The sequence below is a fragment of the Mesorhizobium sp. 01N446 genome, assembly GCF_056399285.1.
This window is the reverse complement of record NZ_JBFTRA010000003.1, coordinates 281907-511237: the sequence shown is the minus strand read 5'-3', so window position 1 is coordinate 511237 and position 229331 is coordinate 281907. Positions and strand designations below refer to the sequence as shown.

At 64.3% G+C, this 229331-nt stretch carries 211 protein-coding genes and 2 pseudogenes (2 of these 213 cut by a window edge); 118 read left to right on the top strand and 95 right to left on the bottom strand.

Annotated features, from left to right (window positions below):
• The 3 genes from AC1DPX_RS16675 to AC1DPX_RS16665 form a co-directional block, all read right to left on the bottom strand.
• On the bottom strand, window positions 1-213 hold the start of the coding sequence (locus tag AC1DPX_RS16675) for a helix-turn-helix domain-containing protein (RefSeq protein WP_202355643.1). It extends 735 nt beyond the left edge of the window; the window shows 213 of its 948 coding nt (coding positions 1-213); its start codon is at window positions 211-213; its stop codon lies off the left edge, out of view.
• 349 nt (window positions 214-562) lie between these two features.
• The gene (locus AC1DPX_RS16670; RefSeq protein WP_477238182.1) at window positions 563-1102 is read right to left on the bottom strand and encodes a DJ-1/PfpI family protein; all 540 of its coding nucleotides are present in this window, start codon (window positions 1100-1102) and stop codon (window positions 563-565) included.
• A gap of 118 nt (window positions 1103-1220) precedes the next feature.
• Window positions 1221-1439: a hypothetical protein gene (locus AC1DPX_RS16665; protein ID WP_477238180.1), complete on the bottom strand. Its 219-nt coding sequence runs from the start codon at window positions 1437-1439 to the stop codon at window positions 1221-1223.
• Between AC1DPX_RS16665 and AC1DPX_RS16660 the strand changes: the two genes are divergently transcribed.
• Entirely contained in the window at window positions 1433-1600 is a 168-nt protein-coding gene (locus AC1DPX_RS16660; RefSeq protein WP_477238178.1) for a hypothetical protein, read from the top strand. The genes AC1DPX_RS16665 and AC1DPX_RS16660 overlap by 7 nt on opposite strands.
• A gap of 46 nt (window positions 1601-1646) precedes the next feature.
• Here AC1DPX_RS16660 and AC1DPX_RS16655 read toward each other — a convergent pair whose 3' ends face one another.
• The gene (locus tag AC1DPX_RS16655; RefSeq protein ID WP_477238176.1) at window positions 1647-2063 is read right to left on the bottom strand and encodes a hypothetical protein; all 417 of its coding nucleotides are present in this window, start codon (window positions 2061-2063) and stop codon (window positions 1647-1649) included.
• Between the two features lie 472 nt (window positions 2064-2535).
• Between AC1DPX_RS16655 and AC1DPX_RS16650 the strand changes: the two are divergent.
• Window positions 2536-2694 (top strand): annotated as a pseudogene (locus AC1DPX_RS16650) (protease); the annotation flags it as partial.
• Between the two features lie 13 nt (window positions 2695-2707).
• Here the strand turns inward: AC1DPX_RS16650 and AC1DPX_RS16645 are convergent.
• From AC1DPX_RS16645 to AC1DPX_RS16620, 6 genes are all read right to left on the bottom strand, one after another.
• A complete protein-coding gene (locus AC1DPX_RS16645) occupies window positions 2708-3763 on the bottom strand; it encodes an ABC transporter ATP-binding protein (protein ID WP_477238174.1) in 1056 nt (351 codons plus the stop codon).
• 3 nt (window positions 3764-3766) lie between these two features.
• Entirely contained in the window at window positions 3767-4546 is a 780-nt protein-coding gene (locus AC1DPX_RS16640; RefSeq protein WP_477238172.1) for a carbohydrate ABC transporter permease, read from the bottom strand.
• 61 nt (window positions 4547-4607) lie between these two features.
• A complete protein-coding gene (locus tag AC1DPX_RS16635) occupies window positions 4608-5276 on the bottom strand; it encodes a carbohydrate ABC transporter permease (RefSeq protein ID WP_477238171.1) in 669 nt (222 codons plus the stop codon).
• Window positions 5277-5312: 36 nt separating this feature from the next.
• A complete protein-coding gene (locus tag AC1DPX_RS16630; protein ID WP_477238169.1) occupies window positions 5313-5534 on the bottom strand; it encodes a hypothetical protein in 222 nt (73 codons plus the stop codon).
• A gap of 63 nt (window positions 5535-5597) precedes the next feature.
• Window positions 5598-6863, bottom strand: coding sequence for an ABC transporter substrate-binding protein (locus AC1DPX_RS16625; RefSeq protein WP_244730474.1), 1266 nt, complete (start codon window positions 6861-6863; stop codon window positions 5598-5600).
• Window positions 6864-6901: 38 nt separating this feature from the next.
• A complete protein-coding gene (locus AC1DPX_RS16620) occupies window positions 6902-8062 on the bottom strand; it encodes a mandelate racemase/muconate lactonizing enzyme family protein (RefSeq protein ID WP_477238167.1) in 1161 nt (386 codons plus the stop codon).
• 353 nt (window positions 8063-8415) lie between these two features.
• Here AC1DPX_RS16620 and AC1DPX_RS16615 point away from each other — a divergent pair, with 353 nt between their 5' ends.
• Entirely contained in the window at window positions 8416-9117 is a 702-nt protein-coding gene (locus tag AC1DPX_RS16615; protein WP_477238165.1) for a GntR family transcriptional regulator, read from the top strand.
• Window positions 9118-9200: 83 nt separating this feature from the next.
• Here AC1DPX_RS16615 and AC1DPX_RS16610 read toward each other — a convergent pair whose 3' ends face one another.
• The gene (locus AC1DPX_RS16610; RefSeq protein ID WP_477238278.1) at window positions 9201-10097 is read right to left on the bottom strand and encodes a GntR family transcriptional regulator; all 897 of its coding nucleotides are present in this window, start codon (window positions 10095-10097) and stop codon (window positions 9201-9203) included.
• Window positions 10098-10262: 165 nt separating this feature from the next.
• On the opposite strand from AC1DPX_RS16610, the gene AC1DPX_RS16605 reads away from it, so the two are divergent.
• The 13 genes from AC1DPX_RS16605 (at window position 10263) to AC1DPX_RS16545 (ending at window position 25934) form a co-directional block, all read left to right on the top strand.
• Window positions 10263-11315, top strand: coding sequence for an ABC transporter permease (locus AC1DPX_RS16605; RefSeq protein WP_477238163.1), 1053 nt, complete (start codon window positions 10263-10265; stop codon window positions 11313-11315).
• Window positions 11312-12097 (top strand): ATP-binding cassette domain-containing protein, encoded by a 786-nt coding sequence (locus tag AC1DPX_RS16600; protein ID WP_477238161.1) that lies wholly within the window; start codon window positions 11312-11314, stop codon window positions 12095-12097. The genes AC1DPX_RS16605 and AC1DPX_RS16600 overlap by 4 nt, the downstream gene beginning before the upstream one ends.
• Window positions 12098-12238: 141 nt before the next feature.
• Window positions 12239-13105: a sugar ABC transporter substrate-binding protein gene (locus AC1DPX_RS16595; protein WP_446721220.1), complete on the top strand. Its 867-nt coding sequence runs from the start codon at window positions 12239-12241 to the stop codon at window positions 13103-13105.
• A gap of 99 nt (window positions 13106-13204) precedes the next feature.
• Complete coding sequence (locus AC1DPX_RS16590; protein WP_477238276.1) at window positions 13205-14227, top strand: zinc-binding alcohol dehydrogenase family protein; 1023 nt, start codon at window positions 13205-13207, stop codon at window positions 14225-14227.
• A 345-nt stretch (window positions 14228-14572) separates the two neighbouring features.
• The gene (locus AC1DPX_RS16585; protein ID WP_477238159.1) at window positions 14573-15604 is read left to right on the top strand and encodes a substrate-binding domain-containing protein; all 1032 of its coding nucleotides are present in this window, start codon (window positions 14573-14575) and stop codon (window positions 15602-15604) included.
• Window positions 15605-15696: 92 nt separating this feature from the next.
• The gene (locus tag AC1DPX_RS16580) at window positions 15697-17232 is read left to right on the top strand and encodes a sugar ABC transporter ATP-binding protein (RefSeq protein ID WP_202355637.1); all 1536 of its coding nucleotides are present in this window, start codon (window positions 15697-15699) and stop codon (window positions 17230-17232) included.
• Window positions 17233-17251: 19 nt separating this feature from the next.
• Complete coding sequence (locus AC1DPX_RS16575) at window positions 17252-18238, top strand: ABC transporter permease (protein ID WP_477238157.1); 987 nt, start codon at window positions 17252-17254, stop codon at window positions 18236-18238.
• 24 nt (window positions 18239-18262) lie between these two features.
• The gene (locus tag AC1DPX_RS16570; protein ID WP_202355635.1) at window positions 18263-19243 is read left to right on the top strand and encodes a sugar-binding transcriptional regulator; all 981 of its coding nucleotides are present in this window, start codon (window positions 18263-18265) and stop codon (window positions 19241-19243) included.
• Window positions 19240-20235: an aldo/keto reductase gene (locus AC1DPX_RS16565; RefSeq protein ID WP_477238155.1), complete on the top strand. Its 996-nt coding sequence runs from the start codon at window positions 19240-19242 to the stop codon at window positions 20233-20235. Before AC1DPX_RS16570 ends, AC1DPX_RS16565 begins: the two co-directional genes overlap by 4 nt.
• 20 nt (window positions 20236-20255) lie before the next feature.
• Window positions 20256-21947 (top strand): glycerol-3-phosphate dehydrogenase/oxidase, encoded by a 1692-nt coding sequence (locus tag AC1DPX_RS16560; protein WP_477238153.1) that lies wholly within the window; start codon window positions 20256-20258, stop codon window positions 21945-21947.
• Window positions 21938-22780 carry a class I fructose-bisphosphate aldolase gene (locus tag AC1DPX_RS16555; protein WP_477238151.1) on the top strand — a complete coding sequence of 281 codons (843 nt, stop codon included), beginning with the start codon at window positions 21938-21940 and terminating at the stop codon, window positions 22778-22780. The genes AC1DPX_RS16560 and AC1DPX_RS16555 overlap by 10 nt, the downstream gene beginning before the upstream one ends.
• Before the next feature lie 23 nt (window positions 22781-22803).
• Entirely contained in the window at window positions 22804-24318 is a 1515-nt protein-coding gene (locus tag AC1DPX_RS16550; RefSeq protein ID WP_477238149.1) for an FGGY-family carbohydrate kinase, read from the top strand.
• On the top strand, window positions 24315-25934 hold the full coding sequence (locus AC1DPX_RS16545) for a GMC family oxidoreductase (RefSeq protein WP_477238147.1): 1620 nt from the start codon (window positions 24315-24317) through the stop codon (window positions 25932-25934). The genes AC1DPX_RS16550 and AC1DPX_RS16545 overlap by 4 nt, the downstream gene beginning before the upstream one ends.
• A 107-nt stretch (window positions 25935-26041) precedes the next feature.
• On the opposite strand, the gene AC1DPX_RS16540 is transcribed toward AC1DPX_RS16545, so the two are convergent.
• Entirely contained in the window at window positions 26042-26566 is a 525-nt protein-coding gene (locus AC1DPX_RS16540) for a peptide deformylase (protein ID WP_477238146.1), read from the bottom strand.
• A 340-nt stretch (window positions 26567-26906) separates the two neighbouring features.
• Here AC1DPX_RS16540 and AC1DPX_RS16535 point away from each other — a divergent pair, with 340 nt between their 5' ends.
• The 9 genes from AC1DPX_RS16535 (at window position 26907) to AC1DPX_RS16495 (ending at window position 36506) form a co-directional block, all read left to right on the top strand.
• Window positions 26907-27896, top strand: coding sequence for an ABC transporter substrate-binding protein (locus AC1DPX_RS16535; RefSeq protein WP_477238144.1), 990 nt, complete (start codon window positions 26907-26909; stop codon window positions 27894-27896).
• A 151-nt stretch (window positions 27897-28047) separates the two neighbouring features.
• Window positions 28048-28860 (top strand): ABC transporter permease, encoded by an 813-nt coding sequence (locus tag AC1DPX_RS16530; RefSeq protein ID WP_244730469.1) that lies wholly within the window; start codon window positions 28048-28050, stop codon window positions 28858-28860.
• A gap of 13 nt (window positions 28861-28873) precedes the next feature.
• A complete protein-coding gene (locus AC1DPX_RS16525) occupies window positions 28874-29677 on the top strand; it encodes an ABC transporter ATP-binding protein (RefSeq protein WP_477238142.1) in 804 nt (267 codons plus the stop codon).
• Window positions 29678-29739: 62 nt separating this feature from the next.
• Window positions 29740-31344, top strand: a complete 1605-nt coding sequence (locus tag AC1DPX_RS16520; RefSeq protein WP_477238274.1) for a GMC family oxidoreductase — start codon at window positions 29740-29742, stop codon at window positions 31342-31344.
• A gap of 147 nt (window positions 31345-31491) precedes the next feature.
• Entirely contained in the window at window positions 31492-32766 is a 1275-nt protein-coding gene (locus AC1DPX_RS16515) for a flavin-containing monooxygenase (protein ID WP_477238140.1), read from the top strand.
• Window positions 32767-32908: 142 nt separating this feature from the next.
• A complete protein-coding gene (locus AC1DPX_RS16510; protein ID WP_477238138.1) occupies window positions 32909-33325 on the top strand; it encodes a RidA family protein in 417 nt (138 codons plus the stop codon).
• Between the two features lie 4 nt (window positions 33326-33329).
• The gene (locus AC1DPX_RS16505; RefSeq protein WP_477238136.1) at window positions 33330-34004 is read left to right on the top strand and encodes a DUF1028 domain-containing protein; all 675 of its coding nucleotides are present in this window, start codon (window positions 33330-33332) and stop codon (window positions 34002-34004) included.
• 25 nt (window positions 34005-34029) lie between these two features.
• A complete protein-coding gene (locus AC1DPX_RS16500; RefSeq protein WP_477238134.1) occupies window positions 34030-35520 on the top strand; it encodes an aldehyde dehydrogenase in 1491 nt (496 codons plus the stop codon).
• 50 nt (window positions 35521-35570) lie between these two features.
• A complete protein-coding gene (locus AC1DPX_RS16495) occupies window positions 35571-36506 on the top strand; it encodes a LysR family transcriptional regulator (RefSeq protein WP_027045706.1) in 936 nt (311 codons plus the stop codon).
• Between the two features lie 10 nt (window positions 36507-36516).
• On the opposite strand, the gene argE is transcribed toward AC1DPX_RS16495, so the two are convergent.
• A complete protein-coding gene (gene argE / locus AC1DPX_RS16490) occupies window positions 36517-37683 on the bottom strand; it encodes an acetylornithine deacetylase (RefSeq protein WP_477238132.1) in 1167 nt (388 codons plus the stop codon).
• 273 nt (window positions 37684-37956) lie between these two features.
• Here argE and AC1DPX_RS16485 point away from each other — a divergent pair, with 273 nt between their 5' ends.
• Both AC1DPX_RS16485 and fghA read left to right on the top strand, forming a co-directional pair.
• Window positions 37957-40026 carry an oxidoreductase gene (locus AC1DPX_RS16485; RefSeq protein WP_477238130.1) on the top strand — a complete coding sequence of 690 codons (2070 nt, stop codon included), beginning with the start codon at window positions 37957-37959 and terminating at the stop codon, window positions 40024-40026.
• 69 nt (window positions 40027-40095) lie between these two features.
• Entirely contained in the window at window positions 40096-40950 is an 855-nt protein-coding gene (gene fghA, locus AC1DPX_RS16480; protein WP_477238128.1) for an S-formylglutathione hydrolase, read from the top strand.
• 24 nt (window positions 40951-40974) lie between these two features.
• Here fghA and AC1DPX_RS16475 read toward each other — a convergent pair whose 3' ends face one another.
• From AC1DPX_RS16475 to AC1DPX_RS16450, 6 genes are all read right to left on the bottom strand, one after another.
• Window positions 40975-41907 (bottom strand): nucleoside hydrolase, encoded by a 933-nt coding sequence (locus tag AC1DPX_RS16475; protein ID WP_477238126.1) that lies wholly within the window; start codon window positions 41905-41907, stop codon window positions 40975-40977.
• Between the two features lie 11 nt (window positions 41908-41918).
• Window positions 41919-42932, bottom strand: coding sequence for a nucleoside hydrolase (locus AC1DPX_RS16470; RefSeq protein WP_477238124.1), 1014 nt, complete (start codon window positions 42930-42932; stop codon window positions 41919-41921).
• Between the two features lie 13 nt (window positions 42933-42945).
• Window positions 42946-43923, bottom strand: a complete 978-nt coding sequence (locus AC1DPX_RS16465; protein ID WP_477238122.1) for an ABC transporter permease — start codon at window positions 43921-43923, stop codon at window positions 42946-42948.
• On the bottom strand, window positions 43911-44951 hold the full coding sequence (locus AC1DPX_RS16460; RefSeq protein ID WP_202355615.1) for an ABC transporter permease: 1041 nt from the start codon (window positions 44949-44951) through the stop codon (window positions 43911-43913). The genes AC1DPX_RS16465 and AC1DPX_RS16460 overlap by 13 nt, the downstream gene beginning before the upstream one ends.
• Entirely contained in the window at window positions 44948-46468 is a 1521-nt protein-coding gene (locus AC1DPX_RS16455) for an ABC transporter ATP-binding protein (RefSeq protein WP_477238120.1), read from the bottom strand. The genes AC1DPX_RS16460 and AC1DPX_RS16455 overlap by 4 nt, the downstream gene beginning before the upstream one ends.
• Window positions 46469-46608: 140 nt before the next feature.
• Window positions 46609-47613: a BMP family lipoprotein gene (locus tag AC1DPX_RS16450; RefSeq protein ID WP_202355613.1), complete on the bottom strand. Its 1005-nt coding sequence runs from the start codon at window positions 47611-47613 to the stop codon at window positions 46609-46611.
• Window positions 47614-47868: 255 nt separating this feature from the next.
• On the opposite strand from AC1DPX_RS16450, the gene AC1DPX_RS16445 reads away from it, so the two are divergent.
• Both AC1DPX_RS16445 and AC1DPX_RS16440 read left to right on the top strand, forming a co-directional pair.
• Entirely contained in the window at window positions 47869-48453 is a 585-nt protein-coding gene (locus tag AC1DPX_RS16445; RefSeq protein ID WP_202355612.1) for an amino acid synthesis family protein, read from the top strand.
• Window positions 48450-49034, top strand: coding sequence for an amino acid synthesis family protein (locus tag AC1DPX_RS16440; RefSeq protein WP_477238118.1), 585 nt, complete (start codon window positions 48450-48452; stop codon window positions 49032-49034). Before AC1DPX_RS16445 ends, AC1DPX_RS16440 begins: the two co-directional genes overlap by 4 nt.
• A 15-nt stretch (window positions 49035-49049) precedes the next feature.
• Here AC1DPX_RS16440 and AC1DPX_RS16435 read toward each other — a convergent pair whose 3' ends face one another.
• From AC1DPX_RS16435 to AC1DPX_RS16425, 3 genes are read right to left on the bottom strand one after another with little or no spacing between them, the layout of a single operon-like run.
• Window positions 49050-50243, bottom strand: a complete 1194-nt coding sequence (locus AC1DPX_RS16435) for an amidohydrolase family protein (RefSeq protein ID WP_477238116.1) — start codon at window positions 50241-50243, stop codon at window positions 49050-49052.
• 40 nt (window positions 50244-50283) lie between these two features.
• On the bottom strand, window positions 50284-50832 hold the full coding sequence (locus AC1DPX_RS16430; RefSeq protein ID WP_477238114.1) for a MarR family winged helix-turn-helix transcriptional regulator: 549 nt from the start codon (window positions 50830-50832) through the stop codon (window positions 50284-50286).
• Window positions 50833-50876: 44 nt separating this feature from the next.
• Window positions 50877-51521, bottom strand: a complete 645-nt coding sequence (locus AC1DPX_RS16425; RefSeq protein WP_477238112.1) for a cysteine hydrolase family protein — start codon at window positions 51519-51521, stop codon at window positions 50877-50879.
• A 235-nt stretch (window positions 51522-51756) separates the two neighbouring features.
• Between AC1DPX_RS16425 and AC1DPX_RS16420 the strand changes: the two genes are divergently transcribed.
• Window positions 51757-52611 (top strand): NAD-dependent epimerase/dehydratase family protein, encoded by an 855-nt coding sequence (locus tag AC1DPX_RS16420; protein WP_477238110.1) that lies wholly within the window; start codon window positions 51757-51759, stop codon window positions 52609-52611.
• On the top strand, window positions 52608-53414 hold the full coding sequence (locus AC1DPX_RS16415) for an SDR family NAD(P)-dependent oxidoreductase (RefSeq protein ID WP_477238107.1): 807 nt from the start codon (window positions 52608-52610) through the stop codon (window positions 53412-53414). Before AC1DPX_RS16420 ends, AC1DPX_RS16415 begins: the two co-directional genes overlap by 4 nt.
• Window positions 53415-53439: 25 nt before the next feature.
• Here the strand turns inward: AC1DPX_RS16415 and AC1DPX_RS16410 are convergent, their stop codons facing one another.
• Window positions 53440-54723, bottom strand: a complete 1284-nt coding sequence (locus AC1DPX_RS16410) for an NAD(P)/FAD-dependent oxidoreductase (RefSeq protein WP_477238105.1) — start codon at window positions 54721-54723, stop codon at window positions 53440-53442.
• Window positions 54724-54887: 164 nt separating this feature from the next.
• Window positions 54888-55991, bottom strand: a complete 1104-nt coding sequence (locus tag AC1DPX_RS16405) for a histidinol-phosphate transaminase (protein ID WP_477238103.1) — start codon at window positions 55989-55991, stop codon at window positions 54888-54890.
• A 227-nt stretch (window positions 55992-56218) separates the two neighbouring features.
• Between AC1DPX_RS16405 and AC1DPX_RS16400 the strand changes: the two genes are divergently transcribed.
• The 8 genes from AC1DPX_RS16400 (at window position 56219) to AC1DPX_RS16365 (ending at window position 64513) form a co-directional block, all read left to right on the top strand.
• The gene (locus AC1DPX_RS16400; protein ID WP_477238101.1) at window positions 56219-56992 is read left to right on the top strand and encodes an SDR family NAD(P)-dependent oxidoreductase; all 774 of its coding nucleotides are present in this window, start codon (window positions 56219-56221) and stop codon (window positions 56990-56992) included.
• A 79-nt stretch (window positions 56993-57071) separates the two neighbouring features.
• Complete coding sequence (gene hisD / locus AC1DPX_RS16395; protein ID WP_477238099.1) at window positions 57072-58394, top strand: histidinol dehydrogenase; 1323 nt, start codon at window positions 57072-57074, stop codon at window positions 58392-58394.
• 15 nt (window positions 58395-58409) lie between these two features.
• On the top strand, window positions 58410-59435 hold the full coding sequence (locus AC1DPX_RS16390) for a zinc-dependent alcohol dehydrogenase (protein ID WP_477238272.1): 1026 nt from the start codon (window positions 58410-58412) through the stop codon (window positions 59433-59435).
• A gap of 31 nt (window positions 59436-59466) precedes the next feature.
• Window positions 59467-60198 (top strand): histidine utilization repressor, encoded by a 732-nt coding sequence (gene hutC / locus AC1DPX_RS16385; RefSeq protein ID WP_202355602.1) that lies wholly within the window; start codon window positions 59467-59469, stop codon window positions 60196-60198.
• A 109-nt stretch (window positions 60199-60307) separates the two neighbouring features.
• Window positions 60308-61606: a hypothetical protein gene (locus AC1DPX_RS16380; RefSeq protein WP_477238097.1), complete on the top strand. Its 1299-nt coding sequence runs from the start codon at window positions 60308-60310 to the stop codon at window positions 61604-61606.
• 214 nt (window positions 61607-61820) lie between these two features.
• Window positions 61821-62828, top strand: coding sequence for an ABC transporter substrate-binding protein (locus AC1DPX_RS16375; protein WP_477238271.1), 1008 nt, complete (start codon window positions 61821-61823; stop codon window positions 62826-62828).
• 85 nt (window positions 62829-62913) lie between these two features.
• Window positions 62914-63720, top strand: coding sequence for an ABC transporter permease (locus AC1DPX_RS16370; protein WP_477238095.1), 807 nt, complete (start codon window positions 62914-62916; stop codon window positions 63718-63720).
• Window positions 63721-63730: 10 nt separating this feature from the next.
• Window positions 63731-64513 carry an ABC transporter ATP-binding protein gene (locus tag AC1DPX_RS16365; RefSeq protein ID WP_477238093.1) on the top strand — a complete coding sequence of 261 codons (783 nt, stop codon included), beginning with the start codon at window positions 63731-63733 and terminating at the stop codon, window positions 64511-64513.
• Window positions 64514-64701: 188 nt separating this feature from the next.
• On the opposite strand, the gene AC1DPX_RS16360 is transcribed toward AC1DPX_RS16365, so the two are convergent.
• Together AC1DPX_RS16360 and AC1DPX_RS16355 are read right to left on the bottom strand one after the other, a co-directional pair.
• Window positions 64702-66594, bottom strand: coding sequence for an ABC transporter ATP-binding protein (locus tag AC1DPX_RS16360; RefSeq protein ID WP_477238091.1), 1893 nt, complete (start codon window positions 66592-66594; stop codon window positions 64702-64704).
• Window positions 66594-68477, bottom strand: coding sequence for an ABC transporter ATP-binding protein (locus AC1DPX_RS16355; protein WP_477238089.1), 1884 nt, complete (start codon window positions 68475-68477; stop codon window positions 66594-66596). The genes AC1DPX_RS16360 and AC1DPX_RS16355 overlap by 1 nt, the downstream gene beginning before the upstream one ends.
• 320 nt (window positions 68478-68797) lie before the next feature.
• Between AC1DPX_RS16355 and AC1DPX_RS16350 the strand changes: the two genes are divergently transcribed.
• Together AC1DPX_RS16350 and AC1DPX_RS16345 are read left to right on the top strand one after the other, a co-directional pair.
• The gene (locus AC1DPX_RS16350) at window positions 68798-70144 is read left to right on the top strand and encodes an NAD(P)/FAD-dependent oxidoreductase (RefSeq protein ID WP_477238087.1); all 1347 of its coding nucleotides are present in this window, start codon (window positions 68798-68800) and stop codon (window positions 70142-70144) included.
• A gap of 215 nt (window positions 70145-70359) precedes the next feature.
• Window positions 70360-71799, top strand: a complete 1440-nt coding sequence (locus AC1DPX_RS16345) for an NAD(P)-dependent oxidoreductase (RefSeq protein WP_477238086.1) — start codon at window positions 70360-70362, stop codon at window positions 71797-71799.
• Window positions 71800-71838: 39 nt separating this feature from the next.
• Here AC1DPX_RS16345 and AC1DPX_RS16340 read toward each other — a convergent pair whose 3' ends face one another.
• The 5 genes from AC1DPX_RS16340 to AC1DPX_RS16320 all read right to left on the bottom strand — a co-directional run bounded on the left by AC1DPX_RS16340 (window position 71839) and on the right by AC1DPX_RS16320 (window position 78114).
• Window positions 71839-73335: an HAL/PAL/TAL family ammonia-lyase gene (locus AC1DPX_RS16340; RefSeq protein ID WP_477238084.1), complete on the bottom strand. Its 1497-nt coding sequence runs from the start codon at window positions 73333-73335 to the stop codon at window positions 71839-71841.
• A 139-nt stretch (window positions 73336-73474) separates the two neighbouring features.
• A complete protein-coding gene (locus AC1DPX_RS16335; RefSeq protein WP_477238082.1) occupies window positions 73475-74578 on the bottom strand; it encodes an alcohol dehydrogenase family protein in 1104 nt (367 codons plus the stop codon).
• An 8-nt stretch (window positions 74579-74586) separates the two neighbouring features.
• The gene (locus AC1DPX_RS16330; RefSeq protein WP_477238080.1) at window positions 74587-75966 is read right to left on the bottom strand and encodes an aminotransferase; all 1380 of its coding nucleotides are present in this window, start codon (window positions 75964-75966) and stop codon (window positions 74587-74589) included.
• A gap of 33 nt (window positions 75967-75999) precedes the next feature.
• Window positions 76000-77493, bottom strand: coding sequence for an NAD-dependent succinate-semialdehyde dehydrogenase (locus tag AC1DPX_RS16325; RefSeq protein ID WP_477238078.1), 1494 nt, complete (start codon window positions 77491-77493; stop codon window positions 76000-76002).
• Window positions 77494-77622: 129 nt separating this feature from the next.
• Window positions 77623-78114: an Lrp/AsnC family transcriptional regulator gene (locus tag AC1DPX_RS16320; RefSeq protein ID WP_202355591.1), complete on the bottom strand. Its 492-nt coding sequence runs from the start codon at window positions 78112-78114 to the stop codon at window positions 77623-77625.
• Between the two features lie 83 nt (window positions 78115-78197).
• Here AC1DPX_RS16320 and ehuR point away from each other — a divergent pair, with 83 nt between their 5' ends.
• From ehuR to AC1DPX_RS16255, 13 genes are all read left to right on the top strand, one after another.
• Window positions 78198-79583: a MocR-like ectoine utilization transcription factor EhuR gene (gene ehuR, locus AC1DPX_RS16315; RefSeq protein WP_477238076.1), complete on the top strand. Its 1386-nt coding sequence runs from the start codon at window positions 78198-78200 to the stop codon at window positions 79581-79583.
• A gap of 139 nt (window positions 79584-79722) precedes the next feature.
• Entirely contained in the window at window positions 79723-80508 is a 786-nt protein-coding gene (ehuA, locus tag AC1DPX_RS16310; RefSeq protein ID WP_274609310.1) for an ectoine/hydroxyectoine ABC transporter ATP-binding protein EhuA, read from the top strand.
• 82 nt (window positions 80509-80590) lie between these two features.
• A complete protein-coding gene (gene ehuB, locus AC1DPX_RS16305; RefSeq protein ID WP_477238074.1) occupies window positions 80591-81442 on the top strand; it encodes an ectoine/hydroxyectoine ABC transporter substrate-binding protein EhuB in 852 nt (283 codons plus the stop codon).
• A gap of 213 nt (window positions 81443-81655) precedes the next feature.
• Window positions 81656-82315 carry an ectoine/hydroxyectoine ABC transporter permease subunit EhuC gene (ehuC, locus tag AC1DPX_RS16300; RefSeq protein WP_477238072.1) on the top strand — a complete coding sequence of 220 codons (660 nt, stop codon included), beginning with the start codon at window positions 81656-81658 and terminating at the stop codon, window positions 82313-82315.
• Window positions 82315-82974 (top strand): ectoine/hydroxyectoine ABC transporter permease subunit EhuD, encoded by a 660-nt coding sequence (gene ehuD, locus AC1DPX_RS16295; protein ID WP_477238070.1) that lies wholly within the window; start codon window positions 82315-82317, stop codon window positions 82972-82974. Before ehuC ends, ehuD begins: the two co-directional genes overlap by 1 nt.
• 3 nt (window positions 82975-82977) lie before the next feature.
• Window positions 82978-83757, top strand: coding sequence for an ectoine utilization protein EutA (gene eutA, locus AC1DPX_RS16290; protein WP_477238068.1), 780 nt, complete (start codon window positions 82978-82980; stop codon window positions 83755-83757).
• Window positions 83758-83762: 5 nt separating this feature from the next.
• Window positions 83763-84749 (top strand): hydroxyectoine utilization dehydratase EutB, encoded by a 987-nt coding sequence (gene eutB, locus AC1DPX_RS16285; RefSeq protein WP_477238066.1) that lies wholly within the window; start codon window positions 83763-83765, stop codon window positions 84747-84749.
• Window positions 84746-85738, top strand: coding sequence for a cyclodeaminase (locus AC1DPX_RS16280; RefSeq protein ID WP_477238064.1), 993 nt, complete (start codon window positions 84746-84748; stop codon window positions 85736-85738). Before eutB ends, AC1DPX_RS16280 begins: the two co-directional genes overlap by 4 nt.
• Before the next feature lie 38 nt (window positions 85739-85776).
• Window positions 85777-86955 (top strand): ectoine hydrolase DoeA, encoded by a 1179-nt coding sequence (gene doeA, locus AC1DPX_RS16275; protein ID WP_477238062.1) that lies wholly within the window; start codon window positions 85777-85779, stop codon window positions 86953-86955.
• Between the two features lie 5 nt (window positions 86956-86960).
• Window positions 86961-87962 (top strand): N(2)-acetyl-L-2,4-diaminobutanoate deacetylase DoeB, encoded by a 1002-nt coding sequence (gene doeB, locus AC1DPX_RS16270; RefSeq protein ID WP_477238060.1) that lies wholly within the window; start codon window positions 86961-86963, stop codon window positions 87960-87962.
• Between the two features lie 211 nt (window positions 87963-88173).
• Window positions 88174-89295 carry an acyltransferase family protein gene (locus tag AC1DPX_RS16265; RefSeq protein WP_477238058.1) on the top strand — a complete coding sequence of 374 codons (1122 nt, stop codon included), beginning with the start codon at window positions 88174-88176 and terminating at the stop codon, window positions 89293-89295.
• 68 nt (window positions 89296-89363) lie between these two features.
• Window positions 89364-90152 (top strand): DeoR/GlpR family DNA-binding transcription regulator, encoded by a 789-nt coding sequence (locus AC1DPX_RS16260; protein WP_477238056.1) that lies wholly within the window; start codon window positions 89364-89366, stop codon window positions 90150-90152.
• An 81-nt stretch (window positions 90153-90233) separates the two neighbouring features.
• Window positions 90234-92708 (top strand): GcvT family protein, encoded by a 2475-nt coding sequence (locus tag AC1DPX_RS16255; protein WP_477238054.1) that lies wholly within the window; start codon window positions 90234-90236, stop codon window positions 92706-92708.
• A 6-nt stretch (window positions 92709-92714) separates the two neighbouring features.
• Here AC1DPX_RS16255 and AC1DPX_RS16250 read toward each other — a convergent pair whose 3' ends face one another.
• A complete protein-coding gene (locus AC1DPX_RS16250) occupies window positions 92715-93584 on the bottom strand; it encodes a LysR substrate-binding domain-containing protein (protein ID WP_202355578.1) in 870 nt (289 codons plus the stop codon).
• Between the two features lie 268 nt (window positions 93585-93852).
• Here AC1DPX_RS16250 and AC1DPX_RS16245 point away from each other — a divergent pair, with 268 nt between their 5' ends.
• The 9 genes from AC1DPX_RS16245 (at window position 93853) to AC1DPX_RS16205 (ending at window position 104585) form a co-directional block, all read left to right on the top strand.
• Window positions 93853-95052 carry a 2-aminoethylphosphonate--pyruvate transaminase gene (locus AC1DPX_RS16245; RefSeq protein ID WP_477238052.1) on the top strand — a complete coding sequence of 400 codons (1200 nt, stop codon included), beginning with the start codon at window positions 93853-93855 and terminating at the stop codon, window positions 95050-95052.
• Window positions 95053-95078: 26 nt separating this feature from the next.
• Window positions 95079-96335, top strand: a complete 1257-nt coding sequence (gene phnA, locus AC1DPX_RS16240) for a phosphonoacetate hydrolase (protein ID WP_202355576.1) — start codon at window positions 95079-95081, stop codon at window positions 96333-96335.
• 235 nt (window positions 96336-96570) lie between these two features.
• Window positions 96571-98028, top strand: a complete 1458-nt coding sequence (gene phnY / locus AC1DPX_RS16235; RefSeq protein ID WP_477238050.1) for a phosphonoacetaldehyde dehydrogenase — start codon at window positions 96571-96573, stop codon at window positions 98026-98028.
• Between the two features lie 71 nt (window positions 98029-98099).
• Window positions 98100-99458 carry a (R)-1-hydroxy-2-aminoethylphosphonate ammonia-lyase gene (gene pbfA / locus AC1DPX_RS16230; RefSeq protein ID WP_477238048.1) on the top strand — a complete coding sequence of 453 codons (1359 nt, stop codon included), beginning with the start codon at window positions 98100-98102 and terminating at the stop codon, window positions 99456-99458.
• Entirely contained in the window at window positions 99458-100471 is a 1014-nt protein-coding gene (locus AC1DPX_RS16225) for an NAD(P)-dependent oxidoreductase (protein WP_477238046.1), read from the top strand. Before pbfA ends, AC1DPX_RS16225 begins: the two co-directional genes overlap by 1 nt.
• 254 nt (window positions 100472-100725) lie before the next feature.
• Window positions 100726-101757, top strand: a complete 1032-nt coding sequence (locus AC1DPX_RS16220) for a 2-aminoethylphosphonate ABC transporter substrate-binding protein (protein WP_477238044.1) — start codon at window positions 100726-100728, stop codon at window positions 101755-101757.
• A 32-nt stretch (window positions 101758-101789) separates the two neighbouring features.
• Entirely contained in the window at window positions 101790-102935 is a 1146-nt protein-coding gene (locus AC1DPX_RS16215) for an ABC transporter ATP-binding protein (RefSeq protein WP_477238042.1), read from the top strand.
• Complete coding sequence (locus AC1DPX_RS16210; protein WP_477238040.1) at window positions 102928-103785, top strand: 2-aminoethylphosphonate ABC transporter permease subunit; 858 nt, start codon at window positions 102928-102930, stop codon at window positions 103783-103785. The genes AC1DPX_RS16215 and AC1DPX_RS16210 overlap by 8 nt, the downstream gene beginning before the upstream one ends.
• 2 nt (window positions 103786-103787) lie before the next feature.
• Window positions 103788-104585: an ABC transporter permease subunit gene (locus AC1DPX_RS16205; protein WP_477238038.1), complete on the top strand. Its 798-nt coding sequence runs from the start codon at window positions 103788-103790 to the stop codon at window positions 104583-104585.
• Between the two features lie 11 nt (window positions 104586-104596).
• On the opposite strand, the gene AC1DPX_RS16200 is transcribed toward AC1DPX_RS16205, so the two are convergent.
• From AC1DPX_RS16200 to AC1DPX_RS16165, 8 genes are all read right to left on the bottom strand, one after another.
• Window positions 104597-105046, bottom strand: coding sequence for a MaoC/PaaZ C-terminal domain-containing protein (locus AC1DPX_RS16200; RefSeq protein ID WP_477238269.1), 450 nt, complete (start codon window positions 105044-105046; stop codon window positions 104597-104599).
• Entirely contained in the window at window positions 105043-106119 is a 1077-nt protein-coding gene (locus tag AC1DPX_RS16195) for a Gfo/Idh/MocA family protein (protein ID WP_477238036.1), read from the bottom strand. Before AC1DPX_RS16195 ends, AC1DPX_RS16200 begins: the two co-directional genes overlap by 4 nt.
• Window positions 106112-106441, bottom strand: coding sequence for an L-rhamnose mutarotase (locus tag AC1DPX_RS16190; protein ID WP_202355568.1), 330 nt, complete (start codon window positions 106439-106441; stop codon window positions 106112-106114). The genes AC1DPX_RS16195 and AC1DPX_RS16190 overlap by 8 nt, the downstream gene beginning before the upstream one ends.
• Before the next feature lie 9 nt (window positions 106442-106450).
• Window positions 106451-107563: a mandelate racemase/muconate lactonizing enzyme family protein gene (locus tag AC1DPX_RS16185; protein ID WP_477238034.1), complete on the bottom strand. Its 1113-nt coding sequence runs from the start codon at window positions 107561-107563 to the stop codon at window positions 106451-106453.
• 3 nt (window positions 107564-107566) lie between these two features.
• Window positions 107567-108664, bottom strand: coding sequence for an ABC transporter ATP-binding protein (locus tag AC1DPX_RS16180; RefSeq protein WP_477238032.1), 1098 nt, complete (start codon window positions 108662-108664; stop codon window positions 107567-107569).
• 4 nt (window positions 108665-108668) lie between these two features.
• Window positions 108669-109535 (bottom strand): carbohydrate ABC transporter permease, encoded by an 867-nt coding sequence (locus AC1DPX_RS16175; RefSeq protein WP_477238030.1) that lies wholly within the window; start codon window positions 109533-109535, stop codon window positions 108669-108671.
• Window positions 109535-110431, bottom strand: coding sequence for a carbohydrate ABC transporter permease (locus AC1DPX_RS16170; protein WP_477238028.1), 897 nt, complete (start codon window positions 110429-110431; stop codon window positions 109535-109537). Before AC1DPX_RS16170 ends, AC1DPX_RS16175 begins: the two co-directional genes overlap by 1 nt.
• An 84-nt stretch (window positions 110432-110515) precedes the next feature.
• Window positions 110516-111835, bottom strand: coding sequence for an ABC transporter substrate-binding protein (locus tag AC1DPX_RS16165; RefSeq protein ID WP_202355563.1), 1320 nt, complete (start codon window positions 111833-111835; stop codon window positions 110516-110518).
• A gap of 169 nt (window positions 111836-112004) precedes the next feature.
• Here AC1DPX_RS16165 and AC1DPX_RS16160 point away from each other — a divergent pair, with 169 nt between their 5' ends.
• Both AC1DPX_RS16160 and AC1DPX_RS16155 read left to right on the top strand, forming a co-directional pair.
• Window positions 112005-112790, top strand: coding sequence for an IclR family transcriptional regulator (locus tag AC1DPX_RS16160; protein ID WP_095771266.1), 786 nt, complete (start codon window positions 112005-112007; stop codon window positions 112788-112790).
• 64 nt (window positions 112791-112854) lie between these two features.
• A complete protein-coding gene (locus tag AC1DPX_RS16155) occupies window positions 112855-113694 on the top strand; it encodes an amidohydrolase family protein (RefSeq protein WP_477238026.1) in 840 nt (279 codons plus the stop codon).
• 62 nt (window positions 113695-113756) lie between these two features.
• Here AC1DPX_RS16155 and AC1DPX_RS16150 read toward each other — a convergent pair whose 3' ends face one another.
• The 6 genes from AC1DPX_RS16150 to AC1DPX_RS16125 form a co-directional block, all read right to left on the bottom strand.
• On the bottom strand, window positions 113757-114899 hold the full coding sequence (locus AC1DPX_RS16150) for an extracellular solute-binding protein (RefSeq protein ID WP_477238267.1): 1143 nt from the start codon (window positions 114897-114899) through the stop codon (window positions 113757-113759).
• A gap of 14 nt (window positions 114900-114913) precedes the next feature.
• Entirely contained in the window at window positions 114914-116074 is a 1161-nt protein-coding gene (locus AC1DPX_RS16145; protein ID WP_477238023.1) for a CaiB/BaiF CoA transferase family protein, read from the bottom strand.
• Window positions 116075-116076: 2 nt separating this feature from the next.
• Entirely contained in the window at window positions 116077-116628 is a 552-nt protein-coding gene (locus tag AC1DPX_RS16140; RefSeq protein WP_477238021.1) for a MaoC family dehydratase, read from the bottom strand.
• A gap of 346 nt (window positions 116629-116974) precedes the next feature.
• Window positions 116975-117961 carry a Tim44 domain-containing protein gene (locus AC1DPX_RS16135; protein WP_477238019.1) on the bottom strand — a complete coding sequence of 329 codons (987 nt, stop codon included), beginning with the start codon at window positions 117959-117961 and terminating at the stop codon, window positions 116975-116977.
• Between the two features lie 73 nt (window positions 117962-118034).
• Window positions 118035-118334 carry a TFIIB-type zinc ribbon-containing protein gene (locus tag AC1DPX_RS16130; RefSeq protein ID WP_477238018.1) on the bottom strand — a complete coding sequence of 100 codons (300 nt, stop codon included), beginning with the start codon at window positions 118332-118334 and terminating at the stop codon, window positions 118035-118037.
• A 253-nt stretch (window positions 118335-118587) separates the two neighbouring features.
• Window positions 118588-119577, bottom strand: coding sequence for a zinc-dependent alcohol dehydrogenase family protein (locus tag AC1DPX_RS16125; RefSeq protein ID WP_477238016.1), 990 nt, complete (start codon window positions 119575-119577; stop codon window positions 118588-118590).
• Window positions 119578-119679: 102 nt separating this feature from the next.
• Here AC1DPX_RS16125 and AC1DPX_RS16120 point away from each other — a divergent pair, with 102 nt between their 5' ends.
• A complete protein-coding gene (locus tag AC1DPX_RS16120; RefSeq protein WP_477238014.1) occupies window positions 119680-120582 on the top strand; it encodes a LysR family transcriptional regulator in 903 nt (300 codons plus the stop codon).
• An 89-nt stretch (window positions 120583-120671) separates the two neighbouring features.
• Window positions 120672-122318 carry an acetolactate synthase large subunit gene (locus tag AC1DPX_RS16115; protein ID WP_477238012.1) on the top strand — a complete coding sequence of 549 codons (1647 nt, stop codon included), beginning with the start codon at window positions 120672-120674 and terminating at the stop codon, window positions 122316-122318.
• 44 nt (window positions 122319-122362) lie between these two features.
• On the opposite strand, the gene AC1DPX_RS16110 is transcribed toward AC1DPX_RS16115, so the two are convergent.
• The 8 genes from AC1DPX_RS16110 to AC1DPX_RS16075 all read right to left on the bottom strand — a co-directional run bounded on the left by AC1DPX_RS16110 (window position 122363) and on the right by AC1DPX_RS16075 (window position 131427).
• The gene (locus tag AC1DPX_RS16110; RefSeq protein WP_477238010.1) at window positions 122363-123532 is read right to left on the bottom strand and encodes a substrate-binding protein; all 1170 of its coding nucleotides are present in this window, start codon (window positions 123530-123532) and stop codon (window positions 122363-122365) included.
• Window positions 123533-123612: 80 nt separating this feature from the next.
• Complete coding sequence (locus AC1DPX_RS16105) at window positions 123613-124314, bottom strand: ABC transporter ATP-binding protein (RefSeq protein ID WP_477238008.1); 702 nt, start codon at window positions 124312-124314, stop codon at window positions 123613-123615.
• Window positions 124315-124316: 2 nt separating this feature from the next.
• Window positions 124317-125021 (bottom strand): ATP-binding cassette domain-containing protein, encoded by a 705-nt coding sequence (locus tag AC1DPX_RS16100; protein WP_477238006.1) that lies wholly within the window; start codon window positions 125019-125021, stop codon window positions 124317-124319.
• Window positions 125018-126004 (bottom strand): branched-chain amino acid ABC transporter permease, encoded by a 987-nt coding sequence (locus tag AC1DPX_RS16095; protein WP_477238004.1) that lies wholly within the window; start codon window positions 126002-126004, stop codon window positions 125018-125020. Before AC1DPX_RS16095 ends, AC1DPX_RS16100 begins: the two co-directional genes overlap by 4 nt.
• Window positions 126001-126873, bottom strand: a complete 873-nt coding sequence (gene urtB, locus AC1DPX_RS16090; protein ID WP_477238002.1) for an urea ABC transporter permease subunit UrtB — start codon at window positions 126871-126873, stop codon at window positions 126001-126003. The genes AC1DPX_RS16095 and urtB overlap by 4 nt, the downstream gene beginning before the upstream one ends.
• A complete protein-coding gene (locus AC1DPX_RS16085) occupies window positions 126863-127984 on the bottom strand; it encodes a class II histone deacetylase (protein WP_477238000.1) in 1122 nt (373 codons plus the stop codon). Before AC1DPX_RS16085 ends, urtB begins: the two co-directional genes overlap by 11 nt.
• A gap of 84 nt (window positions 127985-128068) precedes the next feature.
• Window positions 128069-130783 (bottom strand): winged helix-turn-helix domain-containing protein, encoded by a 2715-nt coding sequence (locus AC1DPX_RS16080; protein WP_477237998.1) that lies wholly within the window; start codon window positions 130781-130783, stop codon window positions 128069-128071.
• Window positions 130780-131427, bottom strand: coding sequence for a GNAT family N-acetyltransferase (locus AC1DPX_RS16075; RefSeq protein WP_477237996.1), 648 nt, complete (start codon window positions 131425-131427; stop codon window positions 130780-130782). The genes AC1DPX_RS16080 and AC1DPX_RS16075 overlap by 4 nt, the downstream gene beginning before the upstream one ends.
• Before the next feature lie 177 nt (window positions 131428-131604).
• On the opposite strand from AC1DPX_RS16075, the gene AC1DPX_RS16070 reads away from it, so the two are divergent.
• Genes AC1DPX_RS16070 through AC1DPX_RS16055 form a run of 4 tightly spaced genes read left to right on the top strand, consistent with a single transcriptional unit; the run spans window position 131605 to window position 135941 of the window.
• Window positions 131605-132906 (top strand): ArgE/DapE family deacylase, encoded by a 1302-nt coding sequence (locus tag AC1DPX_RS16070; RefSeq protein WP_477237994.1) that lies wholly within the window; start codon window positions 131605-131607, stop codon window positions 132904-132906.
• The gene (locus AC1DPX_RS16065) at window positions 132903-133961 is read left to right on the top strand and encodes a phosphotransferase (protein ID WP_477237992.1); all 1059 of its coding nucleotides are present in this window, start codon (window positions 132903-132905) and stop codon (window positions 133959-133961) included. Before AC1DPX_RS16070 ends, AC1DPX_RS16065 begins: the two co-directional genes overlap by 4 nt.
• Window positions 133962-135272: an aspartate aminotransferase family protein gene (locus AC1DPX_RS16060; protein ID WP_477237990.1), complete on the top strand. Its 1311-nt coding sequence runs from the start codon at window positions 133962-133964 to the stop codon at window positions 135270-135272.
• Window positions 135273-135284: 12 nt separating this feature from the next.
• Entirely contained in the window at window positions 135285-135941 is a 657-nt protein-coding gene (locus tag AC1DPX_RS16055) for a GntR family transcriptional regulator (RefSeq protein WP_477237988.1), read from the top strand.
• A gap of 24 nt (window positions 135942-135965) precedes the next feature.
• On the opposite strand, the gene AC1DPX_RS16050 is transcribed toward AC1DPX_RS16055, so the two are convergent.
• Genes AC1DPX_RS16050 through AC1DPX_RS16030 form a run of 5 tightly spaced genes read right to left on the bottom strand, consistent with a single transcriptional unit; the run spans window position 135966 to window position 140695 of the window.
• Window positions 135966-137270 carry an NAD(P)/FAD-dependent oxidoreductase gene (locus tag AC1DPX_RS16050; protein WP_477237986.1) on the bottom strand — a complete coding sequence of 435 codons (1305 nt, stop codon included), beginning with the start codon at window positions 137268-137270 and terminating at the stop codon, window positions 135966-135968.
• Window positions 137267-138247, bottom strand: a complete 981-nt coding sequence (locus AC1DPX_RS16045; RefSeq protein ID WP_477237984.1) for a branched-chain amino acid ABC transporter permease — start codon at window positions 138245-138247, stop codon at window positions 137267-137269. The genes AC1DPX_RS16050 and AC1DPX_RS16045 overlap by 4 nt, the downstream gene beginning before the upstream one ends.
• Window positions 138244-139152, bottom strand: a complete 909-nt coding sequence (locus AC1DPX_RS16040; RefSeq protein WP_477237983.1) for a branched-chain amino acid ABC transporter permease — start codon at window positions 139150-139152, stop codon at window positions 138244-138246. The genes AC1DPX_RS16045 and AC1DPX_RS16040 overlap by 4 nt, the downstream gene beginning before the upstream one ends.
• On the bottom strand, window positions 139149-139898 hold the full coding sequence (locus AC1DPX_RS16035; protein WP_202355539.1) for a branched-chain amino acid ABC transporter ATP-binding protein: 750 nt from the start codon (window positions 139896-139898) through the stop codon (window positions 139149-139151). The genes AC1DPX_RS16040 and AC1DPX_RS16035 overlap by 4 nt, the downstream gene beginning before the upstream one ends.
• Window positions 139895-140695 carry an ABC transporter ATP-binding protein gene (locus AC1DPX_RS16030; protein WP_477237981.1) on the bottom strand — a complete coding sequence of 267 codons (801 nt, stop codon included), beginning with the start codon at window positions 140693-140695 and terminating at the stop codon, window positions 139895-139897. Before AC1DPX_RS16030 ends, AC1DPX_RS16035 begins: the two co-directional genes overlap by 4 nt.
• A gap of 124 nt (window positions 140696-140819) precedes the next feature.
• On the opposite strand from AC1DPX_RS16030, the gene AC1DPX_RS16025 reads away from it, so the two are divergent.
• The 7 genes from AC1DPX_RS16025 to AC1DPX_RS15995 all read left to right on the top strand — a co-directional run bounded on the left by AC1DPX_RS16025 (window position 140820) and on the right by AC1DPX_RS15995 (window position 146788).
• Complete coding sequence (locus AC1DPX_RS16025) at window positions 140820-141548, top strand: GntR family transcriptional regulator (protein WP_477237979.1); 729 nt, start codon at window positions 140820-140822, stop codon at window positions 141546-141548.
• Window positions 141545-142033 carry a DUF3830 family protein gene (locus AC1DPX_RS16020; protein WP_477237977.1) on the top strand — a complete coding sequence of 163 codons (489 nt, stop codon included), beginning with the start codon at window positions 141545-141547 and terminating at the stop codon, window positions 142031-142033. Before AC1DPX_RS16025 ends, AC1DPX_RS16020 begins: the two co-directional genes overlap by 4 nt.
• Window position 142034: 1 nt before the next feature.
• Window positions 142035-142388 carry a TIGR04076 family protein gene (locus tag AC1DPX_RS16015; protein ID WP_477237975.1) on the top strand — a complete coding sequence of 118 codons (354 nt, stop codon included), beginning with the start codon at window positions 142035-142037 and terminating at the stop codon, window positions 142386-142388.
• Window positions 142385-143440, top strand: coding sequence for an aldo/keto reductase (locus AC1DPX_RS16010; protein ID WP_202355534.1), 1056 nt, complete (start codon window positions 142385-142387; stop codon window positions 143438-143440). Before AC1DPX_RS16015 ends, AC1DPX_RS16010 begins: the two co-directional genes overlap by 4 nt.
• Complete coding sequence (locus AC1DPX_RS16005) at window positions 143437-143868, top strand: hypothetical protein (RefSeq protein WP_477237973.1); 432 nt, start codon at window positions 143437-143439, stop codon at window positions 143866-143868. Before AC1DPX_RS16010 ends, AC1DPX_RS16005 begins: the two co-directional genes overlap by 4 nt.
• Before the next feature lie 49 nt (window positions 143869-143917).
• On the top strand, window positions 143918-145177 hold the full coding sequence (locus AC1DPX_RS16000) for an ABC transporter substrate-binding protein (protein WP_202355532.1): 1260 nt from the start codon (window positions 143918-143920) through the stop codon (window positions 145175-145177).
• 213 nt (window positions 145178-145390) lie between these two features.
• Window positions 145391-146788 (top strand): FAD-binding oxidoreductase, encoded by a 1398-nt coding sequence (locus AC1DPX_RS15995; RefSeq protein ID WP_477237971.1) that lies wholly within the window; start codon window positions 145391-145393, stop codon window positions 146786-146788.
• A gap of 24 nt (window positions 146789-146812) precedes the next feature.
• Here AC1DPX_RS15995 and AC1DPX_RS15990 read toward each other — a convergent pair whose 3' ends face one another.
• The 8 genes from AC1DPX_RS15990 to AC1DPX_RS15955 form a co-directional block, all read right to left on the bottom strand.
• A complete protein-coding gene (locus tag AC1DPX_RS15990; RefSeq protein ID WP_477237969.1) occupies window positions 146813-147613 on the bottom strand; it encodes an ABC transporter permease in 801 nt (266 codons plus the stop codon).
• Window positions 147610-148482 (bottom strand): ABC transporter permease, encoded by an 873-nt coding sequence (locus AC1DPX_RS15985; RefSeq protein WP_477237967.1) that lies wholly within the window; start codon window positions 148480-148482, stop codon window positions 147610-147612. The genes AC1DPX_RS15990 and AC1DPX_RS15985 overlap by 4 nt, the downstream gene beginning before the upstream one ends.
• The gene (locus AC1DPX_RS15980; protein WP_477237965.1) at window positions 148479-149582 is read right to left on the bottom strand and encodes an ABC transporter ATP-binding protein; all 1104 of its coding nucleotides are present in this window, start codon (window positions 149580-149582) and stop codon (window positions 148479-148481) included. The genes AC1DPX_RS15985 and AC1DPX_RS15980 overlap by 4 nt, the downstream gene beginning before the upstream one ends.
• 77 nt (window positions 149583-149659) lie before the next feature.
• Complete coding sequence (locus AC1DPX_RS15975) at window positions 149660-150685, bottom strand: ABC transporter substrate-binding protein (protein WP_202355527.1); 1026 nt, start codon at window positions 150683-150685, stop codon at window positions 149660-149662.
• A 52-nt stretch (window positions 150686-150737) separates the two neighbouring features.
• Window positions 150738-151736 carry an AraD1 family protein gene (araD1, locus tag AC1DPX_RS15970; RefSeq protein ID WP_477237963.1) on the bottom strand — a complete coding sequence of 333 codons (999 nt, stop codon included), beginning with the start codon at window positions 151734-151736 and terminating at the stop codon, window positions 150738-150740.
• 29 nt (window positions 151737-151765) lie between these two features.
• Window positions 151766-152545 carry an SDR family NAD(P)-dependent oxidoreductase gene (locus tag AC1DPX_RS15965; protein WP_202355525.1) on the bottom strand — a complete coding sequence of 260 codons (780 nt, stop codon included), beginning with the start codon at window positions 152543-152545 and terminating at the stop codon, window positions 151766-151768.
• A gap of 11 nt (window positions 152546-152556) precedes the next feature.
• Window positions 152557-154284 carry an IlvD/Edd family dehydratase gene (locus AC1DPX_RS15960; RefSeq protein WP_477237961.1) on the bottom strand — a complete coding sequence of 576 codons (1728 nt, stop codon included), beginning with the start codon at window positions 154282-154284 and terminating at the stop codon, window positions 152557-152559.
• Window positions 154281-155024 carry a FadR/GntR family transcriptional regulator gene (locus tag AC1DPX_RS15955; protein ID WP_477237959.1) on the bottom strand — a complete coding sequence of 248 codons (744 nt, stop codon included), beginning with the start codon at window positions 155022-155024 and terminating at the stop codon, window positions 154281-154283. The genes AC1DPX_RS15960 and AC1DPX_RS15955 overlap by 4 nt, the downstream gene beginning before the upstream one ends.
• A 109-nt stretch (window positions 155025-155133) precedes the next feature.
• Between AC1DPX_RS15955 and AC1DPX_RS15950 the strand changes: the two genes are divergently transcribed.
• Window positions 155134-156060, top strand: a complete 927-nt coding sequence (locus tag AC1DPX_RS15950; protein ID WP_477237957.1) for an aldose 1-epimerase — start codon at window positions 155134-155136, stop codon at window positions 156058-156060.
• Window positions 156061-156093: 33 nt separating this feature from the next.
• On the opposite strand, the gene AC1DPX_RS15945 is transcribed toward AC1DPX_RS15950, so the two are convergent.
• From AC1DPX_RS15945 to pcaQ, 8 genes are all read right to left on the bottom strand, one after another.
• Window positions 156094-157539: an aldehyde dehydrogenase gene (locus AC1DPX_RS15945; protein ID WP_477237955.1), complete on the bottom strand. Its 1446-nt coding sequence runs from the start codon at window positions 157537-157539 to the stop codon at window positions 156094-156096.
• Between the two features lie 33 nt (window positions 157540-157572).
• A complete protein-coding gene (locus AC1DPX_RS15940) occupies window positions 157573-158358 on the bottom strand; it encodes a coniferyl-alcohol dehydrogenase (RefSeq protein ID WP_202359481.1) in 786 nt (261 codons plus the stop codon).
• A 2-nt stretch (window positions 158359-158360) separates the two neighbouring features.
• Entirely contained in the window at window positions 158361-159425 is a 1065-nt protein-coding gene (locus AC1DPX_RS15935) for a branched-chain amino acid ABC transporter permease (protein ID WP_477237953.1), read from the bottom strand.
• The gene (locus AC1DPX_RS15930; protein WP_477237951.1) at window positions 159422-160318 is read right to left on the bottom strand and encodes a branched-chain amino acid ABC transporter permease; all 897 of its coding nucleotides are present in this window, start codon (window positions 160316-160318) and stop codon (window positions 159422-159424) included. The genes AC1DPX_RS15935 and AC1DPX_RS15930 overlap by 4 nt, the downstream gene beginning before the upstream one ends.
• Window positions 160315-161043 (bottom strand): ABC transporter ATP-binding protein, encoded by a 729-nt coding sequence (locus AC1DPX_RS15925; RefSeq protein WP_477237949.1) that lies wholly within the window; start codon window positions 161041-161043, stop codon window positions 160315-160317. Before AC1DPX_RS15925 ends, AC1DPX_RS15930 begins: the two co-directional genes overlap by 4 nt.
• Window positions 161040-161783 carry an ABC transporter ATP-binding protein gene (locus tag AC1DPX_RS15920; protein WP_477238265.1) on the bottom strand — a complete coding sequence of 248 codons (744 nt, stop codon included), beginning with the start codon at window positions 161781-161783 and terminating at the stop codon, window positions 161040-161042. Before AC1DPX_RS15920 ends, AC1DPX_RS15925 begins: the two co-directional genes overlap by 4 nt.
• A 21-nt stretch (window positions 161784-161804) precedes the next feature.
• A complete protein-coding gene (locus AC1DPX_RS15915; RefSeq protein ID WP_202355517.1) occupies window positions 161805-163121 on the bottom strand; it encodes an ABC transporter substrate-binding protein in 1317 nt (438 codons plus the stop codon).
• A gap of 141 nt (window positions 163122-163262) precedes the next feature.
• Window positions 163263-164180 carry a pca operon transcription factor PcaQ gene (pcaQ, locus tag AC1DPX_RS15910; RefSeq protein ID WP_477237947.1) on the bottom strand — a complete coding sequence of 306 codons (918 nt, stop codon included), beginning with the start codon at window positions 164178-164180 and terminating at the stop codon, window positions 163263-163265.
• 93 nt (window positions 164181-164273) lie between these two features.
• On the opposite strand from pcaQ, the gene pcaD reads away from it, so the two are divergent.
• The 6 genes from pcaD to pobA are packed head-to-tail and all read left to right on the top strand — an operon-like array spanning window position 164274 to window position 169086.
• Window positions 164274-165083 carry a 3-oxoadipate enol-lactonase gene (gene pcaD / locus AC1DPX_RS15905; RefSeq protein WP_477237945.1) on the top strand — a complete coding sequence of 270 codons (810 nt, stop codon included), beginning with the start codon at window positions 164274-164276 and terminating at the stop codon, window positions 165081-165083.
• Complete coding sequence (gene pcaC, locus AC1DPX_RS15900) at window positions 165076-165483, top strand: 4-carboxymuconolactone decarboxylase (RefSeq protein ID WP_477237943.1); 408 nt, start codon at window positions 165076-165078, stop codon at window positions 165481-165483. The genes pcaD and pcaC overlap by 8 nt, the downstream gene beginning before the upstream one ends.
• Window positions 165473-166228: a protocatechuate 3,4-dioxygenase subunit beta gene (gene pcaH / locus AC1DPX_RS15895; protein ID WP_202355513.1), complete on the top strand. Its 756-nt coding sequence runs from the start codon at window positions 165473-165475 to the stop codon at window positions 166226-166228. Before pcaC ends, pcaH begins: the two co-directional genes overlap by 11 nt.
• On the top strand, window positions 166228-166842 hold the full coding sequence (pcaG, locus tag AC1DPX_RS15890; RefSeq protein WP_202355512.1) for a protocatechuate 3,4-dioxygenase subunit alpha: 615 nt from the start codon (window positions 166228-166230) through the stop codon (window positions 166840-166842). The genes pcaH and pcaG overlap by 1 nt, the downstream gene beginning before the upstream one ends.
• Window positions 166843-166861: 19 nt before the next feature.
• The gene (locus AC1DPX_RS15885) at window positions 166862-167914 is read left to right on the top strand and encodes a 3-carboxy-cis,cis-muconate cycloisomerase (protein WP_477237941.1); all 1053 of its coding nucleotides are present in this window, start codon (window positions 166862-166864) and stop codon (window positions 167912-167914) included.
• Entirely contained in the window at window positions 167914-169086 is a 1173-nt protein-coding gene (pobA, locus tag AC1DPX_RS15880) for a 4-hydroxybenzoate 3-monooxygenase (protein ID WP_477237939.1), read from the top strand. The genes AC1DPX_RS15885 and pobA overlap by 1 nt, the downstream gene beginning before the upstream one ends.
• Before the next feature lie 5 nt (window positions 169087-169091).
• Here pobA and AC1DPX_RS15875 read toward each other — a convergent pair whose 3' ends face one another.
• From AC1DPX_RS15875 to AC1DPX_RS15865, 3 genes and pseudogenes are all read right to left on the bottom strand, one after another.
• Window positions 169092-169955, bottom strand: a complete 864-nt coding sequence (locus AC1DPX_RS15875; protein WP_477237937.1) for a carbohydrate ABC transporter permease — start codon at window positions 169953-169955, stop codon at window positions 169092-169094.
• Window positions 169952-170842: a carbohydrate ABC transporter permease gene (locus tag AC1DPX_RS15870; protein WP_202355508.1), complete on the bottom strand. Its 891-nt coding sequence runs from the start codon at window positions 170840-170842 to the stop codon at window positions 169952-169954. Before AC1DPX_RS15870 ends, AC1DPX_RS15875 begins: the two co-directional genes overlap by 4 nt.
• Window positions 170842-172133: pseudogene (locus AC1DPX_RS15865) on the bottom strand (ABC transporter substrate-binding protein). Before AC1DPX_RS15865 ends, AC1DPX_RS15870 begins: the two are co-directional and overlap by 1 nt.
• Window positions 172134-172456: 323 nt before the next feature.
• Here AC1DPX_RS15865 and AC1DPX_RS15860 point away from each other — a divergent pair.
• The 7 genes from AC1DPX_RS15860 to AC1DPX_RS15830 are packed head-to-tail and all read left to right on the top strand — an operon-like array spanning window position 172457 to window position 178770.
• Entirely contained in the window at window positions 172457-173728 is a 1272-nt protein-coding gene (locus AC1DPX_RS15860; protein WP_202355506.1) for an extracellular solute-binding protein, read from the top strand.
• A 52-nt stretch (window positions 173729-173780) separates the two neighbouring features.
• On the top strand, window positions 173781-174713 hold the full coding sequence (locus AC1DPX_RS15855; RefSeq protein ID WP_202355505.1) for a carbohydrate ABC transporter permease: 933 nt from the start codon (window positions 173781-173783) through the stop codon (window positions 174711-174713).
• Window positions 174710-175567, top strand: a complete 858-nt coding sequence (locus AC1DPX_RS15850; protein WP_477237935.1) for a carbohydrate ABC transporter permease — start codon at window positions 174710-174712, stop codon at window positions 175565-175567. Before AC1DPX_RS15855 ends, AC1DPX_RS15850 begins: the two co-directional genes overlap by 4 nt.
• On the top strand, window positions 175564-176304 hold the full coding sequence (locus AC1DPX_RS15845; protein ID WP_477237933.1) for a PIG-L deacetylase family protein: 741 nt from the start codon (window positions 175564-175566) through the stop codon (window positions 176302-176304). The genes AC1DPX_RS15850 and AC1DPX_RS15845 overlap by 4 nt, the downstream gene beginning before the upstream one ends.
• Complete coding sequence (locus AC1DPX_RS15840) at window positions 176301-177176, top strand: ROK family protein (RefSeq protein WP_477237931.1); 876 nt, start codon at window positions 176301-176303, stop codon at window positions 177174-177176. Before AC1DPX_RS15845 ends, AC1DPX_RS15840 begins: the two co-directional genes overlap by 4 nt.
• The gene (locus AC1DPX_RS15835) at window positions 177173-177943 is read left to right on the top strand and encodes a GntR family transcriptional regulator (protein ID WP_202355501.1); all 771 of its coding nucleotides are present in this window, start codon (window positions 177173-177175) and stop codon (window positions 177941-177943) included. The genes AC1DPX_RS15840 and AC1DPX_RS15835 overlap by 4 nt, the downstream gene beginning before the upstream one ends.
• Window positions 177944-177978: 35 nt before the next feature.
• A complete protein-coding gene (locus AC1DPX_RS15830; RefSeq protein WP_202355500.1) occupies window positions 177979-178770 on the top strand; it encodes a sugar isomerase domain-containing protein in 792 nt (263 codons plus the stop codon).
• A gap of 50 nt (window positions 178771-178820) precedes the next feature.
• Here the strand turns inward: AC1DPX_RS15830 and AC1DPX_RS15825 are convergent, their stop codons facing one another.
• Together AC1DPX_RS15825 and AC1DPX_RS15820 are read right to left on the bottom strand one after the other, a co-directional pair.
• On the bottom strand, window positions 178821-180104 hold the full coding sequence (locus AC1DPX_RS15825) for a D-tagatose-bisphosphate aldolase, class II, non-catalytic subunit (RefSeq protein ID WP_477237929.1): 1284 nt from the start codon (window positions 180102-180104) through the stop codon (window positions 178821-178823).
• A complete protein-coding gene (locus AC1DPX_RS15820) occupies window positions 180101-181054 on the bottom strand; it encodes a tagatose kinase (protein ID WP_202355498.1) in 954 nt (317 codons plus the stop codon). Before AC1DPX_RS15820 ends, AC1DPX_RS15825 begins: the two co-directional genes overlap by 4 nt.
• 257 nt (window positions 181055-181311) lie before the next feature.
• Here AC1DPX_RS15820 and AC1DPX_RS15815 point away from each other — a divergent pair, with 257 nt between their 5' ends.
• Window positions 181312-182346: a LacI family DNA-binding transcriptional regulator gene (locus AC1DPX_RS15815; protein ID WP_202355497.1), complete on the top strand. Its 1035-nt coding sequence runs from the start codon at window positions 181312-181314 to the stop codon at window positions 182344-182346.
• On the opposite strand, the gene AC1DPX_RS15810 is transcribed toward AC1DPX_RS15815, so the two are convergent.
• From AC1DPX_RS15810 to AC1DPX_RS15800, 3 genes are all read right to left on the bottom strand, one after another.
• Window positions 182334-183284: an alpha/beta hydrolase gene (locus AC1DPX_RS15810; RefSeq protein WP_477237927.1), complete on the bottom strand. Its 951-nt coding sequence runs from the start codon at window positions 183282-183284 to the stop codon at window positions 182334-182336. The two genes, AC1DPX_RS15815 and AC1DPX_RS15810, sit on opposite strands and share 13 nt — an antisense overlap.
• Window positions 183285-183384: 100 nt before the next feature.
• On the bottom strand, window positions 183385-184533 hold the full coding sequence (locus AC1DPX_RS15805; protein ID WP_477237925.1) for a Gfo/Idh/MocA family protein: 1149 nt from the start codon (window positions 184531-184533) through the stop codon (window positions 183385-183387).
• Between the two features lie 267 nt (window positions 184534-184800).
• Complete coding sequence (locus AC1DPX_RS15800) at window positions 184801-185562, bottom strand: DeoR/GlpR family DNA-binding transcription regulator (RefSeq protein WP_477237923.1); 762 nt, start codon at window positions 185560-185562, stop codon at window positions 184801-184803.
• Between the two features lie 162 nt (window positions 185563-185724).
• Here AC1DPX_RS15800 and AC1DPX_RS15795 point away from each other — a divergent pair, with 162 nt between their 5' ends.
• The 12 genes from AC1DPX_RS15795 to AC1DPX_RS15740 all read left to right on the top strand — a co-directional run bounded on the left by AC1DPX_RS15795 (window position 185725) and on the right by AC1DPX_RS15740 (window position 197320).
• A complete protein-coding gene (locus tag AC1DPX_RS15795; protein WP_023756676.1) occupies window positions 185725-186525 on the top strand; it encodes a beta/alpha barrel domain-containing protein in 801 nt (266 codons plus the stop codon).
• A gap of 3 nt (window positions 186526-186528) precedes the next feature.
• Window positions 186529-187479, top strand: a complete 951-nt coding sequence (locus AC1DPX_RS15790; RefSeq protein ID WP_477237921.1) for a PfkB family carbohydrate kinase — start codon at window positions 186529-186531, stop codon at window positions 187477-187479.
• Between the two features lie 89 nt (window positions 187480-187568).
• Window positions 187569-188714 (top strand): ABC transporter ATP-binding protein, encoded by a 1146-nt coding sequence (locus tag AC1DPX_RS15785; RefSeq protein ID WP_477237919.1) that lies wholly within the window; start codon window positions 187569-187571, stop codon window positions 188712-188714.
• Between the two features lie 125 nt (window positions 188715-188839).
• A complete protein-coding gene (locus AC1DPX_RS15780; RefSeq protein WP_202355491.1) occupies window positions 188840-190087 on the top strand; it encodes an ABC transporter substrate-binding protein in 1248 nt (415 codons plus the stop codon).
• Between the two features lie 139 nt (window positions 190088-190226).
• Window positions 190227-191123 (top strand): carbohydrate ABC transporter permease, encoded by an 897-nt coding sequence (locus tag AC1DPX_RS15775; protein WP_477237917.1) that lies wholly within the window; start codon window positions 190227-190229, stop codon window positions 191121-191123.
• A 5-nt stretch (window positions 191124-191128) separates the two neighbouring features.
• Window positions 191129-191971 (top strand): carbohydrate ABC transporter permease, encoded by an 843-nt coding sequence (locus AC1DPX_RS15770; RefSeq protein WP_202355489.1) that lies wholly within the window; start codon window positions 191129-191131, stop codon window positions 191969-191971.
• Window positions 191972-192024: 53 nt separating this feature from the next.
• On the top strand, window positions 192025-192846 hold the full coding sequence (locus AC1DPX_RS15765) for a sugar phosphate isomerase/epimerase family protein (protein WP_477237915.1): 822 nt from the start codon (window positions 192025-192027) through the stop codon (window positions 192844-192846).
• A gap of 11 nt (window positions 192847-192857) precedes the next feature.
• On the top strand, window positions 192858-193934 hold the full coding sequence (locus AC1DPX_RS15760; protein WP_477237913.1) for a Gfo/Idh/MocA family protein: 1077 nt from the start codon (window positions 192858-192860) through the stop codon (window positions 193932-193934).
• On the top strand, window positions 193934-194752 hold the full coding sequence (locus AC1DPX_RS15755) for a sugar phosphate isomerase/epimerase family protein (protein WP_477237911.1): 819 nt from the start codon (window positions 193934-193936) through the stop codon (window positions 194750-194752). Before AC1DPX_RS15760 ends, AC1DPX_RS15755 begins: the two co-directional genes overlap by 1 nt.
• The gene (locus AC1DPX_RS15750; protein ID WP_477237909.1) at window positions 194752-195585 is read left to right on the top strand and encodes an alpha/beta fold hydrolase; all 834 of its coding nucleotides are present in this window, start codon (window positions 194752-194754) and stop codon (window positions 195583-195585) included. The genes AC1DPX_RS15755 and AC1DPX_RS15750 overlap by 1 nt, the downstream gene beginning before the upstream one ends.
• Entirely contained in the window at window positions 195582-196304 is a 723-nt protein-coding gene (locus tag AC1DPX_RS15745; RefSeq protein WP_477237907.1) for a ribulose-phosphate 3-epimerase, read from the top strand. The genes AC1DPX_RS15750 and AC1DPX_RS15745 overlap by 4 nt, the downstream gene beginning before the upstream one ends.
• Complete coding sequence (locus AC1DPX_RS15740; protein ID WP_202355483.1) at window positions 196301-197320, top strand: ROK family protein; 1020 nt, start codon at window positions 196301-196303, stop codon at window positions 197318-197320. Before AC1DPX_RS15745 ends, AC1DPX_RS15740 begins: the two co-directional genes overlap by 4 nt.
• 65 nt (window positions 197321-197385) lie before the next feature.
• Here the strand turns inward: AC1DPX_RS15740 and AC1DPX_RS15735 are convergent, their stop codons facing one another.
• On the bottom strand, window positions 197386-198714 hold the full coding sequence (locus AC1DPX_RS15735; protein ID WP_477237905.1) for a dicarboxylate/amino acid:cation symporter: 1329 nt from the start codon (window positions 198712-198714) through the stop codon (window positions 197386-197388).
• A gap of 299 nt (window positions 198715-199013) precedes the next feature.
• Between AC1DPX_RS15735 and AC1DPX_RS15730 the strand changes: the two genes are divergently transcribed.
• The 3 genes from AC1DPX_RS15730 to AC1DPX_RS15720 all read left to right on the top strand — a co-directional run bounded on the left by AC1DPX_RS15730 (window position 199014) and on the right by AC1DPX_RS15720 (window position 202709).
• Entirely contained in the window at window positions 199014-200834 is a 1821-nt protein-coding gene (locus tag AC1DPX_RS15730) for a sensor histidine kinase (RefSeq protein ID WP_477237903.1), read from the top strand.
• Window positions 200831-202219, top strand: coding sequence for a sigma-54-dependent transcriptional regulator (locus tag AC1DPX_RS15725; protein ID WP_477237901.1), 1389 nt, complete (start codon window positions 200831-200833; stop codon window positions 202217-202219). Before AC1DPX_RS15730 ends, AC1DPX_RS15725 begins: the two co-directional genes overlap by 4 nt.
• 67 nt (window positions 202220-202286) lie before the next feature.
• Window positions 202287-202709: a GNAT family N-acetyltransferase gene (locus AC1DPX_RS15720; RefSeq protein ID WP_477237899.1), complete on the top strand. Its 423-nt coding sequence runs from the start codon at window positions 202287-202289 to the stop codon at window positions 202707-202709.
• Here AC1DPX_RS15720 and AC1DPX_RS15715 read toward each other — a convergent pair.
• The 9 genes from AC1DPX_RS15715 to murA all read right to left on the bottom strand — a co-directional run bounded on the left by AC1DPX_RS15715 (window position 202706) and on the right by murA (window position 213521).
• Window positions 202706-203821 (bottom strand): anhydro-N-acetylmuramic acid kinase, encoded by a 1116-nt coding sequence (locus tag AC1DPX_RS15715; RefSeq protein WP_477237897.1) that lies wholly within the window; start codon window positions 203819-203821, stop codon window positions 202706-202708. The genes AC1DPX_RS15720 and AC1DPX_RS15715 overlap by 4 nt on opposite strands.
• A gap of 10 nt (window positions 203822-203831) precedes the next feature.
• Entirely contained in the window at window positions 203832-204836 is a 1005-nt protein-coding gene (locus tag AC1DPX_RS15710) for a serine hydrolase domain-containing protein (RefSeq protein WP_477237895.1), read from the bottom strand.
• A gap of 220 nt (window positions 204837-205056) precedes the next feature.
• A complete protein-coding gene (locus AC1DPX_RS15705) occupies window positions 205057-206805 on the bottom strand; it encodes an ABC transporter ATP-binding protein (RefSeq protein WP_477237893.1) in 1749 nt (582 codons plus the stop codon).
• On the bottom strand, window positions 206802-207641 hold the full coding sequence (locus AC1DPX_RS15700) for an ABC transporter permease (RefSeq protein WP_477237891.1): 840 nt from the start codon (window positions 207639-207641) through the stop codon (window positions 206802-206804). Before AC1DPX_RS15700 ends, AC1DPX_RS15705 begins: the two co-directional genes overlap by 4 nt.
• The gene (locus AC1DPX_RS15695; RefSeq protein ID WP_477237889.1) at window positions 207641-208600 is read right to left on the bottom strand and encodes an ABC transporter permease; all 960 of its coding nucleotides are present in this window, start codon (window positions 208598-208600) and stop codon (window positions 207641-207643) included. The genes AC1DPX_RS15700 and AC1DPX_RS15695 overlap by 1 nt, the downstream gene beginning before the upstream one ends.
• A 33-nt stretch (window positions 208601-208633) precedes the next feature.
• Complete coding sequence (locus AC1DPX_RS15690) at window positions 208634-210151, bottom strand: ABC transporter substrate-binding protein (RefSeq protein ID WP_477237887.1); 1518 nt, start codon at window positions 210149-210151, stop codon at window positions 208634-208636.
• Window positions 210152-210299: 148 nt separating this feature from the next.
• Complete coding sequence (gene murQ, locus AC1DPX_RS15685) at window positions 210300-211223, bottom strand: N-acetylmuramic acid 6-phosphate etherase (RefSeq protein ID WP_477237885.1); 924 nt, start codon at window positions 211221-211223, stop codon at window positions 210300-210302.
• Window positions 211224-211383: 160 nt separating this feature from the next.
• The gene (locus AC1DPX_RS15680; RefSeq protein WP_477237883.1) at window positions 211384-212268 is read right to left on the bottom strand and encodes a glucosamine kinase nucleotide-binding domain-containing protein; all 885 of its coding nucleotides are present in this window, start codon (window positions 212266-212268) and stop codon (window positions 211384-211386) included.
• Window positions 212265-213521: a UDP-N-acetylglucosamine 1-carboxyvinyltransferase gene (gene murA / locus AC1DPX_RS15675; RefSeq protein ID WP_477237881.1), complete on the bottom strand. Its 1257-nt coding sequence runs from the start codon at window positions 213519-213521 to the stop codon at window positions 212265-212267. Before murA ends, AC1DPX_RS15680 begins: the two co-directional genes overlap by 4 nt.
• Window positions 213522-213685: 164 nt before the next feature.
• Between murA and AC1DPX_RS15670 the strand changes: the two genes are divergently transcribed.
• Window positions 213686-214546: a MurR/RpiR family transcriptional regulator gene (locus AC1DPX_RS15670; RefSeq protein ID WP_477237879.1), complete on the top strand. Its 861-nt coding sequence runs from the start codon at window positions 213686-213688 to the stop codon at window positions 214544-214546.
• Between the two features lie 5 nt (window positions 214547-214551).
• Here AC1DPX_RS15670 and AC1DPX_RS15665 read toward each other — a convergent pair whose 3' ends face one another.
• Both AC1DPX_RS15665 and AC1DPX_RS15660 read right to left on the bottom strand, forming a co-directional pair.
• Window positions 214552-215907 (bottom strand): glutamine synthetase family protein, encoded by a 1356-nt coding sequence (locus AC1DPX_RS15665; RefSeq protein ID WP_477237877.1) that lies wholly within the window; start codon window positions 215905-215907, stop codon window positions 214552-214554.
• Between the two features lie 748 nt (window positions 215908-216655).
• Window positions 216656-217354, bottom strand: coding sequence for a GntR family transcriptional regulator (locus AC1DPX_RS15660; RefSeq protein ID WP_477237875.1), 699 nt, complete (start codon window positions 217352-217354; stop codon window positions 216656-216658).
• Window positions 217355-217741: 387 nt separating this feature from the next.
• Here AC1DPX_RS15660 and ftsZ point away from each other — a divergent pair, with 387 nt between their 5' ends.
• The 9 genes from ftsZ to AC1DPX_RS15615 all read left to right on the top strand — a co-directional run.
• Entirely contained in the window at window positions 217742-218773 is a 1032-nt protein-coding gene (gene ftsZ, locus AC1DPX_RS15655) for a cell division protein FtsZ (protein ID WP_202355466.1), read from the top strand.
• A 205-nt stretch (window positions 218774-218978) separates the two neighbouring features.
• On the top strand, window positions 218979-220364 hold the full coding sequence (locus AC1DPX_RS15650; protein ID WP_477237873.1) for an SWIM zinc finger family protein: 1386 nt from the start codon (window positions 218979-218981) through the stop codon (window positions 220362-220364).
• Window positions 220361-221788: a DUF5691 domain-containing protein gene (locus tag AC1DPX_RS15645; protein ID WP_477237871.1), complete on the top strand. Its 1428-nt coding sequence runs from the start codon at window positions 220361-220363 to the stop codon at window positions 221786-221788. The genes AC1DPX_RS15650 and AC1DPX_RS15645 overlap by 4 nt, the downstream gene beginning before the upstream one ends.
• Before the next feature lie 31 nt (window positions 221789-221819).
• A complete protein-coding gene (locus tag AC1DPX_RS15640; protein WP_477237869.1) occupies window positions 221820-222899 on the top strand; it encodes an ATP-binding protein in 1080 nt (359 codons plus the stop codon).
• Between the two features lie 4 nt (window positions 222900-222903).
• Entirely contained in the window at window positions 222904-225147 is a 2244-nt protein-coding gene (locus tag AC1DPX_RS15635) for a DUF5682 family protein (protein ID WP_477237867.1), read from the top strand.
• The gene (locus AC1DPX_RS15630; protein ID WP_477237865.1) at window positions 225140-226375 is read left to right on the top strand and encodes a VWA domain-containing protein; all 1236 of its coding nucleotides are present in this window, start codon (window positions 225140-225142) and stop codon (window positions 226373-226375) included. The genes AC1DPX_RS15635 and AC1DPX_RS15630 overlap by 8 nt, the downstream gene beginning before the upstream one ends.
• Before the next feature lie 234 nt (window positions 226376-226609).
• Entirely contained in the window at window positions 226610-227584 is a 975-nt protein-coding gene (locus AC1DPX_RS15625; protein WP_095198847.1) for a sugar-binding transcriptional regulator, read from the top strand.
• Between the two features lie 45 nt (window positions 227585-227629).
• On the top strand, window positions 227630-229075 hold the full coding sequence (locus AC1DPX_RS15620) for an ABC transporter substrate-binding protein (RefSeq protein WP_096455654.1): 1446 nt from the start codon (window positions 227630-227632) through the stop codon (window positions 229073-229075).
• Between the two features lie 158 nt (window positions 229076-229233).
• On the top strand, window positions 229234-229331 hold the 5' end (the start) of the coding sequence (locus tag AC1DPX_RS15615; protein WP_023777019.1) for a carbohydrate ABC transporter permease. Its footprint extends 826 nt past the window's final position; only the first 98 of its 924 coding nucleotides appear in the window; it begins with the start codon at window positions 229234-229236; the stop codon falls past the right edge of the window.

Here is a 229331-nt window from a genome sequence, read left to right as displayed (position 1 = left end):
ATCGAAGCTGCGCCAGATGGTGCGATCGCTGATGACCAGATGCGACCTGGCCTTGATCTCGGATAGCCGGCAGGAGCCGAGATGCACCGAAACCAGCTTCGGCAGCGACGGCGCCTCACCGCGCGAGAAACGCTGGGTGATCGGGCCGAACAGCATCCGCGATGCGGACAGAAAAGCCTCGCCGTCAGCGACGCTCACGTGATGGGCTGTCATAGTCTCCTCCATTCTCGCTTCGCTCCCATCTTGTCGTGGGATTGAGGCGCACTGGCGCGCCCATGCAATTGCGAAAGAAGTTAACATGCTAATCATCGCGGCCGCAACGACGTTGACTCATCGGCCCAAACGAACAGATTTGTCCGCGTTGCTGCCTCCCCCTTATCAGGTACCTCAATGTCGGCCACCAGGCAGAGGTCTCCCGCCAACCTCCATTCGCCTCAGGAGAAAGGCGCGCCGATTTCCTTCCGGTCGAACTCGCGGTCGAGCTTCGAACAGGGCGCACGATCTTGGAACCGTTCGTTCGTCAGTCTGCTCGTCTGGCAGGATTCCAACGGCGAATGCCTGATCACCAGTGGACCATGCATGTCGGTGTCCTGGACGGAACTTTGCAGGCAACCGGAGGCACTGGAAAATACTGGGTCGTTGTCTGGACATCGGCAGCAGTCTTGTCGTCGAAAAGTCGGGCGATGAGGTGCAGCGCTTCGTCAAGGCCCGACGGTATGCCGCCTCCCGTCAGCCGGTTGCCTGACTCGACAAAACGCGGGTGACCCCTCGACACCTTGATTGCCGGAAAGCGGCTCAGGCAATCGACGAATGCCCAATGCGTCGTCGCCCTGTGACCGTCGAGCAGTCCGGCCCGGGCCAGCAACAGCGCACCCTCGCAGACCGAACAGACCCATTTGGCATGTTCCGCGACCTTGCGCAGGTAGGCGAGATAGGGCGATGCCGGGTCGCTCATGATCCTTGCGAGCGCATCGGGATCACCACCTGGCACCCACAATATGTCCAGCGCCGCGCCGGCAAGCATCGCGGCCGAACTGTCCGGCTGCTTGTAGAGCGGCGCGCGCTCCGGCTGCGATACGTAAAATGCCTTGCGCGGAGACAAGCTGCGCCCACGAGGTTGTCGCGGTGGCGTCGAGAAAGGCGGGATTGGTTGGCGAATCTTGCGCAGGCTGGATGCGATACGCCGGCTGGGCCGGCACGAACTCGAGTTTGTCCGGTGTCTAGCCGACATTGACGGTGATGAACTCGGTGCCGGTGACGCCGCACAGCATCTGCACGGTTTCTGATGTCGTGGCCTTGTTGATGCTGGTGTCGGGCGCCAGGCCGAACTGTCCCGCCGGCGTCAGATAGTAATAGAGCTGTTCGCTCGGCGACTGCTGCGGCCGGCCGGAAGATGAGACGGCTCGCCGTGACGATATCGCCGGTGTTGACGGTGGCAAGGGCGAACGGCTTTCCATTGGTGGTGACAAAAGTCGAGCCGACCAGCGGATCGGTGAACTGGAAGAAGCTGCGCGCCGCATCGAGCGGGCCGAGCACGTCGAGCGTCACGTTGAAGCCGAATGGCGTCGTCGAACCGCCGGCGCCGCGAAAAACCGGATAGCTCAAGGCATTGACCAGCCCGCCATCGACCGGCGGGCTGAAATACATCATGCCGGCTTCGAACTGGACGAGATCGGCGGTGGCCAGTTCAAACGCCGTGCTGGCGGTGCCGGCGAACGGCCCGGAAAGCGCCAGGCTCGTGAATGGCGCTTTCGACTGGAACGTGACGGTGGCGCCGGCGGGCTGTTGGCGATCTGCAGACTGTTGGACGCGTCCTCGAACAGCACCGTCGTCGACAGTTCGAACAAATCCGGCTGGACCTGGAACGTCACGCTTTGCCGGAATGTCAGCGAGAAGGATTCCGCAACGGTTGGTGACGACGTACCTTGTCCGGTGATCGAGACCAGGACCGGCGCGATGCTCAGCGGCTCGGGGAACCAGCCGATCTGCGTGCCGGCATTGGCAGCGAAGGCCTTGCGGACGCCGACCTCGAAAGCGGCCCAGTCGCGTGTTGCCGACGGCACGAAGAAGGCGATGTAGCCAAGCTGGCCAGGATCGATCCAGCCCTGGGCGGTCAGATCGAAGGTCGGGTCGGTGCGCGACTGATCCTGGGAACAGGAAGACGACGCGGGCGTTGGCAGGGATCTCAGCCAGATAAAGGCCGCTCGTATCGCGTTTGAAAGCGATCATCCCCCCACCCTCCGTTTTGGCCATGGCACAGCCACCCATGTCCTGAAGCCATCCATTTGCCTGCTCGGCTAACCTATTTGTCTGTGAATTGATTCTATTGTGGCAAAGACAAAAACCGAAAAGTAGAGATAATAAAATCAATGGCTTAGTACAGCCGTCTGGATGATCTGACTCCGATCGTCGTCCTGCAACATTCCCCGAACGCGGCCGGCCGCCGTTTTTCGCGCATGTGGAGGCCGATCATTTCGCCGGGCTTTGCCGCCAGCCGGGATCGTTCCCCTCAGTTCAGGTGTCATGGTCTTAGACCAAAAGCCGATCTTCACGATCCGCCATGGCGTCCAGACCCTGATCGCGGTCGACGGTGTCGTGCGCGGCAAGAGGGTCGGGGCCTTGGGAGCATGCGAGCCGGAAGTGACACCGGCCGGAGGCACCTATATCGACCTGTCGCCGACGGAAGCCTATGTCGGGGCGCGAACGCTCACCGGATGCGTTCTCCGTCGTCTCCGAAGAGCCGCGCCGAGGCAAGCGCGAAATGCAGGGTGATCTTGTCGCCGGCCCTTGGTTGCGAGGACCGCCGCTCCGCGATGATGGTCTCGCCGCTCGCCAGCGTGGCGTGGACGAAGGATGTGGAGCCCATCGATTCGACAAATTCCACGCTCGCCTCAAGGCCGATGCCCTCGTTCTGGTCGAGGTGCTCGGGCCTTAAGCCCAGCTGCAGTTTCCGTCCCGGCTCGAGCGTGGTCCGCACCGGGCTGTCCACCTCCCTGCCGCCAACCGCGAGACGGCCGCCCGCCTGCGCCGTCGCCTTTAGAAAGTTCATCCGGGGGGAGCCTATGAAGCCCGCGACGAACGCGTTGTCGGGATCTTGATAGAGGCTGTCGGGCGTGCCGATCTGCTCGATGCGCCCACTGCGCAAAACAACGATCCGGTCCGCCATGGTCAGCGCTTCAGTCTGGTCGTGCGTCACATAGATCATGGTGTTGCCAAGAACCCGGTGGAGCTTGGCAAGTTCCACGCGCATCTGCACCCGCAGCTCGGCGTCGAGGTTGCTGAGCGGCTCGTCGAAGAGGAACACCTTCGGGTCGCGCACGATCGCGCGTCCTATAGCCACCCGCTGGCGCTGTCCTCCCGAGAGCGGGGCGGGCTTGCGTTCCAGATACTCTTCGAGCTGCAGGATCTTGGCGGCGCGTCCAACCTTGTCTTTTATCTCCGCCTTCGGGCGGTGCGCCATCCGAAGGCCGAAGCTCATATTGTCCGCTACCGTCATGTGCGGATAGAGCGCGTAAGACTGGAACACCATCGACACACCCCGGTCGGCAGGCTCCTCGTCGGTCACGTCATCGCCGCCGATGAAGATTTCGCCCTCGCTCGTCTCTTCGAGCCCGGCAATCATCCTCAGCAGCGTCGACTTTCCGCAGCCCGAAGGCCCCACGAACACGGCGAACTCACCCTCTTCGATCGACATCGAGACATCGTGGATGACTTTCGTCGATCCAAAGCTCTTGCTGACATGTTTCAGTTCCACGCGCGCCATCGACTAACCTTTCACTGCGCCCACGGCGATGCCCGAAACAATTCGCCGCTGAAACAGGATGTATAGAACGACGATCGGGGCCGCCGCGATGACGATGCCCGCCGTAAACAGGGGTATCTGGTCCGAGTACTGGCCCTTGAGGGCCGAAATCCCCACCGTGAGGGTGCGGTGCTTCTGCATGACCAGAAGGGAAATCAGAATGTCGTTCCAGCAGCTGAGGGTGTTGAGGATGGCCAGCGTCACCAACGCCGGCATGCCCAGGGGCAGCATCACATGCCACCAGACCTGCAGCAGCTTGGCGCCGTCGATCCGTGCCGCCTCGATCAGCTCGCGCGGCAGCCCCGAATAGAACGCCGTCATCATGTAGACCGAGAAAGGCAGGAAAAATGCGGTGTATGACAGGATGAGTCCGATGTGCGTGTTGACGAGGTTCAGGGCAAGCATGGTGCGCATGAAGGGCACGAGAACGACTTGCACGGGGATCATCAGCGACGACAGGATCACCGCGAACAGGAAGCGCCGGTAGGGAAAGCGCAGCGACGCCAGGGCAAAGCCGGCCATGGATGACACGACCATCAACAGGATGACCGCCCCGAGCGTCGCAATCACGGAATTGAGAAAGTATTCGTTGAGGTGCGCGCGGGTCCAGGCCTGGACGAAATTGTCGAGCGTGGGCTGCGTGGCCAACCCGAAGCGGTCGCGCATGTAATCGTCACGGGTCTTGAACGCGTTGTTGACCGCGAAAAAGATCGGATAGAGGCAACTGAGCGCCAGTAGCCCCATCGGGACCGCCGCAATCCTCAGCGCCAGCCTCTGTCGTTTTCCTGCTCCTGACACCATGTCCTCAGATGTTTGCGTTGCGTGACAGGATGCGAATCTGCAACCAGGCCAGGATGCTGGTCATGAAGAACAGGACCATCGAGATGGCCGCGGCATAAGCGGGCCGGTTCAGCCTGCCTTGTGCGGCCCAGATGAGATATTCGGGCACCGTCGTCGACGTTCCGGGTCCCCCGCCCGTCAGCACGTAGATCAGGCCGAACATCGAGGTCAGCAGGCCGATGGTGGTAATCACCGTCGAGAACTCGATGATCGGGCGAAGCTCCGGGATGATGACATGCCACCAGATCTGCCACATCTTGGCGCCGTCGAGACGGGCCGCCTCGACCATGTCCTTGGAAACGGTCGACAGGCCGGCAAGGAAGATCAGCACCCCCATGCCGAAGGTCGACCAGCACTGGATCGCGAGTGTCACCGGAAGGGCGGTCGCGGAGTGCCCCAGCCAGTCCACGCCCCCAATGCCCGCGAGGTTCAGCAATGCGTTGAGATTGCCGTTGAAGCTCAGCACCACGCTGAAGATCGAACCGATGATGACGCTCGAGAGAATGGCCGGAAAGAAATAGACGGAGCGAAAAAACGTGCGTCCCGGCACGCCCTGGTGAATCAGGATGGCCAGCAGCATCGGAATGGTCACAAAGATCGGAACCGAAAGCAGCACCACGACGGCGTTCGCCATGGCGGAACGGAAATTTGGATCGTCCAGCGCCCGCAGTTAGTTGCCCGCGCCGATGAACTGGCCAGGGTCGGTCGACGTCGCGCTGGTCAGGGAGATGGCAAAACCCCAGAACAGCGGGAAAATGCGGAACACCAGAACAAGCAGGATTGCCGGAAGCAGGAACAGCAGTGCGACGCGCGCCTCTGCTCGGCGGCCCCGACCTCGGCGGGAACGGGTCGGCGCGGCTTGGCCCATCTGGCGTAACGAATTGGCGGTCATGCACTGGTCACTGAGCTTGGAGGTGGGGGCGCATGGTCGCGCTCCCACTCGTTCCTGAAAGGACTACTTCTGCGGCTTGGCTTCGGCCTGGACCTTGTCCAGCGCGGCCGCTGCCTGGTCCACGGAGGTTTCGCCGTTGTACAGAAGCTGGCTCTGGCGGTGCCATTCGTCGAGCTCCGCCGCCGAGGAATTCGCGTGCGTGGTCGGAACGGCCCTGGTCGCAAGCCAGCCCATGATCTGCTTGAGACCGGGGCTGTCGATACCGGAGGTATTGACTTCGGTGTTCGCCGGCACCGAACCGGTGTCGTTGACCAGGTAAGACAGGACCTCCGGCGAAGCGAGGATACGCACCGCGTCGACCGCGAGTTCGATGTTGGGGGAGTCCTTGTTGACGCCATAGCCGACGCCGCCATCAAGCGGCACGCCGGGAGCGCCTTCGTGCTGGTCTGCGGCAACGGTCGGCGAGGGCATAGGATAGACGCCGACCTTGTCGACACCCATGTTCTTTTCGAACTGCTTCCAGTGCGCGACGTTGGAGAGTAGCCCCATCACATTGGCCCCGACACCTTGCTCGAAGAGGGCGAACTCGTCCATGAACATGGTCTGCGAGTTACCGCCCTCCTGATACCAGCCGTTCTTGGCGGTATCGACCCAGGCCTGCAGGATCGCCTTGATCGGCGGATCCGACCAATGGAGTTTACCGGCCAGCCAATCGGCCTGCTGCTGCGCGGTCAACGACTGGTTCGCGGCTTCCGACAGGAAGAATTCAGCGTTGTAACCTTCCTTGTTGGCCATCATGAAGCAGGCGGGCTTGCCCTTCGCCTTGAAGGCGTCGCAGACCTTGGTCAGTTCGGCCCATGTCGTCGGCGGCTTCTCCGGATCGAGGCCGGCGGCCTTGTAGAGCGCCTTGTTGTAGTAGACGACGTGGCCCTGCAGCGTCGTCGGGATGAAGTACAGCTTGCCGTCAGGTCCAGTGAAGGCCGACTTGCCAACAAGCTTCGAGATCAGGTCCGGCAGCTTGTCGTTGAGCGGGATCAGCCCGCCGATCAAGGCCTTGGCCTGGGCGCCGCCATTGGCCCAGATGACGTCTGGGCCGGCTTTTGAAGCGAGCGCCGTACCCAGCAAGGTGTAATACTCGGCGTCCGGCTGCGACAGGAGGTTGAGAGTTGCTCCCGGGTGTGCGGCCTCGAATGCGGCCTTCGCATGATCGTAGTATGTCGCGTGGGCGGCATCGTCCACGTTGACGTCCCATACGGTGATCTCCTGCGCCAGCACGGGCGAGGCCATCATCATCGCCGCGATGGCGGTCACTATCTGCAGTTTCTGCACGTTGTTCCTCCCTTTTTGTCTACCAGGCTTTTGCTCAATCAGCGCGCGCCGCGATCTTTGAGGCCTCCACCAACCCGCGGGTTGGCGGGCGCGTCACCAAGCTGTTCGCGCGACAGGATTTCGGGGCGCGCCCAATCCCGGCGCGCGATCTCCGACAGGACCAGCCCATGACCCGGTCGATCCGGCGCATAAATCCAGCCGTCACGAATTTCGATTGGCTGCTCAACCAGGTGATCGAAGTTCTGGAACGAGTACTCGAGCCACTCCACTTCGGGCAGCGCGCACGCCATGTGCACGCCGATCTCCAGAAACGTGTTGCCAAGCGTCACCGGAACGCCGAGTTCAGCCGCCAGCCAGCCGATCCTCATCACGTCCGTCACCTGCCCATGAACATTCAGCATGTCGGTGGCGCCGGCCTGCATCAAAAGGCGTTTGCCGGCGGCATCGAGATATTCGCCTGAATTGATCATGGTCCAGGGCGTTGCCGCCTTGAGGCTGCGAAGGCCGTCGAAGTCGTGCCGCAGAATAGGATCCTCAACCCACAGGAGATCATAACCAAGGCTATGAATTTTATGCAGTTTTACCGACGCCTCCTTGGCCTCCCAGGCCTCGTTGGCATCAACCATGATCGACGAGCCGGGCCGCACTGTCTTTCTCAACAGCTCCAGCCGGGACAAATCCCAATCGAAATCGGGATGCCCCACCTTGATCTTGAACGCGCGGTAGCCGAGGGCATCGGCATGGGCAAAAAAGGCTTGGAACTCATCGTCGCGAAGGTGGAAATCGAGACCTGACGCATAGGCTCTTACGCGCTTGCGCCGGCTTCCCAGAAGGTCGTGCAACGGCAGGCCGGCCTGCTTGGCACTCAGATCCCACAACGCAACCTGGAGGGCTTCCTCGAAAGGCAGGCCGAAGGCGCGCCGGTTTCCGCCGCGAGGTCGCTGGACCCGATGCACCAGCGCCAAAGGCGATTGCCCGACAAGATTGGGCCAGGCCTCCTCTTCGAAAACCCGAACGATCTCTGCTTGCTCCGGCAGCGGGTGAAACAGGCTTTGGACAAAACCCAGCCCGACCTGGCCGTTCTCGCTTATCAGTTCAAGCGCGGCGACATGTGCGGTGTCGATGCGCACCTGGCTATCGCCTATGGTCCGGTCGCGAGCGAATTGAAAGCGGGTGATGCGATACTCTGCAATGCGCATATGAGATCTCTGATATGTCAGAATGCGCGTTAGATATTTCAGATATCGCAAAGAGGCAAGTGGCCAGGCGCAAAAGAGGCATGCGGCGGGCTCCCGTCAGCGGCGGGCAACGTCCTTGGCGCACACACTTGCGCGTGAATTCCCGATGTGTTGTGGAGCGTAGGGCAGCGCCTTTCCCTTAGCGAAYGTTCTTCAACCGCTCCAAATCCCGGGGTGCTGCACGATCCACTCCCGTCATCCATGGTTGGTCACAAGCGAATTGATAATGGGCAAGGCGATATTCTAAGATGGGCATCCTCTGTAATATTCCAGAGGTTGATTTAGATATTTCAGATGCGAGGAGACGAGGGAAGGTGGCTGAGCGCGAAGGGATGCCCGATGGGAACGACGGGGCGGCGTCGGGTCAGCGCCTTGGCGACCGCGCCTACACGCGAATCCTCGAAACGCTGTTTGAGCGGAAGATCCCCGCAGGAGCTTTCCTGTCGCAAGGCGATCTCGTCAAAATGCTCGATATCCCGGTAGCGCCGCTACGCGATGCGCTCAAGCTGCTCGAGGCGGAGGGGATCGTCATCATCCACTCACGGTCGGGCATCCAGTTCGTCAAACCCGGGTTCGAATTGACCAGGGCGACCTATCAGTTTCGCAGCATTCTAGAACGGGCGGCGACAGGTGTTTACGCGCAGACCGCCGAAGAGGCGGAACTGGCGGAACTGGAACGACGACATCTGGCAACCATCGAAGAGATCGAGCGCGGCGGGCTCACCGACCATGTCAGAGCCGACCTCGAGGAACTCGAGACCTTGCTGCACCACTCCATCATTGCCAGCTTGAACAACCCCCTGATCGAGAGTTCCTACAAACGGCTGCACAACTACGTTCGTTTGATACGGCTGGACAGAAAAGTCACCGTGCCTCTCGTGCTGCAATCCCTGCGCGAGCACATGCAGGTCATCCTGGCTTGCAAGGCACGCGACCCGGAGGCAGCCGCGGTGGCGATGCAGGCACATCTGGCTTCGGCCCTGCAGCGGGGTCTCGGCCTCTACTACGGGTATTGAGCCCGATGGCGCCGGGAACGGAAATCCGCCGCGCCTGAAGCCTTTGTCCCGGCGCACCCCTGCCTGCGGCGCGTCGATTTCCGTCATTCGTCAAACCCGATCAGCGAACGCATCAGCGTTGCTCTCGCCGAAGCCAGATGCGCGCGGCAGGCCCGCTCAATTCGGTCGGGATCGCGGCTCTCCAGCGCATCGATATAGGCGAGATGCTCAAGGATTGCCGCCTGGTTGCGCTGCTTTTCGTCCTGCTTGTTCCACTGATAGTGATAGTGAAAAATGAAGCTGATGATATCATAGAAATCGTCGATGAAGCGGTTCGGCGACGCCTCGTTTATGAGCCGGTGAAACCGGTTGTCGAGGCCGGAAAAGTCGTGGTAACGGCTTTCAATCTGTTTCAGCAATTCGGTATGCGCAACCTTGAGCGCGGCAAGTTTCTCCCACAGGGGAGAATTGTCGGGTTGCAGTGAAAACAGATGCGCCGAGCGCAGTTCGAACATAACCCGGATCTCGAACAGCTCAAGGGCGAAATCTTCCGTAAAGCCCTTGAAAAGCCAGCCGGTATTCGGCCTTTTCTCCAGCAGCCCAAAGCGGCTGAATCGAATGAGGAACTCGCGAATTCCGTTGGTCGCGACACCGAACTGCCGCGCGAGTTCGAGCTCGTTGATGCTGGTGCCAGGCCTTGTGTCACCCCGCAGCATCCACTCCATGAACTGCTGTTCGACATGCTTGGCTCGCGACGTGGTTTCGGCGTCGGGATAGTAGTCGCTGTCCTCGACCGCGCGGCCTGTCTTCCGGACGCCGCCGCGCTCGGCGATGAGGTCGCGCTGGACAAGTTCTCCAAGAACCTTTCGCACGGTCGTGCGGCTAACGCCCATCCTCCGTCTAAGTTCATTTTCGGAAGGGAGCTCGCCGGCCAATTGTCCTTCGCGCAGCATACTGGCGACGCGGTTGAAAGCCTTCTTGTAGACAGTGTCGGTTCGCATCGGATCGTCCTCAAAGCAACACCTTGTTCTTTTACCATGAACTTTATCCATAAAAAACAACTTGACCAAGTCACGGGGGTTGTTTTTATCGATAAGAGGAAGCTGAAATACAGAAGAAGTTTTTGACGACGAGGCTGACAAAAGCCCCGGCGGGGAGGGGAACTTTTGCCTGAAACGGGAAACACCGACGTCACTGTCGGCGAGGCCGCATTGCGAGCACCGAAGAAACAGGAAGGCGTTCCCGGCCTCGCGCTAGGCCTGGCCCTGCTGAGCGCCGGTCCGGTCGTCATACTGGTGATGCTGATTGCCGTTCTCAGTTTCCTGTCGCCCTATTTCCTGACGGGGCGCAACCTCAGCAACATCCTCGCCCAGACCGCCGTCATCTCGGTGGTGGCGATGGGACAGCATCTGGTCATCCTGACACGCGGGATCGATCTCTCCGTCGGCTCGAACGTTGCGCTGGCTTCCGTCGTCGGCGCGCTGAGCTTTCATGCCGGCGCTCCCGCCTTCGTGGTGATCGCGGTGATGGTTGGCTGCGGTGCCGCGATCGGCGCCATCAACGGGCTCTTCTACGTATTCGGCCGGCTGCCGCATCCCTTCATCATCACGCTGGCGACATTGAGCATCGCCAAGGGGCTGGCGCTGCAACTGGCTGACGGCCGCGCCATTCCTGGCATGCCGGATTCGATCGACGCGCTTGGTCGCGAGGCGGTCTGGGGTCTGCCGGGATCGGTCTTTGTCGTTGCCGGCGTCGCCGCGGTTCTTTTCGTCATGGCCAAGACGATGGTCTGGGGGCGCTGGATCTATGCCGTCGGCGGCCGACCCGACGCTGCCCTGCGCATGGGCATTCCCGTGTCCTGGGTCCTGGTTTCGGTCTACGTGATCTCGGGGCTGTGCGCCGGCATCGGCGCGGTCATCCTTGCCGGACGCACCGACGCCGGTTCGCCGCTCTTCGGCAATCTGCTCGAACTCGATACGATAGCGGCGGTGATCATCGGCGGTGCCAGCTTTCTCGGCGGCCGCGGCCATCTGGGCCATGCCTTGATCGGCGCCATCATGATCGGCGTCATCCGCAACGCGCTCAACCTGCTCAACGTCAATGTCTTCTTCCAGCTCATCGTCATCGGCGTGGTCATCGTCATCGCGGTCGAGTCCGACGTGCTGCGCAACTACCTCGAAGGGCGTGTGCGGGTCATGCAGGCCGGGAGGCAATCATGAGCGCCGCTCCGGCCAGCCTCGATCATGCAGCCGACGCGGAACATCCCGTACTGGCGGTGCGCGGCGCCACCAAGCGTTTCGGCTCGGTTGTGGCGCTCGACGATGTCAGCATCGAGGTTCGACGCGGCGAGATCCTCGGGCTCCTTGGTGACAACGGCGCTGGAAAGTCGACGCTCACCAAATGCATCAGCGGGGTGCACCAACTCGATGCCGGCGCGATCCTTCTGGACGGTGCGCTGACGCAGATACGCTCCCCTGCGGACGTGCGTTTCGCCGGCATCGAGACCGTCTACCAGGATCTGGCGCTGTTCGACAATCTGACGCCGGGACAGAACTTTTTCGCCGGTCGCGAGTTGGCCGCACCGCGATGGCTCCCGCGCGGCCTGCGATTTCTTCAACAGCGCAGAATGGACGCCGAGACCCGCGTTCTGCTGGCGAACCTCAAGGTCACCTTGCCGCGGCTGGACGCCGTCGTCGCCATGATGTCGGGTGGACAAAGGCAAGCCATTGCGGTGGCCCGGTCGACCGTATTCGCCCGCAAGGTCGTGATCCTGGACGAGCCCACCGCGGCACTTGGCCTGCGTGAATCGCGGCAAGTGCTCAACCTGGTCGCGACGCTGCGCGACCAGGGCAATGCCGTCATCCTGATCACCCACAACATGGAACATGTCACCGAACTTGCCGACCGCGCCGTGGTGCTTCGCCAAGGCCGCAAGGTCGGCGAACTGGTGCCGACCAAGGACAACAAGCAGGAGCTGGTCTCCATGATCGTTGGAGCCTGACTCGCTCGAAATTTGGGGACTTTTGCGGTCCGCAAATAGCTGAAGCGACTTCCGCCGGAAGACGCCTCAATCCAAGGGAGGAATGGAATGCCAATGAACCGAAAACTGTTCGCAGGGCTGGCGATCGCCGTTGCGTTTGCGATGCCGGCTTCGGCCGCAGACAAGATCAAGGTTGGCCTGATCACCAAATTCCCGGTGCCGTTCTACTCGACCATGGAGGATGCCGCCAAGAAATACGCGGCCGCTCATCCCGAAATCGAGCTGGTGACCGGCCAGGGCCAGGCTGCCACCGACATCGAAGGCCAGATCGCGCTGATCGAGTCCATGATTACGCAAGGCGTCAAGGGGCTGGCGATCACCCCGGTCGATCCGACCGTTGCGCCGGCGCTGGACAAGGCCGTCGCGGCCGGCATCAAGGTCGTTCTCGTCGACAACAGCATCCCCAACTGGAAAGGCCAGACGGCGCTGGTTTCGACCAACAACCTCAATGGCGGCAAGATCGCCGGAGAGTACCTGAAGACCGTGCTGAAGAGCGGCGACAAGATCGGAATCCTGCAAGGGGTGCCCGGTGTCCCGGCGCTGGATGACCGGGTGACCGGCATGATGGAGGGGCTCGGCGACGTCAAGGTCGACGTCGTCGGCAAGGGTGCCACCAACTGCACGCTCGAACTCGGCACCTCGGTAACGGAGGACATCCTGACCGCCAATCCCGATCTCAAGGCTATCTACTCGGCCTGCGGCCCGCCAATCCCGGGAGCCGTCAAGTCGATCAGCAATGCTGGCATTGCCAACGACAAGATCATCCTGGTCGGCTTCGACGCCTGCTGTGGTGAGATCGAAGCGATCAAGTCCGGTGCGGAAGACGCCAGCGTTGCACAGTTCCCCGCAAAAATGGGCGAGCTTGGCATCGACACTGTCGTCAAGGCGATCCACGGGGAAACCGTCGAAGCCAATGTCGACACCGGCGCCGGCCTGGTGACGCTGAAGAACGTCAAGGACTTCGAATGATCCACCAGCAGTCCGGAGGATCGCTCCGCCGGACTGCTTCCTGCTGCCGACTTCGAAAATCACGTTAGCAAAGGGGGGAACTGCACCATGGATCCCACCATCAAGATCGTCCGCTGCGCCGAGCCCGGCAGGCTGTTGTTCGAAGAGCGGCCGGCGCCAGGCAGTCCGCCGGAAGGCTGGGCACTGGTCAACGTCGCCCATGTCGGCATTTGCGGAACCGACTACCACATCTTCGAGGGCAAGCATCCTTTCCTCGTCTATCCCCGTGTCATGGGCCATGAGTTTTCAGGAACAATAGCGGCAATCAACGCGCCGGGGGACATGGCGGTCGGAGAGCAAGTTCTCATCAATCCCTATCTTGCCTGCGCAAAGTGTTCCGCTTGTCGCCAGGGCAAGCCGAACTGCTGCGTCGCCATCGAGGTGCTTGGCGTGCACCGCGACGGCGCCATGAGCGAGCAGATCCTCGTGCCGGCGCAGAACTTGATGCCAGCGACCGGCCTGTCGCTGGTCGAGGCGGCCACGGTCGAGTTTCTGGCCATCGGTGCTCACGCGGTCCGCAGGTCCATGGCGGGTCCGGGCAATCGCGCCCTGGTTGTCGGCGCCGGACCAATCGGCCTCGGCACAGCGCTTTTCGCGCGGATAGCGCGACAGAGCGTGACCGTCATGGACGTCGATAGCGAGCGGCTTGCCTTCGCGGCGCAACTGGGTTTCCTGGTAATCGATGGTTCGAAGGGATCGATCGTCGAGACGATAGCGGAGCGAACCGCCAAAACCGGCTTCGACGTCGTCTTCGACGCAACCGGGAACAGCCGTTCGATGCAGTCCGCCTTTGCCTATGTTGCCCATGGCGGCGTCATGGTGATGGTCAGCGTTGTGCAGGGCGACATCACCTTCTCCGATCCGGAATTCCACAAGCGGGAAATGATGCTGATCGGCAGCCGCAACGCGACGCACAGCGATTTCCAGCACGTCATTGCCTCGATCCGCGCTGGAAAAATACCAATTGATCAGCTCGTCACGCACCGCACGACCCTGCGTCACAGCCCCCGCGACATCGCGATATGGGCGCGACAGAAGTCGGGTCTCATCAAGGCCGTTATCGACGTAGCGGGATCGAGCTGACTTTCGCAGACACGATCATGTCTTGCCACTGCCCCTGGGGGCCATCATGAGCGGGGAAGATCGATGACCAGGGAAGCCACCCCTTCACCTTGCCACGAGCCGCCTCTTCAGGCGCGCACCTCTGGTCGTGTACGATGCGCTGGACGCCGCGGGCCTGATCCTGGTCGTTGCTGCTCACGACTGAAATATATTTCATTATGTGAATTATATTGACAGATCACGCCGGGCCTGTAATGTCCCGTTCGTCGGCTTTCGGAGGAAGGTCGGCTTCATCAAATCCATACGGCAGCGCTCGCAGAGCGCCTGCGACGGTCATTGAGGATGGCTTCGGCCAAGGGAGGAAACTTGCGCAAATTTCTGAGCACGCTCGCAATCGCGGCGGCTGCATCGACCTGCTTTGGGCCGATGCTGGCACGCGCCGAAACCCCCAACCCGTTCAAATGCGAGCCGGGTGAAAAATACGTCATGAACGTCATGGTCTCGGGCGTCGAATACTGGTTCCCGGTCTATGAAATGTTCAAGCAGGCCGGCCAGCAGTTCGGCTGCGAGACCGCTTATACGGGTACGCCGGAATACGACGTCAACAAGCAGATCGCCACCTTCGACCAGGCGCTGGCGCAGAAGCCGGCCGGCATATTGGTGCACCCGATGAACTCCGACCCGTTCATCGAGCCAATCAACCGCGCCATCGAGCAGGGCACCGCCGTGGTGACCYTTGCCGCCGACTCGCCGAATTCCAAGCGCGTCTCCTACATCACCTCCGACAACATCGCCGAAGGCACCTATGCCGCCGACGCCGTTGCCAAGGCGATGGACGGCAAGGGCGAGTATGCCGTGCTGGAGAATCCGGGCCAGGACAATCACGACAAGCGCGTCAACGCCTTCGTCGCCCGCATGGAAGCCAAATGGCCCGATATGAAGCTCGTCGGCCGCGCCGCTTCGAACCAGGATCCGACCAAGGCCTACCAGGCGGTGCTGAGCCTGGCGCAGGCGCATCCCGACCTCGGTGCGGTGTTCATGCCGGAGGCCAACTCCGCCATCGGCGCCGCCCAGGCCGCCAAGGAAGGCGGCGGCAAGATCCGCGTCATGCTCGCCGACGTCAACGCCAAGATACTCGACATGATCAAGGCCGGCGAGATCTTCGGCTCGGTCAATCCGAACCAGGGCATGCAGGGCTATATGGGCTTCATGCTGTTGTGGATGGCCAAGCATCCCGGCCTGATCGACCCGATGAACGACGCCAAGCGCTCGGGCTTCAACCCGATGAGCGTGCCCTTCGTCGACAATGGCTTCTCCATCGTCTCCAAGGACAATGCCGACGACTTCTACTGGGACAAGTACCTCAAGCGTCGCGGCACCAAGGGCATCGAGGAATAATCTCGATCCCTGATCTCCGGCTCCGGCCGGACCAATCGGGAAGGAGGCTTCGGCCTCCTTCCTCCCCTCCAGGTTCATCGCAGGAGCATGGCGTGACCCAGGCGCCCATCCTTGAAATCCGCGGCCTGTCCAAGGCGTTCGGCCCGGTCAAGGCGCTGAGCGACGTGCAGTTCGAGCTGCGGCGCGGCGAGATCCACGCGCTGTGCGGAGAGAACGGTGCCGGCAAGTCGACGCTGATGAACATGATCGCCGGTGTGCTGCAGCCTGACGAGGGCGACATTCTGATCGATGGCGAGCGGGTTTCGATCCCGTCGCCCGCGGCCGCCCAACGCCTCGGCATCGCACTCGTCCATCAGGAGATCGCGCTCTGTCAGGACGCGACGGTCGCCGAAAATATCTACATGGCCGCGATCAACAGCCGGCGCGCGCCGCTGATGAATTTCCAGAAGCTCTACGCCGATGCCCAGAAGGTCATGGACCTGCTTGCGCCCATTCCGGTGCGCACCAAGGTCGCCGACCTCTCCATTTCCAATCAGCAGCTCGTCGAGATCGCCAAGGCGCTGACGCTTGACTGCAAGGTGTTGATGCTCGACGAGCCGACGGCCGCATTGACCGAGAGCGAGGCACAGCGCCTGTTTTCGATCGTGCGCGGGCTTAAGGAGCGCGGCATCTCAGTGGTCTATATCAGCCACCGCATGGCCGAGATCTTCTCGCTGTGCGACCGCGTCACCGTCTTTCGCGATGGCCGCTACGTCGCGACCGACCCGATCGCCGCCGTTTCGCCCGATGACGTCGTGCGCAAGATGGTCGGCCGCGAAATCACCCAGCTCTACCCTGACAAGCTGGCGCCGAAACAGCCTGGGCGCTTGCTGCTTTCGGTCGAGGGCCTTTCCGATGGCCGCCGCTTCGCCGAAGTCGATCTGCAGCTTCGCGCCGGCGAGATCCTCGGCATAGGCGGCCTGATCGGGGCCGGCCGCAGCGAGATCGCGCAAACGATCTGCGGCTTGAGGTCGATGACGGCAGGAACCGTCGCGCTCGACGGAAAGCCACTGCGTCCGCGCGGCTATGGCGATGCGGTCAAGGCGGGGCTGGTCTATCTCTCGGAGGACCGCAAAGGTTCCGGCGTGTTCCTCGATCTGCCGATCGCCCAGAACATCTCGGCGCTCGACCTCGCCAGGCTGACGGGGCCGCTCGGCCTGCTCGACCGCAAGGCCGAGGATCGTCAGGCGCGGGACCTGACCGGCAGGCTCGGTGTGCGCATGGCTGGTATCGAGGCCGCCGTTTCGACACTGAGCGGCGGCAACCAGCAGAAGGTCGCCATCGCCAAGCAGCTATCCGTCAGCCCCAAGGTCATCATCATGGACGAGCCGACGCGCGGCATCGATGTTGGCGCTAAGGTCGAGATCCACAGGCTATTGCGCCAGCTCGCCGACAGCGGTGTCGGCGTCGTCGTCATCTCGTCGGAACTGCCGGAACTGATCGGCCTGTGCGACCGCGTCATGGTCGTGCGCGAAGGCAGGATCGCCGGCGAACTTGGCGCCGGCGAACTCGGCGAGGAAGCCATCATCATGCTCGCCTCGGGCGTCAAGGACAGTTCAATGCAAAGGCAAGCCCAGAATGTCGCCTAGGGAATCAGGAGAAGCGCTCGTGCACGCCGAGATCAAGGCCGCCGGTGCCGCGCGCCGCATCAATTTAGCCCGCCTCGCATCGCTGCGCGAAGCCGGGCTGATCGTCATCATCCTGGCGCTGTGCATCGCCATGAGCTTTGCCTCGCCGCACTTCCTGACATGGGGCAATTTCCGCGCCATGCTGATGAGCTTCTCCATCGAAGGCATCGTCGTCGTCGGCATGACCATCCTGCTCATCGTCGGCGGTATCGACCTTTCCGTCGGCTCGGTCGTGTGCTTCTCGATGGTGGTCTCCGGCGCGCTGTTCCTTGCCGGCCTCGACCCCTGGACGGCAAGCCTGATCGGCATCGGCGTCAGCGCCCTGATCGGCGCGGCCATGGGCTTCTTCGTTACCGTGATAGGTCTCAACCATTTCATCACATCGCTCGCGGCCATGGTCATCGTGCGCGGCATGTGCCTGGTCGTCACCAAGGGCACGCCGCTGTCGCTGTTCACCTTGCCGCCTTCCTTCAAGGCGATCGGCCAGGGCAGTTTCAACAACATCCCCTATGTCATCATGATCTTCGTCGTCGTGGTGGCTATCTTCGACTTCCTGCTGCGCCGCGCCACGGCCTTCCGAAAGGTCTTCTACACCGGCTCCAACGAGAAGGCCGCGCAGTTCTCGGGCATCAGGACCAAGCAGGTGAAGTTCTGGGTCACGGTGCTGTGCTCCACCCTCGCGGGGTTGGCCGGGGTCATCTACATGGCGCGCTTCGGCGCGGCGACGCCGACCTTCGGCGCCGGCATGGAGCTCAACATAATCGCGGCCGCCGTCATCGGCGGCGCCTCGCTCAATGGCGGCTCCGGCACCATCTTCGGGGCGATCCTCGGCATGGCGCTGCTTTCGGTGGTGACAASCTCGCTCATCCTGCTCGATATCTCGGTCTATTGGCAGGACATGATCAAGGGATGCATCTTGCTCGCTGCCGTATCGATCGATCACTTCCTGCACCGCAAGAAGTCCTGACCTCAAACGCACCGAAGCAACACCATGGCCCCTCCCAACACCCGCGACGACATCGCCGCTGTCCGCCAGATGCACCAGGCGCTTGTCCTGCACTATGTCGAAGGCAAGACCCAGGCTGAGATCGCCGTGGAACTCGGCATCTCGCACGCCACCGTCAACCGGCTGATCAAACGTGGCCACCAGCTCGGCCTCGTCGAGATCAAGATCAAGTCGCCGATCGATCATCTGGTTGAACTCGAGGCGCGGCTGGTGGCGCTGGGTGGAATCGAACGGGCGATGGTGGTGCCATCGGTCTCCGAAAATCCGCACACGGCGCTGCAGCGGGTCGGCGAGGCGGCGGCGGGGCTGCTGCTCGACACCATCAAGGACGGCGACACCATTTCGATCACCGGCGGCAAGGGCGTCAGCGCGCTGGTCGCCGGTCTCAAGCCGGGGCGCCGCTACGACGTCGAGATCATCCCCGCCACCGGGCTGGTGCAGGGCAAGCACTATACCGACGTCAACCACGTTGCCTCGCTGATGGCCGACAAGCTCGGCGGCCGCGCCTATCAGATCCATGCGCCGCTGTTTGCCGATACCGCGCAGCAGCGCGAGATGCTGATGGGCATCAGCTCGGTCGCCGACGTGTTTCGCAAGGCGCGCGAGGCCGATGTCGCGGTGGTGGGTGTCGGCTCGATCCTGACCGACGATTCCAGCTACTACGACCTGCATCCCTCCTCGAATGCCGACCGCCAGGCGATCGAGAAGTCAGGGGCGACGGGCGAGTTGCTGGCCCATCTCATCGATCGCCGGGGCAAGCTCTGCAACTACTCGCTCAACCGGTCGCTGGTCTCGCTGACGCTTGACGAGTTCGCCACCATCCCGCGCTCGATCGGCATCGCCAGTGGACTGAGCAAGGTAGCGCCGATCCTCGCCGCCATGCGCGGAAACCATCTCGACACCATCGTCACGGACGAGGCCACCGGGCTCCACATCCTCGAGCTGGCCAAACAGGAGGCAGCATGAATTCTCGACAAATCCAGCGGCAGATCGGCAAGTCCGGCATATCGGCGTCGGCTGTGGGCCTGGGTACCTGGGCAATTGGCGGATGGATGTGGGGTGGCACCGACGAGAAGGAGTCGGTGCGGGCGATCGAGGCCTCGATCGACGCCGGCGTCAGCCTGATCGACACCGCACCCGCCTACGGCCTTGGCCGCAGCGAGGCGATCGTCGGCGCCGCCATCAAGGGCAAGCGCGACAAGGTGGTGATCGCGACCAAATGCGGATTGAACTGGCATTCCGGCAAGGGCGGCCATTTCTTCGACCAGGACGGCAAGCCGGTGCATCGCTACCTCGGCGCCGACGGCATCGCCTATGAGGTCGAGCAGAGCCTGCGGCGTCTCGGCTCCGATCATATCGACCTCTACATCACCCATTGGCAGGACCCGACGACACCGATCGCCGAGACGATGGCGGCGCTGGAGAAGCTCAAGGAGGCCGGCAAGATCCGCGCCATCGGCGCCAGCAATATCAGCGCCGAGGATCTCGGCGGCTATATAGACGCCGGCCAGCTCGATGCGATCCAGGAGCGCTATTCGATGATCGACCGCGACATCGAGGCCAGCCTGCTGCCGATCAGCCGCAGGCACGGCATCGCCACCCTCAGCTATTCGTCGCTGGCGCTGGGTCTCCTCACCGGCACGGTCGATCCGGCGCGCACCTTCAGCGGCGATGACCAGCGCAAGGACAATCCGCGCTTCTCCATGGACAATCGGCAAAAGGTGGCAAAGCTGAAGGGGGCCATCGCCCCGATCGCCGAACGCCACCAGGCGTCGATGGCCCAGATCGTCATCGCCTGGACGCTTGCCCAGCCCGGCGTCACTTTCGCCCTGTGCGGCGCGCGCAACCCCGAACAGGCGCTCGACAATGCGCGGGCCGGCGAGATCACACTCGAGGCAGACGAGCTTGCGGCCATCGACGCCGCGTCCGCCGCGCACCTCTCCGAGATGGATGCCTGAGCAAAAAGGCAAGAGCCCCGATGAACCGTAGCCATACACTTGCCGGTCTGCGCGACCGGCCGGACATTGCCGTGCTCGTCATCGGTGGCGGCATCAACGGCATCAGCGTCTTTCGCGAACTGGCTTTGCAAGGCGTCGATGTCGTGCTGGCGGAAAAGGGCGACTATTGCAGCGGCGCCAGTGCCGCGCTTTCGCGCATGGTTCATGGCGGCCTGCGCTATCTCGAAAACGGCGAGTTCAAACTGGTGCGTGAATCGCTGCTGGAACGGGATCGGCTGTTGAAGAACGCGCCGCACTATGTGGCGCCACTGCCGACGACGGTGCCGATCTTCGATATCTTCTCCGGTCTCGCCAATGGCGCGGTGCGTTTCCTTGGGCTGACGCGGAGGCCCAGCCGGCGCGGCGCGCTCGTCATCAAGACCGGACTTGCCATGTATGACCTGTTCACCGCCGCGCGGCGCCTGATGCCGACGCACAGGTTCAGGGGACGCGCCGAGACGCTGAAGACGTGGCCGGCGATCAATCCGGCGATCCGCAATTCGGCCACCTACTACGACGCCTGGGTGAGCCGGCCTGAGCGCCTCGGCCTGGAGATGCTGCTCGATGCCACCGCCAGCGGCGCGCGCGCCTTGAACTATGCGCTGGTCACATCGACCGGCAACGGACTGGTCGTCACCGACACACTGACGGGCGAGCAATTGACGGTGCGGGCGCAGCTGGTCGTCAACGCAACCGGCGGCTGGATCGACCTCACCAACAAGGCGATCGGTGCCTCGGCGCCAACGATGATGGGCGGCACCAAGGGCTCACACCTTATCGTCGACAGCAGCGAACTGCTCGAGGCGCTAGGCGGTCACATGGTCTATTACGAGAATGAGGATGGTCGCATCTGCATCCTGTTTCCCTATCTCGGCAAGGTGCTGGTCGGCTCGACCGATATCCGCGTCGACGATCCGGACCAGGTTCGCTGCGAGGAGGATGAGCAGCGCTACATCCTCCAGTCGCTTGCCTTCGTCTTTCCCTCGATCAGGATCACCGAGGACCAGATCGTGTTTCGTTTTTCCGGCGTGCGCCCCTTGCCGGCCAGCGAGGACAGTTTCACGAGCCGCATACCGCGCGACCATTTTTGCGAATTCGTCGAGGCGAACGGACATCTGCCGGCCACGCTCTGCATGATCGGCGGCAAGTGGACGACGTTTCGTTCGTTCGGAGCATTGGCGGCCGACAGCGTGCTGGAGCGGCTCGGGCTGGAACGCAGTGTTGGCACCCAGGATATGGCCATCGGCGGCGGCCGCGACTATCCGGCCGATCCGGAAAGCTGGTGCGCGTCATTCGCCCTTGAACACGGCCTGCCGGTCGAGCGCGCATGGATGCTTCTGCAGCGCTACGGCACGTCGGCCGGGAAAATCGCTGCGCACTCGGCAGCCGAGCAGATGCTGCCGCGGTCGGATTATTCGGCGGGCGAAATCCGGCACATCATCGAGCATGAGCAGGTCGAGTGCCTCGCCGACCTGTTCCTGCGCCGCACCACCATCGCCATTTCGGGTGAGCTCAGCTTCGACCTCATCAACGCCGTTCTCGACATGCTGGCGGCGCACAAGGGCTGGAGCGCCCGCGAGGCCGCCGCCGAATGCTCGACCTTCCTCGCCTTGCTGGCAGACCGGCATGGCATCGACCTCAAGACGCATCAAAGGAGCGCCCTATGCGCGTGAACAAGAAAGTCCGTATGAACCGGCTGTTCGGCGGCGGCCGCTGCCTCGACGTGGCCATCGATCATGGCGTCTGCAACGAGCCGAGCTTCCTGGCCGGCCTCGAAGACATGGCCGGCGTGGTCAACCAACTGGTCAAGGCTGGCCCCGACGCCATCCAGATGAACTATGGCCAGGCCGATCTGCTGCAGGCCGTACCGGGCAGGGACAAGCCGGCGCTGGTCATGCGCATCGATATGGGCAATCCGTACAACAAGATACGCCATCGGGCGATGTGGGCGGTGCTGCAGAACGAAGCCGAGCCTCTTCTCGGCGCCATCGAGATGGATGCAACCTGCGTCGTGGTCAATCTGTTCATGCTGCCCGACGAGCCGGACCTGTTCAGGCAATGCGTGCAGAACATCGCGCGTGTGCGCGCCGATTGCGAGAAATATGGCCTGCCGCTGATGATCGAGCCGCTGGCCATGTTGCCGGTCGCCGAGCATGGCGGCTACATGGTCGATGGCGATGCCGAGAAGATCGTCACCTTGACCCGGCTGGCGCGCGAGATGGGCGCCGACATCATCAAGGCCGATCCGACGACCGATCCCAACGATTTCCACCGTGTCGTCGAGGCCGCGCGCTGTCCGGTGCTGGTGCGCGGTGGCGGCAAGGAAGATTTGCGCGCGGTGTTCGACAAGTCCGCCGCATTGATGGCGCAAGGCGCGCTCGGCATGGTCTATGGCCGCAACATCTACCAGCACGCCAACCCGAGCGCCGTCGTGCGCGGGCTGATGGCGATCATTCATGACGATGCCGATGGCGCCGTCGCCTGGGACCTGTACAACCAGGCATAGGTCGCGGCATCGGGGAGGCGCCAATGGCAAGCTACATTCTCGGCCTCGACGCGGGCAACACCGTCATCAAGGCTATTCTCTTCGATCTGTCGGGGCGCGAACTGGCGGTCGCCGCCCGTGATGGCCGCTCATCCATGCCGAAGCCCGGCCATGTCGAGCGCGACCTCCACGAACTCTGGCGCAACGCGGTTTCGGTGATCGGCCAATGCATAGCTGAAGCCGGCATTGATGCCGGCGAGATCGTCGCCATCGGCTGCGCCGGCCATGGCAACGGGCTCTATGCGCTCGATCGCGCCGGCGCGCCGCTGATCGGCATCCAGTCGCTCGATACGCGCGCCGTCGGCATCGTCGCCGAATGGGCTGAACAGAATGTCGGCGACCGCACCTATGCGCACTGCCTGCAGCGGCCATGGGCGGCGCAGACACCGACCTTGCTTGCCTGGCTCAAGCGCTTTTCACCGGGATTGTTCGCCAGCATTGGCACGGTCTTCCTGTGCAAGGATTTCGTCGTCAATCGGCTGACGGGCGCACGCTGCAGCGATACCTCGGACATGTCGGGCTGCGGCCTGCTGCAGATGCGGGACCGCCGCTATGAGCCGGACCTGCTTGCCGCCTACGGGCTCGGCGACTGCGTCGATCTTTTGCCGCCGGTACTGGAATCGGCCGACATTGCCGGGCATGTCAGCGAGCAGGTGGCAACGCTGACCGGGCTGCGTGCCGGCACGCCCGTGGTGGCCGGCCTGTTCGACGTCGTCGCCAGCGCGGTCGGCTCCGGCGTGACCCGAACCGGTGCCGCCTCGGTCATCGCCGGAACCTGGAGCATCAACCAGGTCATCACCGACGAGCCGATCCGCGATCCCTCGATCTTCATGCTGTCGGCTTTCGATCGCCAGCGCTATCTGGCGATCGAATCCAGCGCGACCTCGGCCGCCAATCTGGAATGGATCGTTCGCGAATTCCTCGAGCATGGCGGCGAAGCGGACCAATCGCCGTTCGAATTGTGCAGCGAGCTCGTCGCTTCCGTCGATCCCGACGGCGACATCCCGATCTATCATCCTTTCCTTTACGGTTCGCAGCAGAATGGCCATGCGCGCGCCGGCTTCTACGGCATCGCCGGCTGGCACGGCAGAGCGCATCTGCTGCGCGCGCTGTTCGAGGGCGTCGCCTTCGAGCACAGGCGCCATGTCGAGACCTTGCACAAGGCCGGCGCCGACTTCGACAGCGTGGTGCTGTCCGGCGGCGGCTCGCGCAGCAGCGTCTGGCCGCAGATCTTCGCCGATGTGCTCGGCGTGCCCGTAACCGTGGCGCGCAGCCGTGAGACCGGCGCTCTGGGGGCGGCGATAGCGGCCGGCACCGGCGTCGGCATCTTCGCGGACTACAGCGCCGGCGCTGCCGCCATGACGGCCGCCGCCCGCCACTTCACTCCCAACGTGGCGGTTGCCGAGGCTTACGCAGGACGGTATCGCCTGTATGGCGAGATCAACCAGGCAATGATTCCGATGTGGGAGCGCATCGCCGCACGGCAGGCACGCACGTGACCGAAACCTCATCATCCCCTTTCGGCGACTACGACTACGTCATCGTCGGTGCCGGCTCGGCCGGCTGCGTGCTCGCCAACCGGCTGTCGGCCGATCCGCGCAATCGGGTGCTGCTGCTCGAAGCCGGCGGCAGCGATCGCTATCACTGGGTCGATATCCCGATCGGCTACCTCTTCTGCATGGGCAACCCGCGCACCGACTGGATGATGAAGACCGAGCCGGAGGCCGGTCTCAACGGACGCAGCCTCAACTATCCGCGCGGCAAGGTGCTGGGCGGCTGTTCGTCGATCAACGGCATGATCTACATGCGCGGCCAGGCCGCCGACTATGAGGGCTGGCGGCAGGCCGGCAATGTCGGCTGGGGCTGGGACGATGTGCTGCCGTACTTCCGCAAGTCGGAAGACTATCATGGCGGCAAGAGCGCCATGCACGGCAGCGGCGGCGAGTGGCGGGTCGAACGCCAGCGTCTGTCCTGGCCGATCCTCGACGCGTTTCGGGACGCCGCCGAGGAACTCGGCATTCCCCGCACCGACGATTTCAACACCGGCACCAATGAAGGCTCGGGCTATTTCGAGGTCAACCAGCGGCAGGGCGTGCGCTGGAACACGTCCAAGGCGTTTTTGCGCGGCATTGCGGCGCGCAAGAACCTGCGCGTGGTGATCGGGGCGGAAACGGAACGGCTCGAATTCGACGGCCGGCGCGTCACCGGATTGGTCTTCCGCCAGGGTGACCGCTTGCACAGGGTCAGCGCCGGGCAGACGATCCTTGCCGCCGGCGCCATCAACTCGCCGAAGATCCTCGAACTGTCAGGGGTGGGGCGCCCTGATCTGCTTTCGAGCATCGGCGTGGAGGTTCGTCACGCCTTGCCGGGCGTCGGCGAAAACCTGCAGGACCATCTGCAGATACGCACGGTCTTCAAGGTCGCCAATGCCGCGACGCTCAACCAGCGCTATCACAATCTGATCAGCCGCGCGGCGATGGGCGTCGAATATGCGCTCAAACGCAGCGGGCCGCTGTCGATGGCGCCGAGCCAGCTCGGTATCTTCGCCAGGAGCGATCCGCGTCTCGAGACGCCCGATCTCGAATATCATGTGCAACCGCTGAGCACCGACCGTCTGGGCGAGCCGCTGCATCGCTTTCCGGCGGTCACCGTGTCGGTCTGCAATCTGCGCCCGGAAAGCCGGGGCACCGTGCATATGGCATCGTCCGAGCCGCGCGAGGCGACCAAGATCCGGCCGAACTATCTCTCCACCACGGGAGATCGTAGCGTCGCGGTCGCTTCGCTACGCCATGTCCGCACCCTGATAAAGGCACGGGCCGTGGCACGCTTTGCGCCCGAAGAGATGCTGCCCGGCACGCAATATGACAGCGACGAAGATCTCATCCGCAAGGCCGGCGATATCGGCACGACGATCTTCCACCCCGTCGGTACCTGCAAGATGGGTCCGGACTCGATGGCGGTGGTCGACGATCGCCTGCGCGTTCACGGGCTTGCCGGACTGCGCGTGGTCGATGCCTCGATCATGCCGACAATCGTCTCGGGCAACACCAACTCTCCCGTCGTCATGATCGCCGAGAAGGCATCGGAGATGATCCTGCAGGATCCGCGCCAATAATGCCGCGGCCATATGCGGCGTCCCGCGGATGCCGAAGCCGCCGATATTGATCGGGCGCACGGCTTCAATCCCGAAGCATCTCAGGCTACGGTACGCTCTTCAAGATTTCATGAGTGCATTTGAAGAGCTTGCGGCGAGCCCCGCTGTTGTTTCTGGTATCGTTTGACAAGACGCTCCCGCCTCAGGCGGGACAGCCGCTCGATCCAGAACAGACCGTTGAGCTGGTCGATCTCGTGCTGGTGGCAGACAGCGAGCAGGCCCTCGGCCTCCTCGACAGCTTCGTCGCCATCCAGGGTCTGGTAGCCGACACGGACGCGCGCATGCCGTTCGATCTCCTCGGTAGCCCCTGGCATGGACACGCTGCCCTCGACATGGCGGATCATTTCGCTCGATGCCCAGAGAATGACGGGGTTGACGTAGCTGCGCGGGCCTGCCGCCGGCGACAGTTCGAGGACGACCAGCCGCTTCAGGATGCCGATGTGGGGGGCGGTGATGCCGATCCCTGGAGCGGCGCGCATTGTATCGGTGAGATCGCCGGCAAGCCGGCGCAGGTCTTCGTCAAAGACCGATATGGGCTCGGCGACGGAGCGTAGCCGAAGGTCGGGAAATCTCACGATCGGCCGTATCGTCATATCTCGCTCCCGCGTTCGGCAATCGCAAAGGCCAAGCCGTCAACCTTATCTCGACTTTGACCGACTGGCGGGGGCTGCGCAACTGCAGGCAAGCCCGGCCATGGCGGTCCGCCTCCACACCCCTGAGGCCCGAGCGCGGCCAGCGCCGGCCTGGTTAGGCCCAGCCTAAGCAGAATTATCGAAAATCATTATTTGTGCATCGCACACAGCGTGCTTTGCTCCCTCCGCCGGCTGAAAGAGAACAAAAAGAACGTCAGGCGGCAGCCTTCGGCGATGCGTCCGAAGCGGGTTGTTTTGGCGCGGGCAGCGCCTGACCTCAGAAAAAAGACAGGGGAACGTGATGACGACAATGATCTCGAAGTTTCGCCGTGCCGCACTGGCGGCCGGCATTGCGCTGAGCGCGCTTTCGGTGAGCCTCCACGCCGAAGCCGGCAGCTTGAAGCTGGGCATGACGACCTGGGTCGGATACGGCCCTCTCTTCCTTGCGCGCGACATGGGCTACTTCAAGGAAGGCGGCCTCGATGTCTCGCTCGAAATCATCGAGGAGGCGTCGATGTACATGGCGGCCGTCGCCGCCGGCGAACTCGACGGCAGCGCCTCGACCATCGACGAAATCATGAAGTACCGTTCGAAGGACGTCTGCTTCAAATCGGTCTATGCCCTGGACGACAGCCATGGCGGCGACGGCGTGCTGGCGCCGAGCAGCGTCAAGAGCGTCGCCGACCTCAAGGGCATGGAGGTCGGGCTGAACGAGGGCTCGGTGTCGCAGTTCTGGTTCAACATCCTGCTCAAGCAGGCCGGTCTCAGCCAGGCCGATGTGAAGGTCACCAACATGACGGCGGATGATGCTGCCGCCGCCTTCATGGCCGACCGCATTCCCGTTGCCGTCACCTGGGAGCCGCATCTGACGCTGGCCAAGAAGGAGAACAAGGGCCAGGTGCTGATCGACTCCTCGAAGACGCCCGGCCTGATCGTCGACGTGGTGGCGCTGAACTGCGACTACATCACCAAGAACCCCGGAGATGTAGAGGCGCTGGTGAAAGGGCTCTACAAGGCCAACGAGTTCATCAAGGAAAATCCCGAGAAGGCCTATGAAGTGATGGCCAAGGGCGTCGGCGGCTGGCTCAAGGATCCGAAGGACTTCGCCTCTTCCGCCGCGGGCGTGAACTTCTACGGCAAGGACCGCAACGCAGAATTTTTCGCCGGTGGCGAGAGTGGCGAATCCGGCAAGCTGATCAAGCTCGGTGGCGATGTCTGGGGCGGCTTCGGCAAGCTCAAGATGGACATCAAATTCGACGACCTCGTCGATCCATCCTTCCTTGCAAAGTGATCTGGCCTTGCGAAGTGATCTCACCTTGTAAAGTGAGATCGCTGGACCGTGGGCCGAGCCTCGCGCCTGCGGTCCATCCAGCCCAAAGGGTTTTTCTGTGACACTGGCACCGAATGCAACATCTCCCATCAGCCATATCGTGACCACGAGCGTGGATAAAAATCAGCCCGGTCGATCCGCCTGGAAAGCTGTCGCCACGCCTTTCCAGGCTGTGTCGCGTCCTCTCTCCATCACGCTCAGCGTCCTGGTCTGGGTCGCGGTCATTGGCGGCTGGTTCGCCTTGACCTATTCCGGAGCGGTCAAGGAAATGTTCCTGCCGCGCCCGGAATCCGTCTTGTCCACCACCATCAGGATGGCGCTTGACGGATCGTTGTGGGAGCACGTGCTGGCCAGCGTCCAGGTGGTGCTGATCGGTTTCGTCCTTTCGAGCATCGTGGCGGTGCCGCTCGGCTTGACGATGGGCACCTACCGCATCGTCCAGGCCGCGCTCGATCCGCTCGTCAATTTCATCCGCTATCTGCCGGTGACATCCTTCGTGCCGCTTTTCATCCTGTGGATCGGCATCGGCATCGAGCAGCGCGTGGCCGTCATCATCTTCGGCATCTTCTTCCAGCAACTGGTGATGATCGCCGACAGCGCCCGCAGCGTTCAGCGCGACCTGGTCAATGCCGCCTACACGCTCGGCACGAAACGCAGCGACACGGTCTTCCATATCGTCTTTCCGGCCACGCTTCCCAACGTGCTCGACGTGCTGCGCGTCACCATGGGCTGGGCCTGGACCTATCTCGTCGTCGCCGAACTCGTCGCCGCGCGCAGCGGGCTTGGCTACATCTCGCTCAAGGCCATGCGCGGCTTCCAGGTCGACGTCATCTTCATGGCCATCGCCCTGATCGGTATCCTTGGTCTTTGCACCGACCAACTGTTCCGGGGCATCCGCCGCCTCGTCGCTCCCTGGGCCAATTGAGGAGTTCGCTGACATGGATGCCCTGACACTCGCGACAAAACCGAAGAGCTCCGACATCGCCATCGACAATGTGGCCCTGCGCTATGGCACGGGCGACAATGCGGTGCTGGCGCTGGACGGCATCTCGTTCCATGTCGTGCCCAATGAGTTCTGCGTGATCGTCGGCCCATCCGGCTGCGGCAAGTCGAGCCTGCTCTATCTCATTGCCGGTCTGGAGGAGCGCACCGGCGGCATGATCTCCGTGGGCGGCAAGCCGGTCACCGAGCCAGGCCCCGATCGCGGCATGGTGTTTCAGGCCTATACGCTGTTTCCCTGGCTCACCGTGGCGCAGAACGTCGAATACGGCCCGAAGCGGAAAGGCATGTCGGCGGGGGAGCGCAGGGCCATCGTCGAGCATTTTCTGCATGAGGTCGGCCTGGCGAAATTCGCCAACCATTATCCTTCGCAGCTGTCGGGCGGCATGAAGCAGCGCGTGGCGATCGCGCGTGCGCTCGCCAACGATCCGCAGGTGCTGTTGATGGACGAACCTTTCGGCGCGCTCGACAGCCAGACCCGCCACTCCATGCAGAAGCTTCTCTTGCGGATCTGGGACCATTCCAAGAAGACGGTCCTCTTCGTCACCCACGACATAGACGAGGCGATCCTGCTGGCGGACCGGGTGCTCGTCATGTCCGGCCGGCCCGGCCAGATCAAGAAGGAAATCCGCGTCGGCTTCTCGCGTCCGCGCAGCATGGACCTGGTCATGGAGCCGAACTTCATCGCCATGAAGCGGGAAATCCTTGAACTCTTGAAGAACGACGAAGACGACGAGCACTAATGCATGTCGCCCAAAAGTGACCTCGGTTTTGGGAAGACGACATGCATGAAACGAAAACCGGCATGAGCATCGCGGCCGCGGAATTCGACTATATCGTCATCGGCGCGGGCTCGGCCGGTTGTGTCCTGGCCAACAGGCTGAGCGCCAACCCCGCCAGCAGTGTCTGCCTCATCGAGGCCGGCGGCAGCGACGACCGCACAAGGGTGCGCGTGCCGGCCGGCATCCTCTCGCTCTACGGCAATCCGAAGTTCGACTACGGCTACAAAGGCGTGCCGCAGCCGCTGCTCGACAACCGCCGCATACCGGTTAACCGTGGCAAGCTTCTTGGCGGGTCGAGTTCGATCAATTCGATGGTCTATATCCGCGGCGCAGCGCAAGACTACGACGAGTGGGCGGCACTTGGCTGCGCCGGGTGGTCCTATGCCGATGTTTTGCCGGTGTTCAAGAAACTGGAGCGAAATCTCCTGACGCAGAACCCGGCCTATCACGGCTTCGACGGCGAACTGCTGGTCGACAATCCGCGCGACCCCAACGCCGTATCCCGGCTGTGGGTAGAGGCAGGCCGGAGCATCGGCCTGCCCGAAAACCGCGACTTCAACGCCGAAGGCCAACTCGGCTTGGGCATCTACAACGTCACCCAGGAGAGGGGCGAGCGCTTCTCGGCCTATTCGGCCTTCGTCCGGCCGATTCTCGGCCGCCCCAATCTCCAGGTTCTGTCAGGCGTCGAGGTGCTTGATCTGGCGATCGAAAACGGGCGCGTCACCGGCGTCAATGTGACCAGGGACGGAGCAGCCCAGCGACTGATATGCCGCGCCGAAGTGGTGCTCAGCGCGGGCGCGATCGGATCGCCGCGTATCCTGCTTGCATCCGGCATCGGCCCGGCCGAAGAGCTGAAGGCGGCCGGGATAGAGCCGGTGATGAACGTGCCCGGCATCGGCAAGAATTTGCGCGACCACGTCGACGGCATGATCACCGTGCGGTCGAACAGCACCAGGACGCTCGGCCTGTCGCTCGCCAACCTGCCGGCGATGCTGGCCGCGCCCTTTCAGTATTTCGTCCGGCGCAAGGGCATGCTGACGACCAACTATGTCGAGGCCGGCGGCTTCGCCAGGACGAAATATGCCGGCGATATTCCCGATGTCCAATTCCACTTTGTCCCGGGTTACCGCAGCCATCGCGGCCGGCTTGTCGAATATGGCCATGGCTACGCCGTGCACACCTGCGTGTTGCGGCCGGGAAGCGTCGGCGAGATTACGCTCGAGCGCGACGGCACCCGCCGCAACGTGCTGATCGATCACCGCTTCTTCAGTGACGGCCAGGATGCCCTGACCCTGGTCGAGGGCATCAAGGTCGCGCGTTCCATTCTGGCTTCGCCGGTCTTTGCCGCTATTCGCGGACCGGAAATCCTGCCGGGACCCGATGTCGTCTCCGATGACGAGATCCTCGCCTATCTGCGCGCCGAGGCGCTCACCGTCTATCATCCGGTCGGCACGGCCAAGATGGGCACCGACGCCATGGCGGTGGTCGATCCCGCCGGCCTCAAGGTGCGCGGCTTCGACAATCTGCGGGTGGCGGACGCCTCGATCATGCCGACGCTGATCGGCGGCAACACCAATGCGCCGTCCATGATGATCGGCGAAAAAGCAGCCAGGGCGATGCTGTCGTAGTCTCGCGTTGGCTCGTCTCCTGGCGTTTAGGGACAAGCTAACCACTGCCACATGAAATCGTAATTTTCGCTAATCAGTCCCTCCAGTACACCAGCGATCTGAGCTCCTCGCATCCGCGGAAACTCTTTGGGGGGAAAGGACGCAGAAATGTCGGTGGAAAAAATAGACACGCTTGTCGTCGGCGGTGGCCAGGCGGGGGTGGCTATGTCCGAGCATCTGAGCAAATGCGGCGTGCCGCATCTCGTTCTTGAGCGTGGCCGGATCGCCGAGCGCTGGCGCTCGCAGCGGTGGGACTCGCTCGTTGCCAATGGCCCGGCCTGGCATGACCGCTTCCCAGGCATGGAATTTCCCGTGACGGGCCCCGACGGCTTTCCGTCCAAGGAGGAGGTTGCCGACTATTTCGCCGCCTATGCAAGGCAGATCAAGGCGCCGATCCGCTGCGGCGTCGAGGTCAAGCTCGCGCAAAGAAATGTCGGGCGGCCCGGGTTCCGCGTCGAGACGTCGGACGGGGTGATCGAGGCCAACAGCATCGTCGCGGCGACCGGGCCTTTCCAGGTCCCCGTCATTCCCGCGCTTGTCCCCGGCGATGTGAACATCCTGCAGATTCATTCCAGCGCGTACCGCAATCCCGGACAGTTGCCGAAGGGCGCGGTGCTGGTGGTCGGGGCTGGATCGTCAGGTGTGCAGATCGCCGATGAGCTTCAGCGCTCGGGGCGGCGCGTCTACCTCTCGGTCGGCCCACACGACCGCCCGCCGCGCGCTTATCGCGGGCGCGATTTCTGCTGGTGGCTTGGCGTTCTCGGCAAATGGGACCTCGAAACCCCGGGGCCTGGCACGGAACATGTCACCATCGCGGTGAGCGGCGCGCGTGGCGGCGAGACCATTGATTTCCGTCGGCTGGCCGCGCAGGGGCTTACCCTGGTCGGCATGACCAAGACATATCAGGACGGCGTGCTGACCTTCGCGCCCGACCTGGCGAAGAACATTGCCCGCGGTGACGCCAACCTGATGTCGCTGCTGGACGAGGCCGACGCCTATGTCGCGCGCAACGGCCTCGACCTTCCGGAGGAGCCCGCGGCCCGTCGGATCGACCCGGATCCGGACTGCCTGGCCAACCCGCTTCGCGAGCTCGATCTGGCTCAAGCCGGGATAGCGGCGATCATCTGGGCGACAGGCTTTGCCGTCGATTACAGCTGGCTGAAGGTCGATGCCTTTGACGAGAAGGGCCGGCCGAGGCATCAGCGCGGCGTCTCGACCGAGCCCGGGATCTACTTCCTGGGATTGCCTTGGCAATCGCGAAGAGGATCGAGTTTCATCTGGGGTGTCTGGCACGATGCCAAGCATGTCGCCGACCGCATTTCCACGCAGCGCAAATATCTGGCCTATCACGCTGCAGCACGGCGCGAGACAGTGGACGCCTGACCGACGCTGACGACTGTCAGAGCAATTCCAGGAAAAGTGTGAGCGGTTTTCCGTCCGGAATTGCGTAAAAACAAAAAGATAGAGCGGTTTGCCGTTTCCGTGAAACGGGGAAACGCTCTAGCCCGATTTGATGGAGACCAGCATGGCGCATACGAGAATCCGCAAGTTCAATACCAAGGACACCTATCCCGAGCAGAAGCTCGACAATGATCTGTGCCAGGCGGTCGTCACGCGGGGCGGCCGCACGGTCTATCTGCGCGGCCAGTGTCCGCAGGATCTCGACACCGCCAAGAACATCGGCAGCCACGATCCGGCCGAGCAGACGCACAAGGTGATGCAGAACATCAGGCAGCTCATAGAGGAATGCGGCGGCACCATGGAGCATCTGGTCAAGGTGGTCGTCTACATCACCGACGTGCGCCATCGCGAGGCGGTCTACCGCACCATGGGCGAGTACATCAAAGGCGTGCATCCCGTTTCGACCGGCCTCGTCGTGTCGGCCTTGGCACGGCCGGAGTGGCTGGTCGAGATCGATGGCACCGCCGTAATCCCGGATTGACGCCATGACCTTCTCCATCGTCGCGCGATGCAGCCGCACTGGTATGTTCGGCGTCGCGGTATCGTCCTCCTCTCCGGCGGTGGCGGCGCGTTGCGCCTACGCGCAGGCGGGCGTGGGGGCGGTGGCCAGCCAGAACGTCACCGATCCGACGCTCGGCACCAGGGGGCTCGAACTGCTGGCGCGCGGTGCCTCGGCCGCCGAGGCGGTCGCCATCCTGAAGCGCACCGGCGCCTGGAGCGACTACCGGCAGGTACTGGCTGTCGATGTCGCCGGGACCACCGCCATCCACTCCGGGCCTAGGGCGCTCGGCATCTGGGCGGAAGCGCGTGCGGACAATGTCGCCTGCGGCGGCAATATGCTGGCCCATGATGGCGTGCCGCAAGCCATGGTCGAGGCCTTCCTCGCCTCGGACGGGCATCTCGGCGACCGCCTGATCGCCACCATGCGCGCCGCGCTGAAGGCGGGGGGCGAGGCGGGTCCGGTCCATTCCGCTGGAATGAAGCTGGTGCGCGAGGTCTCTTGGCCGGTCGCAGACCTGCGCTTGGACTGGAGCGAGGCCTGTCCGATCGAGGAACTGGCGGCCCTGTGGGATCGCTACAAACCGCAGCTCGACGCCTATGTGACCCGTGCGATCAATCCGTCCGACGCCCCGAGCTACGGCGTGCCGGGCGACGAGTAGTGAATACGCAGGGGGAGGCATCCGCATGAGCGAACTCAGTCACAAGGACTGGATCGGCAAGGCATCGGCGATCCGTTTTCGCGACAAGGCGTTCATCGACGGCAAGACGGTTCCCGCGCGTTCGGGCCGAACCTTCGCCAGCATCAATCCGGCCACCGGCGAAACCCTGGCTGAGGTGGCGTCCTGCGGTGAGGAGGATATCGATCTGGCCGTTGCCGCTGCGCGCCGCAGTTTCGAGGCCGGTGTCTGGTCGCGCACCAGCCCAGCGCACCGCAAGGAGGTGCTGCTGCGGCTGTCGCGGCTCTTGCGCGAAAACCTGCAGGAGCTTGCCCTGCTCGAATCGCTCGACATGGGCAAGCTGGTCATGGATGCCGCGACTGTCGACGTTCCCGGTTCGGCGGCGATCTTCCAGTGGTATGGCGAGGCCATCGACAAGATCTACGACGAGGTGGCGCCGACCGGCGGCGGCGATCTGGTGCTGGTACGCCGCGAGCCGCTCGGCGTGGTCGGTGCCGTGGTGCCATGGAATTTCCCGCTCGACATGGCGACCTGGAAATGTGCGCCCGCGCTTGCCGCGGGCAATTCGGTGGTACTGAAGCCTGCGGAACAGTCGCCTTTCTCGGCGCTCAGGCTGGCGGAACTCGCCATGGAGGCGGGCCTACCCGCCGGCGTGCTCAATGTCGTGCCTGGCCTTGGCGAGACGGCCGGGCAGGCGCTCGGCCGGCATATGGATGTCGATTGCCTTGCCTTCACCGGATCGACCGCGGTCGGCAAGATGTTTCTGCAGTATTCCGGCCAGTCGAACATGAAGCAGGTCTGGCTCGAAACAGGCGGCAAGAGCCCGAACCTTGTCTTCGCCGATTGCGGCGATCTCGATGCGGCGGCCGACATGGCAGCGTTTGGGATATTCTTCAACCAGGGCGAAGTGTGTTCGGCCAATTCGCGCCTGCTCGTCGAACGCTCCATCAGGGATGCCTTCGTGGAGAAACTGGCCGAGCGCGCGGCCGCCACCCAGCCAGGCGATCCGCTCGACCCGGCCTCGAAAATGGGCGCCATGGTCGATGCCCGCCACGCCGCCAACGTCATGCGTTTCGTCGAGGCCGGCAAGAAGACCGCGCGCCTGGTTGCGGGCGGCGATCGGGTCACGGTCAACGGCCGCGGCAGCTTCATACAGCCCACCATCTTCGACAACGTCGCCCATGACGACCCGATTGCCAGGGACGAGATATTCGGACCGGTGCTTTCGGTCATTGCCTTCGACGATGAGGAGGAGGCTGTCCGCATCGCCAATGACAGCCCGTATGGGCTGGCCGCATCGCTGTGGACCGACAGTCTTTCGCGCGCCCACCGCGTCGCCGGTCGGCTCCGCGCCGGCACTGTTTCCGTCAACACGGTCGATGCGCTGAGCCCGATGACGCCGTTCGGCGGGATCAAGCAATCGGGCTTTGGCCGCGACCTGTCGCTGCACGCGCTGGACAAGTACACCGCGCTGAAAACGACATGGATCAAATACTGAAGCCGCGCGGGCGCTTGATCGCGGCGCCCAAACCGGCAACATAGAAGCCCATGCCGCTACGCTTCACCCTCAGACAATTGGAATATTTCGTCGCGGTCGGCGAAGCCGGCTCCATTACCAAGGCGGCCGAGCAGGTCAATGTCTCGCCGCCTTCGATCTCGGCGTCGATCGCGCAGCTGGAGGCAGAATTCGGCGTCCAGCTTTTTGTCCGCAAGCATTCGCATGGCCTGTCGCTCACGGCTGGCGGACGCGTTTTCCTGAAGGAGGCGGCCAGGCTGCTGGCCGACGCCGACGCCCTGCACGATATCGCCGGCGACATCGCCGAGAAGGTGCGCGGACCGCTGGCGGTCGGGTGCCTGCTGACCTTCGCGCAGATCGTCATGCCGACGCTCCGTATGAAGTTCGAACGCGCCTATCCCGAGGTGCGGTTCCGGCAGTTCGAACGCAACCAGGGTCAGTTGCTCGAAATGCTGCAGCGCGGCGAAATCGACGCGGCGCTGACCTACGATCTCGAACTGTCGCAGGACACGACGTTCGAGCCGCTGATGCTGGTGCCGGCCTATGTCATGCTGCCGCAGGGGCACCGCTTCGCCGGCAAGGCTTCGATCACGACGGAAGAACTGGCCGACGAGCCGATGGTGCTGCTCGACCTGCCATACAGCCGCGAATATTTTCTCTCGGCCTTCCAGATGCGGGGCATCAGGCCGAACATTGCCGAGCGCACCGGCGACATCGCGGTGATGCGGTCGATGGTCGCGAACGGCTTCGGCTACGGCATCGCCAACATGCGGCCGCTCAACACTCTGGCGCCGGACGGCAAGCCGCTGGTCTTCGTGCCCCTGGCGGGGGATTTGCGGCCTCTGACGATGGGGGTAGCCTTGCCCAATGCCGAGCACCGCACCCAGACGGTGCAGGCCTTCATCGATCACTGCCGCCGTTTCGTCGTCGAACAGGGCGTGTTCGGCAGCGGGCGGGTCGTCGAATAGCGGCGTTGCCTCACGCCAGCTGAAGCCGGTGATCGGCAAGCCGCCGCAGCAAATTGTCCAGCATGTCGTCGCAGCGGCGCAGCTGTTCGCCGCTGACGAATTCGTCCGGCCTGTGCCCCTGCGCCATCGATCCCGGTCCGCACACGATGGTCGGCGTGCCGAGGTCACGGCTGAACAATCCGCCCTCGGTGCCGTAGGCGACTTTCATGGTGTCGTTGGCGCCGGTCAACGACTTGACGAAGGCGACGGCCTGCGAATTCGCCGGTGTGTCCAGTCCCGGATAGGTGTTGGTGATCTCGATGTCGATGGCGGCCTCCGGCGCGATCGCTGAAGCGGCAGCGGCGATGCGCTGCGCTTCAGTGCGCAGCCCGTCGAGGATCTGGTCGGCATTGTCGGCCGCGACATTGCGGATCTCGAAGTCGAGCTGGCAGAGGTTCGGCACGATGTTGAGCGCCACGCCGGCATTGATCTTGCCGACATGGACGGTTGTGTAGGGAATGTCATAGTCACCGTCGCGCGCGCCATCGCTGGCCAGCCGGTCCTGTTCCCGGCGCAATGCGGAGACGAAGTCGCAGCCGAGATGAATGGCGTTGAGCGCCAGCGGAGCGAGTGCCGAATGGCCCTCCCGTCCCCTGCAGATGGCGCGTGCCGCGAGCTTGCCCTTGTGGCCGGTCGCCACCTGCATATTGGTCGGCTCGCCGACGATGCACAGCAATGGCCGGTGCGGCGCGGCTTGCAGCATGTCGATCAGGCTGTGCACACCGATGCAGCCGATCTCCTCGTCATAGGAAAGCGCCAGATGCAAGGGCGTTTGCAGGTTGATTTTCGCGGCCTTAAGGCAGGCCGCGAGCGCGCAGGCCACGAAACCCTTCATGTCGGCCGCACCACGGCCGTACAACCTGCCGTCGCGCGCGGTCATCGCGAAAGGCGGCAGCGTCCAGTCCTGCCCGTCGATAGGAACGACATCGGTGTGGCCGGACAGCATGACGCCGGGAGCATCGGCCGGCCCGATGGTGGCGAACAGGTTGGCCTTGTGGCCATCGGCGCTGCGGATGATCTGGCAGGCAATGCCCTGTGCCGCCAGCAACTCCGTCACGTAGCCGATGAGGTCGAGGTTCGAGTCGCGGCTGACTGTCGGAAAGCCGATCAGCTTTTCAAGGATCTGGATGCTGTCCATGCGTCTCGCGTCTCATTGGCCGTGCACGCTATCTAGCATCGCGCGACCACGGCCTTGAAGTCGCATTTGGCTCAGCCGGGATTTGCCGGATGCTAATCCAGGCGGCGAGGGCTGATTAGGCGCGTCCTAATCGGCACAGAAGAAATCTGTAGTTTTCCGGCACGCGTCGCAACTTATGAGTAGGTTCAAGGCATCTACCCACGGGGCGGACCGGCTTGCGCCAAAACCATCGCCGCGCATGCCGAGATGCGACGCTGGCAGGAAGGAAGCACCATGCGTGATCCACGCTACGACATTCTGTTCGAGCCCGTGAAGATCGGTCCGGTGACCGCCAAGAACCGCTTCTACCAGGTGCCGCATTGCAATGGCGGCGGCTATCGCGATCCTTCCGCCGCGGCCGAGATGCGGCGCATCAAGTCGGAAGGCGGCTGGGGCGTCATCTTCACCGAGCAGACCGAGATGCACCATACTTCGGAGATCACGCCCTTCATCGAGCTCAGGCTGTGGGACGACGCCGACATCCCGGCGCTGGCCAAAATGGCCGAGGCCATGCACCAGCATGGCGCGCTGGCCGGCATCCAGCTCGCCTATTCCGGCATCAACGGTCCGAACCTCTACACCAAGGAAGTGCCGCGCGGGCCGTCGGCTCTGCCCATCCGCACCTTCACCAACGATCCGGTTCAGGCGCGCGCCATGGACAGAGAGGATATACGCGACCTCCGGCGCTGGCACCGCAATGCCTTCAAGCGCGCCAAGCTGGCGGGCTTTGATCTGGTCTGCCTCTACGGCGCGCACGGCTTCGGCATCATCCAGCACTTCCTGTCCACCGCCACCAACCAGCGCAGCGACGAATATGGCGGCTCGCTGGAAAATCGCTCGCGGCTGATGCGCGAGCTGATCGAGGAGGGCAGGGATGCCATCGGTGACACCTGTGGCCTGACGCTGCGGCTGTCGTTGGACGAAATGATCGGCGAGCTCGGCTTCGCCAATTCCGAAGTCCGCGACATGATCGAGATGCATGCCGAATTGCCCGACCTCTGGGATCTGGCGCATGGCGCCTGGGAGGATTGCTCGGGACCGTCGCGCTTCAAGGAAGAGGCCGCGCAGGAAAGCCTGGTGTCCGGCATCAAGACGTTGACCTCGAAGCCGGTCGTCGGCGTCGGCCGCTTCACCTCGCCGGATTTGATGGTCAGGATGATCAAATCCGGCACGCTCGATTTCATCGGCTGCGCCCGCCCGTCGATCGCCGATCCCTTCCTGCCGAAGAAGGTGGAGGAGGGGCGCATCGAGGACATCCGCGAATGCATCGGCTGCAACATCTGCATCACCGGTGACATGACCATGTCGATCTCGCGCTGCACGCAGAACCCGACCTTCATGGAGGAGTGGCGCAAGGGCTGGCATCCCGAACGCATGCAGGCCAAGGGCGACAGCGACAGCGTGCTGATCGTCGGCGCCGGCCCCGCCGGGCTGGAGGCCGCCCGTGCACTCGGCTTGCGCGGCTACCAGGTGGCCATTGCCGAGGCCGGCACAGAACTTGGCGGCCGCGTCGCGCGCGAATGCCGCTTGCCGGGCCTGTCGGCCTGGGGCCGCGTGCGTGACTATCGCCAGTACCAGCTCAGCCAGATGTCCAATGTCGACATCTATTTCGATAGCCGGTTGTCGGCGCAGGACATACTGGCCTTCGGTTTTCAGAACATCGCGCTTGCCACCGGCTCGACATGGCGCCGCGACGGCGTGGCGCGCGCCCATGTCGTGCCGATGCCGATCGACCCGGCCATGCCGGTCTACACGCCGGACGATCTGATGGCTGGAAACGTGCCGACCGGCAATGTCGTGCTGTTCGACGACGACCACTACTATATGGGCGGCGTTCTGGCTGAGCTGATGGCGCGTCAGGGCGCGAAGGTAGCGCTGGTGACGCCGTCCGCCTATGTCTCGGACTGGACCCGCAACACGCTGGAGCAGGGCGCCATCCACCGCCGTCTGGCCGGGCTCGGCGTCGAGATCGTGCTCAACCGGACCGTGACGCGCATCGTACAAGGTGGCGTCGCCACCGCCTGTGCCTATTCTGGTGCGGAACGCGACATTGCCGCCGACGCCGTGGTGCTGGTGACGTCGCGCCAGCAGGACGATCAGGTCTGGCGTGACCTGAAAGCGCGGCGCGACGAATGGGCCGACAATGGTATCAGTTCGATCAAGGTCATCGGCGATGCCGAGGCGCCGGGGCCGATCGCTTGGGCAACCTATGCCGGCCACCGCTTCGCACGCGAACTGGACGAAGACGATATCGGCGATGCGCTGCCGTTCCGGCGGGAGGTGACGGCGCTCGCGGCGGAGTAGGCTGGACTTGCGCCTGGCAACCATGGTCCTTAGACAGGCGGCCGTGAAGGACGTTTGGTGGAGAAGAACATGTCGGACCGGATGAAGACCATCTCCTCGGCCAAGTCGCATGGCGGCGTGCAGGGCGTCTATTCCCACGCTTCGGAGGCCTGCGCCTGCGACATGACTTTCGCCGTCTTCGTGCCGCCGAAGGCCCGTGAAAAACCTTGCCCGGTCGTATGGTATCTCTCCGGCCTCACCTGCACCCATGCCAATGTCATGGACAAGGGGGAGTACCGGCGCATGGCCGCCGAGCTTGGCCTGATCGTCGTCTGTCCCGACACCAGTCCGCGCGGCGCCAGTATTCCCGACGAGAAGGACAATTGGCAGTTCGGCTGCGGCGCCGGCTTCTATGTCGATGCGACGCAAGCGCCCTACGCCACGAACTACCGCATGTATTCCTATGTCACCGAGGAATTGCCGGCGTTGATCGCCCGGGAATTTCCGGCCGATTTGAGGCGCCAGGCGATCTTCGGCCACTCGATGGGCGGGCATGGCGCGCTGACGATCGCGCTCAAGAATCCCGGGCGCTTCAAAAGCTGCTCGGCCTTCGCGCCGATCGTGCAGCCAAGCACTGCCGGCTGGTCACGGCCCGCCCTCGAAAAATATCTCGGCGCGGACGAGGCGTCATGGCGGGGCTACGATGCCACCCTGCTCATCGAGGATGGCCACCGTTTTCCAGAGCTGTTCGTAGATCAGGGAACGTCGGACGGCTTCCTCAACGAGGGGCTGAGGCCGTGGCTGCTGGAGGCGGCCTGCGCCAAGGCCGGCATCCCTCTGACCCTGCGCATGCAGGATGGCTACGACCACTCGTATTTCTTCATTTCGACATTCATGGGCGACCATCTGAAATGGCATGCCCAGAGATTGTCCGATCCACGTTGAACCAAGGGATTGTCCCGAGCGGGCCTAATCCCGCAACAGGTCGAACATCAGCTTGAAGAAGCGGTCGGCATCGACCTCATGGGCGATACGCGCATTGTCCTTCTCGCCGCGCTCGCCCCAGAAATCGGCAACCGTAGCACCGAAAGCATAGGTGCCTGTGAGATCGACGCCGATATGGGCCGGACGCGTGCGCACCAGTGTCGGATCGATGGCCAGCGCCAACGCAAGCGGATCGTGCATCGCCCCGCCGACGCCCATCGAGTTGCGGTGCAGCTTCTCGTAGAACAGCAGCCAGTCATTGACGAGCTTGCCGAGCGGCGTGTCGATCGTGGCCAGTTCGGCATATTGCGGCGCCTCGATCAGCACCTGCATAGTGACATCGAGCCCGACCATCAGGATCGGCACGCCGCTGTCCAGCACGATCTTCAGCGCTTCGGGGTCGCAGAAAGCGTTGAACTCCGTCGGCGTGATGATCTCGCTCTTGCGGTAGAAGACGCCGCCCATCCAGATCAATTCCTTGATCTTGGGCAGCACGTCGCGATGCTTGAGGATCATCAGGCCGATATTGGACAGCGGACCGGTGGCGACGACCAGGATCGGTTCGGGCGCGGCGCGCAGCTTGTCGGCCAGGAAATCGACGGCGTGCTGGTCGACCGGCTTGATCGTCGCCTGTGGCAGATAGGGCGAGCCTTCGAGGCCGCTCGGACCGTCGGCGGTGCCGAGCACCAGCGGCCGCGCCAGCGGACGGTGACAGCCTTGCGCGACCGGCACGTCGCCGGCACCGATATATTCAAGGATGCGCAGCGCATTGGCCGTCGTCTTCTCGACCTCGGCGTTGCCGCAGGTGGTGGTGACGCCGAGCAATTCGATGGCCGGTGAGCGATGCGCCATGACCAGCGCGATGGCGTCGTCATGGCCGGGGTCGCAGTCGAACAGGATGGGAGTTGCAATGGTCATTTTGGCGGTCCTCACGCGGCTTGTTCGTAGCGCGCGATGGTTTGCTTGAAGATGTTCAGGAAGCGGCGGCCGTCGAGATCCGTGCAGATGCGCGTGGTCTTCGGCCCGCCGCCGGGCAGCAATTGCCGGCCGCGATGCGCAACCGTCTGGCCGCGCGCCAGGCGGCCGTCCAGCACGACATCGACGAAGAGCGGTTCGGTCATCGTGGCAAGGCTGGGGTCGAAGGCCAAAGCCACGGTGATGACGTCGTCCATCGGGAAGCCGACGAGGTCGAAGAACTCGCGCCAGATGTCGATGTAGATCGGAAAACTGTCGGCGATCATGTCGAAGACGGCGTTCTTGCGGGCAACGGCCTGCATGTCGGCGATATCGTCGCGCGTCAGCATCGAAGCGGCGACGCGGTTGTCCTCGCAGATATCGAGCGGCACCAGGATCTTCTCGACATCGGCGTTGAGCACGGTGCGCGAAGCCTCCGGATCGGCCCAGATGTTGTATTCCGATAGCGGCGTGATGTTGCCAGGCGTCTGGAAATTGCCGCCCAGCACCAAGAGCCGTTTGAGCGCGCCCGTCAGGCGCGGCTCCTGCAGAAGCGCCATCGCCGCATTGGTCAGCGGCCCGGTCGTCACCAGCGTGATCTCGCCGGGGTTGGCCATGACCGTCTTGATGATGAAATCGACCGCGTGCCCCGGCGTTGCCGGGCGAACGGGAGGCGGCGCCGGCGGATTGAATTTCTTCAGCCGGTCGCCGAAGCGGGCAACGAGCCGCTTCTCGAAATGCACCGGCGCTTCCATGTCGGCCTTGGCATTGCCGACGATCGGCCGCCAGGCGCCGGCATGGACCGGTATGTCGTCGCGCCCGGCAAGCGTTAGCGTGTTGAGCACGACATTGGTGACCTGCTCGATCGGGCCTGCGGCACCGGTGACGGTGGTGACGCCTTCGAGCCGGACATTGGGATTCGCCGCGGCAAACAGCACGGCCAGAATATCGTCGCCGGCAGAATCCACGTCGAGGATTATGCGTTCCATGAGAGTTCCTTCACTAGGGATTTTTGTCGACCGGGGCGCTGTCGACCGACAGAAGTTTCTGCATCGATGCCAGCGTCTCCTTGATGATTTTCGGCCGCGCCCGGTAGGACAGCGCGAACAGCGCCGTCAGCGCGACGACATAGGGGACGGTCAGCACCAGATAGGACGGGAAACCAAAGGTCTGCAGGCGCAGCGAGAAGGCATCGGCGAAGCCGAACAGCAGGCAACCGGCCAGCACTTTCAGCGGGTCGCCATTGGAAAAGATCAAGATCGCCACCGCCATGAAACCGCGGCCTGAGGACATGTTCTCGGTGAACATGGTGATGTAGCCGAGGGACAGATGCGCGCCGGCCGACCCCGCCAGCAATCCGCACAATAGCGAGGCGATGTAGCGGACGCGGGTGATCGAAATGCCGAGTGCTTCCGCGGCTTCGGGCTTTTCGCCGACGACGCGGATGTAGAGGCCGAGCCGGGTGCGGTTGTAGAACAGCACCAGCAGCGGCACCGCGATGAACGCGACATAGACGATCGGCGTGAACCCTGAGATCAGCGGCGCCCACGAGCCGAGCAGCGCCTGGGCGCCTGGTATCTGCACCTTGGGCAGGCCGACAATGCCGTGACCGACGATCGATCCGCGCGTGCCGAAAATCGCTTTCATCAGCGAGATCGTCATGCCGCCGGCAAGGATGTTGAGCGCCAGCCCGACGACCACCTCATTAGCCCGGAACGTCACCACAAGCACGGCAAACGCCAGCGCGAAGGCAAGTGCCGCGGCAACGCCGCAGGCGACGCCCGCGAATGCCGAGCCCGTCCAGATCGAGCCGATGACGGCAAAGAAGGCACCGGCCAGCATCTGGCCCTCGAGGCCGATGTTGAAGATACCGGCCTTGGTGGTGAACGACCCGCCGAGCGCCACCAAGAGGATCGGCGCGGTGGTGCGAAGGGTCGCGGCGATCAGCGCGACGTTGATGAGCTTGTCTAGAATTTCCATCGCCGCTCCCCCGCCTGGCTGTCGCCGCGGCGTTTGATCAGAACCTGCGCCGATACGCTGAGGATGATCAGCGCCTGGATGACGGTGATGATTTCGCGCGAGGCGCTGGTGTCGACCTCGAGCAGCAGCGACCCGCTGCGAAGCGCGCCGAAGAACAGCGCCGTGACGATGGTGGCGACCGGTGAGCCATTGGCGAGCAGGGCGGCGATCAGCCCGTCGAAGCCGAAGCCTGGAGCAAAGCCCTCCATGAAGCGGTGATGCACGCCGAGCGTCTCGACGCCGCCGGCGAGGCCGCCGACGGCACCTGAAAGCAGCAGCACGACAAAGCCCTGCCGCTTCACGTTGACGCCGCCATATTCGGCGAATTTCGGCGCCGAGCCGACCATGGTCACACCATAGCCCCAGCTGGTGTAGCGGAAGATCAGCGCGACGCCGACCGCCAGCGCCAGGCCGATGAACAGCCCCCAGTTCAGCCGCGAGAAGGAAAAAATCTCGGGCAGATAGGCCGTCGCCAGGATCGGCGGCGTCTCCGACCAGCCGCCGGGCCGTTTGAACAGGAAGATGGTGAAGTAGGAGGTGAGCAGCACCGCGATGTAGTTCGACAGGATCGTCGAGACGACCTCGTTGGTGTTGTAGCGGGCGCGGAAAAAGGCGGGGATGGCAACCCAGGCCGCGCCCGCGACGACCGCGAGTGCCAGCGCCGCCAGCATATGGATGCCAGCGGGCAGGGAAAAGGTGAAGCCGACCCAGGCGGCGGCGAAACCGCCGAGGAACAGCTGGCCCTCGATGCCGACATTGAACATGCCGCCGCGCAGGCCGATGCAGGCGGCGACGCCGCAGATCAGGATCGGCGTCGTCTGCAGCAGCGTGCCGGCAATCTTTTCCTGATCGCCAAAGGCGCCGCGCAGCAGCGTCATCAAGACATGGATCGGACTTTCGCCGACCAGGAGGATGATGATCGCCCCCAAGAGCAAGGCGACGCCCACGGCGATGATCTGGCCGGAAAAGGCGCGCAAACGGTCGCTCATCGTGCGGGCTCCAGCTGCGGCGACACGCCCGCCATCATCATGCCGATCCGGTCTTCATCGGCATCGTCGCCGGCGACTTCGCCCATGATCCGCCCATTGAACATCACCAGGATGCGGTCGGCGAGCGCCGCCAACTCGTCGAGCTGCACGGAAATCAAGAGGATCGCCCGGCCCGCCGCGCGCTGGCGCATGATCTCGTCATGGATGGCCTCCTGGGCGCCGATGTCGACGCCGCGCGTCGGCTGGTCGATCAGCAGGAAGTCGGCGCCGTTGGTGAATTCGCGCGCCAGCACCACCTTCTGGATGTTGCCCCCGGAAAGCCGCTTGACGGCATCGCCCGCTCCTTGCGCGCGAATGTCGAAGCTCTTGATCAGCGCTGCGGCATTTGCGGCAATCGCCTTCCAGTCGAGCACGCCGTTGCGGCTCCACGGCGCGCTGTGCTGGCGGCCCATCAGCGTGTTTGCCGCGATCGATGCATTGCGATCGACGCCGCGCACCATACGGTCGCCCGGAACATGGGCAAGGCCCGCCTCGCGGATCGCGGCGGGGGTGAGCGTGGTGAGGTCCTGGCCTTTCAGCCGGGCCTCGCCATGGCTTGCCGGCCGCAGGCCCGAAAGCACTTCGGCCAGTTCCGTCTGCCCATTGCCGGCGACACCCGCAATGCCCACCACCTCGCCGGAACGGACGACAAAGCTGGCGCCACGAACGGCCGGCAGCCGGCGATCGTCGCGCGCCCAGAGATCCCTGACATCCAGCACGATGTCGCCGTCAAGCGCCGCCCGCGGCCGCCGGTCGAAACTGACCTCGCGGCCGACCATCATGCGCACCAGCTCATCCCTATTGAGTTCCGATGTCGGGCGGGTCGCCACCTTCTTGCCGTTGCGCAGCACCGTCACCGTGTCGGACACCTCCATCACCTCTTCCAGATGGTGAGAGATGAAGATCACCGTCATGCCCTCGGCCACGAAGCTGCGCAGCGTCTGGAACAGTTCGCGGCTTTCCTGCGGCGTCAGCACCGCCGTCGGTTCGTCGAGGATGATGGTGCGGGCGCCGCGCACCAGCACTTTCAGGATTTCGATGCGCTGCTCGATGCCGACGGACAGCAGCCCGACGCGCTCGGTCGGATCGACATGCAGCCCGAAACGCTTCGACAGTTCCTGCGTGCGCGCGATCTGCGCGGCGTGGTCGATCAATCCATGACGCCGGATTTCCATGCCGAGAAAGACATTGTCGGCGACCGACAGCGAAGGCACCAGCTTGAAATGCTGGTGCACCATGCCAAGCCCAGCCTTGATGGCGGCGGCCGGGTCGGCGACCACCGTCGCCTCGCCATTCAGTCGGATCGAGCCTTCGTCCGGCTGCAGCAGGCCGAAAAGGATGTTCATTAGCGTCGTCTTGCCGGCGCCGTTCTCGCCGATGATGGCGTGGATCTCACCCCGGCGCACGGCAAGACCGATGCCGTCATTGGCGATGAAGGCGCCAAAACGCTTGGTGATGCCTGTCAATTCGACGGCCATCGCTACTGTGCTGTGGAGGGGCGCGGACCCCGGCGCGTTCGACACGATGTTCTCGCAGATTGGCAGACTGGACGCTGATCCACCGCGGCAGGCCGCGGCGGATCAGCGTAGCGCTTTCTTGGGGAGGGATGCGCGGTTGCCTATTTCGCCTTGGCGATCACGATCTTGCCGTCGAGGATGCCCTTCTTGATCTCGTCGAGCTTGGTGGTCACGTCGGCCGGGATCTTCGGCGCGATGTCGTCGCAGACCTTGAACTCGACGCCGCCCGATGCAAGGTCGAAGGTGCGGGTGCCGGCTGTGACCTTGTTGCCTCCGACCTCATCCTTGATCAGCGTATAGACGGCGATGTCGCCGCGCTTCAGCATGCTGCCGAGCACATTTCCGGGAGCCGTGCCGCACATGTCGATATCGACGCCGATTGAATATTTGTCGGCGGCCGCACTGGCCTGCATCACGCCTTCACCGGTCGGGCCGGCGACGTTGTAGACAATGTCGGAGCCTTGGCCGTACAGCGCCTGGGCGAGCTCGCTGCCCTTGGCCGGGTCATCGAAGGTGCCGGCGAAGACGGAGTTCACCTTCACATCGGGCGCGGCGTATTTGGCGCCCTGCTCATAGCCGCCAAGGAAATTGCGGATCACCGGGATGTCGCGGCCGCCGACGAAGCCGATTGCCTTGCCGTCGCCGATCTTGGGAAATTCACTGCCCTTGGCCTCGATCATGCTGGCCAGCGCGCCGGCGACGAAGGAGCCCTGTTCCTCGGCGAAGTTGGCATAGATCATTTTGGGATTGTCGAGCACGCCATCGATGAAGACGAAGCGCTGGTCGGGATATTTCTTGCTGACCTTCTGCAGCGAATCCACCAGCTCCCAGCCCATGACGAAGATGAGGTCGTATTGCTTGCCCTTGGCGAGGTTCTCGAACTGCTCCTCATAGTCCAAGGCGCGATTGCCGGTGTCGACCAGCTTGAGGTCGATGCCGAAATCGGCCTTGGCCTTGTTGAGGCCGTTGACGATCGAAACGCCAAAGCCCTGTGCGAAATATCCTGAGATGGCGGCCACCGAAACCTTGGCCTGTGCGGCGGCCGACCCCAACGAAACGGCCAGCATCGTGCCGGCCAGAAATAAACTCTTGAGCGCCCTTTTCATGTCATTCCCCTTCAGCTTTTTTCAGCTTTTGAAGCCACGCCTTGACCATCCTCACACACCGCCGGAATGCTGGCAATTTCGTTGATGGTCATATGAGTTTAGGAGCGGCCCGACAGGCTGTCAATCGTCATCCGATGCAGTTTTCCGGGCCTGTCATTGGCATCCTCTTACCGCGGTGCTTGACAAATATCGGTGATGCATAATTGTTGATACTCTAACGAGTTTTCATGAATGACGGGACGAAGGATACGCGCAATGCCAGCTGTGGTGGTCAGGAAATTTCTGGTCCAGGTCGAAGAGGTCTTCCATGAAGGCGGGCCGCCCGCGGCACATCCGCTCAAGCGGGGCGCGATCGTCGCCGTCATCGCCAATCCCTTTGCCGGACGTTACGTCGAGGAGATCACTGGCTTCATGGAAGATCTGAAGCCGCTCGGCCTGGAAATGGCGCGGCGCTTGATCGATGCCATGGGCGGTGGCGTCGCCGCTGTCGAAGGCTATGGCAAGGGAGCCATCGTCGGTGCCGCCGGCGAGCTTGAACATGGCGCGCTCTGGCACAATCCGGGTGGCTATGCGATGCGCGAGCTGCTCGGCAACGCCAGGGCTATCGTACCCTCGACCAAGAAGGTCGGGGCTCCCGGAACGCGCATCGACATTCCGATCACCCACATCAACGCTTCCTATGTGCGCAGCCATTTCGACGCGATCGAGATCGGCGTTGGCGATGCGCCGCGCAGCGACGAGATGGCGGTTATCCTGGCGATGACGACCGGCCCGCGCATCCATGCGCGGGTCGGCGGCCTGGCGGCGGCCGACATCAAGGGCGAGGACGGATTGCGATGAGCGCGGAAATCCGCCGCATCATCACCATCGTCGAAGAAACCCGGATCGAAGGCGGCCGCCCCGTCGACCCGCCGACTCGGCGTGCCGCGGCTATCGCGGTGATCCGCAACCCTTATGCCGGCGTGTTTGCCGAGAATCTGTCGGTGCTGGTCGATATCGGCGAAGCCCTGGGCGACATCCTGCCCAGGCGGGCGGTGGCGGCGCTTGGCATTGCCGGCGATCAGGTCGAGAGCTTCGGCAAGGCCGCCGCGGTCGGCGCCGACGGCGAACTCGAACATGCCGCCGCCATCCTTCATCCAAAGCTCGGCGCGCCGTTCCGCGATGTGCTGGGCAAGGGCGCCGCGCTCATTCCCTCGTCGAAGAAGCGCGGCGGCCTCGGCGTGCCGCTCGACATTCCGCTCGGCCACAAGGATGCGGCGAAGGTGCGCAGCCATTTCGACGGCATGGAGGTCCGTGTCCCCGATGCGCCGCGCGCCGACGAGATCGTCGTCGCCATCGCCGTCACCGATTCCGGCAGGCCGCACGCGCGCGTCGGCGGGTTGACCAAGGAAAGGATCGTCGGGGTCGACGGTGTGAGCTGATGCCAGCGAAGGCCGCTACGCGGCCCTGACCTCCGGCACGCGCATGGCCGGCGGGGTGTTGCGGCTGCGGCCGGTCCGCACCTCGCCGTCGATGACGACCATGCCGATGCCCGGCAGATTGCCAAGCGAGACACTGTCAAGCAGTCCGTCACCGGCGCCGCCGATCGCCTGATCGACGAAGATCAGGTCGGCGGCGCGGCCGACCTCGATGATGCCACGGTCGGTCAGGCCGCGCACGCGCGCCGTGTTGCCGCTGGCGAGACAGAACGCCACTTCCGGCGCAATGCCGCCCAGCGACGCCAGCATGGTCAGCGTCCTCAGGATGCCGAGCGGCTGCACGCCGGACCCGGCCGGGCTGTCGGTGCCGAGGATGACGCGTGAAAGCTCGCCGCGCTGCCTGGCCAGGTCGAGCACGAACAAGCCGGTGCGCAGATTGCCGTTATGGACGATTTCCAGCGCACGCGAGCCGTTTTCGCAGATCTGCCGGATCTCGGCTTCGGGAAGTGCCGTCGGTCCGCCATTGACGTGGGCGACGATGTCGGCGTCGACCTCCAGCACCACATCGGCGCCGATGCGGCCGGAGCCGGGCAGGGAAGGGCCGCCCGTATGGGTCATCGAGGTCATGCCGTATTTGCGCGCCCAGGCGATCATCTGCCGGCCGGTCGGACCATCCTTGACGCCGCCAAGTCCGACCTCGCCGATGAGTGTCACGCCGGCTTCGGCGAGGTACCGGAAGTCATCCTCGACCAGGCCGTGTTCCAGGATGGGGGCGCCGGCCAGGATCTTCATGCCGTTCGGGCGGAAGTTGGAGAAGGTCCGCTGCGCCGCGATCGCCAGCGCCTTCAGCCCGACCAGGTCGCGCGGCCGGCCCGGCGTGTGGACCTCACCCGCCGAAATGATCGACGTGACGCCGCCATGCACGGTCGAATCCATCCAGCCGATCTGGTTCTGCCGCGGCGTCCAGTCGCCGGCTACCGGATGGACATGGTTGTCGATGAGCCCCGGCGCCACAGCGCAGCCCATCGCATCGATAATAGTCGCCGCATCGCCGCCGTTGACGCCGCCTGCCTTGCCAATGCCCGTAATGCGTCCCTCCGCCACGGCGATGGTATCGGCATCCAGGATCGGCTGGCCGAGGTCACCGCTCATCAGCAGTCCGATATTGTGGATGACGAGCGCGTTGGCAGACGACTTGGGGTCGGAGGGCATTGGTTCTCATTTCTGCTGATCTGGAAGGTCTTGGCGCGGCTTACTTGCCGCCGTCGCCATTCGATGGATCGTCGTCATTGATGCGCTTGAGCAGGCGCAGCAGCGTCGTCTGCTCGGCGGGCGACAGCGGCGACAGGAAGCGGCGTCCGACCTCCACGCTGCGCGCGAGCCGCTCGAGCGTGTATTCGGTGCCTTTTTCGGTCAGCGCGATCATCGACAGGCGCTGGTCGGTGTCGGAAGCGCTGCGCGTGATCAGCCCGTGCTTGAGCAGCTTGCGCATGACGATGCTGATGGTCGACGGATCCATCGCCGTCAGCCGGCCGAGATGGTTCTGCGAGACCTCGCCATGCTTGAGGATCGTGGCAAGGGCCGCGAACTGGGTCGGCGACAGGTCCTCGCCGGCCATGACCTGCTGGAAACGCAGCGTCGCGCGCTGGTGCGCCTTGCGGATAATATGCGCCGGGTGCAGGTCCAAAGCGTATCCGGTCTCGGCGTAGCGCTCCAGCACCTGCTCGCGGCTCAATGGTTCCGCATTGCCGTCCGGCTGCTTCGCCGTCCCGCTTTTCTTGGATTTCTTTTCGGTCGTCAAACCGGACTCCTGTTGCCTGTGTCGGGCGCCGGGCCCTGAATGGTTCAAGCCGCGACTTCGATCGGTTGCAGCGACGTCCCATCGCGAAGCGCCGCGACGACATCAGCCGCATCGCTGACCACGCCGAAATGCGTCGCTATGTCGTAGAGCGAGCTTTCCTGCTCGCGCGGTCCGGTCGCCGCGCAGCAATCGCTCGGCACCACCACTTCATAGCCCTGGAAAAACGCGTCGTGGACAGTCGATCGCACGCAGATGTTGGTGACTACGCCGAAGATGACCAACTGGTCGATCTGCATGTCCTTCAGTGTCAGGTCGAGGTCGGTCTGGAAGAAGGCCGAATAGCGCCGCTTGATGACGTGGATCTCGTCATCGCGGGCGCCAAGATCTTCGATGATCTCCGGTCCCCAGCTGCCTTCCAGGCAGTGTGGCGTGCGCTTCACCCATTCGCGCTCGCGGCGCATGCCCGGCCGGTGCGCGTCGTGAACCCAGATCACCGGCACGCCGCTCGCGCGCGCCGCCTCGATGACGGCCAGTTGCGGCCCGACCAGCGTCTCATATCCAGGCAGCACCATGGCCCCGCCCGGTTTGCAGAATTCGTTGACCATGTCGATGACGACAATGGCTGCACGCTTCGGATCAAGGCGCATCGCGTCATCGTGTCGATGTGAGGAAAAAACGTCCACGGCCATGGCGGACTCCTTTGGTCGATCGTTGATGCTCATACAAAAAACCCTGGCGGGTGCCAAGTCAATCCCGTCCGGCGCTAAGCAGTAGTCAGCGGCCTTGCGCACGCCGCTGCGACAAGCGTATGCGCTATTTGTCCGGCGCGATATGGCCTTGACAAGGGGTGGCAACCATGTGCTCGATTTGTATGACCATCAATGATATTCGAGCCGTTGAACTTACCGAGCCGAGGGCCGTGATATGAAGACGATCGTCACCGGCGCCAGTGGCCTGCTTGGCCGTCATGTGGCGGGGGCTCTGCTTGCCGCCGGCTATGATGTGCTGGGCATCGATACCGTGGCGCCGCCCGGGGGTGCATGGCGGCACGCCACCGCCGACCTGACGGATCTTGGGTCGACCCTGCAGTTGGTGCGCGATTGCGATGCCGTCGTGCATGTCGCGGCCATTCCGCGGCCGACCGGGCGTGCCGGCGGCGAGGTGTTCAACACCAATGTCGCGACCGCCTACAATGTCGTCGAGGCTGCTGCCATGGCCGGTATCGGGCGCTTCGTCTATGCCTCGTCCTTCAGCGTCTTCGGCTATCCTTTCTTCGAGAAGACGGTCATTCCGCCCTACCTGCCGGTCGACATGAACCACCCGGTCGGCGCGCAGGATCCGTACGGCCTGTCGAAATGGCTGGGTGAGGAAATCGTCGACGCGGCGGTGCGCCGCGGCGCCTTCTCGGCGGTCAGCATCCGCATGCCCTGGATACAGACCCCGCAATCCTTCTTCGCCGGCGTCGGCCCGCGCCGCGCCACCGCCGACAGCGCCCGCGACCTGTGGGCCTATCTCGACGCGCGCGACGCCGGGCAGGGTTTCCTGCGGGCACTGGAATGGCAAGGCGACGGTCATCTGCGCGTCCTGCTCAGCGCCGCCGACACCTTCATGGAGGAGGAGACCGAGGCGCTGGTGCGCCGCGCCTATCCAGGCGTCGCACTGTCCCGGCCGATCGCTGGCTTCAGCTCCGTGCTGGACACGGTCCATGCGCGCCAGACGCTCGGCTTCGCGCCGGAGCATTCATGGCGTTCCTACCCAAAGCCGGAGACCGAGGGATGAAGCGGTTCGACCAGAAGAGGATTCTTGTCACCGGCGGCGCCGGCGCCATCGGCAGCGCCGCGGTCCGGCGCTTCCTCGATGAGGGCGCGCGGGTCGCCATCGTCGATCGCAACGGGGCTGCGGCCCGGGAACTCGCTGGCTCTCTCGGCGACAACACCATCGCCATCGAAGCCGACGTCACCAACGAGACGGATGTGCGCGGCGCCGTCGAAACCACAGTCGAGACATTGGGCGGGCTCGATGTGGTCTTCAACAATGCCGGCATTTCCGGCGTCGTTGCTCCCGTGCACGAATTGCCTGTCGAGGATTGGGACACCATCATTCGCATCAATCTGCGCGGCATCTTCCTCGTCCTGCAGGCGTCGCTCCAAGCGATGATCAAGGCCGGGACTGGCGGCTCGATCGTCAATATGGGATCGTCCATGGCGGGCTGGGATGTGCTTACCGGCGGTGCCGGCTATGTCGCCTCGAAGCATGGCGTGGTCGGGCTGACGCGGGTCGCCGCACTCGATGCCGCGCCCTATGGCATCCGCGTCAATGCCATCTGCCCCGGTGTGATCGAGACGACGCTCGGCGTGCCGGCCTCCGGCGACGGCGATTTCAAGAGCAGCGTCCAGCATTTCGCCGACCGCATCCCGCTGCGCCGCATCGGCCAGCCGGACGATGTCGCGGCCGCCGTGGCCTTCCTCGCCTCGGATGAGGCAAGGCACGTCACCGGCGTCGACTGGCTGATCGATGGCGGCCAGACCTTGCAGAGCTGGGCCAACGCGCCGGCCGGCAACACGTTTCCGAAATATCGATAAGAACAGGCCGGGCGAGCCCTTCGCGTCAGAGGCCGAAACGGTCCTTCAGCCGCCCCGAAAGGATCGCCGCTTTCACCCCGATAGGCCAGAAGCGGTGAAACCGGATTGGCTTGAGCGGCGATATCGGCATGGGGAACGGCGACGTCTCGTCGCCGCGCAGGCGTTGCGCCAGGGCAGCGCCCATCGCCGAGGCCATGGCGATGCCACGGCCATTGTAGCCAAGGCAGATCAGCACGCCGTCTTCCGGCTCGTGGATGTGCAGAAGATGGTCCTTGGTGATCGCAACCCGGCCGTTCCAGCCATGCGTCCAGCGTATTCCCTCGAGCGCCGGCCACAGCCGCAGCGCATAGTCGGTGAGGTAGCGGATGGCGGACGCGTCGCCGATGGGCTTCATCGGTCCCCGGCCGCCCATGAGAAGACGCCTCTCGGCGTCGACACGGTAGTACACCGTGATGTTGCCGGCTTCGTAGAGGACGGGCCTGTCGGGGAGAATTTGGCCCGCGGCCGCCGGCGGAAGCGGCTCAGTCGCCGCGATCGCGCTGAACACCGGAACCAGCGACTGCTCCAGGCCTGGCCACAGGGAACCGGTGTAACCGTTGGTCGCAACAAGCACCTTCTCGGCGCTGACAGAGCCGTTCGCGGTTTTGAGGACCCATCGGCCAGCCTCCCGCTTCAGCGAGAGGACTTCGCTGCCGCCGAATATCCGCGCGCCGGCGCTCTTAGCTGCGGCTGCCAGGCCGATCGTGTATTTCAGGGGGTGGAGGTCACCGCCACGGGCGTCGAACAGGCCGGCTATGTATCTGTCCGTTCCGGTTCGCGCTGCCATCGCCTGCGCGTCCAGCAGGCTGACCGGCATGCCGCGCCGCTCGCATTGCGCGGCCGTGGTCCGCACCGCGGCTTCCGGCTTCGGCCGGATCGCCGCGCGGATGGTGCCGTTCTGCCGCGCATCGCAGGCAATCGACAGGCGCTTGATGAGGCCATAGGTGAAATCCGGCGCGCCATAGGAGAGATCGATCATCCGCGGCCCGAGCTCAGGGCCGTACATCGCTTCGATCGTGTCGGGATCGTATTTGAGGCCGGGATTGACCTGGCCGCCATTCCTGCCCGAAGCGCCCCAACCCGGCTGTTGGGCTTCGAGCACGGCAACGTCGTCGCCGGCTTCCGCCAGGTGCAGAGCGGTGGAAAGGCCGGTGAAGCCGCCGCCGACAATGGCGACCCTTGCCCGCTGCGCGCCGGCAAGGGCGGGGTATTTGCCGGTGCCCCCGGCCGTTTCGCGGTAGAGGCTCCGGGGTGGGCTGCTTTCGAGCATATTGGACATCGTCAAAGTGACCGATAGGGACGCAGGTCAGAGAGGCTGGGTGGAAGCATTGGACGAAAGGCGATGTACCACCTGCGAGAAACTCCAAGAGGGAACGGCAGACCCTCGAATATCGTGCCGGGCGCACCAGTCAATTCAGCATGGCTTTCGGGAAATCACAACTGCTGCGACAGCGCCGCCATGAAGTGGTCGTTCTCCGCAGGCGAGCCGATGCTGACGCGCACGTAGCTGTCAAAACCGTCCTGCTTCCAGGGTTTTACGATGACGCCTTCGCGCAACAGGCCCTCGGCGAACGTGCTGGCATTTTGCCGGCAGTTGAAGAACAGGAAATTGCCTCGCGAAGCGGCAACTTCGACGCCCTTGCTCCTGAGGAAATTCTCGACACTTGTTCTTTCCGCCTTGGCCAGCGCGACGACCCTTGCAAGGTGTTCCTCGTCGGCCAGCGCCGCCAGCGCGGCCGCCTGCGCCATGCCATTGGCGTTGAAGGGCGTGCGCACCCTGTCGAGCAGCCCGCGCAATTCCGGGTCACCGACGATGCCGAAGCCGATCCGCAATCCGGCAAGTCCGAACGCCTTGGAAAATGTCCGCAGCACGATCCAGGGCTGGTCGCGTTTGCCGAGGTCAGGCAACGCCGAGGCATAGTCGTCGCCCTCGGCATATTCGGCATAGGCTTCGTCGACGACAATCAGCGTCTCGTCGCTAACCGCGTCCAGAACCCTCGATAAATCGCCGGCGGACAGCCAACTGCCGACCGGGTTCATCGGGTTGGAGAACAGCAGCATGCGCGGGCGCTCGTGCACCGCCTCGATCAGGGCGTCGACATTGATGGTAAGATCGTCATTGACGGCGACACGGTTGATGCTCGCGCCCATCAGCGTCGCGTAGTCCTCGTGCAACGGAAACGACGGATAGAGCGTGGCGACTGTATCGCCAGGCCGCAACACGGCACGGCTGACAACGGAAAGAAGGTCCTCCGACCCATTGCCGAGAATGATTTGATCCTCGCTGAATTCATATTTGGCGGCGATCGCCTGGCGCAGTGCGCGTCCGGCGGGGTCTGGATAGAGCCGGAACATCTCGGCGCCGGCCTGCATCATCGTGGCGAGCGTCGGGCTCGGACCAAGCGGGTTTTCATTCGAGCCCAGCTTGGCGATCCTGGCTGGAGCATATCGCTGCATGACCTCGGCGATGGTCAGCCCGGAATTGTAAGGCGACAGGCGTATGACTTCGGTTCGGACCATATTTGCGGCTTTCGACACGGGCGGGCTCCTCTGCTGCCGGTCGACTCCCGTCATCGACCGGGTTCTCAAACACCGGGTTTCGCTGCATCCTCCCCGGGCGCGCCAGGTCACCGACAGGCACGCCGGTGCCGCGAATTTTGTTGAGGAGTAGCGTAGCCGAAACGGTTTGTATATGCTTGTATATGTAACTTGATCTGATAGTCTCGCCATGGAAGCGGAAGCTCGGCATCGGCAAGGAGGATCACATGCGCAATGCTTCTCTGTTCGATCTTGCCGGCAGGAAGGCGCTTGTCACCGGCGCCAGCCGCGGCATCGGCCGCAGCATCGCCGAGGCGCTAAGCGCGGCCGGCGCCGACGTCGCGATCACCGCGCGTAGCCTGGCGTCGCTGGAGGAGACGACAGCGGCGATCCGTGCCGCCGGCGGTGTTGCGCATGCGATTGCCCTCGACGTCACCGATGTCGGCCGCTGCCGGACAGCCACCGCCGAGGCAGCCGGCCTGCTTGGCGGTCTCGACATCCTCGTCAACAATGCCGGAATGGAAGAGGTCAGGCCCTCGCTCGACGTCGACGAGGCGCTGTGGGACCGGATCGTCGACACCAATCTCAAGGGAGCGTTCTTCTGCGCCCAGGCCGCGGCACAACAGATGCGCGACGTCGGGCGTGGCGGCGCCATCATCAATCTCTGCTCGCTGACTTCAGAAGTCGGCATTCCGACCGCGGTGCCCTACGGCTCGTCGAAGTCTGGCCTGCTCGGCATGACACGGGCGCTGGCGGCGGAGTGGGCGGGGCTTGGCATCAGGGTCAACGCCATCGCCCCGGGTTACTTCAGGACGGCGATGACCGATGTGTTCTACAGCGACGAGGCATGGCAGCAGTCCATGCTCGCCAAGATCCCGCAGCACCGTTTCGGCGATCTCGGCGACCTGCATGGCGTCGCCGTCTTCCTTGCCTCGGATGCGGCGGCCTACATCACCGGCCAGTCCATTCCGGTGGATGGCGGGTTCCTGGCATCGATTTGAGGCTCGCCACAGGCTCGAAATCAAAGTCTTCCGCAATGTGACCGGCCGGCACATTACGTTCCAACAAAGAGGAATATCCATGTCCGACATCAGCTTCCACGATCTGTCATCGCTCGACGCCAACCAGCGGGCCGGCTTGCTGAAACGCGCCGAGGGCGATCTGTCGGATTTCGTCGAGAAGGTCCGCCCGATCATCCAGGCCGTGAAGGATGAGGGCGACGCCGCGCTGGTCCGCTTTGCCAGGGAACTCGACAAGGCCAATGTCGCCGAAGGCGGGCTGAAGGTGTCGGAAGCCGAGTTCGACGCGGCCTTCGACAAGGTCGAGAAGGATGTCGTGGAAAGCATCGGCTTCGGCATTGACAATATCAGGCGCTTCCATGAGGAGCAGAGGCCCGAAACGATGTGGCTCAAGGAAGTCCGGCCGGGCGCCTATGCCGGCGACCGATACACGCCGATCGCCTCGGTCGCGCTCTACGTGCCGCGCGGCAAGGGCGCCTTTCCGTCGGTGACGATGATGACCTCGGTTCCGGCCGTCATTGCCGGCGTGCCGCAGATCGCGATCGTGACGCCGCCGACATCGGACGGTTCGGTGGATGCGGCGACGCTGGTCGCCGCGCGCCTCGCTGGCGTGCACACTGTCTACAAATGCGGCGGCGCCCAGGCCGTCGCCGCTGTTGCCTATGGCACAGAGACGGTGAAGCCGGCGCTCAAGATCGTCGGCCCCGGCAGCCCATGGGTGGTTGCGGCCAAAAGTGTTTTGTCCTCGATCATCAACACCGGTCTCCCGGCCGGTCCGTCGGAAGCCATCATCTTTGCCGATGACAGTGTCGATGGTGGCCTCGCCGCGCTTGATCTTTTGATCGAGGCCGAGCACGGACCGGATTCCTCGGCTTATCTGGTGACACACAGCCGCAAGGTCGCCGAGGCAGCACTCGCCGCACTCCCGCAACACTGGTCACGGATGACCGAACAGCGCGTGGAATTTTCGCGCGCGGTGCTGACCGGAAAGCGCGGCGGCATCGTGCTGACCGCGTCGCTGGAAGACAGCTACCGCTTCATCAACGACTATGCGCCCGAACATCTGGAAATCCTGTCGAAGGAGCCGTTCGCGCATCTTGGACACATCACCGAGGCGGCCGAGATCCTGATGGGACCGCACACGCCGGTGACGCTTGCCAACTTCGTCCTTGGGCCCAATGCCGTGCTGCCGACCAGCCGCTGGGCGCGGACCTATGGGCCGCTTTCGGTGACGGATTTCGTCAAGCGCTCGTCGGTCGGCTATGTCACCTCGGCCGCCTATCCGGAACTGGCGAAACATGCCCGCAGGCTCGCCCGCTACGAGGGCTTCAGCTCGCACGAAAACGCGGTCTCGGAAATCCGCGACCGCTATCTCGCCGGTTGAACGGAGACGATGGCGATGAAGGCGGCACGGCTTTATGGACCCGGCGATCTGCGGGTGGAGGACGTTGCCCCGCCAGGCATTCCGGATGCCGGCTGGGTGAAGCTCAGGGTCGACGCCGCCGGCATTTGCGGTTCGGACCTGCACAATTTCCGCACCGGCCAATGGATAGGCCGGTCGCCCTCGACGGCCGGCCACGAGCTGACCGGGACGGTGATCGCGGTGGGCGAGGGCGTCGGGACCATCGCCGTCGGCGACAGGGTGGTCGCCGATTCCCGTTTCTGGTGTGGCGAGTGCGCGCAATGCCGTGCCGGCAGGCGCCATCTCTGCGCTTCGCTGGGCTTCGTCGGGGAAGTCTGCGACGGCGGCTTTGCTGAACAGGCGGTGTTGCCCGCGCGTCTGCTGCATGTCGTCGATGCAGCACTTGACGAGCGGGTCGCGGCGATGGCCGAGCCGCTCGCGGTGGCGCTGCACGCGGTGCGGCGTCTACCGAAGACGGCAGGTTCGGTGCTTGTCGTCGGCTGCGGTCCGATCGGTGGTCTCGCCGCGCTGCTGCTCTCCCGGACTTTCCCTGGCACGGTGCTTGTCACCGACCGCAACGAGGCGCGCTCTGCCCGCGTGGCGCGGGTGACTGGCGCAACAAGCGTCGACCTCGACCGCGCTGCGATTGCCGCTGCGACCGACAATGCCCAACTGCTGGCGGCCGTCGAGGCGACCGGTAGCATTGCTGCATTCACCCAGTTGCTCGGCGTTCTCGATTCCGGCAGCGCGGTGGCGATGGTCGGCATCTTCCATGGCCGTCTCGACATCGACCCCAACCTTCTGGTCGAACGCGAGATCGCGCTGCTGGGGTGCCATGCCTTCGCCGACGAACTGCCTGACGCGGTGCGGATGCTGGGTGAATTGAGCGAACCGCTGCTGGCCCTGATCGATCGCGAGATCAATCTCGACGACACTCCGGCCGCCTATGAGCGGCTGTTGGCGGGGCAAAGCGATGGCTTGAAAACAATCATCCGCATGCGGCAACCTGTTGAGCCGGCGTGATTTTCGATAAATTGCCGGAAAGGATTTTGACATGATCGATTTGCCCGACACGGCGAGCCCCCTTTACGAGAAGGTGAAGGACTACATCCTGACCAACATCGGAACGGGCCGGTGGGGCAAGGATCGCAAGCTGCCGTCCGAGAACGAGCTGGTGGTTTCGCTGGGTGTCTCGCGCATGACGGTCCACCGGGCCTTGCGGGAACTGACCGCGGCGGGATTCCTGATCCGGCTGCAAGGTGTCGGCACCTTCATCGCGCCGCCTCGGCCGCAATCGACCCTGATCGAGATCAACAACATCGCCGCCGAGATTATTGAGCGCGGCAACAGGCATCGCTCCGAAGTCCTCGTGCTGGAAACCATCATGCCGACCAAGGAGCTCGCTTTGTCCTTCGAGTTCCCGAAGCGCGTCTCGATCTATCACTCGGTCGTCGTCAATTTCGAGAACGATCTGCCGGTGCAATTGGAAGAGCGCTTCGTCAATCCGAGCCTGATCCCCGACTATGACAAGCAGGATTTTTCGAAGACGGCGACTTACGACTACCTCATGCAGAAGACCCCGGTGACCGAGGTCGAGCACATCATTTCCGCCATCCCGGCCGACGCAGAGACGGCGCGGCATCTCAACATCGATCTCGGCAGCTGCTGCCTGTTTCTGCACCGCCGCACATGGACTGGCGCGGTCGTCGCCACCATCAGCAAGCTGACCTATGCCGGCAGCCGCTATTCGCTCGGCAGCCGGTATTCCCCCACGAAGACCAACTGATGCCAACAGGGCGACGGTAACTCGCAGAGGTTTTCCTGCAGATGTATATACATGTATTGATAAAAGCGCTTTCACCCTTGATGAACGGATTGGTTGAAAGGGGCGACCGATGACACAGAGCCGCACGGCTGGGATTCGCGCTCTGGCGCAGCACGATGTCGCCGAGGCGCAGCGTGCGCTGGCGGCCTTGCTGGGCGATCTGTTCGGCATGACCGCCAATAACGTCCGCATCAATGTCGACAAATACAGCCTGAATTCGCTGAACGGGTTCTTCGACAGCGACGGCCAGCCCTATTTCTTCAAGTTCCATCAGGAGGAACGCGAGGAGGGCATGACCGGCGAGTATTATCGAGCCGAGATCCTGTCGCGTGCCGGCCTGCCGGTCGACCAGCCAGTCCATATGTCGGCCCAGCCCGGCGAGCAGATCCTTGTCTATCGCCGCCGCACGGATCCGCGATTTTCGGATGTGCTGTTCGCGCTGGATATTGAGGACAATACAGGCAAGCGGCGCGAGGCGGTTCTTGCCGAGCGCGACCTGTCCGCCAGGCTGCTCGAGGTCTATCTCGGGACGCTGCATCCGGTGACCGTCGCGGAGGTCTCGGCTGAGCCGATCCACCGGCTGTTCCATGAACGGCTGATCGACGCCGATACGCGTTTGTCGCCGGGCGGCAGGCTGGCCGATTTCTATATCGGCAAGCCGTTTGTCTTTCCCGGCGTGGAACTCGACTGGGATCGGTTCTCCCGGCTGAAATTCGTCATTAACGGCCGGCCTTACGCCAGCAGCATCGGCGAGCTTTTCGACGCCGCGGCCGCGCGCTTGCGGCCGGATCGGCTTGCCGATGCTGGCGGCGTGGTCGCCCATGGCGACGCCCACAATGCCAATGTCTGGTACACCGAAAAGGCAGGGAAGGCGGAACTCTCCTTCTTCGATCCGGCCTTTGCCGGCTCGCACATCCCGACGCTGCTGGCCGAGGTGAAGGCGACCTTCCACAACATCTTCGCCCACCCATTCTGGCTCTACGATCCGGCCAGYGCGACGGAGAGTTTTCGCGCGCAGGCGCGGCTGGAAGGAAATCTGCTCCATGTCGACACGGACTGGGATTTGAGCGCGGTCCGTCGCGACCTGCTGCAGGTCAAGGCGACCGCTTTGTGGCAGCCTTTGCTGCTCGAACTGAAACGACGCGGCATGCTGCCGGCAGACTGGCGGGCGGTTCTGCGCTCGGGGCTTTTCCTGTCGCCGACCCTGGTCATGAATCTGCGGGCCGGCGCGCGCGGCCACACGCCGGTCTCTTCTCTCATCGCCTTTTCAGTCGCCGTCCTGGTCGGCAGCGAACCCGATGCCGGGGCCGATCGGGTGACGGATTTCCTCGACTTCATCGATCCTGAAAGGGCGGGCGGACGCGCCTGATCACAGGGGAAATAAAGTCATGCCAACTTGTATATGCATGTATGTATTTTAGCCTTGACATCCGCTTCCGCTGACGCTGAAATATCCCTGCACTTCAACCATGAAGTGGTGGGCAAGACGCCGAGGCACAGTGCCGCAAGAGCGGAAACCCGCAGTCTCACCAGACCGGATGCCTGGGTAAAAAAGCGGTCTGATCATCAAGGGGAACTAGATGATGCGTAACCTAGCAGGACAATTTCGCGCGCTCATGATGGCCGCCGCCATTGGGCTCGCTGCCGCGCCCGCGGCCCGCGCGGCCGACGCGGCCATTCCCACGACGCCCGAGGCCGGACCGTTCAAGATCGGCATCGAACCCTGGCTTGGCTACGGCCAGTGGCACGTCGCCGACGCCAAGGGCCTGTTCAAGGCAAACGGCTTGCCGGACGTCCAGATCGTGAATTTCGCCGAGGACAAGGACATCAACGCGGCGCTCGCAAGCGGCCAGCTCGACGCCGCCAACATCGCGACCCACACGGCGATGGGCATGGTGGCGGCCGGCCTGCCGGTGAAGATCGTGCTGCTGCTCGATGTCTCGATGACGGCTGACGCCATCATCGCCGGCAAGGACGTCACCTCCATCGCCGACCTCAAGGGCAAGCAGGTTGCTTTCGAGGAAGGCACGACGAGCGACATCCTGCTCAAATACGCGCTCGCCAAGAACGGCATGTCGATCGACGATGTGAAAGCCGTTCCGATGCCGGCGTCCGACGCCGGCGGCGCGCTGATCGCGGGTCAGGTGCCGGTCGCGGTCACCTACGAACCATACCTCACCGTCGCCATGGCGCAGAACAAGGACGTCAAGCTGCTGTTTTCCGCCGGCGAGGATCCCGGCCTGATCAGCGACGTGCTGGTGGTGCGCGACGAGGTGATCAAGTCGCGGCCCGGCCAGGTGCTGGCGATGATCAAGAGCTGGGACGCCGCACTCAAGGATTACAATTCAGATACGCCCGGGGGCCGCGCCATCATCGCCAAGGCGGTCGGCTCCGACGTCAAGGACCTCAACACCGCTTTCGACGGCGTGCGCTACTACTCGCTCGCCGAAAACAAGACGGCGCTCACCGGTGATTTTACCACCAAGACTTTCGCCGATGTCGAGGCGGCCGCCAAAAACGCCAAGCTGCTGCAGGCGGACGTGACGCCGGAGCAGATGATCGACCCATCCTTCGTCAAGGCGGCGCAATGACAAAGGCCGGATTGCGGTGGTAACGCAGATGCCCGCGGAGCCTCCCGCGAAAACCGGCTTGGGTCATCCCGCGCCAAAGACGGCCATGAAACAGGCGCGACGCCGCCGATCCTCGGGCATCGGCGTGCCCATCGCCAGGACGCGCTTCCTGATGATCGCTGTGGCCGTCTTTGTCGGGCTTGGCCTTGCCTGGTGGGCGGCGACCGGGCTGGAATGGGTGAAGCCCATCTTCCTGCCGTCGCCGGGCAGCGTCGCGACCCAGATCGCCAAGCTCGCCACCGACGGCACGCTGTGGGTGGACCTGACTGCCTCGGCGTACCGCATTTCCGTCGGCTTCCTTATCGCCTCGGCCCTGTCGATCCCGATCGGCGTGCTGATCGGCAGCTTCCGCTCCTGGGAGGCGGCCATCGAGCCGCTGGTCGATTTTATCCGCTACATGCCGGTCGTCGCTTTCGTGCCGCTTTCCATCCTGTGGGCCGGCACCGGTGACACGCAGAAATTCCTGATCATCTTCATCGGCACCTTCTTCCAGCAGGTGCTGATGATCATGGACAATGTGAAACGGGTTCCCGCCGATTTCATCGGCCTTGGCCGCACGCTCGGCCTGCCGGACCGCAAGATCCTGACGCGCATCGTCGTACCCAGCGCCTTGCCCGGCATCTGGGATACGCTGCGCATCAGCCTCGGCTGGGCCTGGACCTGGCTGGTGCTGGCCGAACTTGTCGCGGCGACATCCGGCCTGGGCTATCGCATCACCGTGTCGCAGCGCTATTTCCAGACCAACACCATCATCGGCTACATCCTGCTGCTCGGCGTGCTCGGCCTCATTACCGACCAGGTCATGAAGGCTCTGGAAAAGGTGCTGTTCCGGCAGGATGGCCATTCGCAATGAGGAACCGCCGATGACCGTTCCCAAATTGCGCATCGCCGGTCTCGACAAGAGTTTCGGCACGCGCGAGCGGCGCACGCAGGTGCTGCGCGACATCAACCTCGATCTTGCCGACAGCGAATTCGTCTCCCTTGTCGGCACGTCGGGCTGCGGGAAGAGCACGCTCTTGTCGATCGTCGCCGGACTGCAGGATTTCGATGCCGGCGATCTCAGCATCGATGGCGCGCCGATCCTGCAGCCGGGTCTCGATCGTGGCGTCGTCTTCCAGTCCTACACGTTGCTTCCCTGGCTGACGGCGCGGCAGAACATCGAGTTCGCTCTCAAGGCCGCCGGTTACGATCGCACGGCCTGCCGCGAGATCGCGCTCGAGCACCTCGACCTCGTCAAGCTTTCGCAAAGCGCCGATCGCTATCCGTCCGAACTGTCGGGCGGCATGAAACAGCGCGTCGCCATTGCGCGTGCCCTGTCCTATCGGCCCAAGATGCTGCTGATGGACGAGCCCTTCGGCGCGCTCGATGCCTTGACCCGGCACCAGATGCAGGAACTGCTGACCCAGATCTGGGAGGAACACCGGCTGACCGTCCTGTTCGTCACGCATGACGTGGAGGAGGCGGTCTACCTGTCGGACCGCATCGTCGTCATGGGGATCGGCCCGGGGCGCATCATGCAGACCTTCAATGTCGACATCGAGCGGCCGCGCCGGGAAGAGGTGATGGAAACCCCGGCCTTCATGGATCTGCAGCGCGGCGTGCACAAGGCGATCCGCGAGGCGTCAAGACGTCCCGAGATGGCGTAGCCCCGGGCACTCAACTGTTGCTGACCCAGTGGGAGCCATGCTGACCGCGATCATCCCGCTGATCTCGATTCCCGGATTTCTGTATCTGCGTGCCGAGGACAGCGTGCTGGTCAGCGGCCGCGCCAAGGGATCTCGCAAATAAGTCTTCTCGGGAGGGCAGGGGCGGTTCGAACCCCTACCGGCACCCCTCACGTCGCTTTGCCGACCGCCGCGTCCAGTCCCATCTCTTCCTCGGAAATGTCGTCGAACGAAGCGTAGTTCATGTTGTAGAGGCGCGCGTAGAGGCCTTTCCTCTGCATCAGCTGTTCGTGGTTGCCGCTTTCGACGATCTCGCCATTCTGCAGCACGATGATGCGGTCGGCGCCGCGAATGGTGGCGAGCCGGTGGGCGATGACCAGACCGGTGCGGCCCTCCAGCAAGGTGATCAGCGCCTTCTGGATCAGCATCTCGGTGTAGGAATCGATGCTGGCCGTGGCCTCGTCGAGCACCAGGATCTTGGCGTCGGCCACCAGCGCCCGCGCAAAACTGATCAGCTGGCGCTGGCCGAGCGAAAGGTTGCCGCCGCGCTGCTCGAGTTCGGTGTCGTAGCCATCGGGTAGCTGCTCGATGAAGTCGTGCGCGCCGACGGCCTGTGCCGCGCGCACCACTTCTTTGCGGCTGGCTGCTGTCTTGTGGTAGCGGATGTTTTCCAGCACCGTGCCGGAGAACAGGAACGGCTCCTGCAGCACCATGGCCACCTGGTCGCCGAGCGAATCCTGCGTCAGGTCGCGCACGTCATGCCCGCCGACCAGCACCTCTCCCGACCAGACATCGTAGAAGCGGTGCACCAGCGCCATCGAGCTCGACTTGCCCGACCCGGTCGGGCCGACAAGGGCTACGGTCTCGCCCGGGTTTACGCGGAAGGAGATGTTCTTCAGCACCGGCTGGTTCGGCCGGTAGCCGAAGGTAACGTTCCTGAACTCGACCGAGCCGTCCGTGTCGCGCGACAGCGCCACCGCATTGTCCTTGTCGCTGACATCCACCGGCACGTCGAGCACTTCGGAGATCCGCTGGCCGGAAGCCATGGCGCGCTGCATGACGCTGTACTGCATGGTGAGCGAGCGGATCGGGTCGAAGAAGCGCTGGATGTAGAACAGGAACGCCACCATGACGCCGACGTCGAGGCTGTGCGACAGCACCATCGAGCCGCCGACGACGATGACCGTCGCCATGGCGATGCCGGTCAGCGTGTCGACGATCGGCACCATCACCTGCGCATATTTCGCCGACCGCAGATGGGCGTTGAGGTTGGCCAGCACCTTCTCGTCATAGAGGTCGAAATTGACGTGCTGGCGCTCCAGGCTCTGCACCGTGCGCACGCCATGGATGCCTTCGGCCAGCGCCCCGTTGGCGATGGAGTTGGTCTCGTGCGCGGCCATGAAGGCGACCTTGGCGCGCGGCAGCCAGAACAGCCGCACGATGAACAGCATCGGCATGGTCGACAACGTCAGCAGCCCGAGCCGGAAATCGAGCCAAAGCAGCACTGTGACGATGCCGAACAGAAGCACGATATCGCCCACCGACATCACCGATGTCTCGAGAAATTCCTGCATCGAATTGACGTCGCCCTGCAGGCGCGACATCAGCCGGCCGACCTCGGTCTTGTCCATGAAGCTGAGCGAGACGCGCTGCAGATGGCTGAACATGGCGCGGCGCAGGTCGGAGAGCACGTTCTCCGCCACCTTGCCGACGACGCTTTCCTGCACATGGCTGGCGGCGTAGTTGATGAGGATGATCACGGTGAAGGTGACGATCGCGGAGATCATCACCGAGCGGTCGAGCCTGCCAGGTGCCATGCCGTGGTCGATGGCGTAGCGGATGACCAGCGGGATCGCCAGCTGCGTCAGCGTGAACACCAGCACCGCCGCCACCGAAATGAAGATCCGGCCCTGATAGGGTCTGACGAAACTCCAGATCCGCCTGATGATGCGCGGATCATAGGCCTTGCCGAAAACCTCTTCCTCGTCGCGGTGCGAGCCGACCACCGCCTTGGTCGGCCGCCCGCTCTTGTCGTCCTTCTCGTCGTCGTCCGGCGTCGACATCACGCGGCTCCCTCGAGCCGGTCATCATCCGGCCGCAGCTGCAGGTCGTAGAGCGCACGGTAGCGCCCACCCAGCGCCAGCAGTTCCTCATGCGTGCCGCGCTCGACGATGCGGCCGCCCTCGACGAACAGGATCTGGTCGGCATGCATCAGCGAACTCAGCCGGTGCGAGATGATCAGCGTGACGCGATCCCTGGCGAAGCGCTTCATCGCCGCACGGATGCGCTGTTCGGTGCCGGCATCGATGGCCGCGGTGGAATCGTCGAAGACCAGAACCGATGGCCGCAGCATCAGGCTGCGCGCGATGGTCAGGCGCTGCCGCTGCCCACCGGAAAGCGACGCGCCGCGCTCGCCGACGACCGTGGTGTAACCGGCCGGAAGCCCGATAATGTAGTTGTGCAGCTGCGCATACTCGGCGGCCTGGCCGATGCGGGTCTCGCGCGCCCAGGGATTGCCGTAGGCGATGTTGTTCTCGATCGAGGTGGTGAACAGAAACGCGTCCTGCTGCACCACGCCCACCACTTTGCGCAGAGATTGCAGCGTGACCTTTCGTATGTCCTGGCCGTCGATGGTGATCGCGCCGGAGGTGACATCGTAGAAGCGCGGGATCAGATGCGCGATGGTCGACTTGCCGCTGCCGGGCGGGCCGACAATGCCGATCGTCTCGCCGGGCCTCGCCTCGAAGGAGATGCCGGACAGGGTCGGACGGTCGCCCGCGCCTTCATAGCGGAAGCCGACATTGTCGAAGCGCAGCACGCCCTCGGTGATGACGAGATCCCTGGCATCGGGTGCGTCCTCGATGTCGAGTTCAGCGTCGAGCAGTTCGAACAGCCGCGTGCCGCAGGTCGAGGCGCGCGCGAACGAGTTGACCATCAGGCCGAGCTGGCGCACCGGCATCTGCAGGATGGTCATGAAGGTGAGGAACTGCGCCAATGTACCGACACTGATCTGGCCCGCGATCACCTTCTGGCCGCCGAACCACAGCACCAGCCCCATCGCCGCCAGGAAGGAAAAATTCATGGCGCTGGTGTTGGAGACGCGGATGTCGACGCGCTCATTGGCCAGCTCCAGCGCAGCCTGCTTGGCGCGGTCGAATTTTTTGAGCTCATGGCGCTGCGCCGCGAAGGCGCGCACGACGCGGATGCCGCCGAGATTTTCGTCCATCACCCGGCTCAGTACGGACAGCCGCTCCTGCAGCGTCAACCAGGTGCTGCGCAGCCTGAGCTGGGTCACCGAGGAGCGCCAGGCGACGAATGGCACGAAGCTCAGGCTGAGCAGCCCGAGCACGAGATCAGTACTGATCAGCAGATAGGCGCCGACGCCGATCAGCACGCCGAGCAGCACCACGCGCAATATGCCGGTGGAAAAGAACATGCGCACGCCATCGAGATCGAGCAGCCCGAGCGTGATCAGATCGCCGGTATGGACCTTGTCGTGGTACGAAAAACTCAGGCGCTGGATCTTCTCGTAGAAGGCGAGCCGCAATTCATAGCCGGTCCGGTGGCCGACGGCCTCGCCATAGTAATTTTGCGCCATGGTGAAGAGACCGCGCAGGACGCTGACGACCAGCAGCGTCAGCGCCGTGTGCCATAGTGCCTGTTCCGCGACAGTGCCTCCATTGGCAGCCATCACGCCTTGCGCCTGGTCGATGGCGCGTCCCAGCAGGCGTGGGATGAAAAGCTGCAGCGTCGCGGCGATGAAGGTCGAGATCAGGGTGATGGCGACCTGCCAGGGATGGCGAAGCGTCATGCGCACGATGCGCAGCAAGGTGCTGAGGCCCTTGCCCCAGGAGGCTTCCGCCACATGGGCAAACGATTTGCCGCGCTTCGCCGCGCCGCTGGTTGCATCCGTAGGCAAGGAAAATATCCAGTCCAATCCGGACATTAGCCCGGACGAATGAAGCAGACTCAGTTCTGATCGCGTGATGTTACGCGTGTCCGGCTTGGCCCTTCAAGGGGCCAATGGCGCCATCGCACTGTGCCTGACGGGCGATGCCGGCGTTCGCCGCCTTGCCCTCAAAATTCATGTCATGGCGCCGAGGCGACATCCACTGCCCTAAACAATTTTGTGGCTTTGACGCGCAGATTCTCCAGCGAGACCCAGCCTCGACGGACTATCAGTTCTGTCACGCAGCGCCGACAGTCCACGCAAGCGCCGGTCAGGCAGCGCGGGCTGGCGCGGCTTTAGCAAGAGGTCAGTCTTCCTTGACAAGTTTTCCCTTCACCGAGGCCATGCCGATCCAGTTTCAGGCGCCGCTGCCGAAGGCTTGCGAGGTTGTGGTCATCGGCGGCGGCGTCATCGGCGTCACCACGGCCCTGTTCCTGGCGCGGCGCAACATTTCGGTGACATTGCTGGAGAAGGGCCGCATCGCCGGCGAGCAGTCGTCGCGGAACTGGGGGTGGATCCGGCAGCAGGGTCGCGATGCCGATGAACTGCCGGTTGTCATCGAAGCGCAACGCCTCTGGCGGCAACTGGCCGAGGAGTGCGGCGAGGACATCGGACTGAAGCAGGCCGGCGTTACCTATCTTGCGCGAACGGACAAGGAGATGGCCGGCTTCGCCAAGTTCTTGGAAGTAGCCAAGAGCCACGGCGTCAACACGCGTCTGCTCGACCAGGCAGAGACAGCCAAGTTTATCCCGGCCATGTCGCGCTCTTTCAAGGGCGCAATGACCACCCCATCGGACATGCGCGCCGAGCCCTGGGTCGCGGTGCCGGCACTTGCCCGCCTGGCCGCCCGTGAGGGCGTCACCATCATCGAGAATTGTGCGGCGCGCATGCTCGACATATCGGCCGGACGCATCAGCGGGGTCTGGACCGAGCAGGGCCGTATCGCCACCTCGAACGCTGTCGTGGCAAGTGGTGCCTGGACGTCGCTGTTCCTGCGCGCGCACGGCGTTTCCATTCCGCAGCTCAGCGTCAGGGCGACCGTCGCCGCGACCGGACCCATGCCCGATATCCATGCGGGTGCCGTCGCGGACGACCATATTGCGTTCCGGCGCAGGCAGGATGGCGGCTACACGCTGGCATCCGGAGGCTCCAATCAGCTGTATATCGGGCCTGACGCTTTTCGCCACGCGCGCAAATATGTTCCCGCTCTGATGGCCAATCCTTTTGGCACCCACTATCTGCCAGCGGCACCGCGAGGGTTTCCGGACGGCTGGTCAACGCCACGCAAATGGCACGCGGACGAGGAGAGCCCGTTCGAACGGATGCGCATCCTCAATCCCGCCCCCAAAGCCTCGGCGCTGCGCGATATCGACCGCGAATTCACCGCACTGTTCCCGCAGTTCAAGACGGTGCCGATCAAGGCAAGCTGGGCGGGCATGATCGATGCCATGCCGGATGTCGTGCCGGTCGTTGATCGGGCCGCCGAAATTCCGGGTCTCGTTATCGCCACCGGGATGAGTGGTCACGGCTTCGGCATCGGGCCCGGCATGGGCCGCGTCGTGTCCGACCTCGTCCAGGGAAACGAGATCGGACATGATCTTCGCAGGTTCCGTCAATCCCGCTTCAGCGACGGCAGCCTGATCAAGCTGGGACCCAGCCTCTAGATCGGACTGTCCGGCGTCACGGGCCAAAACATCATCTATGCTTTCAGCCATGGCCATCAGGGCCTCATTGGCGACGCCGTCACCGGCAAGATCGTGTCGCAACTTGCCGCCGGTTTGCCGCCTGTGATCGAGCTGACGCCCTTCCGGGCGGATAGGTTCTGATTGTTCAGGACACCTCCTTGGTGTCGCAGCAGGCCTTGCATGGGGGAAACGACGTGACCGCAAACACCAGCGCACAGGCCTTGGAGCCGATCGACCCGCAAAGCGCCTACGCCGTGCTGATCTGCGATCTGGTCGGCCTGCGCTTCGGACCCGACGGCAAACCTGACCCGAGCGAGGTGCGCGCGCATATCGAGGCCAAGGGCGGCCGCTTCCACCTGTCCGCACTTGGCGACAAAACAGGCCTCGAACGTGGCCGGGTGCATTTCTTCTACCAGCCGGATCTCAGCACAAGCGGCGAGCTGATCCAAGCCGCTGGCGACGGGCGCTATGACGCCGTCATCGCGGCCGCGACCTTCCTGCCCGCCGAGACGGTCTTTGCGCTGGCCGGTGTGCGGATCGGCGCCGGCACCGGCAATATGGGTTCTCGTTCCTGGGGCGGCGGCAGCGGCGAGGGCGGCACCGCCGTGCTGATGAACACGCCGGGCATCAACAGCCGCGCGACGGCGCAGATGGTGATGAAGGCGATCCTGAAAGTGCTGCCGGATCTCCCGGTCGGCTTGCTTCACGACCGGGTGGCGCGCGGCGCTTTCGACACCGGCAGGGAATTGCGTGATTTCCCGACCGAGAAACTCGAAGGCAAGACCATCGCGATCATCGGCTACGGCAATATCGGCAGGGAGGTGGCCAAGCTCGCCCGTGCCTTCGGCATGCGCGTGGTGATCCATGCAAGGCCACGGCACCGCGACTGGATCGAAGCGGAGGGCTTTGCCTTCGCGCCAGACCTTATCGATGCGGCAGAAGGCGCCGATGTGCTCAGCGTCCATGTCGGCCTGGGCAAGCAGGATGCGCAGACCGGCCGCTACGCCAATGCCGGGCTCATCGGCAAGGATGTCCTGTCTCGCATGAACAAGGGCGCGGTGCTGGTCAACTACGATCGCGGCGAGCTTGTCGACGTTGCGGCGCTCGGCGACGCCCTCGATGCCGGGCAGGTGCGCCACGCTGCTATCGACGCCGATCTGTTCAGGAATGTCTCGACCGGCGCTCTTTCAGGCCCGATGCTGCCCTATCTGGACCTCGTCGAAAAGCATGGCGACAAACTCGAACTTCTGCCGCACGCCGCTGCCGATACGGACCATCCCTCACGTGTCGCCGGCGCCAAACAGGCAGTCGACCAGCTGTTCGACGTCATCTGCCGCAAATCGGTGAGCAATGCCAAGGGCACCGTGCCTGCGGATTATCTTTCCCTGGGGGCGACGACGCCCCCAGGCATCGGGCCGGTGACGGCGGATCACCTTCTTAAATTGACCGCCAGCGAATGCTCCGAACTGGCGGATCTCTGCGATCGGCAAAGCCGGTTGTGGAAGGCTTTGGCGGACACGCCGCCAGCAGAACGCGGCAAGGTCGTAGCCGAACAGGGCCAAGAACTCGTCCGGCTGAGCGACCGCTTCTGCCTTCTGGCGGAGGGCCTGAACCTCAGAGGTCCTTACCAATAGGCTCGACCTGGCGCTGGAGCAGGCGGAGGGGGCGCTGGCTCAGCACCGGGGGCCGGCCACGATTCGCGCCATCCGCGTCATGTCGGTGCTCATCTCGCGGTCGTCGTCGAGCGGGCTGACCAGCGCGCGCACGGCGGCGAAGGTGCGCTGCGGCCCTTCGCCCATGCTGTCGACGACGCCGCGCAACTCCACGCCGGTGGCGGCGAAGATCAGCTCCATCGCCACGAGATAGCGCATGCGCTCGATGATCTCGGCGGTCTTGGCCACCACGCGTGGCGCCATCGACGACTGGTCCTCGATACCGTCTGAAACGGCGAGCGGGCTGAGCGACATCGGATTGGCCAGGTGCCGGATCTCGGCTTCCAGCGCCGACAATGGTTTCTGCAGTTCCGCATAGCCTTGGCGGCTGCCGCCTCTCGCCGACAGGAAACGCGGCAGTTCCGCTGTTATCGGCGACATCAGCTTCATGCAGCGGTTGGCCGTTCCGACCGCGCAATGCGCCAGCGCCTGGCCGAGCTGCTCCCAGGCCAGCGTCATTGCCGTCAGGTCGAAATTGCCGTTGGAAATCACCCGTTCGCCTTCCGCCAGGATGACGGGATTGTCGCCGGAATGGGTCAGTTCGATCTCTGTCGCCAGCCGCGCCTGTTCGAACGCATTGAGCAGGCCGCCCCAGACCTGCGGCACGCAGCGATAGCTGAGCGGATCCTGCAGACGACGCGCCGCCTTGTCCTGCCACAGACCGCTGCCCGCCAACTCGGCGCGCAGCCGGGCTCCGATCTCGCGCTGGCCGAAGGCCGGCCGCGCAGCCAGCGCATCCTCGTCGATTGCGGAGAGGGAAGAGCGAAACGCCTCGTAGTTGAGCGCCACGGCAGCCAGCGCCCAGTCGATGAGATGGGCGACGTCCTCGAGGCACAGGCATGCCGTTCCGGTCGACAGGCTGTTGGCGACGATGATGGCATGGCCGTCCTTTTCGCGCAGGTCGAGCGGCTCGAGCCCGGCGAGAGCAAGCGCTTCGGCGGAGGGCATGATCCTGCCCTGGAACTCCGCTTCGCCATCGCCGCGCAGCGACCGCGCCATATGGCCGAGATGGGCAAGGTCGGCCGCGCCGATCGAGCCCCAGGTCGGGATCACCGGATGGACGCCGGCGTTGAGCGCCGCGACGAGGCCCATGACCACGCGCCCAGAGGTGCCGGTGCCGCCGGCGGCCATGCCCGAGATGCGCGCGATCATCATCGCCCGCACCGCCTCGGTCGGCAGCGCCGGTCCGATGCCCATGCTGTGGCTTAGCGGTACGCTGTGCTGGAAGGCGATCAGGTCGGCCTGCGCGAGCGGCGTGTCGACACAGGCGCCGAGGCCCGTGGTGACGCCGTACATCGGTCTGCCAAGTGCGGTGAGATGCTCGATCAGGGCGCGGCTTGCCCGGATGCGGCGCATTGCCTCCTCGCCCAGCATCAGCCGGGCATTGCGCCGTGCGATCTCGGCGACGTCAGCCACGCCGAGCGGCTTGGCATCGAGCAATACTATCCGGGCTGTCATGTCTCGCCTGTATCCTGTGACCAGATGCCCGGACCAGCATTACAACGGGCGTCGCCGTTTGTGACGGCTCGCAGACGCGACTGCAAGCCATTCCCATTGGGGCAGAGGGGAGACGGCGGCCAGAGCGAGGGTCAGGAAACTATGCCGGCCGCTCGGCGATGGCGTCGGGCACCACAACCAGCTTGCCGACAAAATCCTTGGCGACGAAGTCCGCCTGCGCGCGATGAAAATCGGAGAGCCTGTAGACGCCGCCGACCAGCGGCCGGATCTTTTTCGCCTCGATGTAGCCGACGATGCGGCGGAAATCCGCGCGCGTGCCCTGGCTCGAGCCATGCAACTGCAATTGCTTCAGATACATGGTCCTGAGATCGAGCTGGACGACCGGGCCGGCGATCGCGCCGGCAGTGGTGTAGCGGCCTTCGGGCCTGAGAATCCGCAGCAGGTCGTTGAAGATCGCGCCGCCGACAAGGTCGGCCACCACGTCGATCGGCCGGCCGTTGGTCGCCTCGGCCACTGCCTGCGGCAGGTCGGCGACGCCACGGGTGATGACGGCCTCGGCGCCGATGTCGAGCACCGCCTGTTCCTTGCCCTTGCCGACCACGGCATAGGGAATGGCGTCGCGCGCCCGCGCCAGTTGCACGATGCCGGAGCCGACGCCGCCCGAGGCGCCCGTGACCAGCACGCGCTCGCCAGCCTTCAGGCCAGCGCGTTCCAGCATCTGTTCGCCGGTCAGATAGGCGCAGCAGAAGGTGGCGAGCTCGACGTCGCTCATATCCGTGTCGACGACATGCGCATTCTCAGCCGGCACGGTCTGGTACTCGGCATACCCGCCGTCGCGGCCATGGCCCATATAGTCGATGTCGGCGAGTGAATCGTCGTCTCGGTTGTAGATGGAGAAATCGACCATCACCCGTTCGCTGATTCGGTCCGGCGAAACGCCGTCACCGACGGCAACGATGTGGCCAACCGTGTCGGTGCCCTGGATGCGTGGGAAAACAAGCGTGTTTCCCTGCCGCCGCCAGGTCGACACGGCGGCCGCATCCTCTTCCGTGCCATAGGCGCCCTGGCGCACCCAGACATCGGTGTTGTTCATGCCGCAAGCGCTGACCTTGACCAGCACTTCACCAGGTGCGGGCGAAGGCACTTTCACATCGGTGCGGTAGACGAGCTTTTCCGGTCCGCCGTGCCCGGTAAGCAGCACGGCGGCCATGGTGGCGGGGACGGTTCTGGTCATGGCATTCATCGTCGATCTCAGAGATTGGCGAACACGCTTTTCACCGCATCCGCCGTCCTCGAAACGACGATGTCGGCTTCCTCGCGCGTCAGGCAGAGCGGCGGCGCGAATCCCAGAATGTCGCCTTGCGGCATGGCGCGGCCGATGACGCCGCTGGCGGCCAGCGCCGTCGCCACTTGCGGCCCGATCTTCTGCGAGGCGTCGAAGAACACCCGGTCGTCCTTGTCGACGACGAACTCGACCGCCGCCAGCATGCCGTCGCCACGCACGTCGCCGACATTCTTGTGGCCGCCGACGGCCTTGGCGAGCTCCGCGCGGAAATAGGCGCCGGTCTCCCTGGCATTGGTCACCAGATCCATCTCGTCGATCAGTTCGAGATTGGCGACACCGGCGGCAACGCAGATCGGATGCGCCGAATAGGTCCAGCCATGGCCGAGCGAGCCGAGCTTGTCGGATCCCTGCACCAGCACCTGCCAGACCTTGTCGGCGACGATGACACCCGACAGCGGCGCATAGGCCGAGGTAAGGCCCTTGGCGATGGTGATCAGGTCCGGCTTGATGCCGTAATGGTCGGAGCCGAACATGGTGCCCAGCCGGCCAAAGCCCGTCACCACCTCGTCGGCGACCAGCAGCACGTCATACTTGTTCAGCACCGCCTGGATCTTCTCCCAATAGCCGGCGGGCGGCGGCACGATGCCGCCCGTGCCGAGGATCGGCTCGCCGATGAAGGCGGCGACGGTTTCGGGGCCTTCGGCCAGGATCATCTCCTCAAGCTTCTCGACGCAGTGTTGCGAGAACTGCTCCTCGCTCATTGAGCGGTCTGCGCGGCGGAAATAGTAGGGCGCCTCGGTATGCAGAATCGGCTCGCGCGGCAGGTCGAAGGCGTTGTGGAAGAGGTCGAGCCCGGTCAGCGATCCGGTCATCACGCCCGAGCCGTGGTAGCCGCGCCAGCGCGAGATGATCTTCTTCTTCTCCGGCCGGCCCAGCACATTGTTGTAGTACCAGATCAGCTTGATGTTGGTCTCGTTGGCGTCCGAGCCGGAGAGGCCGAAATAGACCCTCGACATGCCCTTGGGCGCGCGGTCGATGATCATCTTGGCCAACGTGATCGAAGCCTCGGTGCCGTGGCCGACATAGGCGTGATAGTAGGCAAGGTTCTTCGCCTGGGTGGCGATGGCATCAGCGATCTTCTGGCGGCCATAGCCGACATTGACGCAATAGAGGCCGGCAAAGGCATCGATGCTCTTCCTGCCATTGTTGTCCCAGACGGTGACGCCTTCACCGCCGGCCATGATGCGGGTCGGGGATTCACCCCGCGCGTGCGTGCCCATATGCGTCGAGGGATGGAAGAAGTGGTCGCGATCCCAGGCGGCGAGTTCGTTGGACTGGTCGAGCATTTTTCTACTCCTTGAGATGTGGCCGGGGCGAGCTTATGCGACGTCCAGGCAGAGATACTTGAGATCGGTGAACGCTTCGAGCCCATGGCGCGAGCCCTCGCGGCCGATGCCGGACTGCTTGACGCCGCCGAACGGGATCGGCGCGCCGGTGATCCTCACCCGGTTGATGGCGATCATTCCATAGTCGAGCGCGCGGCCCATGCGCTGCTGGCGTGCGCCATTCTCGGTCACGACATAGGCGACCAGGCCATATTCGGTGGCGTTGGCGCGGGCGATCACCTCGTCCTCGCCGTCGAACGGCGTCACCGCAGCGACCGGGCCAAAGGTCTCTTCGCGCATGATCAGTGCTTCGTCAGGGACATCGGCCAGCAGCGTCGGCTGGTAGAACAGCGGCCCGGTCGGGTGCCGCTTGCCGCCGACAAGGCATCGCGCGCCTTGGGCTATGGCATCGGCGACCTGCTCCTCGACTTTCTGGACGGCGCGCTCATGCATCAGCGGCCCGATGTCAGTCTTGTCGTCAAGGCCGTTGCCGGTCCGCAATGCCTCGATGCGCTTGGCAAAGGCGGCGCAGAAGCGCTCGTAGATCGGCCGCTGGACGTAGATGCGGTTGGCGGCGAGGCAATCCTGGCCTGATGTCGCGAACTTGGCGTCTATGGCGATGCTGACCGCTTTGTCGAGATCCGCATCGGCAAAGACGATCAGCGGGGCGTGGCCGCCAAGCTCCATGACCAAGCGCTTCATCGTCGGCGCACTCTGCGCGGAGATCAGCCGGCCGATCTCCGTCGAGCCGGTAAAGCTCATCGCGCGGACGCGTGGGTCCTCGCACATGCGCCCGACGATCGTCGCGGCCTTGCCGGTGACGATGTTGAAAACGCCCGCCGGCAGGCCGGCGCGCTCGCCAAGCTCGGCCAGTGCCAGCGCCGACAGCGGCGTTTCCGAGGACGGGTGCGCGACGATGGAGCAGCCGGCGGCAAGGGCGGCGGCTGCCTTTCGGGTCAACATGGCCGACGGAAAATTCCACGGCGTGACGATGCCGACGACGCCGAGCGGCTCGCGCCGCACCATCATTTCCGCGTTGGGCAGATGGCTGGTGACGCTCTCGGCGTTCAGGCGTTTGGCTTCCTCCGCGTACCATTCGACGAAGGAGGCAGCATAATCGATTTCGCCCAGCGATTCCGGCAGCGGCTTGCCCTGTTCCAGCGTCATCAGCAAAGCGAGGTCGTCTTTCGCGGCGATGATCAGCTCGAACCATTTTCGCAGAATTTTCGAGCGCTCTTGAGGCAGCAGCGATCGCCAGGTTGGGAAGGCGCGGGCGGCGGCATCGATCGCTTTTGTCGTTTGCCGCGCGTCCAGCGCGGCAATGAAGGCGACCGTGCTTCCCGTCGCCGGATCGGTGACCTCAAAACTTTCGGCCGCCTCGCTGGCCGTCCAGTGGCCGTCGACATAGGCGAGTTCGCGCAGCAGCCGGCGGTCGGCGAGGCGGTCGAGCGCCTCATGGCGATGCGAGCGGGCGAAATGCGCGGACATGGTCGAAGCCTCCCGGTTTGGTCTGATGCCGGAGAGTATCCGCCATGCGCGGACAGAGAGGCTGTTTGGGTGCCCTGAAGGAGAGAGATTCTCTCTATTGTGCCGTCTCGGCAGACGATCTCTCCGGCATTACGGCGACGCCGGCAGCAACTCGGAGATGGGAAGCGCGATCTCTTCCTTCACCGTCTTGGTCACGATGTAGGTGAAGTAGCGGTCGATGCCGATCTCGCGCTCGAGCAGGCTGTCGACCAGCCGCTGATAGGCATCGATGTCGCGCGCCATCACTTTGAGCACATAATCGACGCCGCCGCCCACCGACCAGCAGGCGACGATCTCGGGAATGTCGCGGATGACGCGCTCGAAGCGGTCGAAATCGGCCTGGCGGTGGCTGGCCAGCGTCACCTCCATCAGCACGGTGGCAACCGGCGCCACGACGCGCATGGCGATCCTTGCGTGATAGCCCGAAACGATGCCGGCCTTCTCCAGCTTGCGCAGCCGCATCCAGCACGGCGTCGGCGACAGCCCGACCTGTTCGGCCAGCGCCAGCTTGGTGATGCGCCCGTCGCGCTGGATGGCGTCGAGGATTTTGAGGTCGATGGCGTCGAGTTTCGCAGCAGTCATCAGGGCCCACTTTTTCGTCAACAGTACCATGATGGCGCATTATTTCGATTGTCAATTGCACTGATTTCGATCTCTAATAAGTCATGACATTGTGGCAACCCGATCCCGCGCTCATAAGGCGGCCGGCCTATCAATCGCTGGCCGACCAGTTCGCGCGCGCCATCCATGACGGGCGTTTGGCCAATGGCGCGCGGTTGCCGACGCATCGAAGGCTGGCCGACGATCTCAAACTGTCGGTGCAGACTGTCAGCCGCGCCTATGAGGAATTGATCCGGCGCGGCCTGATTTCGGGCGAGATCGGCCGCGGCAGCTTCGTCCAGACGCAGCGGCGCGAGCCGGAACCGCCGTATCTGCCCGAGCGCCTCGGCGAGGTCATCGACCTCTCGATCCTGAAGCCGGTCTGCGAGCCGATGCATCTGGAGCGACTGAAGCAGGCTCTGGGCTGGCTGGCCGAAAACCTGCCGTCGAGTTCGGCGCTGTCTTTCCGGCCCAACATGGTCTTCCCGCGCCATCGCGCCGTGGCCGTCGAATGGCTGAAACTGTGCGGGCTCGATGCCTCCGCGCAGAACATCAGCCTCACCAATGGCGCCACCGCCGGCATGACGGTGGCGCTGATGAGCGTGGCGCCGCCGGGCTCCACCGTTGCCACCGAGGCGATCGGCCACCACACGCTGGTGCCGCTGGCGCGCTATCTCGGCTTCAACCTCCAAGGCCTGCCGATCGATGATAATGGCTTGATCCCGGAGGCGCTGGATGAGGCCTGCCGGCTTTCCGACATCCGCGCGGTGTTCGTCCAGCCGTCGGTGATCAACCCGACGGCAACGCTTATGGATGCTGCAAGGCGAGAGCAGATCGCCGCGGTTGCGCGCAAGCACGACATTGCCATCATCGAGAACGATGTGCTGGGGCCGCTGGTCGAGGACCGGCCGCCGCCGGTCGCGGCTTTCGCGCCGGAGCGCACGCTCTACGTCACCTCTTTCACTAAGATCACCGTGCCCGGCCTGCGCATCGGCTACCTCGCCGCGCCCGACCGCTATGTCGCCGCTGTCGCCAACCGGCACCTGGTTTCCAACTGGATGGCGACGCCGCTGGTGGCCGAGATCGCCACCAAATGGGTGACCGACGGTACCGCGATGGACCTGGTGCGCTGGCAGCGCACCGCTCTTCGGCGGCGGCAGGACATCGCGGCGCAAGTGCTTGCAGGGATCGACTACCGCGCCCGGCGCGACGGGCTGCATGTCTGGCTGCAACTGCCCGACGACCGCGCCGAGGAGGGCTTTGTCGCGCAGGCCCGGTTGCAGGGCGTGGCCATTGCACCCGGCACATCCTTCCGCATTTCGGATGCGCCCTGGCATCCGGCGGTGCGCATCTCGCTGGGCTCGACCACCGAAGGGGAACTGCGCGCCGGCCTCGGCGTTGTCACCAAGCTCTTGCTTGGCGATCCCGAGCATCTGCTGCTTGCCATCTAGCGGCGCACTCCTTGGCCCCGATTGCTCAACAATTGTGCGGAATGGGAAATATTGTCATGATATTATTTTCCCAATTGACATGATTTGGCGCGTTCCGCATCGTTAAGGGCACAGGCTTCTCCAGCACGGGGAAATTCATTTGTCCGCACCCATCATCAAGGTCGATGCCATCTCGAAGAGCTTTGGCTCGTTCAAAGTGCTCGACGGCCTGTCGATGCAAGTCATGCCGCGCGAGAAGCTGGCGCTGATCGGTCCGTCCGGCTCGGGCAAGACGACGATCCTGCGCATCCTGATGACGTTGGAGCGCATCGACGGCGGCCACATCCAGATCGAGGGCGAGCACCTCTACCATATGGAGCGCAACGGCCAGCTGTTGCCCGCCGACGAGCGGCATCTGGCGCGGATGCGCCAGAAAATCGGCATGGTCTTTCAGCTGTTCAACCTGTTTCCGCACAAGAGCGTCATCGACAATGTGACGCTGGCGCCGATGCTGACCAAGGGCACGCCGCGCGCCGCCGCCGAAAAGCGGGCGATGGAACTGCTCGACATGGTCGGCATGGCCGACAAGGCCAAGGCGATGCCGGCGCAGCTGTCCGGCGGCCAGAAGCAGCGCGTGGCGATCGCCCGCGCGCTCGCTTTGCAGCCGAAGATCATGCTGTTCGACGAGGTGACGTCGGCGCTCGACCCGGAACTGGTCGAGGAGGTGCTCAACGTCTTGTGGCGGCTTTGCGCCGAGACCGACATGACCATGCTTCTGGTCACCCACGAGATGGGGTTTGCCCACGACTTTGCCGACCGGGTGCTGTTCTTCGATCGCGGCAAGATCGTCGAGGAAGGCAAACCCGACGAGATTTTCCGCAATCCCAAGCAGGAGCGCACGCAAGGCTTCCTGAAGAAGATCATCGCGGCCGGACATCGCGTCTGACCGCTTTGCGGGGGCGGAAGATCGCCCCAGACAAACCAAGGCAAGAAGCCAAACCAAGACAAGAAACAAGGAGTTGGGAACAATGAAGAAACTTGGCATTCTGGCCGGCGTCGCCGGTCTCGCACTGACGGCGGTTCTGGCCGCCTCGATCCCGGGCTCGGCCGACGACAGCAAGCTCGAGCAATTGAAGTCGCAGGGCTTCGCCCGTGTCGCCATCGCCAATGAGCCGCCCTACACGGCGGTCGCCGCCGACGGCAAGGTTTCGGGCGCGGCGCCCGATGTGGCGCGCGAGATCTTCAAGCGGCTCGGCGTCGCCGACATCGTCGCCTCGATCTCGGAATATGGCGCCATGATCCCCGGCCTGAAGGCCGGCCGCTTCGACGTCGTCACCGCCGGCCTGTTCATGAAGCCCGAGCGTTGCGCGGCTGTCGCCTATTCTGAACCGGTGCTTTGCGACGCCGAGGCGATGCTGGTTAAGAAGGGCAATCCGAAGGGTTTCAAGAGCTACGAGGACGTCGCCAAGGACACGTCGGCCACCATCGGCGCGCCCGGCGGCGGCACCGAGGAGAAGCTGGCGCTCAACGCCGGCGTGCCGCGCGAACGCGTCATCGTCGTGCCGGACGGCCAGAGTGGCCTGAAGATGGTGCAGGACGGCCGCATCGACGCCTATTCGCTGCCTGTCCTGTCGATCAACGATCTGATGAAGAAGGCCAATGACCCGAACCTCGAAGTCATCGCACCGGTGCAGGGCGCCCCGGTCTATTGCGACGGCGCCGCCTTCAAGAAGGGCGACGAAGCGCTGCGCGATGCCTTCGACGTCGAACTCGCCAAGATGAAGAAGTCGGGCGAGTTCGCCAAGATCATCCAGCCCTACGGCTTCTCGGCCGCCGCCGCGATGTCGACGACGCGCGACAAGCTCTGCTCGGCGAAATGACTTTTGCCTTCTCCCCGTTCACGGGGAGAAGGTGCCCCGAAGGGGCGGATGAGGGGCGGCGCATACCTTCATAAGTTCTCGCTGCCCCTCATCTGCCTGCCGGCTTTCGTCGCTCGAAAAGCCAAGCAATTGGCTTTTCGCCCGCTACGCGGACCGCTCCTCAACTCCCCGTGAAACGGGGAGAAGGGACCAAGATCAAACGTTGGAATCTACATGACCCAGTGGTCCGGCTATCTAGGCCTGATATTGCAGGGAGCGCTTGTCACCATCGAGCTGACTCTGATGGGGTCGGTGCTTGCCCTGATCATGGCTTTTCTGGCCGGCATGGGGCGGCTGTCACGCTTCTTTCTGCTGCGGGCGCTCGCCACAGCCTATATCGAATTCTTCCGCGGCACCTCGATCTTCGTGCAGCTGTTCTTCGCCTATTTCGTGCTGCCGCTGATCGGCCTCGAACTGACCCCGCTGCAGGCCGGCGTGCTGGCGCTGGGCCTGAATGTCGGCGCCTATGCCGCCGAAGTGGTGCGCGGCGCCGTGCAGTCCATCGGCCGCGAACAGCATGAGGCCTGCATCGCCCTCAATCTTGGCCGCTGGCAGGGCCTGCGCCACGTCATCCTGCCGCAGGCGTTTCTGGTGATGCTGCCGACCTTCGGCAACAACGCCATCGAACTGCTCAAGGCGACATCGGTGGTCTCGCTTATCTCGCTTGCCGACCTGACCTTCCAGGCGCAGGTGGTGCGTGCCCAGACCGGCAATACCATGGTGCCGTTCGCCACCATCCTGGTCATCTATTTCATCCTTGCGCTCCTCATTTCGTGGGGTGTGCGCTCGCTGGAGCGCCGCATGGCGCGCGGCCTGGACGGGGTGCGCGCCTGATGGAGTGGGATTGGGATTTTGTCCGGCAGATCCTGCCGACGCTGATCCAGGGGGTGAAGATCACCATCCTGGCGACGCTGCTCGGCTCGGTGCTGGCGGCAATTGTCGGGCTTGGCATTGCACTGGCGCGCCGCTCGCCCAACAAGGCCATGTCACGCACCGTCGGCTGGGCGGCCGAATTCATTCGGGGCACACCGCTTCTGGTGCAGCTCTATTTCATCTTCTATGTGCTGCCCGACATCGGCATCCTGCTTCCGCCGCTCGTCGCCGGCGTCATCGGACTTGGGCTGCACTACGGCACCTACACGGCGGAAGTCTACCGCGCCGGCATCGACAATGTGCCGCGTGGCCAGTGGGAGGCCGCCAAGGCTTGCAATCTCTCTGCCCGGCAGACCTGGACGCACATCATCATCCCGCAGGCGATTCCGCCGATGATCCCGGCGCTGGCCAACTATTTCATCGCCATGTTCAAGGAGACGCCCTTGCTCTCGGCGATCACAGTCCTGGAGCTGATGAACCAGGCCAAAAGCGTCGCCAACACCTACTATCGTTACATCGAGCCGATCACGCTGGTCGGCGCCTTCTTCCTCGCCATCAGCCTTTGTTCGGTCGTTCTGCTGCGCTGGCTGGAACGCCGTTACGGCAAGATCGAGAGATAGCCGATGAAACCCTTGCCCGAAATCAAGGTGCATCCGAAGCGCCCATCGCTCGATGACCGCCCGCTCGACAAGCGCGTCGGTCTGATCATCCTGGCCACGGATCACACCAGCGAACCGGATTTTCGCCGCATGGTGGCGAGTGAGCGCGTCGGCGTCTATGTCGCGCGCATTCCCTATGCCAATCCGACGACGCCGGAAAACCTGCGCAAGATGCGGCCGGCGCTGACGGCGGGCGCGGCGCTCATCCTGCCCGACGAGAAACTCGATGCGATCTGTTACTCCTGCACCTCGGCCTCGGTGGTGATCGGCGACGCCGAGATCGAGGCGGCGGTCCAGGCCACCAAGCCAGGCGTGCCCGTGGTCACGCCGCCAATGGCCGGCGTGCGCGGGCTGAACGCTTTCGGCGTGCGCCGGATCAGCATCCTCACCCCTTACACGGTCGAAACGTCCAGGCCGATGGCGGCCTACTTCGCCGCGCGTGGTTTTGAGATCGCCAGCTTCACCTGTCTCGCCTTCGAGGACGACCGCGAGATGGCGCGAATCCCCCCGGCAACCCTTGTCGATCTCGCGCGCCAGACGACCCACCCACAGGCCGACGCCCTGTTCGTGTCCTGTACGGCGCTGCGCGGAGCGCTTGCCGTCACAGGGATGGAACAGGCAATCGGCCGCCCCGTCGTGACCAGCAACCAGGCCAGCGCCTGGAACTGCCTGCGGCTGTGTGGCGATGAGACGCCGCGTCCCGAATTCGGCCGTCTGATGACACTGTCGCTGCCGCGCGATTGATGACCATGGCAACCGTCTCCCTTGGCGATATCCGCACAGCTCGCGACCGCATTGCCGGCAAGGTCGAGCGCACGCCGGCCGTTTTGTCTCCGAGCCTTTCCGAGCGTCTCGGTGTTCCCGTTCACCTCAAGCTCGAGCAGCGCCAGACCACCGGTAGCTTCAAGCTGCGTGGCGCCTCGAACGCCGTCGCTTCGCTCAGCGCGGAAGAAAAAGCGCGCGGGGTCGTCGCGGCCTCGACCGGCAATCACGGCCGGGCACTGGCGCATGCGGCGAAGCTCGAAGGTATGCGCGCGGTGATCTGCATGTCGCGGCTGGTCCCCCGGAACAAGCTGGACGAAATCCGCCGGCTCGGCGCTGAGGTTCGCAATGTCGGCAACAGCCAGGACGACGCCCAGCAGGAGGCCGAGCGGCTGGTGGCTGATGAGGGCCTGGTGATGCTGCCGCCCTTCGACCATCCCGCCATCATCGCCGGGCAAGGCACGCTCGGGCTGGAGATGATCGAGCAGGTCCCGCATGCCGGTCTCGCCCTGGTGCAGCTTTCCGGCGGCGGCCTGGCCTCCGGCGTGGCCGCGGCCGTCAAAGGGATCAACCCCAGGACAAAAGTCATCGGCGTTTCGATGGCGCGTGGCGCTGCGATGAAAGCAAGCCTCGACGCCGGCAGGCCTGTCGCCGTGGAGGAACTGCCGACGCTGGCGGATTCGCTCGGCGGCGGCATCGGGCTCGACAACAGGCTGACCTTCGCCATGTGCCGCGACCTGCTCGACGACGTCATCCTGCTCAGCGAGGAGGAGATCGCCGCCGGCATCCGCCACGCCTATGCGCGGGAGCGCGAGATCGTCGAGGGCGCCGGCGCGGTCGGCATCGCGGCACTGCTCGCCGGCAAGGTCAGGGTGAAAGGGCCGGTGGTTGTACTGCTCTCCGGCCGCAACATCGACATGAATGCGCACCGCAGCATCGTCTGCGGCGAGGCAATCGGGGAGCGCGCCGCATGAGCCGTATGACGATCCTCACCGAGGCCGAGCTACGCAAGATCGTGAAGCTCGATCTCGATGCCGTCGCTTGCGCCGAGAACGCGTTCCGTGCGCTGGCGACACTGCCGGTGGCGATGCCGCCGATCCTGCGCCTCGACATCCCCGAGCACCACGGCGAGGTCGACGTGAAATCCGCTTATGTGCCCGGTATCGACGGTTTCGCCGTGAAGATCAGCTCCGGCTTCTTCGACAATCCCAAGCTCGGCCTGCCGAGCGGTGGCGGCATGATGGTGCTGCTTTCGGCAAGGACCGGTGTGGTCGAGGCGCTGCTGCTCGACAATGGCTACCTCACCGATGTCCGCACCGCCGCGGCTGGCGCGGTCGCGGCGAAGCATCTGTCGCGCGAGGACTCCACCGTGGCCGCGATCTTCGGCGCCGGTTTGCAGGCAGGTCTGCAATTGGAAGCACTGCGTCTTGTCAGGCCGATCGCGGAAGCACGCATCTGGGCGCGCGACGCCGCCAAGGCCGAAGCCACCGCTGCCCGCTTGCGCGAAGAACTGGGCATTGTCGCGCGCGCCGTATCAGACGCGGCGAATGCCGTCGCCGGCGCCGACATCATTGTCACCACCACGCCCTCGACTGAGCCACTGATCAAGGCAGGCTTCGTCGCCGCCGGCCAGCACATAACCGCCATGGGCTCGGACGCCGAACACAAGAACGAGATTGCCCCCGCCATCCTGCGCATGGCCGACCTCTATGTCGCCGACAGCGCGCGCCAGACGCGGCGCCTGGGCGAACTGCATCATGCCATCGCGGCCGGGGTGATGGCTGCCGAGGAGGAAGTGACAGAACTCGGCCAGATCATCGCCGGCACCAGACACGGCCGGCGCTCGGCCAGCGACATCACCATCGCCGACCTCACCGGTACGGGTGTGCAGGACACCGCGATCGCCACGCTCGCGCGCGACCGTGCCCGGGCGGCGAATGCCGGAACTGTTTTCGAAAGCTGATGCTGGCCGCCAAGCCCAACAAACGAGGACCAAGAACAATGCAACCAAACCTGAAATTCTCGCGCGGCGAATTCGCAGACCGCCTCGCCAAGACGCGGAAAGCCATGGAGGTGAAGGGCGTCGATCTCCTCATCGTCAGCGACCCATCCAACATGGCGTGGCTGACCGGCTATGATGGCTGGTCCTTCTACGTGCACCAGGCGGTCATCGTGCCGCCATCGGGCGAGCCCGTCTGGTACGGCCGCGGCCAGGACGCCAACGGCGCCAAGCGTACCGCCTATCTCGCGCATGACAACATCGTCGGCTACGCCGATCATTACGTGCAGTCGACCGAGCGCCATCCGATGGATTTCTTGTCCAGCGTGCTGATCGATCGCGGCTGGGGCAAGCTCACCATCGGCGTCGAGATGGACAATTACTGGTTCTCGGCCGCTGCGTTCGCCTCGCTGCAGAAGCATCTGCCCAACGCCCGCTTCGTCGATGCCACCGCGCTGGTCAACTGGCAGCGCGCGGTGAAGAGCCCGACCGAGATCGACTATATGCGCAAGGCCGCCCGCATCGTCGAAGCCATGCACCAGCGCATCGTCGACAGAATAGAGGTCGGCATGCGCAAATGCGATCTCGTCGCCGAGATCTATGATGCCGGCACGCGCGGCGTCGACGGCATTGGCGGCGACTATCCGGCGATCGTGCCGCTGCTGCCGTCCGGCGCTGATGCCTCGGCGCCGCATCTGACCTGGGACGACCAGCCGATGAAGCGAGGCGAGGGCACCTTCTTCGAGATCGCCGGCTGCTACAACCGCTACCACTGCCCGCTGTCGCGCACCGTCTTTCTCGGCAAGCCGACGCAGGAATTCCTCGATGCCGAGAAGGCGACACTGGAAGGCATGGAGGCGGGGCTTGCCGCTGCAAAGCCCGGCAACGCCTGCGAGGACATCGCCAATGCCTTCTTTGCCGTCTTGAAGAAATACGGCATCGTCAAGGACAACCGCACCGGCTACTCGATCGGGCTGTCCTATCCGCCGGATTGGGGCGAGCGCACGATGAGCCTGCGCCCCGGCGACCGCACAGAACTCAAGCCCGGAATGACCTTCCACTTCATGACCGGCCTGTGGCTGGAGACGATGGGGCTGGAGATCACCGAGTCCATCCTGATCACCGAAACCGGTGTAGAGTGCCTGGCCAATGTACCGCGCAAACTGGTGGTGAAGAATTGAGCCCGATGTCCAGCCTCCGCCCGTCGCCGATCGCGCCGACCGTCGATTTCGATCGTGACGGCGTCCAGCATGGTTTCCTGCGCTTGCCTTACAGCCGCGATGACTCGGCCTGGGGGTCGGTGATGATCCCTATCTGTGTCATCCGCAACGGCAAGGGTCCAACCGCGCTGCTTTCCGGCGGCAATCATGGCGACGAATATGAAGGGCCGCTGGCGCTCTACGACCTTGCCCGCACACTCGATCCGAAGGACGTCAACGGCACGGTGATCATCGTGCCGGCGATGAACTATCCCGCCTTCCGCGCCGGTACCCGGACCTCGCCGATCGACAAGGGCAACATGAACCGCAGCTTTCCCGGCCGGCCGGATGGCACGGTGACGGAAAAGATCGCCGACTATTTCCAGCGCGAATTGCTGCCTCGCGCCGACATCGTCTTCGACTTCCACTCCGGGGGAAAGACGCTGGATTTCGTCCCGTTCTGTGCAGCCCACACTCTGCCTGACAAGGCGCTGGAGCAGAAAGCCTTCGATGCTGTCGCGGCATTCTCCGCACCGTTCTCGATGCGCATGATCGAGATCGATTCCGTTGGCATGTACGACACGGCGGCCGAGGAAATGGGCAAGGTCTTCGTCAGCACCGAGCTTGGCGGCGGCGGCACCTCGCGCGCGCAAACGGTGCGGATAGCACGGCGCGGCATTCTCAACGTGCTTCGTCATGCAGGCATCGTTGCCGGCGCGGTCGAGAAGGGCAGAACGCAATGGCTGGACATGCCGTCAGGCGACTGCTTTTCCTTCGCCGAGGAGGACGGCATGATCGAAACCATGGTCGATCTCGGCGAGCCCGTCGAAAAGGGCGTGGTGCTGGCGCGCATCCATTCCGCCGGCCGCACCGGCATTGCCCCGCAAGAGATCCGGGCAAAAATGTCGGGCATGCTGGCGGCGCGGCATTTTCCTGGCCTGGTCAAGGCTGGGGACTGCGCGGCGGTGGTGGCCGTGGAGGTCGATTGATCGAAGGCGGCTGCGTCCAGGCATATGCGGCGCGGTCTCTGGCGGTTGCGGCTGGCCGCGCCGGATTTTCTGCATCGGATGGAAGTTTAAATTAACGAGAGGCAGACAAACTAGGCTCGGCAAGCGGACCCTCGCTCTGCTGCCATCGTTGCGGGCATTGGACTGCGCGACATGGCGATGATCGTTGAACGCCGGGCGCCTGGTCTGAATCATGAGATCTTCGACTGGAGAACACTATCCGGCGCTGGACCATGTTCGTGGCCTTGCGGCTTTCCTGGTCTTCACCTGGCATTTCCTCCACCAGTCTCCGCAGGGGCCGGTGCCTTACGATTTCGTGCCGGCTCTGCCCATCTTCAGCCTTCTGGATGAAGGGTACACCGGCGTTGCATTGTTCATGACGCTCTCCGGCTACCTGTTCGCCAAGCTTCTTGATGGGAAACGGGTCAGCTATCTGCCCTTTTTCGCCAACCGGGCGCTGAGGCTGCTTCCGCTCCTGCTGGCCGTGATAGCCATCGAGGCTGGCCGCAGATATGCGGCGGGCCAGCCCCTGGGTGCGTATTTCACCGACGTCGGGAAGGGGCTGATCTTTCCGACCCTCCCGAACGGCGGTTGGTCGATAACCGTGGAAGCCCACTTCTACATCCTGCTGCCGTTCCTGCTGATGGCGTCCGCACGCTTCCTGTTCGCCCCCTTGCTGTTCATCACGGCAGCCATTCTGCTGAGGTGGGCGCTTTACGTGCAGCTCGGCGAGGTGCAGTCGGTGGCGGCCTGGACCATTATTGGCCATGCCGATCAATTCCTCGCCGGCATCCTTGCCTTCCATCTCCGCGCCCATGCGAAGGGCCGGCACTGGCTCGCGCTGGCCGTTCTGCTGGCCTTTTCGGGGTTCTTCTGGTGGTTGGATGCTGCGGGAGGATTTTACCAACTTGAGCGCTATCCCTCGCCGCATTGGATATGGATCATCCTGCCAACGGTGGAGGCGGCGGCCTATTCGTTTGGGATCGCCTATTACGACACCAGCTTCCCGAGGCAGCGAGCAGGCCTGCCCTTCAAGATGCTGGAGAAGGCGGGGGCTTACAGCTATTCGATCTACCTCCTGCACCTGTTCTTCGTCATGCAGTTGGCGGCGTTCATCAACACGAACGTCATGGACATAAGCAATCTCTACATTGCCTGCCTCTGGTCCTTGCTGTGCTTTCTGGCGACCATCCCGATCGGCTATCTCAGCTACACCTGCATCGAAGCGCCATTCTTGCGCTTGCGTATACGATATGCGGAGCCGGCTGCTGCTGATCCGATCCTGTTCAAGGATAGGCCGGCCACGGCAGCCTAGGTCCGGTTGCTTGTACGTAGGTTCACTGCCACATATTGCAACATCAATTCTCGGCATGAGGAATCGCCATGTCTCCCGTCAGCCGCCTGCCGGCACGCGCCCTTGCTCCGCGTCGCCACGATGAAATTTTCAGGCGGCTGAGCGCCCAGGGTTCGGTCAGTGTCGCCGAACTGGCCGAGTTCTTCGATGTCTCGCGCGAAACCATCCGTCGTGACCTGAAGCTGCTTTCGGACCAGGGCAGGCTCGGCATCGTGCATGGCGGTGCTGCCCGGTTCGAGCCGAGCGAACCGGCGATGAGCCTGCGCAGCCAGGAAAACGCCGGTGGCAAGGCGGCGATCGGCAGGGCTGCCGTTGATCTGGTGAGGGATGGGATGGTGGTCTTTCTCGATTCCGGCACCACCACAATGGCCGTCGCGCAGGCGATGACGGACCTGCGCGATCTCACCATCTGCACCGCCAGCCTGAAGATCGCGCTGCATCTGTGCCATGTCCCCGGCATGCGCGTGCATATGCTGGGCGGCGAGATCGATCCGGGCGAGGAGGCGGCTTCCGGCATCGACACGCTCGATGCGATGGCCCGCTTTCGCGTCGACATCGCCTTTCTCGGCGGCGGCGCCCTGTCGCCCGATGGCGAGGTCACGGACTTCACCCGCGCCGGGGCCGAGCAGCGCGGCCGCATGATCGCGCTCGCCGGCAAGGCCTATTTCGTGCTCGACAGCAGCAAGTTCGGCAAGCTGACGCCGCTCAGGATTCCGGATTTCGAACGCGCCACCGGGGTGATCGTCGACGCCAGTCCTGAACCCGCCCTTGTCGAGGCGCTTCTGCGGAAAGGTCCTGAACTCATCGTTGCGACTTGATGTGATATTTTGTGACTTTTTGAGTTGATATTTGGTTTTCCTGTGTTAGTGTCCGCCGTCCCTTCAAATGGCGGAACACTCATGGCACATGAATTTCCCACCCAGGCACGCGTCGTCATTGTCGGCGGCGGCATCATCGGCTGCTCTGTCGCCTATCATCTGACCAAGCTCGGCTGGACCGATGTCGTGCTGGTCGAACAGGGACAACTCAGTGGCGGCACCACCTGGCACGCCGCCGGCCTTGTCGGGCAGCTGCGCAGCCATGCCAACATGACCAGCCTGATCCGATATTCGACGCAGCTCTATGGCGAGCTGGAGGCCGAGACCGGGCTCGCCACCGGCTGGAAGAATTGCGGCTCGCTGTCGGTGGCGCGCACGGCCGACCGCATGACGGTGCTGAAGCGCACGGCTGCATCGGCGCGCGCTCAAGGCGTCGAGATCGACGTCATCTCGCCCAGGGAGGCCGGCGATCTCTGGCCCGTGATGGCAACGAACGATCTGGTCGGTGCCGTTTGGCTGCCGGGAGACGGCAAAGCCAACCCGACAGACCTCACGCAATCGCTGGCAAAGGGCGCGCGCAACCGCGGTGCGAAGATTTTCGAACGAGTGAAGGTTACCGGCATCACGGTGAAAAATGGCGTCGCCTGCGGCGTCGAGACAGACCGCGGCAACGTCGCCGCCGAGATTATCGTCAACTGCGCCGGCCAATGGGCGCGCAAGGTCGGACTGATGTGCGGCGTCTCGGTGCCGCTGCATTCGGCCGAACATATGTACATCGTCACCGGCAAGATCGAGGGTGTGCACCCGGATCTGCCGGTGATGCGTGACCCTGACGGTTTCATCTACTTCAAGGAAGAGGTCGGCGGCCTGGTCATGGGCGGCTTCGAGCCGCATGCCAAGCCATGGGGCATGAAAGGCATTCCGGAAAACTTCGAATTCGCACTGCTGCCCGACGATTGGGACCAGTTCGAGATACTGATGGAAAACGCGCTGGTTCGCGTGCCGCAATTGGCTGAGGCCGAGGTCAAGAAATTCTACAACGGCCCCGAGAGCTTCACGCCTGACAACAATTTCATCCTCGGCGAGGCGCCGGAGCTGAAGAATTTCTATGTCGGCGCCGGCTTCAACTCGATGGGCATCGCCAGCGCCGGCGGCGCGGGCAGGGCGCTGGCCGAATGGATCGTCAATGGCGCGCCGACCATGGATTTGTGGCCGGTCGACATCAGGCGCTTCGCCGTGTTCAACAACAATCCGCGCTGGCTGCATGACCGGGTCAAGGAGACGCTCGGCCTGCACTACGCCATGCCATGGCCGAACCGCGAACTCGACACCGCACGGCCATTCCGCCGCTCGCCGCTCTATGATCGGCTCGCCGCCAAGGGCGCCTGTTTCGGTTCGAAAATGGGCTGGGAACGCGCCAACTGGTTTGCGGCCGCAGGAGAGAAAGCCGAGAACGACTATGCCTTCGGCCGCCAGAACTGGCACGAGCCGTTGCGGCGCGAGATGAGGGCGACGCGCGAAGTCGTCGCCATCTTCGACCAGACCTCCTTCGCCAAGCTCCTCGTCCAGGGCCGCGACGCCTGCGCCGTGCTCAACCGCATCTGCGCCGGCAATGTCGATGTGCCGGTCGGCACGTCGGTGTATACGGGCGTTCTCAATGCGCGCGGCGGCTATGAAAGCGATCTCACCGTGATGCGTCTGGGTGCCGAAAAATTCCTCATCGTCACCGGCTCCGCGCAAGCGGTGCATGACGCCGACTGGATCGTCAAGAACATTCCGGCCGATGCCCATGCCGTCCTGACCGACGTCACCTCCTCCTATGCGGTGCTGGCGGTGATGGGGCCGCGCTCGCGCGATCTGCTCGGCAAATTGTCCTCGGCGGATCTCTCCAATGCCGGCTTCCCCTTCGGCACCATTCGCGAGATCGATATCGGCTACGCCACCGCCTATGCCAACCGCATGACCTATGTCGGCGAGCTTGGCTGGGAGCTGATCGTGCCGACCGAATTCGCCGTCGGCGTTTACGAGGCGCTGCACGAGGCGGGTCGTGAGTTCGGTCTCCTGGACGCCGGCTATTACGCGCTCGACGCCTTGCGCATCGAAAAGGGTTTTCGCGCCTGGGGCCGGGAATTGACGCCGGATATCAACCCCTGGCAGGCCGGGCTTGGCTTCGCTGTCGCCATGGACAAGCCGGGCGGCTTCATCGGCCGTGACGCGCTGGTCGCGGCAAAGTCGTCAGCGCCGACCAAGCGCATCGTGCTGCTCACGCTCGACGATGCCGAACCGATGCTTTGGGGCGGCGAACTGATCCTGCGCGACGGCAAACCGGTCGGCGAAGTCCGCTCGGCAGCCTATGGTCACACGTTGGGACGCTCGGTGGCGCTCGGGCTGATCGGGAATGAAGTCGGCGTCGATGCCGCGTTCCTCACCGGCGGCCGCTTCGAGATCGACCTCGCCGGCCTTCGCCATGCCGCGACGGCGCATTTGCGCAGCCCCTATGATCCGAAGTCGGAGCGCGTGAAGGCCGACGCGGTCGTGGTGAGGGCGGCTGCGTAGAGACGCTCAATCCGTCGACATCGACCGTGCCATGTCGAGAAAGGCGCGCACCAGCTTGCCGCCGCTGCGTTCGCGCAGGCAGATCAGCGCCTCGTCCATCAGCGTCTCGGGTGCATCGATGGCGATCGGCACCAGACGCGAATCCTGGCCGAATTCGGCCGCCGACACAAAGCCGATGCCGGCGCCCGAGGCGACGATTTCTCGCACGGCCTCGCGGCCTTCGGCTTCGATCACTGGCCTCAATTCGACTTTCGACGCCGCAGCCAGGTCTTCGAGTTTCTGACGCGTCTTCGAGCCGCGTTCCCGCATGACCAGCGATTCCTGCGCGAGCTGCTTCAGCGTCAGCGATTTCTTGCCCGACAGCGGATGGTCGATGGAAGCGAAGGCGATGATCGGCGTCGAGTTCAGTTTCAGCACCTCGAAGTCGCGCCCGGCCGGCACCTCGCCCAGCACGCCGATATCGGCGTCGTAACTGTACAGGCTGCTGATCACCGTCTCGGTGTTGCCGGCGCGCACCGAAACCTGCACGCCTGGGTAGCGGGCACGGAAGCTGCCGAGGATATGCAGCAGATGATGCGCGGCATCCGCAACGATGCGCAGCGTGCCGGAGCGCAGCGCGCGCGACTCGGTCAGAAGCTCGAGCGCCTGCTGCTCGGTGTCGAACATACGGTGGGTTATCTCGAGCAGCTTCTGGCCCGAATGGGTGAGCGTGACCTGCTTCTTGTTGCGGTTGAACAGTAGCACATCATACTCTTCCTCCAGCTTGCGCACCTGGTCCGATATAGCCGGCTGGGTCAGGAACAGCGCTTCGGCGGCCCGCGAAAACCCGCCTGAGATTGCCACCTGATGAAAGGCCCGCAGCTGAACGTAGCGCATTCTTTTTCACCTTCGAGACGCCGGAATGGTGAGGCAAGTTATCATAAGGCCAGATTTCCTGAAGGTGGAAACGAACGATTTAACTTATGCTAAACAGGTGAACTTATCCGGCTTCACAACCGTGTCATGACCGGGATGCAATTYGCGCCGGGTGGTTCACTCTACCATCGCAAAAATCGATACTTCGATACAAAATAACGATTTTACAAATATGTCGTTCCGGCCAAGAATAAAGCCACATCAAAGCAGCGATCTGTCGGAGGACACCATGCGCGCCGAGACGAAGTTTGCCGCGGAGCCGCTGGCCAGTCCGGCGCTGGGCGAGCCCTATCTGCTGACGCCGGGTCCGCTCACCACGGCCTATCAGGTCAAGCAGGCCATGCTGCGCGACTGGGGATCGTGGGACGGCGATTTCCGTGCCATGACATCAGACATGCGCCGCCGCCTGCTGGCGCTGACCGGGGACGCGAAGGACGAGTTCGACTGCGTGCCGATGCAGGGCAGCGGCTCCTTCTGCGTCGAGGCGATGCTGGGTTCGTTCGTGCCCAGGGACGGCAAGGTGCTGGTGCTGGCCAACGGCGCCTATGGTCTGCGCGCCGCGCAGACCATGCAGTATCTCGGTCGCGCCTATACGCTGATCGACAAGGGTGATTATCTGCCGCCGCGCGGTGACGAGGTGGCGGCCGCTCTCGAGGCCGACCCGGCCATCACGCATGTGATCGCCATCCATTGCGAGACCAGCTCCGGCATCCTCAACCCGGTCGCCGAGATTGCCGAAGCCGTCCATGCCAAGGGCCGCAAGCTGCTGGTCGATTCCATGAGTGCCTTCGGCGCCATCGCGCTCGACGTCAACGAGATCCGCTACGAGGCAATGGTTTCCTCGGCCAACAAATGCATCGAGGGCGTGCCGGGCTTCGGCTTCATCATCGCCCGCAAGAGCGAACTGGAAGCCGCCAAGGGCCGCAGCCATTCGCTGTCGCTCGATGTCCATGCCCAGTGGGCGCATATGAACAAGACCGGCCAGTGGCGCTACACGCCGCCGACCCATGTCGTCGCCGCCTTTCTCGAGGCACTGCGCCAGCACGAGGCCGAAGGCGGCGTCGCCGGCCGTGGCGCCCGCTACACCAGGAACCGCGACGTCATGGTAGCCGGCATGCGCGACCTCGGCTTTGAAACGCTGCTTAGGGATCGCTGGCTGTCGCCGATCATCGTCACCTTCTTCAACCCGGCCCATGCCAATTTCGCCTTCGACCGCTTCTACGAGCTGATGAAGGACAAGGGTTTCATCATCTATCCCGGCAAGCTGACGGTCGTGGATTCCTTCCGCGTCGGCTGCATCGGCCAGATGGACGAACATGTCATGCGCCGCGTCGTCGAGGCGGCGGCTTCCTCGCTGCAAGAGATGGGCGTCGATACCGCCGCTCCGCCAGCCGCGGCAATCGCCGAACGCGCCAAACTCGCCGCCTGAAGCGGCACCATTTCGAAGGAATTCCGATGAACCAGATGTCTCCCATCAACGTCGCCGTCAACGGCCGCACCTACGCCTGGCCGCGCGTGCCGGCCATCGCCATCTGCCTTGACGGCTGCGAGCCGGCCTATCTCGACGAGGCTATTCATGCCGGGCTGATGCCGGCTTTGGCCAGGATCAAGCAGAAGGGCACGGTGCGTTTTGCGCACTCGGTCATTCCAAGCTTCACCAATCCCAACAATCTGTCGATCGCCACTGGTCGTCCGCCGTCGGTGCACGGCATTTGCGGCAACTACCTCTACGAGCGCGAGACCGGCAAGGAAGTGATGATGAACGACCCGCGTTTCCTGCGCGCGCCGACCATTTTCCAGGCCTTCTACGATGCCGGCGCCAAGGTGGCCGTGGTCACCGCCAAGGACAAGCTGCGGGCGCTGCTTGGCAAGGGTCTTGCCTTCGACGAAGGCCGTGCGCTGTGCTTCTCGGCGGAAAAATCCGACACCACAACCAGGGCCGAGCATGGCATCGACAATGCGTCGAAGCACTTTGGGCTGCCGGTGCCGGAGGTCTATTCGGCGGAGCTGTCGGAATTCGTCTTCGCGGCCGGCGTGCAACTGCTCAAGGAGTTCCGCCCCGACATCATGTATCTGACGACCACCGACTATGTGCAGCACAAATATGCGCCGGGCGTGCCACAGGCCAACGCTTTCTACGAAATGTTCGACAAGTATCTGACCGAACTCGACGCGCTGGGCGCGGCCATCGTCGTTACCGCCGACCATGGCATGAAGCCCAAGCACAAGGCGGATGGTTCGCCCGACGTCGTCTATGTCCAGGACCTGCTCGACGAGTGGCTGGGCAAGGACGCCGCGCGCGTCATCCTGCCGATCACCGACCCCTATGTCGTGCATCACGGCGCGCTCGGCTCTTTCGCCACCGCCTATCTGCCTGATGGTGCCGACCAGGCTGGCATCATGGCGCGGCTGGCGAAGGTCGACGGCATCATGCTGGTCGTCGACAGCCCGACGGCTTGCGAGCGTTTCGAGCTTCCTGCCGACCGTATCGGCGACATCGTGCTGATCTCGACCGAAAACAAGACGATCGGCACCTCGGAGCATCGCCATGATCTGGCCGCCCTCAACGAGCCACTGCGCTCGCATGGCGGGCTCACCGAGCAGGAGGTGCCGTTCATCGTCAACCGCGTGCTGCCCGATCTGCCGAACGAGCCGACACTGCGCAATTTCGACGCCTTCTACTACGCCACGATGGCGGCGGCGCTGGCGTGATGTCGAGCGTGATTGTCGACCCCCACTCCGCCGAGCTTCGCTCGGCACCTCTCCCCCGATCGACGGGGGAGAGGAAAGGCGCCAGATCCAGCCGGGGCTTAGCCCGTCAACATTGGAGCGCCGACCTCGCCTGATTTCCTCTCCCCCGTCGATCTGGGGAGAGGTGGCCCGAAGGGCCGGAGTGGGGGGCGATCCTCCGCCGCGACGTATCCCAGAGTCTGCTGGAGCAGAGACCATGACCAAGCTTGACCCTGCCATCAAAGTTCGCCACGAGCCGATGCGTATCGCCGGCAAGAAGATCGATGCCGATGGCGTCGTCGAGGTGCGTTATCCCTGGAACGACACCGTTATCGGCACCGTGCCGGCAGGCCGCGCCGAGCATGCGCGACACGCCTTCGAGATCACCGCCGGCTACAAATCGAAATTGACGCGCTATGAGCGCCAGCAGATCCTGTTTCGCACCGCCGAGGCATTGGCGTCGCGCCGGGAAGAGATCTCCGACCTCATCACGCTCGAGCTCGGCATCTCCAAGGCGGATTCACTCTATGAGGTCGGCCGCGCCTATGACGTGTTCACGCTGTCGGCGCAGATGTGCATTCAGGATGACGGCCAGATATTCTCCTGCGATCTCACCCCGCACGGCAAGGCGCGCAAGATCTTCACCACCCGCGAGCCGCTGAAGGCGATCTCGGCGATCACGCCGTTCAACCACCCGCTCAACATGGTCTCGCACAAGGTGGCGCCGGCGATCGCCACCAACAATTGTGTGGTGGTCAAGCCGACCGAACTGACGCCGATGACGGCGCTGCTTCTGGCCGACATTCTCTACGAAGCCGGCCTGCCGCCCGAAATGCTGTCGGTGGTGACCGGCTGGCCGGCCGATATCGGCAACGAGATGATCACCAACGAGAACATCGACCTGATCACCTTCACCGGCGGCGTGCCGGTTGGCAAGATGATCGCCCGCACCGCCGGCTATACGCGTCAGGTGCTGGAACTCGGCGGCAACGATCCGCTGATCATCCTCAACGATTTGTCGGACGAGGATCTGGCAAAGGCGGCGGACCTGGCAGTGGCCGGAGCGACGAAAAACTCCGGCCAGCGCTGCACCGCGGTCAAGCGCATCCTCGTTCAGGAAAGTGTCGCAGACCGCTTCGTCCCGCTGGTGTTGGAACGAGCGAAAAAGATCCGCTTCGGCGACCCGATGGATCGCTCTACCGACCTCGGCACCGTCGTGCACGAGAAGGCGGCGGCCCTGTTCGAGGCCCGTGTTCACATGGCCGGCGAGCAAGGCGCCGAAATCCTCTACAATCCGGGCCGTAAGGGCGCCCTTCTGCCGCCGATCGTCGTCGATCGCGTGCCGCACACATCCGAACTGGTGATGGAAGAGACCTTCGGGCCGATCATCCCGATCGTGCGTGCGCCGGATGACGACGACGCGCTGATCGCACTGTCCAACTCGACCGCCTTCGGCCTGTCGTCGGGCGTCTGCACCAACTCCTTTCCCCGCATGCAGAAATACATCGCCGGCCTCCAGGTCGGCACGGTCAACATCTGGGAAGTGCCGGGCTACCGCATCGAGATGTCGCCCTTCGGCGGCATCAAGGATTCGGGCAATGGCTACAAGGAAGGCGTCATCGAGGCGATGAAGAGCTACACCAATGTGAAGACCTTCTCGCTGCCCTGGTCGTGATCGGGCAGCAATGACTGGCAGGATTACGAGGGAGCGGCCGACGCTCCCTCATTCGCGTTTCGGAGACGGTGATGGCCGCGATCAAAGAACTTGTGCATACCGAGGGCGATTCCAACACGACGGCGGCCCGCGGCCGGTGGGACGCCGGCCAGGACGATCCGCGCATTCGCGGCCTGCTCGACCGCGACGCGGCCGCCTTCATGCACCAGAGCCTGTCCAGCCCTTGCCTTTCGACGATTGCCAAGGCTGAAGGCATTTGGATCGAGGACACCGCCGGTCGCCGCTTCATGGATTTCCACGGCAACAGCGTGCATCACCTCGGCTATGGCCATCCCAGATTGGTGGCGGCGATCAAGAAGCAGCTCGACGACCTCTGTTTTGCGCCACGCCGTTTCACTTGCGAACCCGCTGTGGAACTGGCGGAGAAACTGACGGCACTGGCGCCCGGCGATCTCGGCAAGGTGCTGTTCACTACAGGCGGCTCGGATGCCATTGAAGTGGCGCTGAAGATCGCGCGTGCCGCGACCGGCCGCTTCAAGACGGTGTCGTTCTGGGATGCGTTTCACGGCGCCGGATTTGGTGCCGCAAGCGTCGGCGGCGAAGCGACCTTCCGCTCGCATATTGCTGGCCCGATGATGACGGGCACCGAGCATGTCGCGCCCTGGGACGGCTATCGCTGCCCCTACGGCCACAGTTCCCTGGAAGCGTCCGGGCTCGCCTGTGCCAACATGATCGCCTATGTGCTCGGCCGCGAGCAGGATGTGGCGGCGGTTGTCGCCGAACCGATGCGGGCGACGCCCAATCCGCCGCCGCCTGGCTTCTGGAAGCGGGTGCGTGAAGCATGCGACCGGCATGGCACGCTGCTGATCTTCGACGAGATTCCGACCGGCCTTGGCAAGACCGGCAAATTCTTCGCCCACGAACATGATGGCGTGACACCCGACATCGTCGTCCTCGGCAAATCGCTGGGCGGTGGCATCCTGCCGATCGCCGCCGTCATTGCCCGCCGCGACCTCGACGTGACAGGCGGCTTCGCCATCGGTCACTACACCCACGAAAAGAACCCGGTGACGGCGCGCGCCGCCCTGACGACGATCGACATCATCCTGGAGGAAGGGCTGGTCGAGCGCGCGGCCGAACTCGGCCGGCACATGCTCGGACGCATGCAGGACCTGATGAACCGCTCGTCCCATGTCGGCGACGTCAGGGGCAGGGGGCTGATGGTCGGCGTCGAACTCGTCGAGGATCGCGCTTCACGCCAGCCCGCGCGGGACCTTGCCGAGCGCGTCTTTTACGCGTGCCTGGAGCAGGGCCTGAGCTTCAAGGTCAGCCATGGCAATGTGCTGACGCTGTCGCCGCCGCTGGTCATTTCGAAGACCGATCTCGACCGCGCCCTCGACATTGTCGAGGTTGCGGTGCTCGCGGCCTGATGATGAAGGCCGTTCGTACCGACCAGGAGCTTGAATGCCCCGGCATCGATGCCGGCTTGCGGACTAGGGGCGTCGAACTGGTGACGCTGCCCGATGGCATTGCCGAAGCGGACCTGATGCACGCCGTTGCCGACGCCGATCTGCTTCTCATGTGCTACACGCCGATCACGGCACGGGTCATCGACGCGGCGCCGAAATTGAAGGGCATCGTCAAATACGGCGTCGGCATCGATGCCATCGATATTCCGGCCGCGATGCGGCGCGGCATTCCCGTCGTCAATGTGCCCGAATATGCGGAGGAAACCGTCGCCGAAGGCGCCTTCGCCCTGATGATCGCACTCGCCAGGAGGCTGCCGGCGATCACCGCGGCGGTGGCCCGGGACGGCTGGGTCTGGCCCGCGCAGCGCTGGCTGGGGCACGACATATCAGGCGCCACGCTTGGGCTCGTCGGCTGCGGCAAGATCGGCCGCAGCATGGCGCGCATGGCCGGCCAGGGGTTTCACGCACGTGTGCTCGGCTTCGATCCTGGTGTCGATGCCGCGACCATGCATGCCGCCGGCATCGAGAAGGTTGACGACCTCCGGTCCATGTTGCGCGCCTGTGATTTCGTTTCCCTCCATTGCGTGCTCAACGACAAGACTCGCGGCCTGATCGGCAAGGCCGAGCTCGCGTRCCTGAAGCCCACCGCGATCATTATCAATGTCTCGCGCGGCGCGCTGATTGACGAGGCGGCCGTTGTCGAGGCGATCGTGGCAGGCCGGATCGGCGGCGCCGGGCTCGACGTCTATTCGGTCGAACCGCTGGCCAGATCAGGCCATCCGATGAGCGCGCTGTTTGGCCGTGACGATGTCATTCTGTTTCCGCATCTCACCTTCTTTACGCATGAGGCAATGCGCCGGCTCGAGGAAGACACGCTCGCGCGTTGCTTCGAGATTCTTGACGGTCGGCCCGTGACCATTCGCTCGCATGATGCGCGTTTGCGGGCGCAGACCTCGGGCGTTTCCTTCACCTGATAGTCTCTATTTTTCAATTGGATAGACGCCTTTCGCAAGGGAACGGCCGCGCCCGCAACATCTATGCGACAGTTCCATGACAAACATCAGAAGAAATTTGCCTGTCATAAAATAAATAGATTTTACTTATCGATCATCAGTCCCCAGAGTTGGCACAACGACGACATCCAGTCGGCTCAACGTCCGCCAGAGACCGAAGCCGGTTGGTCCTAGTGCATCGCAGAATGTGCCAACAATCACAGGGGAACTGATCCATGAAATCGCGCAATCTCACCATCGCCATGGCCTTCGCTGCGTCGCTCCTGGCGTCGTCGGCTCTCGTCGCACCGGCTTTCGCCGACGGCGTCGTCACCATCTATTCCGCCGACGGCCTGCATGACGGCAATGGCAGCTGGTACGAGACCGAATTTGCCGCCTTCACCAAGGCCACCGGCATCACCGTGCAGTATATCGAGGCCGGCTCCGGCGGTGTCGTCGAGCGTGTCGCCAAGGAAAAGTCGAACCCGCAGGCCGACGTGCTGGTGACCTTGCCGCCCTTCGTCCAGCGCGCCGCCGCCGACGGCCTGCTGCAGGACTACAAGCCGCAAGGCGCCGACCAGATCGACGGCGGCACCGACAAATACCGGCCTGTCGTCAACAACTACATGAACTTCATCTACAACAGCGCCGTGCTGTCGGAAGCGCCGAAGAGCTACAACGACCTGCTCGATCCCAAATTCAAGGGCAAGATCCAGTATTCGACGCCCGGCCAGGCTGGCGACGGCACTGCCGTCATGTTGCAGATCATCCATGCCTTCGGCGGCGAGGATGCCGGCTTCGAGTTCATGAAGAAGCTGCAGGACAACAATGTCGGCCCATCCGCCTCGACCGGCAAGCTGACCGCGTTGGTCAACAAGGGCGAATTGCACGTCGCCAACGGCGATCTGCAGATGAACATGTCGCAGATGGCCGGCAATCCCAACATCAAGGTGTTCTGGCCGGCGGGTCCTGACGGCGTGCGCTCCACCTTCGCGCTGCCCTATGAAATCGGCCTGGTCACCGGCGCGCCCAACGCCGACAACGGCAAGAAACTGATCGATTTCCTGTTGTCCAAGGAAGCGCAGTCGACGGTCAGTTCGATTGCCATCGGCGTGCCCGCCCGCAAGGACGTGACGCCGTCCGACGCCAACTTCGCCAAGCTGCATGAGGCGATGAAGGGCCTGACCATCTGGTCGCCGAATTGGGACGAAGCGCTGACCAAGCTTCCCGACTACGTCAAGAAGTGGAACGAGGCGACCGGAAGCTGACACCCGAGGGCAGAAATCCGGAGGACCAAGCCATGTCGGCCGTCGCCTTTACTGGTACCAGTGTCATGGACATCGACGCCGCGAAAATTCGCGGCGCCGGCTCCAATGTCCACTTCGACAAGGTCAGCGTCGCCTATGGCGCGCATGTCGTCCTGCATCCGCTGACCCTGGACATCGCGCCGGGTGAAATCCTGGCGATGATTGGCCCCTCCGGCTCCGGCAAGACCACCGCCTTGCGGGCTGTTGCCGGCTTCGTGCGGCCGGCAAGCGGCCGCATCCGCATCGGCGCCACCGACGTCACCGATCTGCCGCCTTACGAGCGTGGCCTCGGCATGGTGGTGCAGAACTACGCGCTGTTTCCGCACATGCGGGTCGAAGACAACGTCGCTTTCGGCCTGCGTGCGCAGGGCGCCGACAAGGCGCTGATCGCCGAGCGGGTCAAGGATGCGCTCGGCACCGTCGGCATGGCGACTTTTGCCCGGCGTTATCCCAGAGAGCTTTCGGGCGGCCAGCAGCAGCGCGTCGCGATTGCCCGCGCGCTTGCCGTGCGGCCGCGCGTGCTGCTGCTCGACGAGCCGCTGTCGGCGCTCGACGCGCAGATCCGCCGCAACATGGTCGAGGAAATCGCCCGCCTGCACCGCAGCCTGCCGGGCCTGACGATCCTCTACGTCACCCACGACCAGACAGAGGCGCTGACGCTCGCCGACAAGATCGCCATCATGCGTGACGGCAGGGTCTGTTCGCACGGGCCGACGACGGAACTCTACCGCCGCCCGCCGAACCGCTTCACCGCCGAATTCCTCGGCCGCGCCAATCTTCTGCCGGTGACGGTCGCCGAGCCTGCCGGGTCGAAAGGCTTTGCCACGGCAAGGCATGGCTACGCGGTGCTCACCGGTGCCGGCCGCGAGGAGAAGGAAGGCGACAAAAGCCTGCTTTGTATCAGGCCGCAGCACCTGAGCCTGACCGCCGACAACGAGCACACCAACCGCATCGTCGGCACGTTGCAGGAAGTGCACTGGCAGGGCGAACTCACCCACCTCGTGCTCGATGTCGACGGCACGCCGGTGCGCGTCTCGGCGACGAAATTGCCGATCGCCTTGCCCGAACCCGGCGCCAGGGTTCCGCTGTTCTTCGCGCCGGCCGACACCTCGCTGCTTCCGGAAGATTCCGGTGTCTGAGGCCGTCGCCCTTCGCGCGCCGGCGGTCAGGCGCGAACCCGGCAAGTTCTGGATCGTGCCCCCTGCGGCCCTGTTGGCGCTGCTGTTCTTCTATCCCCTGGCGCTGATCGCCCGGCAGGCCTTCCTTGATGATAGTGGCGTCGCCAATGCCGCCGAGATTTTTCGCGTGCTGCATTCGCGCTTCTTCCTCAACGCGCTGATCAACACGGTGACGATCTCGGTGGCGGCAACGGCCGGGTGTCTGATCGTCGGCCTCGTGTTGGCGCTGATCCTCGCCTTCGTGCCGTTCCCCGGCAGCGGTTTCATCGCCCGGCTGATCGACACCTTCATCGCGCTGCCGACCTTCCTGGTGACGCTAGCCTTCACCTTCCTCTACGGCTCCGCCGGCATGCTCAACACCGGGCTGATGGAGGCCTTCTCGCTGCCGCTGCCGCCCGTCGATTTCCTCTATTCGACATGGGGCGTGGTGCTGGCTGAAGTCACCGTCTACACGCCCTTCATCCTGAGGCCGCTTCTTGCTGCCTTCTCGCTCGTCGACCGTGGCCAGATCGAAGCGGCAAGCGTGCTCGGCGCACGGCCTTTCCGCATCGTGCGCCAGGTCATCCTGCCGGCGGCAATTCCCGCACTCGTCGCCGGTGGCAGCCTCTGCCTGCTGTTGACCGTCAATGAATTCGGCATCGTGCTGTTCATCGGCGCCAAGGGCGTCATCACGCTGCCGCTGCTGATCTACGGCAAGTCGATACAGGAATCGGCCTACCAGGTCGCCTGCATCATCGCCGTGGTCAACATCGCGCTGTCGCTTGGCCTGTTCGGCCTCTATCGCTTCGCCGCCGGCCGGCTGGGAGTCTAGCCATGCTGGTCTGGTCGCGCCCTGGTCGCATCGTGCTGTGGGTAATGTTCGCGCTGATCTTCGGCGTCTTGTTCCTGGCGCCGTTGGCGGTCATCCTGTTGTCCAGCCTCGCCGACCAGTGGAACGGCGTGCTGCCGAACGGCCTGACGACGGAGCACTACGCCGATGTCATCAGGGGGACGGCGTGGAATTCGGTCAAGGCGAGCCTCATCACCGGCTTCCTGGCCAGCGCGCTGGCGCTGGTCAGCGGCGCATGGGCGGCCCTGTCCCTTCGCCTGCAAGGACCTGCCTTGAAGCGCCTGCTAGGCCTGCTTTTCTTCATTCCCAGTGCCGTCCCGTCCGTGTCCGTCGGCCTTGGCCTGCTGGTTGCCTTCAGCCATCCGCCGCTGCTGCTCAACGGGACGATCGCGATCGTCATGATCGCGCATTTCGTGCTGATTTCGGCCTTCACCTTCGGCAACGTCTCGGCAGGCCTGGCACGGCTATCGCCCGATTTCGAGCAGGTGGCGTCGAGCCTCGGCGCGCGGCCGGCCTACCGGCTCTGGCATGTCACGCTGCCCTTGCTCGCCCCCTATCTGGTCGCCGCCTTCGGCCYGAGCTTCGCGCTGTCGATGGGCGAACTTGGCGCCACGGTTATGGTCTATCCGCCGGGCTGGGTGACGCTGCCGGTGTCGATCTTCAGCCTCACCGATCGCGGCGACATCTTTGCCGGTGCCGCACTCACCATGATTCTGGTGGCGGCGACGCTGGTCCTGCTGCTCGGACTGGAGCGCATCACCAAGCGCGCCACCGGCGCTTAGCGCGGACTTCGTTAGGCCGGCTTGCGTTCGACGATGTAGATGTGATCGGCCGCGAGCACGACCTCGCCGCGCTGGTTGATCACCTCGCAGCGCTCGATCACCCGTCCCGAAGCCGGCCGCTTGGGATCGTCTTCCTTGGCCGTGATGGTGGTGCGCGTGCGGATCGTGTCGCCGATGAACACCGGCTTGATGAAGCGCAGCCGGTCATAGCCATAGGAGAAGGCGACGGGGTTGATGATGCTCGCTGTCAGCCCGATGCCGACCGAGAACACCAGTGTGCCATGCGCGATGCGCTGGCCGAACGGCGTCGTCTTCATGTACTCGGCGTCCATGTGGTGCGGGAAGAAATCGCCGGTGTGGCCGGCATGGACGATGAAGTCGGTCTCGGTGATGGTGCGGCCGCTGGTCAGCCGCGAAGAGCCAATCTCGTAGTCCTCGAAATAGGTGATCTGTTCCATCAGGGTCTTTCCGCGATCGGTGTCGCCGGCGCTGCGCTCGATCTATAGGCGGCTTCCACCAGCGCCATGGTGTTCCAGGCGTCCTCGACCGAACTGACCAGCGCATCGTCCTCGCCGGTGGCGAAGCGCTGTACATTGGCCATGCGCCCGACGAAAGCGTCGGGGAACCACTCGCCGGCGAGCGGTACGGCAATCCAGTCCGTTCCGCCCTTCGGATGGATTTCCAGAATGTCCGGTTCGCCCTGGGGATAGTCGAGGTTGAGGCCGAGCTTGAGATAGGCCGCCCCCTCCGTGCCGCAGATGCGGAACTCGCAGGCCTGGTGCCGGCGGCCGAACTTGTGGTGGTGGTTGATCGACAGCGCGCAGCGCACGGTGTCGCCATAGTCGAGAATGGCGCTGGTGCGCGTCTGCGCCACCTTGTGATTGGGATGGCCGAGCGTCTTGGCGTGGACGCCCTTGGGATCGCCGAGCAATTGCCTGATGAGGTCGAGATAGTGGATCGAGTGCATGGCGATCTCGACGCGCGGCGCCTTGAGCAGGAACTCCCACAATTCCCACGGCGTCGACAGCGCCAGCCAGGCGTCGAAATCGACGACCTCGCCGAGCCAGCCCTTGGCGATGGCATCCTTGAGCCCCAGCATCATCGGCGCGAAGCGCAACTGGAAATTGACTGCTGCCTTGAGTTCCTTGGCGCGGCAGATTTCGAGGATTTCGGTTGCCTCGCCGAGATAGTTGCCCATCGGCTTCTGGATCAATGCGACCGCACCGTCCGGCAGAGATTTCAGGATCTCGGCGTGCCGTCCCGGAGGCGTTGCCAGGTCGAAGATCGCATCCTTGACGGCCGTGGCTTCTTCGATGGAGCGGAACGCCGTCACGCCCCATTTGTCGGCGAGGACCGTCGCCTTGGCCTGGTCCGGATCATAAAGACCGGCAATCGGAAAGCCGGCTTTGCGGTAGGCGGGAAAATGCGCGTCGCCGACGATCGACCCGGCACCGAAAGTGACGATCGGACGGGGTTTTGAAGGTTTTGGCCAGGACTGGACGAGTGAGGCGGGGTCGAAACCGCCCTCAGTCATAGTGGAAGACCTCGTCCATGCTGGCCCACCATTCGCCCTCCTTGCGGGTCGTGAGCGGCTCCTGACAAGGTATGCAGACCGCCCACCATTCCTGCGTCTTCGGGTCGGCGGCCATCTTGGCCATGTCGGCCGCATAGTCGGTGCCGTGATACTCGAAATAGGAAAACAGCAGGTTCTCCGGCCGCTTCAGATAGATCGAATAATTCTTGATGTTGCAGGCCGAGATCATGGTCAGCACGTCGGGCCAGACGGCGGCATGCAGGCGGACATACTCCTCGACCTTTTCCGGCTTCAACCCCAGCACCATGCCCATTCGCTGCATATCCGACTCCTATTTGGTGATCGCCGTGGTGAATTCGGCGATGCTCATGGCTTTGACCGCATCCCAGTCCCAGTCGATGCCGATGCCAGGTTCGTCGGGCGCCAGCGCATGCCCATCCTCGATGCGCATATGCTTGCCGGTCAACTGGTCGAGTTGCGGAATGTACTCGACATACCTGCCGTTCTGAACCGCGCAGGTCAAGCTGACATGCAGCTCCATCAGGAAATGCGGGCAGACCGGAATGTCGAAGGCCTCCGCCGCATGGGCGATCTTGAGCCATGGCGTGATTCCGCCGATGCGGCCGACATCGACCTGGACGATCGAGCAGGCGCCTTTCTGCATGTATTCGCGGAAATGGCGCATCGAATAGAGCGACTCGCCAATGGCGATCGGCGTCGGCGTCGAGTTGGACAACCTGACATGGCCGTCAATGTCGTCGGCCGGCAGCGGCTCCTCGATCCAGGCGAGGTCGAGTTCGCGCAGCCGCGCCGCGCGCCGGATCGCCTCGTCGACCGAAAACCCCTGATTGGCGTCGGTCATGATCTCGTAGCCGTCGCCCACCGCCTTGCGCACCGCCGACAGGCGGGCGAGATCCTCCGACCCGTGCGGCCTGCCGATCTTCACCTTCGAGCCGCGAAATCCCTTGGCCTTGGCGGCCAGCGCGTCGTCTACAAGTGCGGCCGTCTCGATGTGCAGCCAGCCGCCTTCGGTGGTGTAGAGCGGGCAGCGGTCCTTGGCGCCGCCGGCCAGCTTCCACAGCGGCAGCTTCTGCTTCCTTGCCCTCAGATCCCAAAGCGCCGTGTCTATCGCAGCGATCGCGATTGCCGTGATGGCGCCGATCGTCGTCGCATGCGTTGCGAATTCGAGATCGTGCCAGATCGCCTCGATCATGTCGGGGTCGCGGCCGATCAGTCGCGGCGCCAGATGGTCGGACAAGAGCCGCATCACCGACGAACCGCCGGTGCCGATCGTGTAGCTGTAGCCGGTGCCGACCGCGCCGTCGGAATCGGTGATCGTGACGATAGGCGTTTCCTGGCTGACGAAACTCTGGATGGCGTCCGTGCGCTTGACCTTGGGCACAAGGTCCACCATCCGCAGTTCGATTTTCTCGATCCTGGCCATCGGTCAGCTCCGCAATGTCTTTCCGGTCTCGGCGGCAAACAGATGCGCCTGCGACAGGTCGAGGCTCATCGCCACCCGCTCGCCCGACCGCAGCGGCCTCGGGTTCAGCATGCGCGACACCCAGTCGGTGCCATTGAACTCGACGAACACCAGTGTCTCGTTGCCGAGCGGCTCGGTGACGGTGATCGGCAGCTCGATCTGGTGGACGTCGGCGGCGCTGCCGGAACTGATGCCGTGCCCGGTCGGATAGATATCGTCAGGCCGCAGACCGAACACGACTTTGTCGCCGGCGGCGACATTGGCCTTGAACTGGGCGGGCAAAGGCAGTTTCTCGCCGCTGGAAAAAACCAGCTGGCCGTCATCGACCGTCGCTTCGTGCAGGTTCATGGGCGGCGAGCCGATGAAGCCGGCGACGAAGCGCGTCGCCGGGCGCCGGAAGACCTCGTCGGGCGTGCCGACCTGTTCGATATGGCCATCGCGCATGATGACGATACGGTCGGCCAGCGTCATCGCCTCGACCTGGTCATGGGTAACGTAGATCACCGTCGACTGCACCTTGGCATGGAGCTTCTTGATTTCGGTGCGCATCTGCGTTCTGAGCTTGGCGTCGAGGTTGGAGAGCGGCTCGTCGAACAGGAACACGTCGGGATCGCGCACGATGGCGCGGCCCATGGCGACGCGCTGGCGCTGGCCGCCCGACAGTTGCGACGGGCGGCGGTCGAGCAGCGTGTCGAGGCCCAGTATAGCCGAGGCCTCGGCGACGCGGCGGTCCATCTCTTCCTTGGCCGCTCCGGCGATCTTCAAGGAGAAGCCGAGATTCTCGCGCACGGTCATATGCGGGTAGAGCGCATAGGACTGGAACACCATCGAGATGTTGCGCGAGCGCGGCGGCAGATCATTGACGATACGCCCGCCGATCTCGATCGAGCCGGCGCTGATTTCCTCCAGCCCGGCGATCATGCGCAACGTCGTCGACTTGCCGCAGCCGGACGGGCCGACCAGCGCGATGAACTCGCGGTCGGCGATGTCGAGATCGATGCCATGCACGATCCCGATATTGCCGTAGCGCTTGGTCAGCTTTTTGAGGGAAACCGTTGCCATGGGATCAGCCTTTCACCGCGCCGGAGGTCAGGCCGCCGACAAGGTGTTTCTGGACGATGTAGGTGAGGGTGAGCGCCGGAATGATCATCACCACGGCGAGCGCGCACATGCCGCGCCAGTCGATGGTGAATTCGGCCGTGTAGTCGAGCAGGCCGACCGGCAACGTCTTGGCGCTGACCGAGCGGGTTAGCTGCGAAGCCAGCGCGAATTCGTTCCAGCAGGTCAGGAAGGCAAAGATGGCGGCGGATGCGATGCCAGGCCCGGCAAGCGGGAACTCGACCTGCCAGAACGCCTGCCAGCGCGTGCAGCCATCGATCTGCGCGGCCTCCGCGAGGTCCTTCGGCATCTGGCGGAAGAAGCCGTCAATCAGCCAGATGGTGAACGGCACGTTGAGCGCGACATAGGCGAGGATCAGCCCGAAACGCGTGTCGATGATGCCGAGCCGCACATAGAGGAAGAACAGCGGCAGCGACAGCGCGATGCCGGGCACCGTGCGTGTCAGCATAAGGCCGAGGAAGACGCTGGATTTTCCGCGGAAGCGATAGCGCGCGAAGGCATAGCCGCCGGCCATGCCGATGGCCACCGCAATCACCGTCGAAGTCACCGAGATGATCAGCGAGTTGCGGAAATATTCGATGACGGGGATGCCGCCTTTGCCGATGCCCGAGAACATCGCGATATAAGCGTCGAAGGAAATCTCCTGAGGAATCCACACCGGCGGCTTGGCCATGATCTCGACGGTCGGCCGCAGCGACGACAGCACGATCCACAGGCCTGGCAGGCAGATGGTCAGCATCGCCAGGAACAGGCCGATGCGATGGACGATGCCGAGCAGCCGGCGCTTGAGGCGGGCGGAAGAATTCTCGTCCATCACCACTCCGCACCGATCTGCGTGCGCGCCGCGGCGAGCTTGTTGAAGAAATAGACGGTGAAGGCGATCGACAGCAGGATCGAGAAATAGGCCATCGCATTGGCCATGCCCATGCGGCCGTCGCTGTAGGCGGTGCGCGCCACCAGCGTCCACAACAGCTCGGTGCGGCCCGCCGGTCCGCCATCGGTCATGATCTTGACGATGTCATAGGCGCGCGCGACGTCGAGCGAGCGGATGGTCATGGCGATGTAGGCGAACGGCATGACGAACGGCCACGTCACATAACAGAACGTCTGCCAGGGCGTGCAGCCGTCGACGCGCGCCGCCTCGATAGGCTCCTTGGGCATGGCGAGCAGCCCGGCCAGGATCAGGATGGCGAAGATCGCGGTCGACGACCAGATCTCGGCGATCGAGATGGCGATGAAGGCGAGATGGCCCTCGATCAGCCACGGGATGGCGTCCTGCGTGAGCCCTAGCGACTGCAGGGCGTTGTTCACCAGGCCGATATTGTCGTTGAACATGAACTTGAACTGGAAGCCGACAAGGATCGGCGAGAACATCATCGGAAACATCATCAGTGTGCGCAGGATGCGCTGGCCGCGCGTCGCCTTCTCGACCAGCATGGCAAGGCCAAGGCCAAGCAGCATTTCGAGGTTGAGCGCGATGGTCAGCAGCAGCACCGTGCGGCCGAACGCCCACCAGAAATCGCTGTTGGCCAGGATCGAGAGATAGTTCCGGAAACCGATGAAGACGAAGAACGTCTCGGGCTTGGTCAGGCGGAACGGCGTGAAGCTGGAATAGAGCGACAGAAGCAGCGGCACGACGACGACCGCCGCCAGCACGATGATGGCTGGAAGCAGCAGCAGGAACGGCGCCGATGGCTTGAAGCCCTTCATCAGAATCCTGCGTGTTTTTGCATTGCGACAAGACGCGATTGCCTCCCCCATTCCTGTTGGGGGAGGCAGCCTTGGGAGACGGTTCTAGAGCTTGCCGGCGTCCTGCAGGATCTGCGTCGCCTTGGCGGCCGCTTCATCCAGTGCCTGCTTCGAGGTCTTGTCGCCGAGGATCGCAGCCTGCAGTTCCGGATAGACGGCGTTCGAAATCTCGATCCACTCAGGCGTCTGCGGCACGGCGAAGGCGTGCTTGGCTTCTTCCTGGAAGGCGGAGAGAACCTCCTTCTTGTAGGGATCGTTTTCGGCCTGCTTCAGGTCCCAGTCCCACACCGCCGTGCGGGTCGGCAGCGGGCCTGCGGCGGCCTCGAGCTTCTGACTGTCCTCATTGGTCAGCCACCACACCAGCGAAGCCGCGGCCTCCTTGTTCGGGCAGTTCTCGGTCACCGAGAAACCGTGGAAACCGGACCAGCCGGTGCGCTTGCCGGAAGAGCCCTTCGGCGCGACCTTCACACCGACATTGCCCGCCACCTTCGACGACTTCGGATCGTTGAAGAACCCAGCCCAGCCTGGCCAGTCCAGATTGATGGCGACGGTGCCCGAGGCAAAGCCTTGGCCGAGATCGTCCCAGAGATAGTTGGTGGTTCCGGCCGGCACGGCCTTGGCCTTGTAGAGATTGACGAACCAGTCGAGCGCCCGGATGCCGGCCTCGGAATTGAAGACCGGCTTGCCGTCCTTGTCGAGGTACTCGCCGCCTTCGGCGACCACCATTTCGTAGAAGCGGCCGTTGATCGCTTCTTCCTTGCCGGCGAACTGCGTGCCGTAGAAATTGGGCGGGTTCGCGAAGAATTCGGCCTGGTCGGTGACTTCCTTCCAGCTGTCCGGCGGCACCAGATCATAGCCGTATTTGGCCTTGAACTTGGCCTTGTTATCGGCGTTCTCGTAGAGGCTCTTCTGGTAGTAGAGCGCCGAGACGTCGAACTGGGCGCGCGGCAGCATTTCGAGCTTGCCGTCGATGGTTGCCGCCTTGATCGTCGACGGCACGAAGGCGTCGATCTCTTCCTTGGGCAGCAATTTGCTGAGGTCTGTGTAGAGGCCCGTATATTGCGGCGCGAAGGACGAGTGGTTCCAGCCGACGCACCAGTTGGTGCTGCCCGAGGCGATGTCGGATTTGAGCTCCTTGTCGATGTCGAAGCCATTCTTCTTTGTCAGGATGTTGACCTTGGCGCCGGTCGCCTTCTCCCATTCGGGAATGCGCTCATAGAGCTTTTCATATTGCTGGCCGCCGATCAGCTTCACGTCGACGGTGACGCCTTCGAACTTGCCAGGCAGGTCGCCGGCAAGGGCCGTGCCTGCACCTGACGCAAGCACCAATGCACCGGCGCACACGCCGGAAAGCAGTCTGTTCATTTGGTTTCCTCCCTGGGTACGCCTGGCGGCGACCGCAACTTTGTCCGTGTGGCAAGAGCGCGACATTCATATACAAACAAAACATTCATAGATACGTCAAGGCGAAATTTGTTTCCGCCGGCTCCATTTATGCGTATATGAAGAATCGATTTCACTGGAGAAGTGCCCCATGGACGACAGCGAAGACGAGCGCTATCGCGCGCCGGCGCTCGACAAGGGGCTCGACATCCTTGAACTGCTGGCCGGCGTCGACGGTGGCCTGACACAGGCCGAAATCGCCAAGAAACTCGACCGTAGCCCCAACGAGTTCTACCGCATGCTCGACCGGCTGGTGCGGCGCGGCTATGTCACCAGGCTTGACGGCGACCGCTACTCGTTGACGCTCAAGCTTTTCGGCCTGGCGCAATTGCACGCTCCCGTCCGGCGGCTGGTTTCCTACGCCACGCCGTTGATGCGCGAGCTTGCCGAGACTTCGCAGCAGGCCAACCAACTCGTTGTTTTTGATCGTGGTTCCGCCGTCGTCATCGCCCAGCAGGAAGCGCCGAACTACTGGGGGATCTCGATCCGCGTCGGCTCCCACATCAGCCTGTTCGACACCGGTTCAGGCCATGTGCTGCTGGCCTTCCGCTCGCAGGAAGAGCGGCAGATGATGATTTCCGAACACGTCCGCAGCACCGACAAGACGGCGCAGTCGACCGAGTTCTTCACGCGRCTCGACCAGATACGCGACCGTGGCTACGAGATGATGGCCTCGATGCAGACCGCCGGCGTCTTCAACCTGTCGGCGCCGGTGCGCAGTTCAGACGGCAAGGCCATCGCCGCCCTGTCCATTCCCTATATCACCGTGGTCAACGCGCCGTCCGCGCCCGATATCACCCGGACCATCGAACTGTTGCTGGCAACCTGCGAGAAGCTGTCGCACTTGGCTGGGTCGGCAGTGGGCTCGGCAGCGTAAATTCTTATTTGAATGAAGAATTCCTCCGTGAGATGATTTGACAAAGACAATTGGGAGGAACTCCATGATCATCGACACCCATCTGCATCTCATCGATCGCTCGGCCTTGCACTATCCTTGGCTTGCCGGCGTGCCGCCGCTCAACCGCGATTTCTCCTATGAGGAATACGCCACCGAGGCGCAGCGCGTCGGCGTCGAGCGCGTGCTGCATATGGAGGTCGATGTCGATCCGGCCGACATCGAAGCCGAGACCGCACGGGTCGAAGGCCTGTCGCGGCAGGCTGGCAGCATGCTGGTGGGGGCGATCGCGTCCTGCCGGCCGGAAGATGCGGACTTTCCGGCCTATCTCGAACGGCAGCGGGCAACGCCTTTCGTCAAGGGCTTCCGCCGCGTGCTCCATGTCGTGCCGGACGATCTGTCCGAAAGCGCGGTGTTTCGCGACAACATCAAGCGGCTCGGCGGCACCGGGCTGACCTTCGACCTCGTCGTGCTGCCGCACCAGATTCCCAAGGCGATTGCGCTGGCGGACCTTGCGCCCGACGTCCAGTTCATCCTCGATCATTGCGGCGTTCCCGACATCAAGGGCAAGGGCGAGCATCCCTGGCGCGAGCACATGAGCGAGATCGCGCGCCGCCCGAACGTCATGGCCAAGATTTCCGGTATCGTCGCCTATGCCGATCCCGGCAGCTGGACTGTCGCGACGCTGCGGCCCTATGTCGAGCACACCATCGCCGCATTCGGCTGGGACCGTGTCGTCTGGGGCAGCGACTGGCCGGTCTGCACGCTTGGCGGCGGCCTGTCGACCTGGGTTGCCGCGACCCACGCGCTGCTTTCCGGCTGCAGCATCGCGGAGCGCGACAGGTTGCTGTCGGGCAATGCCCGCATGCTGTGGCGGCTGGAATAGTTGGATTGCCTCGGAATCTCGCCGGGGCATAGCCCCAGACGTTCTCCGCCGTTCGCTTTCGTTCAGGCTCCTCCGCCGGCAGCGCAGGACACCTGCGTGGCACTCCCTCGGAACAGGCTGATGAGGTCGGCAACGACCTGGGCGGGTTTGTGCCTGCCGGTGATGCCGGAAAGAAGGCGGTCGGACGCTGCCTGCTGGAACGCCATGTAGCCGTCATGGCGCGGCCGCACCCATGCACCCTCCAGCGTCGCGCGCGTGTCGCGATAGAAATTGCCGGTCGCGGCGTTGACGGTCTGGTCTTCCCAGCCGGCGGCATGACCCGGCTGTCCGCCGGCGGCGGCATAGGGACCGCGCTGGATTTCACCACTGGCGACCCAGTAGGCAAAGTCGACCGCCGCATCCCGGGCTTTGGAAAAGGCCGACACCGCTATGCCCGTGCCGCCGAGCGCCGAACCGATTGGGCCGTTGGAACCGACGGCCGGAATGTCGGTAAAGGCCAGCCGGTGGGCACGAAATCCTGATATTCCATAGGAGACGTAGCCATAGATCAGCGGTGCGCAGACGATCTTGGAATCGGCCGCCGCCATGCGTTCGGAAACCGCAATCGGATCCATCTCGAAACAGGCTGGTTCGACCAGGGCGGCGACCTCGCGCATCGCTTCGAAGACCTGACTGCCGGTCGCGATATCGATGAGATCACGGGACGGGTCGGTGGCGCAGGGATGACCGAGATTGCCGGCCAGCGTGTAGAACACCATCAGCACATGCGGCGGCCGCAATGGCAACAGCACACGGCCCTGCCGGGCGAGATCGAGCACCTCGCTCCAGCGCGCCGGCGGCGCATCGAGCGCATCCGGCCGCCAGGCTTGGACCTGGCTGGCCGCATCGATCGGAAACGCCCATTGCCGCCCTTGCCAGGCGTAGCTTGGATAGGACTGGCCGACGCTGCCTGAGGCCAGCGCTGCGCGCTCCGCCTCGCGGCCGGCGACATCGAGCGGCGCGAGGCAGCTTTCCGCCGTGATCTGGCCGACATGCGGGTGGTCGATGACGATGAGATCATAGGCGCGCGCCAGTTCCTCGACCGGGAAGGATTCGAAATCCTGCAGCGAGCGCTTGTCCCATTCGATGGTGGTGCCGGTCTTTTCCTGCCAAAGCGATGAGCAGGCGACCATCGGATCGTAGCCGCGCGGATGGCTCCAGGTCATGCCTTTGAGCGTGGTCAAAGGCCGAACTCCGTGCGGATCGCGGCACTGTGCTCGCCGATGCGCGGCGCGGCGCGATCGACCTTGGCCCTGACACCATCGACCCTGAGCGGCGACCTGGTGGTGAGGATCGAGACATCGTCCTCGCGCGTCACCGTCTGCAGCATGTCGAGTGACTGAAAACCTTCGCTGGCCAGCATTTCCGGCCAGGTCAGCACCTTGGCGCACCAGATGTCGGCCGGTTCGAGAATATCGAGCCACTCATCGATCGTCTTGCTGGCGATCCTTTGCGCGATGATCGCCTTGATGTCGTCGCGCGCGGTGAACCACGACGCCGGTTCGTCGCGATAAGGCGCCAGTTCGTCGAGGGACAGCAGGTCGGCCAGTTTGGGGATCGGCGTCATGGCGATGGCGAGGTAGCCGTCCTTGGCCGGGTAGACGCCATAGGGCGCCGAGAGATAGGCATGTGCGCTGCGGAAGCTGGAGCGCCTGGGCAAGCGGCGGCCGTCATTGAGATGCGTGGTCAGCACCTCGAACTGGAAGTCGACCAGCGCTTCCAGCAGGCTGGTTTCGATATGGCTGCCCTGGCCGGTGATGCCGCGCCGCACCAGTGCCGCCAGAATGCCTTGCGCGCAGGCAGCACCGGCCAGCATGTCGCCGATGGCGAGCCCAAATGGCACCGGTCCCTGGTCCTCGTCGCCATTCAGCCACATCACGCCGGAGCGGGATTGCGCCAGCAGATCCTGGCCCGGCCGCTTGACCCATGGCCCGTCCTCGCCATAGCCGCTGATCGACGCGTAGACGAGCCGCGGGTTGATTTTGCGGACAGCCTCATAATCGAGGCCCAGCCGCTCGATGACGCCCGGGCGGAAATTCTGGATCAGCACGTCGGCCTTGGCCAGAAGCCCGCGCAGCGCGTCGAGATCGGCCTCGTTCTTCAGGTCGACGGCAAAGCTTTCCTTGGCGCGGTTGATGGCGTGGAAAATGGTGGAATCGCCGCCGATCTCGGTGTCGCTGAGATAGAGCCGGCGCGACAGGTCGCCGCCATCCGGGCGCTCGATCTTGATGACGCGTGCGCCGAGATCGAGCAGCCGCAGCGAGCAGTAGGGCCCGGACAGGAACTGGCTCATGTCGACGACGGTCAGGCCGGCAAGCGGCAATTCGGCCAAAGCCGGCATCTTCATTTCTCCGTCTTGCCGACGAAATCGGCCGGGTTGCGGTACTTCACCGTCTGCAGATGCTCGCAATACAAAACCAGCTCGCCTTCGCCCTTGAACACCTCGTAGCTGGCGCGGATCAGCCCCATCTCCTTGTAGCGCGGCTTCTTGTCGAGGTTGGAGCGGATCGAATAGATCGTGTCGCCGATGAAGACAGGCTTGATGAAGCGGAGCTTGTCGTAGCCATAGGAAAAGGCGTTGACGCAGTTGGTGGCGACCAGCCCCAGCCCCGCCGAAAAGACGAACGCGCCGGCGATCAACCGCTTGCCGAAAATGCCTTCGCTTTCGGCGAACATCTGGTCCTGCACATAGGGGTGGATGTCCAGCACCAGCGTGTTGAAGAGGTGGCTGTCGCCCTCGGCCATCGTGCGCCGCAACGAACGGATTTTCTGGCCGACCGGCCAGTCCTCGTAGAACCAGTTTTCGGCGTTCCACACCGGCAGCGCGGCGTGCGCCTCAGGCATGTTCTTGGGGTGTGTCGAGGCGACACCGACGGTCGGCGCGAAGTTGCTCATGGCTGGCTCCAGCGATCTCATAGGAGTTCCCCAGCAATCGTTGGAACACGCCTCGAAGCGCCTGAATGCAAGACGTCTCCTCCCGCCAATCTTCTTTTGTAAATAGTATTTTCACATATGGGTTTACGTTGCAAGCGACGACAGCCGAAATTTTGGCAGCCTGGCGCGGCCGGGCAGGCGAGGAAATCCTGCGCAGCGCCTGTCTGGTCTTGTCGGCAGTCTGAACCGGAGGCGCCTTATTCTCGGCGCGCGGAAACTACGGACGCGCCGTCGAAATCGGCACGCCGATGTGCGTCAGGATCGTGCGCTGGGGCGCCTGCGACCCCTCGGACAAATTGGCCTGGGCTCAGGCCTGTTGGATTGCCGAGAGCTTCCAGTTCGAGCCATTCTGACGCGTGAATGTCCACAGTTCGGTCGTCTCGGTCGGATGGTCCTCGTCGCCCTCGACGACCTTGCCGGTGGCCCGTTCGCGCATCACATCGCGAGATTCGTAGCGCAGCGCGGCCGTGGCGTAGTCGCGGTCATCCTCGCGCCAGCTTTCGGCGATGTCGGCCTGCAGCAAGGTGATGTCGGAGACCTCGTTGCGGAGACCTTTCTGGGCGTTGTCGGCCAGTTCTTCCGAGAGATAGGACACCATTTCGGGCGTCGTCGCCTTGCGCAGCGCGGCATGGTCCTCGCGCCCGAATGCTTCCTGGACGTCGGTCAGCAACTGCTGGAATGCATCGAGGTCGGTTTGTGCGAGCTGGATCTCTTCGGAATCGGCAGCCGGAGAGCCTCCGCCCGAACCGCCGCCAAAGCCTGGAATTGTGAACGAGCCCGCCGTCTGCGGCTGTGACGTTGCGCGGTTCTCAAATCGCGACGCCTGGGCATTGCCGGCACCGGCCAGCGCCGGGGCAGGGCCACGCGCGGATTGCGACCGGAAGAAGCGGATGGCCAGCATGATCGCGCCACCGATGAGCAATGCCTGAAGCAGGAAGCCGAACATGCCGGCCAGGCCGCCGAACCCTTGGCCCACGAGCAGGCCGATCAAGCCGCCGATCAGCAGGCCGCGCATCATCGTGCCGCCGAAGCCGCTCATGAAACCGGGCCTTTGCGGGCCGGCCTGCGGCTGCCGGGCGGCAGAGTTCACACCGGTGTTGGGCGTCATCGAACGCTCGACCGGAGCGGTCGCCGCCGGCGCGGTCCTGGTCGGCGGCGCAGACTGGAATGTGCGCGTGCCGCGGCTGCCGAAACTGCCGCCGCGCCGAGCCTCGGCATGATCGATCGAGACCATGGAGAATGCGAGGAACAGTCCTGCAAACAGGGCTGCAAATCGGCTGGTGCGAGACATCATCGGAGATGAACCTTATGTGATTTTTGGAAGCCTTCGGCAAACGCCGGCCCGCGCAGCGGGCGGCGCTACGGGGTCAATCGAACAATTCTTCGAAGAAGGATTTCTTCCGCTTTGGATAACGGTGGCCCTGCGAGCGCGAATAATCGTCATCGCGGCCATGGGCTTGTTGCGGCTGCGAGAAGGCTGCCGGCTGTGGCTGCGGCGCGGGCGATGCATCCCTGCCGGAACGCTCGATGATCTTGTCGAGTTCGCCTCGATCAAGCCAGACGCCACGGCACTGCGGACAATAATCGATCTCGATACCCTGGCGTTCGCTCATTGTGAGGGCGACGCGGCAGGAAGGGCAAACCAGACCAAGAAGGGAAGATGTCATACGGGGCTCCAAACCGAAAGGATTGAGCCCGCTTGACCAAAAGGGTGGAAACGGGCCCGTTGAAGCGGTCCGACATCACAATCACCAGAAGCGATCGTCAGAGGGGCCCGGCCCGCACCAGACAGTTAGGAATGCGCGGCCGGGCCTTCAAGGGCGATAATGCCGACGAGAATGATTTGTTCGCCGTTGCCGTTGTTCAGATCGTCACCACGATCTCAGATCGTCACCACGATCTCAGATCGTCACCACGATCTCAGATCGTCACCACGATCTTGCCGAACTGCTCGTTCGATTCGAGATATCGATGCGCCTCGACGATCTGGTCGAAGGCAAAGCTCCTGTCGATGATTGGCTTCAGCGTGCCCGTCTCCAGGCCTTCGAGGATGAACGCCTTGGCGGCTTCCAGCTTCTCTGGATCGCCGGTGATCTCGTGGACGAGGTAGCCACGCAGCGTCAGCGTCTTGCCCAGGACGGCAGCCAGAGGGAACGGCGTCGGCTCGCGGCTGAGCCCGCCATACTCGATGAGAATGCCGCCCTTTGACATCGCCGCCGTCAGCGGCTCGAAGATCGGGCCGCCGATTGCATCGAGCACGACGCGCACGCCTTGCGGTCCCGCGATCTCGCTCAGCGTTGCGGCGAGATCCTCTTTGGCCAGGACGACAACATGCGCCGCTCCGGCACCGAGCAAGGCCTGTTTCTTGGCCGATGTTCTCGTCACCGCGATCGCTGTCGCGCCGACGCTGTTGGCGATCTGGATCGCCGCGAGCCCGACGCTGCTTGAGGCCGCGGTGATGACGACGGCATCTCCGCCACGCAGTCTGGCGATGTCGATCAGCGCGCCATAGGCGGTGAGATATTGCATCCAGACAGCCGCCGCCGTCTGCCAGTCGAGCGATGGCGGATGCTTGGCGATGAGCGTGGCGGGATAGGTGACCATCTCGCCATAGGCCGGCCAGCGCACCATCGATTGCGGCGGGATGACACTGACCGCGTCGCCCGGCGCCAAACCCGTTACATCTTCGCCTGTTGCCTCGATAACGCCCGCCGCCTCAAGGCCAAGCCCGGAGGGGAGGGCGGGCGTCTCGATATAGATACCCGCACGCAGCAGCGCCTCGGCACGATTGAGGCCGAGTGCCTTGACGCGGATCTGAACCTCGCCCGGACCAGGTGGGGGAGGGTCGATATCCTCGATGCACAGAACCTCGGGGCCACCATGCCGGTGAAAGCGAACTACACGTGTCATTCGGTCTACTCCAAATTATCTGAACCGAATGAGCTATGCAGTCAAAGGATTCATGGATAAATGGACGTAGGGATAAAGCAGTAGAAACCAGAGGTTTCGAATATGGATCGGCTCGAGAGCATGGCCGTGTTCGTCAAGGCGGTCGACCTCGGCTCGTTCGCCGCCGCGGCGGTCGCGCTCGACCTGTCCGGACCGATGGTTGGCAAACATGTCCGGCTTCTCGAAGAACGGCTCGGCGTGCGCCTCATCAACCGCACCACGCGCCGGCAGAGCCTGACCGATTTCGGCCGCGCCTACTACGAGCGCTGCCGCATCGTGCTGGCCGAGGCGGAAGCCGCCGATGCACTCGCCGCCGACCAGTTTGCCGAACCGAGAGGCAGACTGCGGGTGACCATGCCGGCGCATTTCGGCCGTCACTGCGTCACCCCGGTGCTGCTGAAGCTGGCGCGACAGTATCCGATGCTGGAGCTCGACCTTTCGCTCAGCGACCGCTTCGCCGATCTCGCCGAGGACGGTTATGATCTCGCGATCCGAACCGGTGATCTGGACGACAAGGCCTGCGTGATCGCGCGGCGTGTTGCGCGGCAGGACATGGTCGTCTGCGCCGCGCCCTCCTATCTCGGAATTCATGGCGAACCGCGGCGGATCGAAGACCTCGCCGATCATCAGGCCATTGTCTACCGCCGACTCGGCCAGGCCGTTCAGCCCTGGCTGTTTCCCCGTGAAGGGCAAGCCGCACAGGAAATCATGCCGAGCGGCCGGCTGCGGCTCGACGATCTCGATGCCATCGCCGACGCAGCGGTCGAAGGCATGGGGCTGGCGTGGCTGCCCTGGTGGCTGGTCCGCGAGCGCATCAGAGCCGGCGCGCTGGTCGCGCTGTTGCCGGACCAGCCGCGCTATCCCTACGACTGCCATGCGCTGTGGCTGCGGACGCCGCATCTGCCGCTCAAGGTCCGGCTCGCCGTCGATGCGCTGGCGGCCGACTTGCCGAAACTGATGGGCTGATTGCCAACAGAGCAGGCTTGCGCTCTTTGAGGCGCCGCTTTCCAATGCCATATGGGGGCGGAACGTACGCATTGCAGGAGAGGCGGTTCATGACCAAAGGTTCGGATCTGTTCGTCGCGGCCCTCGAGAATGAAGGGGTCGACCGGATCTTTGGCATTCCGGGCGAGGAAAACCTGGACATCGTCGAATCCATCCGCCGCTCGTCGATCCAGCTGATCCTGACCCGCCACGAGCAGGCGGCCGCCTTCATGGCCGCCACTTATGGCAGGCTGACCGGCAAGGCAGGCGTGTGCATCACCACGCTCGGCCCCGGCGCGCTCAACCTGACGACCGGCTCGGCCTACGCACTGCTCGGCGCGATGCCGATGATCATGATCACCGGCCAGAAGGGCATCTTGTCGTCGCGGCAGGCGCGCTTCCAGATCGTCGACATCGTCGCGGCGATGAAGCCGCTGACCAAGCTGTCGCGCCAGATCGTCTCGCCGAAAATGATCCCGTCGCTGGTGCGCGAGGCCTTCCGCGTTGCCCAGGAAGAGCGGCCCGGACCCGTGCATCTGGAATTGCCGGAAGACATTGCGGCGGCGGAGTGCGAACCGGTCGCGCTGGTTCCGACACACCCGGTCGACCTGCCCACGGCCAGCGCCGCTGCGCTCGACCGCGCCGCCCGCATGATCATGGAGGCCAAGCGTCCGCTGCTGATGTTCGGCGCGGCGGCGTCGCGGCCGCGCGTGACCCCCGATGTCGCCCAGTTCGTGCTGCGCACGCAAATTCCCTATTTCACCACGCAGATGGGCAAGGGCACCGTGCCTGGCGGCACCGAGCTCTACATGGGAACGGCGGCGCTTTCGGAGCGCGACTATGTGCACGAAGCCATCGAACAGGCCGATCTGATCATCACCATCGGCCACGACACGGTCGAGAAACCGCCCTTCATCATGGGCGCCAACGGGCCCAAGGTCATCCATGTCGGCTACCAATCGGCGGACGTCGAGCAGGTCTATTTCCCGCAAGCCGAGATCGTCGGCGACCTCGGCCCTTCGCTGGCGCTGCTCGCCGACCGTGTCGAGGGCAAGATCCCCAACGCACAGGCGCTGCTGCCGCTCAGGGAAGGCATCTTGAGCCGCATCGCGGCGCGCGCCACCGAAGATCGCTTCACGCCGCAGCGCATCGTGCACGACGTGCGCGCCGTGATGCCGGCCGACGGGATCCTCGCCCTCGACAACGGCATGTACAAGATCTGGTTCGCGCGCAACTACCGCACGCGCATGGCGAACACGCTGCTGCTCGACAATGCGCTGGCCACGATGGGCGCCGGCCTGCCGTCGGCGATGATGGCGTCACTGCTCTATCCCCAGCGCCGTGTCATGGCCATTTGCGGTGACGGCGGCTTCATGATGAACAGCCAGGAACTGGAGACCGCCGTCAGGCTCAAGCTCAACCTCGTCGTCCTGCTGCTGGAAGACCACGCCTATGGCATGATCCGCTGGAAGCAGGCGGTCGACGAATTCCCGGATTTCGGCATGACCTTCGGCAATCCCGACTTCGTCAAGTATGCCGAAGCCTATGGCGCCAAAGGGACCAGGGTTGCGGAGATCGCCGACTTGCGGCCAGCGCTGGAACAGGCTTTTGCTGGCGGCGGCGTGCATCTCGTCGTCGTGCCGATCGACTATTCCGAAAACACCAGGGTGCTCGTCGACGAATTGCGCGAGCGGCTGCCGGCGCCGGTGAAGGCCTGACGGCAGCGACAAAGCCGCCGTCAGGATTGGTTGTGTGCGAGGGCCTACACTTTGCAGTAGGGCGTGACCGGCGCGATGGTGCCGAAATCCTTGGCGATTTCGTAGCTGATGCCGTCCGCCGCCGCCTTGCCGACATAGGAATGGCAGAGCGTGTGGTTGTTGGAGGCATCGACGCGGATCTTGCCTTGCGGGGCGTCGAACTCGATGGTCGGCAGCGCCTTGAGCACATCGTCGTCCTTCAACGATCCGGCCTTCTCGGCGGCCAGTGCGTAGAGATGCAGGCCGTTATAGCCGGCCTCGCCGATGCCGTTGACCATCTTTTCCTGACCAAACTTTTCGCGGAAGCTGGCGATGAACTTCTTATTGACCGGATTGTCGAGCGCCATCCAGTAGGGCTGCGGCGCGTAGGTGCCGGCGGCAACGCCGGGCGGCAGCGCGTCCTTGTTGAAGACCTCGTCGAGCGGCGCGATCAGCGGCTGCTTGATGTCGAAGGAGCGATACTGCTTGAGCTGCGTGACGGCGTCGTTGCCGACCACCATCGACCAGACGACATCGGGCTTCAGCGACTTGATCTTCTGGAAGGCAGGGCCGAAATCCGTGGTGCCGAATGGATAGTAGTCGGCGCCGATGATCTTGCCGCCGGCCTTCTCATAGGCCGCCGTGATCGCCTCGGTCATCTTTTGCGGCCAGGCATAGTCGGAGGCCATAACATAGATCGTCTTGCCGAGATTCTCGGCCACCCACGGCATCATCGGGTCGACCTGCTGCATCGGGATCGGCCCGGTGGCGACGAAGTAGCGATTGCATTCGCCGCCTTCGAAATTGGTCGGGTAGAAGAAAAGCTTCTTGGCCTTCGAGGTCACCGACAGCGTCGCGCTGCGCTCGGGCGAAATGATCGTGCCCATGATCACGTCGACCTTGTCCTCGTTGAGGAGCTTGCGCGCCTTGTCGATGGCGCCCTTGGTCGTGGTCTGGTTGTCCTCGATGAACAGCTCGACCTGGCGGCCGCCAATGCCGTTGGCGGCGTTGAGCTCGGCGGCGGCGAGCTTGTAGCAGTTGAGCAGCGTCTCGCCGAGGATCGCCTGCAATCCGGTGATCGGGATCGACAGGCCGACCTTGACGGTGTCGGCGGCGCGCAGGATCGACGGCGCGCCGACCATGGCGAAGGCAGCCGCTGCGCCGCCGGATTTGAGGATCGTTCTTCTGCTTATCATTGTTATGTTCCCTTCCAGTCCAGGCGCGCCCCATGCACGCCTTACAAAGTCAACAGGTCCCAGGCGCGCTTAGGGCGCGCCTATAGGGCCAACAAATCCTTCAGCAGGCTCTCGTCGGCGAACGCCTCCGGCGTGCCTTCGTGCACGATCCTGCCCTTCTCCATCACCAGGCAGCGGTCCGCCGCCTTGAGAACGAGATCGAGATTCTGCTCGACCAGAACGATCGCGATGCCGCGCTCGCGCGCGATGCGCGGCACCAGTTCGGCGATCGACTGCACGATGTTCGGCTGGATGCCTTCCGAGGGCTCGTCGAGCAGCAGCACCGACGGCAGGCCGCACAGCGCACGGCCGATCGCCAGCATCTGCTGCTGGCCGCCCGACAGCGTACCGGCGATTTGCGCTTCGCGTTCGCGCAGGATCGGAAAATAGCCGAAGATGTCGTCAGGAATGCCGCCGTCGCCACGGTCCCGGGCGGCGCGCGTGCCGACTTCGAGGTTCTGCCGCACGGTCAGCTGGTTGAAGATGCCGCGCCCCTGCGGCACATGCGCGATGCCGGCTCGCGCGCGGCGGAAGGCCGGCGCGTTGGTAAGGTCCTGGTCGCCGAGAACCACCGCGCCGCCGCTTGCCTTCAGGCCGCCGGCGATGACGCGCAGCAGTGTCGTCTTGCCGGCGCCGTTGCGGCCGAGCAGGCCGACGACTTCGCCTGACGCCACGCTGAGGTCGATACCGTTCAGCACCGGGAGCAGGCCGTAGCCTGCCGAGACCGCCAATGTCCGCAGCATGGTCAGCGCCTCCCCAGATAGACGTCGCGGACCATTTCGTCGGTCTCGATGTCGTGGAAAGGACCGCTGCGCAGCCGGCGTCCCTGATGCAGCACCAGCGTCTCGCAGTTCAGCGCCCGTACGAAGCGGATGTCGTGCTCGACCGCCACGATCGAGAACTCGCCCTTGAGCCGCAGCAGCATCTCGGCTGTCGCCAGCGTTTCCTGCGGTGTCATGCCGGCGGTCGGTTCGTCGAGCAAAAGCAGCCTTGGCTCGATCGCCAGCGCCATGCCGATCTCCAGCCATTGCTTCTGGCCATGCGCGAGTTCGCCGGCCAGAGTGGCGGCGCGGCTGCCAAGCGCGACGAGGTCAAGCAGTTCGCCGACCGGACGAGCCGGGGAGGGGGCGCCCCACCGTGCGACCTTGAGATTGTCCTCGACCGAGAGGCTCGGAAAGACCGACGGAATCTGGAATTTTCGGGCAATGCCGAGCCGGGCGATGCGGTGCAGCGGCAGGCCGGCAATGTCGTGGCCGAGGAAACGCACGCTGCCGCTGGTCGGGCGCAGCGTGCCGGTCAAAAGGTTGAGGAAGGTGCTCTTGCCGGCGCCGTTCGGCCCGATGATGCAGCAGAGCTCCCTGTCGCGCACCGTCAGGTTCAACCCTTCCAGCGCCTGCAGCCCGCCAAAGCGGATGCCGACATTCTCGGCCTGGAGCAGCACATCGCTCATTGCGCCTGCCTCCGCCGGTTGAACAGGGTTTTCAGCCGGGCGTAGATCGACAGGATGCCGTCGGGCAGCACGAAGACGATGATAACGAAGACGCAGCCGAGCAGCAGCGGCCACAGGCTCGGGTTGAAGCTTGAGATCGTCTGCTGCGCGCGCTGGATGGCGATGGCGCCCAGCACCGGGCCAAGCAGCGTGCCGCGCCCGCCGACCGCCACCCAGACGATGACTTCCGTCGACAGCAGCAGCCCGGACAAATCGGGCGCCACCAGCCCGGCCATGCAGACATAGAGCGCCCCGGCAAGCCCGGCGATCGCGGCGGACAGGACGAAAGTGACGAGCAGCCGCAGCGGCGCATTGTGGCCAAGCGCTGCCGCCCGGACTTCATTGTCCTGGATGGCGGTCAGCACCGTGCCCCAGCGGCCGCGACTGATCGACCACAGCGCCAGCACGACCACCGCGACGATGGACGCAACGAAGATGTAGGAAGGCAGATCCTGGCTGAGATCGACATGCATTCCGCCGATATCGAATTCGATCGGCGGGATGCCGATCAGGCCGCTGTCGCCGCCGGTGACCGAGCTCCAGGAGACGGCGGCCTGCTGGCAGATGACGCCCATGGCGAGCGTCACGATGGTGAAATAGCTGCCGCGGATGCCGCCGAAGAACAGGAAGTAGCCGATGATGGCGGCGACAAAAGCCGCGCCGGCCACCGCGCCCATGATGCCGAGCAGGCTGCCGAAGGGGATGGCGTCGTTGAGCGTGACCAGCGCCATGATGTAGCCGCCAATGCCGAAGAAGGCGGCGTGGCCGAAGCACAGGATGCCGGTGCGGCCCCAGAAGAAGTCGAGGCTTGCGGCAAACAGGCCGAAGATCAGCGCGTCGCGGATCACCGTCAACTGATAGCCGTCGGCGAAGAGCGGATAAAGAACCGCGAGCGCCACGCAGACGGCGAAGATCAGCAGCCAGTTGCGGTCGCGGGCGATCATCGCGACGCTCCGTTGAACAGGCCGTTGGGCCGCAGCCGCACGGCGACGATGGCCGCCAGCAGCACGATCGCTTGCGCCAGCGATGGCGAGATCTGGTAGTTGAGCACGCTGGTCAGCCCGCCGACGAAGACGCTGCCGGCGACGAGGCCGCCGATCGAGCCGACGCCGCCGACAATGACGACGAAGAAGGCGTTGGCGAGATAGTTCACGCCCATCTGCGGCAGCACGATCGCCAGCGGCGCGACCAGGCCGCCGGCGAGCCCGGCAATGGCCGCGCCGAAGGCGAAGGCGATGGCATAGGTGCGCCGCGTGTTGATGCCGACGCCCTCGGCCATTTCGCGGTTCTGGATGACGGTGCGGATGTCGAGCCCGAAGGAGGTCCGGCTGATCAAAAGCACGACGCCGAGCAAGGTCAGCATGGCAATCGCGATCAGGATCAGCCGGTAGGCCGGATAGGCGGTGAAGAACAGATCGAGCGTGCCCTCGATCGGCGGCGTCACCGGCTTGGCGCCGAGGCCGAAGGTCAGTTCCAGCCCTTGCTGCAGGATCAGGCTGACGCCCCAGGTGGCGAGCACGGTCGAGACCGGCCGCGAATAGAGGTGGCGGATGATGGCGAATTCCAGGATGCAGCCGACTATGGCGCCGGCAATCGGAGCGGCGGCCAGCCCCAGCCAGAACGAGCCGCCGACGCTCTGGACGAAATAGACCGCGAAGGCGCCGACGGTGACGAACTCGCCATGCGCCAGATTGGTCACGTTCATCAGGCCGAAGCTGATCGCCAGCCCGAGCCCGACCAGCATCAGGATGCTGATCAGCGTCAGCGCGTTGAGGAGTGTGGTGACGACAAAATCCATCGTGTCAGGCAGCACTTGCGAGGCGTTGGCGCAGGCCCGCGAGGAGGCCTTCGGCGGCGTCGATCACCGCAGCCTGATGCGGCTGCAAGGCCTGGCCGGCCCATTCGTCGATATGGTCCGACAGCGGATCGACCACTTCGGTGCGATGGTTGGCCAGCGTCTCGATGACGGCATGGCCGCAGAATGGCACATAGCCTTCAGAGTAGCCGCCTTCATGGGTCATCATCAGCCGTCCGTTGGAAGTCTCGGCAGCCAGCGCCACCATGCGGGCGGCGAGGCGCCGGAAGCATTCGCTGTTGAGCATCATGCGGCCGAGCGGATCGAAGCCCGACGCATCGAAACCGGAAGCGACGATCACAAGGTCGGGCTTGTAGGCGCGCAGCGCCGGAGCGACGACGCGATCGAAGGTCGCCTCATAGGCGCCGGTGCCGCTACCGGCCGGCAGCGGGATGTTGATGTTGTAGCCTTCCCCTTCGCCCTTGCCATTGTCGGCCAGCGCGCCGCGCCCGGTCGGATAGAGATTGTCCTGGTGCAGGGAAATGGTCAGCACCGACGGATCGGAATAAAACACGGTCTCGGTGCCGTTGCCGTGATGCACGTCCCAGTCGACGATCGCCGCACGGCCAAGCAGGCCCTCATGCTGCAGCCGGCGCACGGCAACGCCGATATTGGAGAACAGACAGTTGCCCATGGCCTGGTCGGGCTCGGCATGGTGCCCCGGTGGCCGCGCCAGCGCATAGGCGTTGTCGACACGGCCGGTCAGCACCGCGCGCATCGCCGCATAGGTCGTGCCGGCCGACAAAAGGGCGATGTCGAAACTGTTGAGGCCGATCGGCGCCTGCGGCCCGGCGAAGCCGGAACCGCGTTCGCTGAGCGTGCGGATGTCGTCGACATGGCGCTGCGTGTGCACGCGTAGCAGATCCTCGACCGTCACCGGCTCGGCAAGGATCGGCACCAGATGGCGCGCCAGGCCGCTGACCTGGATGAGGTTGTTCAGCCGGCGCTTCGACCCCGGTGATTCCAGGTGCCGGCCCGGTTCCACGAAACGGCCGGGAGGCATCATGTCGGCGCTCGGGCCGGTGTCATGCCACATCAGCTGTTCGTGAAAAACGTAACCTGTCGCCATAAGCAGCGTCCTCTGCAATCCGGAGGAGGCTAGCAGGCTAACGATGCCATGGCCCGACCCGAAAGAGGGGGTTGTGCCAGATGTCTATGCCCCTCCTTTCGGAGGGGGGCGGAGGTTCGCGGCCGCCTGCGCGGCACGCACGGCCTGGACGCGGTTCGACACCGAGAGCTTGCCGAAAATGTTCTTCAAATGCCATTTCACCGTCGTTTCGCTGACCGACAGCGCAACCGCGATGTCCCTGTTGGACATGCCTTCCGACAGGCAGCGCAGCAGTTCGGTCTCGCGCTGGGTGAGTTGTTTCTTTTCCGCTGCCGGTGCCGCCTGCTTCCGCATCGCCACAGGCATGGTCTGCGCGGCATCGATGATGCGTGTTGCATAGGCCGACAGGGACGGGTCGGTCTTTGCCTGCGCGGCGCGCAGCCGCATCAACGCTTCGACCACAGGCCTGCCCTCGTCGACGAAGGAGCGGATGAAGCCGGAAGGCTGGGCAAGGCGCAGCGCTTCGAGGAGATGCCGGTCGGCCTCGCGCTGGTCATTCCTGGCGCTCTTGGCGCGCAGGATCAGCGCCAGTATGTGGCGGCGCATGCGCCCGCTGCTTTTGGTCCGCTCCAGCAGCGCGTCGAAAAGCGCCGCGGCAGCCGCGTAGGATTTTTCCGCCGTCAGCAGCCGGCCTTCGGCGAAGAACTCGAATTCGTTGGCGACGGTGGGGGCGGTCTCGGCGCTTTCGCGGCGATGCTCGTCGAGCAGGGCGCGTGCCTCGGCGATGCGGTTCTGATCGATGAGCAGCCGGATGCGGTCATGCACCAGCACCGACGCAAGGCGGCGGTAGACGGAACCGCGCACGCGCTGGTAGACGCGCTCCAGCATGTCGAGCGCTTGGTCTGCGCGACCGGTCAGCTGCAGCACGCGGGCATAGGTCGGCACGCTGGCCAGGGGATAGACGATGACCGCGGCGCCCTCGATCAGCGGTCCGAGATTCTCGACAAGCGTCAGCGCCTCGCCGGATGCGTTGGTCTCATAGGCGAGTTCGGCGAGCAGCGTTCCGGCCAGTGCCTCGGCATAGGAGTTCGCGCCGATCCGCGTCCTCGCCTCGATAATCGTATTGCGCAGCAGCCGTTCCGCCGCGGGCAGGCGGCCGGCCGAGCGCTCGATCACGGCCATGTAGCAATTGGCGATGGTGACGCCGAGTAGGCTGCCGCTTCGCTCATGCGCCTTGCGCGCCGCCTCCGCCGCCGCCCGCGCACCCTCGAGGTCGCCAAGCGCGTAGAGATTGTAACCGATGACATTGGCCGTCGCGCCTTCCATGAACCAGGCGTCGGGCGCGATGATGCGCAGGGCGGCAAGTGCTGTGTCTCGCGCGTCCTCGAACTGCTCCAGCGTGCTGTGCACGGCGGCATCGAGGACGGCGATTTCGGCCTCGATCGTGGTGCCGGTCAGCGTGCCCGGATCCTTGCCGTCGGCCGGCCCGGTCTCAACCAGCTTGCGCGCATTGGCCAGCGTCTGCTGGGCGATCTCGGGCTGGCTTGAGTGCACTGCCAGCCACAGCACGATGAGCTGCAACCGGATGCGCTGGTCGACCAGGTTCCTCGGCAGCAGCGCCAGCAACTGCCTGACATAAAGCAGCTGGCACTGGGCGATGAGTTCGAGCGCGTTGTTCTCGACGAACACCGCCGCGCGGGCCTGGTCGCCGGCGGCGAGCGCATGCCCGATCGCCTCGGTCAGCATCTTGCGCTCGCCGAACCATTCGGCCGCGGCCAGATGTAGCGGCGCGATCATCTCCGGCTCGCGCCGTTCCATTTCGCGGCTGAGGAAGTCGTGGAACAGGTGATGATAGCGGAACCAGCGCCGCTCCTCATCGAGCGGCACCAGGAACAGGTTGCGGGTCTCGATCTCGGTGATGTCGGTCTCGGCGTCCGCCGCGCGCAAGACCGCCCGGCACGCCTCGGCGCTGAAGCGCTCGAAGATCGAACTGTGGAGCAGGAATTTCGCCAGCGCCGGCGGCAGCCCCAGGAAGACTTCGCCCATCAGGAAATCGGCGACGTTGCGGTTGGCGCCGGTGAAATTGCCGATGACTGTTTCCGGAGCATGCGCGGCACTGAGCGACAGCGAGGCGAGCTGCAGGCCGGCGGCCCAGCCTTCGGTCCGCGAGCACAAGGTCTCGACGGTGCCGCTGCTGACGCTGAGGCCCAATTTATCGTTGAAGAAGGCTTCGGCTTCGGAGGAAGCGAAGCGCAGATCGTCCGCGCCGATTTCGAAGACGTCGCCAAGCACCCTGAGCTTGCCGAGTTGCAGGTCGGGCAGGTTGCGCGAACCGATGACGAAGGCGACGTTGGCGGGCGCCTGCCGCGTCAGCCGCTCCATGAACCGCTTGACCGCCGGCGCTTCGATGACGTGGTAGTCGTCGAAGAACAGGGTGATCTCGGCGTCCCGCGCTGCAAGACCCGCCACCAGTGCTGCGAGCACCACGTCGAGCTGCGGGATCGGGCTCGACTGGAAGGCGAGGTCGAGTTCGGCCGGGTTCTGGACGAGATGGCGTAGCGCCCCCACCAGATGCGACAGGAAGGCGCCTTCGTCATTGTCCGTCGCCTCGCAGGACAGCCAAGCGGTCAGCCGGCCGTGGCGCGCGACCTCAGCTGCCCACTGCGCCATCGTCGTCGACTTGCCGAAGCCGGCGGGCGCGGCGAACAAAACGATGCGCGTATCGACATGCCGCTCCAACCCCGACAGGATGCTCTCGCGCCGCACCCACCGGCGATGGTGGGGCGATGCCTGGCCGGCTGGTTGCGAAGACGGTCTCATCTGGCGCCGGGCACCCATTCCGTTTCGATCAACGGGATTTGCGGGGCTGCATCGCGCGGCAGGGTTCCCTTGATCCGCGGATCGTCGGTGATTTCGAAACCGGCCGCATAGGGCTCGAACCCGCAAGCCCGGTAGAAACCGATGACGCTGTGATGATCGATACTGCTGGTGTGCAGCCAGATGCGGCCAGGGTCGAGGCGCCATGCCTGGTCGAGCGCACCGGCCATCAGCCGCTTGCCGAGACCGCGGCCGGTCAAGGCGGGGAACAGGCCGAAATAGGTGATCTCGATCTCATTGTCGTCGGCCACGCGGAATTCCACCATGCCGACATGGCGGCCGCTTTCATCATGGCCGTAATACAGATGCTGGCGCGGGTCGGCGAAGTGTGCCGCGATCTCTGTATCCGACATTTCGGCAGCGCGGTCCCACAGCCAGGGAGCGCCGATCTCGAGGAAGATCGCGCGGTAGGCGGCGCTGTCGGGTTTGGTGATCCGGGTCATTGCCAAGGGCTGGGCGAGACATGGCATAGGCGCGCGCGCTTCCATCCACGTCACCGCATTGACGATCTTGCCGGCCGGCACGCGCCGGTAGCCGGACGTGAGATCGGTGATTTCATCCGGCAATGGGCCTTCGGTGACCAGCATTTGTCCTCGATCTCTGCCATGCAGTCGCGCCGGCATGCAGGAAGCTGATGCCAACTCCGAGCCCGCCTGCCAAGAGCTTCCCGGGTTGGGCCATCGTTTTGGCCCCACCTGTCTCTTCGCCTTTCCCTGGGATGGCATATGAGATATGATACACCATTCACGGGAAAGCGGAATATCATGCCTGAGCGGATTGCCGACGAAGCCATTTTGCGCGCGGTCGATGACGGCTTCGCACGGCAAGTCGCATTCCTGGCCGACCTCGTGCGCTTTCCTTCCCAGCGCGGCGAGGAGCACGCCGCGCAATCCTTCATGGCGGCCGCCTATCAGGCCGACGGTTATGCGGTCGACATGTGGCGTGTCGATGTCGACGCGATCCGCGACCTGCCGGGGTTTTCGCCGGTTGCCGTCTCCTACGACGACGCCTTCAACGTCGTTGCCACCCACACGCCACGGAACGCTACCGGCCTCTCGCTGATCCTCAACGGCCATATCGACGTGGTGCCGACGGGGCCGCTCGACCGCTGGGTGCGCGATCCCTACGACCCGGCCATCGAGGATGGCTGGATGCATGGCCGTGGCGCCGGCGACATGAAGGCCGGCCTGTCGGCCTGTCTCTATGCGCTCGCCGCCTTGCGCAGCCTCGGCTATCAGCCGGCCGCGAACGTCTACCTCCAGTCGGTGGTCGAGGAGGAATGCACCGGCAATGGCGCGCTCGCTTGCCTGCAGCGCGGCTACCGCGCCGACGCCGCCTTCATTCCCGAGCCCTTGGAACCGCGCCTGATGCGGGCGCAGGTCGGGCCGATCTGGTTCAGGGTCGAGGTCGACGGCGATCCGCAGCATGCGTCCGGCGCTTTCTCGGCCGGCGCCAACGCCATCGAAAAGGCCTTTCTCATCATCCAGGCGCTGAAACAGCTTGAAATCGTCTGGAATGCGCGCAAGGTCGACGACAAGCATTTCTGCGATCATCCGCATCCGATCCGCTTCAACCTCGGCAAGATCGAAGGCGGCGAATGGACATCGAGCGTTCCGGCGCGCTGCGTCTTCGAGATGCGGGTCGCCACCTATCCCGGCCAGAAACTGGAGGACGCCAGGGCCGAACTCGAAGCCTGCATCGCCAATGCGGCGCGCGCCGATCCGTTCCTGGCCAATCGTCCGCCCAAGATGACCTATAATGGCTTCATGGCCGAGGGCTATGTGCTGGAAGGCGCCGACGAGATGGAAGCCGTGCTGCGCCGCAGCCATGTCGCCGTGTGGGGCGAGCCGCTGACGGAACACGTCACCTCGGCGACCACCGATGCGCGCTTCTTCGGCCTCTATGCCGACACGCCGGCGATCGTCTATGGCCCGATCTGCCGCATGCCGCATGGCTATGATGAGGCCGTCGATCTGGATTCGGTGCGCAAGGTCACCCAGACCATCGCGCTGTTCATCGCCGACTGGTGCGGTCTAGAGCCCATCGGTCCGGAGGCGAGCGCATGAACGCAGCCGTGACTGACGCTTTCGGCGAAACGCTGGCCGAGGACGCGCCCGATGTCTCGATTGCCGACGCGCTCGCCATCTTGCGCCGGCACTATGGACTGACCGGCAGCGCGCGCCCGCTGCCGGGGGAACGCGACCACAATTTCCACATCCAGACCGACGGCGACGGCGAGTTCGTCCTCAAGGTCTCCCACCCGGCGGAAGAGGCCGGCTTCACCGATTTCCAGAACAAGGCGCTCGACCATATCCTTGCGGTCGACCCGACCTTGCCGGTTCCTTCGGTGCGCAAGAGCCTTGCGGGCGAAGCGCAGTTCACGGTCAGCGTCGGCGGATCGGCGCCGCGCATCATCCGGCTGGTCACCTATCTGCCCGGCCAGTTGCTGTCGCGTTCGCCCACATCGGCGGCGCAGGATCGCAATCTCGGCATTTTCCTCGCCCGCCTTGGCCGGGCACTGCGCGGTTTCTTCCATCCAGCGGCCGGCAGCGACCTGCTCTGGGATATCCGCAAGGTCGCCAAGACGCGGCCGATGCTGGCGCATATCGCCGATGCCGGCCACCGGGCCATGGTCGAGCGTGTGATCGACGCTTTCGAGACGCATGCGGCGCCTGTCATTCCGAGCCTGCGCGCGCAGATCGTCCACAACGACATGAATTCCTACAATGTGGTGATGGACGCGTCGCGGCCGGAGGTGGTCAGCGGCATCCTCGATTTTGGCGACATGATCCATTCGCCGCTGATCTGCGACCTCGCCATCGGCGCCGTCTACCGCTGGCCGGCGGAGGGGCACCCGCTGGCACCGGCCGCGCGTTTCGTCGCCGGCTATCAGTCGGTGCAGCCGCTCGAGGCCGAGGAGATTGGCATCCTTTTCGATCTGATCCGCGCTCGCCTCGCGCTCATCGCCAACATCGCCAGCTGGCAGGCGGAACGCTTTCCGGCCAAGCGCGACTATGTGCTGCGCCTCATCACCGAGGTCTGGACTTCGCTCGAACGGCTCGATGGGCTGTCGTCCGCGGATGCCCGCCGCTATTTTCTCGACCATTCCAATCCGGAGTAGATGCTCGTGTCCCAGTCTTCGCCATATCCTGCAAATGCCGACTCGACAGCGTCCGAGCACGCCCTGCTCGAACGCCGCGCCAGGCTGCTTGGGCCGACCTACCGCGCCTTCTATCGCAACCCGATCCATCTGGTGCGCGGCAGCGGCGTCTGGCTCTATGATGCGCAAGGGCGCAAATTCCTCGATGCCTACAACAATGTCGCCTCGGTCGGCCACTGCCATCCGCGCGTCGTCGAGGCGCTGTCGGGGCAGGCGGCCACGCTCAACACGCACACGCGCTATCTGAGCGAGATCATCCTCGACTACGCGGAAAAGCTGCTTGGCACGGTTCCGGCCCATCTCGGCCATGCCATGTTCACCTGCACCGGCAGCGAGGCCAACGACCTCGCCATCCGCATCGCCCAGCATTCCACCGGCAACACCGGCGTCATCATCACCGACTTCGCCTATCACGGCGCCACGATCGCCACCGCGCAGCTGTCGCCGGCGGCGGTCGGCGCCAAGGGCGTGCCCGTGCACCACCGCACCGTGGCAGCGCCCGACACGTTCCGCCACCAGGGCCGCGCCGCGCATGACTTCGCCAAGAATGTCGCCGCTGCCATCGAGGACATGCGTGCGCAAAATATCCGCCCGGCGGCACTGCTGCTCGACTCGGCCTTTTCCAGCGACGGTATTTTCTTCCCCGATGCGGCTGTCATGCGCGAGGCGGCGGATCACGTCAGGAAGGCCGGTGGCATCGTCATTGCCGATGAGGTTCAGTCCGGCTTCGGCCGGCTCGGCCAGGGCATGTGGGGTTTTGCCAATTACGGCCTCGAGCCCGATATCGTCACCATGGGCAAGCCGATCGGCGACGGCCATCCGATGGGCGCGGTGCTGGTGCGGCCGCGGCTTGTCTCGTCCTTCGGCTCCAACACCGGTTATTTCAACACTTTCGGCGGCAACCCGGTCGCCGCCGCCGTCGGCATCGCAGTTCTGGAGGTGATCGAAGGCGAAGGACTGATCGAGAACGCACACATGGTCGGCGCCTATACAGCTGAGTTGCTGCGCAATTTGCAGACCCGGCACCGCATGGTCGGTGACGTCAGGCACAACGGCCTCTATTTCGGCGTCGAGCTGACGGCCGATGGCGACGAGGCGCTGGCCGCGAGCAAGACATCTTCTGTAGTCGAAGCCATGCGCGAGGACGGCGTGCTGATCTCGTCCTGCGGTCCGCGCGGCAATGTGCTGAAGATCAGGCCGCCGCTGCCCTTTGCCAGGGACAATGCCGAGCAACTGGCCGAGACGCTCGACCGCGCATTGTCGAATTGGTGATCGGGACCGCGCATGCTGAAGCTCGAACATCAAACCCTCAACGACCGCGCCTATGGCGCGCTCAAGCAGGAGTTGATTTCAGGCGGTTTCAGCCCGGGCCAGACGCTGGTCATCCGCAAGCTTGCCGAGACCTTCGGCATCTCGACGACGCCGATCCGCGAGGCGCTGCAAAGGCTGGTCGCCGAGCGGCTGCTCGAGATGCAGAACAACCGCTCGATAATCGTGCCGCTGCTATCCGTCCCTGCCTTCGAGGAACTGACTCAGATCCGCATCGCCGTCGAAGGACTGGCGGGCGAGATGGCCGCGTTGCGGATGAGCGAAAGCGGATTGGTCGAGATCCAGACGACGCTCGCCGGCATGCAGCGCGCCATCGAAGCCGGCGATGCCAGGACCTATCTCTCGCTGAACGAGGCGTTTCACTTCGCCATCTACCAGCATGCCGGCGCGCCGATCCTGTTGAACATGATCCGCGACCTCTGGGGCCGCGTCGGGCCTTATCTCAAGCTTCTGATGCAGGCCGATCGCTACATTCCGCTGTCGAACGATGCGCATCGTCGGATTGTTGCCGCGTTGGAGCAGCGCAATGGCCCGGCTGTGCGGGTCTCTCTTGAACAGGACATCGCCGTGGCAGCCGCGGTTCTTTCCGAAAATCTGCGCATGACGGCCTGATCCGCGCGACCAGAAGGGATCGTTTTATCCGGTCTCGTCCAGCCGGTCGCGCAGCATGCTCCAGCCGAGCAGCATGTTGGGCGCGTGCCGCAGCACCGCATGGAAGGGGATCGGCGCCGGCGGTGCGAACGGCAGCGGCAAATCACGAGCCTCGATTCCCGCAGCCCAGTCGGCCAACACCTTGCCCATCACCGTCGTCATGGCGATGCCGCGCCCGTTGCAGGCGCGGCCGGCGATCAGCCCCGGCCCGAGGTCCAGCAGGTGCGGCAGGAAATCCGGCTCGACCGCGGCCATCCCCGACCAGCCACGGGCAAGCGGCGGCAGGTCAGGCAAATCGAGATGCCTGGCCAGCCGCCGCCAGATCGTCTGCGGCACGCGCGTGTCGGCGCCGGCGCCCAGAATGTGCATGCCGCCGCTGATCAGCCGGTTGTCGGCATCGAAGCGGAAGGTGAAGAGATTGCGCCTGGTGTCGCCGACGCCTTGCCCGCCGGGAAGCAGACGCGCCCGCACTTCACGCGGCAAAGGCTCGGTCGCGATCTGGAAGATCTTCAGCGGAAAATAGCTTCGTTGCAGCAGCGGATTGAGCGACCCGCCATAGGCGTTGGTGGCGATCAGCACCTTGCCGGCACGCACCGAGCCCGACGGCGTTTTCAGCGACCAGCCATCGGCCACGCGATCGACCGAGGTGACGCGCGTTTGCTCAAAGAGGCGCGCGCCGGCCTTCTCCGCCGCATCRGCCAGTCCGTTCGCATAGGCGACCGGATTGAGCACGCCACCCGAACGGTCCATCCAGCCACCGACATAGCCGCGCGCCCCTGTCAGCGCCTCGACCTGTTGCCGATCCAGAATAACGGCAGGCCGGCCGCGCCGCGCCCATTGCCCGGCACGCGATTTGACCTTCTCGAACGCTGCCGGCGAATGCGCCGGCTGGATCCATCCGTTCTGCACGGCGTCGCAGTCTATGCCGTGCCGTTTGATCAGGCCGAAGACCAGGTCGGCGCTGCCGGCGGCAAAGTCGACCAGGCGTTCGCCGCGCTCGGAACCGAGATGCGCAAGGATGTTGTCGGGATCCATCTTGGCGAAGTTCGGCACGACGAAACCGGCATTCCTGCCGGTCGCGCCCCAGGCGATGAGTTCGGCTTCGAGCACGGCGACCGAGAGGCCTTTTTCTGCGGCATGCAGCGCGGTCGACAGGCCGGAAAATCCAGCGCCGACGATGGCCAGATCGACATCCAGCCCGCCTTGCAGCGCCGGCCGTTCCCGGCGGTTGCGGCTGACGGCGTGCCAGAGCGACGCGCCATGCGTCCCGTCTCGACCGAGGGCATTCATGAATCGGAGCCGCTTTCGCCGGCAGCCAGTTTCGCCCGCTTGCCGCGTAGCCGCTGTAGCCTGTCGCCGAACAGCCCGTTCGGCCGGATCAGCAGGATGACGCAGAGCATGACGCCGATGGCGACGATCTGCAGCGAGGCCGCGCGCGCCTGCTGCTCGGGCGCGAAAAGCACGCTGGTCAGGGTCCCCGATCCGGCCCAGATTCCCCAGACCAGGATGCTGCCGATGACCGCGCCAAGATTGCTGCCCGAGCCACCGACGATCAGCATCACCCAGACCTGAAAGGTCAGGATCGGCAGATAATTGTCCGGCGCGATGAAGCCGGTGAAATGCGCCTGCAGTGCCCCGGCCAGTGCCATGATGGCGCCGCCGACGGCAAAGGCCTGGACGCGGTAGAAGCGCGCGCTTTTGCCGAGCGAGATCGCCGCCCGCTCATCCTCGCGCAAGGCCTTCAGCACGCGTCCCCAGGGGCTGCGCGACAGATGCTCCAAAGCGAAAAAGACAACTAGCGTCACCGCGCAGACGACGGCGAGGTTCGACAGGTTGAACAGCAGCGGCGTCTCGGCAAGGCTGCCGAAGGGGCGTGGGATGAAGCCGATGCCGAACGGCCCGCCGGTCAGCTTCTGTGCGTTGAGTGCGACGAGTTGCACGACCACGGCAACGCCGAATGTGGTGATTGCCAGATAGTCGGACCTGAGCCGCAGCGTCGCCATGCCAGTCAGAGCTGCGGCAATGCCGCCGACGATCATGGCGCCGAGCCAGCCGACAAGGATCGGCAGGCCGAAGCCACCGAGCCGCGCGGCATCGTCAGGCGTGGTCAGCAGCGCGGAGGTATAGGCGCCGATGGCGACGAAGCCGGCGAGGCCGACATTGAACAGGCCGGTCAGCCCCCACTGCAGATTGAGCCCTAGCGTGACCAGCGAGAAGATCAGCCCGGTGGTCAGGAAAAAGGCGCCGTAGCCGATGAGATCGATCATCTTTCCCGAACTCCGAAAAGGCCGATCGGCCGCACGAACAGCACCGCCATCAGGATGATGAAGGAGACGGCGGCGCGCCATTCGGCGCCGATCAGCTGCACCGCGCCGGCTTCGGCCAGCCCGATGATCAGGCCGCCGAGCACTGCGCCCGGAATGCTGCCGATGCCGCCCAGGATGGCTGCGGCGAACATCGGCAACAGCATGTCGAAGCCCATGAACGGGCGGATCTGCACCAGGATGCCGATCATCACGCCGGCGACGCAGGCAAGCGCGCCGCCGATGACCCAGGTGACGCGCACGACGCTGGCGACGTCGATGCCGACGATACGGGCCAGTGCCGCGTTCTGGCTCAGCGCCTGCATGGCGCGGCCGGTCTGCGTGCGCGTCATCAACAGATGCACGCCGAGCACAAGCACCGCGGTCAGCAGCAGAAGCGCGATCTGGTCGGGCGTGATGCGGATGCCGAAACCGACCGGCATGGCGATCTGGATCGCCCGGCTGAAATAGGTCGGACGCGAAGTGAAGGTGAATTCGAGCAGGCTGCGCAGCGCCATGGACGCACCGAAGCTCGCCATCACCACAATGATCGCCTGGCCTTGCGAACGCAGCCGCGAAAACAGCACTCTGTCGAGCAGCAGCGCCAGCAGGGCGGTGAAGGCCATGCCGACGACCAGCGCAACCAGGAGCGGCCAGCCGAAGGATAGCGGCGCGATGGGTGCTACCTTGCCGAAGGTGGCGCCGATGGCGCTGACCACGGCCAAAGTCGCATAGGTGCCCCAGGCCATGAAGTCGCCATGGGCAAAATTCGAGAAGCGCAGGATCGAATAGGTCAGCGTCACGCCAATCGCGCCAAGGCCGATCATCGACCCCGTCAGCAACCCGTCGACGACAAATTGCAGGCTCATGCCGCGCCTCCCTTGCCGGCGCGAGAAGGGCGTTGGCCAAGATACAGCTCGGCGACGACCGGGTCGTTCCACAGTTCGGAAGCGACGCCTTCGTGCCGGTCCTTGCCCTCGACCAGCACATAGGCACGGTCGCCGATGGCCAGTGCCGCCTTGGCGTTCTGTTCGACCAAGAGGATGGTGACGCCGGACTTGCGGATGCCGGCCAGCATCTCGAACACCATCGACACGAATTTCGGCGACAGGCCGGCCGACGGCTCATCGAGCACCAGCACCTTGGGATGGACGATCAGGGCACGGGCGACCGCGAGCATCTGCCGCTGTCCGCCCGACAGATTGCCGGCGGCGGTGCGGCGCTGGCGCACGAGATCTGGGAAGGCCGCATACATCTCGTCGATACGCGCAGGGATTTCACGCCGCTCGAGGATCCCGCAGGCGACTTTCAGATTGTCTTCGACCGACATCAGCGGAAAGATGTTTTCGGTCTGCGGCACGAAGGCCAGGCCAAGCCGTACCATGGTGTGGGCGGGTGCCGCGGTAATGTCCTTACCGTCCAAAAACACCGTGCCGCCGGTGATCGGGACGAGACCGGCGATCGCCTTGATGAAACTCGATTTGCCGGCCCCGTTGGGGCCGAGCACGACGACGATCTCGCCCTTGCCGACGGTGATCGAAGCGCCGCGCACGATTGGCACACCCGGCTCGTAGCCGGCTTCGAGATCACGGACATCGAGGACGGTTTCGCTCATGCCGTGCCCCCGAGATAGGCGTCGATGACGCGCGGGTCGCGGGCGACTTCTTCCGCCGTGCCTTCGCTGAGCAATTGGCCGCTCGCCATGACCAGCACGCGGTGGCAGAGCCGCGTCACCATGTCGATGTTGTGCTCGATCAGCAGGAAGGTAATGCCGCGCGCATTGATGTCGCGGATGCGGTCGATGATGACTTCGAGCAATGTTGCGTTGACGCCCGCCGCCGGTTCGTCGAGCAGGATGATCGCCGGGTCGGCCATCATGACGCGGGCGAGTTCGAGCAGCTTGCGCTGGCCGCCGGAAAGCACGCGCGCGGGCTGATGTGCGAGATGCGTGAGGGTGACCAGTTCCAGCAGGTCGAGCGCCTTTGCCCTGGCCGCTTCTTCCTGAGCCGCCACCCGCCACGGTGTGACGAAGTTGGCCAGCAGCCTTTCGCCGGCCTGGCCCTGTGCCGCCAGCATGATGTTTTCGATCAGCGTCAGATTGGGCAGCGGGCGCGGGATCTGGAAGGTGCGGCCGAGGCCACGGCCGATGCGCAGATGCGCGGCTTCGCCCGAGACGCGCACGCCGTTGAGCAGGATATCGCCGCTGGTCGGCAACAGGCTGCCGGCAAGCAGGTCGAACATCGTCGTCTTGCCGGCGCCGTTCGGCCCGATCAGGCCGAGGATTTCGCCTGCTTTGACGTCAAACGACACATCGTTGACAGCAACAAGGCCGCCGAACCGCCTGACGACATTCCTCGCCGTCAGAACCGGCGCACGGGTCTCCTTCCCCTGCCTTTCGGTCGCCTCGCTCATCAAACCCTCTGGCCGAAGACGATCGTTGTCGCCTCCTGATTTTTGATTTGTGATCACACTTGCTTTGATCACGCTATTCGGCTTTAATTTCATCCGCAAGCCGAAAACGGGGCAAAAGCCGGGAATGCAGAAGGCTGCCATCGAGCGAAACAACGAAACGATCGCAGCCCAGCTGACGCCGGTCGGCCGCGAAACCGTGCAGGATCGCGTCTATTCCGAGTTGCGCCGCGCCTTGATCGGCGGCCTTTTCGAACCGAACCAGGTGCTGACCATCCGTGGCCTTGCCGATGCGCTGGTCACCTCGACCATGCCGGTGCGCGAAGCGCTCGGCCGGCTGATCACGGAAAAGGCGCTGGAGGCGCTGCCCAACCGCTCGGTGCGCGTGCCGCCGATCACGCTGGAGCGTATCGATGACCTTCTGCGCGCCCGCTCACTCATCGAAGGCGAAGCGATCGCGCTTGCCGCCACGCGCATGAACCCGCGCCAGATCGCTTCGATTGAAGCCATGCTCGGCGAGTGGGACGAGATGCGGGCCCTCAAGCACAAGAAGGATATCGACCGGGAAGCGACGCTCAACCAGAGCTTCCATTTCGAGATCTACCGCTGCTGCGGTTCGGCCGTGCTGATCCCTATGATCGAAAGCCTGTGGCTGCAATCGGGCCCCTGCATCCGCGTCGCCATCTACGCCTTTTCCGACGCCGGCGAGGTGGACACCGCGCACTATCACCGCAGCATCGTCGCGGCTCTCGCCAAGCAGGATGCGCAAGCGGCGCGCGAGGCGCTGGTGGCCGATATCAGCCGACCCTTTGCCTTCCTGCGCGACAAGCTCCAGTCCACGAAAGACCCGACATGACAACGCCCGCCATCAGGATCACCGAGCCGCGCTCGAAGCTTTCCGTGACGGCGCTGCTGCTGCCCGAAAAGGCTCCGGAAAACGCTGCCTTTCTCCAGACCTACCTCGCCACGCCACGCGTGGTCCCCGGCATCCATGCCATGTGGACCGGGCCAGAAATTTCCTGCCCGGTTCCATCGGTGGATCTCGAAGGCCGGTCCTTCGCCAAACCGTTGCCGGCGGAGAACGCGACGCTGACGCCGCAGCCGGGCGACATCGTGCTGTCCTATGTGTCGCCGCGCATGTGGGGCGGCAACCCTAATGCCATTTTCGACATCGGCCTGTACTACGGGCAAGGCGCGCGGCTTTTGTTCCCGATCGGTTGGCTGGCCGGCAGCGTGGTGGCGCAGGTGCTGCCGCAGGAGCGTGAGCAGTTCGCCGCCGCCTGTGGCGTCATCCGCCGCAACGGCGCCTGCGATGTCACCTTCAGCCTGGTGGAGGCCTGACATGGCCGACGACAGTTTCGAACTCTTCGACCTTCGCGTCGAGGCGGTCGTCCCCGAGGGCAGGCCGATCTATTGCGGCGCCAGGGCCGGCGACTATTTCGAGCTGAAGGGCGAGATGCTGTCGATGCCAGCAGGGCAGGGCTTCTCGATCTACTCGCTCGCCGCTGTGCTGCCGCTGCTGGCGGCAAAGCAGCGCCCCACCGACGCCAATGACTGGATGACCTCGGATGCCGAGATCGCTTGTCCCGACCCCAACTGCGCCAGCCGGCTCAGGATCGTCAGGACCGGCAAACGGCGGTTCAGCCATGCCGAGACCACGGCCGTGCCGCTGCCGAAGGAGAATGACAAGGGATGACCGCCAAGACTTTCGAACTCGGCCCCGGCTACACCATCTCGCGCGTCATTCGCGGCGGCTGGCAGCTTGCCGGCGGCCATGGCGCCATCGACCGCAACCAAGCGGTGACCGACCTGATCGCCACTTTCGATGCCGGCATCTGGACCTATGATTGCGCCGACATCTACACCGGCGTCGAGGAACTGATCGGCGCCGCGCGCCTGCGCCTGGCCAGCGCGCGCGGCCTCGACATTGCCGCAAGAATGAAGGTGCACACCAAACTGGTGCCCGACCTCGAAAGGCTGGCCACGATCAGCCGGGATTACATCAGGGGCATCGTCGATCAGTCGCTGCGCAGGCTGAAGACGGAGCGGCTCGATCTCGTGCAGTTCCATTGGTGGGACTATGACCAGCCTCGCTATGTCGAGGCGATGGGCTGGCTCGACGAGCTTCGGCGCGAGGGCAAGGTGCGCAATCTCGGCACCACCAATTTCGACACGCCGCGGCTCGCCGAAATCCTCGCCGCCGGCATTCCGCTGGTCAGCCAGCAACTGCAGTATTCGGTGCTCGATCAGCGGCCAGCACACAAGCTCGCAGCGCTTGCGAAGACAAACGGCGTCTCCTTCCTCTGCTATGGTTCGGTGGCCGGCGGCTTCCTCAGCGACAGATGGCTTGGGGTCGCCGAACCCGCGACGCCGCTCGAAAACCGCTCGCTGGTCAAATACAAGCTGATCATCGACGATTTCGGCGGCTGGGACCTGTTCCAGCAACTGCTGCAGGCACTGAAGGCCATTGGCGACCGCCACGGCGTCGACATCGCCACCATCGCCAGCGCCTGGGTGCTGGAACAGCGCCAAGTGGCGGCTGTCATCGTCGGCGCCCGTAACCAGGCTCACGCATTGGCCAATGCAAAGATCATGGACGTCGCACTCGATGCCGACGACCACGCGAAGATCGCAGCCGTGATCGCGCAAAGCCAAGGTCCCCTGGGCGACGTCTATACGCTGGAGCGCGACCGGCATGGCCGCCACGGCTCGATCATGCACTACAATTTGAACGCAGGCCGCACATGAGCGCCAGCAACCCCACACTGTTTTCGCAGGCCAGCGCCGAGGTCGTCGGCCTGCATCGCTTCTTCGTAGACTGGTTCGTCGCCGCGCGTGCCGACACGGTGGATTTCTCGCGCTTCGAGCGCGCCATGGGCGAAGGCTTGACCATGATCGCACCGAGCGGCCAGATCCTGGACCGTGACGCCGTGATTGATCATGTCCGCTCAAGCCGCGCCACCTGCGACGAAGGCTTTGCCATTTCGATCGAGGATATCAGGCCCGGTTGGCAAACCGAGGACTCCATCGTCGTCCTTTACGCGGAGGCGCAGTTGCGCGGCGGCAAGCACAGCCGCCGCCAGTCGAGCGCCGTCTTCACCACCAGTTCATCGGCGCCCAACGGCGTCGAATGGCGACACCTGCATGAAACCTGGCTGCAGGTGCCGGAACGCTGAACAGGCTCCAGAGATCAAATTAGTGTCGAGTAACGAAAGGGGAACAACAATGAGAAAGACAATACTCCAACTCACCACCGCGCTTGCTCTCGTCACCATGGCGGGCGCCGCGCAGGCCGCCGACTGCAAGATCACCGTCGGCCTGGTCATGGAACTGACCGGTCCGGCCGGCGAATACGGCCAGGCCGGCGCCAAGTCGGTCGAAATGGCTTTTCGCGATATCAACGACGCCGGCGGCGTGCGCGGCTGCGACCTGGTGACCGACACGCGCGACAGCCAGAGCCAGGGCAATATCGCCGTCGACGCAGCGACCCAGCTGGTTCAGGTCAAGAAGGTGCCGGTGATCATCGGCGGCATCATCTCGTCGGTGTCGATCCCGATCCTGACCTCGGTCACGGCACCTGCCAAGATCGTCCAGGTGTCGCCGGCGTCCTCCTCGCCGACGCTGACCGCGCTCGGCCGCGACGGCAAGACCAACGGCATCTTCTTCCGCACCATCACGTCCGATGCGCTGCAAGGTGTGGCCGCCGCCAAATACGCCATCGACAAGGGCTTCAAGAAACTGTCGATCATCCACGTCAACAACGATTTCGGCGTCAACATGGTGGCCGAATTCTCGCGCGCCTACAAAGCGCTCGGCGGCACCATCGTCTCCGACACGCCCTACAACGAGAAGCAGTCGAGCTATGCCTCGGAAGTCACGGCTGCAATGGCCGGCGAGCCGGACGGCCTCTATCTGGTCAGCACGCCGGTTGACGGCGCAACCGTCGCCCGCACCTGGATTTCGCAAGGCGGCGTGCAGAAATTCCTGCTCAATGACGGCATGAACAGCCCTGACTTCATCGAGTCCGTCGGCGCCGACTATCTGAAGGACGCCTATGGCACGTCGTCGGGAACCAGCCCGACCGCATCGACCGAGTATTTCACCAAGAACTACAAGGCGTTCTCCGGCATCGAACCGTCCAATCCGGCGGCCGACCGTTCCTATGATGCCGGCGCCATTGTCGGCCTGGCCATCGCCATTGCCGGCTCGGAGGATCCGGCCAAGATCAAGGATGCCATGTACAAGGCCGTCGACCCGGCCGGCACGCCGATCTTTGCCGGCAAGGAGGAGTTCGCCAAGGCGCTCGGCCTGATCAAGGACGGCAAGCCGATCCGCTACGAAGGCGTCATCGGTCCGGTCGCCTTCGACAAATTCGGCGACATCACCGGCCCGTTCCGGCTGTGGAAGATCATCGACGGCAAGGTGACCACGGACGGCGAAATGACCACCGACGACGTCAACGCGCTGCAGGCCAAGCTTCAGTAAGCAGACACAACGGCCGCCGGCATCAACCGCGTCCTGCCGTGATTGATGCCGGTGTCACCCAGGGCAGGCGATATCGCTTGCACGACAGGCGATCCCGAATAGGATCGGCTGGCTGCACTTGAAGGATGGCGAGCGTGTCGGACGGAAATACTCATCGGCCCATCCGGTCGTTGGACGCAGACGACGCGCTTCGCCACGCAGGCGCCTGAGCCGATGTCGCCCGAAACGCAACGGCTTCTCTCCGCCCTTGGCGATCGGCTGGGCGCGGGCGGCGTGCTTGCCGGCGCCGATGTCGACCAGCGCTATCGCGACGACCCCGACGGCAAGCTTGGCGTGCTGCCCGAAGTGGTGCTGCGTCCGCGCGATACTATTGGTGTCGCGGCAGCGCTCGCTGGCTGCAACGCTGTCGGCCAGCCGGTTGTCATCCAGGGCGGACGCACGGGGTTGGCCGGCGGCACCCGTGTCCAGCCGGGCGAGATCGTGCTGTCGCTCGAGCGCATGAGCGGCCTCGCAGTGCCGGACACTCAAGCCGCCACCATCGTCGCCGAAGCCGGCGCGACGCTGCAGGCGGTGCAGGAGGCGGCCGACGGCGCCGGGCTGATGTTCGGCGTCGATATCGGCGCGCGCGGTTCGGCGACGGTTGGCGGCAACATCGCCACCAATGCCGGCGGCATCCGCGTGCTGCGGTATGGCATGTACCGCGCGCAGGTGCTGGGACTGGAGGCCGTGCTGGCCGATGGCAGCGTGCTGTCCTCGCTCAAGGGCCTGCGCAAGGACAATTCTGGCTACGACCTCGGCCAGCTCTTCATCGGTGCGGAAGGGACGCTCGGCGTCGTCACCCGCGCCGCGCTCCGGCTGCATCCGAAACCGGCCTCCGAGGTGAACGCCTTCTGCGCGCTCGCTTCGCTCGATGCGGCGATCGCCTTGCTCGGGCTGCTCAGACAAAAGCTCGGGCCGTTGTTGTCCGCCTATGAGGTGAATTTCGCACCGCTCTATGACGTCATGGCTGCCAGCATGGCGATGCCGGCGCCGTTGCCGGCGGGCTCACCTGTCTATGTGCTGGCCGAAATCCAGGGCAGCGAGCCCGAGCGTGACGGGGAGCGCTTCGCCGAGGTTCTGATGCAGGCTGTCGAGGACGGCGTGGTCGACGATGTCGTCGTCTCGCAGTCGCCGCGTGAATTCCGGGCGCTCTGGGACGTGCGGGAGGACGCCAATCGCGTGCTGTTTTCGATCAAAGGCCTGATCGGCGTCGACATCAGCATCCCGCTGGCGCGCATGGGCGCGTTCCTGCAGGAAGCCGACGCCGCCATCCATGCCGTCGACCCCGGCGCCGACATCTATGTCTTCGGTCATCTCGGCGACGGCAATCTGCACTATCAGGTTCTGACGGCGGATCCGGCGGCCGCCTACGGCATCGTCTATCGCGGCGTGGCGGCGGCGGGAGGCGGCGTTTCGGCCGAGCATGGCATCGGCCTCGACAAGAAGCAGTGGCTGCATCTGGTGCGCAACGACGCCGAAATCGCCACGATGCGGCGGCTGAAGACGGCGCTCGACCCGAAGAACATCCTCAATCCGGGACGTGTCTTCGACCTCGATCCAACTGCCCGATGATAAGCGTCGGCCTGTAGCCGGCACTCAGCTTCGCTCCGTTGCCATCTGCCTGGGGATCAGGAAACGGGCGGCGAGCACGCACAGCAGCACGGTGAACATCAGGATCAGCGCCACCAGCGCATTGATGTCGGGCGAGAAGCCAAGCCGCATCATGGCCCACAGCCGGACGGGCAGCGTGCTTTGCGTGCCGGTGACCAGGATGGTGATCATCGTCTCGTCGAACGACAGGGCGAAGGCCAGGATGGCGCCGCCGACCATCGCGCTCGACAGGTTCGGCAGGATGATGCGCCAGAAGGTCTGCCAGCCGGTGGCGCCGAGATCGTAGGACGCCTCGACCAGCGTGCGGCTCATAGACTGCAGCCGCATCAGCACGGTGCGGTAGACGATCGCCAGCACGAAGACCGTATGGCCGATGACGACCGTCAGCAGTGAGCGTTCGAGGCCGATCTCGCGGAAGAAGATCAGCAGCGCCAGGCCGCTGATGATCGGCGGCATCAGGAACGGCAGGAAGATGATGAACTGCAGGATCGAGCGCCCGGAGCGGCGGCCGTGATAATAGAGCGCCAGCAGCGTTCCGCTGACCACCGACAGGATGACGGTGCAGATGCCGACGATCAGAGTGGTGCGCAAGGCGGCCAGAATGTCATGGTTTTCGGCCAGCGCGACATAGGTCGCAAGGGTGGGTGACGACCAGTCGACATTGCCGTGCGAAATGGTGAAGAACGACGACACGATCGGCACGAACAGCGGGCTGTAGAGCAGCACCGCGACGAGCGTCGTGATCGCTGCCAGGAAGATTGTGGAGGGGCGGGGCAGCGCGTTCATAGCGACGTTCCCCGGTTGCGACCGGACCGTTCGCCGACCAGGATGGCGCAAATCACCACGATCGCCAGCGCCACCGAGAGTGCCGCGCCGAACGGCCAGTTATAGGCCGTGCCGAACTGACTGTAGAGGATGCGGCCGAAGGTGAAGCCGCTGATCCCGCCGACCATTTGCGGCGTCAGGAAATCGCCGATCGCCAGCACGAAGACGAAGCTCGCCGCCGAGGCGACGCCGGGCAGGCTGAGCGGCAAGGTGATGCGCAGGAACGTCTGCAGGCCGCTGGCGCCAAGATCGTCGGAGGCACGCAGCAAGGTCTGCGGTATCCGCTCCAGCGACAGGAAGATCGGCAGGATGGCGAAGGGGATCAAAAGCAGGCTCAGCGTCAACAGGATGGCGTTCATGTTGAACACGAAGAGCGTCGACGGCTCGTGCAGGATGCCGATTGCCACCAGTGCCTTGTTGAGGAAGCCGTTGAGGCCAAGGATGCTGCGGATCGCATAGATCTTGATGACGTAGCTCATCAACAGCGGCACCAGAAGCAGCATCAGCAGGGCGTAACGCCACCGCCCTCGCAGCGTCGTCAGGAAATAGGCGGCGGGGTAGGCAAGCAGGATGCAGATGACGGCGACCGACACACACAGCACGATGGTGTTCCAGAACACCGGCAGGAAGATCGGATCGGTGAAGAACCTGAGATAGTTGCCGAGCGTCGGCGTGTAGACGATCGTGCCCTGGTCGACGCTGAAGAAACTGTAGACCAGGAAGATCGCCAGCGGCACCAGCACGAAGATCACCGGCAAGGCGAAAGCCAGCACCGTCACCAGCAGCGAGAAGCGCCGTTCGGCGGAAGATATCGAGCCGGCCGCGCTCATGCCAGCACCAGATGGCCTTCATGCGGCGCAAAGCAAAGCGATACCGTTTCGCCGGATTTCAGCGCGCTGCCGTCGATCCGGCTCGGCATGCGCAGCCGCAGGCGTTGCGCGGCAGTGTCCGCCCCCGCCGTGATGGTGGCGACGGTCGACGAACCGGCAAAGGCGAGGTCGGCGATGCTGCCGGAAAAGCGGTTGCCGCAGTCCGTAGCATCCGCAAGATGCAAGGCCTCGGGACGGAACGCCGCGAAGGCGCCGGCGCCATCCGCTGCGGCCTTCAGATGCGGTTGGTTGCTGATCGAACAGACAAGCCGCCCAAGTGCCGTCTCGATCGTCCGTTGATCACCCTGGACAGGACCGAGCTTTCCGGCCACCAGATTGTTCTCGCCGAAGAAGCGCGCCACGAACTCGCAATTCGGCTTATAGTAAAGCTCGTGCGGCGTGCCGAGCTGGCGGATATGGCCGGCCTGCATGACGCAGATCCGGTCGGCCATGCCGATGGCTTCCTCCTGGTCGTGGGTGACGAACAGGAAAGTGGTCTTGATCTCGCGCTGGATGGATTTCAGGAATTCCTGCATCTGCCGGCGCAGCTCCAGATCGAGCGCGGCGAGCGGTTCGTCGAGCAGGATCAGGCGCGGCTGGCAGATCAGCGCGCGGGCGAGCGCGACACGCTGGCGCTGACCGCCGGAAAGCTGCGCCGGAAAACGGTCGGCGAAGCGCCCGAGCTGCACCAGCTCGAGGGCCTCCGCCACGCGGCGCGCGATTTCCTTGCGCTTGACATGGCGCACCGAGAGCCCATAGCCGACATTGCCGGAAACGGTCATATGCGGGAACAGCGCATAGTCCTGGAACACGGTGTTGAACGGCCGCTTGTTGATCGGCATGCGGCTGATGTCCTGGCCGTCGAGGTGGATCTCGCCCGCGGTCAGCGGCTCCAGCCCGCCGATCAGCCGCAAGACGGTGGTCTTGCCTGAACCGGACGGTCCAAGAACGGTCAGGAACTCGCCATCCCGGATGGACAGGTCGATGTCGTGCAGAACGGGAACCGTGCCGTAGGATTTCGAGACGGACCGCAGCGTCAGCAGGTCGGTGTTCTGGTTCATGATATGGTCTCGCATGCGCTGCGGCGGTCCGGAACGTCCGGACCGCCGGGTCCTTCCAGGTCGGGCTGCGGATAGGATCAGGGCGTCGCCTTGATCTCGTTCCACATGTCCGACCGCTTCAGCGGGTCCTCGACATTGTTCAGCCAGACCAGCTTGTCGTTGCTGCCGGCGCTGCTCGACTCCACCACGGTGTTGCCGAAGCCGGTACGCTCGGAAAGCTCGCCGCTGACCTTCTTCGTCAGCATGAAGTCGATCCATTTCTCGGCCGCCGCATTGTCGCGCACGCCCTTGGAGATCACCCAGTTGTCGAGCCAGGCCAGAGCGCCTTCACTCGGATTGACGTAGGCGACATGGGCGCCGATCTTCTGCAGCGCCTTGACCTGCTGCTGGCCGTAATTGGCCCAGATCAGGGCAACGTCATTGTTCTGGTAGATCTGCTGCGCCTCGTCGGCGGTGGTGTAGAAGCTGAGCACATTGCGCTTGAGTTCGACGAGCTTGGCCTTGACCGCCGCCATCTGCCCGGCGTCGAGGTTGAACGGATCCTTGTAGCCTAGCGTCAGCGCGGTGAACGAGAAATTGTGCTCGCCATTGTCGTAGGCCAGGACCTTGCCCTTATAGGCCGGGTCCCACAGCACCGACATCGACGTCGGCGCCGGCTTGACCTTGTCCGTGTCGTAGATCAGGCCGATGGAATCGAAGCAGAACGGAATGCCGTAGACCTTGCCGTCCTTGGTGTCGCCGCTGACCTGAGACAGATCGCGGAAGCGCGGCAGAACCTCTTTCTGGTTGGGCAGCTTGGTGATGTCGATGGGCGACACCAGATCGGCCTTGATGTATCGCTGCAGCTGGGCGGTGTTGACGGCGAAGACGTCGAAATCCTGGCCTTCGCTGCCCTTGATCTTGGCCCAGATCTCGTCATCGCTGCCGATGAAGACGACATCGACGCCGATGCCGGTGGCGGCGGTGAAATCCTTCACCCAGTCCGCGTCGGCATAGCCGTCCCACGCAAGCACCCGCAGGTTCGCGGCCAGTGCCGCCGATGTCATCAGGCCGATGCCGAGCCCGATTGTCGCCAGTCTTAGAAACGCTTTCTTCAGTCCCATTTTTAATCTCCCATTGTCGTTCTGGTGGACCGTAATTTCCGGACCTCTGCCGTCACAACTGGGTGACGGTGACCAGTCCCTCGTCCGGCACCGCCACCATCCGGTTGCGCAGCGGCTTGCCGAATGCCTGTGCCTGGATTTCGTACTCGTCGCCGGAAGCTGTCTTGATGCCGGAGGCGTAACTCATCACCGCCGCGCCGAAGAAATAGGCGTGCAGGTCGCCCGCCCTTCGGTGCATCGGGTAGCGGAAGTGGAAGTGTTCGAGATTGGCGATCGAGTGTGACATGTGCGCTTCGCCAGACAGGAACTCCTGCTCCCAGATGACAGTGCCGTCGCGCAGGATGCGGGACTGGCCCCGAACCTCTTCGGGCAGGTCGCCGATCAGCAGCTCGGGTCCGATCGAACAGGAGCGCAACTTGGAGTGAGCGAGGTAGAGGTAGTTCTCGCCCTCCGTCACGTGGTCGGAGTATTCGTTTCCGAGCGCGTAGCCGATGCGATAGGGATGGCCGTCCGGGCCATTGAGGTAAAGCCCGACGATCTCGGCTTCCTCCGCTCCGGCTTTCGCGAATGCCGGCATCGGCAGCTCGGCGCCGGGCGGCACAACGCAGGTGCCGACGCCTTTGAAGAACCACTCGGGCTGGATGCCGATCCTGCCAGCGCCAGGCTTTCCGCCCTCCAGGCCCATGCGGAAGATTTTCAGCGAATCCGATTCCTCGGCACCGTCGCCATGGGTCAGAACATGCATCTGGTTGCGTGCGGCGGCACTTCCGGTATGGGTCAGGCCGGTCCCGGTAACCAGGAAGCGCGCCGGCTCCGGGTGGTCGACGGGAGCGAGCACACGGCCATCGCTCAGCAACTGGTCATAGTCGATCTGCTCGGCCGTCGTGCGCTCCTCGACGAGCGCCGCAATGGACAGGCCGCGCGCGATCGCGGCTTCCGCCAACTCCAGCACGGTGCTCGTTCCCGTGAGCGGGTGCAGATGATCGCCATCCTTGGAGACACGGCCGACCCGCCTGCTGCCATCCGGCATTCTGTATTGAACAAGACGCATGGAATACCCTTCCCTTGGAGCCGTACGGGTCACACCCAGCCCGCATCGACGATGAACTGCTGGCTCGTGCACATCAGGCTGTCGTCGGCGGCGAGGAACAGCGCCATGCGCGCGATATCGGAGGGTTGCAGCCGGTCGGGCAGGCACTGCCTCTCGGCGATCTGGCGTTCACCCGCCGGATTGAGCCACAGGCGCATCTGGCGCTCGGTCATCACCCAGCCTGGCACCATGCAGTTGACACGGATGCGCTCGGGGCCGAGTTCGCGGGCCAGCGCCCGTGTCATGCCGTAGACAGCGGCCTTCGCGGTGACATAGGCCGGACAATCGGGATCGCCGACCATCCAGGTGATGGAACCGAAATTGATGATCGAGCCACCGCCCAGCGCGCTCATCTGCGGACGCACCGCCTGCGCGGCGAAGAACTGGTGGCGCAGATTGACCGCCATGCGGTCGTCCCAGTAGGCGACCGTCACGTCCTTGGTCTGATGGCGGTCATCGTTGCCGGCATTGTTGCACAGCACCTGGATCGGGCCATTGTGCTGCATCGCTTGCACGGTTGCCGCCTGCAGCTGCTCGACATCGCGCAGATCGCACGGAATGAACAGCGGCGCGGAGTGTCCTTCGGCCCCGATCGTCTCGACCAGGCGCCTGGAAGGCTCCTCCGCCAGATCGACGAAGGCGACGCGGCTGCCTTGCGCGCAAAAATGGCGCACGAGGCTTTCGCCGATGCCGCTGCCGCCGCCGGTGATGAAGACGCTGCGGCCCTTGAGGCTCGGGTAGGTCGCGTAGCTGCCGATCTCATCCGTCATCGCGCGCCTCTCTAGTGGGAATGCCGGGGAATGCCGGCATCGCGCCGGCCGACGAGGAAGTCGAAATCGCAGCCCTTGTCGGCCTGCAGCACGCGCTCGACATAGAGGCTCTGGTAGCCGCCTTCGGGGGGCGCCGGCGGCTTCCAGTCGCGGCGGCGGATCGCCAGCTCCTCGTCCGACACCAGCAGCTCCAGCCGGCGGCCGGCGACATCGAGCTCGATAAGATCGCCGTCGCGCACCAGGGCCAGCGCGCCACCGGCCGCGGCCTCCGGTGCGACATGCAGCACCACCGTGCCGTAGGCCGTGCCGCTCATGCGCGCGTCCGAGATGCGCACCATGTCGGAGACACCCTGCTTGAGCAGTTTCGCCGGCAGCGGCATGTTGCCGACCTCTGCCATGCCGGGATAGCCGCGCGGCCCGCAATTCTTCAGCACCATCACCGAGGAGGCATCGATATCCAGATCCGGATCGTCGATGCGGGCGTAGTAATGCTCGATGTTCTCGAAGACGACGGCCTTGCCGCGATGCTGCATCAGTTCGGGTGTTGCCGCCGAAGGCTTGATGACGGCGCCATTGGGCGCCAGATTGCCGCGCAGGATCGAGATGCCGCCTTGCTCGGTCAGCGGCTCGGTCAGCGGCCGGATGACCTCGCGGTTGTAGTTCGGCGCGCCGTCGATCAATTCGCCGATCGTCTTGTCGCTGACGGTCATGACGTCGCGATGAAGAAGCCCCACTTCATCAAGCGACGCCATGACCGCAGCCAGCCCCCCGGCATAGTAGAAATCTTCCATCAGGAACCGGCCTGACGGCATCAGGTCGACAATGGTTGGAACGTCGCGGCCAAGACGGTCCCAGTCGTCGAGGCTGAGATCGATACCGACGCGGTTGGCGATGGCGATCAGATGCAGGACCGCATTGGTCGAGCCGCCGATCGCGCCATTGACGCGGATGGCGTTCTCGAACGCCTGCCTTGTAAGAATGTCCGAAATTTTCACGTCCCGGTGGACCAGATCGACGATCTGGCGTCCGGCCAGCTGGGCGAGCACGCCACGGCGCGAATCCACCGCAGGGATCGCGGCGTTGTCCGGCATGCCGATGCCGAGCGCTTCAACCATGCTGGCCATGGTCGAGGCCGTGCCCATGGTCATGCAACTGCCGGCCGACCGGCTCTGGCCCTGTTCTGCGGCGAGGAAGTCGGCGACCGGCATGCGGCCGGCCTTCACTTCCTCGGCAAACTTCCACACATGGGTGCCCGAGCCGATATCCTGTCCACGGAACTTGCCGTTGAGCATCGGCCCGCCGGAGACGGTGATGGTCGGCAAATTGCAAGAGGCGGCCCCCATCAGAAGCGCCGGCGTGGTCTTGTCACAGCCCACCAGCAGGATAACGCCGTCGATCGGATTGCCGCGGATGGATTCCTCGACATCCATGCTGACCAGATTGCGGAACAACATGGCGGTGGGGCGCATGTTGCTCTCGCCCAGCGACATGACAGGGAATTCCAGCGGCAGGCCGCCGGCCTCGTAGACGCCGCGCTTGACGTGATCGGCCAGGGCGCGGAGATGCGCATTGCACGGCGTCAGCTCCGACCAGGTGTTGCAGATGCCGATCACCGGGCGGCCGTCAAAGGCGTCGGCTGGGATGCCCTGGTTCTTCATCCAGCTGCGGTGCATGAAGGCGTTCTTGCCTTCACCGCCGAACCAGGCTTCGGACCGCAGTTTGCGTTTGGTCTCAGTCACGATTGCTGGCCCCGGTCGGTGCGGCGTTTGTTGCGGTTCTCGACGCTGCGGCGCACGTCGTCCTCGGCATTGTCGATGAGCACCAGCAGGGCTTTTTGCGCGCCGGCCGCGTCGCCGGCGGCGATCTTCTCGGCCACCTCGCGATGCAGCGGCAAGGAGTGGCGCTGGCCCTCCGGATTGTCGTTGGAGAGGCGAAAGCTCATCACCAGTGCGGTTTCAACCAGTGCCGCCAGCGAGCCGATCAGCTCATTGCCGGTCATGCGCAGGATGGTCTGGTGGAACACCAGATCGGGCTTGGCGAAGCGGTCGCCGTCATCGCTCACCGCTTCCATTTCGGCCAGTGCCGCATGGATCTCGGCAATCTGTGCCGGGGTGGCGCGCTGGGCGGCCAACGCGGCGGACATGGGCTCGATGGCGCGGCGCAGTTCGAACAGCGCACGGACATCATCGGCGCTGACGCCGCCGGCGTAGCGCCAGGACAGCACGTCCGGATCGAGGAAATTCCAGTCGGAGCGCGGGCGCACGCGTGTGCCGGTCTTTGGCCGCGATTCGACCAGCCCCTTGCCGGCCAGCACCTTGATGGCCTCGCGCAGCACCGTACGGCTGACCCCCAGCATCACGCTGGAATCGTCGGCATTGGGCAGCGCCTCGCCGGGCAGGAAGTCGCCTTGCACGATGCGCAGGCCGATCTGCTCGACGACGGTCGCGTGCAGCGCGGTGGAGCCGCTGGAAACCGCCACGGCAACCCGCGACGTGCGCGCCGTGCTAAAAGATTTCTTATTCTTCATACTATTCATATGATATGTCTTAATGCCGTGGTTATTGGAGTCAAGGGACGGGGGAGCGCCGATGACAAAGAATTTTGCGGCCATTGCCGCGCAGCACACGGAACTGGTCTCGATCAGCGACGGCATCGCGACAGTCGACATTGCTCCGGCCGCCGGCGGCGCGCTGGCGTCGTATAGATGGTGGCAAGATGGCGCCGCTGTGGATTGGTTACGCCCGGCGGATCCGGCGGCGATCAGCGGCCGCGATGCCGGCGCCATGGCCTGCTTCCCGCTCGTTCCCTATTCCAACCGCATAAGGGGTGGCCGCTTCGAGTTCGCTGGACGTACCGTCCAGCTCCCCAGCAGGCCCGAGGACCCGCACCATGAGCATGGCCATGGCTGGCGCAGCCCGTGGGCGGTTGTCAGGCATGAAGCGAGCACGATCGTCCTGCGCTATCGCCACGCCGCCGATTCCTGGCCATGGAGCTATGAGGCCGAGCAAGAGGTCACGCTGGCCGACGGCATGCTTTGCATAACCGTGACAGTGCGCAACCTGTCGGACGCGCCGATGCCGGTCGGCTTCGGCCTCCATCCCTATTTCCCGTCGACGCCGTGGACGCATGTCCAGGCGCCGGTGTCGGGCATGTGGGAAATCGATGGGGAGGTCCTGCCCGTCAGGCACGTCCTGCCGCCAGCTGGAGCCGACCCGTCCATCGGCTTTGACGTATCGGAAGCGGACTTCGACACGGTCTTCACCGGATGGGCGCGCCGTGCCCGGATCACCTGGCCGGAGCAGGGGCGTCGGCTGGACATCGAGGCCGAGGCGCCGCTCGATTTCCTCGTCCTGTACACGCCGCCAGGCGAGCCGTTCTTTTGCGTCGAGCCGGTCAGCAACATCACGGATGCCTTCAACCGCGCCGGCGGCCGTATCGACACTGGCTGCATCGTGCTGGCGCCCGGTCTGATGCGATCCGCCAGCGTTCGCTTCACGCCGTCCCTGGCCGTTTGACCTTTGCTATCGATGCCCGCAGCGAGGGTCGGCTCAGAACGGATAGTGCTGGCCGGGATCCTCGATCGTCACCCAGCGCAGATCGGTGAATTCGGCGATCGAGGCCTTGCCGCCGAAGCGGCCGTAGCCCGAGCCCTTGACGCCGCCGAACGGCATCTGCGCCTCGTCACCAACCGTCGGGCCATTGATGTGACAGATGCCGGCCTCGATGCGCGCGGCGACCGCCATGGCTCGCTTGATGTCGCGGCTGAACACGGCCGACGACAGGCCGTATTCCGTATCGTTGGCGACACGCACGGCCTCGTCCTCGCCTTTCACCCGGATGACCGGTTTGACCGGCCCGAAGGATTCTTCGGCATAGACGCGCATGGCCGGCGTGACATGATCGAGCAGCGTTGCCTCGACAACGGTGCCAGTGCGCTTGCCGCCGGCGACAAGCCTGGCGCCCTTGGCGACAGCATCGGCGACGAGCTCCTCCATCTTGTCGGCCGCCTGGCTGCTGATCAGCGAGCCTAGCACCACATGGCCGCGCGGATCGCCCGCCGGCAGCTGCGAGGCGCGGGCCGCGAGCTTGGAAACGAATTCGTCGGCGACCTTCTCGTCGACGATCAGCCGCTCGGTCGACATGCAGATCTGGCCCTGATGCATGAAGGCGCCGAAGGTGGCGGCATTGACCGCCGCGTCGATGTCGGCATCGTCGAGCACCAGCAGCGGCGCCTTGCCGCCGAGTTCAAGCAGTGCCGGCTTCAGGTGTCGGCCGGCGAGCTCGGCGATGATGCGGCCGACCTTGGTCGAGCCGGTGAAGTTGACGCGCTTGACCGAGGGATGCGCGACCAGCGCCTCGACGATCGCAGCGGCATCCCTGGGGTCGTTGGTGACGACATTGATGACGCCCTTGGGCAGGCCGGCCTCGACCAGCACCTGGCCGATCAGCCGGTGCGTGCCCGGGCACATTTCCGAGGCCTTCAGCACCACGGTGTTGCCACAGGCGATCGGCATGGCGATGGCGCGGGTACCGAGAATGACCGGCGCATTCCACGGCGCGATGCCGAGACACACGCCGGCCGGCTGGCGGATCGCCATGGCCAGCGTCCCCGGCTTGTCGGAGGGGATGATCTCTCCCGAAATCTGCGTCGTCATCGCCGCCGCCTCGCGCAGCATGTTGGCCGCCAGCATCACGTTGAAGCCGGCCCAGGGACCGGTGGCCCCGGTCTCTTCCATCATCAGCCTGGTGAATTCGCTGACCTTGGAGGCCATCACGTCTGCCGCCTTGGACAGCAAGGCGCGGCGTTCGCCAGGCCCGGTCTTCGACCAGGTCGTAAAGGCCGCGGCCGCGGCTTCCACAGCGGCATTGGCGTCGGCGACGCTCGCCGCCGCGGCGCGCGTTGCCAGTTTGCCGGTGAACGGGTCCATGCGCTCATAAGAGGCCGAGCCGGACGCATCCCTTTTGTCGCCGTCGATCAGAAGTCCGATATCCATGATTGTCTCCCTCGCTCCGGTGGAGCTTCGTGATTAGAAGCCGAGCACTTCGGCATTGATAGATGCTTCGAGGCCGCCGTCGACCGGCACATTTGCGCCGTTGACCCAGCGCGCGCCGTCCGAACACAGGAACAGTACGACAGGCGCAATGTCGCCGGATGTGCCGGCCCGTCCGACCCTGGCAATGTCGCTGTCGACGCGGGCATCGCCAAGCACGGTGCGGAACTGCTTCAGGATCGGCGTCTCGACCGGTCCCGGGCTCACCGCATTGACGCGAATGCCACGGCGTTTGAACAGGTCCTGGTGCGCCGCGCGAAAGGTCCACAGCAACAGCAGTTCCTTCGAGACGGGATAGCCTTCCTCGTTCTTGACCGCGTGATTGGCGACCACCTCAGCGACATCGGGAAAACCCTCGATGCCGACCATCGAGGCCGCACGGTTGAGATTGGCGCGCCAGCCATAGCCGGCGATAGAGGCGACGTTGACGACGGCGCCGCCTTCACGAAGTTTTGGCGCCAATGCCTCCGAAAGTGCCCGCAGGCCGTAGAAATTGACGGCCAGCGTCGCTGCCGCGCCGGTGTTGCCGGAAAGGCCGGCGACATTGCAGAGCGCATCGATGCGCTGCGGCAGGCGTGCGACCAGTTCGTCGACGCCGGCCTTCGACGAGATATCGGCCTTGACGAAACTGCCCACCGCTGCCGCCGGCTCGCGCACATCGACGCCAATGACATCGGCGCCAAGCTGGCCGGCAAGTTCCGCCGTGCGCGCGCCAATGCCGGAAGCGACGCCGGTGATGAGGATCGTCTTGCCGAAAAGCATGGTCATGCTTTCTCCCGAGATGTCGTGGATTGTTGTGGCGAGGGTGTCGCGTCGCCGTCGACAGCGGTGGCCAGAAGCCTGACGCGGTAGCCGACCGGCAGCAGCCGCACGCCAAAGCGCTCCTCGATCGTCCCCCACAGGCCGCGCGGCAGGAACAGCGAGAACAGCACCGCCGTGGCGCCGAGGCCGACCAGATACCAGACGCCGGTGCCGCCGAACCAGGTCTCGATGAGGAAGAACACCAGTGCACCGAGAATGGCGCCCTCGAACGTGCCGATGCCGCCGACCAGCACCATGAAGATCATGTAGGCGGTCCACTGAACGTTGAAGTAGGTCTTCGGCTGGAAGGTGATGGAGGTCGCCAGCCACAGCGCCCCGGCAATGCCGATGCCGAAGGCGGCAAGCACGAACAAAAGCCGCTTCGTGCCGGTGACGCGCACGCCGACCGAGGCGGCGGCATCCTCATTGTCGCGGATGGCGCGGATGGCGGCACCCGTGCTGCCGCGCAGCAGGCCGAACAGAATGGCGAGCAGCGCGGTCATCGACGCCAGCGCCAGCCAGTAGATAACAGTCCGTCGGGTGCCGGCATCGTAGACATTGAGGGAGATCAGCGACGTCCCGGTCTCGCCTTGCACCAGCCGGTCGAGATTGACCAGGAGATGCGTCAGCGCCGCGATCACCCACATGCCGATGGCGAACTCGCCGTTTCTCAGCCGCAGCATGAACAGCGACAGCGGCCAGGAGACCGCGCCGACAACGATCGCCGAGACGAAAAGCGCGGCAAAGGGGTTGAGGCCGACATCGGCCAACCGGATGGCGAAATAGGCGCCGAGCCCGAAGAACACTTGCTGGCCGACGGAGACCAGGCCGCCAAAGCCGGCAAGCGCGTTCCACATCGCCGCCAGGATCACATAGATGAACAATGCCGTCATGCGGTCGACCGCGCCGGCCGAGAGGACCTGTGGGGCGAAAGCAAGCAGCGCGATGATGACGGCGACCGCAATCGCCGCGATCCGCGACGCCGTCGTGCCGCGCTCGATGACCGGTGAGGAGGAGACGGCGCTCATGACGCGCTCCGGGAAGGCAGACGCAACAGGCCGCGCAGGCCGAGGCCGGAGGTCGAAAGCCGCACGAACAGCACGACCAGGAACACGGTATGGCCGCCGATCAGAAAGCCTTGCGGATGCACCTGCGCGCCGAGCGTCTGCGCCAGCGCCAGCACGATGCCGCCGATCAGCGTGCCCCACAGCGAACCGGCGCCGCCGATAACCGCCGCTTCGAAGGCGAACAGCAATTGCGGCGCGCCGGCATAGGGATCGAAGGTGGCGCGCATGCCCAGGAAAGCGCCGGCAAGGCCGACAGTCACCATGGCGATAGCGGCAGCGATAGCATTGGCGCGGCGCGCGTCGACGCCGACCAGGCCGGCCGTGTCGGGATCTTCCGAGGTGGCACGGATCGAGCGGCCAAGCCTTGTGCGGGTGAGGAACAGTTGCAGCCCGCCGAGCAGGATCACGGCGGTGGCGAACATGATCACGGCTAGCTTGCCGACATAGATGCTGCCCGGCCACTCCCAGGAATCATAGGACAGGCTGCCGATATAGGGCGCCAGCGAACGCGTGTCCGCGCCGAACTGCTCGAACAGCATGTTGTCGATGACGATGGCGAGGCCAAACGTGGTCAGGATCGGCAGCAGCGCACCGCCGCGCGCGCTGCGCTCGAGCAGGAAGCGCTGCAGCGCCCAGCCGATCGCCGCCATCAGCGGCAGCACGATGAGCAGGCCGATGAACGGCGAGATATGGAACCGCGACGCCAGCCACCACAGGGCAAAGGCGGCGAACACGGCAAGGCTGCCATGCGCGAGGTTGATGATGCGCATCACCGAAAACATGAATGACAGGCCGCAGGCGATCAGCGCGTAGTAGCCGCCGAGAAGAACGCCCTGGATGATCTGATTGCTCATGCCGGAACGCTCCCGGGGCTTTTCCGGTGCAGGCCGAAATAGGCCTTCGTCACGTCGTCGCGCGACACTGCCTTGCTCGGCCCTTCGAGCGCGATGCGACCTTCCAGCATGCAGATCACCCTGTCGGAAACCGACAGCGCTCGGTTGAGATCCTGTTCGACCAGGATGATGGTCGTGCCGGAAGCGATCAACCCCTGCAGGGCCGCATAGACACGGTCGACGATCAGCGGCGACAGGCCGAGCGAAACCTCATCGAGCAAAAGCACGTCCGGGTTGCTCATCAGCGCGCGGCCGATCGCCGTCGCCTGCTGCTCTCCGCCCGAGAGATGGCCGGTCTTGGCGTGCCGGCGCGGCTTCAGGTTCGGAAACATCTCCAGTACCTTGTCGACGCTCCAGTCGCCCGTCCGGCCGGCTGTCCTGCCGAGCAGAAGGTTTTCTTCGACCGTCATCTGCACGAAGAGCTTTCGCCCCTCCGGCACCAGGGCGATGCCCATGCCGACGCACCTGTGCGACGGCACGCTGGTGAGATCGGCGCCGTCCAGCAGCACGCGTCCGGCGGCCGGCTGATGCGCGCCGGCGATTGCCCTGAGCAGCGTTGTCTTGCCGGCGCCGTTGGCGCCGACCAGCGCCAAAGTCTCGCCGCGCTCGACAGTGAAGCTCACGCCGCGCACCGCCTGTAAGAGGCCGTGCCGCACCACGAGATCCTCGACCGACAACAGGCTCATTTCGGGCCTCCGCCGAGATAGGCGCGCACGACCTCCGGATCGGCCATCACCGCCTGCGGATCGCCGTCGGCGATGATTTTCCCAGCGTCCATGCAGATCAGCCGCTCTGCCACCTGCAGCAGGATATGGACGATGTGCTCGATCCACACGATGCCGATCTTGCGCCGGCGCAATTCCTTGATCGTGTCGACAAGCTCGCCGGCCTCGCCGTCGGTCAGGCCGCCGCCGATCTCGTCGAGCAACAGCAGCGTCGGTCTTGCCGCAAGCGCGCGCGCCAGTTCCAGCCGCTTGCGGTCGAGCAGGCCGAGCGTCTCGGCACGGCGGTTGGCGACACCGAGCATGCCGCACAGTTTCAGCGAGCCGAGCGCCTCTTCATAGGCTTCATCGCGGCCGAGGCCGGCGCCATGCGAGGCGGCGACGAAGACATTCTCGAATGTGGTCATGCCGCTGAACGGTTTGGGCACCTGATGCGTGCGCACCAGCCCAAGCCGGCAGCGCTGCGTCGCCGGCAGCGCCGTCACGTCACCACCCTTGAAGCGGACCGTGCCTGAGCTCGGTGGAAAGGCACCCGCGAGCACGCTGAGCAGCGTCGTCTTGCCGGCGCCGTTCGGGCCGACAATGCCGACCGCCTCGTCGACCGCCATGGCGAAATCGACCGCATCCAGCACCACAAGCGCGCCGAAGCGCTTGTGGATACCGGCAGCGGTGAGAACAGCCTGTTGTTGCGGATGGTTCACCAGGCGATCCTCGTCAGCGGTCCATCAGCCGTTGTAAGGCAGAAGCTTGGCTTCGACAGGCACCTTCGGGTCGGTGGCGTTCTCGGTCACGACATAGTCGAGCGGGAATTTGCTGCCTTCCTTGGCGGCCACCCATTGCGTGCCGATGATCGGACCGGGCGAGACATTGGCCACGGGGCCGCTGGTGAAATCGACCTTGCCGATCATGGTCTCGGTCTTCAGCGTGCTCAGCGCCTTGGCTACCGCCGCCTTGTCCTTGGCGTCGGAGCTCGCCTTCAGCGCTTCGAAGCCGGCGTCGAGCAGCGACATCGAGGCGCCGAGCTGCTGTGTCCACTGCTTGCCGCTTGCCGCCTCGTAGCCGTCGGCGAGCTCGGTGCCCGAAACGCCGGTGAGAGGCGATTTATAGGGGAACGCCTTGTGCCAGTAGGCGGCGCTCGAAATCTTCATGCCGAGATCGCCGAGCGCCTCGATGTCGGAGGGGAACAGGCCGGTCTTGGCGACCTGGGCGATCTTGATCTGCTTGATCAGCCCCTGCTGTGCCGCCTGGCGCCAGAAAGCGGCAAAGTCCGGCGGGATCGGGAAGGAGTTGAAGATCTCGACGCCTTCCTGCTTGAACAGCGCGATCTGGGAGGAATAGTCCGTGGTGCCGGTTTCATAGGCGCCGGGATCGACGATGGTGAAACCCTGCTTGGCCAAGAGCGGCGCCAGATTGGCGCGGATGGCGTTGCCGTCGGCGTCGTTGGGATACATGACGCCGACCTTCTTGTTGGTCTCGATCAGGTTCCATTGCGAGATATAGGCCTTGAAGAATTCGCCGACGCCGAAGCCGAAATGATAGGTCCACTTGAACGGCGAGGGCGCGCCGGGCTTGGCGCCGCGGCCGAAATACCAGGCTTCCCACGGCATGACGGTCGACAGGCAGGGCACCCCCGCGGCCTCGCAGGCGTCGGCCACCGGATTGATCACCTCCGGCGTCGACACCGCCAGCATCAGGTCGATGGCCTGATTGTTGATCAGGTCCTTGGCGAGCTGGCCCGCGCGGGAAGGATCGGACTGCGTGTCCTGGTCGAGGATTTCGACGCTATACTTCTTGCCGCCGATCTCGAGGCCGCCGGCGAGTGCCTTGCGGGCAAGGTCGAGCACATAGCCGTCGGTCTGGCCGAAGCCGGCCAGCGGCCCGGTGCGCGGGCTGACGAAGCCGACCTTGAGCGTGCCGGCTGCCTGGGCGAAGGCCTTGCTGCCGCCGAGCGCGAGTGCCGCGCCGCCGGCGATCGAGGTGGCGATGAACTGGCGCCGCGACACGCCACGAATACTGGATCTGCTACCGCTAACGTAGGTCATGCATTCCTCCCTCTGTAGTCCTCCATCGGCACAGTGCACCAGCGTTTTGGTTCGGTAAAATGATATTTTGCGGTATTTCATTAACCCTGGGGTTAGCGAATTTCTGAAGAGGATGCAGCCCGGCCCGAACGGTCCGACGCCTCACTTGCCCGGCCTTGCCGCCTCGCGAATGGTTTGCAGCAGGATGGTGAAGGCGGGCGAGGGCGCCGTATCCGTCCGCATCGTCAAGCCGACCGGCCCCTTGGTTTCCTCGGTGTCGACCGGCAGGGCGACGAAGGCGCCACTGGCGATTTCGTTGGCGACGACCCCTGCAGAGATGATCCACACCGCATTGCTCTGCCGCATGAAGGAGCGGCCGAAAGAGTCCGAGACGGTTTCGATCTCGGTCGCCGGCGCGGTCATGCCATTGGTGATGAACAGGCGATCGACGAAGGGGCGTATGACGGATTCCCGGGTCGGCATCAGCACCGGGAATTCGTCGAGCCGTGCGAAGATATCCGCTCCCGGTTCGAGCAGGGGGTGTCCGGCGCGCACAACGAACAGCACCTGTTCGGAATAGAGATGCTCGAAGAAGAAGCCGGTCATGTTTTCGGGCGCCGCCAGCCGCCCGACGACCAGATCGAGCGCGCCGGTACGCAATTGCTCGAGCAGCACGGCGTTCTCGCCGGTGACGATCTTGATAGCCGCCCCGGTATTTTCCCCGAGGAACAGGCTGATGGCCTGCGGCATGACTTTGGCCGACACGGTCGGCAGCGCACCGATGCGGATCGGATGGCGATTGATGGCGCCGTCCTGGCGAACGGAATCGACGCCGCGCTTCAACGCCGTAATCGCCGAGCCGGCATGGCCGAGGAAGATCTCGCCGAGCCTTGTGACGCGGATGCCGCGCCCGTCACGTTCGACGACGGCGACACCGAGCGCCTCCTCCAACTCACGCAACGTCTTGGTCACCGCAGGCGCACTGACATGCAGGAAGTCGGCGGCGCGGGCCACGCTGCCTTGCCGCGCGACTTCCAGGAATGCCTGCAGGTGACGGAAGCGGATGCTGCTTTCGGCCATGGATTTGATAACCCCTGAGTTAATGGAATGGCGAAAAATATCATTTTACCGAACCAAATGCCTTGTGCAATGTGGGGGAGGAGGATCGAAATCGTGCCATTCGTCACCATCGGCGGCATCACGCTGCATCATCGCCACGTCAAGGCGACCGGCAATGCGTGCGCGATCATATTCATCAATTCGCTGGGCACCGATTTCCGGATCTGGGACGATGTTGTCGCCGCACTTGATGGCGAAATGTCCTTGCTGGTCTATGACAAGCGCGGCCACGGGCTGTCCGATATCGGCGACATCAAGTCGATCGACGATCATGTCGACGATCTCTCGGGTCTCATCGATCATTTCGGGTGGAAGAAGGTGGTGCTGTGCGGCCTCTCGGTCGGCGGCATGATCGCACAAGCCCTCTATGCCAGGCGCCCCGGGATCGTCGAGGCCTTGATCCTGTGCGACACGGCCCACAAGATCGGCACGAATGAGAGCTGGAACACCCGCATCGCGGTCGTCGAGCGCAAAGGCATCCAGGCCATTGCCGATAGCGTGCTCAAACTGTGGTTCACTCCGGCCTTCCACACCGCGCGGGTGGCCGAGCTGGACGGCTACTGGAACATGATGACGCGGCAAGCACCCGCCGGCTACCTCGGAACCTGCGCCGCTATCCGCGACGCCGATTTCACCGACGCGGCGCGCCGCATCTCGGTGCCGACGCTCTGCGTCGTCGGTGAGCGGGATGGCTCGACGCCTCCTCCTCTCGTCCGCTCGCTGGCCGCCCTTATCCCCGGTTCGCGTTTCGAGATCATCCGCGACGCCGGACATATCCCTTGCGTCGAACGGCCTGAAGCGCTGGTCGCCCTGATCCGCGAATTTGTCGCGTCGCTTGCCTCTGGAGCACAAAACCATGGATGAAGTCCCCGGCAACGCAGCCAGGTATCGCACTGGTCTCGCGGTGCGCCGCGCGGTGCTCGGCGATCGGCATGTCGATCGGGCCGAGATCGCTGCCACCGATTTCGATCAGCCCTTCCAGGAACTGATCACCGAGGCCGCCTGGGGAACGGTGTGGGCACGGCCGGGCCTCAGCAAGCGCGAGCGCTCGATCGTCACGCTGGCGCTGCTGGCCGCACTCGGCCATGATGAGGAGGTCGCCCTGCATGTGCGCGCCACCGCCAACACCGGCGCGACGCGCGACGATATCTGCGAGGCGTTCCTGCATGTCGCCATCTATGCCGGCGTGCCGGCCGCCAACCGTGCCTTCAGAATAGCCAAGGACGTGTTTTCGGAAATGGACGGAGCCGACAATGCCCGCTGAGTCCGGCTCGAACCGGAGGCCCGAGACCGGCGCTTTCTTCCAGCGCGACCGGACATGGCATCCGCCGGCGCTGACGCCGGGCTACAAAAGTTCGGTGCTGCGCTCGCCGCAAAAGGCACTTCTGTCCTTCGACAACACGCTGTCGGAAATTGCCGGGCCGGTTTTCGGCCATGCCATGCTGGGAGAACTCGACGCCGACCTGATCCACAATTTCGCCAGGCCCGGCGAGAGCGCCATCGGCGAGCGCATCATCGTCCATGGGCGGGTGCTCGATGAGCGTGGGGTTGGCGTTCCCGGCGTGCTCCTCGAATTCTGGCAGGCCAATGCCGGCGGCCGCTACCGTCACAAGAAGGATGGCTATCTGGCACCGCTCGATCCGAATTTCGGCGGCTGCGGCCGCACCATTACAGGTGAGGATGGCTTCTACGCCTTTCGCACCGTCAAGCCCGGGCCCTATCCCTGGCCGAACGGACCCAATGACTGGCGCCCGGCGCACATCCATTTCTCGGTTTTCGGCCATGGCTTTGCCCAGCGCCTGATCACGCAGATGTACTTCGAGGGCGACCCGCTGATCTGGAAATGCCCGATCGTGCGCGGTATCGCCGACAAGGCGGCCATCGAGGCGCTGACAGCCGTCCTCGACACGCAGGCGACCATTCCGATGGATGCGCTCGCCTACAGGTTCGACATCGTGCTGCGCGGCCGCCGTTCGTCACTGTTCGAAAACCGGCTGGAGGGCAATTGATGAGCCAGTCGCTCGACAGGCTCAAGGAGAGCCCTTCGCAGACAGCCGGGCCGTACGTCCATATCGGGCTGACGCCGAATTTCTGCGGCATCAGCGGCGTCTATGAGAGTGATCTTGGCTCGACCATGGTCAACGACAAAACCAGGGGCGAGCGCATCGCTCTCAATATCCGCGTGCTCGACGGCACCGGCACGCCGCTCAAGGATGCGCTGATCGAGATCTGGCAGGCGGACGCCGACGGGCTCTACAATTCGCCGGCCGAATTGCGCGGCGCGGCCGATCCGAACTTCTTCGGCTGGGGCCGCTGCCCGACCGACATGGACACGGGCGTCTGTGCCTTCGAGACGATCAAGCCCGGCCGCGTGCCGTTCCGGGATGGTCGCCTGATGGCGCCGCACATCACGCTGTGGATCGTCGCGCGCGGCATCAATCTCGGCCTGCACACACGACTCTATTTTTCCGACGAGGAAAAAGCCAATGGCGAGGATCCGATCCTGGCGCGCATCGAGCATCGCGTTCGCGTGCCGACGCTGATCGCCGAGCGCCACGGCGACACCTATGTCTTCGACGTCCATCTCCAGGGGGAGAAGGAAACGGTCTTCTTCGACAGCTGATGGTCAGGAAGAACAGGACATGACCGTATCGCCCTTCGACCATCCTCTGCTTTCCGCTCTTCTCGGCGACGAGGAAGCGTCGAGGCTCTTTTCCGTCGAGGCGGAGATCGCGGCGGCGCTGGCGTTCGAGCGCGCACTGGCGGAAGCCGAGGCCGAGAGCGGGATCATCGCCGGAGACGCGGCAGCGGCGATCGCGGCGGCGCTCGGCTCGTTCCGGCCGGACACCGCCTTGCTGCGGACCGCCGTCGCCAGGGACGGCGTCATGGTGCCGGAACTGGTGCGCCAGATCAGGGCGGCGGTCGGCGAACCACATGGCGGCTTCGTTCATCTCGGTGCGACCAGCCAGGACGTGATCGATACGAGCCTGGTGCTGCGGCTGAAATCGATCCTCGAGCATCTCGGCCTGTTGCTGACCGAGACGATTTTGCGCCTTGCCTCGCTGGAGGAGCGCTTCGGGAGCAGGGCTCTGACCGGGATGACCCGGATGCAGCCAGCGATCCCGATCAGAGTGGCCGATCGCGTGACCGCCTGGCGAGCACCGCTGAAGCGGCATCGGGAGAGATTGTCGGAACAGGCGAGGCGCCTGCTGGTGGTGCAGTTCGGGGGCGCTGCCGGCACGCTGGAAAAGCTTGGCGACAAGGGGCCGGCGGTGCGCGCCGCGCTTGCCGCAAAACTCGGCCTTGCCGACGCACCGCAATGGCACAGCCAACGCGATGCGCTCGCCGATTTCGCGGGCTGGCTGTCGCTGCTTACCGGCAGCCTCGGCAAGTTCGGCCAGGACATTGCGCTGATGGCGCAGGGTGGCGCCGACATCGCGCTTTCCGGCGGTGGCGGCTCGTCGGCCATGCCGCACAAGCAGAACCCGGTGAAGGCCGAGGCGCTGGTGGCGCTGGCCCGCTTCAACGCCACGCAGCTTTCCGGCATGCATCAGGCGCTGCTGCATGAGCAGGAGCGTTCGGGCGCGGCCTGGACGCTGGAATGGCTGCTGCTGCCGCAGATTGTCGTTGCCACCGCCGCATCCCTGCGCGTTGCCGCCGAACTGGCCGCGCAGGTCGAAAGTCTCGGTCACTGATGCGCACCCAGGTCGCCATTATCGGCTCCGGACCCTCCGGCCTGCTGCTTGGGCAGCTTCTGGCCGGCATCGGCGTCGAGACGGTCATTCTCGAACGCTCGAGCCGCGAGCATGTGCTTGGCCGCGTGCGGGCAGGGGTGCTCGAACAGGGCACGGTCGAATTGCTGGAAGATGCTGGTGTTGGCGCGAGGCTGCATGCCGAAGGCCTGCCGCATTCCGGCATTTCACTGGCTTTCGACGGGCGCCTGCACCGCATCGATCTCGCCGCGCTCACCGGCGGCAAGCATGTCACCGTCTATGGCCAGACCGAGGTGACGCATGATCTGATGGACAAGCGCGAGGCGGCTAGCCTCGTCACGGTCTATGAGGCCGCAAATGTCGCGCTGCATGATTTCGATGGCGTCGCACCGTTCGTCACCTACGACAAGGACGGCATCAGCCATCGCGTCGATTGCGACTTCATCGCCGGCTGCGACGGCTATCACGGCGTCAGCCGCAGATCGGTGCCGAGTGCTGCGCTGAAAACCTTCGAGCGGCAGTATCCGTTCGGTTGGCTCGGCGTGCTGGCCGAAGTGCCGCCGGCCGATCACGAACTGGTCTACGCCAATCACGAGCGAGGCTTCGCGCTGTGCTCGATGCGTTCGACGCACCGCAGCCGCTACTATGTGCAGTGCCCGCAGGACGATCGCGTCGAGGCATGGTCCGATGACCGCTTCTGGGACGAGTTGCGCCGCCGCTTGCCGGAACAGACCGCGGCCAGTGTCACCACCGGGCCGTCCTTCGAAAAGTCGATCGCGCCGCTGCGCTCCTTCGTTGCCGAGCCGATGCGCTTCGGTCGACTGTTCCTGGTCGGCGACGCCGCCCACATCGTGCCGCCGACCGGCGCCAAGGGCCTCAACCTCGCAGCCAGCGACGTGCGCTATCTCTTCGCCGGCTTGCGCGAGTTCTATCTGGAGAAGTCGCAAGCTGGCATCGAGGCCTATTCGCAAAAGGCGCTGGCGCGCGTGTGGAAGGCGGTGCGCTTTTCCTGGTGGATGACCACCATGCTGCATCGCTTTCCCGACACGGGCGACTTCGGCCAGCGCATCCAGGAGGCCGAACTCGACTATCTCGTGCACTCGCAGGCGGCGTCGACCGCACTCGCCGAGAATTATGTCGGACTGCCGTACTGAAGCAGCTATCCCTTGATGGCCGAGCCGACGATGGAATCGACGAAGAAGCGTTGCAGCAGGACGAACAGGATGAGCGGCGGCAGCACGGCCAGTGTCGCGCCGGCCATCACCAGGCCGGTGTTCACCGCGCCCCTGTTGTAGCTGAGCAGGCGGCTGAGGCTGATCACGATCGGATAGGCGTCGGCATTGCCCTGCAGGACCGTCAGCGGCCAGAGATAGCTGTTCCAGTGATAGACGAAGGCGAACAGCGCAAGCGCGGCGATGGCCGGCGCAACGCTGGGCGCCACGATCTTGAACAGGATCAGCAGTTCCGAAGCGCCGTCCATGCGCGCGGCGTCGATGAGGTCGTCCGGCACGCCTGAAATGAACTGGCGCATCAGGAAGATGCCGAAGGCATTGGCGAGGTTGGGCACGATGATGCCGGCGAGGCTGGCGTTGAGGCCGATCGAGCCGACCAGGCGGTAGAGCGGGATCAGCGTCACGATCGGCGGCAGGAACATGGTTGCGATCAGCACCGAAAACAGCAGCGATTTGGCGGGGAAATGATATTTGGCGAAAGCATAGCCGGCCATCATGCTGGTGATCAGGATGCCGGCGGTGGTGATCGAGGCGATGACCAGGGAATTCCACATCGAGCGGCCGACATTGACCACGCCGGAAACTTTTTCATAGGCGTCGAGGCTCGGCGTATGCGGTATCCACACCGGCGGCACCTGCATGCTTTCGGCCGGCGTTTTCAGGCTCGACAGCACCATCCACACCAGCGGGAAGGCCGAGGCCACGGCGACCAGCAACATCAGCGTCGCCAGCAGCGCCTTGCGGCCCGACGGGCGCTTGCGCGACAGCCGGCGGGACGATCCCCCGCTCATTCCTGATCCTTCCGGTTGGCGAGAGCAAACAGCGCGCAGACCACGACGATCAGCGACAGCATCAGCATGACAGCCATGGCCGAACCCAGCCCGCCCTGCGCGCGTTCGATGCCGACGCGGCGTATGTGGTAGGTGAGCACGTTGGTCGCGCCAACCGGCCCGCCTTGCGTGATCAGCGCCACCGGCTCGAACACCTGCACGGCGTTGATGATGGCGATGACGGCACTGAACAAAAGCGTGCGCCGCATCAGCGGCAGCGTGATGAAGCGGAACTGTTCGAATCGGTTGGCGCCGTCGAGCTTCGCTGCCTCGTAAAGGCTGCCGGGGATCTGCGTCAGCCCGGCGATCGCCAGCACGGTGAAATAGCCGACCTGCTGCCAGACATTGAGGAAGACGATCGAGACCAACGCCGAGCGCGGCGACGACAAAAAGGGCTGCGGGCCGATGCCGACCAGGCCGAGCATCTGGTTGAGTGGCCCTTCGCTGGGCGAATAGAGTTTCGACCAGACCAGCGCCACCGCGATCATCGGCACCATGTAGGTGGAAAACAGCACCGTTCGCAGCGCCGTACCGCCGGCCACGTCATGCTGGTAGACCATCAGGCCGAAGGCCACCGACAGCGGCAGGATGAGGATGACGGAGAGCGCGGTGTAGATGGCGGTGTTGGTGAGCGCGCCCTTGAAATCGCGCCCGACCGACGAGGCGCCAAAGATCTCGCGGAAATTGTCGAGGCCGATGAAGCTGGCGCTGGAAAACGGCGTCTGCGTCGACCAGTCCTGGAAGGACAGCCAGACGGTGAGCAGCATCGGCAAAAGGATGAAGATGCCGATCAGCGTCACGGCGGGCGCAAGCATGATGCCCGCCGAGGCACGGTACCTCTGGATCATTATTTGGCGGCGCGCTCCAGGATCGATGTGGCGTCGGCCTGCGCCGTCGCCTGCGCATCCTTGGCCGAGACCTGGCCATACTGCAACGCCTCGATCGTCTGCTGCAGCGATTCCGAGAATTCCTGCCCGCCCGGCACCACCGGGAACGGCTTGGCATCCGTGAGCACGCTGACGTAGCCGGAGAGGAATTCCGAGCCAAGCTTGTCCTTGTGCGCCTCGATATCGGACAGGCGCGAGGGCAGGATGCCCATCGACATCAAGATGTCGGACATCGCCGAGGCGCCGTTCTTGCCGGACTTTGGATTGTTCAGCCAGGCGAGGAAGTCCCACGCCGCCTTCTGCTCGGCAGCACCGGCATTGGCGTTGACCACCGTCATCCAGGAATAGGAGATCGAATGCGGCTTGTCGCCGCTCGGGCCGACGGGGATGGGGGCCGTGGCGATGTCGGCGAACTTGTCGCCCATGCCTGTCTTCAGCGCGCTTTCCCACCAATTGGCCATGATGATCATGCCGGTCTTGCCGGAGACGAAATTATCCAGGAACGGGCCTGTGGTGTTGGCATCCGCTGTCGCCATGGCCGGCACGCTGGCACCCGACTTGATCAGGTCCTCATAGAGCTGGAAGGTCTGCGTGGCCTGCGGGCTGTCCAGCGCGGGCTTGCCGTCCTTGACGAGATCGCCGCCATTGGACACCAGCAGCGAGGCGAAGGGGTGGACGACACCGGCCGCCCAACTGTTGTCATGCCGAAGCCCTGCTGGCCGGCCTCCTTGTTGGTCAGCTTCTTGGCCGCGTCCTTGAACTCGTCCCAGGTCTTGGGCGGGGCGGCGATGCCGGCCTGCTTGAACAGCGCCTTGTTGTAGTTCAGCGCATAGACGTCGATCTCGTTGGGAATGCCGTAGAGCGTGCCGCCGACAGAGGCGGCGCTGGTGACGCCCGCAGGCCATGAGGCCTTGACCTCGCTGGCCACCGCTTCGGGAGCGGGCGCGACCAGCTTGTCGCGGGCGAGTTCCGGCAGCCACAGATCGTAGATGCCGCCGATCGTCGGCCCGTCCGCGCCGCCGCCTTGCGAGCGCAGCGTGGTCAGGAGATCGCCGAAGGGAACGGCGCGCACGGTGACGCTGACGTCCGGATTGGTCTTGGCATAGTCCTTCGCCGCCGCTTCCAGCAGCGCGACCGTCTCCGGCGACCAGTGCGTCAGATAGGAGATGTTGACCGATTGCGCCCAGCCCGTGGCGGGCAGGATGGCCAGCCCCGCGGCCAGCGCCAGTTTCGAAGTCCAGGCAAACGACATTCCTCATCCTCCCCTCGGGTCCATCGATCACGATGACGTTATGACAAGTTCAGGCAACGGCGCAAGGGCCTGTCGGCGAAAAAGCTTGGTGTTGACCGGTTTCAGATTTCTTCGCGTTACCGAATCTCACGATTTTATCTTTTAAAAACAACATATTGTCTGCGTCGAGCCGCCAGATATTCCTTGACAGCGCCATCCCGAAGGTCGGCCAGACCTCTTGCGAATGATGCTATGTCGTTATAATGACTTGGCCGAGCGAATGACTCTCTCGCGGCATCGAAATGTCGCGAGACGCCAAGGACAGAAACAATGGGAGACTGGCAATGAGCATGCTTTCACTTCACCGGCGCGCCGCCCTTGGCCTGATTGGTGGCCTTGCCGCCGCCTGCGCCGGCGTCTTCACGACCCTCCCGGCAAAGGCCGACGGGACGGTGACGCTATGGAGCTGGCGCACCGAGGACGAGGCCGCGATGCGCCGCATCTTCGATGCCTTCGAGGCCAAGAACCCCGGCATCAAGGTCAACATCCAGTTCACGCCTGACGCCGACTACCAGAACCGGCTGAGCACCGCGCTGCGCGGCGGCCGCGGGCCTGATATCGCCCAGCTTAAGGCCTATGGCGAATTGCAGCCCTTCGTCGACGCCGGCTATCTCGACGTGCTCGACGACAGCGTGCCGGAGCTGAAGAACATGGCGGATGCCGCGCTTGGCGGCGCGCGCGGCCGCACCGACGGCAAGCTCTATGGCGTGCCCTATTCGGTGCCGATGATGGGCGTCTTCTACAATCAGGATATTTTCGCCGCCCAGGGCATCGAAATCCCCAAGACCTACAAGGATTTCGTCGCCGCCTGCGAGAAGTTGAAGGCGGCCGGCATCACCCCGATCGCCACCGGCGGCGCCAATGGCTCGGCCTGGGAGCTGGAGATCGGCGTCGGTGTCATCGGCCCGACCGTCTATGGTCCTGACTTCTACGACGAGATGATGACCGGCAAGGCGACCTTCGAGGATCCGCGCTATGTCGCGGCACTGAAGCGCTTCGCCGATTTGAAACCCTATTTCCCCGACGGCTTCGCCGGCATCGACTACACCACCGCCACGCAGCAATTCATCGGCGGCAAGGCGGCGATGTTCCTCGGCGGCTCTTTCGAGAACGGCAGCTTTAAGGCGCAGAACCCCAAGCTGAAATTCTCGATCTTTCCGTTCCCGGCCGACGATGCCGGAGCAAAGCTCTACACCTCGGCTTTTTCAGACGGCTCCTACGGGCTCGTCTCCGAAAGTGTGAACAAGGAAGCCGCGACCAAGGTGCTGGGCTTCATGGCCTCGGCCGAATTCGCGCAGATGTTCGCTGACGAACTTGGCTGGCCGCCGGCCCGCGCCGATGTCACGGTCAAGGATCCGGTGCTGGCTCAGATGATGGCGATGTCGAAGAATTCGACGCCCTATCTGACGCTGGTCGGCTTCCGCTGGCAGTCGCCGACGGCATCCTCCGTGCTGCAGTCGGAGATCATCGACATGGTCGAAGGCAACATCGCGCCGGAGAAGCTGGCGGCAGACATGCAGGCCGCCGTCGCCACCTGGTTCAAGCCGAAACAGTAAGGAGCCAGGCCGGCCGCATCGCGGCCGGCCTCTCACCGGGCACAAACAGCGCATGAGCAACCTTCGCCGCACAAGCAGCCTGAAGCGCACGCAGCAGCGCATGGCCGTGCTGTTCATCCTGCCGGCGCTGGCGGTCTACGCCCTGTTCGTTCTCTATCCCCTGGCGATGTCGTTGTGGGGCAGCTTCTTCGTCTGGAAGGGGCTGCGCATGGTCGAATTCGCCGGCCTGTCGAATTTTTCGCGGCTGTTTGTTTTCCCGAGCGGCGCGCGGCTCTACGGCGCGCTGTGGCACAACACCGCCTGGTTCTTCGGCATCATGGTCTTCCAGAACGGCATCGGGCTTTTGTTCGCCTGGCTGCTGTTCCTGCGCGACCGGGGGGCCGCCTTCTTCCAGTCGGTGTTTTTCTTCCCGGCGGTGCTGAGCCCGGTCATCGTCGGCGCGCTGTGGCGGCTGCTTTTGGCGCCGGGCGGCGTCGTCGAATGGGCGTTCAACGGGCTCGGCCTGCACCAGGGCAGTCTCACCGTACTCGGCAACAGCCATACCGCACTTGGCATGCTGATCGCCGTCGATGCCTGGAACTGGATGGGCCTGCCGGTGCTGATCTACACTGCGGGTCTCAGGCAAATATCCGGCCAGATCTTCGAGGCGGCGAAACTCGACGGCGCCGGCAATGCGCGCATGCTGTTCTCGATCGCGTTGCCCCTTCTGATGCCGGCGCTGGGCACGCTGACGACTTTGTCCTTCATCAACACCTTCAACCAGTTCGACATCGTCTATGTGATGCAGGGCGTGCAGGGCAATCCGAGCTATTCGACCGACACGCTGGTGACCTATTTCTACCGGCTGGCCTTCGGCGCGGAAGGCGCTGTCGGCATCACCGATATCGGGCTGGCGCTGGCGCTCGGCACCATGCTGTTCCTGATCCTCAGCACCGGCACGCTGCTGATGCTGCGCTTCTTTGACCGCCACACGGTGCAGTTATGAGCGCACTGGCGATTTCAGGCGGGCCTGTGATCTCGCGGCAGCTGGCGCGGCTGCCGGGCTGGACGGTGCTCGCCGTGTGGACGGCCGCCGTGCTTTTGCCGCTCTATATCCTCGTTGTCTCCTGCTTCAAGACCACGGCGGAGATCTACGACAACCGGCTTGGCCTGCCGCAGAGCTGGGCTCTCGACAATTTCGTCAACGCCTGGACGCGCGCCGATCTTGGCCACAATTTCATCAACAGCCTGATCGTAACCGGCGGCGCGGTCATCCTCACCATCGTCGTCTCGGCGATGGCTGCCTATCCGCTCAGCCGCTACCGGCTCGGCTGGAATGCTGTCATGCTCGGCCTGTTCCTGTCCGGTATCATGCTGCCGATCCGGCTGGCCTCGGTCGAACTGTTCACGCTGATGCGCAATCTCGGGCTTTTGGATTCACTGACCGGACTGATCCTGGTCTATTCGGCGATCCGCATTCCCTTCGCCGTTTTCATCTTCGCCAATTTCATGCGCGTCCTGCCCTCCGAACTCGACGAGGCGGCGCGTATGGACGGCGCCGGCGAGGTCCGCATCCTGTTCCAGATCATCCTGCCGATGGTGAAGCCGGCGGTGTCGATCGTCGCCATCTTCACGGCAATCGCCGTTTGGAACGATTTCTTCTTCCCGCTGATCTTCATCTTCGACGACCGCTACAAGACCGTGCCGCTGGCAATCAGCGTCTTCGTCGGCCAGTTCCGTACCGATTGGGGCCTGGTGTTCGCCTCGCTGGCGATCTCCATGGCGCCCATCCTGATCATGTATTGTCTGCTGGCGCGCCAGATTCGCGAAGGCGTCGGCGCCGGGGGAGGCATGAAATGATCGAGGACAGGATCTACGCCGCGCGCTCCATCCTGGTGGTCGGCGCACACGCCTTCGATGCCGAGGTGATCGCCGGGCCGCTGGCCGCCGCCGCCGTCAAGCGCGGGGCCACGGTGACCTTCCTGCACCTGACCATGGGCGAACAGGGCCACCCCTGCCTGATCCCCCGGCACTATTGCGTGCAAAAGGAAGAGGAAGCGGGCAGGGCGGCCGCGCGGCTCGGCGTCACTTCGCGCAGCCTTGGCCTGCGCGATGCCTTCCTGCCTTCCAACGATGAGACGGCGCTCGAAGTCTGCGACGTCATTCGCGAGCTGAAGCCCGAGATCGTCATCACCCATTGGCACGGCAGCTGGCACAAGGATCATCGTGCCGCCGCGCATCTCACACAAACCGGCATCTTCTTCGCCGCCCTGCCGACCATTGCCAGCGACCATGCCGCACACACGCCCCAACTGCTTTTGTTCGGCGAGAACTGGGAGGACGATGAAGGCTTCCGCCCGGAACATCTTGTCGATGTGAGCGACGGTTTCGAGGCCTGGAGCGAGGCGGTCAAGGAATACGAACTGGCGCGAGGCCTGAGCAGCTTTCCCTATGTCGACTATTACAGCGCGCTCTACCGGCTGCGCGGCTGCCTGCGCGGCACGCGCCACGCCCAGGCTTTCGCTGCCGCCTCGCATTCCTGGAATGCCGGCAGCGGCCTGTTTTCGCCACCGTTCGGCAAAGGGTCAGCCCGATGACGCGCGTTCTGGCCATCGATCTCGGCGGCACCAATCTGCGCGCCGCCATCTCGACCGGCGACATCGGCGCGTTGAAGGTGCTGAGCCGTGAGCCGGCACCGGCAAGCCTCGACGCTTTTGTCGCCCGCATCAACGCACTGTGCGCGGAAGCCGGCTCGGTCGAGGCGCTTGGCATCGCCGTGCCGGGGCTGGTCGAGGGCTCGGTCTGCCGCTGGATTCCGAACCTGCCATTCCTCGACGGTGTCGACCTCCAGGCGCTGTTTCCGGACCTGCGCATCGCGCTTGGCAATGACGCGCAGATCGCGTTGCTGGCTGAAGCTGTTGAAGGCAGCGCCAAGGGCATGTCGGACGCCATCCTGCTGGCGATCGGCACCGGCATCGGCTCGGCGGTGCTGGCCAATGGCGGCATCGTTGCCGGTGCGCATGGCGGCGCCTGCTCGTTCGGCTGGGCCTGCGCCGACATCAAGGACCATGGTGGGGAGCGCAGCGGCTGGCTGGAACGCGTCGCTTCCGGCCGGGCGCTCGATGCGCTTGCCGGCCAGATCGGGCTCGCCGACAGCCGCCAGCTGATCGCCGCTGCCCGCGCCGGGGAGCTTGCCGCGCAGACCTTGCTTGAAGTGCCGGCGCGTCAGCTCGGCACAGCGCTTGCTGGCGCGGTGGCGCTGCTCGATCCGCAGGCGGTGCTGATTTCGGGCGGGCTGGCCGAGGCGCTGGACGTGATGCGGCCGCCGATGCTGGCGGCACTGCGCCGTCAGTTGCCTGGGCATTTGCGTGGCATCGAGATCCAGCCCGGCCAGTTCGGTCCGGGGGCGGGACTAGTCGGCGCGGCGCTGGCCGGCCGCGTGGGGGAAGGGTGGAGGCAGGTGCGATGAGCGAAGCGAGCTTTCAGCAGCCGGACCGCAGACGGCCGGAACCACTCTGGTATCAGGTCGAGGAAGCGATCCGCGCCATCGTCAAGAGCGGCGAATGGGCGACGGGCGACCAGATCCCGGCCGAGGACAGGCTGTGCGCCTTGTTTGGCGTGAGCCGAATCACCTTGCGCCATGCTCTGCGCAATCTCGAGGAGGCCGGGCTGCTGCGGCGCGAACATGGCCGCGGCACCTTCGTGCGCTCGACCACGCTGGTCGCCGGCACCCGCGAACTGACCAGCTTCACCCAGGAGATGGGCAATATGGGCGTGGTCGCCGGCTCACGCCTGCTCGACTGCAGCCTGACCACGGCCAATGCCGCCGCCGCCGGCGCGCTGGAGATCGAGGAGGGCGATCCGGTGGTGCGCATCCGTCGGCTGAGGCTCGGCAACAACGAACCGATCGGCATCCAGACGGCACAGTTGTCGGCCGTGCGCGTGCCGGGCTTCCTCGACGCCGGCCTGCTGCAGGGTTCGCTCTACGAGGCGCTGGAGCGCCATTACGGCATCGTGCCGGTGGCCGCGCGCGAGAATTACCGCGTCGGCGCGGTCGGTGCGGCGGACGCCGAACTGCTCGACCTGCCCGTGGGCAGCCCTGCCTTCGTCGTCGAGCGCATCACCACCGACGAGCGCGGTCCATTCGAATTCACCGTCTCGATCATGCGGGGCGACCGCTACGAAATCCGTTCGACGCTGCGCGCCGGGCGCGTCCCGTCAGCCCCCAGAAGCTGATCCTTTCCAAGCCGACACATAACAGGAGTACCCAAGTGTCCGATCTCTACATCCACCGTCTCTCTGCCCTCATCGACCAGGCGGCGAAAGCCAATGAAGAGGCCTTCGGCCAGGCCGCCAGCCGCTTTGCCGACTCGCTCGAAGGCGGCGGGCTGGTCCATCTCTACGGCTCGGGCCATTCCGTGCTGCCGGTGCAGGAAGTGTTCCCGCGCTATGGCAGCTATGTCGGCTTCAACCCGCTGACCGACCCGCGCGTCATGTGGCACAACGTGCTCGGCGCCGGCGGCGTGCGCGAACTCTTGTGGCTGGAGCGGACGGAAAAATACGCCGAGAAATTCCTCGACCACCAGCCGCTCAACAAGGGCGACTCGATCATCATCTTCGGTCACAGCGGCCGCAATTCCTCCGGCATCGACACCGCGCTCTATGCCAAGAAACGCGGCATCTTCGTCGTCGCGGTGACCAGCAAGAACAATCTCGACAAGCCCGCAACGCACTCTTCCGGCAAGCGGCTGGCCGATGCCGCGGACCTCGTCATCGACACCTGCTCGCCGATCGAGGACGCGATTGTCCCTGTCGAAGGCTGGAGCCGGCCGGTCTCGGGCTCGTCGACCGTGCTCGCCATGATCCTGGCGCATGAACTGATCGCCCGCACCGCCGAGCAGCTCGCCAAGCGCGGCATCGAGCTGCCGGTCTTCGCCTCGCCGACCATCGCCGGTGTGACCCTGCACGACACCGACGTCATCTACGGCGTCTACCGCGAACGCATGCTGGAAGCGCAGAAGAAACACCTGCCGACCTTCCAGGCGACGATGCGCGGCGAGTGATATGCGGAATTGGGAGGTGCCATGTGCGCCTCCCAATTTCCGGCCTCAATTCAGCCGGTGGCGCTGGCGTAGATGTCGAGAACTTCCGTGACGCTGGCGATCAGCAACTCCCCGGCTTTTGGTGCCACGGACCCGTTCGCCACCGCGCCGTCGAGGCGGCCGAGATACTGGCTGATCAGGGGTAGGGGGATGTCGCGGTCACACAGCGCATGCATAAGCGCCTCCGTTGCCTGCCGCGCCGCCGGCGCCGGCCAGTAATAGCGGATGCGGTCGCTGTAGGAGAAATGGCGTTCGATCCGCTGTTCGGCTTCGGAGCCGTGATAGTAGTTCTTCCAATTGCCCGGCGCCGCCAGCATGACGCGCTCCATCACCGCCGGCAGGCTTTCGCGCGCCGGGTCGGGAGCCAGAATGTCGGCGATGTGGCTCAGCCCATAGAGTGCTTCGCGTAGCGCGAAAGTCAGCCACGGCCCGACCTTGAGAATGGCGAAGCCGTCGTCGACCAGCGCGGTCAGGGCCGAGACCGGCTGGTAGTCGGTCGAATGCGCCTCGAAGACGAATTGCGGCAGGTCCCGCAACGTTCCGGCCAATGCGCGGGCTTGCTCAGGCCGGTAGGCGATCACCTCGGCATTGCCGAATTCGACGCCCGGCTGCACGACGACGCCGAGCGCCCGTGAAAAGGCCTGGTCGAGGCCTCGCCGGCTGAAAGCATCGCGATGGATACGCACGGTTTCGCGCGCGGCCTCCGGGGTCGTCACCGCCAGATGGTCCATCGCTTCCAAAGCGCCGCCCGGAACCGGCACTTCCGTACCGATGACATAGACCGGTTTGGTGCCGCCGACTCGTTCGGCGGCAGCTTCCGCCACCGCGGCCAGTTCGGCGGCGCGCGCGGCGATTGTCGCATCGGGCGGTGCGGCACCTTCGCCGGCGCAGCCCATGCTGGCATCGAGATGGATCTTGGTGAAACCGGCTTCGGCATAGGCATCGACCATGCGCGAAGCCTTGGTCATGGCCTCCGGCGCCGGCAAGTGCTTCCACGGATTGGGGCCGAGATGGTCGCCGCCAAGCACCAGCCTGTCGAGGGAAAAGCCGACCTTGCCGGCGATCGTCTCGACGAAGCGGCGGAAATCCGTAGGCGTCATGCCGGTATAGCCGCCTTCATGGTTCACCTGGTTGCAGGTGGCTTCGATCAGCACGTCGGCGCCGCGCGTCTTGCCATGACGCAGCGCCGCCTCGATGACCAGCGGATGGGCCGAGCAGATCGACGCGATGCCGCTGCGTTCGCCTGCCGCCCGGCGCGTCGCGATGGCGGCAAGCCTGTCCGTCGCCTTGCTCATGCCGGTGCTCCGGTCTTGGCGGCCGCGAGGAAGGCCTCGACCGTGGCAAGCGAGGCGATGCCCTCCATCGGCCCCTTCTTGGTCACCGCCAGTGCGCCGCAGCCATTGGCGATGCGCAGCGCCCTCTCAGGTGCTTCTCCGCGCAGCCAGAAGGAGACGAAGGCCGCCGCAAAACAGTCGCCGGCGCCGGTCGGATCGATTTCCTCGACGACGAAGCCGGGCGACGTAATGCGTCCGGTCCGGTCGTAATGAACGGCGCCTTGCGCGCCTTTCTTGACGACCACCGTGGAAATGCCGCGATCCAGCATTTCACGCACCGCGGTCTCTTCGTCGGTCGCCCTGGCGAAGATGAACAGTTCCGGTCCGCTCGGCAGGAAGACATCGGTCCTCGACAGCACGAAGTGCAGTGCGTCGCGCAGCCCCGGCAGATCGAGCATCTCCTTGCGGATGTTGGGGTCAAAGGACACCGTGCCGCCGCGTGCCTTGACCGTTTCGATCCCTTCGCGAGCCACCTCGATCACCTCGGGCGAGAATAGGGAGGTGCCCATCACGTGAAAATGATCGGCGCCGGCGAGCAGCGCGCGTGCCTCGACGCCGATCTCGATCAGGCCTGCGGCGCTCTGCTTGATGTTGTAGACGAAATGCCGGCTGCCATCCGTCTCATAGGTGACGAAGGCCGTGCCCGTGGCGGCGCCCCTGTGGACCTTGATGGCCGAGATGTCGGCGCCGTCGGCGCGCAGGCGCTCGATGTTCAAATGGCCGAAATCGTCGTCGCCGACCGCCGCGATCAGGCCCGCCGGCTGGCCGAGCCGTGCCGCCTGGTCGATGAAGATCGCCGGCGCGCCGGAGGGAAACGGGCCGACCAGCGGGCCGGGGGCAAGGAAACTCTGGCCGATCCGCTCGGCCATGATCTCGACCAGGATCTCGCCGGCGCAAACCAGTTTCTTCATGTCCTCACCAATGCCGGATGCGCGGCGCCCGATTGCCTGGCGCCTTTCTAAATCTCCGTGTTTAAAGCCTAAGTCGCGGCTTTTGGAGCGTCAATAAATAATTTGACGCGCGCAACTCTTTTGCGTTGTACTGGAAACGCGAAAATTTGACTGAACAAATTCGGTCAAGCAATGCTGCCTCACGGCGATGGCCGCAAGACTGATTCTGGCCCGACCGGGAAGGTTGGCGGGCGCGGGCAAGGGGGCTGGACATATCGATGGCGGAGAAGACCCACCGCACGATGGACGATTTCGCCAGGGCGTCCGGCGTGTCGCGGCCGACGCTGTCGAAATATTTCGACGATCCGGCCAGTGTGAAGCCGGCGACGCGGGCGCGCATCGAGGCGGCGCTGCGATCCTCGGACTATCAGCCGAACGTTTTCGCGCGCAATCTCAACCGCAAGCGCACCCGCAATGTCGGCATTGTCGTGCCGACGATCACCGATCCGTTCTATGCCGAAATGGTCAGCCGCATCGAATTGCGCTGCCGCGACGAAGGCTTCTGGCCGATCGTCATCTCCTCGCACGGGTCGCCGAAGCTGGAGGCGGAATCGGTCAAGACGCTGATGTCGCTGAAGGTCGCGGGCGCCATCATCGCTCCGCTGGGATTGGTTTCCGAACCCGGCGTCTTCGAGCGGATGAGCGAGGACATTCCGATCGTCTATTTCGACACCTATATCGAAGGTGACACGCCTTTCGTCGGCAACGACAACCACCAGAGCACGTCGACCATCGTCGACTATCTCTGCCGGTCCGGCGAGCCGCCGGTCTATGTCGACATCCCGCACGTCAACCACAATTCGGGCGAGCGCCTGCAGAGCTATATCGACACGATGCGGGCTACCGGTCTGGAACCCGTCGTGCTCAAGGCGGCGGGCGACTACAGCTGGGATTTCGAGCGCATCGGTCATGAATGGATGGACAGGACGCTCGAGACAGGCGGCCTGCCGGCGCGCACGCTTCTGTGTGCCAATGACCGTCTCGCTTTCGGCGTCATGGCGGCGGCCTTTTCGCGCGGGCTGAAGATCGGCCGCCGGCCCGATTGCGATTTCCGTGTCGCCGCCCATGACGATCATCCGCTGAGCCGTTACACCTGCCCGGCACTGACCACCATGGCGCAGGATTTTGCCGCCATGGCCGGACGCAGCGTCGAGATCCTGCTGGCTTTGCTGGATGAGGCTGACACGCCCGGCCAGGGCCTGGCGCGCAACGTCAAGCTTGGCGCGACGCTGGTGATGCGTCAGTCGGCCTGAATGCGCGTCTGCAATTGCAGCCAGGCCGCCGCCTCGCTCACCGCTTGCCGCGCTGCCAGAATGTTGCGTCCCATCGAGACGAAGCCGTGGATCTGGCCTGGCCAGGGCCGCAGCACCAGCGGCACGCCGTCGGTCCGCAGGCGCTCGGCATAGGCCGTGCCTTCATCGGCAAGGATGTCATGGCCGGCGGTCACGACAAACGCCGGCGCGGCGCCGGCAAGGCTTGACGCCAGCAGCGGCGAGACGCGCCAGTCGCTGATGTCGTCCGGTGTGCGTACATAATGGTCGCGGAACCAGGCCATGGTGGAGGCGGTGAGCCCGAAGCCGTCGCCGAAACGCCGGTAGCTGTCCGCGGTCTGGCGGGCATCGGTGTTGGGATAGATCAGGATCTGCGCGGCAAGCGGCGGCGTCAGCCCGTCGCGGGCGAGCAGCGCCAGGACGGCGGCAAGGTTGCCGCCGGCGCTGTCACCGGCGACGGCGATACGGGCCGGATCGATGCCCAGTTCGCCGGCGTTCTCCGCCATGAAGCGGAGCGATGCCATGCAATCCTCGAGCCCCGCCGGAAATTTGTGCTCCGGCGCCAGCCGGTAATCGGCGCAGACCACGACGGCGTTGCTCAGATTGGCCAGCCATCGGCAGATCTCGTCATGCGAATTGAGATTGCCAATGACCCAGCCGCCGCCATGCAGATAGAGCACGGCGCGCGCGCCGGCCCGCGGCGCGCCGATGCCGCGATGGATACGGATCGTGACCGGGCCATTCGGCCCGCCGATCTCTTGGTGCGAGGTCGCGGCCACCGGCTCGTGCTCGCCCTGCTGTGTCGGGAACGAAGCGTTGTAGGCAACCCGAGCCGCCGCGACACTGCCGTTTTCGAAGGGCTCGCCACCGGCTGCATGGCCGATTTCAAGGGCGCGCAAAGCATCAGGATCGAGCGTCATCGCTATCTCCATCGAAAGCAATTCCAGGAAAAGTGTACAGCGGTTTTCCCGGGAAAGCGCATGCGTTTTCCCTTGGGAATTGCGTGAAGACAAAAAGTACCTAGGCGAGCAGGCTGCTTGCCTCGTCCTCGGTCAACAGCGCCGGCTGGACGACATCACCGATGATGGCGACGGAACTTTGCGTTTCGCCTGAACGCAGGATCGCCTCCATGATCTCCAGCACATGCAGCGCCAGATTGCCGGAGGCGCGAGGCGCCGCACCAGTCTCCAGCGAGCGCACCAGATCGGCGACGCCGAGCATGCGGTAGTTGGCGCGGTCGGGCGCGGCGTAGGGCCAGTTGCGGGCGCCGTAGAGGTCGCCTTCGCTGGCGAAATCCTTCCACTCCGCGCCGCGTTCGGACAGCGAGACGGTGCCGCCGAACGTGTCGGGATCGGGCAGGCGCAGCGAGCCTTCCGTGCCGTGCAGTTCGATCGGATGGTTGGAGTGCTTGAAGACGTCCCATGAGGCGCCGAAGGTGACGGTGGCGCCCGAGCGAAATTCGAGCAACGACAGCACGTTGGTCGGCGTGCCGACCTTGAATGTGGTGTTCTTGAACGGCCCCTCGGCCGTGATCAGGCGCTCCTCCTGACCACGCGTCGCCATCGCCATGACACGGGCGACGGGACCAAGCAGGTTGACCAGCATGGTCAGGTAATAGGGGCCCATGTCGAACACCGGGCCGCCGCCCGGCTGGTAGTAGAATTGCGGGTTCGGGTGCCAGTGCTCCATGCCGCGCCCCATCATGAAGGCGGTGCCGGTAACCGGGCGGCCGATGGCACCCTCATCCATCAGGCGGCGCGCGCGCCGTCCGGCGGCACCGAGGAACGTATCGGGCGCCGAGCCGAGCAGCACCCCGCGCTTGGTCGCTTCCGCCACCAGGCGGCGCCCGTCGCTGGCCGACGTCGCCAGCGGCTTTTCGGTGAAGACGTGCTTTCCCGCCGAAAGGGCTGAAAACGAAATGTCGAAATGCGCCGCCGGAATGGTCAGGTTGAGGACGAGATCGATCTCGGGGTCGGAAAGCAGCGCATCGACGCCGAGCGCCCGGATGCCATATTCCTTGGCCCGCAACGCCGCCATGTCGGCGGAGATATCGGCGCAGGCACGCAGTTCCATGCCGCCGAAAAGGGCGGCATTGCGCAGGTAGGTCATCGAGATGTTGCCGCATCCGATGACGCCGATACCAAGCTTTTCCTGTGATTTTGCCTGCATTTTCGATTGGTCCTCCCAACATGCTCATGTTCTGCCGGATCCGCTGCGCCGCAACGGATCATCCTCGAAAAGCGCTATACAACATTTTAAATATTGACGCGCGTAAAATTTTTATAGACCATGCGGAAATGCTGGCGCGAAATCGGGAGGCTGCCAGCCCTGGGAGGAGAAAATGACAAACATGAAAAAACGGCCGGGCGCCGATGCAAATCCCATGGGTCATGCGCGCATTGGATATTTCCGCCGCGATCAGGGACCGCGACGGGGTCAGGCGTAGATCACCTTGGCCCCGGTCCTATCAAGCTGGCTGCGTATCGGGCCGGACAGGCCATCGTCGGTGATCACGACATCGACGCTCGACAGCGAAAATGCCTTGGAAGTCCCGCTGACGCCCCATTTGCTCGAATCCGCAAGGAGGACAACGCGCCGGGCCATGCGCACGAGGTTTCGCTTCGTTCGCGCCATGTCTTCGTTCACGTCGACCACATCCAGTGAGGAGTCAATCGCATGCGCTCCGACAAAGACCTGATGCGCCACCAAGCCGCCGAGAGCCGTGTCGGCATCGGTGATCAGCGTGCTCACCGTGTCCGGATAGACCCGGCCACCGATCATGTGAACGTCGAGGCCGGGCCGATGCATCAGATGCTGCACGATATTCATTGCCCTGGCCGCGACCACGACATTGCTGAGCGGCGGTAACAGCATGGCAACCTGCATCAGAGTCGAGCCGCCGTCGAAGATGACCGATTGGTTGTCCTCGAACAGTTCTATCGCTGCCCGGGCGATGCGTTTCTTTGCATCGAGATTCGTTTGCATCCGCCGGGCGAACGCGGCCGTGGTCGAATCCGTGGTCCGGGTCACGGCCCCTCCACGCGTCTTCGTCAGCAGTCCCTTGCGGTCCAGTATCTCGAGGTCGGAGCGCACCGTGACTTCCGACACGCCAAAATCGTCTGACAGGTCCTTGATGCGGACCTGTCCGCTGCGTTGCACTTCACCCAGGATCGCTTGGCGTCTCTGCTCTGACAACATTGCCCTGTCCTTGCCTCCATGCGCCAGGCGATCGCCCTAGCCTCGGTTCACTCGGCCAAAAATACGCGAATTCGAAAGATTTCGAAAGATTGTGTTTATCCTTTCTTTCGCAAACACTAGGTCCAGGATTTTGAAATCAATCGATTGGAGAATTTTGGACTCATGAGCCTCGGAACCAAAGTGCGCCTTGCGCGCCTCTTCTCACATCCGTCGGGGAATCTTTTCGGCGGCGCGGTCGACCACTTTGTCGGCTATGGCGACGTGCGCAAAGGCGGTCTTGCCGACCTGCCGGGCGCGCTTGCCCGCGTCATGGTGGGCAAGCCCGACTACGTCAGCATCCAGCCAGGCACCGCGCGCCATCTGTGGCCGCAATATGCGGGCAAGGCTTCCCTGGTGATCCAGGCCGGCTGCTTCACCCCGGACGATCGCATCAGTGAACTGATTGCAACGCCCGAGGATGCGGTGCGCGCTGGCGCCGATGCCTTGGCCGTGGCCATTCCGGTGCGCGGCGCGACCGAGGGCAAATACATTCGCTGGCTGACCGATTCGGTGAATGCGGCGGCCCGCTACGGCATGCCGGTGGTGGCGCATATCTACCCTCGCGATTTCACCGACGGGGCAAAAATCGTCTTCACCCCCGACGAGATCGCCTATGCGGCACGCATCGGCTACGAGTCCGGCGTCGACGTGATCAAGATCGGCTACACCGGCGATTTCGAGTCGTTTCGAGAGACCGTTCGAACCTGCCCGGTGCCGGTTGTGATCGCCGGTGGTCCGAAGACCGATACGCTGCTCGGCGCCCTTCAGCAGACGGCGGACGCCATCCGTGCCGGCGCGCGCGGTGCTGTGGTGGGCCGCAATCTCTGGGGACACGGCGATCCGGAAAAGGCAGCGATTGCCTTCCGGGGCGTCATCCATGACGGCCTTTCGGCGCAAGACGCCTTGGCGAAGGCGGGTGCCTGAACGATGCCCACCGTCCCTTCAATCCTCGGCTTCGGCGCGATTGCGATCGACGACATCGTCTATGTCGATCAGCCGTTGTCGGCGGGCAAGGGGAAGGTTCTGCAAAGTGCCCGGGCTTTCGGGGGAAATGTCGCGACGGCCCTTGCCGCCGTCGCGCGGCTCGGCGGAAGCGCCGGGTTCGTCGGATGGCTGGGCAATGCCGCCGACGACGCCGTGCTGTGTGATCTCATTGAGAGCGGTGTTGAAACCGCATTCGCGCCTCGCCACCCGCACGCGCGCCCGGTGCGCTCACGTATCACGGTCGGCTCGGACGGAGAGCGGTTCATCGCGTATGACGACGAAGCGATGCTGGGCACCGCGCCGGACTTTCCCGACGAAGTCCTCAGCCGCGCGACCGTCCTGATCGTAGACAGCTACGGCGTCGGGTCGCTGGATGTCGTGGCTCGGGCGCGCGATCTCGGCCTTGCGATCCTCGGCGATATCGAATGGAGCAGCGGCCCAGCCACGGAGCGGCTGATCGCGCTCTGCGACCATCTCATTCTTCCACTCGGCTTTGCGCGGACCGCCACGGGGCGCCGATCGCCCGCCGAGATACTCGATGCATTGTGGTCGCCGTCGCGGTCCGCCGTCGTTCTGACCGATGGCGGCAGGGGCGTCTTTTATCGCGGACACGACGAGACAGGGCTTTGGCACTTGCCCCCGCACCGGGTTGTCGTGGTCGACTCGACCGGCGCCGGTGACTGCTTTCATGGCGCCTACGCCCATGCATTGACGCGCGGAACCGACACCGCAGGCCGGGTAGCATTCGCTGCCGCGGCGGCGGCCCTTTCGATAACGGGGCGTGGCGGGCGCGAGGCGCTTCCGACCGCCGACCAGGTCACGGAACTGCTGGCGTCGACGAACGCGCCGTCGGCAGTCGAACTGAAACATGCGCAACTCGATACCGGCACATAGCCCGAACTATCCGAGCAAATATCTCACAGGTGAACACAAGCCGAGGATAATCATAAAAATCAGTGGCTTAGACTTGTGGAGGGAGGAATATGGCAGAAGTCGTTCTTGAGAATATCTGCAAGACCTACGGGAACAATTTTCACGCAATCGACCAATTGAACCTGGCGGTCGAGGACGGCGAGTTCTTGATTCTCGTCGGGCCGTCCGGCTGTGGCAAATCCACCGCGTTGCGAATGATCGCGGGATTGGAGGACGTCACCAGCGGCAGCCTTCGGATCGGCGGCGTCGACGTCGTCGACATGCCGCCCAAGGACCGCGACATTGCGATGGTCTTCCAAAGCTACGCGCTCTACCCGCATATGACGGTGTTCGAAAACATCGCCTTTTCCATGCGTCTGGCAGGCAAGCCGAAGGCCGAGCGCAGGAAGCGCGTGGACGAGATCGCCAAAACCCTTCAGCTGACGTCTCTGCTGGACAGCAAACCAGCGACCCTTTCAGGCGGACAGCGTCAGCGCGTCGCCATGGGCCGCGCCATGGTGCGCGAGCCGGCCGCCTTTCTCATGGACGAACCGCTTTCCAATCTGGACGCGAAGCTGCGCGTGCAAATGCGCGCCGAAATCACTCGCCTGCAAAAGCAGCTCGGCGTGACAACCATATATGTGACCCACGATCAGACCGAAGCGATGACGATGGGGGACAGGGTCGCCGTGCTGAAGGGCGGCGTGCTGCAGCAGGTCGATACACCCAAAAGGCTCTACGAATCGCCGGTGAACGCCTTCGTTGCAGGCTTTATCGGTTCTCCCTCGATGAACCTTTTCGAGGCGACCATGACGGGCGGCGAACTGATGTCCGGTGCCTTTTCCATCCGGCTGCAGGATGCAGCCTTCGTGCGCCGGCCGGGTTTGAAGTCGTATGCGGGGCGCAAGGTCGTGTTCGGGATACGGCCGGAGGATCTCTATGACAGCAGCCTCGAATCCGGCCGCAAGTATCAGACGATACCGGCAAGGGTGACCTCGATCGAAGAACTCGGGTCGGAACATATCGTCCATCTGAACATCGACGCCATCCGGGTGGACTCCGGCGACCCCGACGCGGTGCAGGATTTCGGCCTGACGTCGAATGCGGTGGCGAGATTCGAACCGGACAGCGCAGTCCGCTCCGGTTCGGAAATCCGGTTGGCCCTGGATGATACCAAGCTCCATTTCTTCGATCCCGAAACGCATCTGGCGATCTGAAGAATTGTGGGCAGAGCCCGCAGGCGGGAGCGAGGCGCCTGCGAAAGTACGAGGAAGAAGACTTCTGAATGAAGCAGGCGATCGGCTGCATTGTGCGGTCGATCCTATAGAAGGAGGAGAGAAAAATGACGTTTCGGATAAAGCCCGCGATGCTGAAAATAGCCGCGGCAGCATGGTTGCTTGGCGCAACCGCCGCCATGGCGGATACGACGCTGGAATTCACCCAATGGTGGGAGCCTGAATTGCCCGCAGGCTCCTTGCGGAAAATCATGGACGATTTCGAGGCCGCCAATCCCGGCATCAAGGTGACGCTGGTCAGCGGTCCCTATGCGACCACGCGAGACCAGATCTCGGTTGGCGCCGCAACCGGAACGCTCAGCGACGTGGTCGGCCTCGACGGCGCCTGGGTGAACAATCTGAACGCGCAGGGTGCGCTCGCCGACATGAACCCGATGATGGATGCGAGCAAGTTCGACAAAGCCCAGGTCGCCGACATCATCAAGGTGGACGGCAAGGCGGTGATGTTTCCCGTCGCTTCCTTCGTCTATCCTGTCTTCGTCAATCTGGACCTCGCCGCCAAGGCAGGCGTGACCAAGCTGCCGTCGACCCGTGCGGAGTTTCTCGAAGCCGCCAAGAAGATGACGCACGCCGACAAGAACCAGTATGGCTGGGTCCTGCCGCTGTCGCTGCAAACGCCGTCCGGCGTCCAGAACGACATGATGTCGTGGGTCTGGGCATCGGGTCAGTCGATGATGGCGGATGGCAAGCCCGCTCTCGAGGGCAAACCGGTGGTGGACATGCTCACCTTCGTCAAATCGCTCAATGACGCGGGCACCATCTCGCCCGGCATCGCCACCAAGACCGAGCAGGAAAAGGTCGAGGAATTCGTCAACGACCGCGTCGGCATGATGATCGACTCGCTCGCGCATGTGAACCTCATCCGCAAGCGCAATCCCAATCTGAAGTTCGACCTCATCCCGGTCCCGGTCGTGGAGGGTTATACGGGCAAGCGCGGCCTTCCCTATGCCTCCTGGGGCATCGGCATCTCCGCGAGCTCGAAACATCAGGAAGAGGCCTGGAAACTCGTCCAATATCTGATGAGCGAGAAGGTGAACGCCAAGCTCGTATCGCTTGCCAACGCCTTCCCGGGCAACGTCAACGCCAAGCCCGATTTCGTGACCTCGGACAAGGCTTTCGGCAAGGCTTTCGAAATCTTCAAGACCGGTTATCTCGCCAATGAGTTCACGGGCCTGCCGGTGGCTGAAGACCTGATGACTCAATTCGACGTGCAAGCCCAGAAGATGCTCGCCGGCGAGCAGTCTCCGGAACAAGCCGCCGCCGCCGCTCAGAAGGGCTGGATGGCGAAATTCTGATCGGCCTGTCTCCTATTTGCTATCTTCGATCGGGTGGCCTGGCTTCGGGCAGGCCACCCGGCAACAACGGATCGGCAATTTGAGATGGACCTGTTTTTGAAGCTTACCTTCTCTTGAAGGCGTATCCCAAGGTTGGCACATGACCCGGCAAAAGCGCTCCCACCACAAGCTGAAACGAGCGGTCGCACCCTACCTCTATCTGTCGCCCTCGCTGCTCATAATCGGGCTTCTGATGCTGCTGCCGATGGTGACGGTGATTGGCTATTCGTTCCAGAACAGCGCGGTGCTGCGTCGCGACCCATCCTTTGCCGGACTGAAACATTACCAGGCGATCTTCGACGACCCGGTGTTCTGGGCCTCGCTGTGGCACACGCTCTACTTCACATGCATGAGTGTCATTTTCCACATGACCATCGGCATGATCTTCGCGCTCATGCTGAACAGCGACCGCATCAACCCGACGCTGCGCAATATTCTGCGCGTGCTCTACATACTGCCCTGGCTGTTCACCGCGGTGATCATCGCGGTGATCTGGCGCCTCCTGCTCGAGCCGAACGGTGTCGTGAACAGCATTCTGATGCAATTGGGCATCATCGGCTCCAAGGTAGAGTGGTTCTCCTCGCCCGAGACCGCGTTGCACGCCGTGACCTTCGCCAATATCTGGGCGGGCTACCCGCTTTTCATGGTCAGCCTGCTCGCGGGCTTGCAGGGCATTCCCAAGGATTTCTACGAGGCCGCCGATATTGACGGGGCGAAGGCCTACCAGAAGCTGATCTTCATCACCATCCCGCAGCTGATGCCGATCATCATCTCCATCTCGCTGCTCGACTTCATCTGGACCATGCAGGTCTTTCCATTGATCTGGATAACGACGGGCGGCGGTCCGATCTACTCGACCGAGGTGCTGAGCACCTACACGTACAAGCTGGCGTTTTCGAGCTACAACCTGTCGCAGGCTTCGGCGAGCGCCGTGGTCATCCTGCTGATCTCTCTCGGCCTGACGCTGTTCTACATTCGCTATCAAAAGGCTCGGTAGTCACCATGAGGAAAAGGCATACGCCGAAAGACAGGCTGATCACCGTCGCGCTCCATGTGGCGCTTGCCGCGGGGCTGTTCTTCGCGGCATTCCCGATCTACTGGATGCTGAGCAGTTCGTTCAAATCGAATACCGAAATCTTTGCCCTGCCACCAACCATCCTGCCAAAGGCTTTCACGCTGGAAGCCTATGCAGCCATCCTTGGCGACCCGGTAAAGCTGCGCTTCTTCTTCAACAGCTATTTCGTGGCGGGAGCGGTGACCGTGCTGACGGTGCTGATCGCCTTGCTGGCGGCCTACGGGTTCAGCCGCTTCAATTTCCGCGGCAAGGGCAGCCTGAACACACTCATCATCAGCACGCAGACAATTCCGCCGATCACACTTTTGATCCCCTTCTTCGGGCTGGTTGTCTCATACGGCATCTTCGATACCTACGTCGCACTGATCCTGACATACCTGGTGTTTACACTGCCGTATGCGATCCTGCTGATGACGGGATATCTGAACACCTTGCCCCGCGATCTCGATGAAGCCGTGGCTGTCGATGGCGGCACCAGTTGGACAGCGCTCTGGCGGGTGATCGTCCCGATCTCTCTGCCCGGCATCGTGGCGACGTCGGTCTACACCTTCCTGCTGTGCTGGAACGAGTTCCTCTTCGCACTCACGCTGACGAAGTCGACCTCGATGCGCACCGTCCCGATCGGCATCCAGCTGTTGATGGGGCAGCACGCCTTCGAATGGAACCAGATGATGGCGATGAGCGTGCTCGGCTCGCTGCCGCTTTTGCTCATCTACCTCGTTGCCCAGAGGTACTTCCTCGCCGGCATGACCGCAGGCTCGGTCAAGTAGTATGTCCATCCCACGGCGGCACCAAGTGATAAGCGGTATCAAGGAATGAAAGGATGAACGTGAAAGACCTCAAAGTCGGCTGCCAGACCTTCACCTGGGAAATGCTGGGAGACCGGTTCACCGGCGGCCCCGACGATCTGCTGAAGGCGATCGGCGATGGCGGCTATGCCGGCATCGAGATCACCGACACGATGATCGGCCGCTACGCCGACAAACCCACCGAGTTCGCCACCGCGCTGAAATCGTCAGGCCTGACGCTCGTCTCCTTCGCCTTCGGCTCGAAAAGCGGCTTCACGCTGAAGGATCAGATCGGCGCCGACCTCAAGGCGGCGCAGCGCTGGATCGATTTCGCTTCCGCCTTTCCCGGCGCGCTGGTGTCGATGGGGTCGGCAACCGTGGTGTCCGACGGGCCCCGCGGCGACAAGTTCGCCATTGCCGCCGAGGTTTACAACAAGGCAGGCGAGCTCGGCCGCAAGGCCGGCGTCCAGGTCGCGGTGCATCCGAGTTCGCATCACAACACGCTGCTGTTCGACCGCGCCGACTACGACAGGATCTTTGCCTTGCTGGACCCCGATCTGGTCGGCTGGGTGCCGGACACCGGACACATATTGCGCGGCCACAAGGACATGGCCGACACGCTGCGCACCTATCGCGACCGCATCCGCTATATCCATCTGAAGGACGTCGACGCCAACGGCACCTGGGCGATGCTGGGCGAGGGGGTCTGCGACACTCCGGCGGTTATCGAGATCGCAAACACCGCGCCGCGCTTCAATGGCTGGCTGGTGTTGGAAGAGGAATCCGAAACGGCCGCCGCCGATCCCGCCGGCGCGGTGAAAACCAACCGCCAGACAATGCGCAGCTACGGCGCCTGAAGAACGAGACGATGATCAAGAAACAAGACAGACGCCTGAGAGTCGGTGTGCTCGGCTGCGGCCCGATCGCGCAGTTCGCGCATCTGGAATCCTGCGCCAAATCAGGCAATGCCGATCTCTACGCCATCTGCGACGCGGCGCCCGATCTGCTCGCCCGCATGGGCGCCACCTACGAGCCGCAGAAAATGTATGCCGACTATGACGCCATGCTCGCCGATCCCGATCTGGAGGCGGTGATCGTCGCGACGTCGGACGCCTATCACGTGCCGATGTCGATCAAGGCGCTCGATGCCGGCAAGCATGTGCTCTGCGAAAAGCCGATCGGCACTTCGGTGGAGGAGGGCGAGGCACTGGCCGCGGCGGTGAAGCGTTCGGGCAAGGTGCTGCAGGTCGGCCACATGAAGCGCTTCGATCCGGCGCTGGAGGCAGCCCGCGACTTCGTCCGCGACGAGATGGGCGAGGTGCTGGCGCTGAAGGCCTGGTACTGCGATTCCACGCACCGCTACACCAACACCGATGCCGTGCAGCCGCTGCCCGTCACCAGCAAGCTGGCGAGGAAACCTTCGGGCAATCCGAAGGCGGATCTCAGGCAATATTTCATGCTGGCGCACGGCTCGCATCTCGTCGACACCGCGCGTTTCCTCTGCGGCGAAATAACCGCCGTGCGCGCGCGTCTCAACGAGCGCTTCGGCGCCTATTGCTGGTTCGTCGAAACCGAATTCGCCAGCGGCGCGCTCGGCCATCTCGATCTGACGGTGGCCGTGCGTATGGACTGGCACGAAGGGTTTCAGCTCTATGGCGAGAACGGCTCGGTCATCGCCAAGACCTTCAACCCTTGGTACTTCCGCGCCAGCGAAGTCGATATTTTTCATGAAAAGGACGCGACCTCGCGCAAGCCGCTTGGCGCCGACGGCCATTTCTTCCGCCGTCAGCTGGAAGGCCTTGCCGACACGGTGCTGAACGGCACGCCGATGCGCGGCGCCAATGTCGAGGACGGCATCGCCTCGATCCGCGCCATGGTGGCGATTGCCCGCTCGGTCGAGACCGGCGAGCGGGTCGAACTCGCGTCGGTTTCGGGTGCGGTCTGATGCGCCTCGGCATCTTCGCCAAGACATTTGCGGGCGCCGACCCCGCCGCCGTGCTGGCCGCGGTGAGGCAGGCCGGATATGAGACGACGCAGTTCAATCTCGCTTGCGCCGGCCTGCCGTCGATGCCAGATGCCGTGCCTGCAGATGCCATCGCTTCCATCCGCGCTGCCGCGCAGTCATCGGGCGTCTCGCTTGCAGCCCTCTCGGGCACCTACAACATGGCGCATCCGGACAAGACCGCGCGCGACGATGGCCTGCGGCGCCTTGGCGTCGTAATCGAGACGGCGGCATCCCTCGGCATCCCGCTGGTCACGCTCTGCACCGGCTCGCGCAACATCGCCGATCAATGGGCCTATCATCCCGAAAATGCCACGCCTTCCGCCTGGTGTGACATGGCCGCCGAAATGGGCAAGGCGCTGGCGCTGGCCGAACATGCCGGCGTCGACCTCGGCATCGAGCCCGAGCAAGCCAACATCGTCACCTCGGCCAGGGATGCGACACGCCTGATCGCCGACATGCGCTCGAAGCGACTGAAGATCGTGCTCGATCCGGCGAACCTGTTCGAACACGCAACGTCGCACGAAGCGCGCGCCATCGTCACCGCCGCGATCGACGAGGCCGCAGGCCACATCGCCATGGCACACGCCAAGGACCGGTATGGCAACGGCCGCTTCGCCGCCGCGGGACAAGGCATCGTCGATTTCCCGGATTTCGTCGCGCGGCTGAAAGCCGTGGGCTTCGACGGTGCGCTCGTCACCCATGGGCTGTCGGCCGAAGAGGCGCCCGATGTCGCCGCTTTCCTGCAGGGACTGCTCTGATGAGCGCCGCGCCAGCGATCCTGCTGCGCGACGATGCCGCCCTTCATGTCTTCGACACGGGGCAGGGCAGGCTTCCCGTCGTCTTCCAGCATGGTCTCGGCGGCGATGCCGCCCAGGTGGCGCAGAATTTTCCTGACAGTCCGTCATATCGCCGGCTGACCGTCGAATGCCGCGCGCAGGGCGGCTCAGGCGCGGGCGGCAAGCGTCCGTTCTCGATCGCCATGTTCGCCGACGATGTGCTGGCCACCGCCGATGCGGCCGGCCTCGACCGTTTCGTCGCCGGCGGCGTTTCGATGGGCGCGGCCATCGCATTGCGGCTTGCCGCCCGCCACCCGGACCGCGTGCTTGGTTTGGCGCTGGTGCGTCCCGCCTGGGCCTTCGATGCGGCGCCGCAGAACATGCGCCCTTACACGGAGGTGGCCGATCTCATCCGCCGGCTGCCATTGGCTGAGGCCCGCGATGCCTTTGCGTCCTCTGCGACATCGGCCCGTTTTCGCGCTGAAGCGCCGGATAATCTTGCCTCGCTGCTCGGCTTTTTCGCGCGCGAGAACGCAGCCATCTTTGCCGAGGTCATGCAGGCGATCGCCAATGACGGGCCTGGCGTGACGCAGACCGAGGCTGCCAAGCTCGCAATCCCCGCGCTGGTCGTCGGCAGCGGCATCGATCTCGTCCACCCCCTGGCGATCGCCCGCGAACTCGCCGGGACCATCCCCAATGCGGCTTTCGCCGAGGTGACGCCGAAAGCCACCGACAAGGATCGCCATTTCGCTGAAATCCGCGCCGCCATCGGTGGCTTTCTCGACAGAAATTTCAACAACCAGGACCCATCATGACGTCAAAACCCCTGTCAGGCCCGGCCGCCATCGCTGCATTGCCGCGCGATCGCTTGATCGCCGAATTCTCGCTCTGGTCGGCCAATCTCGCCAATTTCGAGAGCGACCTCAGGCGTATCGAGCCCCATGTCGATCTGCATCATATCGATGTGGCGGATGGCCATTTCGCTCCGTCCTTCCTGTTCTTTCCCGATCTCGTCGCCCGCATCGCCGGGCTGACGGCCAAGCCCATCCATGTCCATCTGATGGTCGATGCCGGAATCGTCGAGGCGCAGACTCGCCAGTTCATAGAGGCCGGCGCCGACATGATCAGCGTCCATGCCGAGAACGGTGAAGCGGGGTTGCGCGCCGTGCGGCTGGCACGTGAACTCGGCGCCGAGGCCGGCGTGGTGCTGCGACTTGAGACGCCGGTCGAGGCGGTAAAACCTTTCGTCTCCGAGGTCGCCTTCGTCACGCTGCTGGGCACCGCGATCGGCGTCAAGGGCCAGGGCCTGTCGGAGAAAGCCTGCGACAGGCTGGGCGCGGCCCGCGCCATCCTACGGGAGGCCGGCCGCGAGCAGGCCGTCGTGCTTGCCGCCGACGGCGGCATCCGCCACGAGACCGTGCCGCTGCTGCGTGCCGCCGGCGCCGAAACCGTGGTTCTGGGTTCGCTCGCCTTCGGCGACAAGGATCTCGCCGGCCGCATCGGCTGGCTGCATGGGCTGAAGGTCGCGGCATGAGCACGGAAGCCGCCCTCGCGATCGATCTTGGCGGCACCGAGCTTCGTGCCGCGCTGGTCGACCGCGACGGCAAGATCCTGGCCTTCGCCGCCGTGCCGACACAGGCGCAGGCCGGACCCGACGTGGTGATCGGCCAGATCGAGGCGCTGGCCGCGACCGTTCATGCCGAGGCGCCGGGCCTCGCCATTGTCGGCGTCGGCGTCGGCGCGCCAGGCCCGCTCGATCCGTTGGCCGGCATCGCCGTCGGACCGCCGACGCTGGCCGGCTGGCAGGACGTGCCGTTGGCCGACATTCTCGAGCGCCGGCTCGGCCTGCCGGTGCGGCTGGAGAACGACGCCAATGCGGCCGCACTTGGCGAGTGGCGCTTTGGTGCCGGCCATGGCGCTCGCTCGCTGGTCTTCGTCACGGTTTCCACTGGTATTGGCGGCGGTGTCGTTGCCGATGGACGCATCCTGCATGGCCGCCGCGGCCTCGCCGCCGAGATCGGCCATATGACCATCACCAACGAAGGCGAGCGTTGCGTATGCGGCGTCGTCGGCTGCTTCGAGGCCATCGCCTCGGGAACCGCGCTTGGCCGCCGCGCCAATGCTGCGACGTCAGCCTTCGACGGCTCGACACTGCGCCGCCTCTCGGCCAACGCCGAGGTCACCGGGCGCCACGTGGTTGAGGCAGCAAGGCTGCAGGACGACCTCGCCATGGCTCTGCTCGAGGAGGAGGCGCGCTGGCTGGGCGTCGGCTTCACCAATTTGCTGCATCTCTATTCGCCCGACGTGCTGGTCGTCGGCGGCGGCATCGCCAATGGTCTCGACCTGATGCATCCGGTCATCGAGGCGACCATCCGCCAGCGCGCCATGCGCGCCTATCGCGACGTGCCGGTCGTCCAGGCGCAGCTCGGCCGCCATGCCGGCCTGGTCGGCGCCGCCAGCCTTGTCCTGTTCGACGACGGCAGCCTGGCCGCCCGCATGCCTGTCGGTCCAAGCACGTTTCCGGAAGTGAGGCGGGACTTCAATGGCTGACACGCCATCATGAAAATGGCCGGAGGCAGCGATGCCTCCGGCCATTTGGTGTGCGGCTGCGCGACCTATTCGGCGGGAACGATGTCCGCCGGCAGGCTGTCGTCGGCCGTGCCCGCCAGGGCTCTCGCCAGCTTTGCCTCGTCGAGTTCGCCTTCCCAGCGCGCGACGACCAGCGTGGCGACGGCATTGCCGACGAAGTTGGTCAGCGCCCGGCATTCCGACATGAAGCGGTCGACGCCGAGGGTCAGTGCCATGCCGGCGACCGGCACCGAAGGCACCACCGAAAGCGTCGCGGCCAGCGTGATGAAGCCGGCGCCGGTGATGCCGGCGGCGCCCTTGGACGAAAGCATCGCCACCAGCAGCAGCAGGATCTGGTCGCCCATCGACAGGTGGATGTTCGTCGCCTGGGCGATGAACAGCGCGGCCAGCGTCATGTAGATGTTGGTGCCGTCGAGGTTGAAGGAATAGCCGGTCGGGATGACCAGACCGACCACCGAGCGCTTGGCGCCGGCCTTCTCCATCTTCTCCATCAGCGAGGGGAGCGCCGCTTCCGACGAGGAGGTGCCCAGCACCAGAAGCAGCTCTTCCTTGATGTAGCGTAGCAGCGCCAGGATGGAGAACCCATTGTAGCGGCAGACCGCGCCCAGCACGACGAACACGAACAGCAGCGACGTCGCGTAGAAGGTGCCGACCAGCATGGCGAGGTTGATGACCGAGCCGATGCCGTATTTGCCGATGGTGAAGGCCATGGCCCCGAACGCGCCTATGGGGGCGGCCTTCATCAGCACGCTGACCAGCTTGAACATCGGCGCCATCAGCGCCTGCAGGAAGTTGAACACCGGCGCGCCCTTGTCGCCGACCAGCGCCAGCGCGACGCCGAACAGCACCGAGAAGAACAGCACCTGCAAGATGTCGCCATCGGCGAAGGCGCCGACGATCGTGCCGGGGATGATGTTCATCAGGAAGCCGGTGACCGACTGGTCATGCGCCTTGGCGGCATAGGTGTTGACCGTCGAGGCATCGAGCGTTGCCGGGTCGATGTTGAAGCCGGCGCCTGGCTGCACGACATTGGCCACGACAAGGCCGATGATCAGCGCCAGCGTCGAGAAGGTGAGGAAGTAGAGCATCGCCTTGCCGGCGACGCGGCCGACCTTCTGCAGGTCGCTCATGCCGGCGATGCCGGTCGCCACCGTCAGGAAGATGACCGGGGCGATGATCATCTTGACCAGCTTGATGAAGGCGTCGCCGAGCGGCTTCATGCTTTCGCCGATCGACGGGTAGTAGTGGCCGAGCAGGATGCCGACGGTGATCGCCACCAGCACCTGCACGTAGAGTTGGGCATAGAGGGGCTTGCGCTGCGCGGCGGCCGCGCCTGATTGGTCTGCGATGTGCATCGAACTCTCCCTGGCCGGATGGACGGACTGCGTGACTTCTCCCATCGCGGCGCTCCGGTCGCCCGCCGCTGGAAAGAGTTTTGCAAGCGCTGTGCCAGTTCGGGGAAAGCCCGGAATCCGCGCATTTCGGCCATTCTGCCAGGGCCGGCGGTAAATGCCTGTGCGGATTTCCGCACAGGCAACGTTTGCCTGGGCGGAATTTCGCATTAGAGTGGCGGCGAGGCCGCGAGAAAAAAGGGAGAGGGCAGACGCCGCAAGCAAGCGCCGATAGCGGTCCCGCAGGGTTTGCCGATCGCGACTTGCTGCGCGAGGCGGCGGCGCGGCTGCGCGATGGCCGATGGCTTGTCGTTGTTATCGCGCTTGCGATCCTTGCGGGTGCGATCGCCATTGCCGGGCGCATCGCCTCAAGTCAGGCGGCCGACGATCTGCGCGACGCAGCGCTTGCCGCTTTGCCGCTGGCGGCGGGAACGCTCACCGGCGAAATCGAGAAGCAGCGCCTTGTGCCATTGGTGCTGGCCCGCGACGATGCCGTGCGCGGGGCGCTGCGGCGGGCCGGAAAAATGCAGGAAGCGGCCCTCAACGACAAGCTCAAGGCGATCGCTGGAGATGCCTCGGCGTCCGCCATCTATGTCATTGACACGGCAGGCATAGCCATATCGGCCAGCAATGCCGGAGAGCCGACGAGCTTTGTCGGCATCGACTATAATTTCCGCCACTATTTCAACGAGGCGATGGTGAAGGGTTCGGCCAGCCAATATGGCCTCGGCACGATCAGCGGCCGGCCGGGACTCTATCTTTCGAGCCGCGTCGACGACAACGGCAAGCCGCTGGGCGTCGCTGTGTTGAAGGTTGAGCTTGACGGCGTCGAGGCCAATTGGCGCTCCAGCGGCTTCCTCGTTTTCGTCACCGACGAACGCGGCGTGGTGCTGGCCACCAGTGAGCCCAAATGGCGGTTTCATGCGCTGGCGCCGCTCTCGGCTGAAGATGCCGCCGCTGCCCATGAGCAACTGCAATTGACCGACGCCGCCTTCGAACCCTTGCCGATACGGCGCGGCGCCGGCGACGGCCTGGCGACGATCGACAGCTCGGGAAAACCGCGCCAGTTCGTCGAGGTGGTGCAGGACCTGCCCGGTGCGGTCCCCGGCTGGCGCCTCTGGCTGCTGACGCCCGCCGACGCCGCCCTCTCGTCCGCCGCCAACACGGCGCGGCTGACGACGCTGCTCGGGCTGCTGCTGACCGGCCTGCTGGCCTACGTGTTCACCAGGCGGCGCCGCACCCGACGTCTGCGCCAGGAGGCGCTGGCGCGCATGAATGCCGAGCTGGAAAGCCGGGTCAGCACACGGACGGCGGAACTGACGCGTTCCAACGCCGCGCTTGCCGGTGAGATCGCCGAGCGCGAGAATGCCGAGGCCAAGGTCCGCCGGCTGCGCGACGATCTCGCCCAGGCCAACCGGCTCTCCATCCTCGGCCAGATCGCCGCCGGCGTGGCGCATGAGATCAACCAGCCGGTCGCCGCGATCCGCACCTATGCCGAAAATGCCGGCCGCTTCCTCGAAACCGGCAAGACCGAACCGGCAAGCGGCAATCTGACCTCGATCGTCTCGATGACCGAGCGCATCGGTGCCATCACCAATACGCTGCGAACCTTCGCGCGCCGGCCCGGTGTCGCCGCTTCGCCGCTGCCGGTGCGCGAGGCGATCGATGGCGCGCTGTCGCTGCTGTCCGGCCGCATCCGCGATTCCGGCGTCACCATCGTCAAGCCGCGCGGCACCGCCTCGCCGGTGGTGATGGCAAGCCGCATCCGGCTGGAGCAGATCCTCGTCAACCTGTTGCAGAACGCGCTGGACGCCATGAAGGACCAGCCCGATCCCCACATTGAGATCGACCTCGCGGAGCGCGACGACAGGGTGCTGATTTCGGTGCGCGACAACGGTCCCGGCCTCGGGCCGGAAGCGGCCGGCAATCTGTTCATGCCATTCCAGACCACCAAGGAGAAAGGGCTCGGCCTCGGGCTGGTGATCTCGCAGGAGATCGCCCAGGAATTGGGCGGCACCTTGCGGCTCGACCCCGACAGCGCCAAGGGCGCGTCCTTCACTATCGATTTGAGGCGAATTGAATGAATGAGGGATCAGGGCGGGTCGCGCTTGTTGACGACGACGCCGACCTGCTGCACGCCACCACGCAATTGCTCGAGCTTGCTGGCTTCACCGTGGTCGCGCGCGACGCCGCCGAGGCAGTACTTGCCGTCGTCGACAGGGATTTCGACGGCGTGGTCGTCAGCGACATCCGCATGCCCGGCATGAACGGGCTGCAGCTGTTCGACCGCATCAAGGCGATCGACGCCGACATACCGGTGATCCTGGTCACCGGACATGGCGATGTCGATCTTGCTGTGGCCGCGCTGAAGGACGGCGTCTACGATTTCATTCCAAAACCCTATGCCGGTGACCGCCTTGTCGAGGCGCTCAAACGGGCGAGCGAGAAACGGCGGCTGGTCATGGAGAACCGGCGGCTGCGCGAAGCCGCGGCACTGGCCGCCGACGGCCTGCCGCTGATCGGCGAGGCGCCTGCCATCCGCCGCCTGCGCGAGACCTTGCGGCAGATCGCCGACATGGATGTCGACGTGCTGGTGGAAGGCGAGACCGGAACCGGCAAGGAAGTGGTGGCCGATCTCCTGCATCGATGGGGCCGGCGCCGGGCCAAGCCCTTCGTGGCGCTGAACTGCGGCGCTCTGCCGGAAACCGTCATCGAGAGCGAGCTGTTCGGCCACGAGGCCGGCGCGTTCACCGGTGCGCAGCGGCGGCGGATCGGCCGCGTCGAGCATTCCAGTGGCGGCACGCTGTTCCTCGATGAGATCGAATCCATGCCGCCGGCCCTGCAGGTCAAGCTGCTGCGGGTGCTGGAGACACGCAGCCTCACGCCGCTTGGCTCGAACGAGATCCGGCGCATCGATTTGCGGGTCGTGGCGGCAACCAAGGTCGATCTCGGCCGGCCGGACCAGCGCGGCGATTTCCGCGAGGATCTGTATTTCCGCCTCAACGTGGTGACGTTGCGCATTCCGCCGCTGCGCGAGCGGCGCGGCGACATCCCGATGCTGTTCGGGCATTTCCTCGGCAAGGCGGCGGAACGCTTCGGCCGGCCCGTGGCCAAGGTGAATGCCGCGGTCAGCGACCATCTCCAGTCGCATGCCTGGCCGGGCAATGTGCGCGAGCTCGCGCATTTCGCCGATCGCGTCGCACTCGGCCTCGGCCCGGACGACGAGACGAAGGCGGTTTCCCCGCCATCATCGGACCCAGCGGCCGCCTCGCTGCCCGAACGCGTCGGCCATTACGAGGCACAGCTCATCCGCGATGCGCTGCGCGAGCATGGCGGCGATGTGCGCGGCGCCATCGACGCGCTCGGCGTGCCGCGCAAGACGTTTTACGACAAGCTCAAGCGCTACGGCATTGCCGCATCCGAATTCCGCAACGGCGGCGATCCGCACCCTGTTCGCGAGCAGACATAGACATTGCGCCAGGGCGTTGCGCTTCGTAACGCTTCATCCCATCCAGCCGAGCATTCCGGAAAGAGCCATGCACACGACCCTCGAAACGACGGCCAACCCCTTGCCTGATGAACTCGCCTTTCTCGCCGAACGGCTGACGGCATTCAACGACGGCGATGTCGGTGCGTCCGAAAGAAAGGCCTTGGCTGTGTTCGTACGCGACGAGAACGGTGCGGTCGCTGCAGGGATTTCGGGCTACACCGCCTGGGGCTGGCTCTACGTGCAATGGCTGTGGGTCGATGAAGGGCTGCGCGGCCAGCACATGGCAGGCAAGATGCTGGACGCGGCCGAGCAGGAAGCGATGGCGCGCGGCTGCAACAACGCCTGGATCGACACCTTCAATCCAAACGCCGCCAAGGTCTACCAGCGCCAGGGCTATCAGCCCTTCGGCACGCTGGCCGATTTCCCCGTCGGCCGCAGCCGCATCTTCCTGCAGAAGAGGCTGGCCTAACCCGCCAGCTTTCCGCCGCGCATCGGCTGCGGCGCGCCGGTGGTGCTTGGAAAACTGATCGGCAGGCCGCGCAGGACGCGCACGGCGAGGAAGGCGAAACACTCGGCCTCCACCGCATCGCCGCTCCAGCCGAGGCTTTCGGCTTGCACCACCTCGACACCGGCGCGGCTGGCCAGCATGGCCATCATCGTCGGGTTGTGACGACCGCCGCCGCTGACAACCAATTTCTTCGGCCGGTGCGGCAAGAGGTCGAGCGCCTTGCCGACGGCGCCGGCGGTGAAGGCGGTGAGCAGGGCGGCACCATTCTCGGCGTTGAGGCCGTCAGCCATGGCTGCGCCGAAGTCGAAACGGTCCAGCGACTTGGGGTAGGGCTTGCTGAGATAAGGATGCTGCAACAGCTTGGCGAGCCTTGCCTCGTCGACCGTTCCGGCACGGCCAAGCGCGCCGTCGCGGTCCATGTCGCCGAGGCCCTTCGACTTGATGAAATCGTTGAGCGGCGCGTTGGCCGGGCCGGTGTCGAAGGCAACGACATTGTCGGCGCCGTCCCACCAGGTGACGTTGGCGACACCGCCAAGATTGAGCACGGCCACTTCGCCACTGGCGCCAGCACTGCGCATCAGCGCGGTGTGATAGGCGGCGGCCAGGGGCGCGCCTTGCCCGCCGGCGCGCATGTCGGCCGAGCGGAAATCATAGGCGACCTTGGTGCCCAGTATGCTGTGCATCAGCTCGCCGTCGCCCAATTGCCGCGTCTGGCCGAGCCGTCCGACCTGCGGCGCGCGATGCAGCACCGTCTGGCCGTGAAAGCCGACGACGCCGATATCGGCCATCGTCATGCCATAGCCTTCGACGAGTTCCTTGACCGCCGCCGACTGGGCGCGCGTCAGCGCCTCCTCGGCCTTGCGGAAGATCGCCGGTTCCGGCCCGACAAAATTCCAGGCTCTCGCCGCCGTCAGCGTCTCTTCCAGCAGCGAGCGGATCGATTGGGGATAGGGCATCAGCCGGTAGGTGCCGAAATCGTCGATGCGCTCGCCATCGGTCTTGATCAGCGCGACGTCGATATTGCCGTCCAGCACGGTGCCGGTCATCAGGCCAACGGCCCAGATTGGTTCCATCATGTAGCTCCTAAAGTCCATTGACGAGATCGCCGACCGCTTGCCGAAGCTGAACGATTCCGCTGTCGAAATGACGTGTCGGATGGATCCGGTTGGTGAGCAAGGTCCAGGCCTGGCCCCTGTCGAAGTCGATCCACAGGCCGGTGCCGGTAAAGCCGGTATGGCCGATGGTTGCGGGGCTGCACCGTGCGCCGCCGGACCAGCCCTCGTATGGCCGTTCCCAGCCATGGGTGCGGGTGGCGGACAAGGGGGCGCGCATGAGAGCGATCGACCGTTCGGAAGCACCGCTGCCGTCCAGAAGCCCCTGCGCGAAATCCAGCACCGAAGCGGCTGTCCCGAACAGACCGGCATGACCGGCGCCGTGCAGTGCCGAGCAATTGTCGTCATGGACCTCGCCGGAGAGCACGCGATGACGCCAGGTGCAGTCCTCGGTCGCCGCGGCGGCATCCGGCTCCGTGGACCAGGCAAATCCGGGGCCGGGATCCTTGTCGCGGATGGTCTTGCCCGACAGCCGCTCGAGCGCAAAGCCGAGCAGGATGAAATTGATGTCGGAGTAGACCGGCTCCCGCGCTCGCCATTCGCGCTGCAGGATGAAGGCGCGCAGCAGGTCGGGGTCACGGCCGTAAGAGTAGATTGGTTCGACGGCGGGGAAGGGCGTTTGGTGGCCGAGGCACTGGCGGAACGTCACCTTCCGCTCCCAGGCCTGTTGATCGTACTGGCGAAGGTCCGGCAGCACCGAGATCAGCGGCGCGTCGAGATCGATGATTCCGTCCTCCGCCAGCGCCAGGATGCGCGGCGTGGTGAAGATGATTTTGGTCAGCGACGCCAGGTCGAACCAGGTTTCGGCGGTCATCGGGCGCTGCTCCGGCACGAGTTGCGCCGAGCCGATTGCCTTGATGAAGCGCTGGCCACTGCTGTCGACAATGCCGAGCACGCCGCCGGGAATGCGCTTGGTGGATACAGCGGCTTCGAGCGGTTGGAACGCTCGGTCGAAGAGCGGGGCGAGGTTGGTCAAGGGCAGCCTCCACTCGAAAATTGGCGCTTGGCGCCCACCTCTGCCCTGCCGGCCATCTCCCCCACGAGGGGGGAGATTGGATGCCGCCGCCGCTTTCGCCAACCTTCTGCGTTAGAAGGCGGGCGGAAGGTCAAAGCTGCCGATCTCCCCCCTCGTGGGGGAGATGCCCGGCAGGGCAGAGGTGGGCGCTGTCCCGCCAACCTCGGATATCCCAGGGCCATCACCCTTCCACCCTCACCATATGATCCCCGCCAAACTGCTCCCACCGCGCCGGCGCCGGCTCGAACCCCTGCGGGCGCACAAGCGAGGGCACCTGGCGTGTGTCGATCTCGAAATGCTCGCGCCGACGGTCGATGGTCGGAACCGCGGCGATCAGTTTCTTCGTATAGGAATGCTTCGGTTTCGACAGCACCGAGGCCGCGTCGCCGATTTCGACGATCTGGCCGGCATAGATGACGGCGATGCGATGCGCGATCCGCTCGACCACCGCCATGTCGTGCGAGATGAAGAGATAGGCCAGCCCGAATTCGCGCTGCAGGTCGACCAGCAGCTCCAGCACCTTGGCCTGCACCGAAACGTCGAGCGCCGACACCGCCTCATCGAGCACGACCACGGAAGGGTTGAGCATTAGCGCGCGGGCAATGCACAGCCTTTGCCGCTGGCCGCCGGAAAATTCATGCGGATAGCGCTCCAGGCTATTGCTGGGCAGGCCGACGCGTTCCAGCAGGCTCGCCATCCTGGCGCGTGTTTCTGCATTCACCCGGCCGCCGTTGGCGATCACCGGCTCGGCCAGGATGCTCTCGATGGTCAGCCTGGGATTGAGCGAGGCATAGGGGTTCTGGAACACCATCTGCACGGGCTTGGCGCTGCGCTCGGTGGAAGCCTTTCGAGCGCCGACCGAGAAGCTGCCGCGTGTCGAGCGCACCAACCCGAGAACCGCCTTCGCGGTGGTCGATTTGCCAGAACCGCTCTCACCGACGATGGCCAAGGTCTCGCCCGGCATCAGGTCGAAATCGACGCCATCGACGGCATGCACCGCGCCGGTGGCGCGGCTGAAGAAATTGCTCTTGAGAGGAAAGCGCACCACCAGTCCGTCGACTTTCAAGGCCGGCTCTTTGCTTTCCCCCTTGTCGCGCTGGCCGTCCACACGCGCCGCGCTTCCCCTGGCGAAATGCGGCACGGCGTGCAGCAAATGCTGCGTGTAGGGGTGCTGCGGCCTGTCGAGGATCTGGTTCAGTTCGCCTTGCTCCACGGCCTGGCCGTTCTGCATCACCATCACCTTGTCGGCGATGCCGGCAACCAGGCCGATATCGTGGGTGATGAAGATCATTGACATGCCGGTCTCGCGCTTCAATTCCGCCAGCAGCGCCATGATCTGCGCCTGCACAGTGACGTCGAGCGCCGTCGTCGGTTCGTCGGCGATGAGCAGGCGTGGGTTGCAGGCCAGCGCAATGGCGATCATCACCCGTTGCAGCATGCCGCCCGACAATTGGTTGGGTGTGTATTTCAGCCGCCGCGCGGCATCGGGAATACGCACGCGGTCGAGCGCGTCCCTGGCTGCCGCCGTGGCCTGCCTGCCGGTCAGGCCGCGATGCAGCCGGAAGGATTCCTCGATCTGCGAACCGATGGTCAGCACCGGATTGAGCGAGGTCATCGGCTCCTGGAAGATCATGCCGATTTCGGCGCCGCGAATGCCGCGCAGCTGAGGTTCGGTGGCGCCCATCAGGTCGAAGATGGTCCCATCGGCCCGTTTCAACCGCATCGAACCGCCGGTGATGCGGCCGCCGCCGAAATCGATGAGGCGGTTGATCGACAGCGCGGTCACGGATTTGCCCGAGCCGCTTTCGCCGACAATGGCCAGTGTTTCGCCATCGGCGAGATCGAAGCTGACGCCGCGCACCACCTCATTGGCTTGAGGGTTGCGGCCGAAGCCTACGCGCAGATCTTGCACGGACAGCAGGGGGCTCATGCCGGCGCCCTCCGCATCCTGGGGTCGAGGATATCGCGCAACGCGTCCCCCAGCAGGTTGAAGCCGAGGATGCTGATCATGATGGTCAGGCCCGGAAAGATCATCAGCCAGGGCGCGGTTTCCATCAAATTGCGGCTGTCACTCAGCATCAAGCCGAGCGAGGCGGCGGGCGGCTGCGTTCCGAGGCCGAGGAAGCTGAGGCCAGCTTCCGTCAGCAGCGCCCAGGCCAGCGCCAGCGTCACCTGCACGGTCAGCGGCGCCACCAGATTGAGCAGCAAATGGCGCGTGACGATATAGCTTGAGCTGCTGCCGAAGGTGCGCGCTGCATCGACGAATTCGCGGGCCTTCAGTGAAAGGGCAGGGCCGCGCACCACCCGCGTGAAGATCGGCGTGTAGACGATGCCGATGGCGATAACGCTGGTCCATTTGCCCGGCCCGGCGACGGTGACGATGAGTAGCGCCAGAAGGATCGCGGGGAAGGCCAGCAGAACATCCATGATGCGCATCACCACGCCGTCCCAGCGGCGTCCGAGCCAGGCCGCCGCCAGCCCGAGCACGGTACCGGCAAGGGTGGCGAAGGCGACCGAGAAGAAGGCGACCGTGAAGGATTGCCCAATCCCCGCCATCAGCCGGCTGGCCACGTCGCGGCCGAACAGATCGGTGCCCATCCAGTAGGCGCCGTTGGGCGCGTGCAGCCGGTCGACGCGGAACTGCGTGATCGGGTTGTGCGGCGTCAGCCCGACCAGGCCGAGGATGGCGATCACGAGATAGACTCCGACGATGACGCCGCCGATGCGGCCGCTGCCATGTCCGAAGATGGCGCGCAGGATGCGCATCACTGCTCCCCCAGCCGAATGCGCGGATCGAGCGCGACATAGGCGAGGTCGACCAGGAGATTGACGATCATGAAGTTGAAGGCGATGAACAGCACGGCGCCCTGCACCAGCGCGTAGTCGCGCTGCAGGATGGCGTCCAACACCATGCGTCCGAGGCCGGGCAAGGCATAGATCTGCTCGACGATGACGGCGCCGCCCAGGAGATAGCCGAACTCGATGCCGCTCAGCGTCACCACCGGGATCAGCGCGTTGGGCAAGGCATGCCGCCAGATGACGCTGCGCGCCGACGCGCCCTTGCTGCGCGCGGTGCGTACATAATCGTCGCTCAAAACGTCGAGCATGGCCGAGCGCGATATGCGCGTGACCGAGGCGGCGAAGGCAAAGCCGAGCGTGATGGCGGGCAGGATCAACTGGCTGAGATTGCGCAAGGGATCCTGCCAGAGCGGGGCGAATTCACCCATCGCCGGCAGCACGCCGAAGCCGGCCGACAGCGTGTAGATGATCAACAGGCCGAGCACGAAGCTCGGCGTCGATTGGCCGATCATGGCGACGATGCGCACGACGAGATCGGACGGTTTTTCGTTGTGCGTGGCGGCATAGATGCCGGCCGGCATGCCGACCGCAAGCGCGATGATCATCGACAGCAGAGCCAGCTCGAGCGTCAGCGGGAAACGTTCGAGAATGACGTCGAGCACCGGCCTGCCATAGGTAACCGAGATACCGAAATTGCCGTGCAGGATGCCGCCGATCCAGCGCCAGTACTGGACGAACCAGGGCTGGTCGATGCCGAAATAGGCGGCGAGCGAATCCCGCTGTGCCGGCGTCAGCAGGCCGGCCTCGGTGCCGAGCATTGCCGTGATCGAATCGCCCGGCACCATCCGGATCGCGACGAAGACCAGGATGGATACGCCAAGCAGGACGAGAGGAAACGTCGCCAGTCGTCGCATCAGATAGTTCACGCGAAGAAGTCCTCTCGCCCAATGCCCGAAGCGCTACTGCTGGATGGTAACCTTGCTCAGGCTGAATAGCGTGCCGGTCGGCGTCGGCACGAAGCCGGCGATGTTCTTCTGCTGGGCCGTGTAGCTGTAGGACGTGTAGAGCCAGATCCACGGCGACATCTCGGCGAGATGCTTTTCGAATTCGGCGAAGATCGCCTTGCGTTTGGTCGGGTCGGTCTCGGCGCGGCCCTGCTGCATCTGGCTGTCCAGCGTGTCGTCGATGTAGTTCGCCACCTTCTGCAGATTGCCTGCCTTGGTCCAGTAGCGGTTGTACATGGTGTAGGGGTCGGCGCGGCCGCCATTGAGCGCGATCGCCATATCGAAATCGCCCTTCAGCCAGGCATCGACATAGACGTTGAGCTCCATCATCTTGATGTCGAGTTTGACGCCGATTTCGGCCAACTGCGACTGGATGACCTGCGCCTCCGCCGCCGCCGTCGGCGGCTCGCCGGTGGCGCCGATCACGGTCGCCGAAAAGCCGTCGGCAAAGCCGGCCTCGGCCATCAGCTTCTTGGCCTTGTCGAGATCGCGCTTGTAGCAGAACAGCTGGCTCGGATCGGTCGCCAGCGCCGGTATGGTCAGCGGTCCGGTGACCTTGCCTTCGCCGAGCGAGGCGGTGTCCAGCACTTCCTGCCGGTCGATGGCGCAGGAGATCGCCTGGCGCACCTTGAGCTCGGTCATCGGCTTGCGCGATGGGTTGAGCTGCAGCACGTGATAGGCGAGCACCGGCACGCGGTTCAGCTGCAGGCTGGCCTCCTTCGGCACCAGCGTGGCGACCAGCGGATCGTTGAGCAGCGCGAAATCAATCTGCTTGGTGCGCATGGCGGCCAGGATCGCCGCCTCGTCCGGCAGCACACTGATCTCGATGCCGTCGACGCCGGTCGCGCCGCCGGCCCAGTCCTTGTTGGCGCTCAGCACCTCCTTGGCGTTGGGATCCCATTTGTCGAGCTTGAACGGGCCGGAGCCGAGCGCCTTGGTGCCGATCGAGCCGGCCTTGATTTCGCCGGCCGGGACGATCGCCGCGTTGACGTCGCTCATCGCCGTCAGGATCGGCACGTCGGGCTGCGACAGATGGAACACGACGGTCGCCGCATCCGGCGTGTCGATGCTGGCGATCGACAGGAAGTTGGCGCGGGCGGCGGCACCCGTCTTCTCGTCGAGAATGCGCTCGAACGACGCCTTGACGTCGGCGGAGGTGACGGCCGTGCCGTCCTGGAATTTCGCCTTGGGATCGAGCTTGAAGGTCAGTTCCTTGCCATCCTTGGAAAACTCCCAGGAGGTGGCGATTGCCGGAATGATCTGCAGGCTGGCATCGACCCGCACCAGCGGTTCATAGATCAATTCCAGGAGCCGCAGCGACGAAAAGGCCGTCTGCTTGTGCGGGTCAAGCCCGGTGGCGTCCTGCGACCAGGCCATGTGCAGTGTTGCCGCCTGCGTCGAAACCGTGGCGATGCCGAGCATCGCGGCAACCGTGATGCCCGACAGCAATGTTCTTGTGAGATGCCTTGTCATTTTCGTCTCCCATTATGATTTGACTTGATGCCTTGCAGTTTCCGCCGACCGCTTCCAAGGCACACATGCTTCGGAGTATCGGCCCAGTCTATGCGGCTTCGCGCCGTCTTGTCTAAAGCGGCCTCTTGCCGTCTTGTCTCACGCGGCTTCATGCCATCCGGTCGCTGATTGCCTTTCGCAGGAAACCGCCGGCCTTGCCGAGGGCGGCTCGTGCCGTCTCGGTATCGAGGCCCGTGATCGTCACCAGGATCGCCAGCTTCACGTCGTTGCTTGTCTGGTGGAGTGCCTGCCTGGCCTGCTGCGCGGAACAGCCGGTGGTCTGCATGACGATCCTGGTTGCCCTCGCCACCAGCTTCTTGTTGGACGGGTTGAGGTCGACCATCAGATTCTGAAAACTCTTGCCGATGCGGATCATCGAAGCCGTGGTCAGCATGTTGAGCACCAGCTTCTGCGCGGTTCCGGACTTGAGCCTCGTCGAGCCGGTGAGTACTTCCGGGCCGACGACCGGCGAGATGGCGATGTCGGCGATGCCGGCAATTGTCGATGCCGGATTGCACGACAGGGCGACTGTTGTGGCGCCGACCTGCTTGGCATATTTCAGTCCGCCGATGACGTAAGGCGTGCGCCCGCTGACCGCGATGCCGACCACGACGTCGTCTGGTGTTAGCCCGATCTCCTGCAACGCCTTGGCGCCCATTTTCGGGTCGTCCTCGGCGCCTTCCGTCGACCGCACCAAGGCGTCCGGGCCGCCGGCGATCAGGCCGATCACCATGTCCTCGGGCACGCCGAAGGTGGGCGGACATTCCGAGGCGTCGAGTACGCCGAGCCGGCCGCTGGTGCCGGCGCCGATGTAGATCAGGCGCGCGCCTTTCTGGAAGGCAAGCACGATGCGGTCGACCGCAGCCGCGATTTCCGGCAGCACCTTTTCGACGGCAGCCGGGACAAGCCTGTCCTCGTCATTGATCTTGCGCAGCACATCGATGGTCGGCAGCAGGTCGATATCCATCGTCCGCGGGTTGCGGCCTTCGGAAACCAGCAGGTCCAGTTCGGACATCAACCCTTGCTCGGTCATTCCAGTGCTTTCAAAAATTCTTCTGCCTGCGTCCGACATGGCCCGACGCGCCAGGGCGCACGGACGTTGGATACGTCATCGCAGTCTTTCTTTGTTAACTTTTTAGAATTGGATATTCGTATCGTCAACAGGATATTGGAATATTTTATTCCTAGTTTCGCTAGGCCTGCCGTACGCAGAGCGATCTCTTGGCGAGGATGATCGCGCCGGACACGGCGTCGCCGTCCGCGGGCTTCAGCCGGCGCCGGACATCGGGCGAAAGCCAGGGTTCGAGCGGGCTGGCGAGGCCGCCAAGCAAGGTCACGCGCGGCGCGCCTTTTTCGAACAGCACCCGCACCAGCGTGTCGATCTGCTCGGCGGCACTTTGCACAATGCGTCGCCCGGCCGGATCGCCCTGGTCGGCATGGCGCATCACCATCGGCGCCAGCGCGGCGTAATCCGTGGCGCTGGCGCGGTCCATCCAGGCGACCGCTTCCATCGGATCACCCTCGAAGCGCTGCATCACCTCGGCCAGCAGCGCCGTCCGCTCGTGCCGGTCGTCATGGGCGCGCAGCGCCAGTTGCATGGCTTTCAGGCCAAGATCGGCGCCGCTGCCTTCGTCCGAGATCGGAAAACCGTAGCCGCCAACGCGCAGGTCGCGGCCTTCGGCGAAGCCGAGGCCGATCGAGCCCGTGCCGGCTATGACGATGGCGCCGTCCTGGCCGGAATGCGCGCCCAGACAGGCGCCGACGCCATCGCTGACGAAATCGATGCTGGCGAAGGGATGTGCGATCGCACGCAACGCCTCCAGCGCGCCCTTGCGGCCGATACCCGCAAGACCGATGCCGGCGCGTATCCGAGCGGCCTCGGCCGGCCCGAACCCGGTCTCGTCGATCGCCGCGCCAAAGGCTTTGGCAATCGAGGCCCAGGCCGCGTCGATGCCGAGCCGGGTCGTCGCTGGGCCGGACAGGCCTTGTCCCAGCACGTTGCCTTCAGCATCCTCGATGCGAGCCCGGCAGCCGGTGCCGCCGCCGTCGACACCGAGAAAATAGTCCCGGCCGCTCATGGGCTCAGCCGTTCGATGTCGGCGCCGCAAAGACGCAGCTTGCGGTCCAGCTGCTCATAGCCGCGATCGAGGTGATAGACGCGGTTGATGATCGTCTCGCCCTCGCTGACCAATGCCGCCAGCACCAGCGACACCGAAGCGCGCAGGTCGGTGGCCATCACCTGCGCGCCATGCAGTTTCTCGCCGCCGCGCACCAAGGCCATGGTGCCCTGCAGCTTGATGTTGGCGCCGAGCCGCATCAGTTCGGGCACATGCATGAAGCGGTTCTCGAAGATGGTTTCACGCAGCAGCGACGCACCCTCGGCGCAACACATCAGCGCCATGAACTGCGCCTGCAGATCGGTCGGAAAACCCGGATAGGGTTCGGTGGTGAGGTCGGCGGCTTTCAGCGGACGGTCGCGCGACACGATCAGCCCGCGGTCGCCGGGCCAGACGCTGACGCCGGTGGCCTCCAACAATTGCACCACCGAGGCCATGTGCTCCAGCCGGGCATGGGTGAGCTCAAGCTGGCCGCCGGTGATCGCCGCGGCAATCGCATAGGTGCCGGCCTCGATGCGGTCCGGAATGATGTCGTGCCGGGCCGCATGCCAGCCGGTATCGCCGGCGATCAGGATGCGGTGCGTGCCGGCGCCCTCGATGCGCGCGCCCATGGCATTGAGGCAAGCGGCGAGATCGGCCACTTCCGGCTCGCGCGCCGCGTTGAGGATCTCGGTTTCGCCCCTGGCCGTGGTCGCTGCCATCATGGCGGTTTCCGTTGCCCCGACCGATGGCGAACTGAGCACGATGCGCGTCCCGGTCAGCCCGTTCGGCGCCGAGGCGACGATCAAACCATTCTCGATGGCGATCCTGGCGCCAAGTGCGGCGAGGGCGGCGACATGCATGTCGACCGGCCGCGCGCCGATGGCGCAGCCGCCCGGCAGTGAAACCCGGGCGTGACCGAAACGCGCGAGCAACGGCGCCAGGACCAGCACCGTCGCGCGCATTTTGCGCACCGTGTCATAAGACGTTTCCTTGGACACGGCGGCACTGGTATCGACCGTCGCGGCATGCGCCGACCGCGTCACCTCGGCGCCGTGAAGCCGCACCACACCCAACATATTCTCGACGTCCGTCACGGCGGGCAGATTGCTCAACTCGAGCGGGTAGGGGCTGAGCAGGGCTGCCGCGATCTGCGGCAAGGCAGCGTTCTTGGCGCCGGATATGGTGACCGCGCCTTCCAGTCTTCGACCGCCGACGATCCGCAATCTGTCCATGGCTGAACCCTTGTGTGGCGAAAGACGGGCGGCGGTCCGGTCTCTCCGGGAGAGCCATTCGATTCCCGAACCGGGCCAGTTCGAGAATTAATTCTGCGTTCTTGGCTGTCAATCGAAATTGGAATATTTTATTCCTCCAAGCATCGAAGCGCTCCAGAGGGTTCATGTCCGTTCTCAAGCAGATCCATGCGAAGCTCGACGGCATGGCGCCCGGCGATCGCGAGATCGGGCAGTACATCGTCGACAATCCAGACCAGATGCTGCGCCTGTCGACGGCAGCCCTTGCCGCCGAGATCGGCCGCAGTCAGTCGAGTGTCGTCAAGTTCAGCCAGAAACTCGGTTATGCCAGCTACCAGGAGCTCAAGCTCGCCGTCAGCGAGGCCAAGGCGCAGGACTGGCAGGTGCCGGCGGGCGTCATCCACGGTTCGATCGAGGTCGGCGACACCTATCCGGTCATCCTGAAGAAGCTGATCGGCAGCAAGCTTCTGTCGATGCAGCAGACCGTCGCCGCCAACACCGAGCGCATCATCGGCCGCACGCTGGAGCTGCTGGACGGCGCGCGCCGCATTCATCTGGTCGGCGTCGGCGCCTCCTCGCTGGTGGCGCGCGATTTCTCCTACAAGCTGATGAAGCTCGGCCGCAACGTGCTGCACGACAGCGACAGCCACATCCAGATGGCCAACGCCGCGACGCTCGGGCCCGGCGACGTGCTGTTCGCGCTGTCCTATTCCGGCGCCAGCATCGAAACCTTGCGCATCGCCGAGCTCGCCGCCAAGCGCGGCGCGATGGTGATCGCCGTCACCGGCCTGCACGACAATCCATTGAGCCGGGTCGCCGACATCCGCCTCTACACCATCGCCGACGAGGAGCGCGCGCGCTCCTCATCCATCACCGCGCGCGACGCACAGCTGACGCTGACCGATCTGTTGTTCATCCTTTTGCTGCAGAAGCAGCCGGACGCCAACGACTATGTCCACAACAGCGAGGCCGCGGTCTCGGTGCTGAAGGCCGAGCGATCCTCGTAGGCAGCTCAGACGCTTTCGAGGTAGGTCTCGATCTCGAAGTCGCTGACGTTCAGCGCGAAGGTGTTCAACTCCTGGCGTTTGCAGGCGATGAAGGAGTCGCGCAGGATCGCGGGGAAAATCTCCGCCACATGCGTGCCGCTTTCGAAGGTGGCGATGGCGGAGGCCCAGTCCGGCGGCAGCTTGGCTGGTACCGCGCCTTGCCCGTCGCTCCCGGTCGGCTCGCCCGGCGACATCTGTCTTTCGATACCGATCAGTGCGGCGCCCAGTATGGCGGCGAGCACCAGATAGGGATTGGCGTCCGCGCCCGACACGCGATGCTCGATGCGGCGCGCGGCCGTCGGGCCGCCGGGAATGCGGATCGCGACCATGCGGTTCTCGTAGCCCCAGGCGACCGCGGTCGGCGCATAGGAGCGCGGGCGAAGCCTGCGGTAGGAATTGAAGTGCGGCGCGAACACCAGCGTGCTCTCGGCCATCGCCGCCAGCAGCCCGCCGACCGCGTGGCGCATGGTTTGCGAGCCCTGGTCGGTGCCGTCGTCGAACACGTTGCGGCCTTCGGCGTCGACCAGGCTGAAATGGACGTGGAAGCCGTTGCCGGCCCGGTCGCCATAGGGTTTTGCCATGAAGCAGGCGGCAAAGCCGTGCTTGCGGGCAATGCCCTTAACCGTGCGCTTGAACAGCACCGCATCGTCGGCCGCCCGCAGCGCGTCGGCGACATGGTTCAGATTGATCTCGAACTGGCCGACGCCGTTTTCGGCGATCGCCGTGTCGACGGGAATGCCTTGCGCCCGGCAGGCTTCGTAGACGTCATGGATGAAGGCCTCGAAATCGTCGATCTCGTCGATCGACAGCGCCGCGTCGGAATCGAGACGCCGCCCGGTGACCGGTGACACCGGCCCAACCGGCCGCTGCGATTGCGGATCGACCAGATAGAATTCGAGTTCCGTCGCCGCGACCGGGGTCAGGCCGAGCGCCTTGTAGCGGTCGAGGATGCGGGCCAGCGCCCGCCGGGGATCACCGAGATAGGGCGCGCCGCTTTCGTCGGCCAGCCAGAGCGGGACGAGTGCTGTCGGATGCGCCGTCCAGTCCACCGGTAGGATGCCGCGTCCCGTCCATTGGCAAAGCCCGTCGGCATCGCCGGTCGAGAAAACCAGGGTGTTGCCTTCGATGTCCTCGCCCCAGATGTCGAGCCCGATCAGCGAATAAGGCATGCGCAGCTTGCCCTCCAGCGCCTTGCGGGCCTGCTCCACGGGAATGCGTTTTCCCCGCATGACGCCGTTGAGGTCGCACACCGCCGCCCTCAGGCTCTGTATGTCGCTTCTGCTTTCAAGCCAGCTCAGAACGTCCGCAATTGCATCGCTCAATTTGAAACCTCTGGTTTTCGAAGGTGCCCGACCCCTGCCGGCTGCACCATCCCTGATTAAAATGCTTGTGAGTTTTCGGAAAGCTTATCCGGTTGACGCCGGATATTTTTCCTTATTTTTTCAAGTCACTAGCTGGGATGTCGGGAGGCATTTCAAAACCAATTGCGCGATCTGCGATCGCAACATAGAGGCAAGGAGGCGGAAAGCCAAGGGGCATTGTGGTCGTGTGGTCGGTTTGAAAAGCTTTGAGAGATCGCGGACATCGTTGGGCTGATCGAGGCTAAGGAAGCTGAAAGCCGGCTGTGTGCCGCCCATACCAAAAGGGCGTTGCCGAAGTCGGAAGACGCGTTACGGCCTGCAGCGAAATGATCTTAACTAGCCTTGTGCCATATCAACCGATGATAGGTCGGAGTGGATGGCTTAATTGGCGGCGTTTAAGATTACAGTTCTCATTGTTGGATGGCTCGGCCTCCTGTTCGTCGGGTTGTTTGTCCTTGGAATGTTCCTGGGAGGAGGTCATGGGGAGGGCTCCCCATGGGCGGCGATCATTGGCATCACTTGGGTGATTGCCTACTGGCCTGTTACGTTGGTTGTGCTCGGCCTAGGATTTTGGGCTTCGAACTGGTGGACGAAGCAGGGGTAGCGACCACCCGATTCAATCTGATCCACTGACGGCATTCGGCATGCCGGCTTCGCCGCCGGGCAGGCACGATCGGTCTTTGGGTCGAGCGACGATCGCCCGGCGATCCTAGCGCCCGGCGCCCGGAAATCTGGCCTGCCGCAGGATGTGCGCGGCGCCTTCTTCGATGTCGCGCACGATGGCTGAGCGGGCGCGCGCCGCGTCCTGCGCCTCGATCGCGGCGACGACTTCCTCGTGATAATCGATGTCGAGGATGGGGGAGAGATCGTCCTCGAACCCCATGGCAAGGTTCCGGAGGAAGGGGCCGACCTGCATCCAGACGGTTTCGATCAGGAAGATCATCTGCTCGTTGCCGCAATGGCGATAGATCGAGAATTTGAAGGCGTAGTTCTTCCTGAGATAATCGTCGATGTCGCCCTCGCGCGCCGCCAGGGTCAATTCGCTGCTGTGGCGCCGGATCGTGCGCAGATTGTTGCCGTTGATGCGCTTTGTCGCGAGTTCGGTCGCCGAGCCTTCCAGGATCGTGCGCACGGCGGTCAATTGCGAAAATCGTTCGGCCGAAATGACCGGCACCTCGACACTGCCGTTCGGCATCGGGCTCAGCGCCCGCAGCGCCTGCAGCCGCATGAAGGCGCTGCGCACCGGCATGTCGCTGGTGCCGAGTTCCTTGGCAAGCTTGCGTGACGTCAGCTTCTGGCCGGGCGTGAACTGGCCCGACATCAGCGCCCGGACGAGCTCCAGATAGACCTTTTCATGCAGGGGCACGCTGTCGATGGCGCTCAACCCGAATTGTGTTCTGTCGGCCATTGGCGGGGGCGCTACTTCATTCGTTCTGAGATATGGCCTGACGACAACAGCCGCGGTTGATCCTGATCGGCCGAGGACGGCGGGACACCGAAGTCGATATATCGGCACATGATAGACGCCTCAATCGTTATGCGGCAAGCTGTTAACAATGCGGCCAAGGGCAGGTCGCGTGGCAAAGATGCAGGCGCGCGGCACCTCCGTTGCCGTCTGCAATATCGCGATCACAAATCTTGACCTTCCACGCACTTGCACGTCCGGCCGCTCTCTGGCTTTTTGGGACACCCATCCGAACGGACTGATTCGCGTCATGCCGCTCGATTGCAATGTCCTGGAGGCAGTCTGCTTGTGGGTCGTGAAGCGCGCGAATTTGACGAAGGAGAAGCAGGCATGGCCGAGTTCAAGAAGCCGGAAATCTCCGAGATGAGGCCCAAGATCACCGTTATCGGCGTCGGTGGCGGTGGCGGCAACGCCATCAACAACATGATCGCGGAACAGCTTCAGGGAACCGAATTCATCGCCGCCAACACCGATGCCCAGGCGCTGACCATGTCGAAGGCGACACGGCTGATCCAGCTTGGCGCGCATGTCACGGAAGGCCTTGGCGCCGGCTCGCTGCCCGAGATCGGCCGGGCCGCGGCCGAGGAATCGCTCGACGAGATCATGGACCATCTGGCCGGCACGCATATGTGTTTCGTCACCGCCGGCATGGGCGGCGGCACGGGAACCGGCGCTGCCCCGGTCATCGCGCAGGCGGCGCGCAAGGCCGGCATACTGACGGTGGGTGTCGTCACCAAGCCCTTCACCTTCGAGGGCCGGCGCCGCATGCAGATGGCCGAGGAGGGCATCGAGCGGCTGCGCGAAGCCGCCGACACGGTGATCGTCATCCCCAACCAGAACCTGTTCCGCATCGCCGATGCCAAGACCACCTTCGCCGATGCGTTCGTGATCGCCGACCGGGTGCTTTATTCCGGCGTCAGTTGCATCACCGATCTTATCGTCAAGGAAGGCCTGATCAATCTCGACTTCGCCGACGTCAAATCGGTCATGCGCGGCATGGGCCGCGCCATGATGGGAACCGGCGAGGCCTCGGGCGAAAGCCGGGCGATGAAGGCGGCGGAAGCCGCGATCGCCAATCCGCTGCTCGACGAAGTGTCGATGAAGGGCGCCAAGGGCGTTCTGGTCTCGATATCGGGCGGCCGCGACATGACCCTGTTCGAGGTCGACGAGGCCGCCACCCGTATCCGCGAGGAGGTCTACGAGGATGCCGACATCATCGTCGGCGCCATCTTCGACAAGAGCATGGAAGGCCGTTTCAGGGTCTCGGTGGTGGCGACCGGCCTCGATAGGGCGATCGCCGATGCCGATGCCGGCATCGCCCATGACCGCGCTGTTCAGTCACCGTTGCGGACGCTGCAGTAAGGCCTATCCGTCGCACAAGCATTCTCCCGGGAGACAGCGCTGAAAAGCAGCTGGCTGCCTGCGGGCCAGATCGGCCGGCGCAACTATTGCAGTTGGCTGTATCGACCTCTATCCCTCTGCTGCTACAAGAATCCGTCACATCGGGCCATCTATACTGGCAACCGGAATTCGTTCGAGCGACGGGAAGCGCGGCTTGGAATTTGACTTGAAGACCATCGAAGCGCTCGCGCCCGACCAGGCGTCGTTGAGCGCGGCCTCCAAGTTGACCAGGCAATCGAACTGGCCCCGGCTCGAAAAGAACGAAGAACTGGCGCTTATCTGGGGCGAATGCCAGGGATCCGGCTCCAACCCCTATCGCGTCGTCGTCGACACCGGCGACCACGGCTACAAATGCACCTGTCCGTCGCGGAAATTCCCCTGCAAGCACACATTGGCGCTGATGTGGATCGCCGCCACCGCGCCGGCGAGTTTCACCGCCGCCGGCTCGACGCCGGAATGGGTGAACGACTGGCTAGGTCGTCGCCGCAAGACCACGTCACCGCCGGCCGCACCGGCGCCCGGCGTGGCCGGCAAGAGCATCGGCGAGGCCTCGCGCGAGGAAGATAGCACCGTTGTCGAGGACGCAGCCGCGATCGAGCGCCGCGAGGCCGCGCAGCGCAAACGCGCCGAGGATAGGCGGTCCTCGGTCTCGGCGGCTTTGGACGAACTCGATCAATGGATATCGGATCAGTTGCGGCTTGGTCTCGCCGGTTTTGTCGACAACAGCAGCGATCGGTGCCGCCGCATCGCGGCACGGCTGGTCGACATGAAGGCGACGGCGCTCGCCGGCCGCATCGACGAGATTCCGTCACGGCTGATGGGGCTGCGCAACGAGGAGCGGCCGGACGCGGCGATCCGCGAACTCGGCAAGCTCGTGCTGCTGGCCAAGGCCTGGCGCTCGACGCCTGACGATGCCGAACTGAGACGGCTGGTGTCAACCTCGGAAAGCCGCGAGCAGGTTCTGGCTAATCCCGAGGCGATCCAGGTCGAAAGCGTCTGGGAGGTGCTTGGCGAGAAGATCGAGACGCGCCGCGACGGCCTTGTCAGCCATTCGACCTGGCTGCTCGATCTGAACAGCGCCGCCCCGCAATTTGCTCTCCTGCTCGACTATTTCCCCGCCTCTGCCGGCCGCCGGTCGAACGCCTTCACGTCGGGTGATCGCTTCGATGCAAGGCTGGTCTTTTATCCGGCGCGTCAGCCGCTAAGGGCGCTGGTAGTGGAGCGCAAGGGCGATGTGTCGTCAGCGCAATGGCCGGATTTCGGCTTTGACGTAGCCGATCCGCTGGCGGCCCATGTCGCCCACCAGGACACAGCCCCCTGGCTCACCGATAGTCCGGTCATGCTGCCGCCCGGCGCGATCCTGCTCGACGATCGCGGCGATGCCTGGTGGCAATCCGCCGATGATCCGCACGGCATCGCCCTGCCGATCGCCGATGCCGTCAGTCCAACATTGCTTGGTCTCGACCTCGCGGCAACGGCAGCGCTCTGGAGCGGCAGCCGGCTTCATCTTCTGGCGGCGCAAAGCGGCTTCGGGAGGCTTGACCTGTCGTGAACGAGATCGAGCAGACGGGTCTGGCGACCATGCGCGATTGCTGGATCACCGGCGGAACCAGCTTTGACCTGGCTCCGGCCGCCTGGAAGGACATTGCCGCCGGTGCCAACCCCGACGAGCGTGAGCGCCGATTGCTGGCGATCGCCGCGCAAGCCCTCGAAATCGCCTTGCGGCCGGCAGCGCCGAAGACGCTGAAGCGTCGCCCGCCGCTGCCTGAACTTGCCCTGCCGATGCTGCCCGAGCGGTTGCGGCCGCTTTTGCGGGCGGCGCTGAAACAGGCTGCCGACGCAAGGAGCAAGTCGCGCGTGGTGGCCCTCGTCGCCAGCCGCGGCTTCGTGCTGCATCCGATGGACTGGATGCCCGCCGCGTCGGATCAGACCAGCCCGGATGTCTACGCGCCCTGGATCGATTGGCAGGCTGGCGTGGATGGCGAAAAACACACGAGCCGGGAGCAACTGACGTCGCAGAATTGGGACGAATTCTATCCCGCCGCGCGCCGCACTGCGCTGGCCGATATGCGCCGCACCGCGCCGGCTGTCGCCCGGCAGTTGATCGAGACCAGGGGATCAACCGAGCCGGCGGAGGTCAGGCTTGCGCTCATCGCACTCATGCATTTCGGCCTGGGACCCGATGACGTGCCCTTCCTGAAAAGCCTGTCTACCGATCGCTCGGGCAAGGTCCGCGAACTCGCCGGCCGGCTGCTGGCGCGGTTGGGGCAGCATGGCCAGCCAGGCGATGGCGGGCCGGAAGATCCGATATCCGAACTCGCCGCCTTCATCGCGGAAGGCAAATCCGGCTTCATCCGCCGCCGCACCACCTACACGCCGGCAAAGCTGAAATCCCCGGCGCAGGAACGGCGCCGCGCTGAACTGTTCGAAACCTGCAATTTGGTCGACCTTGCCGCGCGTTTCGGCGTCACCGAATCCGACTTCATCGGCGCATGGCAGTTCGGCGCCGACAACAATGTCGATATCCTTGTAGCCCGCATGGTCGCAGCGTCGGGCAGCGATGCGGCGGTCACGCACATGGCCGACACGCTTGTCGCCGAGGGTGGCAAGCCGGCGCTTTTCGTCCTGCATTTGATGCCGCGTCTGGACAGTCGCAGGCAACGCGTCCTGATCAGGCTGATCCTGAAGGACACGCAATATCTTGGCGCGCTCAGTCTGGCCGAGGGCGTCGAAGCAGGCTGGCTGGACTGGGCCGACCTGACCAACGGCAAGACGCTGCCGGCACTGCGCACCGCTGTCGCGGGCAACGATGACGCCGTGAAGCGCGGCGTCGACCAGCTTCTGGAAACGCTGGGCTTTCTCGCCACCGCGGAGGCGGCGGAAAAATTGATCGGCGATGTCGTCGCGGCCGGCATGGCGCCGGCAGCGCCTTCGCTCGCTCTTCTGCGCCTCAACGCATCCCTGACCGGCCCTTGAGCCAACACATGATCAATCCGGAGAACAGCAAATGAACGCAGCCATCCGTCTTCCGGTCGAGCAGGCCTACGCCGGCGAATTGCAGGCGCTCGCGCGCAATGACGACCGGCAAAGGCCCGCCGGCTGGAGCCTGTCGCCAAAGGCGGTGCTGACCTATCTCCTCGGCGGAAAGGCTGACGACGGCACGCTGATCACGCCCAAATATGTCGGCCGCCGCCGGTTGATGGAGACCGCCGTGGCGACGCTTGCCACCGACCGCGCGCTGTTGCTGCTCGGTGTTCCCGGCACCGCCAAATCCTGGGTGTCGGAGCATCTCGCCGCCGCCATCATGGGCGACTCGACGCTGATCGTGCAGTGCACGGCCGGCACCGACGAGAACCAGATCCGCTATGGCTGGAACTACGCGCAGCTTCTGGCCAAAGGCCCGAGCCAGGAGGCGCTGGTGCCGACGCCGCTCTACCGCGCCATGCAGGACGGCAAGCTCTGCCGCCTCGAGGAGCTGACGCGCATGGGGTCGGATGTGCAGGACACGCTGATCACCGTGCTGTCGGAAAAGATGATGCCGATCCCGGAACTCAACACCTCGATCTACGCGCAGCGCGGCTTCAACATCATCGCCACCGCCAACAACCGCGACAAGGGCGTCAACGAATTGTCCTCGGCGCTGAAGCGCCGCTTCAATGTCGTCGTGCTGCCCTTGCCCGAAGACATGGCGGAGGAGGTGGCGATCGTCTCCAAGCGCGTCGGCGAGATGGCCGGCGGTCTCGACCTGCCGGTGCCGAAGAATGTCGGCGAGGAGATCGCCCGCGTGCTGACCATTTTCCGCGAGTTGCGTTCAGGTGCAACGGCGGACGGCAAGGTGACACTGAAGACGCCCTCCGGGTCGCTGTCCACGGCCGAAGCCATCGCCACCATGGTCGGCGGGCTCAGCCAGACGGCCTGGTTCGACAGCGGCAAGCTCGGCGCTGAAGGCCTGGCCGCCAGCCTCGTCGGAGCGATCGTCAAGGATCCCGTGCAGGACAAGCTGGTGCTGGAGGAATATCTGGAAACCGTGCTCAAGAAGCGGCCGGACTACGCCGGCTATTACGCTGCCTTGAACGCCGCGATCTGACGCCATGGCGCTTAGCGACGTTTCCTATTTCGGCATACGCCATCACGGGCCCGGCTCCGCCGACAGCCTGATGCAGGCCTTGCAGGAGTTGAAACCGGTCGCTGTGCTGATCGAGGGACCGGCCGACGCGTCGGCGCTGCTGCCATTGCTCGCCCGTCCCGAAATGCGGCCGCCTGTGGCACTGCTGTGCTATCCTGAGGACGATCCGGCCTCGACCAGCTTCTGGCCCTTTGCCGAGTTCTCGCCGGAGTATCAGGCCACGCTCTGGGCCGTCGCCAACAAGGCGGCAGTGCGCTTCATCGACCTGCCGTCTTCGGCGCGGGTAGCCCCGGTTGAAGCCGCGGAAAAAACCGATGGAACGGAAGTCCCTGTCGAGGCTGAGACGGCGCCGCATCTGCGCGACCCGATCGGCACGCTGGCGCAGGCCGCCGGCTATGAGGATGGCGAGAGCTGGTGGGCCGACATCATCGAGCAGAACCCTGAGCCCGGCCCGATCTTCGCGGCAATAGCCGACGCGATGACGACGCTGCGCGAAGGCGAAGGACCGCTTGCCGAATTCGAGGCAAAGCGCGAAGCCCATATGCGGCTTGAAATCGCGGCCGCGTGTAAGGAATTCGACGGACCGATCGCCGTCGTCTGTGGCGCCTTCCATGTGCCGGCACTGCAGGCGACACGTCCGCTCAAAGAGGACCAGGCCATCCTGAAAGGGCTTGCCCGGCGCAAGGCCACGATGACCTGGGCGCCATGGACCGGCCCGCGCCTGGCGCTCGGTTTTGGTTATGGCGCCGGTGTCGTCGCCCCCGGTTGGTGCAAGCATCTGTGGCGCACGCGAGGCCGGCATGACGCGGCGACGATGTGGCTCGCCATGATCGCTGCGGTGCTGCGGGCAAAGGGACACATGGTCTCGACCGCCTCGCTGATCGAGGCCGAAAGGCTGGCGCGCGCGCTGGCTGCGATCCGCGAGCGGCCAAAGCCCGGCTTCGAGGAATTGCGCGATGCCGCGATCGCCGCTTTGTTCAACGGCGAAGCGGTGCTGTGGGCACTCGTCGAAGCCGAACTGCTGCTGGGTGCGGATGTCGGTGAAATTCCGCCCGATACGCCGCTGGCGCCGCTGATCGAGGATCTGCAACGCAACCAGAAGGCGGCGCGGCTGAAGCCCGAGGCGCTGGAGCGCGAATTGTCGGTCGACCTGCGCAGCGAAAGCGGTCTCTTCCGCTCGACCTTGCTGCATCGCTTGAACGTGCTTGGCGTGCACTGGGGCAAGCTGACCGACAGCGGCCGCAGCCGCGGCACGTTTCGCGAGCGCTGGACCCTGTCGTGGGAGCCGGAATATGCCGTTCGCCTGGTCGAGAACCTGGTCCATGGGCCGACCATCGAAAAGGCCGCCAACGGCCGGCTGATCCAGATGATTGGTGCCACGACATCGCTCGATGCGCTGGCGGCACTGGTCCAGGGCGCCATCACGGCCAATTTGTCGGAGGCCTCGACGGCCGGCCTGGCGGCACTGGAGGAACGCGCGGCGCGCAGCAGCGAATGCCTGGAAATCCTGGCATCGGTGCCGCCGCTCGCCGACATCATCCGCTATGGCGAAGCCCGCAAGACCGAAACGGCCCGGCTGTCCGGCCTGCTGGAGCGGCTGATCGTCGAAGGCGGCATCGCGCTCGTCTACGCCGCACGCGACCTCGATGCCCAAGCTTCCTCGGCGCTGGTCGGCGCTATGAGGAAAGCCGACGAGGCGATCAGGCTGGTCGAGCCCGAACAGGACGTTCTGGACGCCTGGCGCAATGGATTGGCGGCGGTGCTGGACGGATCGCGATCGACCGCACTCGTGGCGGGCTGTGCCGCGCATCTGCTTTACGAAGCCGGGCACCTGTCCGCCGAAGCCGCTGCGGGCCTGATCGAGCGGCGCCTGTCGCCGGGCACGCCAGTCGCCGAAGCGGCTGGGTTCTTCGAGGGTTTCTTCAGCACCGCCGGTCAAAGGCTGATCTATGATGAAAGCCTGCGCGGCGCGGTCGATGCCTGGCTCAAATCGCTCGACGAGGACGCCTTCATCGCGCATCTGCCGCTGCTGCGCCGGGTGTTTTCGCATCTGGATTCGATGGAGCGGCGGCGGCTGATCGAAGCCGTACTTGGCCGTGTCAGGCGCCTGCCTGCCGGGCTGACGCCGACGCCAAATGGCGATGAGGCCTGGCGCCGGCATCTTGAGCGGCTTGGACCGTTGCTGATGGGTGGGAACGGCAATGGATGACGACGTCGACATCGGCGAAACGGCGCCAGCCGGCGACGACCGGGAGCGTCGCTGGCGCCTGGCGATCGGCGCGGATGACGAATCTTCGTCGGCGTTGTCCGACAATGACAAGCGGCTGTCGGCGGCGCTAGATGCACTCTACGGCGATGGGGCCGGCGATGCGGCGGCCGATCCGCGCAAGCGGCGCGGCGGGCTCGGCCGCTCGGCGCCGAAAGTGGCGCAGTGGATGGGCGATATCAGGTCGTTCTTTCCCGCGCAGGTCGTGCAGATCGTCCAGAAGGATGCCTTCGAGCGGCTCAATCTGAAGCAGATGCTGATGGAGCCGGAATTCCTCAAGGCGATCGAGGCCGACGTCAATCTCGTCGCCGACCTGATCTCGCTGCGCTCGGTCATGCCGGCCAAGACCAAGGATATTGCGCGCACGATCATTGCCGATATCGTCGCCAAGCTGATGCAGCGGCTGGAGCAGAAGACCGCCGAGGCGATGCGTGGCGCGCTCGACCGGTCGCAGCGCACCAACCGCCCGCGCCAGCGCGACATCGACTGGCCGCGCACCATCACGGCCAACCTTCGCCACTACCAGGCCGAGCACAAGACGATCGTGCCGGAAAAGCTGGTCGGCTTCATGCGCAAGCAGCGCAGGCTGGTCGATCTGGATGAGGTGGTGCTGTGCGTCGACCAGTCGGGGTCGATGGCAAGTTCGGTGATCTACGCCTCGATCTTCGCCGCCGTGATGGCGTCCTTGCCGGTGGTGCGGACCAAGCTCGTCTGCTTCGATACGGCGATCGTCGACCTGACCGAGGAACTCAGCGATCCGGTCGAGGTCCTGTTCGGCGTGCAGCTTGGCGGCGGCACCGACATCAACCAGGCCGTCGCCTATTGCGCCGACCGTATCGAACGGCCGACCAAGTCGCATATGGTGTTGATCACCGACCTCTATGAGGGCGGCAACGGCCAGGAATTGCTGCAGCGGCTGGCGGCGCTTGTCCGCTTGGGCGTCAATGTCGTGGTGCTGCTGGCGCTGACCGACCAGGGCAGGCCGGGCTATGACCCGAAGATGGCGGGCTCCGTGGCAGCACTAGGCATCCCGGTCTTCGCCTGCACGCCGGACCTGTTTCCCGACATGATGGCTGCGGCCTTGCGACGCGAAGACGTCGGCGCATGGGCGGCAAGCGCCGATATCAAGCTGGTTCGCGCCGAGGACGCCAACCCGGCGGCTGACGCCTAAGTCGCGCTCAACTCGGCGTCATCGAGCGGCAATCCCAGACATACTCGAACAGCCGGCGGTGCTGATCTGCACGCCGGATGGGGGGCCGCTCGTATCGCCATTCACGGACATCGCCAGACGGTCGGCCGAAGCTTGCTTCGGTCGCCATGTCGCGATTTGCACAGGGGTTGCTTGACTCCGATCGCTCGTTGTGAAAAATTTTGCAGTAACTGATAAAAATATCAAAGGGTGGAAATGGTAGGGTTCGGCAACGGTCTCCTGCGCGACGACGAAACCAGCATGGCGACGCGTGCCGCCTGGCTTCATTATGCCGGCGGCCTGACCCAGTCCGAGGTCGCCAAGCGGCTGGGGCTGACCAGCCTCAAGGCCCACCGCCTCATCACCAAGGCCAATCAGGAAGGGCTGGTGAAGGTCTATATCGACGGCGAAGTCTCCGAATGCGTCGAGCTCGAGGACGAACTGTCCCGCCGCTATGGCCTCGACTATTGCGAGGTGGTTCCGGACTTCGATTCCGAGGATCTGCCGCTCAAGGCGCTCGGCATTGCCGGCGCGCAGTTCCTCAAGCGCGAGATCGAGCGCGGCGAGGAGGCGCTGATCGGTGTCGGCCATGGCCGCACGCTTGCCGCTTGCGTCGAATATCTGCCGCGCACCTCGACCGACAAGATCCGCTTCGTCTCGCTGCTTGGCGGCCTGACGCGCAAATTCTCGGCCAACCCGCACGATGTCATTCACCGGCTCGCCGAACGCACCGGCGCCGAAGCCTATGTCATGCCGGTGCCGATGTTCGCCAACACGGCGGAGGACCGCACCGTCCTGCTCGGCCAGAAGGGCATCAGCGAGGTTTTCGATCTCGCGCGCTCCGCAGACCTGTTGTTTGCCGGTATCGGCACCGCCGAACGCGAGGCGTCGCTGGTTGCCACCGGCATGATCGAAAAGGGCGAGATGGAGGAGATCCGCCGCAACGGAGGCGTCGGCGAATTGCTCGGCCATTTCTTCGACGAGGCCGGCAAGGCGGTGGCGACGACCGTTTCCGACCGGGCGCTGGCCTTGACGCGTGAGGACATTGCCAGCCGCCGGATCGTCGCCGTCGCCGGCGGCAAGATCAAGGTTCGCGCCATCAAGTCGGTGCTGGAGGGCCGCTATCTCAAGGGCCTGATAACAGACGAGCGGACGGCGCGATCGCTCGTGGAAGAGACGCCGGTCGGGTAGCCGGCAACGTTTTAGTTGAAACTACCCTGTGGAGGAGAAGACGAAATGCATGAGAAAGAGAAAGACCTCATTGACGCCTTCCTGCGCGGACAAGTTGACCGTCGCGGGCTGATCAAGGGCCTCGGTGCCATGGGCCTTGCCGCCGGCACAGCCGGCACGCTGCTCAATCTGGGGCAGACCCGCGCGCTCGCCGCGGACTTCGACTGGCAGGCGCACAAGGGCAAGACCATCAAGCTCCTGCTCAACAAGCATCCCTATGCCGATGCGATGATCGCCGATCTGGAAAACTTCAAGAAGCTGACGGGCATGAATGTCGTCTATGACGTGTTCCCGGAAGACGTCTATTTCGACAAGGTCACGGCGGCCCTTTCGGCAAGCTCGCCAGAATACGACGCGTTCATGACCGGCGCCTACATGACCTGGACCTATGGTCCCGCCGGCTGGATCACCGACCTCAACGAATGGATCAAGGATCCGGCCAAGACCAACCCGAACTATGCCTGGGACGACTTCCTGCCGGGCGTGAAGAATTCCTGTGCCTGGAATGGCAAGCCGGGCGGCGCGCTGGGTTCGGAAGATGCCAAGCAGTGGTGCATTCCGTGGGGCTTCGAACAGAACAACATCACCTACAACAAGGCGATGTTCGACAAGGCCGGCGTCACCATTCCTGGCAACATGGATGAGATGGTTGCTGCCGCGGCCAAGCTCACCAAGGATGTCGGTGGCGGCGTCTACGGCATTGGCGTGCGTGGCTCGCGCTCCTGGGCGACGATCCATCCCGGCTTCCTGTCGGCCTACGCCAATTTCGACCAGAAGGACCTCAACGTGTCGGCCGACGGTAAATTGTCGGCCGCCATGAACACCGCCGAATCCAAGGCCTTCCACAAGCAGTGGGTGCAGATGATCCAGGAGAGCGGCCCCAAGGACTGGTCGACCTATACCTGGTATCAGGTTGGTACCGATCTCGGCGCCGGCGCCTCGGCGATGATCTTCGACGCCGATATCCTCGGCTACTTCATGAATGGCGGCGACAACAAGATGGCCGGCAAGCTCGCCTTCGCGAGCTTCAAGGCCAACCCCGCTGCCAAGGCGGCGACACCCAACATCTGGATCTGGTCGCTGGCGATGTCCAATTTCTCCAAGGACAAGGACGCCACCTGGTACTTCATGCAATGGGCCTCCGGGCCGGAGCATGGGCTGTTCGGTGCGACCAAGATGGACTTCGTCAATCCGGTCCGCCAGTCGGTCTGGAAGGACGAGATGTTCCGCGAAAAGCTGAACAAGAGCTATCCCGGTTATGTCGAGATGTTCGACGCCTCGGCGCCCGGCGCCTCGATCAAGTTCACGGCGCAGCCGCTGTTCTTCGACCTCACCACCGAATGGGCGGCGACGCTGCAGAAGATGGTGGCCAAGGAAGTGCCGGTCGACGAAGGCCTCGACAAGCTTGCCGAGAGCATCAACGGACAGCTCAAGGAAGCCGGTCTCGGTTAAGTCGCAACGGGGCCGGCCTGCCTGGCGGGCCGGCCCTCGTCACACCTTTCACGTTTGCGATGCGGGTGCCGGAAGGCGACCGCTATTTCGCCCGACCGGTCGCCTTGCTCCCTTGGGCGGCCGGCAGGGCGAAGCGACAGCGACAACGGAGCAACTCGATGACTGCGGTGGTATCGCAAAGGCCCAAGCCATCCGGCTTCAGGATCAGCAAGAGGGTGCTGCCCTATGTGCTCAGCCTGCCGGCCTTGCTCGTCTG

Coding starts and splice junctions, on each gene's coding strand:
- AC1DPX_RS16420 (WP_477238110.1), top strand. CDS start 51,757: ATGAAGACGATCGTCACCGGCGCCAGTGGCCTGCTTGGCCGTCATGTG.
- AC1DPX_RS16095 (WP_477238004.1), bottom strand. CDS start 126,004: ATGATCGCCCGCGACCGCAACTGGCTGCTGATCTTCGCCGTCTGCGTG.
- AC1DPX_RS16620 (WP_477238167.1), bottom strand. CDS start 8,062: ATGCGCATTGCAGAGTATCGCATCACCCGCTTTCAATTCGCTCGCGAC.
- pbfA (WP_477238048.1), top strand. CDS start 98,100: ATGGCCGCGATCAAAGAACTTGTGCATACCGAGGGCGATTCCAACACG.
- AC1DPX_RS16355 (WP_477238089.1), bottom strand. CDS start 68,477: ATGTCCGGATTGGACTGGATATTTTCCTTGCCTACGGATGCAACCAGC.
- AC1DPX_RS16510 (WP_477238138.1), top strand. CDS start 32,909: ATGGCGCATACGAGAATCCGCAAGTTCAATACCAAGGACACCTATCCC.
- araD1 (WP_477237963.1), bottom strand. CDS start 151,736: ATGCGTCTTGTTCAATACAGAATGCCGGATGGCAGCAGGCGGGTCGGC.
- AC1DPX_RS16455 (WP_477238120.1), bottom strand. CDS start 46,468: ATGGCCGTCGAATTGACAGGCATCACCAAGCGTTTTGGCGCCTTCATC.
- AC1DPX_RS15875 (WP_477237937.1), bottom strand. CDS start 169,955: ATGAGCGGGGGATCGTCCCGCCGGCTGTCGCGCAAGCGCCCGTCGGGC.
- AC1DPX_RS16170 (WP_477238028.1), bottom strand. CDS start 110,431: ATGAAGGGCTTCAAGCCATCGGCGCCGTTCCTGCTGCTGCTTCCAGCC.
- doeA (WP_477238062.1), top strand. CDS start 85,777: ATGCAACCAAACCTGAAATTCTCGCGCGGCGAATTCGCAGACCGCCTC.
- AC1DPX_RS16060 (WP_477237990.1), top strand. CDS start 133,962: ATGCTCGTGTCCCAGTCTTCGCCATATCCTGCAAATGCCGACTCGACA.
- AC1DPX_RS15705 (WP_477237893.1), bottom strand. CDS start 206,805: ATGAGCCCCCTGCTGTCCGTGCAAGATCTGCGCGTAGGCTTCGGCCGC.
- AC1DPX_RS16610 (WP_477238278.1), bottom strand. CDS start 10,097: ATGCGAACCGACACTGTCTACAAGAAGGCTTTCAACCGCGTCGCCAGT.
- AC1DPX_RS16115 (WP_477238012.1), top strand. CDS start 120,672: ATGACCAAAGGTTCGGATCTGTTCGTCGCGGCCCTCGAGAATGAAGGG.
- AC1DPX_RS16445 (WP_202355612.1), top strand. CDS start 47,869: ATGCCAGCTGTGGTGGTCAGGAAATTTCTGGTCCAGGTCGAAGAGGTC.
- phnA (WP_202355576.1), top strand. CDS start 95,079: ATGAACCAGATGTCTCCCATCAACGTCGCCGTCAACGGCCGCACCTAC.
- AC1DPX_RS15990 (WP_477237969.1), bottom strand. CDS start 147,613: ATGAACGCGCTGCCCCGCCCCTCCACAATCTTCCTGGCAGCGATCACG.
- AC1DPX_RS15670 (WP_477237879.1), top strand. CDS start 213,686: ATGTCCGTTCTCAAGCAGATCCATGCGAAGCTCGACGGCATGGCGCCC.
- doeB (WP_477238060.1), top strand. CDS start 86,961: ATGTCCAGCCTCCGCCCGTCGCCGATCGCGCCGACCGTCGATTTCGAT.
- AC1DPX_RS16035 (WP_202355539.1), bottom strand. CDS start 139,898: ATGAGCGAAACCGTCCTCGATGTCCGTGATCTCGAAGCCGGCTACGAG.
- AC1DPX_RS15965 (WP_202355525.1), bottom strand. CDS start 152,545: ATGACGGATGAGATCGGCAGCTACGCGACCTACCCGAGCCTCAAGGGC.
- ftsZ (WP_202355466.1), top strand. CDS start 217,742: ATGGCCGAGTTCAAGAAGCCGGAAATCTCCGAGATGAGGCCCAAGATC.
- AC1DPX_RS16360 (WP_477238091.1), bottom strand. CDS start 66,594: ATGTCGACGCCGGACGACGACGAGAAGGACGACAAGAGCGGGCGGCCG.
- AC1DPX_RS15735 (WP_477237905.1), bottom strand. CDS start 198,714: ATGCACATCGCAGACCAATCAGGCGCGGCCGCCGCGCAGCGCAAGCCC.
- AC1DPX_RS16340 (WP_477238084.1), bottom strand. CDS start 73,335: ATGACAGCCCGGATAGTATTGCTCGATGCCAAGCCGCTCGGCGTGGCT.
- AC1DPX_RS16550 (WP_477238149.1), top strand. CDS start 22,804: ATGGCAAGCTACATTCTCGGCCTCGACGCGGGCAACACCGTCATCAAG.
- AC1DPX_RS16045 (WP_477237984.1), bottom strand. CDS start 138,247: ATGATCGATCTCATCGGCTACGGCGCCTTTTTCCTGACCACCGGGCTG.
- AC1DPX_RS15940 (WP_202359481.1), bottom strand. CDS start 158,358: ATGCTTTTCGGCAAGACGATCCTCATCACCGGCGTCGCTTCCGGCATT.
- AC1DPX_RS15935 (WP_477237953.1), bottom strand. CDS start 159,425: ATGAGCGCCGTCTCCTCCTCACCGGTCATCGAGCGCGGCACGACGGCG.
- AC1DPX_RS16005 (WP_477237973.1), top strand. CDS start 143,437: ATGAGCGCCAGCAACCCCACACTGTTTTCGCAGGCCAGCGCCGAGGTC.
- pcaQ (WP_477237947.1), bottom strand. CDS start 164,180: ATGGCCGAAAGCAGCATCCGCTTCCGTCACCTGCAGGCATTCCTGGAA.
- hisD (WP_477238099.1), top strand. CDS start 57,072: ATGTCCGACATCAGCTTCCACGATCTGTCATCGCTCGACGCCAACCAG.
- AC1DPX_RS16560 (WP_477238153.1), top strand. CDS start 20,256: ATGAACCGTAGCCATACACTTGCCGGTCTGCGCGACCGGCCGGACATT.
- AC1DPX_RS15885 (WP_477237941.1), top strand. CDS start 166,862: ATGACCGTATCGCCCTTCGACCATCCTCTGCTTTCCGCTCTTCTCGGC.
- AC1DPX_RS15680 (WP_477237883.1), bottom strand. CDS start 212,268: ATGAGCGGCCGGGACTATTTTCTCGGTGTCGACGGCGGCGGCACCGGC.
- AC1DPX_RS16640 (WP_477238172.1), bottom strand. CDS start 4,546: ATGGGGCTACTGGCGCTCAGTTGCCTCTATCCGATCTTTTTCGCGGTC.
- pcaC (WP_477237943.1), top strand. CDS start 165,076: ATGGATGAAGTCCCCGGCAACGCAGCCAGGTATCGCACTGGTCTCGCG.
- AC1DPX_RS16535 (WP_477238144.1), top strand. CDS start 26,907: ATGACGACAATGATCTCGAAGTTTCGCCGTGCCGCACTGGCGGCCGGC.
- AC1DPX_RS15975 (WP_202355527.1), bottom strand. CDS start 150,685: ATGGGACTGAAGAAAGCGTTTCTAAGACTGGCGACAATCGGGCTCGGC.
- AC1DPX_RS15700 (WP_477237891.1), bottom strand. CDS start 207,641: ATGCGCATCCTGCGCGCCATCTTCGGACATGGCAGCGGCCGCATCGGC.
- AC1DPX_RS16540 (WP_477238146.1), bottom strand. CDS start 26,566: ATGACGATACGGCCGATCGTGAGATTTCCCGACCTTCGGCTACGCTCC.
- AC1DPX_RS15980 (WP_477237965.1), bottom strand. CDS start 149,582: ATGAACCAGAACACCGACCTGCTGACGCTGCGGTCCGTCTCGAAATCC.
- AC1DPX_RS15840 (WP_477237931.1), top strand. CDS start 176,301: ATGACGCGCGTTCTGGCCATCGATCTCGGCGGCACCAATCTGCGCGCC.
- AC1DPX_RS15790 (WP_477237921.1), top strand. CDS start 186,529: ATGCCCACCGTCCCTTCAATCCTCGGCTTCGGCGCGATTGCGATCGAC.
- AC1DPX_RS16075 (WP_477237996.1), bottom strand. CDS start 131,427: ATGCTGGTCACCGAAGGCCCATTGCCGGATGAAATCACCGATCTCACG.
- AC1DPX_RS16330 (WP_477238080.1), bottom strand. CDS start 75,966: ATGCTCGACCAGTCCAACGAACTCGCCGCCTGGGATCGCGACCACTTC.
- murA (WP_477237881.1), bottom strand. CDS start 213,521: ATGGACAGATTGCGGATCGTCGGCGGTCGAAGACTGGAAGGCGCGGTC.
- AC1DPX_RS15625 (WP_095198847.1), top strand. CDS start 226,610: ATGGTAGGGTTCGGCAACGGTCTCCTGCGCGACGACGAAACCAGCATG.
- AC1DPX_RS15925 (WP_477237949.1), bottom strand. CDS start 161,043: ATGAGCCTGTTGTCGGTCGAGGATCTCGTGGTGCGGCACGGCCTCTTA.
- AC1DPX_RS16425 (WP_477238112.1), bottom strand. CDS start 51,521: ATGGCCGTGGACGTTTTTTCCTCACATCGACACGATGACGCGATGCGC.
- AC1DPX_RS15815 (WP_202355497.1), top strand. CDS start 181,312: ATGGCGGAGAAGACCCACCGCACGATGGACGATTTCGCCAGGGCGTCC.
- AC1DPX_RS15860 (WP_202355506.1), top strand. CDS start 172,457: ATGAGCATGCTTTCACTTCACCGGCGCGCCGCCCTTGGCCTGATTGGT.
- AC1DPX_RS16600 (WP_477238161.1), top strand. CDS start 11,312: ATGAGCGCCGCTCCGGCCAGCCTCGATCATGCAGCCGACGCGGAACAT.
- AC1DPX_RS16505 (WP_477238136.1), top strand. CDS start 33,330: ATGACCTTCTCCATCGTCGCGCGATGCAGCCGCACTGGTATGTTCGGC.
- AC1DPX_RS16105 (WP_477238008.1), bottom strand. CDS start 124,314: ATGCTGCGGACATTGGCGGTCTCGGCAGGCTACGGCCTGCTCCCGGTG.
- AC1DPX_RS16390 (WP_477238272.1), top strand. CDS start 58,410: ATGAAGGCGGCACGGCTTTATGGACCCGGCGATCTGCGGGTGGAGGAC.
- AC1DPX_RS16470 (WP_477238124.1), bottom strand. CDS start 42,932: ATGGAACGCATAATCCTCGACGTGGATTCTGCCGGCGACGATATTCTG.
- AC1DPX_RS15740 (WP_202355483.1), top strand. CDS start 196,301: ATGAGCACGGAAGCCGCCCTCGCGATCGATCTTGGCGGCACCGAGCTT.
- AC1DPX_RS16525 (WP_477238142.1), top strand. CDS start 28,874: ATGGATGCCCTGACACTCGCGACAAAACCGAAGAGCTCCGACATCGCC.
- AC1DPX_RS16435 (WP_477238116.1), bottom strand. CDS start 50,243: ATGCCCTCCGACCCCAAGTCGTCTGCCAACGCGCTCGTCATCCACAAT.
- AC1DPX_RS16255 (WP_477238054.1), top strand. CDS start 90,234: ATGGCACATGAATTTCCCACCCAGGCACGCGTCGTCATTGTCGGCGGC.
- AC1DPX_RS15835 (WP_202355501.1), top strand. CDS start 177,173: ATGAGCGAAGCGAGCTTTCAGCAGCCGGACCGCAGACGGCCGGAACCA.
- AC1DPX_RS15725 (WP_477237901.1), top strand. CDS start 200,831: ATGAATGAGGGATCAGGGCGGGTCGCGCTTGTTGACGACGACGCCGAC.
- AC1DPX_RS16040 (WP_477237983.1), bottom strand. CDS start 139,152: ATGAGCCTGCAATTTGTCGTCGACGGGTTGCTGACGGGGTCGATGATC.
- AC1DPX_RS15715 (WP_477237897.1), bottom strand. CDS start 203,821: ATGGAACCAATCTGGGCCGTTGGCCTGATGACCGGCACCGTGCTGGAC.
- AC1DPX_RS15620 (WP_096455654.1), top strand. CDS start 227,630: ATGCATGAGAAAGAGAAAGACCTCATTGACGCCTTCCTGCGCGGACAA.
- AC1DPX_RS16020 (WP_477237977.1), top strand. CDS start 141,545: ATGACAACGCCCGCCATCAGGATCACCGAGCCGCGCTCGAAGCTTTCC.
- eutA (WP_477238068.1), top strand. CDS start 82,978: ATGAAACCCTTGCCCGAAATCAAGGTGCATCCGAAGCGCCCATCGCTC.
- AC1DPX_RS16375 (WP_477238271.1), top strand. CDS start 61,821: ATGCGTAACCTAGCAGGACAATTTCGCGCGCTCATGATGGCCGCCGCC.
- AC1DPX_RS16515 (WP_477238140.1), top strand. CDS start 31,492: ATGTCGGTGGAAAAAATAGACACGCTTGTCGTCGGCGGTGGCCAGGCG.
- AC1DPX_RS15870 (WP_202355508.1), bottom strand. CDS start 170,842: ATGATCCAGAGGTACCGTGCCTCGGCGGGCATCATGCTTGCGCCCGCC.
- AC1DPX_RS15855 (WP_202355505.1), top strand. CDS start 173,781: ATGAGCAACCTTCGCCGCACAAGCAGCCTGAAGCGCACGCAGCAGCGC.
- AC1DPX_RS16595 (WP_446721220.1), top strand. CDS start 12,239: ATGCCGGCTTCGGCCGCAGACAAGATCAAGGTTGGCCTGATCACCAAA.
- AC1DPX_RS16070 (WP_477237994.1), top strand. CDS start 131,605: ATGCCTGAGCGGATTGCCGACGAAGCCATTTTGCGCGCGGTCGATGAC.
- AC1DPX_RS16265 (WP_477238058.1), top strand. CDS start 88,174: ATGAGATCTTCGACTGGAGAACACTATCCGGCGCTGGACCATGTTCGT.
- AC1DPX_RS16155 (WP_477238026.1), top strand. CDS start 112,855: ATGATCATCGACACCCATCTGCATCTCATCGATCGCTCGGCCTTGCAC.
- AC1DPX_RS15750 (WP_477237909.1), top strand. CDS start 194,752: ATGAGCGCCGCGCCAGCGATCCTGCTGCGCGACGATGCCGCCCTTCAT.
- pcaH (WP_202355513.1), top strand. CDS start 165,473: ATGCCCGCTGAGTCCGGCTCGAACCGGAGGCCCGAGACCGGCGCTTTC.
- AC1DPX_RS15720 (WP_477237899.1), top strand. CDS start 202,287: ATGCACACGACCCTCGAAACGACGGCCAACCCCTTGCCTGATGAACTC.
- AC1DPX_RS15810 (WP_477237927.1), bottom strand. CDS start 183,284: ATGACGCTCGATCCTGATGCTTTGCGCGCCCTTGAAATCGGCCATGCA.
- ehuD (WP_477238070.1), top strand. CDS start 82,315: ATGGAGTGGGATTGGGATTTTGTCCGGCAGATCCTGCCGACGCTGATC.
- AC1DPX_RS15825 (WP_477237929.1), bottom strand. CDS start 180,104: ATGAGCAAGGCGACGGACAGGCTTGCCGCCATCGCGACGCGCCGGGCG.
- AC1DPX_RS15755 (WP_477237911.1), top strand. CDS start 193,934: ATGCGCCTCGGCATCTTCGCCAAGACATTTGCGGGCGCCGACCCCGCC.
- AC1DPX_RS16635 (WP_477238171.1), bottom strand. CDS start 5,276: ATGGCGAACGCCGTCGTGGTGCTGCTTTCGGTTCCGATCTTTGTGACC.
- AC1DPX_RS16570 (WP_202355635.1), top strand. CDS start 18,263: ATGGCCCCTCCCAACACCCGCGACGACATCGCCGCTGTCCGCCAGATG.
- AC1DPX_RS15945 (WP_477237955.1), bottom strand. CDS start 157,539: ATGGATATCGGACTTCTGATCGACGGCGACAAAAGGGATGCGTCCGGC.
- AC1DPX_RS16365 (WP_477238093.1), top strand. CDS start 63,731: ATGACCGTTCCCAAATTGCGCATCGCCGGTCTCGACAAGAGTTTCGGC.
- AC1DPX_RS16055 (WP_477237988.1), top strand. CDS start 135,285: ATGCTGAAGCTCGAACATCAAACCCTCAACGACCGCGCCTATGGCGCG.
- AC1DPX_RS16030 (WP_477237981.1), bottom strand. CDS start 140,695: ATGAGCGAGGCGACCGAAAGGCAGGGGAAGGAGACCCGTGCGCCGGTT.
- AC1DPX_RS16100 (WP_477238006.1), bottom strand. CDS start 125,021: ATGAGCGATGTGCTGCTCCAGGCCGAGAATGTCGGCATCCGCTTTGGC.
- AC1DPX_RS15635 (WP_477237867.1), top strand. CDS start 222,904: ATGGCGCTTAGCGACGTTTCCTATTTCGGCATACGCCATCACGGGCCC.
- AC1DPX_RS16080 (WP_477237998.1), bottom strand. CDS start 130,783: ATGAGACCGTCTTCGCAACCAGCCGGCCAGGCATCGCCCCACCATCGC.
- AC1DPX_RS16015 (WP_477237975.1), top strand. CDS start 142,035: ATGGCCGACGACAGTTTCGAACTCTTCGACCTTCGCGTCGAGGCGGTC.
- AC1DPX_RS16185 (WP_477238034.1), bottom strand. CDS start 107,563: ATGGCCAGGATCGAGAAAATCGAACTGCGGATGGTGGACCTTGTGCCC.
- AC1DPX_RS16145 (WP_477238023.1), bottom strand. CDS start 116,074: ATGCCGGCTTTGGCCGAATTGCCGCTTGCCGGCCTGACCGTCGTCGAC.
- AC1DPX_RS15640 (WP_477237869.1), top strand. CDS start 221,820: ATGAACGCAGCCATCCGTCTTCCGGTCGAGCAGGCCTACGCCGGCGAA.
- AC1DPX_RS15915 (WP_202355517.1), bottom strand. CDS start 163,121: ATGACCTACGTTAGCGGTAGCAGATCCAGTATTCGTGGCGTGTCGCGG.
- AC1DPX_RS15805 (WP_477237925.1), bottom strand. CDS start 184,533: ATGCAGGCAAAATCACAGGAAAAGCTTGGTATCGGCGTCATCGGATGC.
- AC1DPX_RS16410 (WP_477238105.1), bottom strand. CDS start 54,723: ATGCTCGAAAGCAGCCCACCCCGGAGCCTCTACCGCGAAACGGCCGGG.
- AC1DPX_RS16120 (WP_477238014.1), top strand. CDS start 119,680: ATGGATCGGCTCGAGAGCATGGCCGTGTTCGTCAAGGCGGTCGACCTC.
- murQ (WP_477237885.1), bottom strand. CDS start 211,223: ATGACCGAGCAAGGGTTGATGTCCGAACTGGACCTGCTGGTTTCCGAA.
- AC1DPX_RS16175 (WP_477238030.1), bottom strand. CDS start 109,535: ATGGACGAGAATTCTTCCGCCCGCCTCAAGCGCCGGCTGCTCGGCATC.
- AC1DPX_RS16335 (WP_477238082.1), bottom strand. CDS start 74,578: ATGAATGCCATGACCAGAACCGTCCCCGCCACCATGGCCGCCGTGCTG.
- AC1DPX_RS15800 (WP_477237923.1), bottom strand. CDS start 185,562: ATGTTGTCAGAGCAGAGACGCCAAGCGATCCTGGGTGAAGTGCAACGC.
- AC1DPX_RS16110 (WP_477238010.1), bottom strand. CDS start 123,532: ATGATAAGCAGAAGAACGATCCTCAAATCCGGCGGCGCAGCGGCTGCC.
- AC1DPX_RS16150 (WP_477238267.1), bottom strand. CDS start 114,899: ATGACCTGGAGCCATCCGCGCGGCTACGATCCGATGGTCGCCTGCTCA.
- pcaG (WP_202355512.1), top strand. CDS start 166,228: ATGAGCCAGTCGCTCGACAGGCTCAAGGAGAGCCCTTCGCAGACAGCC.
- AC1DPX_RS16000 (WP_202355532.1), top strand. CDS start 143,918: ATGAGAAAGACAATACTCCAACTCACCACCGCGCTTGCTCTCGTCACC.
- AC1DPX_RS16165 (WP_202355563.1), bottom strand. CDS start 111,835: ATGAACAGACTGCTTTCCGGCGTGTGCGCCGGTGCATTGGTGCTTGCG.
- AC1DPX_RS15795 (WP_023756676.1), top strand. CDS start 185,725: ATGAGCCTCGGAACCAAAGTGCGCCTTGCGCGCCTCTTCTCACATCCG.
- AC1DPX_RS15950 (WP_477237957.1), top strand. CDS start 155,134: ATGACAAAGAATTTTGCGGCCATTGCCGCGCAGCACACGGAACTGGTC.
- AC1DPX_RS16630 (WP_477238169.1), bottom strand. CDS start 5,534: ATGACCGCCAATTCGTTACGCCAGATGGGCCAAGCCGCGCCGACCCGT.
- AC1DPX_RS16460 (WP_202355615.1), bottom strand. CDS start 44,951: ATGAGCGACCGTTTGCGCGCCTTTTCCGGCCAGATCATCGCCGTGGGC.
- AC1DPX_RS16195 (WP_477238036.1), bottom strand. CDS start 106,119: ATGACTGAGGGCGGTTTCGACCCCGCCTCACTCGTCCAGTCCTGGCCA.
- AC1DPX_RS16475 (WP_477238126.1), bottom strand. CDS start 41,907: ATGACCATTGCAACTCCCATCCTGTTCGACTGCGACCCCGGCCATGAC.
- AC1DPX_RS15850 (WP_477237935.1), top strand. CDS start 174,710: ATGAGCGCACTGGCGATTTCAGGCGGGCCTGTGATCTCGCGGCAGCTG.
- AC1DPX_RS16495 (WP_027045706.1), top strand. CDS start 35,571: ATGCCGCTACGCTTCACCCTCAGACAATTGGAATATTTCGTCGCGGTC.
- AC1DPX_RS16085 (WP_477238000.1), bottom strand. CDS start 127,984: ATGGCGACAGGTTACGTTTTTCACGAACAGCTGATGTGGCATGACACC.
- AC1DPX_RS16520 (WP_477238274.1), top strand. CDS start 29,740: ATGAGCATCGCGGCCGCGGAATTCGACTATATCGTCATCGGCGCGGGC.
- AC1DPX_RS15820 (WP_202355498.1), bottom strand. CDS start 181,054: ATGAAGAAACTGGTTTGCGCCGGCGAGATCCTGGTCGAGATCATGGCC.
- AC1DPX_RS16135 (WP_477238019.1), bottom strand. CDS start 117,961: ATGATGTCTCGCACCAGCCGATTTGCAGCCCTGTTTGCAGGACTGTTC.
- ehuC (WP_477238072.1), top strand. CDS start 81,656: ATGACCCAGTGGTCCGGCTATCTAGGCCTGATATTGCAGGGAGCGCTT.
- AC1DPX_RS15780 (WP_202355491.1), top strand. CDS start 188,840: ATGACGTTTCGGATAAAGCCCGCGATGCTGAAAATAGCCGCGGCAGCA.
- AC1DPX_RS15775 (WP_477237917.1), top strand. CDS start 190,227: ATGACCCGGCAAAAGCGCTCCCACCACAAGCTGAAACGAGCGGTCGCA.
- AC1DPX_RS15690 (WP_477237887.1), bottom strand. CDS start 210,151: ATGACAAGGCATCTCACAAGAACATTGCTGTCGGGCATCACGGTTGCC.
- AC1DPX_RS16130 (WP_477238018.1), bottom strand. CDS start 118,334: ATGACATCTTCCCTTCTTGGTCTGGTTTGCCCTTCCTGCCGCGTCGCC.
- AC1DPX_RS16450 (WP_202355613.1), bottom strand. CDS start 47,613: ATGAAAAGGGCGCTCAAGAGTTTATTTCTGGCCGGCACGATGCTGGCC.
- AC1DPX_RS16215 (WP_477238042.1), top strand. CDS start 101,790: ATGTCGGCCGTCGCCTTTACTGGTACCAGTGTCATGGACATCGACGCC.
- AC1DPX_RS15985 (WP_477237967.1), bottom strand. CDS start 148,482: ATGAGCGCGGCCGGCTCGATATCTTCCGCCGAACGGCGCTTCTCGCTG.
- AC1DPX_RS15770 (WP_202355489.1), top strand. CDS start 191,129: ATGAGGAAAAGGCATACGCCGAAAGACAGGCTGATCACCGTCGCGCTC.
- AC1DPX_RS16645 (WP_477238174.1), bottom strand. CDS start 3,763: ATGGCGCGCGTGGAACTGAAACATGTCAGCAAGAGCTTTGGATCGACG.
- AC1DPX_RS16325 (WP_477238078.1), bottom strand. CDS start 77,493: ATGTCCGCGCATTTCGCCCGCTCGCATCGCCATGAGGCGCTCGACCGC.
- fghA (WP_477238128.1), top strand. CDS start 40,096: ATGTCGGACCGGATGAAGACCATCTCCTCGGCCAAGTCGCATGGCGGC.
- AC1DPX_RS16320 (WP_202355591.1), bottom strand. CDS start 78,114: ATGACTGCTGCGAAACTCGACGCCATCGACCTCAAAATCCTCGACGCC.
- AC1DPX_RS16485 (WP_477238130.1), top strand. CDS start 37,957: ATGCGTGATCCACGCTACGACATTCTGTTCGAGCCCGTGAAGATCGGT.
- AC1DPX_RS16400 (WP_477238101.1), top strand. CDS start 56,219: ATGCGCAATGCTTCTCTGTTCGATCTTGCCGGCAGGAAGGCGCTTGTC.
- AC1DPX_RS16555 (WP_477238151.1), top strand. CDS start 21,938: ATGCGCGTGAACAAGAAAGTCCGTATGAACCGGCTGTTCGGCGGCGGC.
- AC1DPX_RS15760 (WP_477237913.1), top strand. CDS start 192,858: ATGATCAAGAAACAAGACAGACGCCTGAGAGTCGGTGTGCTCGGCTGC.
- AC1DPX_RS15765 (WP_477237915.1), top strand. CDS start 192,025: ATGAACGTGAAAGACCTCAAAGTCGGCTGCCAGACCTTCACCTGGGAA.
- AC1DPX_RS16500 (WP_477238134.1), top strand. CDS start 34,030: ATGAGCGAACTCAGTCACAAGGACTGGATCGGCAAGGCATCGGCGATC.
- argE (WP_477238132.1), bottom strand. CDS start 37,683: ATGGACAGCATCCAGATCCTTGAAAAGCTGATCGGCTTTCCGACAGTC.
- AC1DPX_RS16065 (WP_477237992.1), top strand. CDS start 132,903: ATGAACGCAGCCGTGACTGACGCTTTCGGCGAAACGCTGGCCGAGGAC.
- AC1DPX_RS16125 (WP_477238016.1), bottom strand. CDS start 119,577: ATGACACGTGTAGTTCGCTTTCACCGGCATGGTGGCCCCGAGGTTCTG.
- AC1DPX_RS16025 (WP_477237979.1), top strand. CDS start 140,820: ATGCAGAAGGCTGCCATCGAGCGAAACAACGAAACGATCGCAGCCCAG.
- eutB (WP_477238066.1), top strand. CDS start 83,763: ATGGCAACCGTCTCCCTTGGCGATATCCGCACAGCTCGCGACCGCATT.
- AC1DPX_RS16250 (WP_202355578.1), bottom strand. CDS start 93,584: ATGCGCTACGTTCAGCTGCGGGCCTTTCATCAGGTGGCAATCTCAGGC.
- AC1DPX_RS16190 (WP_202355568.1), bottom strand. CDS start 106,441: ATGCAGCGAATGGGCATGGTGCTGGGGTTGAAGCCGGAAAAGGTCGAG.
- ehuR (WP_477238076.1), top strand. CDS start 78,198: ATGACATTGTGGCAACCCGATCCCGCGCTCATAAGGCGGCCGGCCTAT.
- pobA (WP_477237939.1), top strand. CDS start 167,914: ATGCGCACCCAGGTCGCCATTATCGGCTCCGGACCCTCCGGCCTGCTG.
- AC1DPX_RS16465 (WP_477238122.1), bottom strand. CDS start 43,923: ATGGAAATTCTAGACAAGCTCATCAACGTCGCGCTGATCGCCGCGACC.
- AC1DPX_RS16180 (WP_477238032.1), bottom strand. CDS start 108,664: ATGGCAACGGTTTCCCTCAAAAAGCTGACCAAGCGCTACGGCAATATC.
- AC1DPX_RS16140 (WP_477238021.1), bottom strand. CDS start 116,628: ATGAGCAACTTCGCGCCGACCGTCGGTGTCGCCTCGACACACCCCAAG.
- AC1DPX_RS15745 (WP_477237907.1), top strand. CDS start 195,582: ATGACGTCAAAACCCCTGTCAGGCCCGGCCGCCATCGCTGCATTGCCG.
- AC1DPX_RS16440 (WP_477238118.1), top strand. CDS start 48,450: ATGAGCGCGGAAATCCGCCGCATCATCACCATCGTCGAAGAAACCCGG.
- AC1DPX_RS15845 (WP_477237933.1), top strand. CDS start 175,564: ATGATCGAGGACAGGATCTACGCCGCGCGCTCCATCCTGGTGGTCGGC.
- AC1DPX_RS15630 (WP_477237865.1), top strand. CDS start 225,140: ATGGATGACGACGTCGACATCGGCGAAACGGCGCCAGCCGGCGACGAC.
- AC1DPX_RS16280 (WP_477238064.1), top strand. CDS start 84,746: ATGAGCCGTATGACGATCCTCACCGAGGCCGAGCTACGCAAGATCGTG.
- AC1DPX_RS16245 (WP_477238052.1), top strand. CDS start 93,853: ATGCGCGCCGAGACGAAGTTTGCCGCGGAGCCGCTGGCCAGTCCGGCG.
- ehuB (WP_477238074.1), top strand. CDS start 80,591: ATGAAGAAACTTGGCATTCTGGCCGGCGTCGCCGGTCTCGCACTGACG.
- AC1DPX_RS16220 (WP_477238044.1), top strand. CDS start 100,726: ATGAAATCGCGCAATCTCACCATCGCCATGGCCTTCGCTGCGTCGCTC.
- phnY (WP_477238050.1), top strand. CDS start 96,571: ATGACCAAGCTTGACCCTGCCATCAAAGTTCGCCACGAGCCGATGCGT.
- AC1DPX_RS16260 (WP_477238056.1), top strand. CDS start 89,364: ATGTCTCCCGTCAGCCGCCTGCCGGCACGCGCCCTTGCTCCGCGTCGC.
- AC1DPX_RS15995 (WP_477237971.1), top strand. CDS start 145,391: ATGTCGCCCGAAACGCAACGGCTTCTCTCCGCCCTTGGCGATCGGCTG.
- AC1DPX_RS16010 (WP_202355534.1), top strand. CDS start 142,385: ATGACCGCCAAGACTTTCGAACTCGGCCCCGGCTACACCATCTCGCGC.
- AC1DPX_RS16565 (WP_477238155.1), top strand. CDS start 19,240: ATGAATTCTCGACAAATCCAGCGGCAGATCGGCAAGTCCGGCATATCG.
- AC1DPX_RS16370 (WP_477238095.1), top strand. CDS start 62,914: ATGAAACAGGCGCGACGCCGCCGATCCTCGGGCATCGGCGTGCCCATC.
- AC1DPX_RS15660 (WP_477237875.1), bottom strand. CDS start 217,354: ATGGCCGACAGAACACAATTCGGGTTGAGCGCCATCGACAGCGTGCCC.
- AC1DPX_RS16415 (WP_477238107.1), top strand. CDS start 52,608: ATGAAGCGGTTCGACCAGAAGAGGATTCTTGTCACCGGCGGCGCCGGC.
- AC1DPX_RS15785 (WP_477237919.1), top strand. CDS start 187,569: ATGGCAGAAGTCGTTCTTGAGAATATCTGCAAGACCTACGGGAACAAT.
- hutC (WP_202355602.1), top strand. CDS start 59,467: ATGATCGATTTGCCCGACACGGCGAGCCCCCTTTACGAGAAGGTGAAG.
- AC1DPX_RS15930 (WP_477237951.1), bottom strand. CDS start 160,318: ATGAGCAATCAGATCATCCAGGGCGTTCTTCTCGGCGGCTACTACGCG.